Origin of the sequence: Massiliimalia massiliensis (assembly GCF_900155615.1) — a bacterium.
Lineage (GTDB): Bacteria > Bacillota > Clostridia > Oscillospirales > Ruminococcaceae > Massiliimalia > Massiliimalia massiliensis.
The window spans coordinates 1-230686 of the sequence record NZ_FUHT01000002.1 but is presented as its reverse complement, the minus strand read 5'-3'; the positions used below and the strand labels follow the sequence as shown (position 1 = coordinate 230686).

Below are 230686 nucleotides of genomic sequence, written 5' to 3'. Positions count from 1 at the left end.
AAATAACTGGTTTTACTTGCAATTATAGAGCTTTTACGATATGATAAAAAAGAAAAGAACCAGAAAGGGGAGAAGGGATGAAACGGTTATTTTTTCTGCTGATAATGCTTTCTTGTCTCTTGTTTTCAGCAGGAGCTGTTTTAGTATCCGCGGATGCGGTACAAACGCATCCGGTAGACGTCGGGAACTTTAATGATTACGGTGACGGCGGCGGAGACTGGGGCGGCGGCACCACTGACTGGGGCTGGGACGATGACGATAATACCGGCGCTTGGGCCGGCGGAGGAAGCAGCAGCGGAGGCGGCGGCAGCTTTAGCCTTCCGGTCTTTGTAGTTGGAATTGGGATTATAGTATTATTTTTGCTCTACAAAAGCGCTAAAAAGAAGGATGCCGCTAGAACAGGGGCAAGAACTGCTTCTAATATGGGAAGCTCAGCAGGGATGCCGAAGGTACCCGATAATACAGCGCAAATTGCTTCGGCGCTGAGGAAATATGACCCGAATTTCAGTATGGATGAGTTTTTGGGATGGACGAAGGAAGTATTCATTACCCTTCAGGAGGCATGGACGGAAAAGGATTGGGAAAAGATCCGCCCGTTTGAAAAGGAATCCCTATATCAGCAGCATGCAAAACAGCTTCAGGAATATAAAAATATGGGCCGTACAAATGTGATTGAACGGATTAATATTAACCACGCTTATTTCTATGCCTATAACCGGGATAAGGAATACGAATATCTAAAGGTTTATATGGCGGTTCGGATGAACGACTATATTGTAGACGACCGCACCGGCGCTGTGATTAAAGGAAATAAGGAACGCCCCTGCTACCTGCAGTATATCCTGACCTTTATGAGGAAAACCGGACTGACAACCGGTGAAGCAACGGGCGAGAAAAAGACGATCGAATGTCCGCACTGCGGTGCTCCGGTAGAGATTACCAGCTCCGGCAAATGCGAGTTCTGCGGGCATATTATCACAACCGGCCAGCATGACTGGGTGCTCAGTGATATGATGGGAGTCAAACCCGGTGTGCCGATTGGTCCGGGCGGTGTGCGGATTCAGCCATAAAGGAGAGAAATACAGATGGCTTTATTTGATAAGCTGGCTTCAGCTGCTTTAATAACGGTCGCCGCGGCAGTTGCAGTTGCGGCGTCTGATGACAAGGATGAGGATGGGTCGCTGTCTTATAGACTGACCGGAAATGACGCGGCTTATATGCCGGCGATCCTGCGGGATTTTCCTGACTTCCAGCTGGAACCGGCAAAAGCGGCGGTGACAGACTATGGAGCTACGAAGCTTGAGGAAGAACACAAGGGCGAGAAAATTAAACGGTTTGTATCGCATGGCATGGTAGTACTGGGCTATCAGAGAAGGCAGGCCGGCGCCTCTATCCTGTTCCAGACCATGTTGGTGATGGAAGTGGAGAACGGGAATGAAGTCGAGAAACACGAAGCTCTTTTTGAAACAGAATATGGCTGTGGGTTCGATTTGGGGAATGCAAGCCGATGTGGTTTCTGCGGAGCCCCTATCCGGAATATGGGCGTTCGGCGCTGTGAGTACTGCGGATCCGGATGGGCACCTGAATGGAAGGTAGTCCGTATCCATAATATGAGCTTTCAATAGATCATGAGATAGAGAAAGGTGTGAACCACTATGGGTTTTATTAAAATGGCAACCAGCGCGATCAGCACGACATTCAAGGATCAGGTCGTCGACTATTTCCGGTGTGATGAAATTCCGGAATATGTTCTGCTGCGTCCGGCGATGAAGGTGCTGCGCCAGGGAGTTGTCAACAATGCAAGTGAAAATGTCATTACCAATGGGTCGGTGTTCGATGTCGGCATCGGCCAGTGCGCAATTTTAGTGGAGAACGGCAAGGTGCATGATTTCTGCGCTGAGCCGGGCCAGTACCGGTATGACAGCACATTGGAGCCGTCCTTCTTGGGGAACGGTGTAAAGGATATCGGAGACAGCTTTAAAACAATGCTTACCCGATTCAGAGCAGGCGGACAGTCTACCAACACAATGAAAATCTTTTATATTAATATGAAGGAAATTATTGGCAATCGGATTGGCATTGGGGACGTTCCGTTCCGTGACGGGGAATTCGGATTTACTGTAAGGGTAAAAGGATACGGTAATTACTCCTACCGGATCACCAACCCCATGCTTTTCTTTGAAAATGTATGCGGCACCACGATCGGTGATTTTACCCGTGCCCGGATTGACGAGCAGCTCAAATTTGAGATGATGTCAGCCATGCAGCCGGCTTTGGGAAAAATTGCCATGAAGGGAATTTCCTATGACCAGCTCATCAATTATCCAAAAGAGCTGGGCGAGGCGGTGAACGCGGAGCTTTCCCCGGAATGGGAGGAACGCCGTGGGATCAGCATTGTCAGCGTTGCCATGGCGCAGATTACCGTGGATGACGAATCTGCGAAAAAGATTGCAGAGTTCCAGGAATCCCGAGTCTATACCAATATGAACATGATGGGCGCAAGAATGGGAACTGCGCAGGCAAATGCGATGGAAAAAGCGGCTGAAAACTCTGCCGGCGCCATGACTGGGTTTATGGGAATGGGTTTTGCCCAGCAGTCTGGAGGCGGAACCAACGCAGCGCAGATGTTTGCGATGGGACAGCAGCAAGCGGAGGAACAGGCAAAGCAGGAAGCGCCTAAAGACGATAGCTGGACCTGTGAATGCGGTGCAAAATGTACTGGAAAATTCTGCATGGAATGTGGAAAACCAAAGCCGCAGCCTAAGGCCGATGGATGGGAATGCCCGGAATGCAAAACAATGAATAAGGGTAAATTCTGTATGGAGTGCGGTACGAAAAAGCCGGCCGGCGCACTGCTTTACCGATGCGACAAATGCGGCTGGGAACCGGAAGATCCGGCGCATCCGCCCAAGTTCTGCCCGGAGTGCGGAGACCCCTTTGGCGAAGAGGACGCTGTCCGGGAATAAAGCGATTAAAAGCATATTGCAGCCGCAATATGCTTTTTCTTTTTCGGGTCTTTCGAAACCGTACGGATCGTGGTACAATAATAAAGGACAGGGGAGGGGAATGGGAATGACAACGGTGACGCTCATGATCTTCATAATTGGGCTGGCTGTACTGGCAGCGGCAATGATTTATGCGGCGGTCAGTTATCTCCGGTTTTACCGCAGGGAGCATTTCACCTGCCCCAAATGCGGCTGTTCGTTTAGACCTAAGGTATTAAAAATGATTTTTTCCGTCAATGCAGTGGAAGGAAAGATAATCCAATGCCCGAACTGTGGGAAAAGGGAATATATGGAACCAAAACAAGACCGACAGGAGGAATAAAAAGGTGAGATTGCTTCACTGTTCAGATTTGCATATTGGAAAGCGGGTAAACGGCTTTTCCATGCTGGAGGATCAACGTCATATCCTGGCGCAGATTTTGGCCGTCGCCGTCCGGGAAGCGGCGGACGCAATCCTGATCGCAGGAGATATCTATGATAAAACTATACCGTCGGCAGAGGCAGTGGAACTCTTTGACTGGTTCCTGACCCGGCTGACGGAGCAGGGAAAACCTGTTTTTTTTCTGAGCGGAAACCATGATTCTCCGGAACGGCTCGACTATGCCAGCCGGATTCTGCAGAATCAGCAGGTATATATTGCAGGGAGCTATCATGGCACAGCTTTAACCCATACCCTTTCTGACGAATACGGGCCGGTGCATGTGCATTTGGTTCCCTTTCTGAAGCCCGGGATTGTGAACGGCGCCCTCCAAACCCACTGTGAAAGCTATCAGGAAGCGATGGAGGAGGTGCTTAGGGAGCTGCCTGTTCGGCCGGATGAACGCAATATACTGGTTGCCCATCAGTTTATTACGGCAGGCGGAGTTTCCCCGGAGCAGTCTGATTCCGAATTGATCTCACTGGGCGGTGTGGATCAGATTGATGTTTCTGTATTTGACGGGTTTGACTACGTAGCCCTGGGGCATATTCATGGCCCGCAGCGGATTGGCCGGGATACCGTGCGCTACAGCGGGTCGCCGCTAAAATATTCCTTCTCGGAATGCAGACATCAAAAATCTGTCTGCCTTGTAGAACTGCGGGAAAAGGGGATAGTTTCGGTTCGCCTGATCCCGATGCATCCTCTGCGCGATATGCGGAAAATCAGGGGCAGACTGGAGGAGCTGCTGTCGGAAGAGGTTGCCGCTTTAGCTGACCGGAATGATTACCTTCATGTCACCTTGACAGACGAGGATACTATTCTGGATGCGATTGGCAAGCTGAGGAGGGTTTATCCCAATGTGATGCAATTAGAGTTTGAGAACAAACGGAGCCAGGATTCGGAGGAATATGGTTTTTTCACACAGGAGGCGGTAGAGGAACGCTCTATGGACAGCCTGTTTTCTGAATTTTACCAGAATCAAAACAACCGACCGATGGACGAGGCTCAGAAACAGTTTTTGGAGCAATGTATCCGGCAGATTGGGGAGGTGGAGAGATGAAACCGATCAAACTGACACTCTGTGCTTTTGGGCCTTATGCCGGGAAAGAGACAGTGGATTTTACCAAGCTGTCCGGACAGGGATTGTTTTTGATTACCGGCGATACCGGGGCCGGGAAAACAACCATCTTCGATGCAATCTGCTTTGCTCTGTTCGGGGTGGGCAGCGGGGATGTCCGCGAAACAAAAACCATGCGGAGCGATTTTGCCGGGCCGGAGGAGGAAACCTGGGTGGAGCTCACATTCAGCCATCTGGGCAAACTCTATCGGATCAGGCGCAATCCGAAATATGACCGCGCTAAAAAGAGCGGAACCGGCATGACTTCGCAAAGCGCCAATGCGCAGTTGGATACGCCGGACAAGGTCTATACCGGATACAATCCCGTCACAGAGCAGGTTGAGCTTTTGCTTGGAATCAATTACCGCCAGTTTAAGCAAATCGCTATGCTGGCGCAGGGAGAATTTTTGCGGCTTTTGCTGGCCGACAGCAAAGAACGCGGGGATATATTCCGCAAGGTATTTCACACGGAACAGTATGCCGGCCTGCAGGCTGTACTCAAACAGGAAATGCTGCAAAGCAAACGCAGGCGGGAGGAACAGCAGCAGATTCTGCTGCATTTGAAAGAGGAAATTCTCTGTGAAACCGATGAAGAAGAGACGGAATCACTTCGGAGACTGAAGGAAACAGCAGAGATTTATGACCTTCCTGAACTGGAGGAACAGCTTGCGGGCTATCTTCGGCTCCTGGCGGCACGTCAGCAGGCCTTGGGCGACGAATTAACGCAGGCAGGCCAAAAGGCGGAGCAGCTTCTGTTACAGGTGAATGAGGCAAAGCGAGATAATCGGCTGTTCGATCAGTGGGACGCAGCGAAAAAGAGGCTGGCCTGGTTTGCAGGAGAACGGGAAAGCCAGAACGAACGGAAAGAGCTTCTGAAAAGGGCAAAAGCAGCGAGCTTTTATGTTAAGCCGGCAGAGGAACAGCTCATACGGATTGGACGGGAGAAGGATCTGCTTCTGGCACAGCTTGAGGAGAATCAGGAAAAACTGCGTACGGCCGAAGAAAGGGCTGACCGCCTTTTCGCGGAGAAATCGAAGGAGGAGGCAAAAGAGCCGCAGCGTGCCCAGCTCCAGAACGAAATCAGGAGACTGGAGGAACTATTCCCGCAGTATGAGCAGGCAAAGACCTTGAAAGAAAAAGCCGACAGGCAAAAGGCCTGCTTTGAAACTCTTCTGGAAGAAAAGAGATTCCATGAGGAAAAGCTTGTACGGACGATAGAACAATTACGTTCGGTGACAGAGCAGGCGGAGGAACAACAGGAAAGGCTTGGCCTTTTGGCGGACTGTGAGCCGGCGTGGGAAAAAAATAGAGCTCAGCGTGAAGCCCTGCATACACTCCGTCAATCTTTTGATGAATTGGAACGACAGCGAAAGCGGTATCTGCTTCTGAGCCGGCGGTATGAGGAGACGGAAACGGCCTGCCAGCAGGAAAAGCAAGCCTTTGACTGTCTGGAGCAGACATTTTACCGGGAACAGGCCGGACTGCTGGCACAGTCGCTGGAGGCTGGGAAGCCCTGTCCGGTTTGCGGCTCTACCAGCCATCCTGCTCCGGCCGCTGTCAGCACAGCCGCACCCAGCGAGGCGCAGCTAGAAGCAGCCAAGCAGAGGCTGGAAGCGGCGCGTACTGCCTGGCAGTCGGCAAGCAAGGAGACAGCGGCCGCTCTTGCGCAGATGCAGTCGGGAGAAGAAACAGTGTTATCCCGCGCGGAAGGAATCGGACTGCCTTCGGATATCGTTTTGCTGTCTCATGCACTGACGGAACGGGAATGTGCGCTGGCGGAGGCCGCAGAAAAACTGGAAGGCCGGAAGCAGCAGCTTTTGCGGACCAGGCAGCAGCTCCAAGAATTATCAGAGCAAAAACAGATACTGGCGCCAAAGCAGGAGAAGCTGGCAAAAGAGAAAGAACACCTCGATCAGAGACTTGTAGCAGAGCAGCTTTTATATAAACAGATGGAAACCGAATATCAGGCGGTTTCTGCCCGGCTGCCCGGGCTGGGAGAGTCTCAGATCAGGCAGGAATGGAAGGAGAAGAAAGCTTCTCTGCAGGAGTCAAAGGAGCATCTTTCTGCCGTTCAGGGAGAATGGCAGAAATGGAATGACTCGGCGGGCAGAGGAAAGGCGGTTGTTGAGGAACAGCAGCTCCGGCTTGCCGCGTTAGGCCGGCAGCTAGAGGAGGCTGAGGAAAAATTCACCTCCGCGCTCCGGGACAACGGTTTTTCAGACGGGACGCTTTATCAGCTCGCCAAGGAACAGGAGGAAAACATCCCTGTGCTGGAAGGACAAATCCAACAGTTTGAAACGGAATATACCAAGACGTCCGCTGAGGAAAAACAGCTCGGTCTCCAGCTTGCAGGTAAAGAAAAACAGCAGGTGGACGGGCTGGAACGATTGCTGGAGGAGATGAAAGAAAGAGAGTCTCGACTCCGGGAAAAAATTCAGTCGCTCCATCATCAGGAGAAAACAGACCGCAGTGTGTTAAAACGCCTGCAGGCAGGCAGGGAAACGCTTTCCCGGACAGAGCGGGACTATATCATGAAAAAGGAGCTTTCAGATACTGCCAACGGGGAGCTCTCGAAAAAGGTGAAGCTCCCGTTTGAGCTCTTTGTTCAGAATGCCTATTTCCAGCAGATTCTATACCGTGCGAACCAGCGCCTATTGAAGATGACTTCAAACCGCTATGAGCTGGTACAACGGCAGGAAACAGCAGATCTCAGGAGTATTGCTGGGTTGGAGATCGATGTCTTTGACCAGTATACCGGAAAACAACGGAGCGTAAGGTCGTTGTCCGGCGGGGAATCCTTTAAAGCGTCCCTTGCGCTTGCGCTCGGACTCTCTGACATGATCCAGAGCTTTGCGGGCGGTATCCGTTTGGAAACGATGTTCGTGGACGAGGGATTCGGCTCGCTGGATGAGGAATCCCTTTCCCAGGCGGTCGAGACGCTGCAGGGGCTGACGGATTCAGACCGGCTGGTAGGGATTATCTCCCATGTAAATGAACTGAAGGAACGGATCGAGCAGAAAATTGTGATCAGCAAGGGAAGACAGGGAAGCCATGCCGAGGTTGTAACCGGATGAATTTTCAGAATATTCGTATATCAAATCCGCAGGATCGGATATACTATAAGGGTAACGAAAGAAAGGATGGAGATAGGATGGAAGAACAAACTCGGTGGAATTTGCGGAAAATGTACCCGACGGATGCGTTGTGGTATGAGGACCTCAAGGAGACTGAGCATCTGTGCGGGGAATTGGCTGCGCGGAAGGGTCATTGTGCAGAAAATGCACAGGCACTGCTGAAAACAGCACAGCAGTATTTTGGGCTGGATCAGAAACTATATCACCTTGTGGTATTTGCCAACTCCAATTTTGACCAGAATATGGCGGACAGCGAGGCGAAAAAGCTGTATGAAACGGCACAGAATACCGCTACTGCAATAGGGGAAAAGCTGTCGTTCCTGGCGCCGGAGCTAATGCAGTATACACCGGAGGACTTTAAGGAGTACTGCGGCGAATGTCCTGAGCTTGCCTGCTACGCCTCTTTTGCGGAGGATTTTTTTGCAAAGAAAAAACACATTCTTTCAGATGTGATGGAGCAGATGATGGTGCGGATGAATGATATGGGCGCCTCCTTCAGCAAGATTTTTGAGGATTTGGTGATCAATGACCTGGCTTTCCCGAAAATTACCGCGCCGGATGGGAGAGAGTTTGCTGCTTCAGAGGCAAATTACCATACTGCCCTGATGAGCTACGACCGTTCCTTCCGGGAGGCTTATTTCAAAGCGCTGCTTGGAACCTACGGGAACTATCGGAACACGATCACTTCTATTTACTATGGCTCTGTGAAGGACGACTGCTTTACGGCCAAAAACCGCCGTTATCCAAGCGCTAGGGCTATGAAGCTGTTTCATAACCATATCCCGGAGGAGGTTTATGACAACCTCATTGAAACTGTGGGGCAGAATGTGGCGCCGATGCACGAATATGTTGAATACCGCAGGGGAAAAATGGGACTTGACGCGCTTCATTTTTATGACCTGTTTGTTCCCCTGGTTTCCGAGGGTGACCGCAAATACACCTATGAGGAGGCACAGCAGCTTGTATTGGAAGCGACTGCGGTGCTGGGAAGCGATTATACTGCGCTGGTACGCCGCGCTTTTGCAGAACGATGGATCGATGTTTATCCGCGCGATAATAAAAGAACCGGAGCCTATTCCACCGGATCCTATACCTCTTATCCCTATGTCCTGTTAAACTTTACCGGGACGCTGGACGATGTCTTTACGCTGGCACATGAATTGGGACATTCGATGCACACCTATTTTAGCTGCCGGAATCAGCCCTATGTCTATTCGGGATATAGTATTTTTTGTGCAGAGGTTGCCTCCACGCTGAACGAGCAGCTCCTGAGCGATTACCTGTTCCGGCACGCCTCCTCCAAGGAAGAGCAATGTCTCCTGCTTGATAAGAAGCTCAACGACCTGCGCTCTACCTTTTACCGGCAGACAATGTTTGCGGCCTTTGAACAGCAGACGCATCAATGGGTGGAAGAAGGAAAGCCGCTCCTGCCCGAAGAACTTTCCAGACTGCACGGTGAGCTGAACCGGCAGTATTATGGGGAGCGGTTTGCAGTTGACCCGGAGCTTTGCAATGAATGGGAAAGAATTCCGCATTTCTATACTGCATTCTATGTTTATCAGTATGCGACGGGAATTGCGGCGGCAACTGCAATTGCAGACCGCATTTTCACGCTGGGTGAGCCGGCGGTCAGGGATTACCGCAAATTTCTCTGCGGCGGGAGCAGCCTGCATCCCATCGAAATGCTCAAGGTTGCCGGAGTGGATATGGCAAGTCCGCAGCCGGTGCTGGCGACCGCGCAGGTATTCCGCGATACCCTTGCACAGCTCAAAGCGCTCCAGGCTGAATAAAATGATACCAATGCAGAACGTCCCTGCGGGAAAAACCCGCAGAGCCGTCATGTTTTTTAGTTCTGTTAAATGAATGCTACAGCACCCGTTCATATAGCTCAAACGGCCAGGACAGAGGGAATCCATAGCCCAAATCCAGCGTTGCCATATGAGCAAAGCCGAGCTGCTTATAAAGCCGGATTGCCGGAAGGTTCTCCTCAGAAACATCGAGCCGGATAGCTTTTTGCCCATGCCTTTTTCCATAGGAACAGGCGTGTTCCAGCAGCTTTCTTCCAATATGATGCCGCATGTAATCCGGGTGGATGGCAAGGGTATGCAAAATCAGAACCTCCTGCGGCGCTGCGCCGCACTGCCAGTTAACCTGCTGGTATCCCCGGACACATTGATGGTTGAGGATCATCGTTCCGGCGATGGCACGGTTTATCTTTGCAATGAAGAGCCCGCCTTCCTTAAGGGCATTCTCCGCTACAGAGCGGGTGGGGTATTGCCCCTTTCTCCAGCCCAGGCAGAAACGGCCCTGCAGATGTTCATTCACAGCATCGTAAAGCCTTACCAGCTCATCTAAATCCTTTTCCGTTCCTTTTACAATCTGAACCTTCAAAAGCAGCGCTCCTTAATCGGCGTTAATAATAGAAAGATAGCGTTCGCCGGTATCCGGCAGGACAACCACAATCCGTTTCCCCTTGTTTTCCGGTCGTTTGGCCAGCTCCGCGGCCGCCCACACCGCGGCCCCAGAGGAAATTCCGACCAGCAAGCCTTCCAGCTTTGCGATTTCACGTGTAGTCTGGAGGGCGTCCTCATTTGATACTGTGATAATTTCGTCATAAATATGGGTGTTAAGCGTTTTAGGCACAAAGCCCGCGCCAATCCCCTGAATTTTATGCGGCCCTGGAGTACCTTTGGAAAGCACCGGAGACGCGGCCGGCTCCACTGCTACAACCTTGACCTTTGGGTTCTGTTCCTTCAGGTAAGCACCCGCTCCGGAAAGCGTTCCGCCGGTTCCGACGCCGGCTACGAGCAGGTCGACCTGGCCGTCGGTATCGCGCCAGATTTCCGGGCCGGTTGTCGCCTTGTGGATTGCCGGGTTAGCCGGGTTCTCGAACTGGGAGGGGATAAAAGAATGAGGGATTTCTTCCGCGAGTTCTTTTGCTTTCGCAATCGCGCCGTTCATCCCCTTGGAGCCTTCTGTCAGGACCAGCTCCGCTCCGTAGGCCTTCAGAAGGTTGCGCCGTTCTACACTCATCGTTTCCGGCATTGTCAGAATCACGCGGTAGCCTCTTGCCGTTGCAACGGAGGCCAGCCCAATCCCGGTATTGCCACTGGTTGGCTCAATAATAACGGAGCCTTCCTTTAATACGCCCCGCGCTTCCGCGTCATCGACCATCGCTTTTGCGATCCGGTCTTTGGCGCTTCCCGCCGGATTAAAATATTCCAGCTTTGCAATGACCCTTCCGCCAAGCTGATGAGCCTTTTCGTAATGGGACAGCTCTAATAATGGAGTGTTTCCAATCAGTTCTGTGAGGTTCTGGTAAATCTTAGCCATAATATCACCTTGCCCTTGCTGTGCAAAGGCTTCCTTTCTGTGAGTTCATAAAGTATACGAACAGATTTCTATTTTCTTACTCTGCTTCTCCCTTTGCCTTTTTACCACATTCTTGACGCCAAAGGGTTAACACACAGTATATGAAGTATTCTGATACAGCGGCGCCAGCTCTATACTATTTATCTTATCATGTTATTTTTGAAATGCAACCTCTAAATCATAGAGGATGTCGTCAATATGCTCTGTACCGATGGACAGCCGGATGGTATTCGGCTTAATTCCGGATGCCTGAAGCTCATCGCGGCTCATCTGGGAATGAGTGGTGGAGGCGGGATGAATCGCCAGTGATTTTACGTCTGCCACATTGGCCAGAAGGGAGAAGATCTCCAGCCGGTCGATGAATGCTTTTGCTTCTTCCTCTCCGCCCTTGATTTCAAAGGTAAAGATGGAACCGGCCCCATTCGGAAAATATTTCTGATAGAGCGGGAAGCTTGGACTGTCCGGCAGGGATGGATGGTTGACCCGTTCGACAGACGGGTGCTGGTTTAAGAACTCGACCACCTTCAGACTGTTTTCGACATGCCGTTCCACCCGAAGAGATAGGGTTTCAAGCCCCTGTAAAAAGAGAAAAGAATGGAACGGGGAAATGGTAGCGCCGGTATCGCGGAGAAGGACAGCGCGGATTCTGGTGACGAAAGCGGCAGAGCCGGCCGCATCGGCAAAAACCAGGCCGTGGTAGCTCGGATCAGGCTGGGAAAGGGAGGGGAACCTCCCGGAGGCCTTCCAGTCAAACTTTCCGCTGTCCACAATTACACCGCCGATTGCCGTGCCGTGGCCGCCGATAAATTTTGTAGCGGAATGTACAACGATATCCGCGCCGTACTCAATAGGCCGGAGCAGGTAAGGGGTGGCAAAGGTATTATCGATCACCAGGGGAATGCCGTGCCGGTGGGCGATGTCGGCAATCGCTTCAATATCCACGATGTTGCTGTTCGGATTGCCCAGGGCTTCAATAAAGACCGCCTTGGTGTTCTCCTGGATCGCTTCTTCGAAATTAGACGGGTCATCCGGCTCAACAAAGGTGGTGGAAATACCGTATTCTGGAAAGGTGTGCGCCAGGAGATTGTAGCTTCCGCCATAGAGGGTTTTTTCTGCTACGATATGGTCGCCGGCATGCGCCAGGGCCTGAAGTGAATAGGTGATGGCGGCAGCGCCGGAGGAAACCGCCAGCGCAGCAGCCCCGCCCTCTAGTGCGGCGATTCGCTGCTCAAATACGTCCTGTGTCGGATTGCCGAGCCGTCCGTAGATATTGCCGGCATCCGATAAGCCGAACCTTGCGGCGGCATGCTCGCTGTTCTGAAAAACATAGGAAGAGGTTTGATAGATAGGGACAGCTCTTGCACCTGTTGCGGGGTCGGCCTGTTCCTGTCCAACATGTAGCTGGAGGGTTTCAAAATGATAGCTGCGGTGATTCTTGTTCATGAATATCGTCTCTCTTTCTTTCACAATAACAGTTTACGTTCTAATGAAAAGAAAGACACATTCGGCTGTTTCTCCAATGACACAGCCGGGTTTTGATTCGTTCAAGCGTTAGCATCGAAACAGCCCCTTTCATCATTATTTTTTATATTTCCTATAGGATTAATATGAATTGATTATAACCAATCTATTTGGATTTGTCAACTGTTTGATAGAAAAAATTATTACAGCCTCCAAGGAATCGGAAAATTCTATAATTAGAGGGAAAAATTTATTTGAAATATAGGGAAAATACGAAATATCCTGAACGGAAATCTAAATTGAGGCTTCATACTGCCCGCCGGTCAACAGGCAATGCAGACCGTATTGTTACATGGCAAGGCTCCTGCGTTGCTCCTGAATGCAATAGCCGTTGACTGGCGGTTTTTATACTGCCAGCACTTTCATGATGTGTGGGCTGCCCGGGATCAGAATTATCATAACGCATATCTCTTGTTAAATCATGAAGTCATATCCTATTTTCCGCTTTTTATTTTCTACCAGATCAGCCAGGGTTGTATGGTCAACAACACCCAGAATAGCCTGGTAGAGTTCCTGCCACAGCTCTATCGTAGCACATTCCTCCTTGCGGGGACAATTGTTTTCCTTCTCATCGAGACAGGAAACCGGCGCGAGGCTCCCTTCGGTCAGCCGCAGGATTTCCCCTACCGTATATTCCTCAGGCCTTTTGGCGAGACGATAACCGCCCTGCGGGCCGCGTACACTTCTGACCAGTCCTGCCCGGTTAAGCATGGTAATAATCTGTTCCAGATATTTAAAGGAGATTTCCTGGCGCGCGGCAATATCCTTGAGGCTGATGTTTTCTCCGGTATTATATTCTGCAAGATCTACCAGCAATCGGAGCGCGTACCGTCCTTTTGTAGAAATTTTCATGCATTTCTCGTCCTTTCACAGCAAACACTTTTTTGAAATCTATACCCTTATTATATGATAGGAAAAATAAGAATTCAATCAAATTTTTTTACTTTACAAGAACATATGTTCTGTGGTATAATAACAATACCATCAATGAAAGGGAGGGTTCAGGTGGATATCTTTGAGAAGCTGAAAATCCTGGCGGATTCTGCAAAATATGACGTAGCCTGCACATCCAGCGGCGTTGACCGGGAGGGTGTGCCCGGCGAGCTGGGAAGTACCAGCAGCTGCGGTATCTGCCACAGCTTTGCCGCAGACGGGCGCTGTATCTCCCTGCTCAAGGTGCTGTATACAAACTTTTGTGTGTTTGACTGCAAATACTGCGTCAACCGGAGAAGCAATGACACGCCTCGCGCCGCCTTTACACCGCGGGAGCTGGCCGACCTGACAATTCAGTTCTACCGGCGCAACTATATTGAAGGGTTATTTTTGAGCTCCGGCGTTCTCCGCACGCCGGACGATACCTGTGAACGGATGATTGAAGCGCTTTCCATCCTCCGCGATGAATATCGGTTTCATGGCTATATCCATGTGAAGGCGATTCCAGGCGCGGACAGAGTCCTGATTAACCGCCTGGGAATGCTGGCAGACCGGATGAGCATCAATATCGAGCTGCCCAGCCAGCAGAGTCTGGAGCTGCTGGCGCCGGACAAGTCCAAGACGTCAATCTTAAAGCCAATGGGCTATATCTCGGGGAAAATCCAGGAGAATACCGCCGATATTGTGCAGTACAAAAATGCGCCAAAATTTGCGCCGGCCGGCCAGAGCACGCAGATGATTGTCGGCGCCACGCCGGACAGCGATTATCAGATTTTGCGGCTGGCAGAAGGATTGTATAAGAAGTATAGCCTTAAGCGGGTATTCTATTCCGCGTATATGCCGGTAGCGGAGCATTCCTTGCTTCCGTCTGTCCACACCAAGCCGCCGCTTTTGCGGGAGCATCGGCTCTATCAGGCGGACTGGCTGCTGCGGTTTTATGGGTTTGAGGCCAAAGAGCTGCTGGATGAGGAGCATCAGAATTTCAACCCGGCGCTTGATCCGAAGTGCAACTGGGCCGTCAATCATCTGGAGCTCTTTCCGGTTGAGATTAACCGCGTTTCCTATGAGATGCTGCTGCGGGTACCGGGAATCGGCGTAAAAAGCGCCAAAAGAATTTTAACTGCGCGAAGAATGGGATCACTCCGCTTTGAGGATTTAAAAAAGCTGGGGGTTGTGCTCAAGCGCGCGCAGTATTTTATTCTTTGCGGCGGAAAGACCGCGCGCGGCCTGCGGATCACTCAGGATGGCATTTTGCGCGGACTTCTATCCGAGCGGGGGATGCAGATGCTGCCAAAGAGCTTCGAGCAGCTTTCGCTGTTCCCGGATCAGAACCGGAATACTACGGAGGATGTGAGGAAATGCTTAACAGGCCAGATTTGATTTACCGTTATGACGGATCGTTTGAGGGCTTTTTATGCTGTGTGTTTGAAAGCTTTCAGCGCCGCGAAATCCCCATGGATATCCGGCCGGAGGGAGAAGGACAGATGTCCTTATACCCGGAGCGTTATATTGATACAAACCCGCAGACGGCAGACAGGGTATTTGTATCTGTTCCACTGAAAATTTCAAAGGCGGCTGCTGAATTCATAGCGGACGCCTTCCTGAGCTGTATGGAGCAGAAGGAGCTGTATCTCCTGCGCTTTCTCCGGCTGGGATACCGGTACGGTGCGACTGTGATGAATATGCTGGCGAACGATACGGTAAACGCCTTGTTCAAAGCGGTACAATTTTTAAAGAATGAGAGTCACTATTATAAGGAATTTATCCGTTTTTCTGAAATCGAGGGCGTCTTGATCTCCATGATTGAACCCAAAAATTTTGTCCTCCCGTTGATCCGGGAACATTTTTGCTCCCGGTTTTCCGGGGAACGCTTTTTGATCTATGACCGGACGCACAGGATGATGCTCGCATATCAGCCGTTCGAAGCGAAGCTGATCCCGGTAGACGATTTTCAGATGCCGGAGGCGGAGGCAGAGGAGCGGCATTACCGGGACCTGTGGCAGATGTACTATCATGCTATTGCCATTGAGGGACGGTATAATCCAAAGTGCCGGATGAACCATATGCCGAAGCGGTATTGGGGATGCATGACTGAATTTGCAAACCAACCCCAAAAAGCGCGTCTGAAAGGAGCTGGCCCGGCGGTTTTGGGACTCGGGCAAGAATCTGACAAATTTTGAAATTGATAAAAAGCAATTTTATGAAAATCAATCAAAATGCAATTTTTTGAAAAAATAGGTTGACAAATATCTCTGCTTTTGGTAAAATAATATTCGTCGCTAAGACAAGGAAGAGAATAGCGAGTGGAATGGGAGCATAGCTCAGCTGGGAGAGCATCTGCCTTACAAGCAGAGGGTCACAGGTTCGAGCCCTGTTGTTCCCACCATCCGGCCCGTTAGCTCAGCTGGTTAGAGCGCTAGCCTGTCACGCTAGAGGTCGTCGGTTCGATCCCGATACGGGTCGCCATTTTTTCTTCCGTTTGCCTCTGTAGCTCAGTCGGTAGAGCAGAGGACTGAAAATCCTCGTGTCGATGGTTCGATTCCGTCCGGAGGCACCAATGTCGTATCTGTGCAATAGTATGGGTACGATCCGCAGGTTTAGCTCATCTGGTAGAGCGCCACCTTGCCAAGGTGGAGGTAGCGAGTTCGAGCCTCGTAACCTGCTCCATCAAAAACAAGTATGAAAAGCAAGCCGCTTTTCATACTTGTTTTTTTCTGTCAAAATATGGAAGTTTAAGTCTGAAAGTTTTTCTTGACAAATTTTTTGCGCTGTTATATAATGATATACTGTATCAAAATGGACTTTTGTACCTATTTTGCGAAAAAATTTCGGAGAAATGCGGATTCCCCATGTTCCGTTCTGTGAAAAACTCAGCTATTTTCCAGGCGTTTTTGTGGAATCATACGAAATTTCCAAAAAATAGCAATATGCACAAAAATATTTTTTAAATTTCGTGCAAAATTTCCGTTGATTTTGGGCATACCGTGCAAAAATGGAATTGTATGGCATCTGTCATGCAGTTGGTGTTGAAATATAGGAATGGAGTGATTAAGCCTATGGTAAATGTCAAGCCTGTTCAGTTGGGAACAACAACCCGTATGAGCTTTTCCAAAATCGATGATGTTTTGGAAATGCCGAATCTCATTGAGATTCAGGTGAATTCCTATCAATGGTTTCTGAAAGAGGGTCTCAAGGAGGTATTCCGCGATATTTCCGCGATTACCGATTATACCGGAAACCTGGTTCTGGACTTTATTGACTACCGATTGGAAGACAAACCGAAGTATTCCGTAGAGGAATGCAAGGAACGGGATGTGACTTACGCTGCTCCGCTTCGTGTCACTGCGCGCCTTCTGAATAAGGAGACCGGGGAAATCAAAGAGCAGGAAATTTTTATGGGCGATTTCCCTCTGATGACCGAGAGCGGTACCTTTGTCATTAACGGCGCGGAACGTGTTATCGTTTCCCAGTTAGTCCGTTCTCCGGGTGTTTATTACAGCGACAGTTATGATAAAACCGGGAAAAAACTCTTTGCTTCTACTGTCATCCCAAACCGCGGGGCGTGGCTGGAATATGAAACCGATTCAAACGATTTTTATTATGTCCGGATCGATAAGAACCGTAAAATTCCGATCACTACTTTCCTGAGAGCACTTTTGAAAATTCGCGACGATGTCACCGCCGAGGATGTATCTTCGGATTTCACCCTGGGACTGACAAGCTATCATGGCTCTGATTCCGAAATTTTTGAAATTTTTGGAGAGGATGAACGCCTCGCCACCACCATTTTAAATAAGGATGGAACCAAAAACGGGGAAGAAGCCCTGCTGGAAGTTTACAGAAAGCTCCGCCCGGGTGAACCGCCGACCATTGAAAGCGCTGTAAAGCATCTGGTTCCGCTGCTCTTTGATGAACGCAGATACGATCTTTCCAAAGTTGGACGCTATAAATACAATAAAAAGCTTGCTATCGGCACCCGCCTTGTCGGCCAGACCCTGGCTGAGAATGTGGTCAATGAACTGACCGGTGAAGTAATTGCGGCTGCGGGCCAGAAATTAAACCGTGAAACCGCGATGGAAATTGAAAAGGCGGGGGTATCCTCTGCGTGGATCACTGTGGACGAGGGTGAACGCACCATTAAGGTGATGTCCAACGGGATGGTCGATATCAAAAACTTTGTGGATATTGACACCGAGGAATGCATGGTTTACGAAAAGGTTCGTTTTTCCATCCTAAAGGAAATTCTGGACAAGGCTTCCACTCAGGAAGAAATCACCCAGATGGTAAAAGACCGGATCAATGAGCTGATTCCGAAGCATATCATCATCGATGATATTTTCGCGAGCGTCAACTATATCAATAACCTTGCCTATGGCGTTGGCACTGTGGACGATATCGACCACCTCGGAAACCGCCGGATCCGTTCTGTCGGTGAGCTGCTGCAGAACCAGTTCCGTATTGGTTTTTCCAGAATGGAGCGCGTTATTCGTGAGAGAATGACCTTGCAGGCGCAGGACATGGACGTTGTCACACCGCAGGCGCTGATTAACATTCGTCCGGTGGTCGCGGCGATCAAAGAATTTTTTGGTTCTTCACCGTTGTCCCAGTTCATGGATCAGAATAATCCGCTGGCAGAGCTGACGCACAAGCGCCGTCTCTCCGCGTTGGGGCCGGGCGGCTTGTCCCGTGACCGCGCAGGGTTCGAGGTGCGTGACGTACACTACAGCCACTATGGGAGAATGTGCCCGATTGAAACGCCGGAAGGCCCGAATATCGGCTTGATCTCCTATCTGGCTTCCTTTGCGAGAATCAATGAGTACGGCTTCATCGAAGCTCCGTACCGCAAGGTTGATAAAAAGACTGGCGTTGTGCTGGACGAAGTGGTCTACATGACCGCAGATATTGAAGATGAATTCATTGTGGCGCAGGCAAACGAACCGCTGACCGAGGAGGGCACCTTTGTCAGGAAAAGGGTTACCGCGCGTTACCGTGATGAAATCCTGGAAACCGAACGCGATTCAGTCGACTATATGGACGTCTGCCCGAGAATGATGGTTTCTGTCGCGACCGCGATGATTCCGTTCCTCGAAAACGACGATACCAACCGTGCGCTGATGGGAGCGAATATGCAGCGTCAGGCTGTGCCGCTTTTGAAAACAGAAGCGCCGATTGTTGCGACCGGTATGGAATATAAGGCGGCGGTCGATTCCGGCGCGGTTGTCATTTCAAAGCATGACGGTGTGGTAGAACATGTCAGTGCAGATGAAATTATCCTCCGCGATGACGAAGGGGAAACCCATACCTATAAAATCATCAAATTCCTGCGATCCAATGCGGGTACCTGTACCAACCAGCGTCCGATTGTCAACAAGGGCGACCGGGTGGCAAAAGGCCAGGTGCTGGCAGACGGGCCGGCAACCAATAACGGGGAGATCTCCCTCGGGAAGAACGCCCTGATCGGCTTTATGACCTGGGAAGGGTATAACTACGAGGACGCAGTCCTGATCAATGAAAAGATTGTCCGCGACGATGTGTACACCTCCATTCATATTGAAGAATATGAAATCGAGGCCAGAGATACCAAACTGGGGCCGGAAGAGATTACCCGCGATATCCCGAACGTCGGCGAGGACGCACTGAAGGATCTGGATGAAAACGGAATTATCCGCATTGGCGCGGAGGTTCGTTCCGGAGATATCCTGGTCGGGAAGGTAACGCCGAAGGGTGAAACCGAGCTGACGGCGGAAGAACGCCTGCTGCGAGCGATCTTCGGTGAAAAGGCAAGGGAAGTCCGTGATTCCTCTCTGCGCGTGCCGCATGGTGAATATGGAATTATCGTAGACGTCAAGGTATACACCCGCGAAAATTCTGACGAGCTGAGTCCGGGCGTCAATATGGTAGTCCGCTGCTATATTGCCCAGAAGAGAAAGATTTCTGTCGGAGACAAAATGGCGGGCCGCCATGGGAACAAGGGTGTTGTATCCCGTATCCTGCCTCAGGAGGATATGCCGTTCCTGCCGGACGGAACTCCGCTTGACATCGTATTAAACCCGTTGGGCGTACCGTCCCGTATGAACATCGGGCAGGTTTTGGAAGTCCACCTCGGCTATGCGGCGAAAGCGCTTGGATGGAAGATCATGACGCCGGTATTCGACGGTGCGCAGGAAGAGGATATCCGCGAATGCTTGAAGGAAGCGGGTCTGCGTGAGGACGGAAAGACAATCCTTTATGACGGACGTACCGGAGAGCAGTTTGACAATCCGGTCACAGTCGGCATTATGTACTATCTGAAGCTGCACCATTTGGTTGATGATAAAATCCATGCCCGTTCTACCGGCCCGTACAGCCTGGTTACCCAGCAGCCGCTGGGTGGTAAGGCGCAGTTCGGCGGCCAGAGATTCGGGGAAATGGAGGTTTGGGCGCTCGAAGCTTACGGCGCTGCCTACACCCTGCAGGAAATCCTGACTGTGAAGTCGGACGATGTAGTTGGCCGTGTGAAGACCTATGAGGCAATCGTGAAGGGTCAGAATGTCCCGACTCCGGGTATTCCGGAATCCTTCAAGGTGCTGATTAAGGAACTGCAGTCCCTGAGCCTGGATGTCAAGGTCCTGGATAAGGACAACAATGAAATCGACCTGAAACAGCATTTTGACGATGATGACGACATGGTTCTGCAGCCGGTGATGGATGAGGACTATGTGGAAACAGACGAGATTGAAGACGAATACACCGTGGAAGAGCCTGAACTGGAAGATGATGATTTTGGTGCAGAACTCTTTGACAGTATGATAGGCGAAGCGGATGACAGTGACAAAGAGTTCTGATCGGTCAGAAAGCCAAATCAGAAAAAAGTTCGCGCTTAAATTAAGTGATCCGCTATCATGGAGGTTAAGATATGGAATTTAATGTATTCGAATCAATTAAAATCGGCTTGGCATCCCCGGAACAGATCCTGGAATGGTCTTATGGCGAGGTGGAAAAACCAGAGACCATTAACTACCGTACCCTGAAACCGGAACGGGGCGGGCTGTTCTGCGAATGTATCTTTGGGCCGACCAAAGACTGGGAATGCCATTGCGGTAAATATAAAAGACTTCGTTATAAAGGGAAAATCTGCGACAAATGCGGCGTTGAGGTAACTCGTTCCAAAGTCCGTCGCGAACGGATGGGCCATATCCAGCTTGCCGCTCCGGTGTCACATATCTGGTATTTCAAAGGGATTCCTTCCCGGATGGGGCTGATTCTCGACATCTCTCCGAGACGGTTGGAGGAAGTACTCTATTTTGCAAAATATATTGTTGTTGACCCGAAAGAAACAATTCTGGAAAAGGGTCAGCTTTTGACGGAAAAAGAATATTCCGATATGCGTGAAAAATACGGCGACGGCTTCACGGCAGGTATGGGTGCGGAATCCATCAAGGCCTTGCTGCAGGAAATGGATTTGGAGGCGCTCTCCACAGAAATCAAGGAAAGCCTGGAAACCGCGACCGGCCAAAAACGAGTTCGTCTGCTCAAACGGCTGGAAGTGGTAGAGGCGTTCCGTATGTCCGGCAACCGTCCGGAATGGATGATCCTGGACGTTGTCCCGGTCATCCCGCCGGATATCCGTCCGATGGTTCAGCTTGACGGCGGCCGGTTTGCTACCAGTGACTTAAACGACCTGTACCGCCGGGTCATCAACCGGAACAACCGTTTAAAACGGCTTTTAGAGCTGAACGCGCCGGATATCATTATCCGAAACGAAAAAAGGATGCTCCAGGAAGCGGTTGACGCACTGATTGATAACGGCCGGCGCGGACGGCCGGTGACCGGGCCGAATAACCGCCCGCTAAAATCCCTTTCCGATATGCTGAAGGGGAAACAGGGTCGTTTCCGCCAGAACCTGCTTGGAAAACGTGTTGACTATTCCGGGCGTTCTGTTATCGTCGTAGGACCGGAACTGAAAATGTACCAGTGCGGCCTTCCGAAGGAAATGGCGCTGGAGCTGTTTAAACCGTTTGTGATGAAGCGGCTGGTGGAAACAGGAGCCGCCAACAATATCAAGAGCGCAAGAAAGATGGTAGAACGCGCGCGCCCGGAGGTTTGGGATGCGCTCGAAATCGTCATCAAGGCGCATCCGGTACTCTTAAACCGTGCGCCGACCCTGCACCGTCTAGGTATCCAGGCATTTGAGCCGGTACTGGTGGAAGGCCGTGCGCTGAAGCTGCATCCGCTTGTTTGTACCGCTTACAACGCGGACTTTGACGGCGACCAGATGGCTGTTCATGTACCGCTTTCGGCAGAAGCGCAGGCGGAGGCACGCTTCCTGATGCTGGCGGCCAACAACCTTTTAAAGCCGTCTGACGGGCGTCCGGTTGCGGTTCCGTCCCAGGATATGGTGCTTGGCGCCTACTATTTGACTATGGAAAAGGATGGAGACCTGGGAGAAGGGAAGATATTCCGCGACTTTAATGAAGCGCTGATGGCTTACCAGGACGGCGTAGTTTCCCTTCACGCGAAAATCAAAGTCCGTGTAACAAAACAGGTCGGGGAACACCGGATCAGCAAGATTATTGATACAACAGTCGGCCGGATGATCTTTAATGAACCAATTCCGCAGGATCTCGGCTTTGTAGACCGTACCAACAGCGAAAACCAGTTTGACCTGGAAATTTCTTTCCTAGTAAAGAAGAAACAGCTCGGAGAAATTGTCGACAAGTGTATCCGTGCACATGGAACTGCGACAACTTCTGAGGTGCTGGATAAAATCAAAGCATTAGGCTTCAAATATTCTACCAAGGGTGCAACCACTGTTGCGGTTTCGGACGCGACCATTCCGCCGCAGAAGAAACAGTACCTGGAGGAAGCGGAAGCTGCGATCGAAGAAATTATCGACCAGTTTGAAATGGGTCTTATTTCCGATGACGAGCGCTATAAGCTGGTTTTGGAAACCTGGAACGAATGCACCGACAAGGTGACTAAGGCGCTGCAGGATAACCTTGACCCGTATAACCCGATTAACATGATGGCGGACTCCGGGGCGCGTGGCAGCATCAATCAGATTCGTCAGCTCGCCGGAATGCGCGGCCTGATCGCGAATACTGCAGGTACCACCATTGAAATCCCGATCCGTGCAAATTATCGTGAGGGACTCAATATCCTGGAATACTTCATCTCTTCCAGGGGAGCGCGGAAGGGCTTGGCGGACACCGCTCTGAGAACGGCGGACTCCGGTTACCTGACCCGTCGTCTGGTCGACGTTTCCCAGGATGTTGTTGTCCGGGAACATGACTGCGGTACTCACGAAGGAATTGAGGTCTACGCGATCAAGCAGGGCAAGGAAATGATTGAACCGCTGGCAGACCGTCTGCTCGGCAGATATCTGGTGGAGGATTTCATCGACACGCAGACAGGCAGCGTCCTGATTTCCAGAGATAAAATGCTGGATACCAAGGATATTGCAAAGCTGGAAAAAGCAGGGGTAGAATCCATCAAAATCCGTTCGATCCTGACCTGCGAATGCAAATCCGGCGTCTGCAGCAAATGCTACGGCGGAAACCTCGCAAACGGCAAGCCGGTTGCGGTAGGCGAAGCGGTTGGTATTATCGCGGCGCAGTCCATCGGGGAACCGGGTACTCAGCTGACGATGCGTACCTTCCATACCGGCGGTATTGCGAACGCAGAGGATATTACACAGGGTCTGCCGAGGGTTGAAGAGCTGTTTGAAGGACGGAAGCCGAAAAATGCGGCGATCATTTCTGAGATCAGCGGGAAAACCCGGTTTGAGGAGATCAAACGCACCAGAAACATTGTCGTAACTTCTCCGGACGGTGACGAAAAGCAGTATCAGATCCCATACGGCTTCCGGATCAAAATTCAGGAAGGCGATTGGGTCGAGAAGGGCCAGCCGCTGACCGAAGGCTCGATCAATCCGCATGACGTACTGGCAGTCCTCGGGGAAGAGGAGGTTCAGAACTACCTGATCACCGAGGTGCAGAAGGTATACCGGATGCAGGGTGTTGATACCAACGATAAGCACATTGAGGTTATTGTAAAGCAGATGATGCGCAAGGTTCGCGTGCTCGATGCAGGGGACACCACCCTTCTGCCTGGATCGCTGGCTGACCGTGGTGAAGTCCGCGCTCAGAACAAGGAAATTGAGCAGAGAATTGCGGCGGGCGAAACCGAGCTGAAAAAGGCGGAAATTCAGCCTGTGCTGCTGGGTATTACCAAAGCTTCCCTGGCAACAGACAGCTTCCTCTCAGCTGCTTCCTTCCAGGAAACAACTAGAGTACTGACTGAAGCGGCAATCAAAGGAAAGGTTGATCCGCTGGTCGGCCTGAAGGAGAACGTCATCATCGGTAAGTTAGTTCCTGCCGGAACCGGTATGAACTGTTACCGCAGCGTAGAGGTTCTGCCAACTACACCACAGGGCACAATGGCGGGCGCTTTTGAAGAGCTCGACTAAGGTATTATGAATGACAGCGGGTTTCCGCTGTCATTCTCATATACAACTTTCACGATTCCGGCTGCACGAAAAAGAGCGGATGTGGCGGAAATAATAAAATTCAAATTATTTCTCCGCAAAGCTTGACAAAATGGACGGAATAGTGTTAAATTAAATAGGTTGAGGTATTTTGATACTTCAATCTATTTTTCACATTTTTTTATTAAGGAGGTGCAGTATGCCTACATTTAACCAGCTCGTACGCAAAGGAAGAAAGGTTTCCGAACAGAAATCCGGCGCTCCGGCTTTGCAGAAGGGTTACAACTCGATGAAGAAAGCGACTACTGACCAGTCTTCTCCGCAAAAACGTGGGGTGTGTACAGCAGTAAGAACCATGACTCCGAAAAAACCGAACTCCGCGCTTCGTAAAGTAGCAAGGGTTAAGTTGACAAACGGACAGGAAGTTACAGCTTACATTCCAGGGATTGGACACAATCTGCAGGAACACAGCGTTGTAATGATTCGTGGCGGACGTGTTAAGGACTTACCTGGTTGCCGTTATCACATCATCCGCGGTACTTTGGATACTCAGGGTGTGAACAACAGAAATCAGTCTCGTTCCAAATACGGCGCGAAACGTCCAAAAGCTGGTGCGAAGAAGTAATTGATCCTTTTATGATGTTTTGGCCCATAGCGTGGCATGAGATATATGTTACCGCTTTGTGGCAAAACGGGAGTAAATTTGCTTTCGAGTACCGATGATATCATTGTATGAAGGAGGGAAGCGAAATGCCAAGAAGAGGTAATATCGCAAAGCGTGAGGTTTTAAACGACCCGCTTTACAATTCCGCTTTGGTTACCCGTCTGATCAACAGCATTATGCTGGACGGCAAAAAAGGGGTAGCCCAGAAAATTGTGTACGGTGCCTTTGAAATCGTACAGGAAAAAACCGGTAAAGACCCGTTGGAAGCTTTTGAAGCAGCGATGGAAAACATCATGCCGCTTTTAGAGGTAAAGGCACGCCGTGTCGGTGGTGCGACTTACCAGGTTCCGATGGAAGTTCGGCCGGAAAGAAAACAGACCCTGGGTCTGAGATGGTTGACTGCTTATGCAAGAAACCGCGGCGAAAAAACAATGAAAGAACGTCTGGCAGGCGAAATCATGGATGCTATGAACGGCACCGGCGGCGCTTGCAAGAAACGTGAAGATACCCACAAAATGGCGGAAGCAAACAAAGCTTTTGCACATTACAGATGGTAATCATACCGTTCGTGTCCGGCTTTACCGGATTGCGTTCATCGTTTTGCAGTGTGGGACTAGCCGTATCGGGCTAGCCTTGGCTGCGCAATAGAACTATAAGGAGAAGAGATATTATGCCAAGAGACGTATCACTTGAGTTAACACGTAATATTGGTATAATGGCCCATATCGACGCAGGAAAAACCACCACAACCGAGCGTATCCTGTTCTATACAGGGATTAACCGTAAAATCGGTGAAACGCATGATGGTGCTGCTACCATGGACTGGATGGCACAGGAACAGGAGAGAGGTATTACCATTACTTCTGCTGCAACAACTGCGTACTGGAAAGGCCACCGTATCAATATTATCGATACTCCGGGACACGTTGACTTTACCGTTGAAGTTCAGCGTTCTCTGAGGGTTCTCGACGGTTCCGTTACTGTTTTCTGCGCAAAAGGCGGCGTTGAGCCTCAGTCAGAAACAGTTTGGCGTCAGGCTAACGACTACCATGTTCCGAGAATGGCTTATGTCAACAAAATGGACATCATGGGTGCTGATTTCTATAATGTAGTTAGCATGATGAAAGACAGACTGAAATGTAACGCTGTTCCAATTCAGCTGCCGATCGGTGCTGAAGAGACCTTCTGCGGAATCATCGACCTGGTTGAAATGGACGCTGTTATCTACAAGGATGACCTCGGAAAAGAAATGGACATCGTTGAAATTCCCGAGGACATGAAAGAAAAAGCAGAAGAATACCGCACCAACCTCCTGGAAGCAGTTGCCGAGCAGGATGAAGAGCTGATGATGAAATACCTGGAAGGGGAAGACATCACCGTAGACGAAATCAAGGCGGCTTTGCGTAAAGGGACTATTTCCAATGAAATTATCCCGGTTACCTGCGGTACTTCTTATAAAAACAAAGGGGTTCAAAAACTGTTGGATGCAGTCATTGATTATATGCCGGCTCCGACTGATGTTGCTCACATCAAGGGTGTGAATCCTGATACTGATGAAGAGGAAGAACGGCCTTCTTCTGACGACGAACCGTTTGCAGCTTTGGCCTTCAAAATTGCGACCGACCCGTTTGTCGGAAAACTGTGCTTCTTCCGTGTATACTCTGGCTCTATCAATGCGGGTACCCAGGTATACAACTCATCCAAAGACAATAATGAAAGAATCGGGCGGATTCTGCAGATGCACTCCAACCACAGAAAAGATATCGAAACCTGTTATGCAGGAGATATCGCTGCTGCGGTCGGCTTGAAAAATACCACTACCGGTGATACGCTCTGCGATCCGAAGCACCCGATCATTCTGGAATCTATGGACTTCCCGGAACCGGTTATCTCTTTGGCGATTGAACCGAAGACTAAAGCCGGCCAGGAAAAAATGGGGATTGCTTTGGCAAAGCTTGCTGAGGAAGACCCGACCTTTAAAACCTATACCAATGAAGAAACAGGCCAGACAATCATCGCGGGGATGGGTGAGCTGCACCTTGACATTATCGTTGACCGTCTGCTCCGTGAGTTCAAGGTGGAAGCGAATGTCGGTGCTCCTCAGGTAGCATATAAAGAAACCATTACCAAGCCTGCTGATGTTGACCATAAATACGCCAGACAGTCTGGTGGTAAAGGTCAGTACGGCCACGTTAAAATTCGTGTTACGCCGAATGAATCCGGTGCCGGATACGAATTTACCAATGCAATCGTCGGCGGTGCCATCCCGAAAGAATACATTCCTGCTGTTGACGCTGGTATCCAGGGTGCAATGCAGGCCGGTGTTCTGGCTGGGTATCCGGTTGTTGACTGCAAGGTAGAACTCTATGATGGTTCTTACCATGAGGTTGACTCCTCTGAAATGGCGTTTAAGATCGCTGGCTCCATGGCTTTCAAAGAAGCGATGAGAAAGGGCGAGCCGGTTATTTTGGAACCGATCATGAAGGTTGTCGTCATTGTTCCGGAAGAGTATATGGGCGATGTAATCGGCGACATCAACTCCCGCCGCGGACAGGTACAGGGCATGGAGGCCAGAATCGGTGCACAGCAGATCAATGCGTTTGTTCCGCTTTCTGATATGTTCGGTTATTCCAACGACCTGCGTTCTAAAACACAGGGCCGCGGACAGTATGTAATGGAACCGAGCCACTATATGCAGGTTCCGAAATCCATTGCAGATAAGATTATGAGTGCGAGAAGCAAAAACGACTAATCTTTAGGACTTTTTTGGAAAAACACTTGTATTTTTTAAAAAGTATTGTTACAATACTAATTAAGTAAGGATACTTTATTCTGATTTGAAATTAAAGGAGGATATTCCAAATGGCAAAAGAAAAATTTGAAAGAACCAAGCCGCACGTCAACATTGGTACAATCGGCCACGTTGACCACGGTAAAACTACTTTAACTGCTGCTATCACCAAAACTCTGGCTATGCAGGGCATGGCTCAGTACAAAGACTATGCAAACATCGACTCCGCTCCGGAAGAAAGAGAACGTGGTATTACCATTAATACCGCTCACGTAGAATACGAGACCAAAAATCGTCACTACGCTCACGTTGACTGCCCGGGCCACGCCGACTATGTTAAAAACATGATCACTGGTGCTGCTCAGATGGACGGTGCTATTCTGGTTGTTTCCGCTGCTGACGGCCCGATGCCGCAGACTCGTGAACACATCCTGCTGTCCCGTCAGGTAGGCGTTCCGTATATCGTTGTATTCATGAACAAAGCTGACCAGGTTGACGACGAAGAATTGCTCGAACTGGTTGAAATGGAAATTCGTGAGCTCTTAAACGAATATGAATTCCCGGGTGACGACACCCCGATCATTGCTGGTTCTGCTCTGAAAGCACTGGAAGCTCCGGACGATCTGTCTGATCCGGCTTATGAACCAATTATCAAGCTGATGGATGCAGTTGATGAATATATCCCGACTCCGGAAAGAAAAGCAGACCTGCCGTTCTTAATGCCGGTTGAAGACGTATTCACCATCACTGGACGTGGTACTGTTGCTACTGGTAGAGTTGAAAGAGGTCAGCTCAAAACTGGCGACGAAGTTGAAATCCTTGGTCTTACCGAAGAAAGAGCAAAAACTGTTGTTACAGGTATCGAAATGTTCAGAAAAATTCTGGATTATGCTGAAGCTGGTGACAACATTGGTGCTCTGCTCCGTGGTGTTCAGAGAAATGAAATCGAAAGAGGCCAGGTTCTGGCTAAACCGGGAACCATTCACCCGCACACCAAATTTAAAGGCCAGATCTACGTTCTGAAAAAAGATGAGGGCGGCCGTCACACCCCGTTCTTCAACAACTACAGACCGCAGTTCTTCTTCAGAACTACCGACGTTACCGGTGTTATCGCACTGGAAGAAGGTACTGAAATGGCTATGCCTGGCGATAACGTAACCATCGGTGTAGAACTGATCACTCCGATTGCAATCGAAGTTGGTCTGCGTTTTGCTATCCGTGAAGGTGGCCGTACTGTTGGTTCCGGCGTTGTTTCTGAAATCGCTGAATAATTTTATGTTAAGCCAAAAGCCGCTGCAAAATCGCAGCGGCTTTTTTCTGCGTCTAAATTATACAAAATTAGTAGTAAATATTGTCGAAGCTGCCGAAATTGGAAAAGTTCAGGTTTAGCTATTGACTTTTCTCGATGACCGCGATACAATAATAATCGCGGACACAATATATAGTAATGAAAACTGAATTTGTATACTATAACTTGTATTAAAAAGAAATGTCGCTAGGACAGAACACAGAAGAGAGGTTGCCCCGAATGATCGAAAAAATCGTGAAAAGAGACGGACGCGAAGCGCAGTTTCATAAGGAAAAAATTGCTAAGGCCGTATACCAGGCGGCACATGCATTGGGCGGAACCGACTATGCACAGTCGGAACAGATTGCCGACATGGTAATCGATTATTTAGAAAATGTGCTGCATTTACAGGCCCCGACAGTAGAACAGGTACAGGATGTGGTAGAAAAAATCTTGATTGAAAATGGCCACGCGCGCACTGCAAAAGAGTATATCCTTTATCGTGCCGACCGTACCCGCGTCCGGGAGATGAATACCCGGCTGATGAAAACCTATGAAGATCTCACCTTTAAGGATGCCGCGGAGAACGATGTCAAACGTGAAAATGCGAATATCGATGGTGATACCGCAATGGGCACCATGTTAAAATATGGCTCTGAAGGCGCCAAGCAGTTTAACGAAATGTTTATCTTGGACCCGAAGCATGCGAAAGCTCATATCGAAGGAGATATTCATATTCATGATATGGACTTCCTGACGTTGACTACGACCTGCTGCCAGATCGACCTGGACAAGCTCTTTGAAGGTGGTTTTTCAACAGGACATGGCTACCTGAGAGAGCCGAATGACATTCAAACCTATTCTGCGCTGGCTTGTATTGCAATCCAATCCAACCAGAATGACCAGCATGGCGGACAGAGCGTTCCTAACTTTGAATATGCAATGGCTAAGGGCGTCAGAAAAACCTATGCGAAGCGGTATCGCGAAAACTTAGCGAAGGCACTGGATTTTACTTCTGAGCTGGATGATACCAGTCAGGTAGCCTTTGATATCACCAGACAGGTAAAGGAAGAAAAGGGCCTGATTCCAGTACTGGCAAATGATAATGGCTACCAGGAAGCAGAAGCAGAATACCTAAGCGCTTTCCTGGATGATAAAAGTGTGAAGCAGATACAGAAATTTGCTGTGAAACACAGTAAGCATGAGACCGAACGCGCGACCTATCAGGCAATGGAAGCTCTGGTACACAACCTGAACACCATGCATTCCAGAGCCGGGGCACAGATTCCGTTTAGTTCCTTAAACTACGGCCTGGATACCTCGCCAGAGGGACGGCTGGTAATGGAAAAGATCATGCTTGCCACAGAGGCTGGTTTGGGAAATGGAGAGACTCCAATCTTCCCGATCCATATCTTCAAGGTAAAAGAGGGCATCAACTATAATCCGGAGGATCCGAACTACGATTTGTTTAAGCTAGCCTGCCGGGTATCTGCAAAACGGCTGTTTCCGAACTTTTCATTTATTGACGCACCGTTTAATCTGCAATACTATGTACCGGGCAAGCCGGAGACAGAGGTTGCCTATATGGGATGCCGTACCCGCGTAATCGGAAATATTTATGACCGTTCCCGTGAGATTGTCAATGGCCGCGGAAACCTAAGCTTTACCTCGGTGAACCTTCCAAGGCTTGCGATTAAGGCAAATGGAAATGTGGAATTTTTCTTTGAACAGTTGGATCATGAAATTGATCTTGTCATTGACCAGCTTCTGGATCGCTTTAAGATCCAGTGCAAAAAACGGGTTAAGAATTATCCGTTCCTGATGGGACAAGGGGTCTGGATTGATTCTGATCAGCTCAGCGACGAGGATGAAGTGGGCGAGGTGCTGAAGCATGGTACACTGACTTTAGGGTTTATCGGGCTGGCAGAATGCCTGAAAGCGCTGATCGGAGCACATCATGGCGAAAGCAAGGAAGCCCAGAATCTGGGACTGGATATCGTTGGATTTATGCGTAAACGCATGGATCAGAAAACAGAAGAAACCGGCCTGAATTTTTCCCTGATCGGAACACCGGCGGAAGGGCTGTCTGGAAGATTTGTTCGGATCGACCGGGAAAAGTTCGGAACGATTGAAGGGGTTACAGACCGTGATTATTATACGAATTCCTTCCACGTTCCGGTATACTTCCCGATATCAGCATATGAAAAGATTCGTTTAGAAGCGCCATACCACGCGCTGACAAACGGCGGCCATATTTCTTATGTAGAGCTCGATGGGGATACAACCCAGAACTTAGAAGCGTTTGAAAGTGTGATCCGATGCATGAAAGAAGCAGGGATCGGCTACGGCTCTATCAACCATCCGGTTGACCGCGACCCGGTATGCGGCTATACAGGAATTATCGGTGATACCTGCCCGCGCTGCGGGCGGCACGAAGGGGAAGGGGTAGATGTCGAAGTGCTGAAAAAGCTCAAGGGCGTTTACCATGACTATCGCAGTGAAGAAGAAATTTTAGAAGAAAATGATAAAGTTTGCCATGCATTGAAAGGAGAATAGAATATGAACGGAACTTATAAGGTGGTAAATGGAAAAGTCGGTGAAGGTGTCGGTTTTGAGCGCATCAGAAGGATCACCGGATATTTGGTTGGAACAGTAGACCGTTTTAATAACGCAAAACGTGCCGAAGAACATGACCGTGTAAAACACGGGCTGACAACCGATCAGGAAAGAATTTAGGGAATCAAGGCCGTTTCAATCGCAGATTGGAATGGCCTGATTTTTCAGAAAGAAGGCGTAAAAATTGACAGTACGCATTGCCGGTGTGGTGCGGGAATCTATTGTTGACGGTCCCGGAATCCGGTTCGTTGTATTTACGCAGGGCTGCCCGCATCACTGCCCGGGCTGCCATAATCCGGAAAGCCATGACCCGGCCGGGGGATATGATTGCGACATTGAAAAGATTTTAACCGAAATTAAAAAAGATCCTCTGCTGAAGGGTGTAACCTTCAGCGGAGGGGAACCGTTCGACCAGCCGGAGCCTTTGGCTGAGCTGGCGGCAGAGATCAAAAAGCTGGAACTGGACTTGTTTATCTATACCGGTTATCTCTTTGAAGACCTGCAAGGCCGCTGTGACCCGGCAACAGACCGGCTGATTTCTCTGGCGGATTATATTGTAGACGGCCCGTTTTTGTTATCACAGCGCAGCCTGGAACTCAAATTTCGAGGAAGCAAAAATCAACGGATGATCGATGTGGCACAGACGCTTAAGGCAGGCCGGACCGTCACTATGGAAGAAACGGACAGTGCTTGTTAGAAATGGCGGCAGATGATTCGGAAAGGAAGGCTCTGGTTTATCAGAGTCTAGCGGTATAAAATGGGGAAAATAGAAGTCGGCATTATGCGGGAAGCTGATCTGCCGGAAATCCTTGCCCTTTATCAGCAATTGATTGGCAGAATGGAATCCCTCTCCGAAACACAGAAACGGTGGCGGGAGATGGAAAAAGACCCGCGCTGCCGTATTTTTGTGGCAAGGGAGGAAGGCGGCAAAATATGTGGGACAGCGATGTGCTATTCCTGCCCGTCTCTTACGGAGGAAGGGCGTCCCTTTCTTGTTGTTGAAAATGTCGTTGTATCAGAGGAATGCAGGGGAATGGGCGTAGGCAAGCTGCTGTTTGAGGAAATAGATCGGCTCGCGGAGAAAAACCGATGCTCTTATTCGATTTTAGTATCTTCGGAACATCGAAGCGGTGCGCACCGGTTTTATGAAAAAATCGGGTATTCCGATCCGGTAAAGGGGTTTCGGAAGCTGTATCATTTTGAATAAAAAAGCCGTTGCTTGTAAAAAGCAACGGCTTTTTTCAACAAAAACCAGTCATTCGAATAGGATAGAGCAACGAATCAAAAGGACGGTGTTGTCATGCCGGTTTATCTTATGCTGGCAGAAGCAGGGCTTTTGGTGGTAGCCGTATCGGTCGATGCTTTTGTCGCAAGTTTTTCTTATGGAATTAACTGTATCCGCATTCCTCTTTCCTCCTGCTTTGTCGTTGATCTGATCTGCAGCGGGACATTATTTCTTTCCATGCTGTTTGGAACAGCTCTGGGAAGCCTTCTGCCGGCAGGATGGATTCATATTTTCTGCTTCGGCATCCTGTTTTTACTGGGGCTTGTGAAGCTGTTTGACAGCATGATCAAGACATGGATCGCTAAACGCAAGCATACTTCGAAACAACTATCCTTTCATCTGTTTTCCCTCCATATGATCCTTCAGATTTATGCGGATGCTACCGAGGCGGACTGTGACAGCTCCCGGGTGCTGTCTCTGCCGGAAGCGGCAGGATTAGCGGTAGCGCTTTCCTTTGACAGTATTGCGGCTGGCGTGGGTGCTGGGATGCATTCCGGCAGTATCTGGATTACGTTTGGATTGGCACTGCTTGCGGGATTTCTGGCGGTTTTCTGCGGTGAACGATTAGGAAAGAGGCTTAGCCATAGGATCAAATGGGATCTTTCCTGGCTGAGCGGAGCGCTCCTGATTGTCCTGGCCTTCTGCAAGCTGTAACCATCTCCTGGACAATGAATATACTGATAGCAGGGGAAACCCTCAAATTGAGAAAAAGGAGCGACACCCATGGCAGACATACAATCGATGGATCACATGGAGGAAGGGCAGACTGCTACAGTAGCGGGAATACGTCTAAGCGGAAGCATGCGAAGGCGTTTGCAGGATATCGGCATTATTGAAGGAACTAATATCAAGTGCCTGCAAAAAAGCCCGGCCGGAGATCCGATCGCTTACTTAATCAGAGGTGCTGCAATTGCTTTGAGAGTCGAAGATTCCAGTGCAATTTTGGTGCGATAAATATTGGTCAGGAGCAGACAGGAATAGGCCGCTTCCTGTCTGCCGCCATATCAAAACAAAGAGAGAAGAGTGATAATCATGGGTTTAACCTCGGATTCAACCGGGAAACATGCGGTGGATCAGGGCTTGGTAATTGTAAAGCAAACGCCGCAGGACCATGTCATTGCTTTAGCTGGGAACCCCAATGTAGGAAAAAGCACCGTATTTAATGAGCTGACTGGAATGAACCAGCATACCGGAAACTGGCCTGGAAAAACCGTTACAAACGCGCAGGGCAGCTATACATACCACAACCAAAACTACATATTGGTTGATCTGCCCGGAACCTATTCCCTGATGGCCCATTCAGCGGAAGAAGAGGTTGCCAGGGATTTTATCTGCTTTGGGAAAAGCGACGCAGTAGTGGTGGTTTGTGACGCCACCTGCCTGGAACGGAACTTAAACCTTGTCTTGCAGACGATGGAGATTACAGACCGGGTGATCGTTTGTGTCAACCTGATGGACGAGGCGAAGAAAAAGGATATCCGCGTGGATGTCAATCGGCTGGAGAAGCTGCTGGGCGTACCGGTCGTGCCGGCCAGTGCAAGAAGCGGGAAGGGCTTAGATCAGCTCTCCAGAACTGTAGAGCGGGTATGCAGCGGCGAGCTGATTCCGAATCCGCAGAAAATTCAATATCTCCGTACCCTAGAGTCCGCAGTACGGCCAATGGAGGAATTTCTGGAGCAGTTTGGCCGCCATACGGTAAATAGCCGATGGGCTTCCTTACGGATGCTGGAACAGGATGAAAAATTGAAAGAATCTATCCTAAGAGAGCTGGGGATGGAACAAGCCTTCTGCGAAGAATACCTGTCGCTGGCCCGCAAAGCACAGGAAGCACTGGCCCAGAATGGGATTGATGCAGATGTGGTGCAGGACAAAATCGTCTCCTGCATTGTGTTAGAGGCGGAAGGCATTTGCAATGAATGTGTCTGTTTCCAGAAAGAATGCTGTGACAGGCGCGACCGCAAGCTTGACCGAATCCTCACAAGCCGGATGACTGGAATTCCCATTATGATTCTATTGCTGATGGTCATCTTTTGGCTGACCATTACCGGCGCCAACTATCCTTCCGAGCTTTTGTCAACAGGTTTGTTCTGGATACAGGACCGTTTGACCGACTTGTTTCACTGGCTGAACGCACCGGAATGGCTTCATGGCGCATTGGTGTTAGGCGTGTACCGGGTTTTGGCCTGGGTAGTATCCGTAATGCTGCCGCCGATGGCAATTTTCTTTCCGTTATTTACCCTTCTGGAGGACTTCGGATATCTGCCGAGAGTAGCATTCAATCTTGACCATTATTTCAAAAAAGCAAAAACCTGCGGCAAGCAAGCCCTGACCATGTGCATGGGATTTGGATGCAACGCGGCCGGGATTGTCGGATGCCGGATTATCGATTCTCCGCGTGAGCGCCTGATCGCAACCATCACCAACAATTTTGTCCCCTGCAATGGGCGTTTTCCTCCACCGACAGCAGGGCAACAAATATGGCTGAAAATCAAAAATCAACCGTTAAATTCACTATAAATCCGAAAACAGTTTTGTTTCATCTGACTAAACTATCGTACTTCCGCAAAAGACATCATTTGAAGCGTACCGAACTGTCAAAGCTTACCGGAATTTCCGTCAATGCATTGCAACTTTGGGAACTCGGACAAGCCAAACCACATTATAGCTATTGGCGAAAATTAGACCTGTTTATGCGGGAGTATGAAGAGAACGGTGGTGGTAAATAATTGGATAATGGATTGAAAACGCTGGCAACTACCGAGTAATTCTCGGTAGTTCGAAAAAGGACGCACTCTCTCGTTTTTATACGAACTAATATGAACCGTTTTCGGTACATAAGCTTTGCTACAATCATCATGAGCTAAGTAGTTATGTGTCAATTCAAATGGGAGAGACAATCGTGAAATTATGTAAGAATTTAAAATCTATGTAAGAATTTAAAATCAGCACGCTTAGAAAAGAAGCATATCAAAAGCGGTCGGATATATCACAAGCATTATTATCAAATAATTGTTTCAAAGGAAGAACTAGAAATTCAACTTCGCAAGGCGGATCACAACGACAATCTACTGTACTGCCTCGCTTTCGGGAAAGAGCGTCTGGATTATGAACGGCGGCTTCTTTTGGCAAGTCTTAAATTCCAGTTTATTGGGAGGCTGTTTTATTCGGTACATCTTCGTAACAGCTCCGGTGAAACCGAATACTGTACCGCCAAACTGCCGATCAGATTTTATGAAAAGATGTTTGACGGAGATATGGATACCCTCGATGAAGCGGAAGATTGGCTTATTCGGCATGAAGTGAAAGTCATCACCGCCGAGAAACTGCTTCGTAAGTACAACGCTGTTAAAACGTACTGTATCCGTATGTTGACAAGCGAGCTTGAAACTTATTTTGCCGGCGAGTACAGAAGTATTATTGACTATATTGCAAACCACGAAGATATAAATCTGACCTTCAAGCATAAATATGACGATATGCCGGTACTGCCGGATGAATATGAAAATGACAGGGATCAAATTGACTACGGGAGACCATCCCCAATATTGTGTAAACCTCCGATGTGGTGTAAAATAGAGACAACACATTGGAGGAATTTTTATGTCAAGAAGAAACAGAACCCCGGAAGAAAATGAGCGCAGAGCCAAAATCAGCGAATTGCTGAAAGTGGCAAAGATCAGCAGTATGTCGGACATACAGGATTTGTTCAAGGAAACCATAGCCGAGTTTATGGAAAACGGGCTGGACGCGGAGCTGGATGACGAGCTCGGTTACAGCAAGTACGATTACAAAAACAAGGATACCGAAAACAGCCGGAACGGACACAGCAAAAAGACTTTAAAAACCAGCTTTGGAGATATAGAAGTTGAAACTCCGCGCGACCGAAAAGGCGAATTTGAGCCGCAGTTACTCAAGAAAAACCAAACCGGTATTGCGCAGGATGTTGAAGAAAAGATATTATCAATGTATGCCAAAGGAATGACCACAAGTGACATAGAAGGACATATACGGGATATATACGGTCTTGAAGTGTCGGATACTACGGTAAGCCGTATTACGGATAAAATTCTGCCTGTCGCAAAGGAATGGCAGCAGCGGCCGCTTGAAAGTATTTATGCGGTTGTATTTATGGACGCGATTCATTACCATGTTCGCAGCGAAGGTCAGATTGTAAAGAAAGCGGTGTATATCGTTATCGGAATCAATCTTGACGGCAGAAAGGATGTACTCGGTATGTGGGTCGGCGAGAATGAAAGTGCGAAATATTGGGCAACCGTGCTGAACAGTCTTCGCAACAGGGGCGTGGAAGACATCTTCATTGCCTGTACCGACAACCTGACCGGCTTTGCAGACGCTATCGCGGCTGTTTATCCGAAAACAGATATACAGAACTGTATTATTCATCAGCTGCGTAATTCCAGCAAATATGTCTCGTACAAGGATATCAAGGCGCTTATGGCTGATTTAAAGGCGGTTTATGCTGCTGTGGATGAAGAAGCTGCATTACAGGCATTGAACTTGTTTGCAGAAAAGTGGGACAGCAAATATCCAAAAATTTCGCTGTCCTGGCAGGCAAACTGGCCCAACTGAAGCACATATTTTAAGTTTCCCGCAGAGGTGCGCCGCCTTATTTATACCACCAATGCAATCGAGGGTTTCAACCGTCAGCTCCGGAAGGTCACTAAGTCCAAATCGGTCTTTCCGACCGATGACAGCTTGTTCAAAATGCTTTATTTGGCTATGATTGACATCACGAAAAAGTGGACTGGCAGACGGCAGGATTGGAGTATTATTCACGCTCAGCTGGCGATTTATTACGCCGACCGTATGCCGGATTAGCACAGTCCGAACCGAAAGTAAAGGGTAAAATGAACGGCAAGTCGCCCTTGACTTCTGGTTCTGCCAGTGCTATATTGCAAATATGGCAGCATCGGAATACTCCGCTGCCGCCATCATATATTTTATTCTGTTTTACATCGTGTTTTGGAGTTTACACAAAATTGGGGACACACCCAGAAATTGCCCTTAATCCTGCCGTCATCCGTTTTGATTGCAATAAACATTAGTCTCTGTTTCTTGCTGACTTCCGACGGCTGGCTGCGAAAAAAGCACTGGCTTCTTCAAGAAATTCGTTTTCTTCTTTTAAACGGCGAATTTCCTTATCCTGCTCCTTAACACGTTTTCTGAGTTCAATAAGCTCATCGTTAAGGGATAATGCTGTCTTAGGTGAATGGCCAGCTTCATTTGCGCTGAGGCGACCTTCTTTGAATGCTTTAATCCAGCAATAAATAGTTCCATCAGGAACTCCTAATTCTTTCGCTGCCTTATGCCCGCCTATTTCCTGAGCAAGTTTTACAGCCTGTGCTTTAAATTCATTGTCATAAGATCTTTGATTCTGTGCCATACGTTGTTTTCTCCTATTCTCGTATTGATATTGATTATATCAAAATCCTTGAGAATAGGGTGTCAACTTTTATGATACAGCATCAGTTTCCGAAAGAAAAAGAATTGAAATCGAAGCGGAAGAAACAAAGCAAGCATTAGTTCAACAGCTTGCAGAGAAACAAGATTGGGAATATATAAACGCTCAACTTGAAGTCCTTGAAAAAAGTCAGACGATTTTGCAAAGAATGTTAAATGTCTTTCCGGGCTACTATGGTAAATATATCAGTCTGCATTTTGCCCAGTATCTCAATGAGCCTGTTATTAGTGATGAACAACAAGAGGCGTTTGGAACTGTCATTGAATTTTTGGACAATGTAAGTTTTGCACTTCCACCAGATCTTCAGCAATATCTTGATGAAATCACTAGTTAAAGGATTTTTGGAAATCTATGTACGAAACAAGTGTCAAAGACCCGAGTTGGCAGACCGCTTTTTCATTATATCAAAAGGAGTTGACGTTAAATATTATGTAAGAAATTTACAAAATTATGTATTGACATATAAGTTGTCATGTGATAATATATAAACTAACAAGAACTTAATCGTTTAATTTAAACGTATATAAAGGTGGCGAAGCTTTGACAATAAATGAAATTTCCAAGCTTGCTGGTGTTTCTACTGCTACAGTATCTTATGTAATTAATAATAAGTCTGGTTGTGTCAGCGAAGAAGTGCGAGCCAGAGTTTTGAAAATCATTGAAGAAAATGGATATGTACCTAATAAAATTGCTAGAAGTTTACGTGAAAAGCGTTCGAAAACGATTGGAGTATTGGCAGAGGATATTACTCATTTTCAAACTCCGGGTATTATTGCAGGAATTAATAGTTATCTAGAACAGATAGATATTCATATGATTTTAAATAATTTGTCTCTTACTCAGAAGGCTGGTGAACATACTGGAAATGTGTTGCAACACAAAAAAGAAATTAATGATGCAATAGACATTTTGATGGAAGCAAGAGTAGACGGAATTATCTATATTGGATGGCAGGATCGTGACGTGGGAAACTTGGTCAAACCTTTAAATGTTCCTCTTGTTTACGCGTACTGTTTTAGTGAAGTGGATGGGAGATCTTGGATTAGTTATGATAATGAATCAAGTATGGAAGAAATCTTAGACAAAGTATTTTCTTTAAAACATAGAAAGATAGCTTTTGTATCTGGTGGAGATGAACTTTGTCGTCCGGCGGAGATGAGATTTAATATATATCAAAAAAAACTTGCGGCGGAGGGAATACCGCTGAGAAGAGAGTATATCAAACACGGTGACTGGAGCTTTAATGCTGGGAGACAGTTTTATAGGGAACTTGTTGCACTAGAGGATCCGCCTACAGTTATTTTGTCTTTGAATGACCATATGGCAGGGGGCATGATTAAAGAATCCATGGATACAGATAGAAGGATTCTTAATGAAATCTCAGTAGTGGGATTTAATGGTTTTGAATTTGCAAGCTTTTTATCACCAACTCTTGCCACAGTAAGTCTTCCTTTGGAACAAATAGGGTACGAGGCGGCAAAGCAATTGCTTACGGAAATAAACAACAAAAATTGTGAGCATAAACAAGAATTTTTAAAATGCCAATTTGTTAATGGAAGTTCTCTAAAAATTAATCCTTTTGCATAGTTACATAAGAATTAAGCACACCTTTTCGTTCTCGCGAAAAAGTGGGAAAAGATAGAAAAAAACACCCATTTTAGGGCGTTTTTTTCATGATTTGTCTAGAACGAAAAGGTGTACTTCATCTTTCGCTAAAAATGCAGAAAACTTCTATAGGTGAGTAGCAACGAAAATAGCCGATAGAGGCAATTTATTTTTTAATTGCTTAATCGATTAATGAAATTTTCATATTAGAATTTTTTTTATACCAAAAATTTTATGCATAAATACACATATCTCATTGGATTTTCAGTTTCCAACAAATGATTTCAACGTATTCCTGCTTGCCTTTGTTTTCACCATGCTAGCTGGTTGATAACAAAAGACAACTGAATATATTCTGTGCTTTGGCAAAAGTGGATGGTTTATTCCGTTGCTGGAGAGTTATTTAAAGGAGGAATTTTTTTGAAAAAAGATTTACAATTTGTAATTGATACTGGACAGGCGAAAGTTTTCTACTGTCAAAACAATATGGATAAAATGGTAGCCATAGCAAAGAGTCCTATAAAAGTAGAATTATGGCATCCAAACAGAGGACTTAGTTCCGCGGAATGCTGCTATCAAAGTGTCGAAAAAAGCGGGAGTATGTACTTATGCACTGGAAGTATTTATGATGAAAAGTGTGATATCAGTATAGTTGTGTCTGATTGTTGGAACCAGGTATCAGATAATGCGATGAGTTTGGAAAGAAAAGTTATCGTTGAACACGGAAGCCAGGATTATGGTATTAGATCAGGGATTAATTTCGAAATATTGCCTGATATCCATCCGAAATTTGAAGATATGCAATATTTTGCTCCTCCGTGTATCTATGACAAGAACGATCTGGATGAAGACGGTGTCGATGATTATTTCTTGGTTCAGAATAGAATTATTCGTGATGACCGTTTGAACACACTGGCTTTTTTGGCGTATCATCCTGAAAGTAGACTTGCCTTTACGTTAGTAAGAGCAGATGTTCCCCAAAATGATGAATATCCAAACCGCCCAAATAAAGAAACGTTTTTTCTCCAAAAAACGGATGTAGGAAGTATGGGGATATGGAATGGAAAAAATGGTTTAGAGCTTCAGACAAAATTCCCATTTTTTGAAGGCGAGGCTTCCTTGGCATTATGTTCAAAGGAAAAGAAATCATGGGGTGCTTATTGGCCTGCACTAACTGGCGAGACTTTTCAAATGTCCTATGAATTTCGTGTTACTGAAGAGATTTCTTTTATTGATGCGATGTGGAGAATGTATACAAGCCGTATGAATGAATTGGCTCCTGTTAGAGTAGAGTTACCGGCTTCAGCGGAAATGTTGGCAAAATACCGTACATATGTGGTTGATGAATATTATATGGAAAAAAGCAAGGAAGAGGACCCCAATGAACCGGCAGGATATGTCCTGAACTGCCATCCCCAGGATGGAAAGCAATTATGCGATATTATTCAATATGGCTTTACCGGGCAAAATACGATTAGTGCTTACTGTAGCCTGCGGCAGGGATATCGGGATGGTGAGAAAAAGTTAATAGACCATGGCGTTAAAACCCTAGACTTTTTTTCAGATCGTATTCATATTCCGGAAAGCGGAACTTTTTATAACCTCTATAACTTTGAAAAGGCAAAGTTTGATTTTTGGTGGACTGGTTTAATTTTGCCATTGTCCTATGCAGAAGGCGATCGCCTGGTAGAGTTGATGGGCCCCCTTTATGGATACTTTGAAGACATTCTCAAAGTTCTGAAAGAAAAAAAGGGTTCGTACCTACGCTGCATGAATGAAGAAGCATACGGGTTGATTTGTGCGTATGAGTTTGAGAAAAAACTGGGAACTATTCATCAAAATTGGCTTGAAACCTCTGTGCGCTATGGTGACTTTTTACTGAAAACTCAGGCAGAGGATGGCACTTGGTTCCGTGCCTATGATACGACGGGCGTTCCAATTGTGGAACCAGAAATCTGGTTTGGAAAATCCTATTATGAAAAGAAAGGCTGTACCTCAACTTCAATTCCATTCCTGATTGAGCTTTACAAACAGACTAATGAAAGCAAGTATCTTGAAGCGGCGGAAAAAGCCGGGAAATACGTTGCGGAAGTATCGATCGAAAAGGTTCGTTGCTGCGGAGGCATTCACGACAGCATTTTTGAAAAGGGTGTTTTGGTTGATAATGAAAGCACCTTGTACGCAATGCTTGCGATGAATGAGCTATATAAAATTACTAAAAACGAATACTATCTGAGATATGCGCACAGAGGAGCTGTTCAGTTTGCCTCTTGGATGTATTTATGGGATATTCCTCAGCCAACCGGCAGTACTCTACAAAAATATGGTTTCCGTACAACTGGTATCGGTAGCTGCGATGTGCCAAGTGCCGGTTATTGTCATTCCTTTGAAAATCGGGGTGTAGCTACTATGGTGGAAATTGCTTTTGCTACCGGGGATGAAAATATGTTTAAAATTGCAGAACTCACCTGGCACGGTTGTAATCAGACGGTTTCTGTACCCGGTAAGGACTGGGGCTATAGTGCTTACGGCTTACAGGAAGAGGGACATCTTATTAACTGGTTTATGGCTGAAGATCCTATATTTGAAAATACTGGATTTGGTCATCGCTGGAAAGGAGAGGGGAATAAGACCTGTTATCCTTGGATTAGTGCCGTAGCTCTGATTAGTTACTGGAATATGTTGGATCAATTTGGAACCGCCGATTTTGATGAATTAAAAAGACAATACGATTTGACCTTAGCGAAAGAATAAAAAATTTGGAAAGATACCAACTTGCTTGTTCATATAGCGATAGGTTGGTAGGAAAGAGGTATGATAATGAAATTACAAGCATTTTGCCAGGATAAAAAGGTTCTCATTTCTGGATCTGGTGATACAACGCTGATTGCTATTGACTCACCTGTGGAATTAGAACTTTGGGACGGTGTCAGCGATAATACCGAGAAAATTCTTGCATGGTATTCAAGATGTGAAACCGTTGGGGATAAAATGATTTGTACTGCTGAAGTATCTGGACGAGAGGACGGAAAATTTATCCTGGAAGATATCTATTCGCATACAGAAACAGGCAGAGTCAGATTAGACCGGACATTGAAAGTAGAAAGTTCTGAAAAAACAAAAGGTGTTCGTCTATGGTGCTCCGCAGCATTGCTGCCGCAGGACCAGCCTACTTTTAGGCAGTTAAGATATTTTGCACCGCCTGCTATTTTCGATAAAAATGATATAGATGACGATGGGCTGGAGGATTATTTCCTGACTGACAATCTTTTGTATCGTGAGGATCGGATCAATTTTCCGAAATTTATGGCATATAGTGAGGAACAAAAGGTTTCTCTGTGGATGGAACGAGCGGTATTGCCGCAGTATGATTCCATTCCAAATCGGGAGGTAGGACAAACTAAATTTTTACAGAAAACTGATATTGGTGCTTTGGGGGTTTGGAGCAAAGGCTATTCCAGTGTACATATGAGAGCAGCATATCCATTTTATGAAGGTGAGGGTACAATCGGTTTGTATGTATCCAAGAGTGTGCCGTTTGGTGCATTTTGGCCGGCAGTCTCTGGAGAAAAACTTGAAGTTTCTTATCTTTTCGGTGCAGAGCAACAGGAAAACTTTAATACGGCTTGCTGGGAAAGCGTTCGTACCATAATCAAAGAAAATACCTTAACACCGGTAGAATTGCTCGAACCCATCGATAGAATTGTTGAGTATCGTTTGGAAGCATTGGATCGTTACTATCTGGAATTCCCACAGGATAAAGGGTTCCCAGCGGGATATGTGTTAAACTGCCATCCTCAAAAAGGAGAACAGCTTGAAAACATCATACAATATGGATTTACAGGTCAAAATATTTTAAACGCCTATAATGTCATTCGATATGGGTATGAACACGATATCCCAACTTATGTAGAGCACGCGCTAAGAACTACCGACTTTTTTGCTAATAGTATCCATATTCCGGAAAGCGGAATGTTTTACAATCTTTACAATACTGACACCAAAGAAATGAATTTCTGGTGGACAGGGCTTCTTCTCCCGTTGGCATATGCCCGTGGTGAGGACCTGGAACGTTTGATGGGACCGCTTTACACGAATAAAAAGGAAGTGGTCGATAGATTGACTCAAATAAAAGGCTCGTACCTGCGCTGTATGAATGAAGACGCCACAGCACTTCTGAGAATTTATCGATATGAATTGGAAAGAGGAAATGATCATCAAAACTGGATCAATGCAGTGACAAATTACTGCGGATTTTTGTTGCGGACTCAGGAAGAGGATGGGTCTTGGTACAGAGCTTATGACATTTCCGGAAAACCGATTACTGAACCGGAAATCTGGTTTGGTGGGACAATCTATGAAAAGAAATCCTCTACATCCACTTCTATTCCTTTATTAGTAGAAATGTATGAATATACCGGAGAAATTAAATATTTGGAGTGTGCTAGAAAAGCCGGATATTTTGTCAAAGCGCATCCGATTGATAGGGTGAAATACAATGGCGGAGTTCATGACAGCATCTATCGTAAAGGCCAGTTAATTGATAATGAGAGCATGCTTTATCCAATGCTGGGAATGCTGTCCCTCTACAAAGCAACAGAAGAAAAAGTCTTTTTAGACGGTGCTGTTGATGCAGCGCACTTCTATGCTTCATGGGTATGTTTGTGGGATATTCCTCTTCCGAAGGACAGTACTTTGGAAAAATATGGATTCCGCAGCTTGGGGATTGGAGCCTGTGATACCTGCGGAGCGGGATACGTCCACATGTTCCAATTAATGTGTGCGTCGGAACTTACTGAAATTGCGATTCTCTCTAAAGATAAAGAATTGTTTGAAGCGGCACGGCTGTACTGGTATGGCTGCAACCAGACGGTTGCTTTACCGGAAAAGGATTGGGGTTATAAATATTATGGATTACAAGAAGAGGGCTATTTAGTAAGTTGGTTTGGCGTAGATGATCCTATGTTCGCCACAGATACCGGATTTGGACATCGTTGGAAAGGGGAAGGAAACAAAACTTGTTTCCCATGGATTCAAGCTGTAGCCATAAAAGGATATTGGACTCTCAAGGACCGCTTTAATACTACTGATTTCGATGAGATAGAAAAAAAGTATTTTAATGATTAGAATATGGTTTTACCATGTTACTAATAAAAACGGTACTGTAAAGTAAAAATGAAAAAGTAGAACCCGAAAGCACAGAAAAGCGCTACGCAAGGAGCAGAAGCTCGCGTTTGCGCTTTTTGGACAGTTGAAGGCCGGCGCACTGAGCCGGAGTAAGGCCGTTCAAGGCGGAATGAGGACGGACGAAGTTGTAGAAAAAGATGAACAAGGAAATGAGGTTGTTGGTAATGTCGTCGTGGAAGCTCTGCACACGGATATGCTTTACCCCATGCAGTGTCTTGACAGGCATCTGGTAGGCAAAGTAACGGTCGCTGACAATGGCTCCCGGTGAGCCTAAAGGCTTCACGGCTTCCAGTATGGTAAAAGCCTGTGGACTATCCCTGTGGCGGTCTAAATGGAAACCGAGGACAAAGCGTGTCTCACTGTCCAAAATGAGCCAGAGGTAGTATTTCTCGCCCAGTATCTTCACAACAGTTTCATCGGCGTGCCACTCGTCAGAGTTGAAATTGAGCGCCGGAATGAGCTGTATAGCCATGTTTTGGAACATCGGGGCGAAGTTAGTACACCAGTTACTGATGGTCGTGTGAGATACCCGGACATTCATCACCGTACGCAAAATCAGCGCGATGTTGCGGAACGAGTTTTTGCCCAGGTAGAACATGCTCAAGGCCATGAGAATCACATGGACAGGGTAGCGCATCCGCTTGAAATCCGTCTTACCGAACAGTTTGGACATGGATGGGGCGGAAATGGCCGTAGGCTTTGGTACGAACACGGAATGGCGGCATTTTTTGTCGGAGCAGGTATAGTGGGTGTAATGTTCTCTGTCGTGGTGCAGGAAGGTAGCTTTCCCGCAAACTGGGCAAGCAGGGTAATTCATCGTTCGTGTGTAAACGCGCTCAGGTGTCTCAGGCGCCCACTGATGTCAACACTTTTTGCACTGATACTTTTGATGACCATGAGCATCTTTTCCGTAGCGATAAAAGTCCGTTTTGTTGTTGCACTTCGGGCAGCATACTTGATATAATTTTGCCATGAGGACCCGTCTCCTTTCGGGAGGTACTTGTGTTTGTGGTAAAACCATTGTACCAGAAGGGCTGACGGGTCCTCAACTTTCATTTAACTTTACAGTCCGATAAAAACAAAAAGGAGACGATATTATGAAGAAAATGTTAGCGACGATTCTAGCACTAGCCATGGCCATCAGTGTGACAGCTTGCGCATCCGGCGGTGGGTCATCATCCGCGTCTCAGCAAAGTGGGAACTCGGACAAGCCCTACGAAGGAACAAAAATTGTTTATGCAGGTGAATCCGGCTCCGCTTTCGGGGAGTTCTACAAAAGTGTTACCCCTGAATTCACAGAAGAAACTGGGATTAATGTGGAGTTTTTCGAAGTAGCACATGCGAATACACATGACAGATTTCTGACAGAAGCTTTGGCAGGGACAGGCTCTATTGATGTTTATCAGCTTGATCAGCCTTGGATTCCGGAATTTGCTTCGATGGGTTACCTGGAAGAAGTGACTGATGAAATCAAAACACAGATCGACATAGATGATTTTTCCGAATCGGGTCTTTCCACCATGAGCTATAATGGTACCTTGTATGGTATTCCCTTCCAGTACCATACGCCAGTAATTTTCTACCGGACAGATTTGTTTGAGGCGGCCGGATTAGATTCTCCGCCCGAAACTTGGGATGAATACAGAGAATATGCAAAAATCCTTACCGATGAAGAGAAGGGCATTTATGGCACCTGCCTTGAAGCCGCCGCAGTATTGGAACCTGTAACACATTTTTTAGATAAAATTCTTCAAGCAGGCGGTAACTATTGGAATGCCGAGACAGGAGAAGTTACATTTGACTCTCCGGAAGTGAAAAATGCTCTGCAATGGATGTATGACCTTCAGCATGTGGACAAGTCCAGCCCGGAAGGTGCGTTAGGGTATGAAAACGGGGATGTTTATAATCTTTTCTTGGAAGGCCAAGTGGCAATGGTATCCGAATGGCCCTATTTCTACGCAGGTGCTCAGGATCCCGAACAGTCCAATGTTGTAGGGAAAGTTGGAATTGCCGCTCCTCCAAAGGGAACTGATGCAACCAGCGCCTTGTGGGCCTTTGGCTATGGAGTCTCTTCAGCGTCTAAAAATAAGGATGCTGCTTGGATGTATTGTGTATGGGCCACCTCTAAAGACGTTCTTACCAGATTTAGTATTGATCAAGCAACGCCGAATCCTAGAGCCAGTGCTATGGCAGCTATTCAGGACAGCAGTGAAGTCGGCGATGACATTAAAAATGTTTTAGGGGTAATTGATGAATCTTGTTTAAGAGCGCAGAATGTTACTAATACACCTTATTTCCCGGCTGTACAGGAACGCCTGTCCCTTACACTTTCCAACGTGATGTCCGGAATTACTGGAATTGACGAAGAAGTTGCAGCAACCGCAAAAGATTTGAAGGGAATCTTATCAGGATCCTGATAGATTACGTCGTGATCGGTGCTGGCAATTCACTTTCATGTGAATTGCCAGCACTAATAAGGAGAGAATGTTATGTTAAGCAAAACAGCTACCAAGTTGGGATCACGTGAAAAACGATCCGGAATACTTATGACTTTACCTGCGATTTTGGTTATGATAGCTACTGTATTATATCCAATTGGTTGGTCATTACTTCTTAGTTTTAGCGACTCGGCCTCTGTTTTTTCAGGTAAGTTTGATTTTATTGGTTTCGATAACTATATCAAGGCAATTCAATCCTCAGATTTTCAAAATGCTCTAGTTAATACGTTAAAATTTGTTGCATGTACAATTGTATTGGAAATTATTGTTGGCTTTATTGTTTCCCTTACATTAAATTCACAGCCTCCCGGACACAAGGTATTTAAACTGTTATACACGCTTCCTCTTATGATAGCTCCATTGGTTTCGGGACTTCAGTGGAGATGGATGCTTACTGACCAGTATGGTGTTGTGAATAATATACTTTCTATTTTTGGAGTAAAAGGTCCGACGTGGTTTGCAAATCCCACTTCGGCGTTTGCGGCTATTATTTTAGCTAATGTTTGGCTGGCAGTACCATTCTGCATCTTAGTTTTAGTTTCTGCTTTGTTGTCATTGCCAGAAACTTTATATGAGGCAGGAAGGCTAGACGGAGCAAATTTAATTCAAGAATTTTGGTATATAACACTTCCGCAATTAAAATATACAATATTAACGATTTTGGTAATACGACTGGCTGACGCCTTCCGTGTGTTTGATATCGTGTATGTTCTAACATCAGGAGGACCGGGAAATTCTACCGAGGTTGCTAGCACTTATATCTATACTACCTCCTTTACCAGACTCCATTTTGGGGTAGGAGCCGCGGCCTCATTTATGAGTTTAATTATTGTAGGAATTGCCTGTTTTACTTTGTTCAAACTCATGGGTGATTCTGAGGAGGATGTAATGTAATGAAAGGCTACAAAAAAGTAATCGGATACTTTATAAAGTATTTCGTCTTATTTTTAACTTCTATCTTCGTGTTGTTTCCGTTTTTATGGACATTGATTACTTCATTGAAACCTGAAGTTCAGATATTTGCCATTCCACCTATTTGGTTACCCGATCCAGTGTCCTTCAAAAATTATATTGATGCTTTTAGCAGTGGGGATTTTGTCCAGAGATTTGGAAACAGTGTCATCATTGCATTGGGAAGCACCCTTTTATCCATGCTGATCGGCATTCCCGCTTCCTATGGATTTGCAAGATATCCCTATAAAGGAAGTAAAACAGTTTTTCTTTTAATTACTGCAGTTAGAATGCTTCCAGTAGTAGTTCTGGGAATTCCTATGTATTTGATGATGCGAAATCTGGGATTGCTGGATACAAAATTGGCTTTAATAATAATTTATATTCCTCTTCAGCTGACGCTTAATATTTGGATGATGTATGGGAATTTTAAGAAGGTTCCTGGTGAACTTATACAAGCCTCATATATCGATGGTCTTGGGCCTTTAAGTACGTTGGTAAGAATTGTGGTACCTATTACAGTTCCAATGATTGCAGTTGCCACTGTGTTTAGCTTTCTGGCCTCCTGGAATGAATTTTTCTTTGCTATGCTTACTACCAGTAGCGCGAGATCTATGACTCTCCCAGTATATATTGCGGGAAATATAACGTCTCAGCGCATCTTTTGGGGACGGATGACAGCAATGGGAATTGCTTTTGCCATTCCTGCGATTCTATTTACCCTTATTGCACAAAAAGGACTTGTAAGAGGACTTACGGCCGGAGCGGTAAAAGGGTAATATAAACAGAGAAAAATAGGAGAAGTTTTATGAAATTTAATGATGGTTATTGGTATAGGAAGAAGGGCGTTAATTTTTTTACGCCAACGGAAATCGTAGATATACAAGTATTGGGAGAAAAGATTATTGTAACCAGCTCCCATAAGATTGTTCCTCATAGAGGGGAAACGACAAACGCAAAACTGATCTTCACAGAACTTTTTTCTCCAGCTCCGAATGTAATTGGGGTTCGGCATACTCATTGGAAAGGCTACAAAAGGTCACAACCTGAGTTTAAACTAAATAGAACTGAAACTGCTCCGAAAATAAATATTGGAGAAAGATATGCGCGTCTGCAGAGTGGAGACACGTCAGTAGAAATTACTGATGAAAACGGTTGGAGTATGAAATTCTATCATAAAGACCGGTATTTGACGGGAACTACCCGGAAAGATATGGGTTACGTTGTTGTAGATCAGGACAAAAACTCACCGTATATGAAAGAACAACTTTATGTTGGAGCCGGTGAATATATTTATGGATTTGGAGAACGTTTTACAAATTTTGTAAAAAATGGACAACAGATTGAACTGTGGAATTTAGATGGTGGAACAGCAAGCGAACAGGCTTATAAGAACATACCATTCTATGTTTCCTCCAATAGATATGGTGTCTTTATCAATCACCCGGAACGGATTTCTGTGGAAGCGGCATCTGAAGTTGTTACAGGAGTAGGATTCTCTGTCAGAGGCGAAAGCTTAGAGTATTTTGTTTTTGGTGGGGATAGCTTAAAGAATGTTGTAAGCAGTTATACTGATCTGACTGGAAGGCCCAGTATTCCTCCTGCATGGTCTTTTGGCTTGTGGCTTTCCTCTTCGTTTACTACAGAATATGATGAAAACACAATTAGGGATTTTGTCAAGGGAATGAAAGAACGAGATATCCCACTCAGTGTAATACATCTAGACAGTTTTTGCCAAAACGCTTACTGCTTCTGTGATTTCGAATGGGATAAAAAAAGATTTCCCAACCCCAAGGGTTTAGCCAAAGAATTAGCGGAACAAGGAATCAAGCTTTCGATGTGGATTAATCCTTATATTGGACAAAAATCTCCGGTGTTTGAAGAGTGTGCAGAGAAAGGATATTTCTTAAAGCGAAAAGATGGTAGTGTTTGGCAGATGGATTTGTGGATGCCAGGTTCTGCAATTATCGATTTTACCAACCCGTCTGCCAGAAAATGGTTTGCCACAAAGCTGATTGAAAAAATGGATACCGGTATTTCGGCGTTTAAAACGGATTTTGGAGAAACAATTCCTACAGAAGATGTAGAATTTTATGATGGCTCTGATCCGGAAAAGATGCATAATTACTACACCTACCTTTACAACAGTACAGTTTTTCAGACGGTAGAGGAATATTACGGAAAGGGAAATGGAATCATTTTCGGTAGGTCTGCTACAGTTGGTTCCCAAAAACTTCCTCTACAGTGGGCTGGAGACAGTTATTCTAGTTATGGTTCTATGGCAGAGACATTGCGCGGTGGCCTTTCCTTAAGTTTGGCAGGATTTGGTTTCTGGAGTCACGATATGAGTGGATTTGAAAAGACTGCAACACCAGATCTTTATAAACGTTGGTGCGCCTTTGGCTTGCTTTCGACCCACAGCCGCCTGCATGGCAGCGAGACACATCGGGTTCCGTGGCTTTTTGGGGAAGAGGCTGTGGATGTTTTGAGATATTTTGTGAAATTAAAGTGTAAATTGATGCCTTACATATTTGCTAAATCATATGAAGCCTCGAAAAACGGGATACCGGTTCTAAGACCAATGATTTTGGAATTTGATAGCGATTTCACTTGCAAGACTTTGGACATGCAGTATATGTTTGGTGACGCTTTATTAGTGGCACCAATTTTCAGGGAGAGTGGAGATGTAGAATACTATCTTCCAGAAGGACTTTGGACTAACATATTGACTGGAGAAAAACTAGCTGGTGGGAAAATGCATAAAGGGAGATTTGATTATTTTTCACTACCGCTTTTAGCGCGAGAAGATTGTATTATTCCAATTGGGACACGAGATGATACCGTAGACTATCATTACGAAGACAATGTCGAACTGCATATTTACCATCTAAGGTTTGGAGCTGAATGTACCGTATATTCACACTCAGGCCAAAAAGCGCTTTCCATCAAAACCAGAAGAAATAAAAAAGCTATAAGTGTTTCTGTTTCCGACGTGCAGAAGCCCTATTCATTAGTATTTCATGCAGAGAATCCTTTAAAAGCATTTGGCGAAACGTTTGTTTCTCAGAATGGATGTGTAAGAATTACTCCGGATTTGGACTTAAAAGAATATCAAATTGAAGAAATTTAAGAAGGTAAAGGTAAGATCAAGTATAAAGATAGCGTGTCTGCTTAATCAAACTGATGTGCTTAATATTTTGTATGATAATTACAGACACCTTACTACTAATACCATTCACTTGGCGTAGACAGGCATACAAAATAATACAGTTGTTTAACTAACCAGCAGGGGAAGAAAAATATCGGTAGATGTTACACTACCGATATTTTTCTTCCCCTGCTGGTTTTATTGTAAGACTTGGAGACTTATTGTAGAGTGTATAAATCTCTGGCACTCCATAGAAGAAAGATGATGAAGGAAAGATTCTTTATGCTTACCTATTAAATAATGTTCTCAGAGGGTTTTACTGTATGATATTTAGATCTATCGGCATGAAAATAGAAAAAACATGTAGGATTTGAACAGAGGTCGAAATTTGGAACTCAGAAATGAGACATCCAAATTTTGCTCTCTTTTTTTATGCTAAAATCCCAGAATTGAAGCCGTTTTTAAGAACTATTCCTTTTTATAAAAATGGGACATCAAAAAGCAAAAATCAGAAAATCACAAAGTAAAAGCAAAAAAGTGATCGAATTCGAATCCCAATTCCCGTGTTTGTTTTCCGGGTGAGGGTAACAATTCCGTCAATGAAAGCCAAATCAAAGTACAAACTTTGGCACAAAAATAGCTCTCCATAACGGAGGGCTATTTTTGTGTTTATACCAGAAAATCTAGTATTCGCACAATGTTTTGCAGTAATTTTTCAAAAACCGTTTCACCGTGGATGTCGGGAGAAGTAAAGTTGAATCAAAGAGAGAAACAGCGGAGCCTCCAGCCTGAAAAATCAGGCGGAAGCTCCGCTGTGGGCATTATTATATAAAGCATTCGGTAAAGCAATTGAGATATAAAGCTGTAAATATCCAACAAGTTCTTTTATATACTCATCTAATATATCTATCCCTTTATTCCAGTCATGGTAATTCCTTGAACAAAGCTACGATTAGCAATCAGGAAGACAACTAAAATTGGAATAGAAGCAAGAAGTGAAGCTGCCATAGTAGCACCGTAATCCATTGTATTGCTATCTTTAAAATAAGCAATACCAACCTGTATAGTTCGCATAGTTTCGCTATTTGTTACAATCAATGGCCACATGAAATCATTCCACATATTCATAAAGGAGAAAATCAGCAATGCAGCATAAGCAGATTTTGAAAGGGGAACTATAATTTGAAATAATACTCTGAATCGGCTTGCACCGTCAATAAAAGCAGATTCATCTAATTCTCTAGGGATAGAATAAAAAAATTGCCGCAGCATAAAAATTGCAAAAACAGATACCAGGCGTGGAAGAATTAAAGCGGCGAGTGTATTGACCATACCAAGCTTATCCACAATTAAATACAATGGAATCGTTAAGATATAGCCCGGAATCATCATGGTTCCCAAAAAAATAGTAAAAATAATATTCCGTCCAACAAAACGGATTCTTGCAAAAGCATATGCGGCCAATGTCCCTATTAATAGTTGAAAAAAAGTAGCAACACCAGATACAAACAGTGAATTGCCAATCATCTTGAGTACTGGAATTTTAGAAAAGACAGTTTCATAATTTTCCATAGTAATAACAGATGGAATCCAGTTAGGGAGATAGATCTCTCCCTTTGTCTTAAACGAGGTTACAACCATCCATAACACCGGAACCATCATAAGGACACCCAGCAGAAGCATTATTACGGCTAAAATAATTCTTGAAATTTTATATTTATTTTCTTGCATATCAGTTCACCATCCCTACTGTTCGTTTTTAGATTGCACTTTTAACTGAGCTAAAGTCAGAATAAAAATCACAACGAACAAAAGCCATGCTGCTGCAGAAGCATAAGGAAGGTCAAATGAAATGAAACCTGCCTTATAAATAAAGTACACAATTACATTCGTTGCGCCCATTGGGCCGCCGTTTGTCATGGTATAAATCTGATCAAATATTTGGAAGGAATTTATAATGGACGTAATGACCAAAAGCCAAGTTGTATTAGACAGCAGTGGAAAAGTAATATGTATAAATTTCTGCAATACATTCGCCCCTTCCAGGGAAGCGGCCTCGTAATAGTCATTAGATATTCCTTGCAAACCAGCTAAATAGATGACCATATGATAGCCAATCCATTTCCAGATACTCATAACGATAACCGAAGTCATTGCCCATTTAGGGTCCTTCAGCCAGGCTATTGGTTCAATTCCGAATATTGATATAGCACGATTCATTAGACCGGAGGCTGCCGGATCGTACATCCATGTCCAGATAACGCCGCATACGATCGTTGAGATAATGACAGGTATAAAGAAAAAAGACCGTGTCAAAGTTTTTCCAATCAAAGCACGATTTAGTACAACCGCGGTTAATAAACCAATTGCTACTTGAAAGAACACAACGGAAAATGTATAAATTCCTGTGTTAATCAATGAAGAAATAAATTCCGGATCCGCTAATACCTTTTGATATTGTGTCAGTCCTGCAAATGACAGATCTGTCAGCTTCATACCGGTTTTCTCTTGTAAGCTTAAATAAAAACTATAGAAAAAAGGATAAACCATGAATACTGCAAAAAACAAAATTGCCGGTGTTAAGAATAGATATCCATCTAGATTTTCCTTTTGCCGGAGATTGAGTTTTGGCATGCCTGCACCCCTCCAATTAAACTACTAGGTTCGTTGATTATTAATCTAGATATAGTATAAATTCGGGCAGTTAATTAGAAATTATAACACTGCCCGAATTTATCATAGTTGCATTTCAGTAAATGCAGAATACTGATTGCGGATTAATTGCCATTCAGAACTGATTCAAATTCTTCGGCAGCTAATTGTACGCCTTCTTCTACTGAAATCTTATCATACAATACTTGCTGCAGGTAGCCTGCACTTGCTTCGGAAGCGGCATTGTACTTTGGAGAGGCAATTCTCATTTTAGAACTCGGAAGTGAATCCAAAGAAGCCCTGATTGCAGGACTGGTTTCAGCAAGGCTAAGTACAAAGTCGCTTTCTGCCAGGCTCTTTCGTGCAGGCACATAACCTGAGCTAAAGATAGTCGAGAGCGCTTCTTCATCATTTTCCATATAACTAATAAATTCCCAGGCAGCGTCTTCCTTCACTTGATCGGAAGAGATAATACACCATTGCTCTCCGCCTGTATTGGTTGCAGGTTCTTTGTTGTAGGGCAATGGAGCTGCTCCAAGTTTATCTTCCAACGCGGCCAAGTAGTCTCCTCCCATCCAGGTGCCTTCCATAATCATCGCCAGTTGTTCGGTCGGGAAAGCATTTTCCGGAGGAGTCACTGTACTGACTTTGTACTTGTATATCAGGTCATGCAGAAACTGCATTGCCTCTATTCCTTCCGGTGAGTTAAACATTGGTTTGAAATTCTGTGAGCGATCCCACATTTCTCCGCCACATTGCCAAACAAATATTTGATATTGCCAAGATGTTGCTTCATAATAAGTGTCAATCAGGCAGCTTGGCATATAGCCGATTACTTTGTCCGTTGTCAGTTTTTGTGCGTAAGAAACTAATTCATCCCAGGTTTTCGGCGGTTGTTCCGGATCCAACCCCGCGTTCTCAAATAATTCTTTATTATAATAAAGAATCATATTGTTAACATATCCGGGAATAGAGATCTGTTTTCCATCGACCTGACCATATTGCAAAAGATTTTCATAAAAATCTTCGGCAGGAAGCTTTTCGTCAGTTTCAAGATATGTGGACAGATCCACTAACTCTACTATTTCGTTAATTAATGGTGAATTAATCATATCGGTTAATGCGACATCCGGCATATTCTCTCCAGATGATGCTGCCGCAACCTGGATTTTTTGCATCATTTCTGCCTGGTCAGTTATGTATTCCTCCGTTACAGCAATATCGCTGTGGCTCGAGTTAAAAGCTTCTACCGCTTTATCCATTCCTTTTCCCGGCCCATAAACATCCCAAACTGTAATCTTTACCGCATCTCCGGAGACTTCCCCTGGTGTAGAAGCCGAGCCGTCAGAGTTCTTGGAACAAGCTGTGAACGACAGCATACAAATCGTACACACTGAAAGTGCCAAGGCCTTCATTGCGATCTTTTTCATAACGATTCTCCTTTCATGATATATGATTTACTTTAATTTAATATCAAGCCTTTGAACAGTAAAATTGTAATCATCATAGGTGCCGGATGAAACCATATACATGGTCTTCCCATGATTATACATCCATTTCTGAGGAAACGCCGGCTGATAATCGCCATATGTTCCCCAGTTATCATCTTGATAGAACAGCTTCCAGGGCCCCCATAAATTTTCAGATTCGTATAGCGTCAATTGACTGCGGTATGCGCTATCCGGCCATTTCCCCTGATGATTCGGTCGGGGATTCCCTTCGTCATCCAGGAACGAATAATTCCCAAGAATATAACGGCCTATCTCAGCATTATAACTAACATGATTCTCTCCGCACATATGATAGTATGTAAAAATTTCTACTGCCTTGCTGTCATCCTTGGACCAAATCGGTTCGTCATTTTCACAGCCAATGTAAAACTCCCAATATTCTCTGTCAATGATGTGTTTCGTTGGCACACGCCCAAGCAAAATACAGTCTCCGTTTTCCCAATAGCTTTTTCCATCATGTGCACAAGGAAAAATTGCATAAACGTATTCATCCGGAGCATAGCGATAGCCTGGTCCCCCTTGCTGAACAAAATGGACTGAACTTAACCGGCCTGTAAAAAAATCTGTCGGAGTAGCGGATACGTTCCAGGTTTTTCCATAGTCCCATGAGGTTATAATCCATCCACAAACATTTTCTTGCCTTGTGAAGTCCGGATCTGTTCCATAGTTCTGAAGCTCTACCGCAAAATACATGCAGCCTTCTACATCCAGCAGACCGGCCGGTTTAATTCCCATAGTCGCATCGACGTCAGGGCGCCTGCAATAGGTAACTGGGTCTACCGGAAGATTATTGATTAAGTCCGCAAACCAGGCGTTCTGCTGGCTTTTTTGTGAAAGCTGTGGTTCACCGCGAACCCTCCAAAAATTCATAGGGCTTAACCGGTTGTCACCAGCCGCTCCGTATAAATGGCCGTCCAATCCCCATGTTACAGGCCACATGTCGCCATTTGCCTGATGATAGCGGCGCTGATCAAATTCCGCCTCCACAATATAATCAGATTTTGGATATGGGGGCGTCGTTGCCTCTGTAATTCGATAAGACTTTGCTTCGTACATATTATTGCTCCTTTCAAATTTTTATCAATACAAATACACAACGAATTTGTTAGTTATATTTTATCAAAAGGATGATTGAGGTGACTATATCTTTTTGTAGCAACAAATATATAGTTGTTGCTCAATACGACATATTTTTAAATATATAGTTGATTTTTTGGTGCAAATAGTATAAAATCGTCAATATACTAGTTTGATTATCTACAAAAGGAGGCGAAACAGAATGCTGGAAAACAATGACTTGGAGTTCCTGGATCATTTCAACGATCCGGCACAAATAGTACACGAGGGGTCATCAGTTCGCTCTTTAGGATATACGCCCATTATTCATCAGCCGCTTTTAGTAGAAATTGGTTTGATGGAATCGGTACAGGGCTACTGGATCAGTAATCATTCACATGAGGACGCAACAGAAATCTTATTTATATTACATGGTACCGGCAGCGTGATAATAGAAAATAAGTGTTATCCAGTAAAGCCAGGCAGTTTAGTGATATATCACCCTATGCAGCCGCATTATGAGGATTTTACCGCAACAACCGAAAAAATAGCAGTCTATCATTTAAGAATCCGGTCTTTCCAAATTCAAAATCTGAAAATGAATCAAATGCTTCCTGAAAATGCAGAACAAGTTTCTACCGTGAATTTTAACAACACTCTGATTCCCTCCTGCTTTCATGTCTTGTTTGAAGAAAGCAAACATCAGGAGCTTGGATATGAACAGATTGTTTATAAAAGATTAGAGATCTTGATGCTACAAATCCTGCGACTATATCCACAATATTTTCCGTCAAATAGTGAAAACAAGAAATCCCTGGCGCAAATCGCAATCCATACAAAGAGCTACCTCGACGTGCATTATCAACAGCATCAAGATATTCATCTGGAGAATTTGGCTGCGGCATTGTCCGTTAGTAAATACTACCTTTCCCACTGCTTCACGACATATTACGGCCTTCCGCCGATGCAATACCTTAAGATGCGGAGGATAGATGAGGCCAAAAAATTATTATTTGCCTCCAGTTGTCCCATTAAAGAAATTGCAAGCTGTATTGGTTATGAAAATGCGACTAATTTCACCTTGCATTTTCGCACCCAGACTGGCGTTTCCCCAACACAATATCGCACTATGTCAAAAGCCTACAAGGAACTGGATAGCGGATGGGCAACGCATACTCTTGAACATTCTGAAAAGATTTTATAATTGAGCGCATAAAATACTTGGAAAGGATTGCTTTGCTTAGCAAAGGTTAAAAACTTTTATGTCCCTATATACCATTAACACATTTAATCAAAATTTTTTTCACTTAAAACACAGCGCATATGTCATAGGAGAATCTTTATTGGAAACAAGTTGCACCTTACAGTCAAAAAAACATATACATAATAATCTAGAATTATTGTTTATCGTTGCAGGTACGGGCCATGTATTTCTAAACAATAGAAAATATCAAGTAAAAAAAGGTGACTTGGTAGTTATTAATCCCGGAATCATTCACTGTGAAGGATTCGATCAATTTGAACATTTCGGTGAAAGCCTCAAGCTATACAGCTGTGAATTAAAAGAGCTGGAGGTGGCTCCGTTGTCCCCTGAGCATCTATTACCCTCTAACTATACGCCGATTATTCCGACATCGGAAATGTATGGCAACTTCAAAAATTTGTTCGCGCAGATTCACGAGCTCAGAATGCAATCTGAAGTATGGTATGAACAGATGTGCAACAACCTATCCGATGAAATCATTTTGTTAATATTACGCATCCTAAACTCATCAGATTTTGTTTGCACAAAATCCTATCAGCCTAGTGAAATGTCAAAAATATTGCAATATATCGATGCCCACTTTTGTGAAGACATCAACACTACCTCGATCGCCAATCATCTTAATATGAGCAGGCATACATTATTACGCATCTTTCAAAATTATCAAGATAGCTCCCCGTCTCAGTATATTAGGAAAAAACGTCTGGAAATGGCGGTAAGGCTTATTTCAGATAGCGATGAATCATTGCAGGATATTGCTTCGAAAACCGGTTTTAGTTCTTACCAGCAATTTTATAAAACATTTACAAATTATTATGGTACTTCACCTAGTGATTATTTAAAAACAATCTCCAGCATGTCTGAAACTATTCATGATTTGCTTCTCGCACCCTCGTCTCATGGACAATTTTTATAAGGTTCATAACTCGGAAAATGCGTTGATACTTCATAAAGTAAGGCATTTTTCATACATTTTTTATACGTTTTTCGTACCACAATGGTACGTCTTTGAACATGGTTTGATATTGTCAATATTGGTTTACACTTTTTTCTCAAGGATGTTCGACCTATGCTGCCTCCTGTAATGAATCATAGTATTGTTGACGCTTAATCATCGGAGATAAACCACCATTAGCAGAACAGATTCTCCTGTTATTCCAATAGCTTATGAAATATCTCCAGATGAGTGTTTTCAACTGTTCTACTGTCATTGAAGTAGTATCGTAACGTCCATAAAGTAATTCTTCTTTGAATCTTGCCCACATGCTTTGGAGAATGCCATATTTGCTGATTGCGTTTCGGTATAACTCACTTGTGTACTGTGCACCTCTGTCGCTGTGAATGATAGCTCCCTGGATCATTGGGTACGCTTTGTAGGCATTATCTAAGGTTTGTTCACAAAGGGTAGCCTTCATGTTTGTATCCATAGCAAGCCCCAATACAGCTAAATCGTAGCAATCAAAGATTGCTGAAACATACAACTTTCCATCAGATGCTTTTATTTCGGGTGTGTCCCCAATATTGTGTAAACTCCAAAACACGATGTAAAACAGAATAAAATATATGATGGCGGCAGCGGAGTATTCCGATGCTGCCATATTTGCAATATAGCACTGGCAGAACCAGAGGTCAAGGGCGACTTGCCGTTCATTTTACCCTTTACTTTCGGTTCGGACTGTGCTAATCCGGCATACGGTCGGCGTAATAAATCGCCAGCTGAGCGTGAATAATACTCCAATCCTGCCGTCTGCCAGTCCACTTTTTCGTGATGTCAATCATAGCCAAATAAAGCATTTTGAACAAGCTGTCATCGGTCGGAAAGACCGATTTGGACTTAGTGACCTTCCGGAGCTGACGGTTGAAACCCTCGATTGCATTGGTGGTATAAATAAGGCGGCGCACCTCTGCGGGAAACTTAAAATATGTGCTTCAGTTGGGCCAGTTTGCCTGCCAGGACAGCGAAATTTTTGGATATTTGCTGTCCCACTTTTCTGCAAACAAGTTCAATGCCTGTAATGCAGCTTCTTCATCCACAGCAGCATAAACCGCCTTTAAATCAGCCATAAGCGCCTTGATATCCTTGTACGAGACATATTTGCTGGAATTACGCAGCTGATGAATAATACAGTTCTGTATATCTGTTTTCGGATAAACAGCCGCGATAGCGTCTGCAAAGCCGGTCAGGTTGTCGGTACAGGCAATGAAGATGTCTTCCACGCCCCTGTTGCGAAGACTGTTCAGCACGGTTGCCCAATATTTCGCACTTTCATTCTCGCCGACCCACATACCGAGTACATCCTTTCTGCCGTCAAGATTGATTCCGATAGCGATATACACCGCTTTCTTTACAATCTGACCTTCGCTGCGAACATGGTAATGAATCGCGTCCATAAATACAACCGCATAAATACTTTCAAGCGGCCGCTGCTGCCATTCCTTTGCGACAGGCAGAATTTTATCCGTAATACGGCTTACCGTAGTATCCGACACTTCAAGACCGTATATATCCCGTATATGCGATTCTATATCGCTTGTGGTCATTCCCTTGGCATACATTGATAATATCTTTTCTTCAACATCCTGCGCAATACCGGTTTGGTTTTTCTTGAGTAACTGCGGTTCAAATTCGCCCCTGCGGTCGCGCGGAGTTTCAACTTCTATATCTCCAAAGCTGGTTTTTAAAGTCTTTTTGCTGTGTCCGTTCCGGCTGTTTTCGGTATCCTTGTTTTTGTAATCGTACTTGCTGTAACCGAGCTCGTCATCCAGCTCCGCGTCCAGCCCGTTTTCCATAAACTCGGCTATGGTTTCCTTGAACAAATCCTATATGTCCGACATACTGCTGATCTTTGCCACTTTCAGCAATTCGCTGATTTTGGCTCTGCGCTCATTTTCTTCCGGGGTTCTGTTTCTTCTTGACATAAAAATTCCTCCAATGTGTTGTCTCTATTTTACACCACATCGGAGGTTTACACAATATTGGGGATGGTCTCGCGTCCACTTCGCTATTTGAAAACATGCCATCTGTTTTTCCGCTACCGGTTAAAGCACGTTAAAACTTAGGGACTTGAATTACTTCAAGTCCCTAAAATCATATTATTTGCTAATATTATCAGCGCATTTAATATACCCGTACACCCACAATGCTTTGTCTAAACTACGACTATTTTGCTTACAGTATACTTTGTTTGACAACTTTTTATTAAGAGAATCAATGCTTTCAAGATTTAACAAGATGTCATACACCTAAAAAGAACCATAGCTCCGAGAATTTTTGCTTTTTTCGGCTCTGAATTTTTACCTATCGTTATAATAAAACTCCTCCAAGGTGTTAAGACAAATACACCCCAGCGGATTCCCGAAAACAGCCCCGCAGTCAATAGCGATGTGGTTGTTTTTCTGATAAATCCGTCCTCTGTATGTTTCATCGATCAGTCCGGTTGGCGTATGCCCGGAAACAAAGAATTTATCCTTAAAATACACCTGTTCATATTCGATTTCGCCGATCAAAAAATCGTTCATCCGGCACAAATCAAAGTCTTGCATTTTTTCTTTTTCGGGTCCGGTATGAGAAAGGAAAAAACTGCGACCTGCTACGGTGATTTCATCAAAGATCGGAAATGAATTGAGATAAGCTAGCACCTTTTGTTTACACTGTTCATCGAGTGCTGTAAATGCTTTAAAGGTCGGGTAACCGCCGTCGGAAAGCCACATCTGATATATTTCAATCAAACTGTTCGCAAAAGGCAAGGCCGCAGGAGCTTTCAGATAGTTCAGCATTCGGAAAGCCGTGTGGTCATGATTTCCCCGCAGGCAAATGACATTTTTGCGTTCCGCTAAATCCAGCAACAGTCTGATTCCGTCCGCACCTCTGTCTACGATATCTCCTAAAATATACAGCGTATCATTTTCATCAAAATGTATTTTTTTCAACATTCCGATGAATTTATCATAACAGCCGTGCAGATCAGACATTGCATAAATCATAGATTATATTTCCTCCGTATCTTTTTCGTAAAAGCCGAGAAACTCCAACAAATAGGAATTTCTTTTCTTTTGTTCTTTCAGGTGTTCGTCGGTTAAAATATAATGGTATGCTGTCATACAATTGGCAATATCAATTTTATTTTTATATCGTTGTTGGTTGGATGAGTAAACCACTTAATACAAACTGACTTTTGAAGAACTTTCCCACCTTCGCAATAAAAGTATAGAACATAGGTATCAACATATAATCAAATAACAGATAAAAACCTGCCTCAACTTTGCGTTTGAGACAGTTTTTTGTTAGTAGCTCGTTTCATTATTTTGGGTGGTTTTGTGCCGTTATGTAATTTTTTGTTCCAACATAAATTTTTACAGAGCAAGTGATTTTGCTAAAAAAGCCGCCGACTTAGCCGGCGGCGGATAGTTATTTTCTTATTCGCAATTTGTGAGCTTTCCGTTTTCTCCCGGCGAAAGCGTTATCTGCTTTCCAAAGCAGGAAATGTTTACAGTACGGTCTGCACCGTTGATGAATTCAAAGCTGTCCACATCCGTATCGTATAGGCGGAGGGAGAATGGATAAACATAAAATCTGATCTGACATTCCTCTCCGAACAGGATAGAGTCTGTAAACATACCGAGATGAATTGTTCGGGGCAACGGCTCGCCCTCTGTTCCGTCCGCATAGATATAGGTGATCTTTTTAATCAGCGCATCTTTCTCGTAGAGATAAACTCTTGCGCCAATTTTTTCTAAATTATCCTGCATAATTTTCATCCTTTCTGCCGATTGGCATTACAAACATATACCACAGAAAAGCAGAAGAATCCAGACAGAATTCCACTAAAATAAAATCAGTTGCTTGACAATCTCCTTTTAATGACATCACGCTAATATAAAAACTGAGGCGGAGATACTTTTTACGGTATCTCCGCCAAGTTTTATACTGAACGATTTTTTATTATCTTCTTCAGTATATCTGCTTTTTCCCTGTTTGATAGAGGTATACTATCAAGTGCGTTTGCGGTGTGATTCGCATATATCCGGGAAAGCACAGATTCAATTTGTACTCTTTTTTCGCTCGTAATCGGAATGGTGTGTATCGTGATATTCTTGATTCTGTTGTTTTTCATCGATACCCACCTCCGTAAATCTTACGAGGCGGATAGGTTGTCTTATTCCATTTTAGGTTTTGTTGTGACATTATTGTCACAACCGTTATTCGTTTTTATCTTCGCTCCCTTCGTTCAGTTATTTGATATGGTCATAGCCAAGGCTGTTTTGGGTATTATTTATCATACAATCCTTTCCGCCTTTCGGCTGTTACATCCCGCCCATGACGGGACCGCGGTTTTGCTCTTTTTTCTTTTTCTGCCGGGGTAACTTCATGGTAGTGCAGTCCTCAACGTGAGGAGTGCTGTCGATGATATCGGTCAGCTCTGCAAACAGAAATGCCGTATCAGTTCCCAGATGATGAGCGCCGCTGTCGGTGTCAGCGAAATCCAAAATGCTTTCTTCAAACACTTCTTCATCCTGTCCTCCGCCATAGAGAGACTCTGTGAGAACAGCTCGCTCATTCTCCCAGCCTGTGATGATATATTCTGCATTTCCGTATTCGTCTGTTCGGCAAATGCTTGAGCGCTCTCCGCCATCTGTTCCTGAAATTCCACTGTTATCGTTTCGGAGTCCTCTGTAAATTCCATCAGCGTTTCGTTCTGCTGACGAAGTATTCTCGTCAAATCTGCTTTGGTGGCAAGCTGCATCTGACCTTCCAAAATCTCTGTCAGCATATCCGTCTGCGTTTTCTGCAAGCCGATCATCGCTTTCCAGTTCGGCTCGGTAACCGCCACACATGGCTCGGCTCTCGAAGCGGTCTGCATCTGCTGGCGCGCTTGGTCTTTCAAGGACTGCAATGATTTCCTTTCGTATTCTGAATTCATTTTCCATGTTCTCCTTAAGATATTTTTCTTCGTGTAATTTGTTGTCCCGACATTTGAAACCGTCGGGAGTGGTATAGGTGATATACTTTCGCTCGTCCGTCCACTTGACCGAGTAGCCCTCCACCGCCATCAGTTCAATGAAATGAGCCTTGCTGATAGCCAGCGCCATCGCATCTTCGATTGCAATGGCAAGCCGGAGTTTCCAACTTTCACCGTTCTTAGCCGAACGATATTCCCGGTCGGACATTGGCTTGACCGATTTCTTTTCCTGCGGGTTCAGAACAGATAAACCGTACTGCTGAATAATACGGTCAGATTCCTTCATCAGCATTTCTACTTCCGGCTCACTGATATGAAACTTTTTACCGTTTTCTGCATTTACACTGTTCATCACAAAGTGAGAATGGATGTGATCCCGGTCGCAGTGGGTGGACACGACTATCTCGAAGCCTTTCAGCTTGTCCGATTCCGATGCGAACTTCAATGCAATTTCGTGTGCCGTCTCGGGTGTAATGTTTTCGACTACAGGGAACGATTGCACGAAATGATAGAACAGTCTGCCATCCTCTTTGCCGTATAACCGTTTGGTATTTCTGAATTCTGTGTAAGCAGATGCAGGAGTGCAGTTGATTCCGCTGACAAACTTTTTGCCGTCTGCAACCGTTTTCGTATCCTGCATCGTATAGTTCAGCACGAACATCATTCCGGCATTGGTCTGTGCCTTTCGGTAATTGATAAAGTGTACGATTGCCACAGCATCACCTCCGGCGCAATATGGCGGAGAGCAATTCATAAATCTGTTTCAGTTCTTCCTGTGTTTCTGACAAATTAACAGTTCTGATTCTGTCTTGCCGGGCAAGGATCAGTAGTTGATTCACATTGTTTCCGAGCCTTTTGATCTGTGTTACCACCTCGGATAATCCTTCAAAATTGATAATTTCTTTCTGTGTGGTGGCGGAGATAACATAATCGGTAATACTCATTTTTGCTGCCTTTGCTTTATCCCGGATAACCGCATCCGTTTCATCGGATATGCGGAAATTCAAGCGTTTTGTTTTCATAAGCGATTCGCTCCTTTCGTCGTTCTAAAAGTGGGTGCAGGGCTTCTGCCCGCCCAAGCTGTTGAAGGCAGGGCGGCGGCCGCTGTGCGGTCGGCGTACAGCCGAAGGCGATGCTGGTTCTCTCCAAGGGAGAGAAAAAAGGCCGTAAATCCTGCGTTGTTTCTCAATCGGTAATTCCAGCAGAAAAGATAAATGTGCGGGGCGTATCTTCTCGCCCTGTTCGCCCCACAAACCGCCCACAACGGCTTTTCTGCTGCTCGGTCGAGTGTTTACTCTATTCCTTGTTTTGAGGTGCAGAAACGACTCATAATATGGGCGTTCTGTCCGCCTTAAGCGGGCAGAAAAAGAACAATGCAACATTGCAATGACACTGTGGTCTGCAATCTTCTTTTGCAATGTTGAAGGAGGCAACGTAGGAGACACTTGCAATGTTGCAATCTTCATTGCTTTAGCGACCACGCCCAATTTACACTGACCTTCCTTGTCCGCAGTTCGGGGATTTGTTTCTTGGCTTCGTTGACTGTTCTTCGGGAGATTCCTCTCTTCTCGGCGGCTTTAAAGATCTCCTCGCAGGGAATTTCATTCCCGCCCGACAGCATTTCCCGAATCAGTTCCTCTGCCTGACCTGTTTTGGTTTCTCTGTATTCATTGCCGCCGGACAGCAAATCGTCAGCGGAGATGTCATCGTAACCGTTCAGCCAATAGAAACCGTCCTCATCTCCGAGATGAAAAGCCAATGATTTTCCTTCGGGCGCAAGGGATGATTTATCGTGAACCACAACTCTTGTGTTCGGTTCTTTCTTCAGCCGACCGACAATGAGAACACTTCTCGCTGCCGCGCGGAAGTCAATCGAACCGAGACCGCGATAGGCGCTGGTAACCCCTGCCGCTTTATTCAGATGACCGACAAGCACAATAGCACAGCCTGTCCGTTCCGCCACCTTTCCAATCCCTTTCATCACTTCACGGGTTTCATTTGCTCGGTTCATATCCATCCTCTCTCCGAGATATCCCTGCATCGGATCGAGGATCAACAGCTTGGCGTTTGTTTGTGTGATGGCAATTTCAATTCGCTCGTCTAAAAATGTGAGGGAATGTTTTTCCTCGTTGATATTGAGTACCATCGATTCGTCTGCGCCGGCTTCTATGAGCCGAGGCTTGACGGTATCCGCAAGCCCGTCCTCTGCGGTCTGATAGATGACACAGAACGGTGTGCGTTGTTCCATTCCAGGCAGAGCCGTTCCGTTTGAACAAGACGATGCTAACCGCAGAGCAAGCGTTGTTTTGCCTTCGCCGGGATCGCCTTGAATGATGGTAACCTTGCCGAAGGGAATATACGGATACCACAGCCAGTTTACGGGCTGTAATTCCACATCCGACATCCGGATGATTTGTAATGTGTTTTCTTCCATTGTAACAATCTCCTTTAAAAATTGTTCTTGAATCAGCTACTGTTCTCACAAAATAAAATGTAGGAGCAGTAGCTATCTTGCAGACAGGCATTCGTCACCATCTCCTTTACATAAAAAAATAGCAGAGGGATAAATTCAGAAAGCATCAGACCAAAATAAAAAAGTGAAATCTATGCTCTGAAATTTATCCCTCTACTTATAAGGACAGTTAAAAACGGTTTGTAAACCGTTTTTTGAAAAATGATGTAAAAAAATACGGAAGCCTATGTTTCCATAGACTCCCGCATCCGGTTAAGCAACTTTTTCAGCCGCTTGGAGATTGCCATCTTACTGATACCGAATTCTTCTCCGATCTGTTCCATCGTCCATTCACAGTAGAAGTACAGATAGATTAGAATTCGGTCATCTTCCGTAAGTTCGGCAATCACTTGCTGCAGTTTTTCAAGCGTGAGGATTCGGAGAACGGTTTCCCAAGTCGGATCGCTGAAAGAATCGTCATGAACAACTGCCGATACTGTTTCGGAATCGCTCTTACTAATGTGTCTGCGGTCGCTCCGTTCTTCTGCAACCCGTCTTTTTCTGTCGCTCTCCAGAAATTCTGCGACCTCATTTGATACTGAAAGTTCGCTATCACCGTAGTGAATGGTTTTTTCCAAAAGTGTTCCTTTCCACCGAGGGAAGGGTCACGGTTGGTGGCCGAAACAGCACCATCTTACTGCTGACTTCAAGGTTTTTATCCTGAGAAAGGCATTGTTGCCTCAGGCGCATCCGAGAAATCTGAGGCCACACAGGTGTGACCTCATCGGCTTTTTAAAAATTTTATTTATCACAGGCTTTCGCCTAATGACCGAAAGGAACTGTTTTCATTATATCAGAACATTTGTTTGCTTACAAGTGAAAAATAGGAAAAGTTTATTTTATATTACTTTACTATTTGTATTTTCTATGCTACCATACAACTGGATTTCATACTTTATAAAAGGAGCGTGATAAAGTGAAAATAGCCATCTACAGCCGAAAATCGCTCTTTACTGGAAAAGGCGAATCGGTTGAAAATCAGATTGAAATGTGCAAGGAATATACAGGCTTTTCTTTGGACGATGGCTCTGAAAAAGAGCTTTTCGTTTATGAGGACGAGGGATTTTCCGCGAAGAACTTAAACCGCCCGCAGTTTCAAAAAATGATGCGCGATTTGGAAACGGAGCATTTCGATTATATCGTTTGCTATCGGCTTGACCGATTGAGCCGTAATGTCAGCGACTTTTCGGGATTGATTGAAACACTTGAAAAGAAAAATGTTCATCTCATCTGTATCAAGGAGCATTTTGACACATCTTCACCGATGGGCAGAGCGATGATGTATATTACTTCGGTGTTTGCGCAGTTGGAACGGGAAACGCTTGCCGAGCGTGTGCGGGATAATATGCATATGCTGGCGCGCACTGGAAGGTGGCTCGGCGGAACGGCGCCGACCGGCTTTGACAGCACCGAACTTTCCGAAGTCATTATGGACGGCAAAATGAAAACCTCGCATACTCTTATTTTTAACGATGAAATCGAAACCGTTAAGCTGATCTATAAAACCTTTTTAGAAAACCCGTCTGTTTCGGGTGTCAGCAAAAAGCTCATTCGGGAAAATATCAAATCAAAAGCAAATGGTAAGTTTTTCTCCATTCCGGGGATTCGGGAGATCCTTTCCAATCCTGTTTACTGCATTGCAGATTCCGACGTATACGAATATTTTCATTCCAACAATGCGGATATCTGTCGAAACAAAAAAGACTGGAACGGCAGTTTCGGCGTGACGGCATACAATAAGCGGGATTATTCCAAAGGTGCGAAGCGAAACAATATCAGCGATTGGATTATTTCAATCGGCAAGCATCATGGAATTGTCAGCGGAAAAGATTGGGTATTTATTCAGAATTATTTTCACGATAACAGCAAGGAAAAAATAATAAACACCTCAGAATTGGGGTTGCTTTCCGGATTGATTTATTGCACCGACTGTGGTGAAAAAATGTTCACAAAACGGCGAAGCAATGATGAAGAAAATTACAGCTATATCTGTTCCAGCAAGCTAAAGGGCGGAACAGCTTTGTGTAATTGTAAAAATCTTTTGGGTAAGCAGACAGATGATTTGGTGGTCGATTTTATCCGAAACAAGCTGGATGATTTTGACCTGTACGGCGAACTGAAAAGCAAAATCAGTGAATATGAAAGCGGCGATCAGCAAAAAGAAATCAAAGCGACAGAGCAAAAAGTCAAAGCTATCGAATCGGAGCTTGATATTTTAACCGAACGCCTTACGGATAGTTCATTAAGTGCGGTTGCCATCCAAGCGGTTGACCGAAAGCTCAATGAAAAAACGGCAGAGAAAGAAAACTTGCAGCAGGAATTGGAAACACTGTTGCAGGGCGATGATCATAAGGTGATTGACACTTATGCGATTGTTTCCGCATTACAGTCTTTCAGTAATGAGTTTAATAATCTGTCTGTATATGAGAAACGGCAGATTATCCGTCTGCTGATTGACCGCATTGAATGGGACGGAGAGGACTTAGATATTTTTATGTACGGCGAATAAAGCAATTTCAGCCCTTTATTCGTCGGCAAATTCTCAAAAGTTGCCGGACTGTTGGTGGCGTATTCCCGACCCTGATTGCTATTATTACCATGTTCTTTGTCGGAGTAGCTGCCAGCCCGTGGAACAGCATCCTTTCCACGCTGATTCTGACAGGCGTTATTATTCTGGGCGTTCTGCTCACCTTTCTGGTATCCCGGCTGCTATCGGCAACGATTCTAAAAGGGATTCCCTCGTCCTTTACCCTGGAACTCCCGCCCTACCGCCGCCCGCAAATCGGAAAAGTACTGGTACGGTCTATCTTTGACCGCACACTGTTTGTACTGGGCCGGGCTGTAACAGTGGCGGCGCCTGCCGGGCTGGTGATTTGGCTGATGGCCAACATTACCATTGACGGTACGACAATTTTGGCCTACTGTTCCAATTTCCTTGACCCGTTTGCCAATCTGTTTGGAATGGACGGCGTAATTCTGCTTGCTTTTATCCTCGGCTTTCCGGCCAATGAGATTGTCGTACCGATTATCATTATGGCATATCTTGCAAGCGGAAGCCTGACTGAATTTTCCGATCTGGCTGCCTTGAAGGAACTGCTGGTGGATAACGGCTGGACCTGGCTGACTGCTGTCTGCACCATGCTGTTCTGCCTGGTGCATTGGCCCTGCTCTACCACCTGCCTGACGATCAAAAAGGAGACGCAGAGCATAAAATGGACCTTGTTGTCCTTTGCTATTCCAACCGTAATTGGCCTGGCGGTTTGTTTTGTGGTTGCCACTCTTTCCAGGGCGTTTGGCCTGGTATAAAGCCTCCCGAAAATGAAAAACCGGGAGGTTTTTCATTTTCCCTTTGACAATGGGTTTTCTTTTCTATACAATAGAAAAGAGAAAAGGAGGAGATGAGATGGGAAAACGTTTTGTGGCTGAATTCCAGGTGAACCAGCCGGAGGAATTTGTCGGATTTATTCTGACCGATTTTTTCGCCAAGGAAGGCTTTCAACTGACCGATTATAACGGGGAAAGGGTCTGGAAAAAAGGAATTGGAATGCTGGCGGCGCCGCAATTTATCAAGGTGAGCTATTATGCCGGACAGGTGCACCTAGAGGCGTGGCTGAAATTTGCCATTCTTCCGGGCGTTTATTGCGGAGAGATGGGATTGGACGGCTTTTGGGGCTTTGCGATTAAGGAACAGCTTAAGAGCCGGGTGATGACATTGATTCAACTTCTTCAGCAGCAAAATGGCCAGGCAGTGCCATTGCAGGCACAGCAGAGTATGACCCCTCCTGCAATGGGATATGCACCCAGTGCGCCGGCTCCTTATCAGGCGGTACCACAGCCGATAGTACACAATCCAACCGGAAAAGCGACAACCTCACTGGTTTTGGGTCTAGTGGGTATCGTGGCATGGCTGGTTCCGCTGCTTGGCGTAATTATAACCGTCATGGGAATTATTACTGGAATTACAGGAAGAAAATCGACTAAACGCGGCCAGGCTACAGCAGGCCTGGTACTGAGCATTATTTTTCTGGTCGTTTCTGTCCTCTGGTGGGTCTTGGGAATTGTATCCATTTTATTCTAAACATAAAATTATAATACAGAGCAAAGGAACTTCAAACCATGAAACCAAATTACAAAAGCACCCTGCATTCCTGCTATATAGGATATATCAGCCAGGCAATTGTCAATAACCTGGCTCCGCTGCTGTTTATTATTTTTCAGACGAGTTTTTCCCTTTCCTATGAAGAGGTTGGGCGTCTGGTGCTCATCAATTTCGGGACGCAGATCGCGGCTGATTTCATTGCGGTCAAGATTACCGATCGGGTCGGATACCGTTTCTGCACAGTCTGGGCGCATTTGTTCTGCACTCTGGGATTGGTATTGCTGGGAACCCTGCCGATGCTGCTGCCTTCCCCTTATTTCGGGCTGGTGATTGCGGTAGTTATTTACGCGATGGGAGGCGGGTTTATCGAGGTTTTGGTGAGCCCGATTGTAGAATCTCTCCCCGGCGATGCAAAAGCCTCGGCAATGAGCCTGCTGCATTCGTTTTACTGCTGGGGACAGATGGGAGTCGTACTAATCTCCACATTAGTCATTCGTTTGATCGGGAATGATTGGTGGTTCCTGCTCCCGATTGTTTGGGCGGTGGTTCCGTTTTACAATATGTTCCGCTTCATGAGGATTCCGCTAATCCAGCCGGAAGAGGCGGAAAAGCTGATGTCCTGGAAGGAGCTGCGGAAATCGAAGATGTTCCTGCTGGTTCTTCTTCTGATGATGTGCGCGGGTGCAAGTGAACTGACCATGTCGCAGTGGTCATCCCTATTCGCGGAGGAAGGGCTAGGCGTTTCCAAGGTTCTGGGCGATTTGCTGGGGCCGTGCTTGTTTGCCGTCTTGATGGGGATTGGACGGGCTGCATATGGAATCCTTGGCCACCGCATCGACCTGAAAAAGGCTTTAACCATCTGCGGCGGACTTTGCGTGATCTGCTATGCTGTCACTATTTTTGCACTGCTTCCGGTATTTTCCTTATTGGGATGCGCCTTCTGCGGACTGTCCGTGAGTCTGATGTGGCCGGGTACATTTAGCATGGCCGCAGCCGCTTTCCCGAGGGGTGGGACGGTGATGTTCGGTATGATGGCGGTGTTCGGCGATATAGGCGGGTCAGTAGGCCCCTGGATTGCCGGCGTTGTGTCTGATCTGGCGCAGAAAACTACTCTTGCGGCAGGCCTGAGTGAACAGACCGGCCAGGCGATGGCGCAGATCGGCTTAAAATGCGGGCTGCTGGCAGCTATTATCTTCCCGATGGCGCTTTTGATTGGTGTGATATTTTTCCGTAAAGAGAAAGCAATAGAAGAATAATCAGGAGATGCACGAATAAAGTGCATCTCCTGATCTTTTTTTGCCTGTTTTGCATAGGATATAAAAAGACCTGTGTACAGGAAAAAGGAGGATTTTATGCCAATCATTTATTTGAGTCCTTCCACTCAGGAGTGGAACCAGTACATCATCGGGGGAACAGAGGAATATTATATGAACCTGATCGCGGACGCGATGATTCCCTATCTTCGATCCAGCGGAATACAGTATGTCCGCAATACGCCGGATATGACGGCGGCTTCTTCTATCCGCGCGTCAAATGCCGGAAACTTTGATCTGCACGTGGCGCTTCATTCCAACGCCTCGCCGGAATCCATGGCGGGTCAGCGCCAGGGAGCGGAGGTATATTACAGCGCGAACAGCGTAAACGGAAAACGGGCTGCGGATATCATTGCCAATAATCTGAAAAAGATTTATCCTAAACCAGAGCTTGTGCGCGCTCTGACTACCGATTATCTCGGCGAGGTTCTGAAAACCAGAGCGCCGGCGGTGCTGATTGAATTTGCTTACCATGACAATTACCAGGACGCACAGTGGATTAAAAACCATATCCAAGCTATTGCGGAAAACGTGGTGCTTTCTTTGACGGAATACTTTGATATCCCGTTTATCCCGCCGCAGATACCGGTCGTTGGGATTGTTACAACGCAGGATACGCCGCTCAATATTCGGAGCAGGCCTGATGTGAATTCCCCGATTGTCGGGAAGGTGTATAAGGGACAGACGGTGGTCATCTTTGGAACCTGGAATGACTGGTATGTGATTGAGGCAGACGGGATTACCGGATATGCCAACCGGAATTATATTACATTATAGAAATCCAAAACAGCCTGCCCAATTCCGCCTGACTTTGTTAAAGGCGCGGCAGGGCACGCATTGGATACAAAATAGAGTTTCGTCATTCATTTAAGAACTTCATAAAGCAGGACCCCGGACAGTCAAAACCGTCCGGGGCCCTGCTTTATTTTAGGAAAGACTAGTTTTCAAATGGGTTTTCTGTCGGATAGTAAACGCCTTTTGGCTGGTTAAATGCAACATCTTCAACGCCCAGATATTTCATAATATTGAAGATCGCCTTGCCAAAATGGCCAAACGCAACAGCGCCGTGATGCGGATAACGTTTTGCGATCAGTACATGACGGTAGAAACGTCCCATTTCCGGAATGGCGAAGACGCCGATCCCGCCGAAGGAACGAGGAGCAACCGGCAGGATTTCTCCTTCAGCCACATAGGATTTCAGACCGCCTTCTGCGGTTCCCTGCAAGCGGAAGAAGGTAATTGGGCCTGGCAGAAGATTCCCCTCCAGTGTACCGCGGCTGACGTCCGGTTCTTTGTCCGGTTCCAGGCAGCGGTGCTGAATGAGCTGGTATTTCATCTCATATTCAGAAAGCTTGCCAGCATTGGTGTTTCCGCAGTGGAAGCCCATAAAGGTATCCTTATGGGTATAGCAGTATTGATCCTTGATGGATTCTAAGTACATGTCAGCCGGAACACTGTTATTGATATCCAGAAGGGTAACAACGTCTTCAGAAGCGCACAGGCCAATATATTCGCTCAAAGCGCCATAGATATCAACTTCACAGGAAACGGGAATTCCGCGTCCGGTTAAGCGGCTGTTGACATAGCATGGGCAGAACCCAAATTGAGTCTGGAAAGCCGGCCAGCATTTATTTGCAAACGCGACATATTTTCTGGAGCCTTTATGCGCTTCAGCCCAATCCAGCAGAGTTAGTTCAAACTGAGCCAGTTTTGGGAGCAGGGTAGGCATTTTGTTTCCGGCGCCCAGTTCTTTTTCCATGTCGGCAACAACGGCTGGGATTCTCGGATCATTGTCATGCTCCTTTACAGCGACCAAAAGGTCGAGCTCGGAGTTCTCTTCAATTTCCACACCAAGGTCAAACAGCTTTTTAATCGGCGCATTGCAGGCGAGGAAGTCGTTTGGACGCGGGCCGAAAGCGATGATCTTGAGACCGCTCAACCCGATTGCTGTACGGGCGACTGGAATAAAATCGTCCATCATGTCACAGATTTCGGAAGCGGTTCCAACCGGATATTCCGGGATATACGCCTTAATGCTGCGGATGCCGAGATTGTAGCTTGCATTGAGCATCCCGCAGTAGGCGTCACCGCGTCCGTCAATCAGGTTTTCTTGGGTTTCTTCCGCGGCGGCGGCGTACATAACCGGGCCGCCGAATTTCTGGGCAAAGATCGTTTCCGGCGTTTCCGGGCCGAAATTTCCGAGGTAAACGACGGTGGCATTGACTCCGTTGGCGAGCAGATCCTCCGCGGCTTTTACAGCGTCGGCTTCATTTTCGATCACCACTGGACATTCGTAGATTTCTTTCCCTTTTTCTTTATAAGTTGCTACGACAGCTTTTCTGCGGTTTTCTGAGAGCTCCATTGGGAAGCAGTCGCGGCTGACAGCGACAATTCCGAGATGGACGTCAGGTACATTATTCTGAAACATTGTCTGTTCCTCCTTAGAGATTTTGATAAGTTAATGATATCATGAAACGAACGGGATGTCTATTACACAAAATGAATAAATATAATGATGAAAAAGTGGACAAAAAGACCGAAAAATGATTCATAATTTGTTAATTAAATGCAATTACTTGAAAGTACAACTTTGATTTCTATGTATAGTTTACACAATTATCGTGCGCCTGCACGATAATTGCTTGCTTTAACACGCAGCGCCTTCTGTACGAAAAGAAATAAAAAAATAATGGGAAAAGAAAAAATTTTGTCGCTATTTGTTATATGTATACAAAAAAATAAAACATTCTCTAAAAAATGCTTGACAATGTGCAAAAATCAAGGTATGATAGGTACTAGATTCGAAGTTGGAGTAGTGTGGTTCATGAGTTCCTTTCAAGAAGGCCCTTTGGCTCAGCCCGGAGACGAAAGCTTGGTGAAGGCTTACCGGCAGGGTGATAATGCCAGCCTGGTTTTTTTAATCTCCAGATATCTGGGATTGATTGACCGGAAGCTGGATCATTATATTGGATGGTCTTCCGAGCGGGACGATATGAAGCAGGAAGCGTTGATGGCGCTGCTGAATGCGGTGCGGTTTTACGATCCGGCTAAGGAAGTGAAATTTTCTACCTTTGCCGACCGGTGTGTGGAAAATTCTATCCGCAGCTCACTGCAAAAACGGAATACAAAAAAGGCAAGATTGCTGAAGGATGCAGTTTCGATTGACGATGCAAGAGAAATTGCCGTTCAGGAAAATCCGGAGGATCTCTATATTGATCAGGAAGGGTATCGCGTAATGCTCGGCCAGATTGAGGTGAACCTCTCCGAATTTGAAAAGAATGTACTGTTTTCTTATCTCGAGGGAAATAACTATGCACAGATTTCCACGCTGCTTGGCTCCTCGCAGAAGTCGGTTGACAATGCGCTGCAACGCGTACGAAGAAAGCTTAAAACGGTATTCTTGAAGTAAGAGGTAATTTGCTGAAATTATGCCCTGATAGCTTAAAACAGAGCGTTGTGCAAATCAAAGGTGACGGTTTGAGTCCGTTAACGGGCAAAAATATTTTAGACCAAGCGAGGTTGTTATTTATGTACGAAGACAAAACATTAGTGTGCAAAGAGTGTGGAAACGAATTTGTATTTACTGCCGGCGAACAGGAATTTTACGCTGAAAGAGGCTTTGAAAACGAACCTCAGAGATGTAAAGACTGCCGTATGGCCCGCAAAAATGCAAATAAGGCTCAGAGAGAAATGTACACAGCTACTTGTGCATCCTGTGGTGCAGAAGCAAAAGTTCCGTTCAAACCGAGAGAAGATCGCCCTGTTTATTGCAGTGAATGCTTCGCAAAAATGAGAGGCGAATAATAAGTTCGCAGTAAACCGCCCATTTTGGGCGGTTTTATTTTTAGGTTTAATAAACTGTTCTGAAAATTCACCTGGGTTTTTAGATAAATCCTCTAGAACTTGCGCAAAATCTTATGGAATTTGTGAATTGTCATTTTAGGCCGGTTTTGGTATACTATTAGGGTAAAGTAGGCAAGAGTAGGAGAGCGATGCACAGCACTTTATGCGTGTTTGTTGTATCGTTTTTTTGTATTTGGCGGAAGGGATACAGGTGGCGGTATGCTCAAGCAGATGATCAAAGCACTGGAAGAAATGCCGATTATTGCAGCGATAAAGAATGATGAGGAGCTTCGCCTTGCATTGAAATCGGAATGCCAGGTCGTGTTTGTGCTGTATGGGGATATCTGTAACATTGCCGCGATTGCCTCGCGCTTAAAAGACGCTGGAAAAATTGCGATCATCCACGTCGACCTGATAGAAGGTCTGGAAAACAAGCCGGTTGCAGTGGATTTTATTAAGCAGATGACGCGGGCGGACGGGGTGATCTCCACTAAGCCGGCGCTGGTGAAGGCTTCAAAAGAGGCGGGGCTGATTACCATTCAGCGTTTTTTTGTCCTGGATTCGCGGGCGTTTGAGAATATCCAAAAGCACATTTCACTGGGCCTTGCCGACCTTGTGGAGGTTTTGCCGGGGGTTATGCCGAAAATCATCCGCAAGCTTGCAAGCGAAATGGAAGTGCCCTTGATTGCCGGCGGGCTGATCACCGATAAAGAGGATGTGATTAATGCCCTGAGTGCCGGTGCGCTTGCGGTATCTACTACCTTGAGCGATATCTGGGGCAGTTAAGTAGTCGTAGAACCAGAAGGAGGATTCTGATATGAAAAAATACATTGTTGCTTTGGACCAGGGAACAACGAGTTCCCGCTGTATTGTTTTTGACCGGGATTTGAATATCATTTCTCTGGCTCAGAAAGAATTTCCGCAGATTTTTCCGCAGTCCGGATGGGTTGAGCAGCGTCCGATGGACATTTACGTGTCCCAATACGGCGTGCTGACCGAGACGATTCTGCGCGGAGATATCAAGCCGGAAGAGATTGCGGGAATTGGGATCACCAACCAGCGTGAGACGGCGATTATCTGGGACAAGGAAACCGGAAACCCCATTTACAATGCAATTGTGTGGCAGTGCCGCAGAACCTCGGAGATCTGCGAGGATCTGAAAAACCGAGGGCTGACAGATTATATCCAGCAGAGCACCGGGCTGTTGATTGACGCTTATTTCTCCGGCACAAAAATTAAATGGATTCTGGATCATGTTGAAGGCGCCCGCGAAAAAGCACAGAGGGGCGAGCTGCTGTTCGGCACAGTGGATACCTGGCTGATTTGGAAGATGACAGAAGGGGCAGTCCACGTTACCGATTATACTAATGCCTCCCGGACAATGCTGTTTGATATCAACCGCCTTTGCTGGGACGAAAAGATTCTGGAAGAGCTGGACATTCCGAAATCGATGCTGCCGGAAGTCAAGAGCAGCAGCGAAATCTATGGGACTGTGAATATTCAGGGCGTCGAAGTGCCGATTTGCGGGATTGCAGGAGACCAGCAGGCTGCTCTGTTCGGCCAGGCCTGCTTCCATAAAGGCGATGCGAAGAATACATATGGAACCGGCTGCTTTACCCTGATGAATATTGGAGATAAACCGGTTCTGAGCAAAAAAGGACTGTTGACAACGATTGCCGCCAGCGTGGGCGATCAGGTTTCCTATGCGGTGGAGGGAAGCGTATTTGTCGGAGGAGCTGTTATCCAGTGGCTGCGCGACGGGCTGCGGCTGATTGGAGATTCCCGTGATACGGAATATTTTGCCTCCAAGGTAAAAGACAACGGCGGCGTCTATATTGTGCCTGCCTTTACCGGAATGGGTGCTCCGCACTGGGATATGTATGCGCGCGGGACGATCTTCGGCCTGACCCGTGGGACGAACCGCAATCACATTATCCGCGCCGCTGAGGAGTCGATTGCCTATCAGACAAAGGACGTGATTGACGCGATGGTAGAAGATACCGGAATTGCTGTCAAAGCCTTGAAAGTAGACGGCGGCGCCTCTGCCGACCATCTGCTTATGCAGTTCCAGTCAGATATTTTGGGCATTCCGCTCCATCGTCCGATAGTAAGTGAAACAACGGCGGTTGGCGCTGCGTTCCTGGCAGGGCTGGCGGTCGGATTCTGGAAGGATCTTGACGATGTGAAGCAGAGCTGGAATCTGGGGATGACCTATGAGCCAAAGATGGATAAGGAAGAAGTAGAACGGCTCACCTCAAAATGGAAAACAGCGGTAGAATGTACCAAAATGTTTAAGTAAGCTTTATAAATAGAACAAAACAGCGTCCTGCAAAAATTTGCAGGACGCTGTTTTGCTTATTCCGGCAGGAACATCAGATCCAGAAGGTCTGTTCCTGATTTTGTACGAAATATTTTTTCACGGATAGAGCGAATCTCATCCTTCCCGAGCTTTGCCTCAAAGATATTGACCAGAAAATCTGCTTCCACCAAAATCTGATAATCCAATCCGTCGATGTCGGTATAGGTATGGTGATGCCCGACAAGATAACAGACCCGGTCGATTAGTTCGGGTTCAAATTCCAGCTCGGATAATAGTTCCCCGGCTGCCGGCGGCCCTTCAATTTCCTGGAGATGCCCTGTCTCATGCTGATATTTTTCCAGACTGGGGCGAATTCCGATGTCATGCACCAGTGCCGCGGCCTCCAGTGTTTCCAGCTTTTTTTCCTCCAGACCGGAAGCTTCCCCAATCAGCTTGGCGAAACTGTGAACCTTTAAAAGGTGCTGAACGCGATGCGGCGCACCCTGCTCATACCGAACCATCTGGAAGGCAAGTGTGTTGAGCCTTTCTCTGTTCATGGCCGTAATCTCAGGCTTTCAACAAGGCGAAAGCGCTTCCTTTCTTACAGATTTGAACTGGGTGTCCGTCCATTATTCTTCCCCGCGCATGGCAGCTTTCATAATAATCTGCGCACACAGCTCTGTGCCGAGATTTCCGCTGTCAAGACAGAGGTGGTAGCGGTCTGCATTACCCCAATAGTCATTGGCGTAAAACTGATAATAGCTTTTTCTTTTTTTATCAGTTTTGGCGATCATCTCTTTAGCATGCTTTTCGTCCGTATCGAATTGTTGCATAATCCGTTTGATCCGATCCTCCAGAGGCGCGTGGATATAGACGTGCAGGCAGTCCGGATATTCCTGCAGGATAGAATCGGCACAGCGGCCGACAATTACACAAGCTCCTTCGTTTGCCGCCTTCCGCACGGCATTTGCCTGTGCATTAAAAATCTGGTCAGAAAGGGTAAAGTCCGAATAACCGGTAAAGGGATTGGCTGCGCTGGCCGCCATGGAAAGGGAGTAGAGGAAGCTTGTCGGCGGATTTTCCTCTGCGTTTTCAAAATGGGACTGGTGGATTCCACTGGTTTTGGATGCCAGTTCAATCAGTTTTTTGTCATAGAAGGGGATCGCAAGCTTCTGTGCAGTCAGCTCGCCGACCTCGTGCCCTCCGCTGCCAAATTGGCGTGAGATTGTGATAATGGTTTGCGGTTTCATATGAATGCCTCCTTTGACATTGATTACTATATTAGACCTGATTCAGGGAATCATAAAAACAGGTTCTGACAAAAGCCGTTTATTGGGCCAGATAATTTATGATATATTTATTATAACACGTTGTTTCAAAATTTGCATAACAATTTTAAAATGATTGCTTTCACAAAGGTTTCACAATTATTCAAGGACTGTTTATTGGTTTATCAAAATCCTGTCACTGTGGTTGTGTATGATATAACCGTAGTCAAAAAGAAAGTGTTTGAGCAGCCGTATCAGCGGCGGTACTCAGGGAAAACTAAACCGCTGAATAAAGGAGAGAGAATTATGTATCAGCAGTATGATGGGAAAAATGGAATCAATCAGGAATACGAGGTTTTTAATCAACAGAATCAGCAGCCTGTAAATCCTTGGAATCCTCCAAGCCAGCCGATTTATACAACAGGCAATACCAGCCAGCCGGCGGCCGCCAAAAAGCCGAAAAGGGCAGCTAAAATGATAGCAATTATCCTGGCGGGAATGATTGTTGCAACAGGCTGCGGCTTTGGAGGGAGCTTGTTGGCGCAGCAGCTTTCCGGGAACAGCACTTCGACACCGTCCGTTTTAAAACAGTCGGTTGTAAACACCTCTGATAAAGAGAATGCCGGAGATGGGACGAGCGTTTCAGATATCGCTGCGGCAACAGAAAACAGTGTGGTTGAGATTACCACCGAGGTGGCACAGACAAACCAGTTTATGCAGCAGTACACGGCTTCCGGTGCCGGAAGCGGCGTGATTGTCACATCAGACGGATACATTGTAACCAACAACCATGTGATAGATGGGGCGAGCAAGATTACTGTCCGGCTGAAAAACGGGGAAAGCTATTCCGCGACACTGGTCGGTACGGATGAAACCACCGATCTTGCAGTCATCAAGATCGATGAAAAAGATCTTCAGGCGGTTACGCTTGGAGATTCCGACCAGCTCGCAGTCGGTGACCTTGCCGTCGCAATCGGCAACCCGCTTGGAGAGCTTGGCGGTACGGTGACAGAGGGCATCATCAGCGCCCTGGACCGTGAAATCACTATTGAAAACCAGACTATGACCTTGCTGCAGACCAGTGCCGCAATCAATCCGGGCAACTCCGGCGGAGGACTCTTTAATGGGAAAGGGGAGCTGATCGGAATTGTCAACGCAAAAACCTCGGCTTCAGGTATTGAAGGTCTGGGCTTTGCAATTCCGGTTAATACGGCAAAACCGGTTATTGAAGATTTGATTGAAAACGGGTACGTTACCGGACGGATTAAATTGGGCGTGTCCTTCCTGGATATCCAGGATCAGGAAACCGCGATGCGCTATCGTGTCAATGATCTGGGAACCTATGTCTATCAGGTAAACGACGGTTCAGATGCGGACAAAGCGGGTCTGTTAACCGGCGATTTGGTGAAATCGATTGATGGAACAGAGATTACTTCTTCCAGCGAAATCAAATCCTTGATGAATGACTATTCAGTGGGTGATCAGATGAATATTACTGTGCAGCGGGATAATAAAGAGGTAACTGTCACTGTAACCTTTACTGAGTACACGCCCGAAGACAGCAGCCAATCCTAAACTTGATGTTTTTTCATATGTTTTTCTCAAGCCAGAAACCGGTTAAAGACCGGTTTCTGGCTTTTATGCGTCTTTTTACAGTTTGCCGACGGGTTGAATCCAGACCGTAAGACGGGTATAATGAAAAAAATAGAAGTATTGCAAGGCCGTTTATTAGGGGAGAGAAGGATTATGTTTTACCAGAAGAAAGCAGGGCAATTGGAACGGGCTGATGAAATAGGGCAGTGGGATCCGGCCGCTGAAACAGCGGGCTGCCTTTCCCTGGAGGAATTTGAAGAAAATTTTGACGCGCTTGGCTTTCCGGGAGAATGCCTGGCCGTCTGCCGGTTGCCAGACAGCCGTTTTCACAGCAGCCTGGAGGTGTATGATTCCTACAGCTATGGCATTGTCCATCTATTGGATGTTCGCCATGTCCGCAATCCCCGGAAACGGGCCGCGCTTTTTTTTCGCAGGAATCTGTTTTTAGTTGTCAATCTGGATCGGGAGCCGGGAGTTTCACAAGCGGCTTTTTCTCGGCTGGCAGAGACGATAGGAAAGCGTTTTAGTATTGAACGTATGGTTGGCGGCGTGCTGATGCATCTCATGCAGGGGAGTACCGAAGTTCTTGCGAGCTGTGAAGAACAGATTCTTGACCTTGAGAAAAAGATAATGAAGGAAATACTCAGCCCGGAAATAAACCAGAAAATTTTTCAGATGAAACGCGGTCTTACTATCCGGAAGGATTACTATGAGGAATTGACCGCGTTGGGAGAAGCTCTCTGTGAAGATGAAAACGATCTGTTTGAGGATGAAAATTTTCGTTATTTGCAGGTGATGATCAATAAGGCGCAGCGGCTGAGCAGCCATACCCAGTCCCTCTGTGAAAGTTTGGTGCATGTCCGGGAATCCTATCAGTCGGCGCTGGACTATGGCCTGAACCGCAGCATGAAGCTTTTGACTGTCGTGGCAACCGTTTTTATGCCGCTCACATTAATTGTAGGCTGGTATGGGATGAATTTTAAAAGTATGCCGGAGTTTGGCTGGAAATATGGTTATTTAGCAATTATTATCGTCAGTATTCTTGTAGTGCTGATCTGCCTATGGATTTTCAAGAAAAAGAAGCTGTTTTAGCAATTTCGGTCTAATGTAGTTGAAAGGGTACATAGATATGTGATAGAATGAAACTGTTAATGAAAAGAGTGGAGGATGACATTTATGTGGAAGAGGTCTGGCCTGAAGCAACGGGCGAGACAGTTGCTGAAAGCCCAATATTGGCGGCTTGTCGCGGTATGTTTCATTATGGCCATCCTGACAGGAGTTTACAGCGATACGTTAAATGTATTGTTCAGCTATGATTCTGCCCGGGAGATTCACAGTGCAAATATCTTGATGAATTCCAGCGAAGGGATTTCCAATTCGGAAATTGTCAATGAATTTTTAACCGGGATTGGCGTAGATCAGCAGAAGGAGCAGGAGCACCGTTACGGCACAGAAGGTGTGCTGGCAGCCATTTTTAACAGCACTACACAGTCGGGTTCTATCCTGTTTGGGATTTTAAATTCGCTTAACCAGGTACTGTTTCATGACCGGATCATGGCCAGCGTGATCATCATGATTGGTGCGATGCTGCTGGTATTGTATTCTCTGTTTGTCGAAAATATGCTGATTGTGAGTGAATGCCGGTTTTTCCTGGAAGCGAATACCTATCCCAAAACACCGATCCAACGGCTTCTTTTCCTGATTCGGATCAGGAAAATCTGGAATGTTGACAAGGTGATGCTTTTTAAAACGCTTTTTACCCTTCTGTGGGATTTAACCCTGGTCGGGGGAATTATCAAGCGCTATTCCTACCGGATGATTCCGTATATTTTGGCGGAGAATCCTGCTATTGGACGCAAGGAGGCCTTTGCCCTGTCGAAACGGATGATGCATGGAAACAAGTGGCGTACCTTTCTGCTGGACGCCTCTTTTCTTGGATGGTGGGTGTTGAACCTGATCACCTTCGGCCTGCTGAAGATTTTTTATATGAACGCCTATAAAACAGCGACGACGGCGCAGCTTTACCTTACCCTCCGGCAGCAGGCGGTTGAGCAGAAATATGAGTACTATGAATGCTTGAACGACCCCTACCTGATCCGACAGCCAGATTTGCCGAACGGCCAGCCCTTGGATGAATACCCGATGAACCTATTCCCCATTCCGGAATATGCGAGAAGGCAGTGGCTCAGGATCGATTATATGCGCCATTATACGCTGCGCTCCTTGATCCTGCTGTTCTTTACCTTTTCGATACTCGGCTGGGTATGGGAGGTGCTGCTGAACCTGGTAAACGGGCTTGGCTTGGTTAACCGTGGGGTTCTGCATGGCCCGTGGCTTCCGATCTACGGAGCCGGAGGAGCTGCTGTTCTAATTATCCTGAAAAAGATTCGGGAAAAGCCTATTCTGACATTTTTCCTGACAGTAGTGATCTGCGGCGTAATGGAATACCTGACCAGCTTTGTGCTGGAGTTGATGACAGGGACGCGCTGGTGGGATTATTCCGGCTTTTTATTTAACCTTAACGGTCGGATTTGCTTGGAGGGACTGATCGTATTCGGCTTGGGCGGCTGTGCGTTTATCTATGTCCTGGCCCCTATGCTGGATGAGTTCTACCAGAAAATCCCGAAGAGGGTGCAGACTCTGGTTTGTGTGATTCTGCTGGTGTTTTTTGCGGGCGACCTCGGCCTATCTTATCTTCACCCGAATACTGGGAAAGGAATTTCAGATTATCCGACGCGGCCTCCGGTTGTTAAACAGGAACGGCTGCCAAAACCACAGAAATAATAAAAAAACAAAGCGCAAAAGGGTGAACAAATGTCACCTTAATTGCGCTTTGTTTTTTGTCTGAAAAGAGCGGATAATTCCAAGTTTGTGCTTGTATAAATCTCCAGTTCTAACAAATAATAACAAGGCAAATCATTTTATTGTACAAGGAGATTTTATATATGAAAGCAACGGGAATTGTAAGAAGGATTGATGATCTCGGCAGGGTGGTTATTCCAAAGGAAATCAGAAGGACAATGCGGATTCGGGAAGGCACGCCGCTGGAAATCTACACAACTGGAGAAGGGGAAGTGATCTTTAAAAAATACTCTCCGGTGGAAGAGATGGGCCAGTGCGCGCTTCAGTTTACGGATGTGCTGCATAAAACCGGCGGACTTCCGGCTGTGATCTGTGATAAGGATCATGTCATCGCTGTTTCCGGAATGCCCAAAAAGGAGCTTTTGGAACGCAGGATTTCTCCGATGATTGAGGACAGCATGAATGCCAGACGGGTGATCAGCTACCGCGGGGATACTTCTGATAAGATTCTTGCCGTAGAGGGGATCGACCGGTACACGGTGGTATGCTATCCGATTATTGCTAACAGTGACGTATGCGGGGCTGTTTTGTTTCTGTCAGACGGGAAGCATGTAGTAAGCACAGAATTATTGGAACGGCTGGCCGAGACGGCTGCCATTTTTCTGGGAAAACAGTTGGATGATGAATAAATCCCTGCCGGGAATCAATGCTTCATGAAATAAAAAGGAGGATGCTGCTTCTGCAGCATCCTCCTTTTAACAGCCGGGAGCTATTTTCTTTTCTTTCCGCCGGGATGTTTCTTTCTTTTCTTTCTGACAGAAAAACCAAAACTGCCGATTTTTTTCCCCAGCTCAAAGTACTCTCCATGCGCGAACGCGGCCAGATGGGACCGGGACAGACAGAGCTTGCCCTGTTCGTCAAGATACTGCGGGTCAACGTCGACTGCGGTGATATCAGCCAGGAACATATCATGGGAGCCGAGCGGGATAATCTCTGTTACCCTGCACTCCAAGCTGACCGGGCTCTGCGACAGGACAGGAGCCGATACAGTAAAGCCTTCCTCAATTTCCAGCCCGCAGGCCTCGAACTTATCGAGCTCCCTCCCGGAACGGACGCCGCAGAAATCAGCGGCGCGGATCATGGAGGCAGTAGTCAGGTTGATGACAAACTCTCCGCTTTCCTTTATCATCGGATAGGAAAAACGGGACGGGCGGACAGAAATATAGGTTTTAGGCGGGATTGTATTGATAATGCCAGTCCAGGCGATGGTGAGGACATTCGGCTGCTCCATGCTGCCGCAGGTTACCATCGCGGGCGGAACCGGTGCCAGCAGCGCCCCGCCCTTCCATTGAATTTTTTTCATTTTGGACAAATCCTTTCTCTGTTTCCGAAATAGATGAAATAAAAAAAGGCTGACTGCTTAAAAATAAGAAGCCAGCTTTTTTTATTTGCATGTCATTCGGCACTAATCAGCACGGGTCACTTTATTTGAACGCAAGCAACGGGTGCAAGCATACACGCGGCATGGTTTACCGTCCACGATTGCTTTCACTCTTTTTACGTTTGGCTTCCAAGCTCTGTTGGAACGTCTGTGAGAGTGAGAAACTTTAATACCGAAAGTAACGCCTTTACCGCAGATATCACATTTTGCCATAAATCTGCACCTCCCTCGACTTACTTTGGATTGACTAACGTTGTTATTTTAACAGATATCGCGGACAAAATCAAGCCTTTTATTGAAAAAAACTCTTTTTTTTCCCTCTTTCTCAAAAATTTAAAGATTGCGCCCTTGTATTTTTACCAGATTATCGATATAATGTTAATCACAGAGAAAATGCTTGCCGGGCACATTCTCTGGAGTAAAAAGTGATAGAAGAAAGAATAGGATTGAATCAATGTCGAGAGAATATGGGATTACTGTTGCAATCCGTATCCTGGTGGTGCTGACCGCACTGCCGCTGCATGAATGCGCGCATGGCTTTATCGCCTATAAGCTGGGCGATCCAACCGCGAAAAACATGGGCAGGCTGACCTTAAACCCGTTTAAGCATTTTGACCTGTTCGGGACGATGATGCTCCTGCTGACAGGATTTGGCTTTGCAAAACCGGTGCCGATCAACCCGGCCTATTTCAAAAACCGGAAATCCGGGATGGCGCTTTCCGCCCTGGCCGGGCCGATGTCCAATTTGCTGTTTGCGTTTGTACTGCTGCTGGTTGGGAAGGGCGCGCTTTATTTTATCCCTATGAATGAAACGGCCTTTATGGTGGTTAGGATGATTGTCTCCGTTATGATTACCACCAATATCGGACTGGCAATCTTTAATATGATTCCCATCCCGCCGTTAGATGGCTCTAAGGTGCTGGCTTTCTTTCTGAGTGACCGGACGAACTACAGGCTGATGGCCTGGGAGGGCAGGTACCAGATGTTTTTGATATTTGGGCTGTTTATCCTGCTGTCAACCGGGGTTTTGAGCAGACCGCTGAACCTCCTGGCAGACCTGGTCTATAATGGGCTGGATTTCCTGACAGGCTTTATGGATTTGCTGGCCAGAGTGATTGCAACATAAGAAAAGGAAACAAAAACCGGATGGAACAACTGGAATTTAAGCTTGAGGTGTTTGAAGGGCCGATGGACCTTCTGCTGCATCTGATTTCAAAACACAAACTGAATATTTATGATATTCCGATTGCCGAGCTTCTGGAGCAGTATTTACATTATATTGAACAGATGAAGATGGCTGACCTGGAAGTAACCAGTGATTTTCTTGCCATGGCGGCGCATCTGGTCTATATCAAGACAGTCTCTCTGCTTCCGAAACACGAAGAGGCGGAGGATCTGAAAAAAGAGCTTCAGGGACAGCTGCTGGAATACCAGCTCTGCAAAGAGGTGGCAACGCGACTAAAAAGCCAGTTTGAAGGCCATAATATCTTTATACGTGAGCCGCAAAGGCTGGAAGCGGATAAAACCTATCACAGGATCCATGAGCCCGAGGAGCTTTTAAAGGCATATCAGGTTGCGGTCGGCAAAGCCAAGAGGAATCTGCCGCCCCCAAAAACCGCTTTTTCCGGTATTGTATCCAAACGGATGGTGTCAGTCACCAGCCGGATTGTCTTTGTCCTAAACCGGCTGTATGAGAGCGGGAAGGCGCGTTACCGAGATTTCTTTACCCCCAGCGAGGATCGCAGCGAGATAGTCGCTACCTTTCTGGCGATCCTGGAACTGATGAAGTCGAAGCGGATTACGGTAGATGATGACAACACCTATGTCTATTTTAACCGCAATGCCGGCGTGGCGGCAGAGGACTTCAATGAAGCTGACTATCGATAAGGAGCAGATTACATCAAGATGGAATATAAAAAGTATTACGGAATGATCGAGGCTGTGCTTTTTGCAAGCGGGGAGCCTGTTTCCCTGGAGCGACTGTCTGAAGCCACTGAAATTGACCGGCCGACCTTATCCGGTCTGATGCCTGATTTCATGGCGGAATACAAGTCCTCCGACCGAGGGGTACAGGTAGTCAAATTAGGGACAAGCTATCAGCTCTGTTCAAAAAAGGAATATGAATCGTACATAAAGCGGGCGCTGGAAATCAAACGGAACACGCCGCTTTCGCAGGCGGCTATGGAAACGCTTGCAATTATCGCCTATAATGAACCGGTCACCAAGAGCTTCGTTGAGCAGGTTCGGGGAGTGGACAGCTCCCAGACCGTCAATAACCTGGTGGAAAAAGGGCTGGTGGAGGAAGCCGGGCGTCTGGATGTGCCGGGCAGGCCGATCACCTATCAGACTACCGCGAATTTCCTGCGCAGTTTCCAGCTTTCCTCTTTGCAGGAGCTGCCGCCGCTCCCGGATGAAAGCGGGCAGATCCATCTGGAAGAGGTAGTGGCCTCGCAGGAGGAACCTGTGGAAGAATAAGAACGGTATACTGATTGAAGAAAGGAATGATCGAAGAGATGAAAGCTTTGCTGATCATTGGAATCATCATTTTGGTTTTCGCAGTGCTTTTATCTTTCAGCGCGACGCTGTACGTCAGTATTACCGATGTGGTCCGGATGAAGGCCGGCGCCTTTGGGCTGCGCTTTGACATCAGATCCCCGGAGCGGGATGCAAAACTGGCCCTCAAGGAGACGGAGAGGCTGGAAAAGAAGGAAGAAAGGGCCTTAAAGAAAAAGAAACGCAAAAAAAAGAAAGCGAAGAACAGCAGAACACCGGCGAAGGAAGGACATCCGAAGAAGGAGGAGGCCTTTTCCGACACCGTATTTTTGATTTTGAATATTATTAAATCGATATTTGAGCCTTCTAAATTTGTCCTGCGCCATACCCGTCTGACGGGGCTTTGCTTTGATATGAGTGTTGGGACTGATTCGGCGGATAAAACCGCGCTGACCTATGCGGGAATTGGCATTGCCGTGAACAATACGCTGGCTTTGCTAAAAAGCCAGATCAAGGTGACAGTCAAACGTTTTTCCCTTCGCCCGGATTTTACCGCTGAGCATATTACCCAGGATATCCGGTTTAAAGTGAAAGTCCGGCTGGGCGTGATAATTGCCGGCGGATTGGGAATGCTAATCAATATGATAAAAAATGTATTCATCCATACGAAAGAGGAACAGACGCCTGAGAATGGGCTGAGAAGGGAAAGCGCCGAAGCTGAGAGATGACTTTTGGAAATGCGTGCCGCCCCTTGAATGTGCGGAACAGGCAGACGTTTTGCAAAGAAAGGAATGGTTAAACTATGAGTGAACATCCGATTCAGGGCATGATGTCCACAACAATGCAGAAAATCAGGGAAATGGTAGATGTCAACACCATCGTCGGCGAGCCGATTACCTCTCCGGACGGGACAATCATTATCCCTGTTTCCAAAGTGTCCTTTGGATTTGCTTCCGGCGGATCTGATATCCCGTCGAAACAGCCGAAAGATATTTTTGGCGGTGCGTCCGGCGCAGGGGTATCCATCCAGCCGCTGGCTTTTCTGGTGGTTTATCAGGGAAATGTCAAGCTGCTCCAGATGACCAACGACGAGAATACTGCGAACAACGTGGTGAATATGGTTCCGGAGGTCATTGATAAGATCAGCGAATTATTTAAAAAGGAAAAAACGGGAAAACCTGAGAAACAGGAAACTGTTGAAGAATAATTTCTAATCATCTCACTGTCCGCATACAATAAAACGGGCAGGTGATTGGATTTGAAAAAAATAGCAAGCTGGTTTTCGGTATGTCTGGCGGCAGTGATAGGGCTTGTCAGCAGTTCCACCATGGTAGAAGGGGTATCTGCTGACAGCTTTGCTGCGTCTGCACAGGCTTATTTGCTGATGGATGCCAGCACAGGGTCTGTAATTCTTTCTAAAAATGAGAACGAAAAGCTGCCGATGGCTAGTACAACCAAGATTATGACTGCGCTTTTGACGCTGGAACAGGCAGACCTGGATACATATTTCGAGGTGGATGCAGAAGCAATCCGGGTAGAAGGCTCGTCTATGGGCTTGACCGAGGGCGATCAGGTATCGCTCCGTGCGTTGGCCGGCGGGATGCTGCTCTCGTCCGGCAATGATGCGGCAAACGCCGCGGCCGTTCGGATTTCCGGTTCTATTCCGGCGTTTTCGGAAGTGATGAACCGCCGGGCCGAGGAAATCGGGATGAGGAATACCCATTTTGTTACGCCGAGCGGGCTTCATGACGAGGAGCACTATTCTACTGCATACGATATGGCTCTGCTGGCTAGGGAAGCACTGAAAAATGATTCCTTCCGGGAGCTGTGCAGCAGCCGGAAAACAAAGCTTACCTTTGGTGATCCGCCGTTTGACCGGTGGCTTTCCAACCATAATCGGCTGCTGTCCTATTACGATGGTTGCATCGGTGTGAAAACCGGCTTTACTAAAACGGCGGGGCGCTGTTTGGTTTCGGCGGCGGAGCGGGATGGAGTGACGCTGATCTGCGTCACGCTGAACGACCCGAACGACTGGACTGACCATGCAAATCTCTTTGACTATGGTTTTTCACTGATCAAAGAGGTGAAGCTGACACCTGATACAGATGGCATGAAGCTTGATGTGGTAGGCGGAGAAGCAAATCAGGTTACCGTGAGCGCGCCGGAAGAGGTTTCAGTTTCGTTTTTAGGAGAAGAAAAAAAGATCGAATCAAAGGTATTGATCCGGCAGTTCTGCTATGCTCCGATTGAGCAGGGGGATGTGGTCGGAAAAATTTGTTATCAATCGGGAGACACAGTCCTGGCAGAAGTCCCTCTGACAGCAGGCGAAAGCATAGAGCGCAGGGTGACGGAGGTGGAGCTGAGCTTTACCGATCGGATAAAGGCCTGGTTCCGGAAATGGGCTTCCATGCTGGAACAGAACAGGAACGACTGATGGGATATTAGGCGAAAGGAAGAAAGAAATGGAAAAAATCAGGATTCAGAAAGTAATTGCGGATATCGGGTTCTGTTCGCGAAGAAAGGCAGAAGAACTAATTGGGCAGAAGCGGGTGAAGGTTAACGGACATCCGGCCCTGATCGGACAGAAGATCGATCCAATGAAGGATTTGATCACCATTGATGGGGAACGGCTGTACTACAGCCGGAAAAAGCAGCATGTTTACCTTATGATGAATAAGCCGAGGGGATACATTACCTCAATGAGTGACGACCGGGGCCGCCGATGCGTTACAGAGCTTTTGCCGGAAACCCAGGTGAGGGTTTATCCCGTCGGGCGGCTTGACCTGAATACAGAGGGGCTGCTCCTCTTTACTTCGGACGGGAATTTTGCAAATGATATGATGCATCCCTCCCGCAGTGTTTCCAAAACCTATCGGGTGACGGTGCGGCCGGATATCAATGATGAACAGGCGGTAAAGCTTTCGGAAGGAGTTTATATTGACGGAAGAAAGACCGCTCCGGCCGAGGTTAGGGTGCTGGCTAAGGAGCAGGGCCGGGTAGTGATGGAATTAGTGATCCGGGAAGGCCGGAACCGCCAGGTACGGAAGATGTGCGAGGCGGTCGGGTTAGAGGTTGCGCGGTTAAAACGAGTGGCGTTTGGGCCGTTGAAGCTTGGGATGCTCAAGCCGGGAACCTGCCGGGAGCTGTCGGCAGAGGAACTGAAAGCGATCCGTTCGGCCGTGAAGAAGCCTGTCAAGAGCAGATAAAACCCTGGGGCCGGCAAACGCCGGCCTAAATTTATATCAAAGAGAAAGGAATGTCAGCGATGATACAGTTACTCCCAGTGACCGAGCCCTCCACGCTGGAACGGCTGAACAGGATTTACAGCACACAGGCAAAGTTCGCTTATGTTTGTGTAGAGAAAAAGGAGATCAAGGCAAGCTGTCTTTATAATATCAAAGGCGATTGCGGCGAGATTGTCAATGTATCCAGTGTAGAACAGGATATCTTTGACGGACTGGTACGGGCGGTCTTTGCCAATATGCTGGAATTGGGGATTGACAAGGCTGTTTTTGACCGAAAAATTGATCATGAAATGCTTGTCCGCCTGGGTTTTGTGCAGGACGATGGTTTTTGTGTTAATTCCTTAACAAAAATCATTCATAAGTGCAAAAATTGCGCAGGCTGCTGAGTTGCCGCTTGTTATTTTTAGGGGATATGTGTATAATAAAAACTGGAGAACTTTTTGAAATGGCATGAAATTCCAATTGGAAATGCTGTTTTTATTTTAGTTAAGTCAATAGTACAGATGGGGATTTGAAAGAAAATCCATGTCGGGGAGAAACGGAGGAATTATGATGAATCCTGAAAGCAAGATGAATCAGCTTGCTGAGTACGTTGAAAAAACTTCTCAGGATACTCCTGCGAGAAAAAGGCTTATGGCATTGTTTGATGCCGACACATTTGTGGAGCTGGATGCCTTTGCGGGGATCGGGGAAGATCTTTGCGGTGTTGTTACAGGGTACGGCTATGTTGGGGACAGCTTTGTATACGCTTATTCCCAGGATGTAACGGCGGCTGGCGGTGCGATTACCAAGGCGCATGCCAAAAAGATCAGCAAGCTCTATGACCTGGCGGTTAAGACCGGCTGTCCGGTGGTTGGTATCTTTGATTCCAATGGAGCAAAGCTGACCGAAGCAAATGAAATGCTGGATGCTTACGGAGAAATCCTTGCGAAAACTAGTATGGTATCCGGTGTCGTTCCTCAGATTGCGGCAGTTCTTGGCACCTGTGCCGGTACCTCTGCAATGCTGGCCTGCGGCGCGGATTTCCTGGTGATGACGAAAGAGGCGGAATTGTTCTTAAATGCTCCGTTCGTCACCAATGCAAAAGGTGAGGATAAAGACGCTGGTACCGCAGACTTTGCTGCAAAAGCAGGGATTGCCTCGCTGATTGCCGATGATGATGACGCGGCATTGGAAGAAGTGAGAAGGATCGTCACTATGTTCCCGCAGAACAACCTGGCTCCGGCTCCGTTGTTTGAAACTGCCGAAAATGCTCAAGCGGCTCAGTTGATTGCAAAAGCCTATGCCGATATTGACAGCATGTGTGCGAAATCTTTGGTAGAAGCAGTTGCCGACGCTGACAGCGTAGTAGAGCTTCAGGCTGATTTTGGGACTGGGATTGTCGCCGCACTTGCAACGGTCTCGGGAGCGGCTGTTGGATTTATTGCAAACAACGAAAGCAATGGAGAGCTGGATATTGACGCCTGTGATAAGGCAACCCGCCTGATCCGTGTCTGCGATGCATTCAATATTCCTGTTGTAACCCTCGTGAATACCAAAGGATTTAAAGTCACCGCTTGCCCGGTGCTGATCAGAAAGAGCGCAAGACTGGCTCATGCCTATGCGGAAGCTACTACAGCCAAAATCACAGTGATCTGCGGACAGGCTATCGGTGCCGCTTATATGGCCTTTGCTTCGAATGCGAATACCGACGTTACTTATGCCTGGCCGACCGCGGTGATCTCGGCAATGGGCCTCGAAGCAACGGTAGAATTTTTGTCACACGACAAATTAAAAGGAACAACCGATCTGGAACAGTCCAAGCAGGAACTGATCGATGAATATGTCAATACCACTGCAGGCGCTTTCAAAGCGGCTGAAAATGGTTATGTAGATGACGTAATCGCGCCGGAGGATACCCGTGCTGCGATTATCCATGCAATGGAAATGCTGGCAGGAAAACGGGTCAGCAATCTGCCCAAAAAACATTCTATTATGCCGCTCTAATTGAGTTTGAGTCAGGATTGATTATAAGGAGGAAATAACCATGAGAAACTTTAGTGTAACTGTAAATGGGAAACAATATAATGTTGCTGTAGAAGAAACTGCTGCAGGCGCAGCTCCTGTAGCTGCTCCGGCACCTGCCGCCGCGCCTGCACCCGCTGCTCCGGCTCCGGCGCCTGTCGCTGAACCTGCACCTGCTGCTCCGGCACCAGCTCCTGCCGCAGGCGCTGGCACAAAGGTGAACGCACCGATGCCAGGCACCATCATGAGTCTGAAAGCAAATGTCGGCGATGTGGTCAAAGAAGGACAGGTCATCATGGTTTTGGAAGCAATGAAGATGGAAAACGACATTGTCGCTCCATGTGACGGAACAGTTACCTCTATCGTTGCAAAAGCCGGCGACAGTGTGGAAACGAACCAGACCTTAGCCACAATCGGCTAATCCAAAGGAGGATACTGAAAGATGGGAAAAGTGAAAATTACTGAAACCGTCTTGCGTGATGCTCATCAGTCTCTGATTGCAACCCGTATGACCATCGACGAAATGCTTCCGATCTTATCAAAAATGGATAAGGTGGGATATTATTCCGCTGAAGTCTGGGGCGGAGCTACGTTTGACAGTTGCTTGAGATTCCTGGATGAGGATCCGTGGGAAAGACTGCGTATTATCAGAAGGGAAATGCCGAACACCAAGCTGCAGATGCTCTTTAGAGGGCAGAATATGCTGGGCTATCGCCACTATGCTGACGATGTCCTGGAATATTTTGTTCAGAAATCTGTTGCAAACGGAATCGACATCATCCGTATCTTTGACGCGCTCAATGATATCCGGAACCTGGAAACCGCAATCAAAGCGGCGAAAAAGGAAGGCGCGCACGCGCAGGTTGCGATTTCCTATACCCTGGGCGAAACCTTTACCGATGAGTATTATGTTGACTATGCAAAGCAGATCCGCGATGCGGGAGCTGATTCCATCTGTATTAAAGATATGGCTGCTTTGCTGACCCCTTATAAGGCCGCGGAGCTGACGAAGGCGATTAAATCTAAAGTTGACCTTCCGCTGCAGCTGCACACGCACTATACCTCCGGCCTGGCTTCTATGTGCCTGCTCAAGGGTGTAGAAGCGGGTGTCGATATCATTGACACCGCGATGAGTCCCTTGGCTCTGGGCACCTCCCATGCGCCGACGGAATCCATGGTAGCCGCATTCCGTGGAACGGAATATGATACCGGCCTTGACCTGGTGCTGCTCAACGAAATCCGTGATTATTTCATGACTCTGAGACAGAAATATCTCGATTCCGGCCTGCTGGATCCGAAGATGCTCGCAACGGATGCAAATGCATTGATTTACCAGGTTCCGGGCGGAATGCTTTCCAACCTCCTCTCTCAGCTGAAACAGGCCGGGAAAGAGGACCAGCTCACTGAAGTACTGCAGGAAGTACCGCGAGTACGCGCGGACGCGGGCATGCCTCCGCTGGTTACCCCGACCTCCCAGATCGTTGGGACTCAGGCTGTATTCAATGTAATCATGGGCGAACGTTATAAAATGGTTACCAAAGAATTTAAAGGTCTGGTACGGGGAGAATACGGAAGAACCCCGGTAAAAATCGATCCTGAATTCAGAAAGAAAATTATTGGCGATGCAGAGCCGATTGACTGCCGTCCGGCTGATCTGCTGGAACCGGAGCTTGATAAGCTGCGTGCTGAATGTGCGGATTGGATGGAACAGGAAGAAGATGTCCTGAGCTATGCACAGTTTGGCCAGGTCGCTGTAAAGTTCTTTGAGAACAGAAGGAACAAAAAGCTTGGTATTGACTCTGCCCATGCAGATGCCGCAAGCCAGGTTCATCCAGTGTAATTACAAAAGCCTCCGGTATTTCCGGAGGCTTTTCTATCTCTAGATTAAATGTAATAAGACTGAAAGACAAAATTTGTCAAAGATTTGAATAGATTTTTGTAGAAAAATGGCGTATAATATAAACATAGACTAAACAGCCGCAGAAGGGGTGACCAGGGTGAAATTAAGAATCATACCATTCTTGATTGTCCTGTTGTTTATGGTTCCTTTTGCGGCTATTTTTGCGTCTGCGAGGGCAGTCAATATTAATGAGCTGTCTTCATCCGAGGGGGAGACGGAAAAGCTGGAGGACAGTGCCAGTGAAGCTGGCGATGACAGTACCGACACGATGGCGCGTTCCTCGGAGGATGTGATCCAGCCGGGTGCTAATGTTACGGAGTCGAAAGGTATTAACCAGAACCCGAATGAATATTGGACGGAAGAACTTGATGCAACCCTTGCGCTGGCCTGTGACTGGCTTTCTATTTCAAAGCAGGGGAAATTATCGTACCTCTGTTTGGGAACGGCCGGAGAGCCTGCACCCGCGCAGCTTGTAACTAAATATATTTCCGATGTTTCTCTCACCGAAGAGTATGAAAATATCCTTGATTTAGAATATGCGATTTTGAACACTACCTTTTGCGGCTATAACGCGGAAAATATCCTTGGAAATAATTTGATTAAGCCTATAAAAAGGTATGCGTATTATGAGAAGGAAAGCCTTTATACCATAGCGTATGCTCTTCTGGCGCTTGACTGCAATCAGTACAGCCTGGAAAAGGATTCGCACAATTCCCGTGATTCCCTGACGCAGCTTTTGCTTGCCCGTCAAAACGCGGACGGCGGATTTTCAGCCTATCCGGAGCAGAATAGCACGCCGACCCAGACAGCGCTGGCTTTGGTGGCGTTGGCAGATTATCGGCAGGATCAACCGGCCTGCCAGTTGGCTGTTCAGAATGGGATTTCCTACCTTGCCTCTATGCAGCAGGAGGATGGAACTTATCTTGACGGGAACAAGACGTCCTCCACTGCGGTATCCAAGGTGCTGACTGCCTTGATTGCGCTGGATATTCCCTTGGATGACGAGCGGTTTGTCAAGTCGGGCGAAACAATAGATGAGGTGCTGCTGGGCTTTACCCGTGTTGACGGCGGCTTTGGAGAAGCGCGTCTGGACGACAGCGATGTGGTCGCGACAGAAAATGCAATTCTGGCGCTGTCGGCCTTGAAAAATGAAAAAAATCCTTACCAGCTTATGTTCTATCTGGAGAATGCAGGGAATTCATTTGAGAATGTTACTTCTTCCGCGGATACAGGCGTTACCATCCAACAGCCTGTTATGATCGGAATTCTGGCCGGCGCAGTGGTAATCATCCTGTTAGCATTGGTAGTGACCAAGAAAATGATAAATAGGCACGAAGAAGCTGGGGAGACTCAGGATGGCGATACGGAAAAGAAACGGAGTTGACATATTTGTCAGCTCCGTTTGCATAATGGGCTTGCTTTTACTTTGAATGGCCTTTTAACCAATCGGCATGATAGAGCAGGGCTTCCCGCTCATTTGGGAGCTTCTCCTCGATCACCCCTGTGAGAAGTAACTGGAGAATATCTCCAACCTGTTTTCCTTCCGGAATACCGATTCCGATCAGATCCTGTCCGTTGATGGCAAGATCTTTTAGGGAAAAGCATTCCTGCTCCTCCAGAATCTTGCGGATCATGAAGCCGGTCTGTTCTATTTCGGTGGCTCTCGCGTGGTATTCTGGTGCCAGAGCAAGTGTATCTGCTGTCATGACCTGTAAAAGCAGCTCCAGCTTTTCTTTCCCAAGACGGTTCAGCCAGCGTTTAACCGCCTTCTTTTCCAAAGGAATGACCGAGTCATGCCATTTGACAAGAGCTGTAACCAGTTCAATCGTTGCACGGTCAAACCTTAATTTTTCCAGGAGCTGTTTTGCATATTGGGCGCTGAGCCCGGCGTGACCGTAAAAATGCCCGATTCCTCGCTGATCCAGAGAAAAGCGTTCCGGTTTTCCCATATCATGAAACAGCATGGCAAGGCGCAAAGCCGGCTCCGGCCGGCAGCTTGCTACAGCCCTGGCGGTATGTTCCAAAACAGAATAAATGTGGTGCGGATTATGCTGTTCAAAACCAGCCATTTTCTGAATAGGCGGTATAAAAGTGGACAAAACGTCATAATAGTTTAAGATGATGTTTTCTACATCCCTCCCGCACAGCAGCTTTACCAGCTCTTTTTGAATCCGCTCCGGGGGAATCTCGCGCAGGCTCTCTTTTTGGGCGTGGATGGCTGCCGCAGTATGGGCTTCGATAGAAAAGCCAAGAACAGAGGCAAAGCGGACAGCCCGCAAAATGCGGAGCGCATCCTCTTCAAACCGCTTTTCCGGTTCGCCTACACAGCGGAGCACACCCTGCTCCAAATCTGTTTTCCCGCCAAAATAATCGATCAGACCGCTTGACGGAGACCAGGCAAGTGCGTTGACGGTAAAGTCACGTCTGGCCAAATCCTGTCTCAGGGATGGCGTGAACTGTACCAGATCAGGATGGCGGTGGTCGGAATAAGCGCCGTCAATACGGTAGGTGGTAATCTCAACAGGCAGATGGCCGATTAAAACAGTAACAGTGCCGTGCTGGATTCCAGTGTCAATTACAGGATAATTCGAAAAAGCCGACCTGACCATTTCAGGCCAGGCGTTGGTAGTGATATCCCAGTCATCGGGCTGTTTCCCAAGAAGGGAATCCCGGACGCATCCACCTACCAGATAGGCATCAAATCCTCTCTCTTCCAAGTGGGAAAGTGCGGTAGTAACAGAATTGGGAAGCTTTTGATCAACCAGCAAAATAATCCCGCCCTTTCTGCTTTTATAGCAGCGTGAAACCATCTGCTTAACGTTATTATACCTTATCTATTCCAAAATAGAAACCTCTTTTTTGTCGCTGTTAGAGATCAATCTAAAATCCGGGGGGATATTATTTTAAATTTGTAAGGTTAGACAAGAAGGGTAAAAAAATGTAACTTTTTAGGGCGTGCCGTTAAAATTCTGTAACTTTACTTCTTGGGCTAGATGTAGTAGCATAATAGATGTATGATTATATCATGAAGGGGGTATTATATGAGCCGCAGGAAGTCTTCCTCTGCAAAAAACGCAAAGGAAAACAAGCAATCTACGGAGAATATAAATCAGAATGATACTCTAACAGATAAAGAACGCAATCCAGAAAATGATAAAGCTTCTGAAGCAAAAAAGGTAGATACTGAGACAAAGATTTTTGATCGTGTAGGCGCGGAAAATCAAAAAAGCAAAGAGACTAAAGTGAAATCCTCTGAGCCGAAAAAGAAAGAGCAGCAGAAAACTGCAGGCGAGGCTTTTCCGCTCAAGACAGATTCTAAAAAGAAGGACGAACAGCCTAAGAAGCAGGAAACCGATCCGGTGAAAGAAGATAAGAAAAACGAGGCCAAAGAGGCTTTTCCAATTCAGGAAACTGCAAAGCCTGAAAAAGCCAAATCGGAAAAAACGCTAACCCCGGAGACAAAACCAACCCCGGCGAAAGCGACAGAGCTAAAGCCAGAGATTTCTTCCGTGAAGGAAACGCCGCAATCCAGCTGGAAACAACACCAGGATGAAGGCACGTCTAAACCAGTTACTGCAGCAGGCCAGGAGAAAAAGGGAAAACCTGCGCCTCAGGAGACGCCCGAAATACCGGCCGCTGTCGGCACAACAACGCCAGTGGAAACTGATACAGGCGATGAGAAGAAAAAGGGACTGACGCCAAAGAGGAAAAAAGTATTAGCGATCGTCGGCGGCTGTGCAGCATTGTTGATTGCCGTTATTGCGATTGTGATGGTCTTTTTAAGCAGCTCGATTGAAAAAAAGCTGGACGTCGACACGTTCTATGATGGAATTTTCATTGAGGACGTTGATTTAAGCGGGAAAACAATGGAAGAAGCAGAGACACTGATGAAGGATCTTGAGCTGGATCTTCGTGACCCCATTGATCTTACGCTTACATATAATGACAAATCGTATCATTATACAGAAGATGATTTCACTTTTGTCTACAATACTGATGAAATTCTCAAGGAGGCTTATCAGATTGGCCGGGAAGGGAATATATGGCTGCGGTATTTTAAGGTTTTGTCTTTAAAGAACAATCCCGAGAAGCTGGCCTTAAACCACGAGCTTGACCAGATCGATAATATTCTTGCCCAGATTGCGGCGGCTGCGGCCTCCGAGCTGAATACCGAGCCGAAAGACGCATCAGTAGGGGAATTTGACCCGTCTGCAGGTTCTGACATTGAGGCTATGTTCCATGTAGAGGATGGTGTGGTCGGCATAGAGGTGGATCAGACTCAATTGGTAGAGGACTGCAGAACGATCCTGGAATCTGAGGATAAAACCGGAACTATTTCTATCAAGGTCACAGAAACACCCTTTGAAGTGGATAAAGAGCAGCTTATGCAGGATATTACAAAGCTTGCCTCCTATTCCACCAAATCCACCAATACAGCCAATGGAAACCACAATATGGCAAATGCTCTTAACCGGATTAACGGTACGGTATTACAACCGGGTGACACCTTCTCCTTTAATGGAACAGTGGGCCGGCGTACTGCGGCAAATGGCTTTAGAGCTGCGGGCGTGATCAAAAACGGCGAATTGGTTGACGGCCTCGGCGGCGGGGTCTGCCAGGCATCCACTACCGTATACGGCGCGGCGATCCGAGCGGGGCTGGAGGTTGTGGAACGCGGTAATCACCGTTGGCCTTCCTCCTATGTCCCAATCGGGCAGGACGCAATGGTAAGCTGGGGCAGCCAGGATATGAAGTTCAAGAACAATACCGATTATCCGATCTATATTAAATCCTATATGTCCGGAACCACCCTAAATGTCATCATTTATGGCCATCAGCCAGAGGATTGGGATAAGATTGAGATCACCTCCTGGAAAACCTCAACCTTGTCTCCGGGAGCTCCGACCAAGGTGAAGGATTCTTCCCTGCCAAAAGGCACGGAAAAAGTGAAGATTGAGGCACGTGCGGGCAGTACTGCCAGTGCACAGCGCACCTACTATAAAGATGGCAAAAAGGTAAAAACAGAGGCGCTGCCCAGTTCCCGGTATAATCCGGTAAACCAGACGATTCTGGTGGGTACGGCAGAAAGTCCTGAAACAACGGAAAAGCCGGAAAAGACAGAAGAAAAGGTAGAGGAATAGAGATCATTTCTACACCACATCAAAGCAGGGGATGCAGCCTATGGCTGCATCCCCTGCTTTGATAGATCTAATTTTGTCAGGCTGATTATCCTTCAAAAGGATAGTACTGAAACCAGTCAAAATCAGCATAGTTATCCGAAGGCGCATGATTGGAAGAACAGTACATCCCAAGATACGCGCCCACAAACCCTCCGGCAACGTTGCTGGAGAGAAGGGAAGCGTCCAGTCCACTGAGGAAGGGAAGCCGCTGCGATTCTTCAAAGCCGTAATAGAGGCTGTATGTCTCGCATTCATTCTGTACCCAGAGATAAATTTTGCCCTGATAACCGGGTAATGGCAAACGCTTGATTTCGTCCTTTTTCAGATCTACTCCCAGGTACTGGTTATCAAAGAACTCTGCCTGGTTGAAGTTTTTGGATAGAGTAAGGTAAGCCTGGCCGCCTTCTGCCTGGACTGTATAGAGGTAGTGAAATTCATTGCTTTGTACCATGGCAATGCCGGCTTCCTCCCGGTCGCTAGCGGGGTGGAATTCCATAGCGGTGCCGGCTGCGAAATATTGATCCTGCTGCCTGCGTCCCAAAAAGGAAGGGGTACAATAATTGTCCGCCAGTGTTTTTTCCTGCATAAACAGCCGCAGCCAGCCTTTCCGTTCAGACAGGCTGTAGAAGCTGGTCTTTGCGGGACGGATCATATTCCATTGCAGCCCCAGCGTTTCTGATTCAAATTGGTCGTTCGGACAGGAAACCGGATAATAGGTTGTGGGAAGATTCGGCAGCCGCTCCTCAAAGTGGACAATCCCGTCATCATTGTCGATCCGGGGCCATCCGTCCTCCTCCCAGACAATCGGTACAAGGAAGGTTTCGCGCCCGGTGTTGAACTGTACACCAGTATAAGGACGCACACCCAGCAGAACCATCCACCATTCTCCATTCTGCGTTTCCACGATATCGGCATGGCCTGTAACAGAAATAGGGTGCATCAGGCTGAGATGCCGGTGAGAGACAATGGGATTGCGCGGGCAGATTTCGTAATTACCGTCAATGGTTTTACAGCGTGCCATCATAACGCAGTGGTTGAAAAAGGTCCCGCCCTCTGCAACAATCAGGTAGTACATCCCATTCATTTTATAGATATGCGGCGCTTCAATATATTTTGCATGGCTCCATTTCCCATCCCAGATGATTTTCCGCTCTCCCTTAAACTGGAAGGTTTCCGGGTCGAGCTCACAAAGATAGATCCCGTGGTGGCTGGGATATAGCTTCTCTTTGCTGATATAATTTCCGCAGTACCATACAGAGCCGTCGTCGTCAAAAAACAGGGAGGAGTCGATCCCGTCGGCGCCTTTCACAACAATGGGATCAGACCATGGCCCGGCCGGATCGGCAGCGGTTACAATATAATTCATCCGCTCAGCCTCCCGTCCCTCGGTGACAAAGGTGTTGATAATATAAAAGACGCCGTTGTGATACCGCAATGACGGCGCCCATGCCCCTTCGGAAAAAGCAGCTTTGGAATAGTCGAGCTGCTCCGGACGGTGAATGGCATGGCCTAGCTGCTCCCAGTGAACTAAGTCTCTGCTGTGGAAAATTGGGATTCCGGGGAAATAGTCAAAGGAGGAGGTCGCAAGATAATAGTCCTCTCCGACACGGCAGATGGATGGGTCTGGATAAAAGCCCTTTAGAATGGGATTGGTAAAGGTGTTTTTCATGATGGTCATTCCTTTCTGTGTGAACTGCGCCGGCAAGCATTACCCTGAACGCTTTTTAGACGGCAACGCGCCCCTCTTGCCATTTTCGTACAAGAGGAGCGCATTCATAAATACGAAATACAACAGCAGACATATTATAGCACTTATTAAAAGTATTTTCTATAAGTCTCCGTTGTTTCGCGTTATTTTGTAGAAATCACCAAAACTGAAATCATTTTATTGGTATCAATATCCATTGAAATGTCCGTTTTTGATGATGGAAGGATAATCAACATAAGCGTAGTTTAAATCAACCGGTTTGCTGCCCAGGCCGTTTACCCGTCCATTGGAGGTATACTGCCACATTTGGCAATCACCCTTATAGGTAGTGTTCGGGGAACTGACACCATAATGCGCCAGCCAAATGTCATACTTGCTGGTAATGCTGCTGTTTAAGCTGCCATTCAGGAAATAGGCGTAGCTGTAAACCATCACGTAGTAGCCGTTGTCCTCGAGAATGCTGCAGTAGGCGTCGACAATGGCGCTCATTTTGATAGCGCCCAGGGCGGCCTGGCTTGCTTCCTCAACATCATAAACAATGGGATATTCAAACTTCTTTCCATCCAGCAGGTCTACCATAGCATAAGCCTCTGTTTTTGCCTCCGCCACAGTTTTGGCATAGCTGTAATGGTAAACGCCCAAGTCCAATCCGGCAGCCCGCGCATTTTTATAGTTGCTGGCAAACTGCTTGTCGACCTGGCTCGGATAAAGATTAAACCGTCCGAAGCCACCCCGGATTATAGCGAAATCATAACCGTCTGCTTTCACTTTTTTCCAATTGTCGACCGAAACGGTACCGTTCGCATAGGAGGCGTCCACGCCATGCGCAACGAAACCGTTTTTCACAGTAACGGTTACCGTCTTGGAAATAGAACCGTCGGAAGCCTTAACTGTAATTTTAGCAGTGCCGGTCTTTTTTGCTGTAATAACGCCGCCGGAGGAAACAGTGGCGATTCCTGTATCGGAAGAAGAGTATTTCACTGTTACACCCGACTGTGTTCCTTCCAAGTTCGCATCCAGGCGGAAGGTTTTTCCAGGCATCATTGGAACCGTACTGGCGTTTAGCGTTAGATTTGCTCCGAGTACAGTAATAGTAATGGATTTTTTAGCGCCCTGCCCATCCTTGGCCTTCACTGTGATAGTCGCTTTCCCTGCCTTTTTAGCAGTGATCTTTCCGGTACTGGAAACGGTAGCGACAGATGTGTTCGAGGAGGAATAGCTGACAGATTTGCTGTTCGCTGAGGAGGGCGACGCGGTTGCCTTGAGCTGGTAGGTTTTTCCGATATACAGTTCCCGGCTGGCAGTGTTGAGAGTAATCTTCGTTACCGGCTGCTTTACAGTAACCTTAACCGTTTTTTTCTTGCTGCTGCCGTCCTTGGTCTTGATAGTAATGATCGCCGTTCCTTTTTTCTTTGGAGTGATTTTTCCGGAGCTGGAGACAGTTGCGACAGCTTTATTGGAAGAAGAATAAGAGAGTCCCTTGTTGCTTGCGCTGGAGGGATAAACCTTGACAGACAGGGTATAAGGCTTTCCGACATAGACTGTTTTTGAGGAAACAGAGGGTTTGATGCTCGTTACCTTCTGCCTGACGGTGATCTTACAGGTGGCCTTTGCGCCCTGCCCGTCCTTGGCCTTCACTGTGATGATAGCCGTACCACCCTTTTTGGCTTTGATCTTGCCCGTGCTGGAAACAGTAGCAACCGATTTGTTGGAAGAGGAATAGGTCACTTTTCTGCTGTTTGCCGAGGTGGGGGAGGCAGTTGCCCTCAGCCGATAGGTCGCTCCGGCATTCAGCGTTTTTTTGGTGGCGCTGAGCTTTACTTTTGTAACGGGCCTTTTCACAGTAACTTTGACGGTTATCTTTTTATTGGTGCCGTCCGTTGTTTTGATGGTGATTTTGGCGGTACCCTTTTTCTTGGCGGTAATCTTCCCGGAGCTGGAAACAGTGGCAACCGATTTATTAGAAGAGGAATAGGACAGCTTTTTGTTGGTTGCGTTAGAAGGGGAAACCTTTACCGATAAGGTATATGGCTTACCAATATAAACGGTTTTCGAAGAGACAGAAGCTTTAATGCTCGTTACCTTCTGCTTGACCGTCACTTTACAGGTGGCCTTGGCGCCTTGTCCGTCCTTCGCGGAAACGGTAATAGTCGCGGTACCCGCTTTTTTGGCTGTGATTTTACCGGTGCTGGAAACAGATGCCACTGAGCTGTTGGACGATGAGTAGGCAACAGCCCGGCTGCTGGCAGAGGATGGGGAGGCTGAGGCGGTAAGCTGGTAGGATGAACCGGTATAAAGGGATTTGCTGGCAGCATTTAAAGAAATCTTCGTTACCGGCTGGCACACTGTTACGGCAACCGTTGCAGACAGATTGCTGCCGTCCTGGGTTTTAACGGTAATCACAGCAGTTCCTTTCGCTTTTCCGGTAATGGTGCCGCTGCTGCTGACGGAGGCAACAGAGGAATTGGAGGAAGAAAAGGAGAGGGCTTTATTACTGGTGTCAGTCGGAGTAAAGGAAACCTTTAAGGAATAGGGCTTCCCGATATAAATTGTCCGGGAGGTCACGCCCGGCTTGATAGCGGCGGCCTTCTGCTCCACAGTGACTTTACAGGAGGCGGAAACGCCGCTTCCATCCTGTGCCGAGACCGTGATTATTGCCGTCCCGGCCTTTTTTGCAGTGACGAGGCCGTTATTATCTACCGAGGCAATCCCGGAGTCAGAGGACGCATATTCCAGTACGGTTTGCTCAAGGCCCGCAGGCTCAGTCCCTGCTTCTAGCTGCAGAGTGCCGCCGACTCCCAGCACCGCAGAAGAATGGTTTAGCTGAATAGCAGTTACCAGAGGGAACCCCAACTGCTGGAGTTCATCCGGAGATAGGATACTGGTAAGCTGTCCGGCGGATAACGGGGAGAAAATCCGGATTACTGCAGCGTCTGGATTTTCAGGGTCAGGTTCCTGTAATGTGAGATCACCCGGTAAGGGGGATTCTCTGGTATAAATTACAACAGAGTCAGAACCTAAAAAGGCGGAATCCGAGATTGTATCAGGCACCCTCTGAAAGAGGAGAGCTTTAAGAGCCGGGCAGTCAGAAAAGGCGCGGCTTTGGATCGCGGTAATTGACTCAGGGAGAGACACTGCGGTTAAATCCGTGCAGGAGGAAAAGGCCTCTTCTCCAATTGCGACCACCGGAATCTCTCCCGCCCCGGAGGATACGGCGCCCGGCAACTGAACAATAGAGGCTGTACCGAGATATTCTGAGAGTATGGCGCCTTCGTCTGAAATCAGATAACGGAAGTCCCCCTCAGCCTGAATGATACTGTCAGCGGGCTGTTCTTCTGCCGACACGGCAGACGGTACTGAACACAGCACCTCAATAAACAATAAAACCGACAGAAAAACAGCGGCAAAGCGTTTTGATTGTGTCATAAAGCTCCTCTTCCTTCCGGTTTAAACGGATATACAAATTCAATTTAATTATAACAGGTAAAAAATAAAAAACAAGGGCGGACTGCTTTCTGAGCCGATTCGACAGGCTTTTGTGTCAATTTTGTAACTTATTGGGAAAGGGGTTGTCATCTATCCAGAAATTACCTATAATAGAAAGAAGAATGGACGGGAATGCATATTCCCGCGGTTTGTCGTACACTCTAATATCAGGTATGACAAAGATTGGAAGTGGATAGTAGCATGGGCCGGATTTTATATGTTGTGATTCCCTGTTATAATGAAGAAGAGGTTTTGCCCGAAACAGTAAAACGGCTGAAGGGAAAATTCCAGGCTTTGATCCGGGAGGGCCTGATCTCGGAAAAGAGCAGAATTGCCTTGGTCAACGATGGATCAAAGGACAAAACCTGGGAGCTGATTGAGGGCTACCACAGGGAGGACTCTATGATTTGCGGAATCAATCTTAGCCGCAACCGGGGACATCAGAACGCCCTTTTAGCAGGCTTGATGACGGTCAGGAAGCATGCAGACGCAGTCATTTCTATGGATGCTGACCTACAGGATGACATCAATGCGATTGATGAGATGATGGAAAAATATCTGGATGGCTGCGATATTGTATATGGAGTGCGTTCCAAACGTGTAACCGACAGCTTTTTTAAGAGGGTGACAGCGGAAGGGTTTTACCGTGTGATGAACTGGCTGGGTGCCAATACGGTTTTCAATCACGCGGATTACCGCCTGATGAGCCGCCGCGCATTGGACGGGCTGGCGGAGTTTAGAGAGGTAAACCTTTTCCTGCGCGGGATAGTGCCGATGATTGGATATCGGACGGATACAGTGCTGTATGAGCGGAGCGAGCGATTTGCAGGAGAAAGTAAATACCCGTTAAAAAAGATGCTCTCCTTTGCACTGGAGGGAATCACTTCGTTGAGTGTGAAGCCGATCCGGCTGATCACCTCACTGGGCTTTTTGGTGTTCCTGGCAAGTATGATTATGTTTGTTTATATTCTGGTACGTTTTTTCACCGGCAATACTGTAACCGGATGGTCCAGCGTTGCGGCCAGTGTTTGGCTGATCGGCGGACTGACCCTGTTGGCGATTGGAATCGTGGGTGAGTATATCGGGAAAATTTACCTGGAGGTGAAACAGCGCCCGCGCTTTATCATTGACCGATTCCTGCACGATGACAAGGATGAAACCGGATCGTGACAGAGATAAAAAAGACAGCAGGCAGAGCTGCAGCTCTGCCTGCTGTCTTTCATTAGTGTCTTTAGACGGTTGAGTGCCAGCGGCACGAAACAGAAAACCACCCGCTATGCGGGTGGGAAACAAAAGGTTAAACCAAAAAAATCACCTTTCGTGGTACAATAAGATGTTCAAGCTTATTGCAAAAAAAGAAAGGTGATTTTAATGGCAAATAAAACAAACAGTTTATCACACACAAAATGGATGTGTAAGTACCACATAGTGTTCATACCGAAATACCGAAGAAAAGCGATATACGGACAGTATAGAGTGGATTTGCAGAAAATCATAAGAACACTGTGTAAATACAAAGGAGTAGAAATACTGGAAGGAAATATGATGCCTGACCATGTACATCTGCTTTTAAGTATACCACCAAAAATAAGTGTGTCAAGTTTCATGGGATACTTGAAAGGAAAAAGTGCGTTGATGATGTTTGATAAACATGCAAATCTAAAGTATAAGTATGGGAACAGACATTTCTGGGCAGAGGGGTACTATGTAAGTACAGTAGGACTCAATGAGGCAACCATACGGAAATACATAGAGGAACAGGAAAAGCACGATATAGCACTGGATAAATTGAGTGTAAAAGAGTATGAAGACCCTTTTAAGGGTAGCAGGTAGTACGAACGCCCTTTAAGGGGCGGCAAAAGCGGCAAAGGCAATAGGCTTGAACAAAGAGAAAGCCAGCGTCTTTAGGCGCTGGTCGGTATCTGCCCCTTATAGGGGCGAGCAAACCACCCGTTTGACGGGTGGTTATGATTTTGTTTCCTGAAATTCGTATCCAAGCCTTAGGGCATCAAGATTGGGCGTCAGAAGCTTTTGCTTGGATTTCGGCACACAGGCCTTGATGGCCTCGCACACCGTTTCATAAGAAGTAAAGTGGACTGCCTGCAGGGTATAGCCTAAAAGGACAATATTCGCAAATTTATCAAGATGGTGTCTCGCGGCGAGCTCTGTGGCTGGAATCGGACGATACCGGATATCTTCCCGGGTCTGTTCCGCTTCAATCAAAGAGCTGTCATAGACCACGCAGCCGCCTTTGGTTACCTTTCCAATAAATTTATCAAAGGATGGTACGTTCATCGCAATCAAAATGTCAGGCTCTAAAACAATCGGACATCCAATCGGTTCGTCGTCTACACAGACAGAACAGTTTGCCGTCCCGCCGCGCATTTCCGGGCCGTAGGAGGGCAGCCAGGAGACTTCCTTTCCCTCCAGCAGGCCTGTGTTTGCGATAATCTTTCCTGTGAAAAGAACGCCCTGTCCGCCGAATCCGGCGATCATCAGATTAGTCAGCATCGGAAAATACCCCCTTTTCCGAAACATCTTTGTATACGCCGAGCGGATAGTAGGGAACCATCTTTTCCTCCACCCAGTCAAGCGCCTCCAGAGGAGTAACGCCCCAGTTTGTCGGGCAGGTGGAAAGGATTTCAACGATGGAAAAGCCCTTGCGCTCCTTCTGTACAGTCAGAGCCTTTTTAATCGCTTTTTTCGCCTGCATGACCCGCTGCGGGGAATTGACCGCAACCCGCTGGGCAAAAGCGACTCCGTCAAGAGTAGAGAGCATTTCGCAGACCCGAACCGGGAAACCCGCGACCTTTGGATCGCGCCCATATGGGGTGGTCTGTGTTACCTGGCTGGGGAGGGAGGTCGGCGCCATCTGGCCGCCGGTCATCCCGTAGATGGCGTTGTTGACGAAAATGACAGTGATATTCTCGCCGCGCGTTGCTGCATGGACGGTTTCGGCCGTTCCAATTGCCGCAAGATCTCCATCTCCCTGGTAGGTGAACACTGTTGCCTCCGGAAGTGCGCGCCGGACGCCGGTCGCCACAGCGGGCGCCCTGCCGTGAGGCGCTTCAATAGTATCGCAGTTAAAATAATCATATGCCATGACAGCACAGCCGACCGGTACGATGCCGACCGTTTGATCCAAAAGCCCAAGCTCCACCAGGCTTTCCGCAAGGATGCGGTGGATAATACCGTGAGTGCATCCGGGGCAATAGTGCAGAACATGGTCTGTCAATCCCCTGGTCTTTTCAAATACAGTTCCCATGCTTACACCTCCCTGTTATCTGCTATTGCCTGAATTTGTTCGAGCAGCTCATTGGGGGATGGAACCATCCCGCCTGTCCGGCCATAGAAATGGACATGGGAGCTGCCGAGTACAGCGAGTTTTACATCATCGACCATCTGTCCCATGCTCATTTCGGCTACCAATATGTTTTGTGCCTGCTTTGCTTTTTCCGCAATCAGCTTTTTGGGGAATGGCCAAAGGGTGACGGGGCGAATCAGACCAGCTTTGATTCCGCGCTCCCTTGCCGCGCGGACAGCGCTGCGGGCGATACGCGCAACAGCGCCGTAGGCTACGACCAGCAGGTCTGCGTCGTCGGTAAGGAATTCCTCAGCCAGTACCTCGTTTTCCTCAATTGCCTGATACCGGGTAAAACGGTCTTTCACGATCTGTTCCAGTTCATCCGGCTGCAGGAAAAGGGAATTGATAATGTTCGGGGCGCGTTTCCCCTTTGTTCCGGTTGTCGCCCAGGTTTTTTCCGGGAGCCGGTCCGACTTTTGCTCCGGAAAAACTACCGGCTCCATCATTTGGCCGAGCAGACCGTCCGCAAGGATCATTGCGGGGACGCGGTATTTGTCGGCCGTGTCAAATGCCAGCCCGACCAGCTCAGCCATCTCCTGTACGCCGGACGGCGCGTAGACGAGCACCTGGAAATCTCCATGTCCCATCGCCTTGGTTGCCTGCCAGTAATCAGCCTGGGAGGGCTGGATTCCGCCAAGGCCGGGGCCGCCCCGCATGACGTTAACAATAACGGCTGGTACATCCGAGCCTGCAAGATAGGAAATCCCCTCGCTTTTTAGGCTGATTCCGGGAGAGGACGACGAGGTCATTGCGCGGACACCGGCGCTTGCAGCGCCCAATACCATGTTGATCGCGGCGATTTCAGATTCTGCCTGCAGGAATGTACCGCCGATTTGGGGCATCCGTTTTGCCATATAAGCCGAAATTTCGGTTTGAGGGGTAATCGGATAGCCAAAAAAGTGGTGGCATCCGCTTCGGATCGCCGCCTCAGCCAGCGCTTCATTCCCTTTCATAAGAAATTTGTTTGCCATAATTTTTCGGTTTCCCTCCAGGGGAACCTGCCTCCTCTTATTTTTCTACTGTAATGACACAATCGGGGCACATCATCGCACACATTGCGCAGCCAATGCACTTTTTCGGATCAATCACCTCGATTGGATAATAGCCTTTATGATTTAATTTACGATTGTTCTGCGCCAGGATTTTTTGCGGGCATGCCTTGGTACAGAGCAGGCAGCCCTTGCAGCGCTCAAATTCAATTGTTATTTTTGCCATTTTGATTCCTCACTTTTATCATTCTTTCTGAAATATCGTAACAGGAAAGCCTATTTGTTCCTGATTTGTGATCCATTCCGGTACTGCAGTAAACCAAACCGGCAGGCCGGCAAGCTTTGCGGTTTCTTCTGCCAGGGGCTGGACATTGTTTATATCGTCAATGCCTGTGTCCGAACCCAAATTGGAGTTGTGAATCAGCCGGGTAACACGAAGCCGGCAGGCAGATTCGATTTCACGGAGCACCTGTATTGTCTGTACGGGCGTCTGTGTCAGATAACGAAAGAAATTCATAACATAGCACAGGTCATAGTCCCGCTTTCTGATTTCACCTGATAGCTGTCCCAATGAAACTGCGCCGGCGTCATCTCCGCCGACATCAATCAGCAGATAACGGCTTTCGTCCCGGATTACTTCTGTCAGGTTCGGCGGAAGGGCAGGAATGTCGAGATTGGAATTAGCAAAAGGCGGTGTGATCAGGCGGACGCCGTATTCGGAGAAAGTTTGGCTGTAATCGGCTGACCGGAAATAGGGGTTGACCAGATCCATATCTACTACAGTTACCTGTCTGCCATGCTGAGCCAACAGGATCGCAAGATTTGCCGCGAGGCTTGTTTTACCGCTTCCATAATGGCCGCTGATAATACAGAGTCTTTTCATGGAAGCCAGAATTTTATCTTTCAATGAGATTCCTCCATTTTTGCGATTATATCTATATTATCACAAAAAACAGTGAAGGAAAACCCTTCGACAAAAAAGTAACAAACTTTTTTTGCTTTGGGCAGAGCCCCAGGTAGTGTCCAGTTGCGAAAAAGTAAGAAAAGTGGTAAAATAATAGGGTTAGAAACGATGAAGTAGAAAGAAGGCGTTTGGGTGTCTGTTAAAAATTGGAGGCTGCCGAAAGAGAACCGAAAATTGGCACAGATTTTAGCGGAGGAATGCGAAATTTCGCAGATGACCGCTGAAATTTTGGTGAACCGGAATATTACGACCTTTGCCCAGGCAGACGTCTTTTTAAACAGCGATCTCATACCGGAGGATCCCTTTGCCCTGATCGATATGAAGCGGGCAGCCGAGCGGGTCATGCAGGCGGTTGACAGCGGGGAATCAATTGTTGTCTACGGAGATTATGACTGCGATGGAGTTACCGCTACCGTAATTTTATACAGCTATCTGAGTATGCTGGGCGCGCAGGTGTCCTATTACATCCCAAAGCGGGAATCAGAGGGCTACGGCCTGAACTGCGGCGCGATCAAACGGATTGCCGAGACGGGTGCTTCTCTCGTGGTGACGGTGGACAATGGGATTTCTGCATTGGAAGAAATCCGGTACGCAAACGAGCTTGGGCTGACCGTCATTGTAACTGACCACCACCAGGTAGGAGAAGAGCTGCCGCCGGCTTATGCGGTAGTCAACCCGCATAGGAAGGATTGTCCAAGTGAATTTAAGGATCTGGCAGGCGTCGGTGTTGCGTTTAAGCTGGTAACTGCGCTGGAAAACGGGGACTATGACAGCACACTGGAACAGTTTGCCGACCTGCTTGCCATTGGCACAGTTGCTGACCTTGTCCCTCTTACCTCCGAAAACCGCGCCCTTGTTCGAATTGGATTAGAGGCAATTGCGCATACTGATAATATCGGGCTTGCCGCTTTGCTGGACGAAGCGGGAATATCCAGAGATAAAATCAACTCTCAGACAGTGGCGTTTGGAATTGCGCCGAGGATTAATGCGGCTGGCCGGATGGCGGACGCTTCGCTTGCGGCGGAGCTGCTGCTATGCGACGATACCCAAAAGGCGGCGGAACTTGCCGGGCAGCTCAACGCTTTGAATACGCAGCGCCGCTCCCAGGAGGACGGGATCTTCGCTGATATCGAGGAGATGATCTGTGAAAATCCGGACGTACTCTATCACCGTGTCCTTGCGTTCTACCATGAAGGCTGGCATCCGGGTATCATCGGGATTGTAGCCTCTAAGGTTTTGGAACGGTACGGGAAACCGGCGCTTTTGATGTCCTCTGAGGAGGGGATGCTGCGGGGATCTGCGCGCAGTGTAGAGTTTTTCTCCCTGTACAAGATGCTGGTTGCCTGCGAGGCTCTATTGACGCAGTATGGCGGTCATACTCAGGCTGCCGGGTTTTCCCTAAAGGAAGAAAATTTTGACCGCTTTTATGAAGAGATGGAACAATATGCGGCAAGAGAATGCCAGGTCATGCCAGCCTTTACATATGAGGTGGATAAGGTGATCACGCCGCAGGAGCTCACCCTGGAGCAGATTCGGGATACCTCTGTGCTGGAACCGTTTGGCACGGCCAATCAACAGCCGCTTTTCTGCCTTCAGCGGGCTGTGATCCGTTCTGTTGTGCCGGTGTCTGACAATAAGCATATCCGGCTTAGGCTCACGTTTGGCGGGATGGAGATTTCCGCTATGTATTTTGGGATGAACACCGGCCGGTTTTTATTCCGGGAAGGAGAAACGGTAGATTTTCTCTGTAATATTACCATCAATCCATATAACGGAAGGGAATACCTTTCTATTTCTATCAAGGATATCCGGTCAACCGGATTCGAACAGCAGAAATTTTTTAATGCAAAAACCTATTACGAAATGTTCCGGCGCGGAGAGGCGTTGAGCACAGGCGTGATCAAAAAGATGATTCCGAACCGGGAGAAGACAGCACTGGTCTATAAATATCTCAGACAAAATCGCGGTTATCATGGGGATGTTGACCTCCTGTTTTCCGTTTTCCGTACAGGCGGGTTGAATTACTGCCAGTACCGGGTGATTTTGGATATGCTCGATGAGCTTGGGCTGATTGAGGTTTCGCCGCTTCAGGACAGCATTACACTCTCCGAGTATGAACATAAGGTGGATTTACAGCAGGCGCCAACCTTGCAAAGGCTGGAAAAGCTGGCTGGTTGATTTGACCTGAAATGATAAGAGGGCGAAGAGGGGATCGCTATGCAAGATAAGATCTATCAGGAACTAAGCCGGATGATAGCAGAGTCCGGAAGGGTTTATGATACCGGTAAAATTAAAAAGGCATATGTGTGCGCGAAGAAGGCACACGGTTCACAGAAACGGATTTCTGGGGAACCGTATATTCATCATCCGCTCCAGGTTGCCTGTATCCTGGTTGAGCTGGGAATGGATACGGAGTGTATCTGCGCTGCCCTGCTGCACGATGTGGTAGAGGATACGCCGGTTACGCTGGAGCAGGTGAAGGGCGATTTTGGGGATGAGATCGCCGCTCTGGTCGACGGGGTGACAAAGCTTGGCAAGGTGCCGCTTTCCACCAAGGAGCAGCAGCAGTCGGAAAACGTGCGGAAAATGCTTCTGGCGATGAATCAGGATATCCGCGTGGTCATTATCAAACTGGCCGACCGGCTGCATAACATGCGCACGCTTTCCTATATGCGCCCGGATAAGCAGAGGGAAAAATCGCTGGAGGTTATGGAGATTTATGCGCCGATTGCCAACCGGCTTGGAATTATGGCGGTCAAAGAGGAGCTGGAGGATTTGGCTCTCCAATACTTGGATCCGATCGCTGTCGCAGAAATTGAGGCTACTCTTGCGATTAAACGCAATGACCGGAATATGATTATTGAATCGATCAAGGAACGCATCCGAGACCGGCTGAAGGAATACCACATCGATCCGTATATTGAAGGACGGGTCAAGAGCCTTTATGGAATTTACCGTAAGGTGTATATGGCCGGACGGGATTTCGACGAGGTATATGATATTTTTGCCGTCCGGATTATCGTCAATACAGATATTGAATGTTATAATATCCTGGGAATCATCCATGATATGTTTACCCCGATCCCAAACCGTTTTAAGGATTATATCTCAACGCCAAAGCCGAACATGTACCAGTCCCTGCACACCACAGTGCTTGGCAAAGAGGGGATTCCGTTTGAGATACAGATCAGGACATGGGATATGCACTATACGGCGGAATATGGGATCGCTGCGCACTGGAAATATAAAGAAGGAATCAACGGCAGGGACAAGCTGGAGGACCGTCTTGCATGGATCAGGCAGATTATTGAAGCGCAGAAGGATTCTGAGGGCGCTGAGGATATTGTCAAGACAATCAAAACTGACCTGACGCCGGAGGAGGTTTATGCGTTTACGCCCAAAGGGGACGTGAAATGTCTTCCAGCCGGCTCTACCGTGATCGATTTCGCTTATGCGATCCACAGCGAGGTTGGGAATAAGATGATCGGCGCTAAGGTGGACGGCCGGATTGTTTCGCTGGAGCATAAAATTGAAACCGGACAGATTATTGAGATTCTGACTACAAAGTCTATTACCCATGGGCCGAACAAAGACTGGCTGAATATTGCCAGGACGAGCGAGGCGCGTTCCAAAATCCGCGCCTGGTTCAAACGGGAGCGGAAAGAGGAAAATATCATCGAGGGCAAGATGGAGCTGGAGCGGGAGCTCAAGCGCAACTATATCCGCCTGGATGAAGAGCAGTACCGCGACCTGATCGAAAAGCTCTGCAAACGGTATAACCATGACGAAAACGATTTGTATGCCGCAATTGGATATGGCGGAATTAACCTTCAGAAGATCATGCCGCGCCTGAAGGAAGATTATGTCAAAATGATCAAAAGCGACAATGCCGATCCTCAGGATATTGTTCTTGACAAGCTGACCGATACCAAGAAAAAGCTTTCCGGCGATGTTGTCGTGGAAGGCTTAGATAACTGCCTGGTAAAATTTGCACAGTGCTGTGCCCCGCTGCCGGGCGACGACATCATTGGCTTTGTTACAAGAGGACATGGTGTTTCCGTTCATAAGCGGGACTGTGTCAATGTTGTAAACTCGGTCAATGACCCGGAACAGGCAGGACGCTGGATTGCCGTTCACTGGACTGGCGACGTAGCGCAGAATTATTATTGTACTCTTGATATTGTCGCGCGTGACCGGGACGCGCTTTTTGCGGATATCAGCCTGGCGCTGGCAAACCAACGGGTACCGATTCATGAGATCAGCGCAAAACAGCTTAAAAATGGAAATGCCATTGTAGTAGCAACGATCAGCACACAGGGCGTGGAACATTTAAAAAATATTATGTATAAGCTGGGCAAGGTAAACGGTGTGATCAGCGTAGAGCGTTCCGGCAAATAGGAGGAGAAACATTGAAGGCTGTACTGCAACGGGTATCCTCGGCAGAGATTACTATTAACGGGGAGTATTCCAATGGAACGATTGGACAGGGGCTTATGGTTCTGCTGGGCGTGATGGAAGGCGACGAAGAACCACAGGCTGAATTCCTGGCAAAAAAAATTATTGGCTTGCGGATTTTTTCTGATTGCAACGGAAAACAGAACCTTTCCCTTCAGGATGTGGAAGGAGAAATCCTGGTAGTTTCCAACTTTACCCTTGGCGCGGACTGCAGTCATGGAAGGCGGCCCTTTTATGCCAATGCCGCCGCGCCTGATAAGGCGGCGAGGCTTTATCGGTATTTTCTTGAATGTCTGCAAAAGGAAGGGCCGAAAAGGCTGGTAACAGGCGTATTCGGGGCACATATGGACATTTCGATGACCGCAGACGGGCCGGTTACAGTGATCCTTGATACGAAGGAGCTTGGAAAATAAAAAACCGTATAATAGAAACGGCCCCGCGGATCATCCGCGGGGCCGTTTCTATTATTGAGATGGAAAAATGGGTTTTTGTTTTCCCCTATAGGTAGTATTTTTATGCGTTCTTCTTCATCTGCAGCTTCAGGCGGTCAGCAATCATTGCAATAAATTCTGAATTTGTGGGTTTTCCGCGGCCATTGTGGATCGTGAACCCAAAATATGAATTCAGGGTGTCGACGTCTCCGCGATCCCAGGCAACTTCAATCCCATGACGGATTGCGCGTTCCACTCTGGAAGAGGTCGTCTTAAACTGCTTTGCGATAGTGGGATAAAGCAATTTGGTAACAGAATTGATCATTTCACTGTCCTGGATAGAAAGGATGATCGCTTCCCGCAGGTAATGATAGCCTTTAATATGCGCCGGGACGCCGATTTGATGAATTACATCAGTGACAATCATCTCCAAATCTGGATTTTGTGCTGCAGCAGGCTTTACAGCGCTGTCATGCCGCAGTTTTACAGCAAGATTGGAGACGGCATCGCACAGTTCTCCGATTTTAAATGGGCGATTAAGATATTGATAAGCGCCGTTTTGCAGGTTTTCTTTCTGACTCTGCACGTTTTCATAAGAACCGATCACGATAAATTTTGGAAGGTCTAATTTTACGGCATCTACACTTTTCATAATCCCAATGGAATCAATATGCTGCATGTTTGATTCCATTACGACAATGTCCGGCTCAAAGGTATGGATTTCTTCCAAGACAACAATACCGTTTTTTGGCGTCGTTTTGACATGAAAATTTCTTTCCTCCAGAATCTTGGCACAACTGATGCCAAAGTTTAACGAATCATCACCTAATAATACTTTAATTCTATGGTTCATGATGAATTATCCCCCTATCTGTTGTTGATATCCATATTTTACCATAATTTTCCAATTCTCACAAGAAGAAATTTTCGAGCTTTCCCGATATAAATTTCCATAAACCAATGAAAAAAGAGATTTTTTCTTGCATTTCTCCCGAACAAAAGCACGATATTTGTAAAATTTCGAAAAGTTTATTTTATTAGGAAGCGACGTTTTTACTCTGGTTATACATATTTTCTGCAAAAATGCCGTAACCGGAGGTTGGATCGTTGACAAACACATGGGTCACCGCACCAACCAGTTTGCCGTTTTGTATAATAGGAGTGCCGCTCATGCCCTGCACAATGCCGCCGGACAAAGAGATCAAATCTGGATCGGTAACTTTAATAACCATATTTTTGACCTTATTTTCCTCCCGGTAGTCAATATCCGTAATTTCAATTTCATATTCAACTGGTGTATTGCCCTGAAAATTACAGAGAATGGTTGCCTTTCCTTTCTTTACCTCCTGTTGAAAAGCCATTGGATAGGTTTTTTCAGAAAAATCCTTCTGAAAAAGGGAACCATAAATACCGGTTTCGTTATTCGTATTAATCGTACCGATGGATTCACCGGTAGTAAAAACGCCCATGAGCTCTCCGGGATTTCCGGAGGAACCTTTTTTAATGCTGTTGATGGTAACGTCGCAGACCTCTCCGGAACCGACGGGCATAATCTGTCCGGTATCAACGTCGCAGATGGCATGTCCCAGGCCGCCGAAAACGCCCGTTTCCGGGTTGATAAAGGTGATGGTGCCAATTCCAGCCGCGCTGTCCCGCACCCAAATACCGCCCTTGTAGCTGCCGTCGGACTTGGATTTTATGGGACTTACGGTGAAATCCATCTTTTTCCCGTTGCGTTCGGCTTCAATGACGACAGGTTGTCCTCCGCTTTCCTTGATAATCAGGGCAACTTCTTCATTATAGGAAATTTTTTTATGATTGACGCTTAAAATAATGTCCCCGGTTTTCAGCCCAGCCTCTTTTCCGGGACATCTTTTCCCGTTTTCTCCTTCGACATCAGCAAATCCTACGATTATCGCACCTGCTGTAAACATTTTGACGCCAAAGGTATCGCCGGAGGCGATGAGGTTAGGCGCCTCAGTCTGAGAGACGGATACAGTTTTAATGGGAATCAGCCCGAACAGGTCAACAGAAACAGATTGAGCGCCGGATGTACCTGAAACAGCAGAGGCGTTTCCACCGGTATGAGAGGTAGAGAGATACTGCTGAGCTAAGGAAAAGGCGGCGGAATCCTCAGTATGGTACCGGTCTGGAAGGAATTCATCCAGATAGGCAATTTCTGCAAACAGCGCGATAGACAGGCAGGTCAGAGCGGCTGTTATTTTATGAATCAGTTTACGCATAGATAAATCCTCTTTTCATTTGAAAATCATTCTTACTCTTATCATTCACATTGAGATTTTCTTTACTTGTGGGAAAAAGAGGCGAAAGAAATCTTCCAGTGATGGAAGGATTTACATTTTTTAAAGAATCAGTTATACTAAAAGAGTATCGAATCATGAAGGAGCTTTTTATGAGAGTTGCAGTAGTCGGAAGCAGATCGATCAGGGAAATAGACCTTGGACGAATTTTACAACAAATTCCGGATAACTGTTCAGAGATTGTTTCGGGCGGCGCGTCCGGTGTAGATACCATCGCAAGGGATATAGCAAGCCGGCTGTCGGTGCCGATGAAAGAATTTTTACCAGACTACCACTCCTTTGGAAGAACTGCGCCCTTTCAGCGCAACCAGGAAATTGCAGACTACTGTGATATGCTGGTAGCGGTTTGGGACTACCGCTCAAAGGGGACGCGGGATGTTCTGCTCCGCGCATTAAAGCTGCAGAAGAAGGTTAAAATTGTCATGGTAGATGCCATGGAGGAGAACGAAAAAGAATAAAACAAGGATGACCTGCCGGCAATTCTGTGGGCAGCACCATTGGACAAGATTCAAAACATTTTAAGAAAGGTTTGCGTAAAAACGGAAATTTTACGCTGGAAAGGAAGCCTTTATCGGACAAAGGCAAGGTGATTTTTATGATACGGGACTTCATTCGCTATTACCGGCCGCATATCAAGCTGTTCATTCTGGATATGGTTTGTGCTTTTATTGTCGCGGCCTGCAATCTATTTTATCCGATGATCGCAAAAAATATCATCAACGACTATGTGCCGAACCAGTTGTTGAATCAACTGGTCTGGTGGTCGGTGATCCTGATCTTGATTTATATTGCAAAAGCGGGACTGAGCTATTTTATTCAATATTATGGGCACGTTGTGGGGGTGCGGATGCAGGCGGATATGCGCCGGGATATTTTCCATAAATTGCAGCGCCTGCCGTTTTCCTTTTTCGATAAAAATAAAACCGGAACTATTATGTCCCGGATCATGAATGACCTGATGGATATTTCCGAGCTTGCGCATCATGGGCCGGAGGATTTATTCCTTTCCATTATTCTCCTGATCGGTGCGTTTATTATCCTGTGTACCATCAACGTTCCGCTGACCCTGATTATCTATGCTGTGCTCCCACTGGGAGTTATTTTCAGCGTCAAGATGCGCGGAATGATGAATGTGGCGTTCCGCAAAAGCCGTGAGGAAATCGCAGAGGTTAACGCCAACCTGGAAAACTCCATTGCGGGAGTGAGGGTCTCACGGGCCTATACCAGCGGCGGCCATGAGCAGGAAAAATTTAATTTCTATAACCGATGCTTTGAAAAGGCGCGTTCTATGGCCTATAAAGCAATGGGATATTTTTATTCCGGTATGGGACTTTTCACTGATCTGCTATACGCAGTTGTGTTGATTGCAGGAGGATTGTTCTTCTTTAAAGGGATTATCGATGCCGGAGAATTTACCATGTACATCCTTTATATCAGCATGTTCCTAGACCCGATTAAGCGGCTGGTCAACTTTGTGGAGCAGTACCAGAACGGGATGACCGGTTTTGAACGGTTTGAAGAAATTATGGCTGAGGAGGAAGAACCGGAGGAGCCAGATGCACAGGAAGCGGGAATATTAAAGGGCGATATCCGGTTTGACCATGTCAGCTTTAGCTATGAAAATGATAGAGCGGGACAGGACGACCTAATTATTAAAGACCTCTCCCTGCATATTAAGCAGGGGACAACGGTAGCGCTGGTCGGACCGTCAGGCGGCGGAAAAACGACGCTCTGTCATCTGATTCCGAGGTTTTATGACCTGACTGCCGGAAAAATTATAATCGACGGCAAGGACATCACCAAGCTGACCCGGGAATCCCTGCGGAAAAATATTGGGATTGTTGCACAGGATGTTTTCCTTTTCACTGGCACAATCCGGGACAATATCGCCTATGGGAATCTTGAGGCTACAGAGGAAGAGATCATAGAAGCCGCAAAAAGGGCGAATATCCATGAATTCATCCTGGGAATGGAGGATGGATACGACACCTATATTGGGGAACGCGGTGTACGGCTGTCCGGCGGGCAGAAGCAGAGAGTTTCCATTGCGCGGGCATTTCTGAAAAATCCGCCGATCCTGATTCTGGATGAGGCGACCTCCGCGCTGGACAATGCGACAGAGCTGCACATCCAGCGTTCACTGGAGGAACTCTCCAGGGGGCGTACGTCCATTATTGTTGCACATCGTCTTTCTACCATTAAAAATGCGGATGAAATTGTGGTGCTGACGGATGAAGGAATCGCGGAACAGGGCTCACATCAGCAGCTTTTAGACCTGGACGGTATCTATGCGGAGCTGTACCGCTATCAGTTTGTGGGTCAGGAAGATATTTAAAAAGATCAGTTTAACATTTGACCGCTATTAATAAAAAATAAAAAGGCAGGATACAGAATTTCTGTATCCTGCCTTTTTATTTGGTTAAACTAGATAACACGTACTTTGATGATGCCGTCTACTGCTTCCAGGCTTGTGATAATACTGTCGGAAACATCTCCTGTCACATCAAGCATAGTATAGGCAATTTCCTTTTTGGAAGCGTTCACCATGTTTTCAATATTCATGTTCGAGTCTGACACAGCAGTGGTAATCTTGGAAACCATAGCGGTTTTATTCTTATGAATCACACAGATTCGTTTGTTGCTGCTCTTTGGCATCGAAGCGGCCGGCATATTGACGGAATTCTTGATATTTCCATTTTCGAGATAATCAATTAATTCCAGAGCTGCCATTCTTGCGCAGTTATCCTCTGATTCCGGAGTAGAAGCGCCCAGATGCGGGAATGCGACGACACCGGCATGGCCGATCTGTTCGTCGGTGACAAAGTCGGTCACATAGCAGGAGACCTTTTTCTCGTCCAGTGCGGCCAAAATATCTGCGCTGTCAACTAACTCGCCGCGGGCAAAGTTTAAAATATGCACGCCGTTTTTCATCATGGCGATGGATTCAGAGTTAATCATCCCTTTGGTTTCGTTGTTGCAGGGGACATGAACTGTGATATAATCGCAGTTTTCATAAATTTCCTTCAGGTTGGTAGCATGCTGGATTTTGTGGGATAGCTGCCAAGCGGCGTCAACATTCAGGTATGGGTCATAGCCGTATACCTTCATACCCAGTGCCGCTGCAGCGTTTGAAACAAGGACGCCGATCGCGCCAAGCCCGATGACTCCCAGCTTTTTACCGGAAATTTCTGGGCCGACAAACTGTCCTTTTCCCTTTTCTACCAGCTTGGAAACCTGGTCGCCCTGACCTTTGAGGGTTTTGATCCAATCCATAGACGGAGCAACCTTTCTGGAGGAAATCAGAAGGCCGAGCAGTACCAGCTCCTTTACCGCGTTTGCGTTTGCCCCTGGTGTATTGAATACAACCACACCGTTTTCCGCACACTGTTCGCAGGGAATATTATTAACCCCAGCGCCTGCCCTTGCAATAGCTTTCACGCTCTTCGGCAGCTCCATTTCATGCATGGAGGCGCTGCGAACCATAATTGCATCAGGGCTTTCGATGTCGTCCGAATAGGTATAAATATTACGGTCGAAATTTTCTAATCCGGCGGGGGAAATTTTATTCAGTAATTTGATCTGAAACATGAAAAACAACTCCTTTATCGTTCATCAATAAAAATTACATACCCCACCAAAACGGTGGGGCAGGCGGATATCGCTGTTATTGGTTTTCAGCTTCGAATTTTTTCATAAATGCAATCAGCTTTTCGACACCTTCGATCGGCATTGCATTGTAGATAGAAGCTCTCATGCCGCCGACAGTCCGGTGACCTTTGAGGTTAACAAACCCAGCTTCGATTGATTCCTTAATAAATTTCTTATCCAGTTCTTCATTGCCGGTGACAAACGGTACGTTCATCAGGGAACGGGAGTCTGGTTCTACAGTGCCTTTAAAGAGTTTGGACTGATCCAAGAAATCGTAAAGCAGCTTTGCCTTTTTCTGGTTGAGCTCGTGCATCTTTTCAATGCCGCCGATTTCGTTTTGAATCCATTCCAGCACCAGTTTGCACATGTAGATAGAGTAACATGGCGGGGTATTGTACATGGAACCGTTTTTCACATGGATTGAGTAATCAAACATGGTCGGAACCTTTTCATCTACACCCTGAATCAGATCCTCGCGGATAATCACAACTGTCAAGCCTGCTGGACCCATGTTTTTCTGAGCGCCTGCAAAGAGCAGGCCGAATTTGGAAACATCAATCGGTTCAGACAGGATGCAGGAGCTGATATCCGCTACCAGCGGGATATCACCGGTATCCGGCAGTTCATTATAGTGGGTGCCGTAAATTGTGTTATTCATGCAGATATAGAAATAATCCGCGTCCTTGCTGAAGGTGGATGGGTCGAGCTTTGGTATGTAGCTGAAGGTTTTGTCAGCACTGGAAGCAACAACGTTGCATTCGCCGTATTTCTGTGCTTCGCTGTAAGCTTTTTTTGCCCACTGGCCAGTGAGTACAAAGTCAGCCTTGTGATGCTTTTTCATCAGATTCATCGGAATCATAGCAAATTGAGATGAAGCGCCGCCCTGTAAAAATAATACTTTATAATTTTCTGGAATACTTAAAACTTCTCTTAACAAGGATTCGCATCCATTGATAATCTCTTCGAAGACTTTAGATCGGTGAGACATCTCCATAACGGACTGTCCGCTGCCGTTATAATCCAGCATTTCCGCAGCAGCTTTCTTCAACACTGCTTCAGGGAGCATAGAAGGCCCTGCACTAAAGTTATAAACTCTGCTCATGTTTCTTCCTCCATTCAACTTGCTCACTCTCTGTCGAATTAGCTCTTTAAAGTGAGTATAATCTCATTATATTTTTTTTTGAGGGATTAGTCAATAGGGTTTTGGCGATTTTGTGAAATTTTGGACAATTTAAATTTTTTCTTCTTTTAATTTTTACATGTCTCTTTTTCCCAGATGAATCAACTGTATAAATAAATTCCAAGTGGGCAAAAATAGTGATAAGCAGAGACGTCTGATTGTGGTGGAACAGGCGATAATAAGAAAAGAGGTATGCAATCTATGAAAAAAATGCAATTTTCCCAAACTGCAGAAGTGACAAAAAAGAAAAGAAGAATTTTTTATACAGCGCTGGGTTTATGTCTTGTTGCAATTGGCATCGCATTATATATAGGGATTAATCAGACTGTACAGGAAATTCACGAGGACAGAACAATCGATCTCAATAATACATCATCCAAAATCGACGTAGTTCAGAATGAAGATGATGACCCGCAGATCGAGGACGTAAACAAAAATGAAAGCGACGTTGCGGTGGAATCAGAAACATCCGGCGGCAATACCTCCTCAGAAGCAAGCAAGACTCCGGTACAGCCAAAGAAGCTGAGCTTTGCGATGCCTCTGGAGGGAGAAACCTCAAATGATTACAGCAACGGGGAGCTCGTCAAATCGAAAACCCTGAACGAATGGCGCACTCATGACGGGATTGACCTGAAGGCTGCTGCAAACACGCCGGTGAAAGCAGTAGCGGACGGGACTGTGGAATCTATTACAGAAGATGCTATGTGGGGCGTTACAGTAACTGTTTCCCATCAAAACGGCTATGAGAGCATCTATTGCGGCTTAAAGCCGAGCGTACCGGTGAAAAAGGGCGCAGAAGTCAAGGTTGGGGATATTCTAGGCTATGTTGGCAATACAGCAGAAATTGAAATTGCAGAAGAAAGCCACCTCCATCTTGGGATCAAAAAAGACGGAAGCTGGGTCGATCCGATGAGTTTGATGAAATAGGCAAAAGGACGGGGTTTCCCGTCCTTTTTTGATTGAAATTCATATATGCAGATGATACAATGTAGTAAAGGCTTTCCATTCCAAACAGAAAGAGGGAGAGTACATGAAAAAGCTGTCTTGTATCGCTGCATCCCTGATAATCCTAATTATCATAATCGTTGGAATTACAAAATGTAGTTTTTGTTTTATGGATTCCTGCTATTTTTATAGTCAAGCGGTTCGCAGTAAAGATATTGATATCTATGAAGGAGTACGGAAATGTTTTGTCGGAACTTGTTTTTGGGATGGTAAGTCGAGTGAGATCACAATCCCTGATCAATATCATGGCAAACCTGTGACAGGATTGGGTGGTTATCACGGTATAGGCGCTCCGGTATTGTGTTTTGTTGCTCCTGACAATGAATCTTATATGCCTGTAGAAAAAGTACAGTTTACATTAAATATGGGAAAACATATTTCGGAGATTAACGAAATAGAATGGGAGCAGTTTTCCTGGATAAACTGTCCGAAGGAAAACCGCACCTTCTATTCTAAAGATGGTATTTTGTATGCGAGAGAAAATAATGTGGTTGTGTACGATCCTGCTCGTCCGGATGAGGCGCTTACTTATTATCCGCAGGACTGAAATAGAAGGGGGAATGATTTTTATTCCCCCTTCTATTTTTTATTATAACCCGGCCTTTTTTCCAATATCGTGCCGGAAATGAATCTGATCAAAATGAATGGTTTCCAAAGCGGAATAGGCGCCACTAAGAGCCTCTTCCAAGGTGCTTCCGGTCTGGGTGACGCCCAGCACACGGCCGCCTGCAGTCAGGAATTTCCCGTCCTCAAATTTGGTTCCGGCATGATAGATGACAGCCAGGCCGCTTCCGCCGTTTTCATCTAGTCCAGAGATCGGAAGGCCGGTCTGGTATTTCTGCGGGTAACCGCCGGAGGCGGCAACTACACAGGCTGCCGCTTTGTCCCTGGCAAACTTGACAGGAACGTCGCTTAGCCGTTTGTCTGAAACTGCTTCGAAAATATCCAGCAGATCGCTTTCCAGAAGCGGCAGAACTACCTGCGTTTCCGGGTCACCGAACCGGCAGTTATACTCGATGACCTTCGGTCCCTTAGGAGTAATCATTAAACCGAAGAAGATGCAGCCCTGGAACGGGCGGCCTTCCTGATTCAGAGCTTCCATTGTGGGGATGAAGATGGTTTCCATACAGGTTTTGGCAATCTCATCCGTATAGCAGGGATTCGGCGCGATTGTTCCCATTCCGCCGGTGTTTAGTCCCTTGTCGCCGTCCAGGGCGCGTTTGTGGTCCATGGAGGAAACCATCGGAACAATTGTTTTGGAGTCGCAGAAGGTGAGAACGGAAACCTCCGGCCCGGTCAGGAATTCCTCGATTACAACCTTGCTGCCGCTTTCCCCGAAAATTTTGTCCTCCATAATCGAATGGACGGCGTCCTTTGCCTGCTCAAAGCTTTCCGCTATGATCACACCCTTGCCCAAAGCCAAGCCGTCAGCCTTGACAACTGTTGGATAGGTGTCCTGTTCTTTGATATAGGCAACCGCTTTTTGAGGATCGTCAAATACTTCATAGCCCGCGGTTGGGATATGGTATTTTTTCATCAATTCCTTAGAATAAACCTTGCTGCCTTCAATGATGGCCGCCGCCTTGTTCGGGCCAAAGGTACGCACGCCGATGTCATTTAGGGCGTCGACCATTCCGGCTACCAGCGGGTCGTCCGGCGCAACAACGGCAAAGTCAATCTGCTTTTCTCTGCAGAGCGCGCACATCCCGTCAATATCACAGGCCTTGACCGGGATACACTTGGCATCCTTTGAAATTCCGCCGTTTCCGGGCGCTGCAAAAATGTTTGTTGCCTTGGGGTTTTCTTTTATTTTTTTTATGATGGCGTGTTCCCGTCCGCCGCTTCCGATTACGAGGATGTTCATCCGCTATTTCTCCTTTGAATCAAGATTAATGATGGAACAGCCGAATTCCGGTGAACGCCATAGAAATTCCGTATTTATTACAGGTTTCAATCACGTTATCGTCCCGGATAGATCCGCCCGGCTGTGCGATAAATTCCACGCCGCTGCGGTGGGCGCGCTCAATATTGTCCCCAAACGGGAAGAAGGCGTCAGAGCCCAGCGCCACGCCGGACATCCTTCCGAGCCATTCCTTCTTTTCTTCTCTGGTCAGGGGTGCAGGCTGTTCGGTAAACATCTGCTGCCAGTTGCCGTCTCCGATCACGTCTTCGTAATCGTCCGAGATATAGACGTCGATGGTGTTGTCGCGGTCAGGACGGCGGATATCCTCCTTGAACGGAAGGGCAAGAACTTTCGGATGCTGGCGCAAAAACCAGATATCGGCTTTGTTTCCAGCTAAGCGGGTACAGTGGATTCTGGATTGCTGGCCTGCGCCGATGCCGATTGCCTGTCCGTCCTTTGCATAGCAAACGGAGTTGGACTGGGTGTATTTCAAGGTGATCAGGGAGAGAACCAGATCGCGTTTTGCTTCTGCCGTCAGGTCTTTATTATCGGTTACAAGGTTCTGGAGCATTTCTTCGTCGATTTTCAGTTCGTTGCGGCCCTGCTCAAAGGTAATGCCAAAGCAGTCCTTATGTTCTATCGGAGCAGGCTGATAAGCCTCGTCAATCTGAATAATATTATAGGTGCCTTTCCGTTTTGACTTGAGAATTTCCAGCGCCTCGTCAGTATAGCCGGGTGCAATAATTCCGTCGGATACCTCCCGCTGAATTAACGTGGCGGTTTCCTTGTCACAGGGATCGCTCAGCGCGATAAAATCGCCGTAGGAGGACATCCTGTCGGCGCCCCTTGCTCTGGCATAGGCCGTTGCCAACGGTGAGAGCTGAAGGTCATCGACAAAATAGATTTTTTTCAGCGTGTCGGACATCGGAACTGCAACCGCAGCGCCGGCAGGGCTGACATGCTTAAAGGAAGCGGCGGCAGGAAGGCCGGTTGCCGTTTTCAGTTCTTTGACAAGCTGCCAGCTGTTAAAGGCGTCCAGAAAGTTGATATATCCCGGTTTCCCGTTTAAAACAGTGATTGGAAGCTCTCCGTCCTTCATAAAAATCCGGGATGGCTTCTGATTCGGATTACATCCGTATTTTAAAAACAATTCGTTTGCCATATTAATTCCACTCCTTTATTACGTTACTTGTTTTTATTCATAATCCGGCTTTCTGTTTTTCCGGTTTTCAGGTCGATGAAGCGGGTGAAGAGGGAAACCTTATTATCCGCATTGAGTCCTTCCCAGACGGTTTTGGTAAACGCGTCCAGATCATTCTCTTCAATGACTACTCCCTGCGGGTCTCCTTCATAGGATGGAATCGGATTCCCATCGCAGGCGTAGGTGTGGATAAAATGGCCTTCTCCGGCAACGGGCTGCGCATATTCGTAGAAGAATCGCTGAACAGAATCAGAATTCCCGTTATTACTTTTCAGGATGGAAAGCTTATAGGAGAATGCTTCTTCGCTCAATGTTACGATACCGGAAATTCTCGGAGTATAGTTCGGGGAGTCCGGTTCAAAGGTACGGGTGCGGAGCGCTTCTTCAAAGGTTCTCCCATTCGCCATGAAATCATATACCGTGTCGGTCTGGTCGCCGTTGGTGACAACGGTGTGTTCGTCCAGCACGCGGACAGGGGAATAGATGATCAGGGATGGATCGGACAGCTTGGCAGGGTCGAATGCCTGCGTCCGGATTCCGGCGCCGTCCTCGACAAAGACGCGGTTTCTGGAATTTTCACTTCGCCCCATGATAAAATAGGCGATTGCCGCCTTGGCGCCATCCGGAGTCATTCCCAGGATAATTCCTCTGCCGGGATAAGTATTTCCTTCCAGCTCCGATTTTATGTTCACAAAATTCATTGCAATCCTTCCTTTCTAATCGAGGACATAAGCCAGTCCGTTTTCCACCTTGATTTTTCCTTCGCAAAACAGGGAGACCGCTCTCGGCAGAATCTCCCATTCCGCCTGCTCCATCACGCGTTTCTGCAGGGTTTCGGGAGTGTCCCCGTTTTCGACCGGGACAGCTTTCTGCAGAATGATCGGCCCGCCGTCGCAGACTGCGGTGACGAAATGCACAGTGGCGCCCGTTAGCTTGACGCCCTTTTCCAATGCCGCCTCATGGACATGAAGGCCGTAAAATCCTTTTCCGCAGAAGCTTGGAATCAGAGCGGGGTGGACGTTCATCATCCGGTTTGGATATGCGCTGCATACGCTTTCGTCCAGAATGGTCATAAATCCGGCATAAACGACTAAGTCTGCCTGCTCTTCCTGTAAGGCCGCTAAAACCGCCTGGCTGTAGGAGGCAACGTCAGGATATTCCTTCCGGTTTAAAACGCGGGTTTTAATTCCGTTTTGCTGCGCGCGTTCCAGTGCATATGCGCCTGGCTTGGAGGAGATCACACAGCAAATCCTGCCGTTTTGAATCTTTCCGTCCTTCTCGGCGTTGATCAGCGCCTGCAGGTTTGTTCCGCCGCCGGACACCAATACTACGATATTTAGCATATTTCCACTCCGTTTTCCCCGCGCACCAGCTCGCCGATGATATAGGCGTCCTCGCCGGAGGCTTTCAGGCTCGCGATAGCGCTGTCAGCAAACTCAGGGGATACAGAAATAATCATCCCGGCGCCCATATTAAAGGTATTGAACATGTCGCGTTCCGGAATATTTCCAACCTTCATGATGTAATCAAAGATTGGCAGAACCCGTACAGCGCTGCGGTCGATTTTAGCGGAAAGATGTTTCGGTATGGAACGCGGAATGTTTTCATAGAAACCGCCGCCGGTAATGTGAGAGATCGCATGGACTTCCACTTCCTCGAGCAGCTTCAGGATGGGCTTCACATAGATTTTTGTCGGAGTCAGCAGGGTGTCTCCGAGCGAAGCGCCCAATTCCGGGATCATTTCCGTCAGGCTGCGGTTTTCCACGTCAAATACCTTCCGCACTAAGCTGAAGCCGTTGGAATGCACGCCGCTGGACGGAAGGGCGATCAGGATATCCCCGGCCTTCTGATATTCCGGATGGAGTACCTTTTCCTTATCCACGACACCGACGGAGAAGCCTGCCAGGTCGTATTCATCAACGGGATAAAAGCCTGGCATCTCAGCGGTCTCACCGCCGATCAGAGCGGCTCCTGCCTGCACACAGCCTTCTGCAACACCGGAAACGATATCGGCCACCTTTTCCGGAACGTTTTTTCCGAGCGCGATATAATCGAGGAAGAAAAGCGGCTTCGCGCCGCAGCAGATAATGTCGTTGACACACATGGCGACGCAGTCAATCCCGACGGTATTGTGCCGGTCCATCAGAAAGGCGAGCTTGAGCTTTGTACCGACGCCGTCGGTGCCGGAAACCAGTACCGGTTTGGAAATCCCGGTTAAGTCCAGTTCAAACAGCCCGCCGAAACCACCAATCCCGGATAAAGCGCCCTTGGTCATGGTTTTGGCAACATGCATTTTCATTAATTCGACAGCCTTGTAGCCGGCGGTTACGTCAACACCGGCTTCTTTATAGCTTTCGCTGAAACTTTTCATACAAAAATTCCTTTCTTTTCTGTTACTCTTTGCCATTCCAGCAGTAGGTGCAGACGTCCTCCGGATCAATTCCGATAGAATCGAGCATCCCTTCCAGTGACTGGTAACGCAGGGAGGTAAAGTTTAGCTTTTCGCAGATTTTTTCGATCATTTTATGATATTCCGGGCAGCGGAAATCGCTGTATTTCTGTACAGTCTCCTCCGGGACATCCTCAGTGCCCTCCAGCTCGGCGATTGTTCGCCGGGTAATCAAATCCATTTCCGAGGTGGAACGGGAGAAGTTGAGATATTTGCAGCCATACATAATCGGCGGACATGCGGAACGGATATGCACTTCCTTCGCGCCGCTTTCATATAAAAATTCAACCGTTTCCCGCATCTGAGTTCCCCGGACGATGGAATCGTCAATGAACAAAAGCTTTTTATCCCGGATCAGGGAGTCAACCGGAATTAGCTTCATATGCGCGATCTGGTTTCGCATGGACTGTTTCGGCGGCATAAAGCTTCTTGGCCAGGTGGGGGTGTATTTGATAAACGGACGGGAAAACGGCACCCTGGACTGGTTGGCATAGCCGATTGCATGCGCGACACCGGAATCCGGGACGCCGGCGACTGAATCGATATCCACCTCAATGTCGTTTTTCGCAAGGATTTCTCCGCAGCGATAGCGCATCTGCTCTACGTCGATTCCTTCATAACAGGAGGTTGGATAGCCGTAATAGGTCCACAAAAAGGCACAGACCTTTTTCTTTTTCCTGGGCGGGATTTTGACGGTGACACCGTCAGGCGTCAGGAATACAACCTCGCCTGCCCCCAGCTCCCGTTCCGGCCTGTAGCCCAGATTCAGGAAAGCGAAGGATTCAAAGGAAGCGCAGAAAGCGTCCTCCTTCTGGCCGATGATGACTGGGGTACGTCCCATTTTGTCCCGTGCGGCATACAATCCGTCTTTTGTCAGGAGCAGCAGGGTCATCGATCCGTCAATCAGATCCTGCGCGTAACGAATCCCCTCCTCCAGAGAATCCTTCTGGTTAATCAGGGAGGCAACCAATTCGGTAGCGTTAATCCGCTCGCCGCTCATTTCAAGAAAATGGGACATCCCGTTTTCAAACGCCTTTTTCAGCAGTTCTTCCTCATTGTTGATCCGCCCAACCGTGGTGATCGCATAGCTTCCGAGATGGGAACGGACAATCAGCGGCTGCGGCTCGTTGTCACTGATGCAGCCAATTCCCATGTTACCGCTCATCTCTAAGATATCCCGTTCAAATTTGGTACGGAACGGGGAATTTTCAATGTTGTGAATCGACCGTTCAAATCCCTTGCCGGTATAAACTGCCATCCCGCCTCTCCGGGTACCCAGATGGGAGTGGTAGTCTGTCCCAAAAAAGACGTCCATCGCGCAGTCTGTCTTGGAAACAGCGCCAAAAATTCCACCCAAACAAAACACATCCTTTTTTACTTTCTTGCTTTTTTATGATAAAGAGGACAGGGCAGCGGTAGGGCTGCCCATCAGACTCAATTATTCACCCATCAGACGTTTCATTACTTCTTTATAGGCGTCCTCTTCTCCGCCCATATCTCTTCTGAAGCGGTCTTTGTCCAGCTTTTCGTGGGTAACGGTATCCCAGAAACGGCAGGTATCCGGGGAAATTTCATCCGCCAGGACAATGGTGCCGTCGCTCAGCTTGCCGAATTCCAGCTTAAAGTCAATCAACTGGATGTTCACTTCCTTGAGGTAAGCGGAAAGAGCTTCGTTCACTTTCAGCGCGTATTTGGCAATCAGGCCGAGCTCTTCCTTGGTGCACCACTCCATTGCGAGAATGTGGTATTCGTTTACCATCGGGTCGCCGAGCGCGTCGTCCTTGTAGCAGAATTCCAGGACAGTTTTCTTCATCGGGGTGCCTTCCGGCAGGCCGATCCGTTTGGAAAGGGAACCGGCGGCAATGTTTCTGACAATGACCTCCAGGGGAACAATGGTAACTTTTTTTACAATGGTTTCTCGGTCGGAAATCTCTTCCACAAGGTGGGTCGGAACCCCTTCCTTTTCCAGCATTTTCATCAAATGATTGGTTACGCGGTTGTTGATGATTCCCTTGTCATGGATTGTCCCTTTTTTGGCTCCGTTTCCAGCGGTTGCATCATCCTTGTAATCAACGATCAACAGTTCCGGATCCTCGGTTGTCCAGACTTTTTTTGCCTTTCCTTCATAGAGCTGTTCGATTTTTTTCATTTTTCTTCCTCCCTGATATTTTGTAAAAGAACTAATTTAATTCTTCCTGCAGCTTTTGATCTTTTGCAACGACCTCTGCGGTCATCTTCTCTTTCATTTCGCTGAGCTGTTTCACTAAGCCTTCATCGGAAACAGCCAGAATCTGTACTGCCAGAATCGCCGCGTTGTCCGCGCCGTCGATGGCAACGGTCGCAACCGGAATTCCTTTTGGCATTTGAACGGTGGAGAGCAGCGCGTCGAGCCCGTCTAACGTAGAAGCCTTAATTGGAATTCCAATCACAGGCAGGGTAGTATGTGCGGCAAGAACGCCTGCAAGATGGGCGGCCTTTCCGGCGGCGGCAATAATCACGCCAAATCCGTTTTCGCGCGCCTTTGAGGAAAATTCACAGGCCTGGGCGGGTGTGCGGTGTGCGGACATGATATGTGTCTCTACCTCAATTCCAAAGCCCTTTAAGGTGTTGATGGTGTTTTTTAAAACCGGTAAATCACTGTCGCTTCCCATAATTACTGCGACTTTTTTGGTGTTCGGCATAATCAAGATCCTTTCTGTTTAAAATGAGAAACCGGGACAAAAAAATCCCGGAAAGAATGATAAAACAATAAAAGAAAGCTGCGAAAAATTCGCAGCTTTTCGGTTACTGAGCTATTTTGCCCGCACAAATCCCGTCAAAGAAAGACGCACTGGCACCATAAATGGAAGTATTCAGAGAACTGTGATACCCTACCATATGCCAGGTCATTTTAAAATCCTCCTTTTGGGATATTGTCGAACGAGTACATTACCAGTTTACCTTATTTTACAAAAGATTGCAATATCTGAAATCTTTAATTTTTTTCTTCGTTTTTTCAGATAAATAGTGATAATATACAACCTCTTTTCAGGTTATGATTTTTTTACTGCGTCGTCGCTGAACAGCTCCTTTGCGGAGGCAGCCAAACCAGCAAAGCCCTGCAGGTCGCTTGGAATAATGATCTTGGTCGCCTTCCCGTCTGCGGCTTTTGCAAACGCTTCCAGGCTCTTGAGAGCCAGAACCTGCTGGTTCGGGTTTGCCTCATTCAGGAGGACGATGCTGTCGGCCAGCGCCTTCTGCACCATTTCAATCGCTTCTGCTTCACCCTGAGCCTCGCGGATTTTCTGCTCTTTCACAGCTTCCGCCTGAAGGATTGTCGCCTGTTTTTCTGCTTCCGCGCGGAGGATCTGGCTTTCCTTCTGGCCTTCCGCCACCAGGATAGAGCTTCTCTTTTCTCCTTCGGCACGGAGGATGGATTCACGGCGTTCCCGTTCCGCCTTCATCTGTTTTTCCATCGCGTCCTGAATTTCAGCGGGCGGAATAATATTTTTGAGCTCTACACGGTTTACCTTGATGCCCCAGCGGTCGGTGGATTCATCCAGGATGGTAGTGATTTTGCTGTTGATAAAATCGCGGGAGGTCAGAGTATGGTCAAGCTCCAGATCTCCGATAATATTACGCAGTGTGGTTGCGGTCAGGTTTTCGATGGCAGACATTGGACGTTCTACGCCGTAGGTGTAAAGCTTTGCGTCGGTCACCTGGTAGAATACGACGGTATCGATCTGCATCGTAACGTTATCCTTGGTGATTACAGGCTGCGGTTTAAAGTCAACCACAAATTCCTTTAGGGAAACCTTTTTGGCAATCCGGTCCAGGAATGGAACCAGGAAATGGATACCTGTCGCCCATGTTCCGCTGTAGGTTCCAAGACGTTCGATCACATAAACCTGTGCCTGCGGAACGATCTTAATCCGGGAAATCAGGAAGATGAGAATGATCAGAATAACGACCAGAACAATAATCAGTTCCGGGCTGAATGGTAAATACGGCATAATAATGTCCTCCTTTAATTTGAAGCTTTCACTTCTTTGACAAAAACGGTAACGCCTTCAATCCGTCCAATCTGAATGACAGCGTCTTTTTCTATGATAAGGTTATCCTCGCTTCGTGCATTCCAGGAAAGGCCGTCAACCTGTACGCGGCCAACGCCCCGCAGGTTATCAATTTTTTCAGTCACTACGCCCTCTTTTCCAATCACCGCATCTGCATTAGTCGGTTTATGCGTGGCCTTTGCTTTGCAGACAATCGGGCGGGTGAAGATCAGCAGCAGGGTAGAGATCACAAGGAACAGGATGATTTGGACTAAGATCGGCGCGTGGAACAGGGAAGCGATAAACGCCGCTGCGCTTCCTACAGCGAACCAAATCGAGACAAGCTGGAGAGAGATCGATTCGGCGATAACCAAAACGATGAATAACGCTCCCCAGAAAATCAATTCGTACATGAAAGACCTCCTTCTTTTACAATTCCCAAGATGTCATTGTTATTGTATCATGAAAAGGGGTTTGTTTCAATCTTTATTTCAGGGGGTTTACAGAAACTTAAATTTTGAATATTTTTCACATTTTGTCAATGCTTTATACAGATTGTGAAGGGAAAATAGATTTACTTTTCTGCCCTCATTTGTTATAATGACATTGATATAGAGGAATAAGTTTAAAATGTAACGATAATATAGAAGGAGTCCTAACCATGATATGTAAGGTGTGCGGTATGGAATATGCCGGCGATGTCTGTCCGAAATGCAAAACACCTGGAACACTTGACTATACCCAATACGACTATTTCCCGCATAGAGCTCAAATCCGCCAGACGCAGTTTGCGGCGGGAGACTCCGCGCCGCTTTCCGGCCAGGAGCAGCCGCCGAGGCAGGAACCGGCTGGAATGCAGAATGACCGGCAGCGCACCGGCTGGAACGCAGAGGACCGGCGTCCCTTTGGTATCTGCCCCAAATGCGGAAATGTTCTGAGAGGGAATTTCTGCGGACAGTGCGGCTATTTCGCCGGGAACCGGCGGCCCGGCGATCAGGTCAATACGGGCTGTCAGCCAAACGGCTGGAATGGCGCCGGACAACAGGGGAATTCCTTTACGGAGAACTACCGGAATTCAAGACAGCCGTTGCCTCCGCAGCCCAAGCCAAAGACCTGGGTTATTGTACTGGTAGTGCTGGCGTTTGTCTTTCTGGTGGTGATTCTCCCTATTTTGTTTGTCTTTGGCTACACGAGCTTTTTGATTCATATGATCGATTCTCTGGATAAGAACTACAGTCTTTATTCGTCTGGAGATGGTTCCTCGCATAACCAGTATGATGAAAGCTATGAGGACTTTGACGACTTCATGGAACGGTATTTTAATGAAAACGGACAGAACAGTGAGGAATCTGCACCTGAACAGATCCCGGAGGATGAAGGGGAATCTGTCCTGCCGAACGGTGTTTCCAATCAGGAATATGCCCAGCTGACGCCCGGAATGACCTATGCGGAAATCAGTTCGATTATTGGCGGGGACGGGGTTGTCATTACCCAGGACGGCGATGACTTTACAGCGGCGTGGCCCGGGGAATATAAACCGGACGCGGTAGTTACTGTCGTGTTTGAAGACGGTTTGGCAAAGACAATAGAACAGGACGGCCTGTTCTGATTACATAAGAGAGGAGATAAAAGCCCGCCGCTGATTTGACGGGCTTTTTCAATTGACATGAAAAGAGAAACAGCTTATTTTTATCCTGCGGACATTTTGCTGCCGAAACAGGGGAGCGACCTTCGGACATTCAGTGTGGTTGCCTGCGACCAATACACCTCCGAGCCAGACTACTGGGAACGGGTAAGGAGACAGGCGGAAGGAGTGCCCTCCGCATACCACCTTATCTTTCCGGAAATTGATCTGAAAAAGGATGGGTTCGCCGCGAGAATTGACTCGATCAACCGCAGCATGGATGAACTGCTGGAGCAGGGATATTTTGCCTGCTATCCGAATAGCTTTGTATATGCGGAACGGACGCTAAGAAACGGTGCTGTACGTCGCGGGCTGATCGGAACGGTTGATCTGGAGCAGTATGATTACCGGAAAGGATCCGGAAGCCTGATCCGTGCAACCGAGGGGACGGTGCTGGAGCGCATCCCGCCCCGGGTTAAAATCAGGGAAAACGCACGGCTGGAGCTGCCGCACATTATGCTGCTGCTCGACGATGGAGACAAGCAGGTGATTGAACCGATTGGGCGCAAAGCAGCCCAAATGGAGCCGGTATATGATTTTGAGCTGATGGAGGAAAGCGGCCGTCTGCGCGGATGGCTGTTAAACGGGACGCAGGCAAAGGAACTGAACCATAAGCTCGCTTCGCTTTGTACCCAGAAGGCGTTTGAACAAAAATATCAGGTGGAGGGGGAAGCCCCGATGCTGTTCGCGGTCGGAGACGGGAACCATTCCCTTGCAACAGCAAAGGCCTGCTATGATAAGCTTAAGCAGGAATTACCTCCTGGCCAGGCGGCAGTGCATCCTGCGCGGTATGCACTGGTAGAGCTGGTGAACCTCCACGATGAATCCCTGCAGTTTGAGGCGATCCACCGGGTGGTTTTTGGCGCCGATGCAAAACATCTGATGGAAAAGATGAAAACGGCTCTTAGCCTTTCTGAAACGCCGGTATCCGGGGCACAGACGTTTGACGTGGTCGTGGACGGAAAGACAATACCGGCTGCGGTACAATGTCCGGAAAGCAATCTGGCCGTAGGAACGCTGCAGAAATTTTTGGACGCCTATCTCAAGGAGTTTGACGGCGAGATCGACTATATCCACGGGGAAAAGGTAGTCAGAGAGCTGTGTGGGGAAGGATCAGGGAATATTGGATTCCTGCTTCCTTGTATGAATAAATCGGAGCTGTTCCGTACTGTGATTTTGGACGGTGCATTGCCACGGAAAACCTTTTCGATGGGCGAGGCATGTGATAAGCGGTTTTATCTGGAAGCACGGAAAATCAAATAGAACAAAAAAGAGGAAAGGGATACCCCCTTTCCTCTTTTTGCTGAATTAGCCGAAATACAGTTTTGAGACATCCTGTCCAAACCAGACGGCGGTTTCCTCTTTCGCGGTTTCGGGGCTGTCGCTTGCGTGGATCAGGTTGTAGCAGCTCCGGTGCTCGTTTGCACACCGTTCGAACGAATCGTCTCCCAAGTCGCCTCGGATCGTACCCTGATCCGCTTTGGACGGGTCTGTCGCTCCGACAATGCGGCGGATATCGGCAATCAGGGAACTCTTTTCGCTCTTTAAAATCATCGGGATTGTATCCTTCCCGTTGAAATAATCCATCAGGTTATTCCGGAAGCCTTCCCCGTACTTCTCGATTACATGCGCATAGTGGGTGGAAACAAGCGCTTCGTCTACCTTTTTGTAGCCGAGTCGTTCAATCTCGATTCCTTCCCGTTTGAAATACTGCATGATGTCCTCCACGAGATGCTTCTGAAGCGCATCCGGCTTGAGCATGATAAAACTGTAATACATTGGCTGTAAACTCCTTTTTCTTCTTCTCTTTTCTTATTCTATGGATTTCAGGCTTTCCACCATAGAGACTTTTTTCAGCTTGCGGTACATGACCAGATCCACCAATACAGCGAAAAGGATGGTCAGGGCAAGCGCCAGGATAAAGCTGAGCGGTTTGACCTCCCGGCCGAACATCACCATGTCTACCTCAACAGTGGTAATCGTAAAGTGATGCAGGATGACGCCGAGAACCAATCCCAGCAGACTTCCGATGATTGTCAGGATGCTGGTTTCTCGGAACACATAGGAACCGACCTCCGTATCAAAGAAGCCGAGCACCTTGATAGTAGCGATTTCACGCTGCCGCTCTGTAATATTGATATTCGTAAGGTTATAAAGCACGATGAATGCCAGCAGTCCCGCGAAAAGGACAATTACCATAATGACATAGTCGAGGCTCGCGATCATGGTATCAAAATTTTCGCTGAGCGAGCTGGTAAAGCGGACGGTATTCACGCCGTCCTGCGACAGCAGGAGATCGGAAAGCCGCGACTCGTCCTCCTCGTTCTGCGCCGTCGAAACAGCAATAATCTGCTGGTAATCGGGTGCTTCCCCCATCACCGCCTCAAATTGCTCCGGGGCAATATAAAGATAGCTGTAGATATAGTTTTCAGTCACACCGGTAATGATAAAGTCACAATATTCATTATCGCTGTTCTGGAGCGATACGGTGTCTCCGACTCCGATCCCCAGCTTGGAGGCCAGTTTTTCTGTGATGACGGCAGAATCCTTGTCGAATGGGATTTCCTTTCCGCCGATCCGGCTTCGCAGAGTGATAAAATCGGAAATCCGGCCGGTCTGCTCCGGGACTACCAAATAACCGGACTGTGTCTTCTCCCCGGCTGTGATATCGATTAGCTTGGTGTCTGTGACAAGGTAATCGCTGAAATTTTTAGAATCCTCTAATACCGCTTTGCCGGCTTCTCCAAATTCTTCTTCCGACTGAATTTGGATTGTGGCGTCATAATGGAATATTTCGGAATATTGCAGCCCAACGACTGCGGACACAGAATCCTTGATGCCAAACCCGGTAAGCAGAAGGGCAGTACAGCCTGCTATCCCGATGATGGTCATGAACAGGCGCTTTTTATACCGGAATAAATTCCTGGCAGTCACCTTATGGATAAAGGTCAGCCGTTTCCAAACCGGCGTAATCCGTTCCAGCAGAATCCGTTTCCCGGCCTTAGGAGCCTTTGGCTGCATCAAGGCTGACGGGGATTCCCGCAGGATTGAGAAACAGGACAGGAACGTCGCCCCTAACGTACAGAGCAGGGAGGCGGCGCATCCGGCTGCTGCATACCCCCAGTTTAACGGCATCTGGATGTCCGGCGCTGTATACATAATGCGGTACGAGTTCCAGCATACCACCGGGATCAGCGAATTGCAAACCAGGATTCCCAGCACACAGCCGATCAGGGTAGCCAGGAGCGCATAGATCAGATATTTTGCCATGATCGTGCGGCTGCGGTAGCCCAGCGCCTTGTAGGTGCCGATCAGGGTACGTTCCTCCTCCACCATTCTGGTCATGGTGGTCAGGGCAACCAGGGCGGCAACCAGGAAAAAGATGATTGGGAATACGGTTGAAAGGGAAGCGATTCGTTCAGAATCCTCTGACATGCTTGCAAATCCTACATTAGTGTCCCGGTCCAGCCAGTACCAGGTAGGCTTTTCCAGCTCGTCAAGCTCCTTCTGTCCGTCATCGAGCTTTTGCTTTGCGTCGTCAAGCTCTTCCTCTGCCTCCTGCTTCTGGGCTTCATATTCTTCCCAGCCGTCTTCTATCTCCTGCTTTGCATCCGTAAGCTTCTGGGAATTCTCCTGCAGCTCAACATAACCATTATCTAAATCTGTACGGCTTTTGTCAAGCTGTTTTTTGGCTTTTTCGAGTTTTTCTTCTGCTTCTGTAAAGGTATCCTCTGCTTCCTGCTTGGACTGATCCAACAGTTTCTGCTGCTCATCAAGCTGTGCGAAACCGTCTTTTACCGCGCTGAGCCCGGACGTAACTCTTTGAAGGTTATCGTCATAGGAATCTACGGCAAGCTGCATCGGCTGCATCGTTTTGGTTAACTGTTCGATCTGCGCGGCAAGGGAATCGATCAGCGCCTGATCGCCGTCCTCTTCCGCCTGATCGAGCTGGTCGATGAGATCCTGATGCTGTAAATCCATCTGTGCAAGAGCGAGACGGGTCTGTTCAATCTGCGCGGCGCCGCGGTCCAATTCCTTTTTGGATGCCTGCAGCTCGGTTTGCGTATCCTCCAGCTCTGTACGTTTATCATCGATCTGCTTTTGCGCGTCAGAGAGGTCTTTTTCCGCTTTTTCTTTTTCTTCCTTCAGCGAAGCGATACCGTCCTCATATTCTGCTATGCCGTCTTTCCATGCCGCTTCTCCGTCCTGGAGCGTCTGCTTTGCGTCAGCAAGCCTCTGCTCGCTGTCCTCGACTTCCTGCTCTGCGTCCCGGAGCGTCTGCTCTGCATCGGCAAGCTTATCGTCCGCTTCTTTCTTCGCATCCTCATATTCCTGCCTTGCGTCATCAAGCTCCTGCTGTGCTTCTGCGCGAATTTCCTCCAGCCGGAGTGGGGTACGGACATCCGCCAGCTCCTCCAGCCGGTCGGAGGCCTGGGAAACAAGCTCTTCATAATCGTCCGAGAAGGCAGACAAATCTGCGGCTCCGATTACCGTGACAAAGAGATCGGTATAGGCGGGCTGGGAGAAATCCGTTTCCGGGATATACATATAATAGTCAAGGTTTCCGCTCCCAAGCTCGGTGCTTCCCAAGGAAAAAGAAAGGTAATAAGAGGAATCCACAATTCCGACGATAGTGTATTCCTTAGTTTTGATCTGGTCACCCAGAGAACCGTCTTTGTCTGTCAGAGTAATCGTACTGCCGATGACATCCTCCGAATCGAACAGATTGTCTTTGCTGACCACACATTCCCCGGACTTTTCCGGCAGCCGGCCCTTTACAACTACAGGGCGGTTCAGATAGTCTTTATTATCCTCTGAGAGATTGGCAGGAAGGGAATGGATGCGGATTACCCTGTCTTTTCCATCCAGCCGGCTGATCGCATCTACTGTATATCCGGCCATGACGCTGGAAACGCCCTCAGTTGCCCGGATTGCCGCAACGTCCTCATCGGTGAAGCCCATGGTAGAAACACCATGGAGATCCATCATGCGGCCTTCATCACAGTAATCGTCCACAGTCAGCTTCATATCCGGTGAGGTAGAGCGAAGTCCGGTGTAAAACCCTGTCCCAAGCGCAACAATCATCAGGATTGCAAAAAAACGGCTCAGGGAATGGGTAATAGAGCGGACAACGTCAGTCCGGAATGCCTTTTTCATTACCACTCAATCCTTTCCGCCGACACAGGGTTGGGGTTTGTCTGGATATCAACCACTTTCCCGCTCTTGATTTTGACCACGCGGTCGGCCATTGCGGTAAACGCCTGGTTGTGGGTGATGACAATAACAGTCTGTCCGTTATTCCGGCAGGTGTCCTGCAAGAGCTGCAGGATGGTTTTTCCGGTGTTGTAGTCGAGCGCTCCGGTTGGTTCGTCACATAACAGCAGCTTGGGATTCTTGGCGATCGCACGTGCGATTGCCACCCGCTGCTGCTCGCCGCCTGAAAGCTGAGCGGGAAAATTATTCATCCGGTTACCCAGCCCGACCTCCTCCAGCACCATGGCTGCGTCGAGCGGATTGTCGCAGATCTGCGCCGCCAGCTCTACATTTTCCAGCGCGGTCAGGTTCTGCACCAGATTGTAAAACTGGAACACAAACCCGATATCATGGCGGCGGTATTCAATTAACTGGCGCGGGGTATAGCTGCTGATCCTTTTGGAATCAAGCATAATGGTACCGCTGGTGCAGGTATCCATCCCGCCGAGCATATTCAGTACCGTTGTCTTGCCGGCGCCGCTGTGCCCGACAATAATGACGAATTCACCCTGCTCTGCCGAGAAGGTGATCCCATCAGCAGCCGCAATGGTAATTTCGCCCATATGGTAAAGTTTTGTCACATCCTGAAACTCTACAAAGGCCATTCTAGCCCACGCCTTTCTATCAATGTATTTGATTTCATGTTTTGTACCTATATTATAACATACCCGATTTTGGAAAATATCAACAAATTATGAGCAAAATAGGAATAGTCTGACGTTTTAGGCGGTTTGAAATCACCGGTGTTTTATGATACAATACGGTCATATGGATTTCTCCGTTGTTTTCTGCAGGGCGGGACTGATTCCTCGCTTTCCAGAAAGGCATGTAATAGGCAAAAGGCATGGTGATAATATGAAATTAGCGCAGACAAAGGACATCCGGACGTTAAACCGTCTGGCGGTTCTTGATTATATTCGGCAGCACCAGGATGTCTCCCGTGCAGAGGTGTCGGAACAGCTAAAACTGAATAAAGCGACGGTTTCTACCGTTGTAAAGGAATGGATAGACCTTCATCTCCTGCAGGAAACGGAACTGGGCAGCTCTACCGGCGGGCGGAAGCCAATCATGCTTCAGCAGATAGCAGACGCGGGCTATTGCATCGCGATTGACCTTGGCGTGACCAGTATGCGGGTCATTACGACCGACCTCTGCAACGAGGTGCGGCAGAGCCATACGATCCCGCTGATCGGGAACCAGTTTGCGGAAAATTACAAGCATCTGTATGATTATCTGGACAAAACGGTTCAGTCGATGTCCCCGTCGCCCTATGGGCTGGTCGGAATCGGGGTATCGGTGCGCGGGGTTGTCGACCGGGAGGGCGTGATCCGGAACATTCCGAATCTTCGCTGGCGGAATATCGATATTAAGACGCTGCTGCAGGACCGGTATCATGTCCCGGTGACGGTAAACAATGACGGAAATCTGATGGCGCTGGCAGAGCAGAAGCATCATCCTGAATACCGGGAGCTTGCGGTGATTTCGATTGCAGACGTTATCTCCACCGGGCTGATCACCAACGGTGAGCTGATTCAGGGATACCTTGGGTTTGCCAACGTGCTGGGGCACCATACCATTAATTTCGACGAAACAGAGCAGTGCTCCTGCGGAAAACATGGCTGCTGGGAACAATACTGCAGCAACCAGGCGGTGATCAGGCAGGTGAACCGGTATCTCGAGCATCCGATCTCACGGATTGAAGAATTCATTGCCCTGGTGAGAATTCAGGATGAACATGCTCTGAAGGTATTGCAGCAATTTATTAAATACCTTGCGGTAGGGCTTGGGAATATCATCTTTATCCTGAACAGCCAGACCATTGTCATCAGTTCTGTAATTGTATCGGCGCTCCCTTACCTGATCCCGGAGGTTCTGCGGCAGATTGTCCTGCCTATCACCCAGACGCAGGACATTTTTATCTCTGAGCTGGGAGATGATTCTGCGATTCTCAGCGCCTCCGATCAGTGTGTCAGTGGCTTCTTCATCCAAATGGCGAACCAATAAACGCAAATGGCGAAACGGGCGTGCAGCAAAAGCTGCACGCCCGTTTCTATATGGCTGAAAGTGAGGAATTATTTTTGATGGATTGCGGGAAGGACATAGTCAAGATAGCCATGAATGGCTTTTACTGTGTCGTCCTGCATCCGCTGGTCGGACATTGGCCCGGTTGCATGGGTGATGCCGTAGGCCGGCTGCGGCGCGCCGCCGATATTGCAGGGAACAGATAATAAGATCATTCCCATATGCTGGGCAAAGGTATTCATCCCCTGCATACAGAGTTCGCTGCCTCCGTAGAGATCACCGCTGGTCGCAAAACAGCCGAAATATTTCCCGGACATCAGGGCTTCCACCCAGATGTCACAGAAGGAATCCATAAAGGCTTTCATCTGCGCGGAAACACAGCCGTAATAGGTTGGGGAACCCAAAAACAGCGCGTCGTAACCGGTCAGGTCCTTGCCGCAGGAGATAACGGGCAGTTTCAGGATTTCTTCCCGGTAAACCCGGGAAGAATCAAACTTTAGGGAGGTTTCCTCAAAGGCCTCGTCTTTCACACGGAAAAGGGAGACCTCCTCGCCCTTTTCTTTGAGGTAATCCGCATATGCTTTTGCCATCAGATAGGTATTCCCGCAGACGCTGTGGAATACCACTGCAATTTTAGACATATTTCGTTTCCTTCTTTCTCACAAAACTTAATCGTAGATCAGTTTCTGACGGAAGTAGAAGAAGTGGTCGCTGTGGGTATGGACGGAGAGCATTTTGGTATGCGGATGGTCTTTGGAACCGAATTCCTTCCCGAACTTTCCGATGGATAATGCCTGCCCGCCGACATAGATGCAGGAATAGTTGAAGAAGAGCTCATCCATCAGGCCCTGAGAAACCAGATAGTGCATATAGGATGGGGTCTCAACCAGCACTTTGTCAAGGCCGAATTTTTTCATGATATAAAGCGCCACCTTAGAATCAGGAGCCTTTTCACCGGTCGCAATGACAATCACCTTATCCTGATTTGCCTTCATAGTACAGATCATTTCATCGGTTACATCCTCTATGGAGGATACCGGGCCGACAACAGCATAGTCACAGGTTAGACCTTCCTCGACAACCTTAAGCCCGGCGGCAGAGGTGCTGATCATAACCGGAACCTCCGGAGTTTGAAAGAGGATGTGGCCGAATGGGATATCAGTCCCGTCCAGGGAGGAAATGATATTCCACGGCACCGGATTCATTCCGGCGGCAATCCGCGCATCCTCCAGATCCTGGTCAAAGACATGGCAGGTATAGTCGCTTTCGGCCTGCATGGTTCCGGCGCCGATGATATCGCCGTCGGATACCGCGCGCAGCATATTCAGAATCCACCAGTCGGCATTTGCGCCGTCCGGGTCATATTTGTTGAGCTTTGCAATCAGCGGCCCCTGAGGCGCGTCAGTAAAGGCGATTTTTCCGTCGATCGAGGTGACGAGGGAAGTATAGGTATACGGACGGTCTTCGTGAAGCTCCGTAAAGTTCAGTTCGCCGTAGATTTCCTTGATGTGGTCACAGGTCAGGGTTTTTACCGCGGCGGTCTTTAAATCGTCGCTTTCATAAATTTTTCTGACTTTTGTTTTCTCTACATCAAACGGCATTTTAAATAAAGAAGTCGCCATATTGATTCTTCCTTTCCTTAGATCAGGCTGCCGCCGCAGACATGCATGATTTCTCCGGTAATAAATCCGCTTTCTTCACTGGACAGGAAGGAGATCGCATTTGCCATATCCTCCACTTTACCCATTTTGTGAAGCGGATACATGCTTGCGTATGCTTCCTCGAGCGCTTTGGGATCGTCCGCTTCTTCAAACCGCATTTCAATCATCGGGGTGCGGACAAGGCCCGGCAGGATGCAGTTGACGCGGATGTCAGGCGCATATTCCAGCGCGATGCATTTGGTCAGCATGATTACGCCGGCCTTGGACGGGCAGTAGCCGATCCGTTCCGGAATTGGGTGAACGCCGAGATCGGAGCCAACCGTTACAATGGTGGAGTCCTTCTGCTTTTTCAGCTCTGGGACAGCCGCTTTGCACATGTTGAACACACCGCCGAGGTTGATGCCGAGCTCTTTCATAAACATATCGTGGGATGTGCTTTCCAGGGAACCGATAAAGGTGACGCCTGCGCAGCAGACCAGCTTGTTCACCTTGCCGAACGCCTTAACCGCTTCGGAGACAACGTGCTCCGCGTCTTCCGGCTTGGTCAGGTCAGCCTGGACATAGATGGCGTTTTTATCTTCGATTTTCATATTTGGTTCTACGCCGCAGCCAACAACCTTTGCGCCTTCCGCTAAAAAGTGCTTGGCAACGCCTTCTCCGATTCCGGAAGAAGCACCGGTGATAATTACTACTTTATCTTCAAATTTCATCATGTACACCTCATTTAATTATAAAATTAGGAATTCTATGTGTATGAGCTTAGTCGTCTACCCGTTCAAATCTGCTGTAACGGTGTACCCCGAAGTTCTCCTCATTCTGTCCGCAGTAGATAAATTCATACGGTTTAGTGAATTTACTTTCAAATTCTTTAATGAAAGCCGCCTGAAGTTCTTTATCATCTACCTTTTTCCAGGATTCAAGGCTTTCCCAGATGAATACAAAGTGCATTTCGCCCGGCTTGTTTTCATTGATCCAGGTTTCTTTGCTCAGGAACGGGATGTGATCAAAACCGTCCCACATCGCTTCTCCCAGAGTCCAGACCTCGTGGTCAACTCTCAAATATTCTTCCACGTCCTCCGGCGCTACTTTGAAGATGAGATGCTCTACCGGCAGATGTTCTTTTGTAGTGAATTTATATTTTTTAGACATCATTAACTCTCCTTTGTGATTTGGTTTCCTTTCTTGGAAACCATCTTATTGATTGGCTTCGTTCATCCTATGAGCAAGGTCGATTACCTGCTGCGCGATATCAGGACGGGTCTGGAGGGAATCTACGTCGCTGTTCGGCAGGCATACCTCTCCTAAGCATTCCGCGCTCAGGTCGTTTAACAGGTTTTTAAAGACCAGCTCGCCGCCCAAAAACTGGTTTTCAAAGCTTGGAGCACCGCCGACTAAAAGAATCGCGCCTTTTTTAATTGGATGTTCCGGCATATCGTTTCTTACATGGCCTGCCCAATACACCTGGAGTCGGTCGATCAGGGCCTTTAATTCCCCTGTGATGGAATGGAAATACATGGGGGAAGCCAGCACAATATTGTCTGCTTCTTCGATTTTCTGATAAATATCCTGCATACCGTCTTTGATGCTGCAGCCTTTTTTATGCCAGCAGTAACGGCAGTCCTTACAGGGAGCCACCTCGGTGCGGTAAGCGTCGATAATTTCCTTTTCGCCGTCCAGATGCTCCAGGAACAGGTCAACCATAGCCCTAGTATGCCCCTTTTCTCTGGCGGCGCCGAAAAATACTAAAGTTTTCATGAATTACAGAATCCTTTCTCTTGTTTCAATTAAAACTGCTTTGCCTGTGAAAGCTCCGCCTGCCGCTCTGCCTCCAGGTCAGCTTCATGCGCCTTGTGGTTAAACTTGATCAGGTGCATGATCAGGAAACCGACCGCGCAGATTGCATAGGCGATAATGAAGTTGGTTTCAAAAACATAGCCCTCTGTCAGGACAATGCTCGGAGAGTGGATCATCCCGATTGCTGTAAGTCCAACTGCAATAACAGAGGTCACTGCCGCGTTTCTCCAGTTGTTGTCGATGATGAATACAAACAGGCAGCCCACGATCAGTCCGATAAACGCGGAGCCTGGTTTATACATGGCGAGACCAGCCAGTCCGCCTTCTGCAACATTGTTGATGATAAATTCAACCGCAACCGGAACAGACGCCATAATAACGGCAGGATAGTATTTGCTCTTGACAACATCGAATGCCTGCGCATAGCTGGAGATACCAACGAATACCAGAATTGGCAGAACAGTTGCTTCCGGAATAAACGCGTTGATGATCGCGGTCAGGCCGGTTAAGCCGACAAGCGCGTAGAGAATAACAATGCCGAGGTGATAGCCGGTGCCGGAATTCATCTTTTTCCATCCCGGATAGCCCCAGTAAAGGCCAACTGCCAGCGGACTTCCGAACAGTGCGCCAACCATGCTGGCAACACCGGAGATGACCAGCGGCTTGGTTGTAGTGAAGAAGGTATCTCCGCATTCTTTTGCCTGTTCTACAGCCTGGATACCGGTGATGACCTCGTTAATAGAGAAAACAATGATAATCGGCAGGAATGGAATGGTTGCAGACATAACGTCCGGAGAGAAAATTCCGAAGGTGAATTTCGGCAGGTAGAAGCCGACATTCTGGAAGGAATCAGCTACTGCGCCGAAGCCCATTGCGCCGGTTGCAAAAGCAATCACAGCACCAACGACAATCGCAATCAGAGCAGCCGGAAGCTTGGTGTTTACTTTGCCGAGATAAATCACGAACAGAACGATCAGGGAAATCCAGCCAACCAGAGGCATTTTCAAAACGCCGTCCAAGGACTGGAGGATTAAGAAGGCCATGGCACCGCCGGCCAGGGAACCAAACAAAGCGCCGGCCGGAACAATTTTCAGCAGCTTCGGAACAACAAATGCGCCGATAACAAAGACTGCACCGCCGATAAAGTGTGCGAATACGCCAACCTTAAACGCCATCATTGCATCTCCGGTGGAGTTAAATACCGGCAGCATAATGGAATAAAGCCAGATGAACATACGGCCCGCCTGCAACCCAGCCGGGATTGCGGTTAAGCCTGCGTCGCCTCTCTGTTTCGCGATGTGGCGGTAATAGAGCCAAAGGCCTCCGTTTAACACGATGACGCTGACAAGCACGCCCGGCATCATAGTGCCGAAAACAGTAGCGTTGTCAAGCTGAAATGTACCTACTAAAATTGCAATTGCAACGATAACCTTGGAAAATCCATCAAAGAATACTCCGATTGATGCGTCAAGGTCAGATTTCTTGAAAAAAGGAATCTTTACGTTTTCCATAATACATTGTCCTCCCAAATTGTTTGGTTTCACGAACTGTGAGTTGTTTTCGTGAAATCACAAAGCTTTCATTATTTCTTGTCGTAAATTGAAAAATTAAAGGATTTTGCCAGAACATCCAGCTTAAATTCACCGGCTTTGAACCGGCGGCCGGTTCTCTGGTTAATGATTAAAACCTTTGCCGGGGAATACATTTCCATCGGAACCTGATAGAAGTCGCAGCCATGCTCCTGATAAATTTCCAAGAACATCCTGCCGTATTCCGAGCATTTGTCACTGGTGATTTTTCCGATAACCGCTTCAATTTCGCTGTCCTCGCAGTCGACGGTAAAGGTTGACTGACCGCCGTACATCAGGACGTCATTCACCCGTCCCATTGCGATCAAATCGTCCTTTACAACAGGCGGGACAACACAGAAGCCATGTGCTTCAACGATATTGTCAAGGTTGAATTTCTCCTCCCGCAGGCGGTGAAGGGTCTGTTCCAGAATCCGTGCCGCAACCTCTACGGAGCATACGGTGCTTCCGCTGGCTGCAACGATGATGTAAAGGCCTTCCGGGTCAATTCCGCAGGCGTCAATCAAATCCTGCACCTCTTCTTCGGACATCATCGTCCCCTTTTCTACTGTCAGGACAGCCTGATGATATTGATCGGAATAATCGCTGTAGCATGAAAGCCAGTCGCCGGGTTTTCTGGCAACTGTTCTTCCCGGACCGGCCAGCACCGGGGCATATTTTCCGGGCCGAAGCTCCCATCCGGAGATATTGCAGGCGGCCTGCTGCAGGACAACACGGTCGGAATGGACATGGACTGCGTTATAATAAACGTCGTCGATCCGCTCCGGGAAAGTGTCGATCGTGATTTCGTTGAGTGCGCCAAACAAAATTTCAGTAACCAGCTTGGCTGCTTCCCAACCGCCGCGTGCTTCAACGCCAGCGTCGATGACGTAAGCGCCGTGGATGCGGTGAACCTCAACCTGATAATAATCCGGGTCGTGAACCATTTGCTTCGCGAGCCTGACAGCTCTTTCGTTTACACTGATCAAATCTTTTCCTCCATTTCTCTTCCTGCAGAGCCGAATGTGAAACCTTTTTATTACAGGTTTCCCTCAGATCCTGCGATCATGCAGGGTTATTTTTGATGAAACATAATTTAACTATTAAACTATGTTTTTCTATTAAAACCCCTTGCAATGAAGCAAAGGGAAAATAGACTGTGTTATCAAACAGTTTGTTGGCTTTGAGAACCCATCGGCGGTGTTCCTTTGCGCTGGAACATCCAGTACTTTGAGAAAAGAATCAGCGCGACGACACAATAGATAATGCCGAGGATGACACCGTTTTTCGGAAGCCATGCAATGGATTCACTGTGGATCAGCCCGATAAAGGAAGAACCGGCTAATGCAAGGGAGAATGCAGCCGCACGGAGATAGTGCTTGTCGATGACGCATGCCAGGACGGCGGCAATCAAAAGGCTCGATAAAAATGCGCCGTAGCTGAGTATTTGAATCCCGTTCATGGGGACGGAAAATTCCGCGAATTGAGACGCCGTAATCTCCGAGGTAGTCGTTCCGGCGGCCTGAACAGCCGAATCGATCAGCGTCTGGATATATTGGAAAATAATCGGGATCATTGAAATTAGGATAACGGGAATATATTTTGGCTTGGTATTCTGCAGCGTGGTGCCGGAAACGGAGAAGCCCACAAAAATCAGCAGCACCAGCACAGCCTCATATGGGACAACCGCCATGATAATTCCGGTCAGGCCGCTGATGCAGACCAACAGATAGGTAACGGCGACCGCGATGGAGTAGCCCGAGCGCGCGCCGATTTCCTTCCAGCCGGGATGGCCGAAATAAACGGTAGTAGGGAAGGGGTTGCCCAAAAAGGAACCAATCAGAGTAAAGACGCCGTCCATCAGCATCGATTGACGTTCCGGGTAATTGTCTCCTGCTTCCTTTGCGCTTTCCAGCCCCTGCAGGGTGGTCAGGAAATTGTTAATCTGCAACGGGATAATAATCGGCAGGTAAGGAACAATTTCTTTCATCCCGCTCAGGATATCGCCAAAGAAGAAATGCGGAACATAGAAACCTACATTTTCAAAAGAGGAGGTAAAGCTTTCCGGTGTTAAGGAGCCGGTTGCCCAGGCAATGGCGGCGCCCAGGACGATTGCAATGACGCCGGAAGGGATTTTTTTAAAGCGCTTGTCTGCCTTGCCCAAATAGTCGATCAGGATAATAAAGAGAGGCAGGACTGCATAGATCGGCTTGTCAAAGACAGAGGCCATCCCGACGATCGAGAGCCAGACAATCGCGCTGCCGGCCATGTTGCCGAGCAATGCGCTGTGCGGGACGTTCTTGACAATCCAGCGTCCGGCAAACGCGCCCAGCACCTCTACAATTCCGCCGATAAAGGCCGCGCATAGCCCAACGCGGAACGCGAGCATGGCATCTCCTGTTTTCCAGTAGACAGGCCCCATAATCAAATAGAGCCAGCCGGTAAGCTGCGAGGCACCGATCCCAAAGGGCTGGGAGGTAACGTCCTGGCGCTGTTCTTTTTTTGCAAGCCGCTTTGCCTCATAGAAATACCAGAGGTTTCCCAAGAAGCTGGCCACGCCGATTGCGGGGACGATCTGTCCGATGACAATCGATGCAGGCATGCCGAACACGGCGATCATAATACCGGTAGCTGTTAAAATTTTGGAGAAGCCGTCAAAGAAAACACCAAACGAAGCGTCAATGTCTCCTTTTCCCCAACACTTATATTTAAAATTCATAAGGACCTCCCATTGTATTTAAGATTCCAGCCGAACTCATTTTTAGTTTGCCGGCTGTGCAATGGAATATTACGGCGGAGATAGTTTAAGTGATAAACTAAGTTCCAATAACAAAATACAACTTTCCTAATGCTTTGTCAATATTTTATCAATGTGATTTTTATAATTTTTTCATATTTCTTCGTTTTTCACAAATAATAAGTCGGAATTTGTTTATATTGACAATTCTTTAACAATTTAGCGAAATAAAACAGGCGCCGGATGATCCGGCCCCTGTTTTATTGGGGGAATGATTCGCTGACTTACTGCGTACCGGCAGCTTCTTTCAGGCTTTGCGCTACCTGGTCGTAGGTCTGCTCTGTTTCTTCAGCCTTGTCCTGCAACGTCCAGGCAACAATTTGAAGATAATCTTCCGGACAGTCTACCGTGTAAACCCAATAACGCACCTTAAGCCCATCCGCCGTGCCGGAGACCGTCGTCCGGGTTGCCGCATGGCCTGGTATCTCGAAGTCTGCGGTCTGATCGATGACAGCATTCTCCATATTGGTGCCGATCTGGTGGAGGATCACAGAGGTGTATTCAGAGAAATTCATACTAAGCTCTGATTTTGAATCCGGGATTATCATGAGGTACTGCTCTTTCGCATTGTTTCCGCATGCAAGAACGGAATCGGATGAAAGGGCTGCCTGCATGTCCTTCCATTTATCTGGAATTTCCAGAGAATATTTTCCATCGGAGCTTGTAAGCTGAACAGTTGTCTGGACAGCCGTGTTTTTTGAACTGGTAGATTGTCCTGTTCCCAATAATCCACAGCCGGAAAAACAGCCGATGGCCAATAGTACTGCCAGAACAGCAGCCATGATTTTGCTATATTTCATTCTAATCTCCCTTTATGGAATCGGGCCGGCCGATGTCAGTGCTTCCCGTTCACTTTTAGGCTGGCTAAAATGCGGCATAAAAATTTTATGCCAACATCAGTTTCAACAAAAAACTTTGCTATGAAGTACGTTCCTATTGTATGCTACTCCCTGTCCCGATGTCAAGGAAATCGGCAAGTTGTAATCTTTCTGACAATATTAGCTGGGAGAGTGTAACAAAAAAGTAACAACGGGCGCCCAATTTGCCCGCTGTTACCTTTTATTCTATTCTGCTGTTAATAGATAAAGACGGGACGCATAGTCTCCATCCTTTTCCAAATCATGGGAATAAAATTCTCCCGAGTTGATGTCAGAGGTCAATAGTCCGAGATTCATCAGCTCGTCTCCGTACTGGCTGATATTGCTAGGGGAGACCGTATAGCAGCTCTGTGGATCAAGTCCCTGCAGTCTGATCCTGCTGTATCCGCCGTTCATCTGCCTCAGTATCCGGTAATAGGCGACCAGAGCGGTTTTTCTGTCCTTGGAAACCACCATCCACGACGTTCGGTTACCGTCTCCCTCGAAGGGGCTGATCAGACGGTAAAAATCTCCGTATTGGATCAGCTCCCGGTGCTGTTTCATAAAGGAAACCTGTTCTTTCACCATTTCGGTTTCCCGTTCGCTTAACTGATTGAGATCGAGCTCATATCCAAAGGTGCCGAAGTAGGCGACGTTTGCACGGGTCTGAAGAGGCGTGTTTCGCAGGAGCTGGTGGTTTGGCACGGCCGAGACGTGGGCGCCTATGCTGCTTAAAGGATAAACCATGGATGTGCCATACTGGATTTTGATCCGCTCAACCGCGTCGGTATCGTCTGACGCCCAGCATTGCGGCGCATAATAAAGCATCCCCGGATCAAACCGCGCGCCGCCGCTCGCACAGGATTCAAAAAGGATTTCCGGATATTTGTCAGTCAGGCGCTGGTAAAGGTCGTAGACGCCCAAAATATAGCGATGCGGCACAGTGCCCTGATAATCGGGGCCGGCACCCTGCGAGAACACCTCGGTCATGCAACGGTTCATGTCCCATTTGATATAGGAGACTGGCGCCTCAGAGAAAATTCGGTCCAGCAGGTGGAAAAGATAATCCACAACCTCTTTTTTGGAGAAATCCAGGACATATTGGTTTCTCCCGTGGGAGCTGCGGCGGCCTGGAGCAGCGAGCATCCAGTCGGGGTGGGCACGGTAGAGGTCGCTGTCGTAGCTGACCATCTCCGGCTCAATCCAAAGTCCAAATTTCATTCCCAGCGCCTGGATTTTGCCTGCAAGCCCGGAGAGGCCGTTCGGCAGCTTTTCCGGGTTGGGATACCAATCCCCCAAAGAGGTGGTATCGCTGCTGCGTTTGCCATACCAGCCATCATCGAGGACAAAAAGCTCGACGCCTAGCTGCTGTGCGGCTTTGGCGATCTGTATAATCCTATCTTCGTTAAAATCAAAATAGGTAGCTTCCCAGTTGTTGATCAGAATAGGACGCGTCCGGTCGCGCCAAAAGCCGCGCGCCAGCCGGCTGCGGTACAGGGTATGGTAGGCTTGACTCATACCGTTCAGTCCCTGGTCGGAATACACTGTTACGGCCTCGGGCGTCTGGAAGCTCTCCCCGTTGCAGAGCTTCCAGGAAAAACGGTCAGGATGGATTCCCATGGTTACGCGGGCCGTACCGAAGGGTTCAACGTCCGCCTGTGCCAGAAAATTGCCGCTGTAGACCAGACTGAACCCGTAAACCTCTCCGGAGGCTTCATCCGTATTAGGCCGTTTAAGCGCAAGAAAGGGATTGAAACCGTTTCCGCTGCAGCCCCGCATACTGTAAATGCCCTGCACGCCGTGCTCCAGCGGGCGGCATTTGACAGAACGCTCTCTTGCCCATGCGCCGGTCAACTCTATCATTTCAAAATCGTAGTCCGGGAAATCGAGACTGAGACTCATGGCGCGGTGAATGACAATGGGTTCCTCCTGCCGGCAGGTAAAGGAGGCGCTGCGTGCGATAGCCGGGTGTTGTTCAAAGATGGTATAAAAGAGGATCAGGTCGGTATGAATTACCTCATCCCACAGGTGAACCGCCAGGGTTTCCGCCTCCTCTTCCCGCTCGGCATAAGTAGCGGGGAGACCCGGCAGAGCCGGCTTTCCGGGCCGAATTTCATGAGATACATAAGCAAAGGAGGTGATATGGCTGCCATTTGTCTGCAAAATCTCATAGGCGGGATAGCGCATGTCCCCTGTACCGTAAGCGGGATATTCCTGCTTGATATGCTCCAGTGAAAAGGTTTTATCGCCCTCATAGGCGCAGGCGGACATGGCGCGCGGGAACAGCTCCAGCAGATAATCGAAATTTTCTTTATCGTGAATTCGTTTCCCGAAATAGAGTTGCCCAAGCTGTCCGTTTTTCAGTATTTTAAATAGATAGCTGATTTTATTATTATAAAGATGGAAGGTTTGGGTTGTTTCGTGATAAATAATCGGCATAAGATTCCTCCTCAATGCTTTGGATAAAATTGTATTCTTATTATAGCCTTATAATTGAGGGAAATCAGAAAAAAATCACCCATTTTTTATAAAATGGGTGATTTTTTTAATCGTTAGCGGGAAGAACCCGGTTGAGCGCCACTGCAAGCAGGCAGGCAACAACAGCCTTTAGGATATCGCCTGGCAGGAACGGCACTACGGCAGCCATGAGCGCTGCCGGGATGGTGGCTTGCTGCAGGATGCACATGAACAGCACGCCGAAGAAGTCAATAATCGGAAGGCCGACGCACACTGTCACAAGCAGATAGCGCCAAAAGCTGGGACGTTTTCCTTTCAATAGGCTGATTACCACCACTGCAACCCAAAATCCGATTAGAAAACCGCCGGTTGGCCCGAAGAGCTTGGCTGGCCCGGAAACGCCGCCGGAAAACACCGGAAGTCCAATGAGTCCTGCGAACAGATACACTCCCATGGCCGCAAAGGCCTGCTTTGGAGTCAGCACCAACGCGATCACATTGACAATTAATGTCTGCGCGGTGATGACTACCGGGGAAAAGGGGAGCGGAATTACGATATAAGAGGCGACAATCAGTAAGGTAATGCAGATGGCAATTTTGGTTAGGGTTTGTATCCTGACTTTTGAAACGGATGAGTTCATTTTCTTCCCATCTTTCTATGTAGATATTTTTTTCACAGTCCCAATTATAATCAAAGGAAGGATAATTGTCAACTAAAATTTTTAAAAAAGTTTACAATAATTTTTTTCCTCTGATAAAGATTGTAAATTTTCTCCTTTTTCGGTACAATAAAGGAGAAGAAGTAGAGAAGAATTGGGGGAAGGGTTATGAATTATGAGAAGAGAACCTTTACACAAGACGAACTAAAATATCTCAAGCTGCTGTCCGAGAGCTATCGTACAGAACAGCAGGTTTGTACGGAACTGATTAATCTCCGCGCCGTCTTAAATCTGCCGAAGGGTACAGAGCATTTTATGAGCGACCTGCATGGTGAATATGCCGCCTTCTACCATATCTTGAATAATGCCTCCGGCGTAATCCGCGAGAAGGTTACCCTGCTGTTTGGAAAAGAAATGGAAGAACAGGAGCTTTCCGATTTCTGCACGCTGATTTATTATCCGGAACAGAAGCTGGAGATGGTTCGGATAAGCGGCGGAAATACTGAAGTTTGGTATGAAGAGACTTTACATCGGCTGATTGACCTTTGCAAGCTGGTTTCCTCCAAATATTCCCGTCAAAAGGTGCGGGAGGCGCTGCCAAAGGAATACAGCTACATTATTGACGAGCTGCTCCATGCCCAGCCGGACGAGGACGACAATCAGTTTATTTACCATCAGAAAATTATTGAAACCATCATCAGCATCCAAAATGCGGATGAATTTATCATTGCCCTGACCTCGTTGGTAAAACGTCTGGCAGTTGACCGCCTGCATATTGTCGGTGATATTTTTGACCGCGGGCCGCGGGCCGACAGCATCGTGGATATGCTGTCACAGTATCATTCTGTGGACATCGAATGGGGAAATCATGACATCCTTTGGATGGGAGCGGCTGCAGGGAGCCTGCCCTGTATTGCGACAGTGGTACGCAACAGCGTTGCTTATCATAATCTTGCGACACTGGAAAATGGATATGGGGTAAGTATCCGCCCGCTTTCCGACTTTGCGGCGGCCACCTATCCCGACTGTGAGACACCCCATCAAGCGCTGTTAAAAGCTGTTTCCGTTATCCTGTTTAAACTCGAGGGACAGACAATCCGGCGGCATCCGGAATACCGGATGGATGACCGGCTGCTGCTCAGCCAGATTGATCCCGCCGGGGGTACGGTTGAGATCGAGGGGGAAAAATACCCTTTGCTGGATACCGGCTTCCCGACTGTTCACTGGGCAGACCCATATGCGCTGACTGACGAGGAAGAGCATGTGCTCCATGGTTTGGTACGGGCGTTTCGGGGAAGCGAACGTCTCCAACGGCATGTCCGGTTTTTGTACGACTGCGGCAGTATGTATCGGATTTACAACCACAACCTCCTGTTCCACGGGTGTATCCCACTGGATGAAAACGGGGAGCTGGCAGTGGTGAGCCTTGACGGAAAGATGCTGCGCGGAAAAGAATATATGGATTACTGCGACCACAAGGCGCGCCGCGCATACCTGACTGGGATCAGCGAGGAGGAAAAACAGGATTGCTGTGACTTTATGTGGTATTTATGGTGCGGAAAGGACTCTCCGCTGTTCGGCCGTTCTAAAATGACGACCTTTGAGCGGATGTACCTGGGCGACGAAGCTGCCTGGGAAGAGAAGAAAAATCCTTATTACACCTTCTATCAGTCGGAAGCCGTCTGTGTGAAAATTCTGGAAAATTTCGGGCTGACCTCTCCGTTTGCACATATTGTGAACGGCCATGTGCCGGTGAGGGCGATTGAGGGAGAAAGCCCGGTCAAGGCCAACGGACGGCTGATCGTGATCGACGGCGGCTTCTGCAAGGCATACCATACAAGAACCGGGATTGCAGGGTACACCTTGATTTACAATTCCCACGGGATGCGGATTATGTCTCACCAGGCGTTTGAGGATACCAAGACAGCGCTTCTGGAAAACCGGGATATCCAATCGAGCTCGGACGTTTTTGAAACAGAGCTCGCGCGCGTGATGGTCAGCGATACGGATTATGGACAGAAAATAAGCAATCAGATTTATGACCTGACCCTGCTGCTCAATGCTTACCGGCAGGGCGTGCTGACACCGAAGCTTTCGGAGGAGAATATGGCGCTTCGTTATCCCGGAGACGAACAGGACCTTATGAAAGCCCTGCTGGATACGAGAAAATAAAATTTGGATATCCTGTCCAAAATATCAAAGAAAAATGCAGGGGAATCACAAAAAAAGAGAAAATAGATTGACATCGTATTTTTGGAAGATTATGATGGGTGCAGGGAAGCAATCGGCAGGCTTTGCCTGGTGGATTTGAGACTCCGGATTTTTAGCTTTTGCTCAGAATGTGGAAACATTTTAAATTGGTAATAAAGGAGACGGCAAAAATGGGAATTTTGGAAAAAATGAGACTAGACGGAAAAAAGGCGTTTGTGACCGGCGGCGCGAGAGGCATTGGGAAATGCGTAGCGACCGCTTTGGCGGAGGCCGGTGCTGACATTGCAATCGTGGATATGGATCTGCCGGTTGCGGAAGAAACTGCAAAAGAGATCGCCGCAGCAACCGGGGTAAAGACCATTGCAGTAAAAACCGACGTGACCAGCCAAAGCGAGGTTGACGCAATGATCGACACGGTATTGGGTTCATTCGGCAGGATTGATATTGCCTTCTGCAATGCCGGGATAGCGCTGAATGTCGCCGCAGAAGAGATGACCTATGAACAGTGGCTGAAGGTCATCAACGTCAATCTGAACGGAGTGTTCCTGACAGCCCAGGCTGCGGGGAAGGTTATGATAAAACAGGGCGGAGGCTCAATTATCAACACCGCGTCCATGTCCGCGCATATTGTCAATGTCCCGCAGCCACAGTGTGCTTATAATGCCTCCAAAGCGGGTGTGATCCAGCTGACTAAATCCCTGGCAGTGGAATGGATTGATAAAAATGTACGTGTCAACTGCATCAGTCCGGGCTATATCGGAACGGATCTGATTCTGAGCAATGAAGGGCTGAAGCCGCTGATTGAAAAGTGGAATGCGATGGCGCCAATGGGACGGATGGGTAAACCGGAGGAGCTTCAGGCGATTGTCGTTTATCTCGCAGGGGACTGCAGCACCTTTACCACCGGTTCTGACTTTGTGGTAGACGGCGCGTTTACCTGTATTTAGGAGGACGCTGCCAGTATGACGAAAGCAGTTGTATTAGGAAGTTTAAATGCCGATCTCGTCGCAGACGTCCCGCGTACTCCGTTTGAGGGAGAATCCCTGCTGGCGGAAAGCTTTGTGGTTGTACCGGGAGGAAAGGGCGCTAATCAGGCTTCTACCCTGAGCCGGCTGGGCGCTGAGGTATCCATGCTGGGCGCGGTCGGGAAGGACGGCTACGGCGCAATGCTCAAAGAAAGCCTGGCAAAGGCGGGCGTTGATCACTCTCATCTCGATGAACGGGATGATATCTCAACCGGAGTCGCCATGATTGCGGTATGTCCGAACGGGAGCAACAGCATTATCTCTGTGCTGGGGGCAAATAACCGGGTGGACTGTGACTATATTGACCGGAACATTGACTTGCTGAAAGAATGCGATGTCTTTGTGCTGCAGCTGGAGGTTCCGCTGGAAGCGGCGGCTTATGCGGCCAAAAAAGCGAAGGAATTCGGGAAATTGGTTGTGCTCGACCCGGCGCCCGCCCCGGAAAAATTGCCGGAGGGGCTTCTGGACTCGGTTGACCTGGTGAAACCCAACGAGGTGGAGCTGTCCATCCTGACTGGGATACCGGAGGCAGAAAACCATCTGGAAGAGGCGATTGGAACCTTAAAGCAGATGGGCGCAAAGGATGTGCTGGTGACATTGGGGAGCAAGGGTTCCTGCGTCAGTATGCCGGATGGGAGCATCCATATCATTGAGGCGAAAAAGGTCAAGGCAGTGGATACAACCGCCGCTGGTGACGCGTTTACCGCTTCTGTGGCGATTAAGCTGGCAGAAGGGAAATCCCTGCGGGAGGCAGCGGAGTTTGCAACCAGCGTCTCAGCCATTGTCGTGACAAGAAAAGGAGCGCAGTCCTCCATTCCGACGCGGGAGGAATTGGAAATACTGTTATAAGGCGCAAGCGGGATATCGGCAGGATATTCCGCTTGCTTGTAATAGCAGAGGCATCTGCCTGTGCAATTCTGCTTTCCGGAAGTCCGATGAATCAAAAGAACTGATTTATGTTTGATTTTTCTATCGTGTTTCGGGGAAAAATACAATAAGATAGAAAAGAAAATAATCCTTTTTAAGGAGGAAAACTCATGCAAATTACAAAACCAGACCTTGCTTGGCTCACAGATCCCGAAATATTCGGCGTGAACCGTATAAAAGCGCATTCCGACCATAAGTTTTATCTGGATGAGGAACGGGCGCTTGCCGGCGGGCCAATGGAATTATGCCAGAATTTAAGCGGGACGTGGAAATTTAACTTTGCGAAAAATCCGTCTCTCAGACCGATGGATTTTTACAGAGAAGATTATTGTGTTGACGGATGGGGCTTTATTGAAGTGCCCGGACACCTGCAAACCCAGGGATACGACAAGCCGCAGTACACCAATACCATCTACCCGTGGGACGGGAAGGCGTTTCTCCGGCCTCCGCAGGTGGATATGGAACACAATATCGTCGGAAGCTATGTGAAGGATTTTACCGTGTCTGAGCCTCTGCGCGGAAAACGCACAATCCTTTCCTTTCAGGGCTTTGAAACTGCGATCTATGTCTGGCTCAATGGTGCCTTTATCGGCTATGGCGAGGATGGCTATACCCCGTCAGAATTTGACGTAACCGATTTCCTGAAGGATGGGGAAAACCGTCTTGCTGTGGAGGTCTATCTGCACAGCAGCGCAAGCTGGATTCAGGATCAGGACTTCTGGAGGTTTTCCGGTCTGTTCCGGGATGTGCTGTTGTATGCATATCCGGAAACCCATCTGGACGACTGGTTTGTAACCACTGATTTATCCGAAGGCTTTGACAGCGCTGCGCTGCATGCGCGCTGTGCCTTTTCCGGCGCGGCAGCAGACCAGCTTGAGCTGGCGCTTTATGATGCCGGCGGCACGCTCGTAATGAACAAAAGCTTTTCCTACTCGGAAGCAGCAGAACTATCGCTGGAGGTTGACCAGCCAAAGCTCTGGAGCGCTGAGGAGCCGAATCTGTATACATTGATTCTCCTGATTCAAAGGGATGGAAAAACCGTAGAAGCGGTTTCACAGAAAATCGGCTTCCGCCGCTTTGAGATTGTGGATAAGATCATGCGCCTTAACGGAAAACGGATCATCTTTAAGGGGGTTAACCGCCATGAGTTTGATCCGCGCCGCGGACGTGCCGTCACAGAAGAAGATATGCTCTGGGATATCTGTTTCCTTAAGCAAAACAACCTCAACGCGGTGCGTACCTGCCACTATCCGAATCAGACGCGGTGGTACGAGCTCTGTGATGAATACGGAATTTACCTGATTGACGAAACAAATCTGGAAAGCCATGGTTCCTGGTCAAAAAGAGATGTCATTGATGATTCCTGGACGGTGCCGAACGACCGGGAGGATTGGCTGGCGGCTGTCATTGACCGTGCCAATTCCATGATGCAGCGGGATAAAAACCATCCGTCTGTGCTGATCTGGTCCTGCGGGAACGAATCCTACGGCGGGAAAGACATCTTTGAGATGTCCCAGCATTTCCGCCGCAGCGACCCGACCCGGCCTGTTCACTATGAAGGAGTAGTGAATGACAAACGGTATCCTGATACTACGGATATTGAAAGCCGGATGTATCCGCCGGCTTCCGAAATTGAGGAATATCTCCGGAATGACCCGCCAAAGCCATATCTGAGCTGTGAATATGCGCATACAATGGGCAATTCCTGCGGCGCGCTTGACGCATATACCGCTCTGGAGCGTTACCCGATGTACCAGGGCGGCTTCATCTGGGATTATATCGACCAGTTCATCTATCAGAAAAACAGGTTTGGTGAAGAGGTGTTGGCCTACGGCGGAGATTTTGAGGATCGCAACTCCGACTATAATTTCTGCGGAAACGGGATTGTTTATGCTGACCGCACCCCTTCCCCTAAAATGCAGGAGGTGAAATTCCTCTATCAGAACCTGAAAATTGTGCCGGATCAAACCGGATTTACGATGGATAACCAGAACCTGTTTATCAGTACGGCGGGATACCGTTTTATCTGTACGGTAGAGCTGGAAGGACAGGAAATTGACCGGATTGAAATGGATTGCGATGTCCCGGCACAGAAAAAGGAGCACATTTCTGTTTCCTGGCCGGATCTTCCGGCTGGGGCAGAATATACCCTGAATGTTTCGGCAGTCCTGAAAGAGGATACCCTTTGGGCAATGGCAGGGCATGAGACAGCCTATGGGCAGACTGTGCTCGGCAGCTACCAGCCCGGTCCGATTTCGGAGGAAGCAAAGATGACAATTGTGCTGGGTGACGGAAATATCGGTGCGCACGGCAGATATTTTGACATCCTTTTCTCGGCAAAAGAGGGCGGAATTTCTTCCCTGAAATACAATGGGGTGGAATATATTACCCGTGCGCCGAAACCGCGTTATTGGCGCGCTGCTACAGACAACGACCAGGGCAACGGGCATCCATACCGATGCGGATTCTGGTATGCGGCCTCCGCGTTCCAGACCAAAACCAAGATGGAGTATGAAGAACAGGATGGAAAACTGCTTGTCCGCTACAGCTACAGGCTGTCCCCGATGGCAGAGGCTGAAACCACGGTGTCCTATACCGTTTCGCCGGACGGAACCGTTGCAGTGGAAGTTTCTTATCCAGGCGCTGAAGGTCTGCCTGAGCTTCCGATGCTCGGCTGGAGCATGAAGCTGCCGGCTGATTACCAGAACGTTGTCTGGTATGGCGCCGGGCCGGAGGAAACCTATCTTGACCGCCGCTGCGGCGCCAAAATCGGCGTATACTGCACAACAGCAGAAGACAATATTGCCGGTTATGCCATGCCGCAGGAATGCGGCAACAGGACAGATGTCCGATGGGCAGAAATTTCGGATGAAAACGGCAGAGGCCTTTTCTTTGAGATGGAGGATGCGCCGTTTGAGTTAGGTGTGCTTCCCTATTCCGCGTTCCAGCTTGAGGATGCGCTTCATTGGGACGAGCTGCCGATGCCGAAGTATACCTGGGTCACCATAGCAGGAAAACAAATGGGTGTCGGCGGAGATAACAGCTGGGGAGCAAGGGTGCATGAGCCTTATTGTATCCCGTCTGATAAACCGCTCTCTTACCGTTTTACCATTCGGTCAATATAACAGTAATAATCAAACCAGCCCCGTGGTATTCTGCGGGGCTGGTTTTTATACGATTCTGTGAAGAGGATTATGCAATTTCCCGGATGACGAGCACGCCGTTTACGGTGCTGGCTGTCGTTCCTGTATAGTGGAGCGATAACGTTACCGGAGCTGTTACTGTGCTGACAAGGAACGTAGAAGCCACGCTGCCTGCTCCGCCGTCTGCGGCAATCGCAGCGGTTGTGCTGTAGTTTGCCTCGGGTACATTGTTCAGAATAGGGTCGACCGTAAAGCTTCCGGCGAGCTGCGCGGCGGCAGTAACCTGGCAGCTGACTTCGTAAATATGTCTCTGAGCAAGATAAACAGAAGCAGAAGAAGCGGCCACGATCGTTCCGTTTGGCCCGGTCAGGATTGGAACGAGCGCGAGGTCAGTTCCGCTGGTCACAGCTCCTTCTGTGATATGATACATTGCATAGGAACGCTCTCCTGTCCCCGGCAGGCAGCAAGGGGGCGGGGTAACCGGCCGGCAGCACGGCTCCGGGCAGCATGGCGCCGGAGGGCATACAGGCTTGCAGCAGGATTCACAGGGGCATGGTTCCGGACTGGACGATCCTGCACAGCAGGTTGGGACAAGCCGGCAATTTCCGCATTCACTGCAGTCATAAATATTCAATTAAATTCACCTCCATTCCAGTATATGAAACGGAGAGGAAAAGGGTCAGCCTTTTGCATGAAAAAACGGTGCGGACTGAAACAGTCCGCACCGTTTTATTCTTCCTCCAATCGGTTTTCTGCCTTTACCCGCTTTGCCAGCTCAACGACATCCTCATATGAAGCAAGCTGCCCGCAGGCATTGCGGAATTTTGCCGCACCGCGCATCCCTTTTACGTACCATGCGGCATGCTTTCTGGATTCCCGGATTCCCAGCCGTTCCCCCTTGAATTTGCAGATGAGGCTGATATGCTCCAGCATAATCTCAAGCCGCTCTTCTACGCTTTTCGGCGGAAGCAGGGCGCCGTCTTCCAGGTACCTGCTGACCTCTTCAAAAATCCAGGGATGCCCATAGCTGCCACGCCCGATCATCACGAGGTCGCATCCGGTTTTCTGATACATTTCTGCAGCACGCTGAGGGGTGGTGATATCGCCGTTTCCGATGACGGGAATGGATACGGCCTGCTTCACCTGGGCAATAATATTAATATCCACAGGTGGATTGTACATCTGCCGTTTGGTGCGCCCGTGCACTGTAATGGCGCTGGCGCCGGCTTCCTCGAGCATACAGGCAAGCTCCACAGCGTTAATATTGTCATTGTCGAAGCCTTTTCGGATTTTTACGGTGACCGGAAGGTCTACCGCGTCAACGCACGCTTTGACAATATCGGCGGCAAGCTGCGGTGTTTTCATTAACGCGCTCCCGCTTCCGGTTGAAACCACTTTCTGTACGGGACAGCCCATATTGATATCGATAAACTGGGGAGAAAATTTAGCGGCTTTTTTACAGGCGGCCGCCATGATATCCGGCTCGCTGCCGAAGAGCTGGACGCCCATGGGATATTCTTCGCCGGTGACGCTTAACAGCTCGGCAGTTTTGCGGTCGGAATAAAACATTCCCTTGGCGCTCGCCATTTCGCCGGTCACCATAGCCGCGCCGTACCTTTTGCACATCAGGCGGTAAGCGTGATCTGCAACAGAGGCCATTGGCGCGAGGGCGGCAGTTTTTTCCAAAACAATATTTCCTAGTTTCACAATATCGATCCTTTAAAGTTGAAATAATAGAATGAGCGTGATATACTGTTAACAGACTTGTACCATGGAGAAAACGTGTCTACGGCTATCCATTATAAAGCAGACAGGCCGTTTCGTCAACTTTTGGACGGGCAGGTACAGGCGCAAAACAACAGGCTTTGGCCTGCCTTGAAGGCGCCGCGCTTTTTATAGGGATCATTTCGCGTACAAGGCTGGCTCCAATTCCACGGGAAAGGAAAAGTTTGAATGGCGAAGCCTTCAAACAGGAAACGCTTTCGTCAGAGCGAAGGCAAGGGTGATAAAGATGAAATTTTTGGCAATTGATGGAAACAGCATTTTAAACCGTGCTTTTTATGGGGTACGCCTGCTTTCCAATAAAGAGGGAACCTATACCAACGCCATTTTTGGCTTTTTGAATATTTTGCTGAAACTACAGAAGGATTATACGCCGGATACTACAGTGGTGACCTTTGACCTAAAGGCGCCCACCTTCCGCCATCTTCAGTATGAAGGCTATAAGGCGAACCGGAAAGGAATGCCGGAGGAGCTGGCGATGCAGCTTGAGCCGCTCAAGGAGCTGCTGCGCCTGATGGGAATTCCGATTGCAGAGCTCTCCGGATATGAGGCGGACGATCTGCTGGGCACAATTTCCGCCCGATGCCGTGCGAACGGGGACGATTGTATCATCGCTACCGGGGATCGCGATTCCTTGCAGCTCATTGGCGAGCATGTACAGGTTTGCATGGTGAAAACGAAGGAGAATATTTTATATGATATCCCTAAGCTCAAAGAAGATTATGGAGTATCCCCGGAAGAGGTGGTTGAGCTCAAGGCCCTGATGGGGGATGCCTCTGACAATATCCCAGGTGTGAAGGGGATTGGAGAAAAGACAGCGACTGCGCTGATCCAAAAATATCATAATATTGACGTGATCTATGCGTCGCTCGATTCGCTGGACGCGACTCCAAGGGTAAAAAAGCTGCTGGAGGAAGGGAAGGACATGGCCTTCACCAGCCGGGAGCTGGCGGCCATCTGCGTGGAAGCGCCGATGGAGCCGCTTGCTGAGCTGCAGATGCGGCCGGTACAGGAGGCAAAGCTTTCGGAGGCGTTGACCAGGCTGGAATTGTTCAGCTTCTTTAAACGGCTTGATATCCGACCGGTTTCAATGCAGGAGCAGCCTGCCGCACGGGTAGAGCAGAAAACGATTACAGCCTTGTATGATCCTGCTGCCGACATTTTGATAGAGAAGCTGAAGCGCTGTGGGAGGATCGATTTCTTTGAGCAGGATGGGACGCTTTATTTCTGCCTGGAGAATGAAATCGCTGTCATTACAAAAGAGATACCGGCTGTGCTGGAACAGGCAGTTTATCAAAGCAGCCTGCCCAAGCGCACCTATCAGGCAAAGGCATATTTTAAGGGAGCAAGAGAAAAAGGACTCTCTTTTACAGATCTTACCTTTGATGCGGAGCTTGCCGCTTACCTGCTAAGCTCTGTTTCCAGAGGATATGCCCTGGCGGGGCTGATTCAGAAATACCTGCCGCATCAGGCTTATCAGCTTGATACAGAGGGAGAAGCCCTGCGGATCGCCGCGGCCTTTTCCGACCTCTGTGACGCGCTGACAGAGCGTTTAAAGAACGAGAACATGTTCGGGCTTCTCTGCGACATCGAGCTGCCGCTCTGCGAAGTGCTGGCTGATATGGAGTATGAAGGCTTTGGAATTGATATGGAGCAGGTTGACCGTTACGGGAAAGAGCTTCTGGGACGGATTGATGAGCTAAAGGAACAGCTCTTCTTCTATGCGGGGCATACCTTTAACCCGAATTCTACTCGGGAGCTGGGCGTTATCCTTTTTGACGAGCTTGGACTGCCCGCCAAAAAGAAAACCAAGACAGGATATTCTACCAACGCCGATGTGCTGGAAAGTCTGCGCGGGAAGCATCCGATTATCGACTGCCTGCTGGAATACCGGAAGCTGACCAAGCTTCACTCAACCTATATTGTAGGACTTTCCAAAGTGGTTGGTGCGGATCAGCGGGTTCACTCCACCTTTAACCAGGCGGAGACACGGACGGGAAGGATTAGCTCTGCTGAGCCAAATGTACAGAATATTCCGGTACGGAGCGAAGAGGGAAGCAAAATTCGGGAATTCTTCGTTGCGCGGGAGGGATATATGCTGGTGGACGCCGATTATTCGCAGATTGAACTGCGGATTCTGGCCCATATTGCACAGGATGAAAATATGATCCAGGCCTTCCGGGATCAGGTCGATATTCATCAGGTGACAGCCTCGCAGGTGTTTAAAACGCCGATGGATGAGGTGACGCCGCAGATGAGAAGCCGCGCAAAGGCAATCAATTTTGGCATCGTATACGGAATCGGGGCGTTTTCCCTGTCGCAGGATATCCATGTTTCAGTTGCGGAGGCGAAGTCCTATATCGAAGAATATCTGAAAACCTATCATGGTGTCCGGGAGTATATGGACAGGATTGTCAGGCAGGCGGAGGAGGACGGCTATGTCAGCACCCTCTATCACCGCCGGAGAGAGCTCGCCGATATCCGTTCCACGAATAAGGTGGTCAAGGCACTGGCAAAACGGATTGCCCTGAATACGCCGATCCAGGGAACGGCGGCGGACATTATCAAAATCGCGATGATCCGGGTATACCGCCGGTTAAAGGCGGAAGGGCTTCAGGCGAAGCTTATTTTGCAGGTGCATGACGAATTGATCATTGAAGCGCCGGTAATGCAGGCGCCTTTGGTTGCCTCGCTGTTAAAGGAAGAAATGCAGTCGGCCGCCAGGCTTGCGGTAGAATTGTCCGTTGATGTACACACGGGAAAAAACTGGCTTGCCGCCAAGGGATAAGGAACAAGAATTACAGCTTGATCAATCAGATTATATAAGCTTTACATTTATTTTTATTAGGATGTGCTTTTGTCAAAAAGGGAGGGTCATGGAAATGAAAATTCTGATATTGTGCACCGGGAACACCTGCCGCAGCCCAATGGCGGAAGGAATTGTGAACGCGATTATCAAGCGGGAGCATCTGGAAAAGGAAATGCGGGTGGAGAGCATGGGATTCGCCGCGTCCGATGGGGATTTCCCAACTGTAAATGCGGTAGAATGTATGAAGGAGATCGGGATTGATATTACCGGCCATCGTGCCCGGCGCGTTACCCTTCAGGATTTAAATGATGCGGATATCTTTTATGTTATGACTGATTCACATAAAAACGTGATTGCAGACGCGGTGCCTGATTATGAAGACCGGGTTATTGTGCTGGATGTGCCGGATCCATTTGGCCAGGACATTGGTGTTTACCGGGAATGCAGGGATAAAATTCGGGATTTCTTTGAACAGGAGTTCCGTTTCCGGCTGGATGAAAAGGCGGACAAGTAGTCTGGCATAAACAAGATTGAGATTAGGCGGAATCAGGATGAAGGAAAGACTTTCTGTTACCACGATGCGGCCTGAGCATATTCAGGAGATATATCGGATTTCCTGCGCCTGCTTTACCACGCCCTGGAGCTTGGAAAGCTGGGAGGAGGAGTATGCATCCCCGTCCGCACTGACACTGGTAGCTCTATTGAACGATGAGGTTGTAGGCTACCTGAATGTGCACCATGTATTTGACGAGGGAGATCTGAATCTCCTGGCAGTACAGGCTGAGTACCGGCGGAAGGGGATTGCTGCCCGTTTGGTAAAGGAACTGGAAATTCAGGCCAAGCGTCTGGGAATTCGCTGCTATACACTGGAAGTCCGGACGGGCAATGCTTCGGCTATTGCCTTTTACACTCGGCTGGGCTTTGAGCAGGTTGGACGAAGGAAAAACTATTACGTCAAGCCGGTAGAGGATGCGCTTTTGCTGAGAAAACTGGTTAGCTGAGTGTGGCGGCGGTATGCCGTCACATTTTCTTGCTTTATTGCGCTGGAAGAGATTGGGGAAAAGAAGAAAGGAACGACAGGAATGAAGGTACTGGGGATAGAAAGCTCTTGCGATGAGACTGCTGTGGCTGTAGTGGAGGACGGGAGAAAGGTCCTTTCCAATATGGTGGTTTCACAGATAGAGGAACATAAGCTTTATGGCGGCGTTGTCCCGGAGATTGCTTCCCGTAGGCACTGTGAGAGTATTGTCGGGGTAACAGACCTTGCCTTAAAAGAGGCCGGGCTTACACTTGATGAAATTGATGCAGTCGCGGTCACCTACGCGCCGGGTTTGATCGGCGCTCTGCTGGTTGGAGTGAACTTTGCAAAGGGCCTGGCCCTTGTTAAAAAAAAGCCGCTCATCCCGGTTCATCATATCCGGGGACATATTGCGGCTAATTATCTGGTGCATCCTGAGCTGGAACCGCCGTTTTTATGTATGGTCATGTCAGGCGGGCATAGTCATATTGTCTGGGTGAAGAGCTATACTGAATATGAGATCATCGGACGTACTCGCGATGATGCAGTCGGGGAAGCCTATGATAAGGCGGCCCGGGCGCTGGGCTTTCCTTATCCGGGAGGCGTACACATGGATCAAGCGGCACAGAATGGAGATCCTGACCATTACAGGCTGCCGAGACCAAAGGTGGACGGAAACCCTTATGATTTCAGCTTTTCAGGACTGAAAACCGCGGTGATTAATCTGATCCATCATGCAAAACAAAAAGGAGAAGAGGTTTGCGTTTCAGATGTTGCGGCGTCTTTTCAGCTGACTGTCTGCGACCTGATAAGCGGCCGGCTGATGCGCGCGGCGGAAGAATATCGTGCCGACAAAATTGTACTGGCCGGCGGTGTTTCCGCAAACAGCGGTGTGCGTACCAGGATGGAAACAGAATGTAAAAAAATGGGAATCAAATTGTATATGCCGCCTCTTTGTTACTGTGGAGATAATGCCGCAATGATTGCAAGCCAGGGCTATTTTGAAGCTGTTCATGCAAAAAAAGCCGGTATGAGCCTGAACGCGACGGCCTCCCTTCCAATCACTGACGAAAAATTTGAGATAAAAGAGGCTGTTTTGTAACTTTGACACAAAAATGTCAAAATTATAAAAAATTCATAAATTAGAGATTGATTTTTTGACAGAGTCTCTATATAATAGTAGTTGTGAGAAATTTGATTTTTCTTTTGTTCGGCATTTTGCCGAAAGCAGATGGAAGGCTTTTTGCGGCTGAAAAGAAGAAAGCAGATCAAAAATGTTTCAATTGAAGGGAGTTTTACAAATGTTAACTAACAACAAAAATGTCCTCACTTGGGTTGAGGAAATGGTTGCTCTTTGTAAACCGGACAAAGTTGTTTGGATTGACGGTAGCGAAGAACAACTGAGTGCTCTGAGAGATGAAGCTGTTTCTACCGGGGAAATGGAAAGACTGAATCAGGAAAAATTGCCGGGCTGCCTGCTTCACAGAACAAACCCGAACGATGTCGCTCGTGTAGAAGCACGTACCTTTATCTGCTCCAGAAAAGAAGAAGACGCTGGCCCGACCAACAACTGGTGTGACCCGAAGGAAATGTACGCAAAATTGACCCCGATGTATGATGGCGTGATGAAGGGCCGTACCATGTATGTAATCCCTTATTCTATGGGACCAATCGGTTCTCCGCTTGCAAAGGTCGGCGTTGAGCTGACCGACTCTATTTATGTTGTTCTGAACATGGACATCATGACCCGTATTGGAAAAGCTGCTTTTGAAAATCTCGGCGATACCTCCAACGACTTTGTACGCGGCCTGCACTCCAAAGCTGACGTTGATCCGGAAAAGAGATACATTGTCCACTTCCCGGAAGACAATACAATCTGGTCTATCAACTCCGGTTACGGCGGAAACGTACTGCTCGGCAAAAAATGCTTCGCGCTGCGTATCGCTTCCTATCAGGGCAAAAATGAAGGCTGGATGGCTGAGCACATGCTCATCCTCGGCATTGAAGCTCCGAACGGAGAGACCACCTATATCTCCGCTGCTTTCCCGTCTGCTTGCGGTAAAACAAACCTCGCTATGCTGATTCCGCCGGAAGTTTATGCAAAACAGGGTTACAAGGTATGGACTGTCGGAGACGATATTGCTTGGCTGAAACCGGGCGCTGACGGCAGACTCTATGCAATTAACCCAGAAAACGGTTTCTTCGGCGTTGCACCGGGCACCAATATGAAATCCAACCCGAATGCTCTGAAAACTACTATGAAAGACACTATCTTCACCAACGTTGCTCACAATCTGGATGACAACACTGTTTGGTGGGAAGGCCTTGATAAAAATCCGCCGGAAAATGCGGTGGAATGGACAGGCAAGCCGTGGAACGGCAAAAAGGACGAAATCAAGGGAGCTCATCCGAACTCCAGATTTACTGCTCCGGCAAGAAACTGCCCGTGCATCAGCCCTGAATTTGACAATCCGCAGGGTGTGCCGATTTCTGCGATGGTATTTGGCGGACGCCGTGCAAAAACCGCTCCGCTGGTTTATCAGTCCTTTGACTGGAAACATGGCGTATTCGTAGGCTCTACCATGGCTTCTGAAACAACTGCTGCTGCTACCGGTGCTGTCGGCGTTGTCCGACGTGACCCGATGGCTATGCTGCCATTCTGTGGCTACCATATGGGCGACTACTTCAAGCACTGGCTCGAAATGGGTGAAAAGCTGGGCGATAAAGCGCCGAAAATCTTCAACGTTAACTGGTTCAGAACCGACGATGAAGGCCACTTCATTTGGCCGGGCTTTGGCGACAACATGCGTGTCCTGATGTGGATCGTAAACCGTTGCAAGGGTGCTGCGGACGCAGTAGAAACCCCAATCGGATATGAACCGAAACCAGAAGATATCAATCTTGAGGGTCTGGACATCGATCTGGATACTGTCAAGGGTCTGCTGGATGTTGATGTGGATCTTTGGAAGGAAGAAGCAAAGGGCATCCGCGAATTTTATGCAAAATTTGGCGACAGGCTGCCGAAGGAAATGGCTGACCAGCTCGATGCATTAGAAGCAAGACTGGATAAGTAAAGTACCAATATAAAATCCCCTGTACAAACTGTACAGGGGATTTTTGTTTCATTATCGGAGAATACTATATCAGCTTTTGTCGTTTTCAGACCTTTGAAAATATTCCAGCAGAGAATACAGCAGCTTGATCTCCTCTGATGTAAGCCCTTTTAACGAAAGAGTCTGTTCCTCCTCCATTCCCAGGAGATAATCCGTGCGCACACGGAAAAGGCGAGCCAATTCAACAATATATTGTACGGTTGGCATGGAAAGCCCCATTTCCCACGCGTTTACGCTGGAACGGGTCACATGGAGCTGTTTGGCAAGCTGTGCCTGTGACAATCCGCTTTCTTCCCTCAACTGCTTGATTCGATCGGCAATCATATCAGTAGCCATTCCTTTCTGAAGATACTTTGCAAACATTTTTCAAATTATCCTCTTGTTTTATTAGTATACGCTACAAAACTTGACATTACATTATCTAATATGATATATTAATATCAATATATGCATAGTTTTATTGACGTCATTAGTTTTCTTTTGTATAGCAGAGATGGCCAATTCAGTGAGGAGGGAATGGAATGAAAGGAAAAAAACTGTTGTTCCTGTTTTTATTGTCAGCGTTTATCATGAGCGTATGCAGCGGATGCTGCCTGCTGCATGGATCCCATGAACCGGAGGCAGGATATCCCAATACATATCATTTTACAGTCCGGCCAGATGGAAAGAGCCAGAGAATTGATCTTTATATTCATCTTGACTGATCGAAAAAAGAAAAAGCGGACAATCCCTAAGGATTGTCCGCTTTTCAATGCAAAAATAAATTATTTGATTTCAGCAAAGTATTTGATTGTTCTTACCATCTGGCTGGTGTAAGAGTTTTCGTTGTCATACCAAGAAACAACCTGAACTTCGCTGGTTCCGTTTTCGAGGTTAATTACCATGGTCTGAGTTGAATCGAACAGAGAACCGTAGGTCATTCCGACAATATCGGAAGAAACGATCTGTTCATCATTGTAACCATAGGATTCGGAAGCAGCAGCTTTCATAGCAGCATTGATTTCTTCTTTTGTAACAGAACCTTCAACAACACAGGTCAGAATTGTTGTAGATCCGGTTGGAACAGGTACACGCTGAGCGGAACCAATCAGTTTGCCGTTCAGTTCCGGAATAACCAGGCCAATTGCTTTTGCAGCACCGGTGGAGTTCGGAACAATGTTAACAGCGGCTGCGCGGGCACGTCTGAAATCGCCTTTTCTGTGCGGGCCGTCAAGAACCATCTGATCGCCAGTGTAAGCGTGGATGGTGCTCATGATACCGCTCTTGATCGGAGCCAGGTCATTCAGAGCTTTTGCCATCGGAGCGAGGCAGTTGGTAGTGCAGGAAGCTGCGGAGATAATTTTGTCATCTGCAGTCAAGGTATCTTCGTTTACGCTGAAAACGATGGTCGGCAGGTCGTTGCCAGCCGGAGCAGAGATAACAACCTTTTTTGCGCCAGCATCGATGTGAGCCTGTGCTTTTGCTTTAGAGCAGTAGAAACCGGTGCATTCCAGAACAACGTCTACATCCAGTTCGCCCCAAGGCAGTTCAGCAGCGTTCGGTTTTGCATAGATTTTGATTTCTTTTCCGTCAACAACGATAGCATCATCTTTGGCGACAACCTTGTCAGCCAGTGCATATCTTCCCTGAGAAGAATCGTATTTTAACAGATGAGCCAGCATTTTCGGATCAGTTAAGTCGTTAATTGCAACAACTTCATAACCTTCAGCACCGAACATTTGTCTGAAAGCAAGGCGGCCGATACGACCAAAACCATTGATAGCAACTTTTACCATAATAGATAACCTCCAAATAATTTTTACAGTTCTATTTTATACTATTTTGACGGAGAATACAAGAGTTTGACAGAGAATTAACAGAAAATTTTTATAAGAAAAGGCTCTGTTTTTTGAGAAAAAAACCGAATCGGAATTTCTTTTGAATAAACTGAACGAATTATGTCGAATAATGGCAGAAGCGTGACAAATACAGAATAAAATATAATCATATTCGCCAATTTTAGCAAGGTTATTTTTCCTTTACTTTTAAATATAAATTCCGTATAATTAAAATGTATCTCAGTGGAAAGGGAGCTGGTTATCTTGACAGAACAAGAACATCTAGAGAGCATTCGGCAGACAATCAGAAATTTACCGGAGATATTATTTGTAACAGATCTCTCTTTTTGTATCTGTGATATGAATATGCAGGCGAAAAGGATGCATCCCTCGATCCGTTCGGGAATGAAAATAACAGAGCTTTTTCCGCTGAATGAAAGCCCTTCTGATAAGCTCCTGCGCGCGATGCTGAGCCGGCAGCCGGGCCAACCGATAAAGGTATCTGTGGAAGAAAAGGAAAATCAAGCACGCTTTTTTATGGTGACGCTGCTAAAGTCTGACGATTCCCAATACTATTGCTGGGAAGAAGAAAACATTGTTTTACGGATTTTGAAAAAAGAACAGAGGCTTTATCGAAATTTGTCACAATTGCTCATCAATGAATCAGAGGCTCTGGAACGCTTAAAGGGGAATGCGGAAAAGAAAGCATTGGAATATGACTGCTGCTATGGAAGGTATCGTTCCAGAATGAACGATGCGAACTGTGATACCTATATTTATTGGCTTTACAGACAGATTGAGCAAGACCCTTGTATCGTAAATGTCCGAGAATTGTTAAAGCTGAGAGTAGATTCTCTGAATGAAAAGGCGACCGGTTCCGTTCGCCTTGTTTTTAAGGATGAGACAAAGGATTCAAAGAGATATTTTGTACGTCTGGATGAGCTGCTGTTTCATAAGTCGCTGGCTTTTATCCTGGCAAATGCATATGAGGCGTTAGCTAAAAAAGAGAAGGGAACAGTCCAAATTCGCTGTCATCTGGATAAAAACGATATCGTTATAGAAGTAGAAGACAATGGAAACGGTATCCGGCCGGAGCTTTTGGATCATGTGTATGACCCATTGATAACCGGTCCGGAAAAAAGCGGCCATTTGGGTATGGGACTAACCCTGGCCAAGGCCTTAATTGAGGAACAGAAGGGCAATATTTCGATCGAGAGCAAATATCATCGGGGAACTATTGTCACAATTCGCTTTCCCTTGGCGACAGGGACGCGGGTTAAAGAACGGACGACCAAATATGACAGGGGATTTGACAAAAGCAACTGGGAAATGGACGCGATCCTTTCAGAGGCTTGTCAATACCAGATTCCAGAGCTGGAAAAGAAATACGGATGTCCATAATGCCACGCTGCAGGTAGTGTTCAGCAAACGCAGGATCAATGATCCTGCGTTTTTTATTAGTGTCTTTAGACGGTTGAGTGCCAGCGGCACGAAACAGAAAACCACCCGCTATGCGGGTGGGAAACAAAAGGTTAAACCAAAAAAATCACCTTTCGTGGTACAATAAGATGTTCAAGCTTATTGCAAAAAAAGAAAGGTGATTTTAATGGCAAATAAAACAAACAGTTTATCACACACAAAATGGATGTGTAAGTACCACATAGTGTTCATACCGAAATACCGAAGAAAAGCGATATACGGACAGTATAGAGTGGATTTGCAGAAAATCATAAGAACACTGTGTAAATACAAAGGAGTAGAAATACTGGAAGGAAATATGATGCCTGACCATGTACATCTGCTTTTAAGTATACCACCAAAAATAAGTGTGTCAAGTTTCATGGGATACTTGAAAGGAAAAAGTGCGTTGATGATGTTTGATAAACATGCAAATCTAAAGTATAAGTATGGGAACAGACATTTCTGGGCAGAGGGGTACTATGTAAGTACAGTAGGACTCAATGAGGCAACCATACGGAAATACATAGAGGAACAGGAAAAGCACGATATAGCACTGGATAAATTGAGTGTAAAAGAGTATGAAGACCCTTTTAAGGGTAGCAGGTAGTACGAACGCCCTTTAAGGGGCGGCAAAAGCGGCAAAGGCAATAGGCTTGAACAAAGAGAAAGCCAGCGTCTTTAGGCGCTGGTCGGTATCTGCCCCTTATAGGGGCGAGCAAACCACCCGTTTGACGGGTGGTTATGATGGGATCAATCGCCTGAAAGAGAAAATACTATCTGTTTTATACCGGTGCATTTGAACTGGAATAGGTGATAGAAAGATTAGAATGATATCAGAAAAAGAGGACGGGCAGAGAATACTGCCCGTCCTCTTTTATTCTGTTAGCTGGTGATGTTCCAATGCTGTTTGGAGGAAAAAATGGTAGATTGGCGCCAGCTTTTCAAACTCCTGCTGTAGCATCGGCGCTAACTTGTCGGAAAAGAGCAGGGGAAAATCCTTGCTTTCTGCAATGATGCTGATTTCACGGCGTTCCAGCCATTCTCGCAGCCGGTCTGGCTGGTCTGAAAAGCGGGGGCGTTTGTAGCATTCTCCTGCCAGATGAAAGGTGTTTTGGGAGGAAAGCGCTTTCTCTGCCTGCAAAAACAGCTTATCCCCTCTGAGAATCCGTGTGCGGAGCGCATTCATATAAGCAGGAGAGGCATGATAAAACCCGCAGCCGTATTCAAAGCCGTGCTGTGAGATTTCAAAATAGACGCCGGGTACCTCGGTGCCGTGCATCTTTCCGCGTTTAAAAATAATCCACATGTTATCCCGGTACAGAGACTTATCATGGGAGAAGCGCGTATCCCGCCTGATCCGGCAGATCGTTTTATCCACACGGGGGTTCGTAGTGAAATTCGGATCAATCTTTATCATAACCGGAGTCAGCGCTTCTACCAGGTCGTGCAGCGGAGCGAATACCTCTGTCTGATAGGTGCTTTTGTGCTCTTCAAACCATGCTTTGCTGTCGTTCATCCGATTTTCAAAGAGATAGTCCAGTGTAGCTTTGGAAAACAATTTCATCTTCTGATCCATCCTTTGCAAGGTAATTTGCCGATTAAGGAATAATTTCATAGGCCCATTATAACATAAAAGCCAGGGAAAAGCACTTTGTAAACTGCTTTTTCCTGGCTTTACCCTATCTTAACTTTCTTTTCTGCTTTCCTTTTACCATTTTAGCATCCGGGGCGGTAAAATAGGGCCATAAGGGGGAAATAAGATGACGGAAATCAAACGGTCATTTCATAGCTTCAAACGGGAAAAAGCGGTTTCAAAAAAGGCTTTTTCATACAGATTCTCTGGGATATTCTTAATAGTAAGCTTAGCCGTGATGCCCATAGCAGTTCTGGCGGCGGTTTTCGCTGTTGCCACGTTGGTAATGCTGCCTGTGATATGGCTTTGCGGATGGATGTAGGGGTGTCTTAACGCTTTCTTAATAGCATGATCTTCCTGCTAACACTATTTTTATGGTGGTGATGATAGAATTTGTAATCGGAACAGAGAGGTTAGAATGATCAATCTTCTAAACATAATTTGGTGGTTGCCACTATCGTTTCAGTGATGGATTTATCAGTGAAACCAGCCTTGATTTTGTGAAGAAAGGAGTGCTTTTGCCGATAAAAAATGCTCGGCAGAGCGGTCAAGGATTCGTTTGTGAAGCTGGCTCCGAGAACGCAGGCTCAAAATCCTGTAATGCTGCTGGTATATATTTCAGCAATTTTAACTACAGGTCTCTGGCTGGCGTCATTGTTTGGCCTGAAGGACGCTTCGAGCGGCTTTACTCTTGCCATCGCTATCATTCTATGGTTTACAGTCCTGTTTGCTAATTTTGCTGAAGCCATTGCAGAGGGAAGAGGAAAAGCGCAGGCAGACGCCCTGCGCGCTTCAAAGCGGGATGTGGACGTATATAAAATCCCTTCAATCGGCCAAAAAGAAGAAGTGACAGTCATATCTTCCGCGGCCTTGAAAAAGGATGACCTAGTTATCGTTAGGGCAAACGAGCAAATTCCAGCGGATGGCGAAGTGGTTGAGGGAGCCGCCTCGGTGGACGAAAGCGCCATCATCGGCGAGTCCGCACCGGTGATTCGTGAAAGCGGCGGCGGCCGGAGCGCAGTGACCGGCGGCACTACAGTACTGTCCGACTGGATTGTAGTAGAAGTAACCAGTGAAGCAGGCGTGGATGATTTTCTTGCCGAGGCTACACCGGAAGGAAAGCTTAAGATGATCCGCGATTTTCAGGCAAAAGGGCATCTGGTGGCAATGACCGGAGACGGTACCAACGATGCGCCGGCGCTTGCTCAGGCTGATGTCGCGGTTGCCATGAACAGTGGTACACAGGCGGCAAAAGAGGCTGGAAATATGGTTGATCTCGATTCCTCGCCAACCAAACTGATTGAAATTGTCCGTATTGGAAAACAGCTCCTGATGACGCGCGGAAGCCTGACAACCTTTTCTATTGCGAATGACGTGGAAAAGTATTTTGCCATTATTCCAGCCCTGTTTATGGGGCTGTATCCGGGACTGTCTACGCTCAATATCATGAATCTGCATTCCCCGCAGAGCGCAGTTCTTTCAGCGATTATCTACAATGCGGCATTGATTCCGCTTGCCCTTAAGGGGGTAAAATACCGCGAGGTTTCCGCCGGAAAGCTGCTTAACCGGGATATCTTATTCTATCAGGTGCAGCAGGAGGCAAAGAAGCTCATATTCCTATGAAAAACGCTTGACATTATATCCGGGAAGTGTTAATATAATAAAAACGAAACGTTTCGCTTTTGGGCTGTATTACAGCAAGCGGACGAAAAGAGACAAAATCAGCCTGAAGCTCAAAGCAGCGTTCGAAATGGAATGAAGAAAAGAATTTGAAGGATTAATTTTTCAGATGGTGTTTTGCGGCTTTGCAGGCAAAACAAACTTTCATTCCGCAGGAAAGGAGTGCTATAGAAATGGGAAAACCAATTGATCCGGCATGTGTGCCGAAAAGAAAGCTCTACACTGGAGAAGAAATTCCCTGTATCGGGATGGGAACCTTTGGCTCAGACCGTTTTACCGCTGAGCAGGTGTCAAACGCCGTTTACGGCGCAATCCGGTGCGGATACCGCCTGTTTGACTGCGCGGCGGTTTATCAGAATGAACACCAGATCGGAGAAGTGTTTGCAAAAGCGTTTCAGGACGGTTTGGTGAAAAGAGAGGAACTGCATATCACCTCCAAGGTATGGAATGATATGCACGGCAAAGGGGACGTGCTGCTGTCCCTAGCGCAAACATTGAAGGATTTAAAGCTGGATTATATCGATACCTTCTTTGTACACTGGCCGTTCCCGAATTATCATGCGCCGGGCTGCGACGGGGATTCCCGGAATCCGGATTCCAGGCCGTTTTCTGTAGAGGAGTTTATGTCCACCTGGCGGCAGATGGAGCGGATTCAGAAAATGGGGCTGGCGAGAAATATCGGTATGTCAAATATGACGGTGGCAAAGCTTGAAAAGGTACTGCCGCTATGTGAAATGAAACCCGCATTAATTGAAATGGAATTACATCCCTGCTTTCAGCAGCCGGAGCTGTTTGACTATTGTATGGAGAAAGGGATTCAGCCGGTGGGCTTCTGCCCGATCGGCTCTCCGACCCGGCCTGACCGGGATAAATCGGAGGGAGATATTGCGGATATTCAGGTGCCTGAACTGGTGGATATTGCGAAGGCGCATGGGGTGCATCCCGCGGTGGTCTGCTTAAAATGGGCAGTGCAGAGGGGGCAGGTTCCGATTCCGTTTTCTATTCACGAAAACGAATATCAGAGCAACCTGGAATGTACGGCAGAGGATCCGCTCACAGAGCAGGAGATGGAAATTCTGAAGAGGTTGGACCGCAACTGCCGCCTGATCAAAGGGCAGGTGTTTCTCTGGGAAGGCGCCGATGACTGGCATTCCCTTTGGGATGAAAACGGAACCATATCGGAATAACGGATGGAAAGAGAGTGTGCTTATGTTAAAGGGAATCCCTTCTATATTGTCTCCAGAGCTGCTGAAAGTCCTGATGGAGATGGGACACAGCGACGAATTGGTGCTGGCGGACGGTAATTTTCCGAAGCATGCGCATCCGGCCTGTGTAATCCGGTGCGACGGCCACGGAATCCCGGAGCTGTTGGAGGCCATTTTGCAGCTTATGCCGTTGGATACTTATGTGGAACATCCCACACTGCTGATGCAGGTGATGCCGGACGATCCTTATCGCCCGGAAATTTGGGATACCTATCGGGAGATTGGAAAACGGCACGAGGCAAACGGGCTGCGTGAGATTCAAATCGACCGGTTTGAGTTTTATCAGCGTGCAAGACAGGCTTATGCCGTGGTAACTACCGGGGAAACGGCATTGTATGCAAATGTGATTCTCAAAAAAGGCGTAGTAAAATAACAGGCAGGGAGCAGGCGGTTAGCCTGCTCCCTGTTTTCTTGCTATTTATGTCTTGCCAATAGGCTGTAAATATAATATAATGGGGATGCATTGGAAGATAACATCAGAGGATTTTCTTCCATGGAGTAAATAAAAGTATTGCTCAGAAAAAAACAGAAAGAAAAGAGTGATTGAAATGGCAGAACAAGATGTCAAGGACGCATTTAAAAATCTATCGAAGGAGAAAAAAGAAATTGATGCTTCGAAAAAGCTGAAAGTCGCAATTATCGGCACAGGCTGGATTGCAGAAGCGCATATCGAAGAATACAAAAAAATGCCGGATGTGGAAATGGTGGCAATGGCCGACCTGATTGATGGCAAAGCGGAAGCATTTGCACAGAGATTCGGCGTGGAAAACGTGAAGTTCTATAAGGATCATAAGGACTTGATCGATCATGAGAAGGACCTCGACCTGGTCAGTGTCTGCACCTATAACCAGACCCATGCGGAATGCGCTGTCTATGCGCTGGATCACGGCGTAAACGTAATCCTGGAAAAGCCGATGTGCGTAACCATGGAAGAAGCGGCAGAAATTATGAAAGCGGAAAAGAGAAGCGGAAAGATTCTCTCGATTGGTTTCCAGCCCCGGTTTGACCCGAATATGAAGCAGATTAAAAAAATCGTACAGTCCGGCATGCTGGGTAAAATTTATTATATCCAGACCGGAGGCGGACGCCGGGTTGGGATCCCATTCCCATACGGCACCAGCTTCCTGGAACAGAAAACGGCTGGGATCGGCTCCATGGGCGATATCGGATGCTATTCCCTGGATATGGTGTTAAACGCAGTCGGATATCCGAAGCCGCTGACTGTTACCGGCTATACCTCCAACTTCTTTGGAACAAACCCGAATTATGCGGGCTATGTGCAGAGCGGGCATGAGGACTATGCGAAAATCTTTAACGTAGAGGATTTCGCGGCCGGCTTTGTCCGTTTGGAGGGGGATATTATCCTGGACTTTAGAATTTCCTGGGCAATGAACATGGATACGACCGGAGACACGATTATCCTCGGAACAGAGGGCGGCTTGAAGATTCCGTCTGCGGAATGCTACAACGGCAGTTTTGACCGCCCGCTGAAAATCTTCCATAATATTGCCGGCAACCCGGTAGAGACAGAAGTGCCACTGTCTACTGAACCGGAAGCTGCGTTCTATGATAAGATTAGAAGTGTTCTGGACGCGATTAAAGAAGGCGGCAAAACACCGATTTCCTCTGCTGAAATTATCTATAACCAGGCAATTATCGATGGAATCATTGAATCTGCAAAAATCGGAAAAGAGATTACCATCACGGTTCCTGAAATTTAGGAGTATTCATCATGAAAATATATTTACAGCTATGGTCGGTGAAGGATGATACCCAAACGGATTTTTTCTCCACCCTAGAAAGGGTTGCTGAAATGGGCTACGCCGGGGTGGAATTTGCCGGATTTGGCGGAATTCCAGCCGGAGAGATGAAGCAAAAGCTGGACGAATTAGGCTTGGAGGGGATTTCCGCACATGTTGGATATGACATTCTTGTCAACGATCTGGAGGCGACCCTTGTATATCTGAAAACAATCGGCGCGAAATACATCATCTGTCCGGGCGCCGAGGTCAAATCAGTCAAACAGGCCAAGGAGTTTGCTGTAGAATTCAACAAAATCGGAAAGAAGTGCGCGGAGCAGGGCTTTGTTTTTGGCTACCATAACCATAACTGGGAACTGGCGCCGGACGAAGGGGTATATCCTCTGGACGTTCTTTTTGAGGAGACAGACCCCAAATATGTGAAACAGCAGCCGGACGTATTCTGGATAGACTATGCCGGACTGGATGCGATGGAATATTTGCAGGCGCATAAGGAGCGTTGCCCGATGATACACCTTAAACAAATCAAGGGAAAAGACAATGTAAACGCACAGGATGGTACCATTGACTTTGCCAAGATCAAGGAAATGTGCCCGGATGCGGTGTTTGTCTATGAACAGGAAGAATATCCTGCCGGAACACCACTGGAATGTGCAGCTAAATCCGCAGAATATCTGCTTACCCTGTAAAACAGAAGAGTCCGGGAACGGTTGTAACAAACTGTTTCCGGACTTTTACAGTTTAGGCAAAGAAAAGCCGATTCCGTTATAACGGAATCGGCTTTTCTGAATCTGTTTTTAGCTTGCCGCTTATATTCTTGCAACCCCGGATTTTTTTGCAGCTTCTACAACAGCGGCTGCAACGATTTTTCCGATACGCTTGTCAATTGCGCGGGGAAGAATATAGTCCTCGGAAAGCTCCTCGTCTGAAACCAGTCCTGCCAGTGCATAAGATGTCGCCATCTTCATTTCCTCGTTGATATCAGAAGCGCGGCAGTCAAGAGCACCACGGAAAACGCCGGGGAAGGCCATTACGTTATTGATCTGATTCGGGAAATCTGACCGTCCCGTTCCAACTACTCTCGCACCTGCCTGTTTGGCAAGGTCAGGCATAATTTCCGGCGTTGGGTTTGCCATTGGGAATACAATGGCGTCGTGGTTCATGGTCTGAACCATTTCCGGAGTAAGCACGCCAGGCGCGGATACGCCGATAAACACATCAGCGCCCTTTACTGCGTCAACCAGCGTTCCCTTTTGACCGGAAAGGTTAGTGACCTCAGCCATTTCTTCCTGGGCCGGGTTGTTGTTTTCCGCGCCTTTGTAGATGATTCCGAAACGGTCAACCAAAGTAAGGTTTTTGACACCTAAACGGAGAATGTGACGGGCGATTGCAATACCAGCGCTGCCGGCGCCGTTGATTACAACCTTGACCTCGTCGATTTTTTTGCCGACCACCTTCAGCGCGTTCAGCAGAGCGGCGGCGACTACAATCGCTGTACCGTGCTGGTCATCGTGGAAAACAGGAATGTCGCAGATTTCTTTCAGCTTCTTTTCCACTTCAAAGCATCTTGGCGCTGAAATGTCCTCCAGATTGATTCCGCCGAAGGAACCGGAGATATTGTAGATTGTCTGAACCAACTCATCAACATCCTTGGTGCGGATGCAGATTGGGAAAGCGTCAACGTCGGCGAATTCTTTAAACAGGGCGCATTTGCCTTCCATAACAGGCATCCCTGCTTCCGGGCCGATATCGCCAAGCCCTAAAATTGCGGTACCGTCTGTGATGACAGCCACAAGATTGGATCTGCGGGTCAGCTCAAAGGATTTGTTATAATCCTTGTTGATCGCCAGGCAAGGCTCTGCGACGCCGGGCGTATAGGCTAAGGACAATTCCTCCATCGTATTGATGGGGACTCTGGAATTAACTTCAATTTTTCCCTGCCATTCATAATGCTTTTCCAGGGATTGTTCTCTGATATTCATATCATATATCCTTTCAATGAATCCTTGTTAGTCTTCCCACGGGAATTTGTACTGTGTCAGGCCAAGCTCGTCGCGGACAGCGATAATTTCCTTTTGAACAGATTCGTTGATCGGAACGCCGCTGTCTTTTCTGCTCTGCCATACATTCCATTCTTTTTCCCCTGCAGAGTAAATTTTATCATGGCCAGGAGCTTTTCTGGAAGCACGGACTGAACGGATAATGTCGCCGGCTTTCTTTCTTGTAAGCTCTTCACCAAGGAAGTGGTTGGTATCAATTGCAATAAAGAAGTGGCCAAGATGATATGGTCTGATGTTTCCATTTTCATCCTTACCATCGAGGTCCTTACCATAGCAGCCATCCTGAAGAATAGCGGAAAGAAGCTCGATTACCATTGCATAGCCGTAGCCCTTGTATCCGCCAAGAGCCTCGCCAATACCGCCGAGGGTAGTAAGAGCGGCTTCGCCGTTGCGGATTTTCTTCAGAGCAACGCCTGAATCGCCCTCGATTGGTTCACCGTCCAGGCCGATCACTGTACCCGGATGTACATCTTCACCGATTCTCTCGTAATATTCGATCTTACCGTTTTGTGTGATTGAAGTCGCGCAGTCAATCACAAAGTCAAAATCTTCATCAGTAGGAATACCAATTGTAAGCGGGTTAGTACCAAACATGCCCTCAACCCCAAATGTTGGAGCAACGGAAGGTCTTGCGTTGGTACCTGTCATACCAATACAGCCCTGTTTTGCCGCCATGGTGGCATAGTAGCCGGCAATACCGTAATGGCAGGAGTTGCGGACTGCAACCATGCCCATGCCATATTCCTTTGCCTTGTCAATCGCCATCTGCATGGACTTGTAGCCGATTACCTGGCCCATTCCATTGTGGCCGTCGATCACAGCAGTGGTTGGTGTTTCCTTAACAATTTCAAATTCGGTAGTAGGCTGCTGAATACCAGCTTTGATTCTATCAAGATAGATGGGTTTGAAACGGTTTACACCGTGAGACTCAATGCCTCTTTTGTCACTTTCCAAAAGAACATCAGCGCAGATTTCCGCATCCTCGCGCGGGATTCCATAGCCAACAAAGGCATCGGTTACAAAGTTGGTAATCGTGTTCCAATCGACAATATTAGTCTTAGCCATTACACATTCCTCCATTAATTTAATGTAACATTAGGACAACAAAAAAACGCAGTTACTCCATCGAGTAAATGCGTTTCTCTGTTCTCAAAGCATTACACTTATATTATACTCTTTCTCGCCGGGTTGTCAATAGCAAAATACAAGATAAGAAAATTTTTGCTTCTTTTTATAGCCTGAAAAGACCATATATTTTCCCGTTAGCGACTGGCTTTTATGTACAGCCCGTCCGCCAACACTACGGCATCAGAATCCCGTACAGCGTCGGGAGATTCATCCTCCACAATAATCCATCCGAGGTAATCCGTATCATTTAAAAAGTCTATGATGCTTTTGAAATCTCCGATGCCCTTTCCCATAGCAGCCCAAACATGGGAAGCATCCATATCCTTAAAATGGACGTGGCGCACTTTGTCCCGGTGCTGTTTGATTACCGCGAGCGGGTCAATATTCCCGTTGAGCATGTGCCCGATATCCGGGGCATAGCCAACCTCGCACTGATAGAGGGCGTCAAACATAATCTGATAATCCTCCTCATACCGGAAGATGGAGTTTGGCGTGGAATTTGGATGGAATACGCTGACAATACCCCGTTCTGCAGCGCGCTGCCCGATGGCGCGGATACAGGACATCTGGTTATCCTGCTTTTCCCTTAGATTGTGTTCCCGGATCGGGTCTTCCGCGGCATGTCCCAGCATCAGCTTAGCGGCAGGAAAATGGGTCAAAAACTCAATTGCTTGGTTCGCAGCCTGATATTCCTCCTCGGTTTCCCTGGGAAGCAGCCAGGGTTCATGGACAGCCAAAGCTGCCAGGACGATCCCTTTTTCATCCAATAGGGCTTTTAGCCTTTGCCAATCGGTATAATAATCCTCCAGCATGCAGATTTCCGCCTCAATTCCGGTAAAGCCTGCCTGAACAAGGGTATCTACCATATGCGGCACCTGTCCGTGAAATTTTTCAATATTCATCTGCCATGGATAGGTCTGGCCGCCGTAAGCAATATGTGACATAGAAATCCTCCTTTGTTTCATTATGTATAGTATAGAAGGTTTAGAATTCATATGTCAATAGTATTGACGCGCTTTTATGGCAGGGCCGGCGTTACGGTTTCTTGTTGGAAAGCATGGAAAGAACCTGATTGACAAAGAGAATCAAGCTGGATATAATAGCATTATAGTTCTTAAATAAAGATAAGGTTCTTAAATGTGATTTTTGGTCTGGCAGCTTATGGTGTTTTGGCTTGAGCCGTTTGCTGTCAGTCAATATGTACCGGGAGGAGATCTGCCTTATGAATGGAAAACTACTGGAATCTGCATCGGGAGCGTGGACGGTTGCTGCCGGAGGAATAGAAGCCACAGTCTATCTTTCGAATGGAGCCCTTTTTTGGAAGGTATGCGGTTCGGCTTCCGGAATGGATTTTGAATCAGGAGAGCTCGGGTGTGTCATGGTTTCCGGAAAGGCGCCGCAGTGGACATACCTGGTCTGTGCCGATGAGCAGACAGCGGCTGATCAAAGCCGTACCCTAACGGTCATCCTGGAGAACCAGGAGCATTCTCTTCGGCTGACACAAAATATTACTGCATTTGCCGGCCATCCCTTTGTAAGAACCTGGGGAACGCTGGAAAACATCGGCAGTACCGATCTTTTCATAGACGACTGCAGGCTTCTGTCCATTCTTCCCTGCGATAAGCTGCCGCTTACCCTATTCCATGTCGAACAGTTCAGTGCGAAATACCGCCGCGATTTTTTCCGTCCGGATGAAATTCGGCTGGTTGCCGGACGTGCCCCGCATGAAATCCGGATGGGCTCTTTCCCATCCCAGTATTGGCATCCGACAAGCTGCGCATGGTTCGCGCTGCTTACCGATCAGCAGGGCGGCTATTATGATGCGATGACGGAAGCCGGGAAAGGCTTAGTTTGCGGGATCGAATTTAACGGAAAAAGCCGGATTCGTGCATGGGCTGATTCCAGCCGGGCACATATTGTCGGCCAAATCGATGAGCTGTCCCACCGTCTTGCACCGGGAAAACGGTTTGAAATTCCGGCAGTATTTTTCGGCCGCTTTGACGGAGATTGGGATGAGGCAGGCTATGTGACCCAGCGGTTTACCGAAACGCATATCTCGCCGCCGATGCCGGACGGCCGATATCCCTGGGCGCAGTATAATTCCTGGGCTTATGATCAGGACATTAATGAGGCCCAGCAGCTCCGGGCGATTGACCGCGCCGCAGAGCTGGGATTGGAACTCGCCGTACTGGATCTGGGCTGGGCGAGGAACGTAGGCGATTGGCGCCCCGATCCTGTGAAATTTCCGCACGGCCTGAAACCACTGGCTGACAGGGCGAAATCCTATGGTATGAAATTCGGGGTGCATGTCGCTCTTGCGCAGTGTAATCTCAATGCCCCTGCCGCACAGGAGCACCCGGACTGGCTGGTACATACTGAAGTAGACTATTTCGGCGCTGCTCCGCTCTGCCTGGGACATACCCCTTGCCGGGAATGGCTGATCGAAGCGCTGTCCAAGCTGGTCAGCGAGGAGGGCGTGGAATATATTGTTCAGGATGGAGAGGATATGGTAAAGTGCTGTAACCGGGCGGATCATACCCACGAGGCAGGAGACAGCAACTATGCTAATTCACAGTATGGTCTGGATCTCGTGATTGCGGAGCTGAAAAGCCGCCATCCACAGTTGGTAATTGAAAACTGTGAGGATGGCGGTTGTATGATGACCTACCAGATGGCGCGCCTGTACCATACCAGCATCACAGTGGATAATATTGATGCCTATTCTACCCGCCAGGGGATTTATGGAGCTTCCTATCCGTTTTCACCGCGATACAGCGTGCGCTATATGCAGGATGAACCAACACATTATACTTTATATAGTTCCATTTTTGGCGGGCCGCTCATTTTGATGCACCGCGTTACAGAATGGACTGAAAAGCAGATGGAGGAAACCCGCCGGGCAATCGCTCTTTATAAAGAACTGAGGGAGCTTGTACGTGATGCGAAGATTATCCATCTGGCGGCGCCAAGAAATAATATTCCCGGAGGCGGATGGGGCTGGGATGCAATCCAGGCTGTTGCCGCAGACCAGTCCCGCAGTATCGTGATGGTTTACCGGGCACAGGGTGATGCTCCGGAAAGGCGTTTCTATCCGCGAGGACTACAGGCTGAAAAGAGCTATTGCATCCGGTTTTCGGAGACAAAAGCGTCACAGTGCTTAACCGGCGCGGAGTTGGAAAAGAACGGCATTCTGGTTAGGCTGGAGGAATTCGGAGCAGAAATCCTGTTCATAGAATAATGATGAAACCGATAATAAACATACAAATAGAAACAAAGCTCCGCAGGCCAACTGGCCTGCGGAGCTTTGTTTCTATTTGAAATGATGCGGCTGGACTGCCGGACCTCGGCACAGAACCTTTTGGGTGAGGCAAGAACCTCGCTTACAGTCCTAGAATGGACGAGAATTCATGCATCGCGTTTGAAATTTCAATCTGCTGCGGACAGACCTGCTCACAGCTACGGCAGCCGATGCAGCTAGAGGGCTGCTGTTCCTTCGGCATGCTAGCGACAGTCATCGGTGCGAGAAATCCTCCTCCGGTAATGATATGCTCATTATATAACGCGAGCAGTTCTGGGATAGGAAGCTTTTGCGGGCAATGGCTGGTACAATAGTGGCAGGCTGTACAGGGAAGCCCTCCTCTGCGCACTTCTTCGTCCGCCAGCTTAACTATCGTGTCAAACTCCTCCGGAGATAAGGGAGCGTCTGTTTGCCAGGTTTCTATATTGTCCTTCAATTGCTCCAGGCTGGACATTCCGGAAAGAACCATCGTGACGCCGGGAATCGACTGTAAAAACCGAAACGCCCACCCCGGAATACTTTCATCCGGTCTCATGGCTTTTAGTTCAGCCTCCATTTCATTGGAGGACTTTGCGAGCTTGCCGCCGCGGAGGGGCTCCATGATCCAAACCGGGATACCCGCATGGCGCGCGATCTCAACCTTCTGCTGCGCCTCCTGGAAATGCCAGTCCATATAATTGACCTGAAGCTGACAAAACTCCATGTGTTCGCCATAGGCCGCAAGAAATCTCTTGATTACCTCTGTCGAGCCGTGCGCTGAGAACCCGAGATGCCGAATCCGGCCTTTTTCCTTTTGCTCCAGCAGATAATCTAAAATTCCAAAATCCGGGTTGAGATAATCGTCGATATTTCCTTCATACACATTATGAATCAGGTAGAAATCAAAGTACGGGGTTTGGCACTTTTTCAATTGTTTTTCAAATATCTCTTTTATTTTTGGCATATTAGAGTTATCATAGCCGGGGAATTTTGAAGCGAGACAGAAGCTTTCCCTGGGGTATTTGGAAAGATATTTTCCCGCGATCAGCTCAGAATTACCGTTATGATAACCCCATGCGGTGTCATAATAGTTAATGCCATGCCGATAGGCATAGTCAATAATTTCGGCTGCTTTGGGTTCGTCGATGATATTATCGTCTCCGTTTACAACCGGGAGCCTCATCATCCCGAGACCCAGCCCGGAAAGCTTTAAATTGTGGAAATTTCTATATATCATATTTTGTTGACCGCAGCTTTCGCATAAGCGAAAGCGCACTCCTTTCTCATGAAATTGATTTTGCCTGCGAAATCGACACCATTCTGGCGACGCGTGCTGCAAAGCACGGCTTGAAAGGCGGAGCTTTCACATCTTTCTTTCCTCTGTGCCTGCTTTTACGGCCGAAACCGGTCCGCCCACTGCTTTAATTCCGCTTTGCCGGTATTTGCGTTAAAGCGTTTCCCTTCCTCTAGAACAGCTCCCGGACAGGAAGGCCGAAGCTCCGCATTGGTATTTCCCATGCCGCTGGAACCAGAGGTTGCAAAGGGGATAATGGTTTTGCCGGAAAGGTCGTGCTGCTCCAAAAAGGTGTTAATTATGGTTGGGGCGACATACCACCAGATAGGGAAGCCTACAAAGATCGTATCATACCGTTCGATCTGTTCAACCCGGTTTGCAATCTCCGGACGGAAGGATTTATCACCCATTTCTACTGAACTGCGGCTCTTTTTATCTGTCCAGTCCAGGTCAGCGGCAGTATACGGCTGTGCCGGTTTGATTTCATGCAGATCACTGTCTATGGCATCTGCTAAATTTTCCGCCAGCTTTGCTGTTACGCCGCTGGCGGAAAAGTATGCGACTAAAGCTTTGCTCATCATAATTACCTCCATTCAAAGCTCGGGATTATAGTACCGGTGTCCGCAAAACATGCGGCGGACATCGCTCTCCTGTTAAGAGACTGACCGGTGCTATCTGTCCGGTTCAGCCTCCTTTAAAACAATTATACAACCTGGAGTCGGCTCCAGGTCAAGGGGTTAATAAAAAGTTTACAAAAAATGCGAAGAGATAAAAACGAATCCAGGGATAGGCGAATTCCGTTGCGGCCAGGCCATATCCATGGTGATGGGGCAAGGTAGACAAAATTGTGTGTTGGCGGCGTTTTCACTGTTGCAGATCAGAGCGATTAGGAGTACAATAAAAGACAAAGAATGAAAAACAAACGATAGGAGTGGATAGCATGAAACCGGAACAGATTTATTGCCATATTGACCATACGCTGCTGCGGCCGACCTGTACCTGGAATGAAATACAGAAGCTATGTGAGGAAGCAATCCAATATCAAACAGCCTCTGTATGTATTCCGCCGAGCTATGTAAAGCGAGCTGCAGAGGAATATGGAGGGCGGTTAACCATCTGCACAGTCATCGGGTTCCCTTTAGGCTACCATACTACAGAGGTGAAAGCGTGCGAAACCAAAGCGGCCCTTCGGGACGGCGCAGATGAAATTGATATGGTCATCAACCTCACCGATGTGAAGAACGGGGAATTTGACAAAATTACCAACGAAATCCGCGTACTGAAGGAATGTGTGCGGGATAAGGTATTAAAGGTGATTATCGAGACCTGCTATCTGGAGGACGAGGAAAAGAAACAGCTGTGCAGATGCGTCACAGACGGCGGGGCTGATTACATCAAGACCTCTACCGGGTTTGGAACCAATGGAGCTACAATGGAGGATGTGGAACTGTTTCAACAGCATATTGGCGATGGCGTAAAGATCAAGGCCGCAGGTGGAGTCAAGACGGTGGAAGACTTAGAGAGGTTTTTAGATGCTGGATGCGACAGAATCGGAACCAGTTCGGCGGTAAAAATCCTGGCAGAAAAAGCCTCCGTGGGAAGCAGCTATTAGATGATAGCTTGGCAGAAAAGGAAACTATTGAACTAAAAAGCAGGTAAGAAATTTCTTGCCTGCTTTTTAAATTTCCCCAAATAACGCTTCAATTTGTTTTCATGATGGGTTCCAGCGGATGTGACAAATTGTCTCACCCGGCAACAGGCTGGAGCGGGACAGGAATAATCGGGGTTTCATGGAATGAAAAAAATTTTGCTATGGAAATGGCCAAGCTCAGAAAAAGCGGTAAAAAATCAATGGAGTGATTTCTGCTTGTTGAAATATGTGAAGAAAATATTTTTATTTTATGAATTAAATGTTGAAAAAATACAATCAAAAAATCATAAAAAAACATTTTCAACTCGTGAAAAAAATTATATACTATATACAAAGAACAGAGAAAGAGGAACAGTGTATGGGCAGAATAACAGTCTCTCAAACGCAGGATTACTTCATAAAAGATCAAAAACCATTCTTCTATCTGGGTGATACCATTTGGATGGCATTTTCAAAACTGACAATAGAAAAATGGAAACAATATCTCTGTTACCGCAAGACACAGGGCTTTACAGTAATACAGGCCAGCCTGTTTCCGCTATGCCATGACAACAGCATCAGCGAAAAGGAATTGTTTCCGTTTGAGCGGATACCGGAAACGGGACAATGCCAATTTAACCGGATGGTACAGGAATATTTTGACCAAGTGGAGACTTTTTTGTCTGCCGCTTATGAAATGGGGATGACAGTCTGCCTGCATTTGCTGTGGGTAAACTATATTCCAAACACCTGGGCCTCGCAGTCCTCTCCCGGAACAGGAATTCCATATGAGCAGTTGGAGAGCATTTACCGCCCGCTGCTTCAGCGCTATCGGAAATATCAGCCGGTCTATGCGGTGTCAGGCGATATTCGGTTCGAATCTCCGGAAGTGGAACGCTATTGCCTGAAGATGCTGGATATGATTGCAGAAGAGGACGCGGAAGCGCTGACGACGCTGCATATTGCGCCGGATGAGGATCTGCCTGACTCGATTGTCCGTCACAGACAATTGGGGTTTTATACCTACCAGTCCGGGCACGGGTTTATGCAGCAGGATAATACATATCGATTCGCCAGACAGTTTCTGGCTAAGGACTATAAAAAGCCGATTGTTAATACGGAGCCCGGTTATGAGGGGCATCGCCATGGATATCGGAACGGAAGGTTCGACCGGTTTGACATCCGCAAAGAAACCTATCTGAGCCTGCTGGGAGGGGCCAAAGCAGGAATCACCTACGGCGCCCACGGGGTATGGATGTGCCACGAACGGGAAATGCAGTTCAACAATGAAAGGTTTTCGGGTTCCCCGTTCCCGTTCGAAACGGCATTGAGGTTTGATGGCGCCTGGGACGTATCCTTTGCAAAAAGGCTGTACCAGTTCTATGGCATGCAGGATATGGAACCGTTGGACAATGCCTTAACGGACGATCTGCCCGACGTGCTGGCGGCGGAGAACAAAAGCAGGGGATTAATTTTTATCTATACGCCATATAACACGCGTCTGTCTTTAAGCTTTTCTATCACAGACTATGATGTGGAAGCGGTCGTTTTAAAAACGCGTGATTTTATTACACCGGATTGTAATTGTGAGAACAATACAATAGCGCCGCATGAATTTAACAGTGATGCGCTTTATGTATTGCGGAAAAGGAGATTGATTTCAAATGGGTAAGGTAACAGGCTTGCACCATCTCTGTGTATTCACAACCGACTTGGACGAGAGCGTCCGGTTCTACTGTGATAACCTGGGATTTCAGGAAACCTACCGGACTGTAGAGGGCAAGGACGATGAGCCGAATGACTGGTCGCCGTTGGGATATTCCATGATTCGGAACGGAAGCTGTGCGATCGAGCTGCTCTGTCCCAATAATACAGACACAGTTCCTGTGAACCGGAGGGGCATCATCGACCATATTGGTTTGGCTGTGGAAGGGATTGAATCTCTTGTAGCTGAATTAGAGAGCAAGGGGATCAAGCTTCAGGGGCCGGTAGCGGAGAACACAACATTAATGGACGGCTTTAAGGCGGCAGTGCTGTTCGGCCCAAGCGGAGAGCAGATTTCACTTTACGAATTTAATTGAGGTGAGAGATTATGAAAATTGGAATTACCGGCGGAACCGGGAATATCAGTAAGTATATTACAAAATACCTGTTGGAGCGCGGCGAGGAAGTCATCCTGTTTAATAACATGCCGGTTGATGACCCGGCATACCAAAAGGCGAAGATTGTCGTGTGCGACCGTTATGACCGGGAAGATTTTATAGAGCATGCATCCGCGCAGGGAGAATTTGACTGCGTGATCGACATGATCTGCTTTGAGCCGGAGCAGGCGCAGATCGCAATCGACGCTTTTGCGGGACATACACAGCATTTTGTCTTTTGCAGCACCGTCGACGCCTATACCAAAGACCCGAAAAACTATCCGATCCAGCAGGATTTTGAGAAAAAACCAAGGCCGGAATTTCCGTATGCCTACAGCAAGGCGATCTGTGAAAATATGATGCAGAAGGCTGCTGCTGACGGCGCGTTTGAATTGACCATTCTTCGGCCTGTAGCGACCTACAGCGAGGGCGGAAATCCTCTGGTGCATGCGTTCCGCGGCGGAAGCTACCATCTTGACCGGATTCGGAAAGGCAAAAAGATTATTATGCACGGGGATGGGAGCTCTGTTTGGACAACCGTACATGCCTCCGACACTGCCCGCGCTTTCGCAAACGCCGCCTGCAATCCCAAAGCCTATGGAAAATGCTATGATTTGATGGGTGACGAGTGCTTCTCCTACCGTCAGTATTTTAATATTATGGCGGAAGCAATGGGCGCGCCGCCGATTGACTTTGTGTTTATCACCACCGATCTATTGTACCGTATGATACCGGATGTCGCCGACTGGTGCCGGGAGAACTTTATGTTCAATAATATCTTTGACAACACAGCGGCAAAGGAGGACTTGGACTTCCGGTATACCATATCCTGGTATGAGGGCGCGAAGCGGTGTGTGGAATACCTTGACGCGCATCAGGGGCTGGAAAACAGCGACGAGGAGCGGTTTGCTTTTTATGATGATATTATCAAACTGTATGAGGAGCATGCAGAGCAGATGATCAAGACCTGTCAAAATTGGGGTAAGAGGTGATACGGATATGAGAAAAACCCCGCTGCTGAAAAGGCGCGAGAATAACCTGGGCCTTTACCTGATGGCTCTGCCCGGTTTCCTGGTGCTGTTCATCTTCTGCTATTGCCCGATGTTTGGAATTATCTTGGCGTTTAAGGATTACAATTTTTCAGACGGTATTCTGGGCAGCCCCTGGGTAGGGTTTGACAACTTTGTATTTTTCTTCCAGTCAGGGGTGGCCTGGAGACTGATCCGAAATACAGTAGGGCTTAACCTGCTGTTTATGGTATTCGGCCAGCTCATGGGCGTAACAGCGGCTATTTTTCTGAATGAAATCTTTGAGAAGCGCGTGGCAAAGGCCTATCAGTCAATCCTGTTTTTTCCGCATTTTATCTCCTGGGTTATCGTAGGCTATTTCACTTTCGCCTTATTTAACGGGGATAAAGGCCTGCTGAACAATTTTCTCCATGTAATCGGAATGGAACCGGTCAACTGGTATGGGGAAGCTTCTGTCTGGCCCGCTATTATGACCATAATCAGTGTCTGGAAAGGATGCGGGTACTTCAGCATTATTTATCTGGCTGGTATTGTCGGCATTAATCCTGAGTATTATGAGGCGGCCCGGATTGACGGGGCGAAGAAGCGCCACGAGATCAGGTACGTTACCCTGCCGTTTTTAAAGCCGCTGATTATGGTCAATGTTTTTCTGGCGCTGGGCAGGGTGTTTTACGCCAACTTCGATTTCTTTGTTAATGTCACGCGGTCATCCGGCCAGATTATGGAAACCACCGACGTGGTCGATACCTTTGTGGTGCGTTCCCTGACGGTGATGGGAGATTTTAATATGTCTGCGGCAGTAGGACTGTTCCAGGGGGTCTGTGGATTAATCCTGATTCTGACCGCAAATATGCTGGTGAATAAGTTTGACAAAGAAAGCGCTGTATTTTAGAAGGAGAACCGCTGTGAAAAAGAAATTACATAAAAATACCTTTAAGACGGTGGTAACGCTGGCGTTTATCCCGATCTGCGCGCTCTGCCTGATTCCACTGTGGACTTTGATTGTGGCCTCCTTTTCAACGGACAGCGATATTACAAAATACGGATATCTGTTATGGCCGAAAACGTTTACCCTGGAGGGGTATAGCTATATTTTTGCAAAGCCGATGCAAATTCTGCGCGCTTATGGCGTCACCATTTTCGTCACAGTGGTAGGAACCGTTATCGGGGTAGTAGTAATGGGGATGTTTGCGTATACCACTGCGCGGAGAAGCTTTAGGCTCTCCAAATTTCTGGGATACTATGCCTTTCTAACCATGCTGTTTTCCGGCGGGGTGGTGCCGTATTATATCATGATGACCCAATACCTGCACCTGAAAAACAGTGTATGGGCATTGATTTTGCCCAACCTGGTCGGTCCGTTTTATATCATGATCCTGCGGACCTATTACCGCAGCCTGCCGGAAGGGCTATATGAAGCCGCCAAGCTGGACGGGGCGGGGGAAATGTATATTTTCTTCAAGATTGCGCTGCCGCTCTCTGTACCGGCAATCGCAACAGTGGCGCTGTTTTCCATGCTCGGCTTTTGGAACGATATGTACCAGGCGCTTTTATTTGTGGAGAATCAGGATTTGTATCCGCTCCAGTATTTGCTATACCGGATCACCTATGAGACCGGCATTATCCAGGAGGGGGCGCAGACAGTCGGGCGAACGGTGCCGTATCAATCTGTGCGGATGGCGATGGCAATGCTTGCCATGCTGCCGATTATGTTTTCATTTCTGTTTGTACAAAAATATTTTGTCAAGGGGATCACCCTTGGCGGCATGAAGGGGGACTAGGGAAAAGAATTGATATGAAAAAATTGAACAGCAGAAATAAAGAAAGAGAGGTTTACGTATGAAAAAAATTATTAGCATGATTTTGTGCGGATGCCTGGCGGCTTCCCTTCTCGCGTCCTGCGGGTCGGAAAACGGCGGGGAGAGCACAGGCGGAAACAGCGGCGGGGACGCCGTTAACCTGAAATACTATTTTATCGCAAAAACAACCAATACCGAGGATACAAAAGAAATTCAGGAAGCGTTAAATGAAGTGACAAAAGAAAAGATCAATGCGACAGTAGAGCTGCATCCGCTTTCCTTTAATGAGTATCCAACAAAAATGCCTTTGATGCTGACAACAGGGGACGATCTTGACATCATGACCTCCTCTAACTTTTTGAGCTATACTTCTGTGGTACAGACTAATGGGGTATTGGCCTTGGAGGATCTTCTCCCCGAAGCGGCGCCGGAGCTTTGGAATATGTATGATCAGGAGCGCTGGGATGCGGCAAAAGTAAAGGGCAGCATCTACATGGTTCCAAACTATGACCCGAGCGTGAGCTATCCGGGATTCTGGGCCATTGGCGAGCTGACGGAAAAATATGATTTCGACTGGGAAAACGCAGAAAGCTGGGAAGACTGGGAACCGTTTTTTGATACGATCCTGGAAAAGGAAGACGGCGTTACCCCGATCCTTTCCGACGCAGATTACTGGGGGCGTCTCTGGTTCCCGGGCTATTACGGATATGAGGGCGTCGGCAGCGTCAAGGCGCCGAAGGGACAGGATCTGGTCGTTGTAAAGGCGGATGATCCGAACAGAAAAGTGGTTGCGGCGCCGTTTACCGACGAGTATAAAGAAACCATCGAACTGACGAGAAAATGGTATGAAAAGGGCTATTTCCTGCAAACGCCGCCAACCGAGGCTGAGATGATGTCTCTGCGTTCAGAGCAGAAATTTGCAACCTTTGCGGTACCGTTCGTCGGCGAAGGCGATACTACTGCGATGGCAGCCAGCGAATGGGGCGGCGCTACCATCCTGCAGGCCAAGATCAAGGGAAAAGCGCCGATTATTACAACCGGCAGCGCAACCTCAAGCGGAAACTGTGTTGCTAAGGCTTCCAAAAATCCGGAAAAAGCGCTCCAGTTTATTCAGCTGCTTCATACCGACGAATATATCCATAATCTGTTAAACTTTGGTATTGAAGGCAAGCATTGGGTATGGAAGGACGAAGCCAAAAAGGTAATTCAGTATCCGGAGGGCATGGACGCTGAAACCTGCGGATGGGTGCCGAATACGACCTACCAGTTTGGCAACAAGGCGGCGCTCCAATATTTCCAGACCGAGGCGGAAGTCGACACCTCCTCACGCGTGGAAGAAGCGATGAAATCTGCGGTTTATTCAGAACTCATGGGCTTTGTTGCTGATCCAGAACCGGTGAAAAACCAGCTGGCGGCGATCTCTACCGTCTGCCAGGAATACGCAGAACCGTTGGAACGCGGTTTGGTAGACCCGAACGACCCGGATAAAGGGCTGGCCGCTTTCCAGCAAAAACTGAAAGAAGCTGGTATTGACGAGGTCGTTGCTGAGTTCCAGTCTCAGATTGACGCCTGGGCGTCAGAAAACGGCAAATAAATTCCTCCTTATGATTGAACAGACCAATATTTTATTGGTCTGTTCAGTTGTTTTCTTTTTTTAATTTGGAGCGTTCCGGTTCATGGAAAGGATACAGTATGAAATTGAAGATAAGGCCGTTTAAAAAGGTGCTGCTCTATTACATTATTATTCCGGTAACCGCTTTTTTTGCGGTTATCCTTTTCTCCTTTTCTCTCCTGCTAACCAAAGTGATACAGGATAACACCCTGCGGCAAACGCAGGAGCTGTCCGCCACCGTACAGAATGGCGTTGACGAAGCACTTTTATATATGGATGCGCTGTCAAAAGATATTGCAGGTTCTCCGAGCATACAGCAGGCTTTTTCTGAATTATCAGGTGCCAATGGGGAAGATATGACAGCGCAATTGGCTTCGTTGACCGATTCCATTCTGCCGATGCTCAGCAGGCAGGGAGCGGGTGTCCAAGTCCAGCTCTATCAGGTAGACAACGGGGTGTTCAGCGCGGGAGCCTACCATGGATATGAGGCTTACCAGACCAGCTTTAAGTATTGGTATGATGTCGTGATGGTAAAAAACGGGGAGATGCATATTTCAGTTCCCTATGAGGACAAAAGGCTAAGCGAGGCAATCTCTCTTCCGCCGGATACCCTGTATGTATCTTTGCTGCGGACTTTTTTCGATGAAAACGGAAAACCGCTGGGTATTGTGGAAATTCAGCAGCTCTATACGTCGATTTATCAGGATGTCATTGAGCTGGAAACAGGGGATGGGCATCGGCTGATGATCTTTGATAATTATGGCTATAAAATGTTTCCCAGAAATTATGAAAATGATAATTACTATTATCAATTTTCTTACAGGATCACACAGAACAAGCCGTATGAGATAACCAGTGAAGAAACCGGAAGGAGAGAGTTGATTCAGACGATCAAGTCTGACTTTTCCGAGCAGTCGTTTGTCTTTGTGCTGGACAAAAATACGATCCTGGAACCAGTGTACAAATATCAGATTCTTTTTGTTGCCTTAAGCATGCTGTTTATTGCCATTTTGGTCGGACTTTTATTTTACACTGCCCATATTGTTTCAGACCCAATCCGAAAAATCCAGCGGCAGATTGCGGAATTTGACCTTAAGGATCAAACGGACGAAACGGCGGTAACCTCTACTAAGGTAGAGGAGCTCAACAATCTTTCTGCCGCGTTTTCCGATATGAAGGAGAAATTAAACGATTCGATGTCCAGATTGCTGCTGGCTCAGTCCCAGGAGATGCAGTCAAGGATGCTGCTGCTGCAAAACCAGATTAATCCGCACTTCCTTTATAATTCGCTGGCAGTTATTGCAGTGATGGCGGAAGAGGGGATGCGGGAGGAGATTGTGGCAACCTGTGATGCCATGGCGGATATTCTCCGATATTTGTCCGCGGATGACAATGGAGAAATTACCCTGGAGCAGGAAATCGATATTGTGATCCAGTATCTGTCCTGCATGGAGCTGCGCTACCAGCAAAACCTGCAGTACAGCGTACAGATCGCCCCGGCGCTCTATCATGTACAAATACCAAAGCTTGTGCTACAATTACTGGTAGAAAATTCAATCAAGTACGCATCCTCCTCTCTGCCGCCCTGGGACATCCAAATTATCGGGAGCTGCCTGGAGAACGGCTGGGCCGTTTCAGTCATTGATAACGGCCCCGGCTTTGCCAAAGAGGTGTTGGATTCTATTATGAATCAGGTGAATTCGATCAAACAGACGCATCTTTTGCCGTCGTTAAAGCTGGACGGGATGGGCCTGCTCAATATTTTTATCCGTCTGTATCTAAAGTTTGGCGAGGACGCGGTGTTTTGCATTGAGAATAACCCGGACAAAGGCGCTTCCATCACTGTCGGGGTGCAGAGAAAGGAAAATGGATGATGGCACATTGTTTTCAGATTTTGGTGGTTGAGGATGAACAGCTAATCCTAAAGAACCTGGTAAAAAAGATTGACCGCCTTGGCCTTCCGGCAAGGGTGGTGGCACAGGCTGCCGATGGGGTCAGCGCGTTGGCGCTGCAGGAACAGTATCTTCCGGAGATTATTATTACAGATATCCGCCTACCGGGAATGGACGGCCTTGAGCTGATCTATCAGGTACAGCAGAAATATCCCGCCACAAAATTTATTGTCATCAGCGGTTACAGCGATTTTGAATATGCTAAACGCGCAATCCAGCTTCAGGTATCGGACTACCTTCTTAAGCCGGTCAAGGAAGAAGAATTGTGCAAGAGCCTGTCGAGGCTGATTCTCTCAGTACAGTCGGCCCATAACGATCTGGAATTGGAGCTGCAGACGGAGGGGCATCGAGCAAAGGTGGAGCTTATCAAGTCCTACATTCAGCAGAATTACGCGAAGGATATCAACGTCAATACGATTGCGCAGAGGTTTGGGTATACTCCCACGCATTTATCACGATTATTTATGAAAATAGAGCAGGTCAATATTTCCAAATATCTCAGCCAGATTCGTATTAATTATGCCAAACAGTTGCTTCATGATAAAACGATTCTAGTCAAGAGGATCGGAGAAAAGGTTGGGTATCCCGATCCTTACCATTTCAGTAAAATATTTAAATCGGCAACTGGGATGACGCCGGGAGAGTATCGGGATTCCATCTGCAAATAATGATGAAGCTGTATGTTGTCTGGCTGAGCTGCTCCGGTTCTTGCCAGGCCGCGCCCCTTCTGGTATAATAAAATCAATGAAAAGGAGGTAGAGAAAATGCTGAATGAAGAGCAAAAAAAGCAGGTGCAATATGGTTGCTTCCTGATTATCCCCTTGAAATATGATCCGGCTGCGTTTGACCTTGTAAAGCTGGAAAAAATAGGCGTTTACCAATCATTGACTACAATGGATCTCAATGAGAACATCAAGGCTATGCTCGAACGCGCCAATGAGGCGGCGGTAGGCTCCTGCTATAAGGTGGCATGCCCGCATCTTGCAGCAGGACTCTGCGGGACAGAAGTCTCCATGGAAGCACAGCGGTTCCTCGTCACGGAGGAGGGAAGAACCTATTCCTTTGAGCTGGCAGCCTCTTATTTGTATGTTTTCCACACACAGGTGGCGTTTCTCTGCCTCAGCCTTTCCTTTGCGGAGATGGAAGCGCTGAAAGCAATCTGCAATCCGGGATCGGCATACAGCAGCGCCGCTTTTCACTGGATAGGTCCGTCCGGGGAAAAGCATCCGTTTTCTGTGGAAAGCTGGCTGACAGATTTCTGCACGCCGCTTGGCCTGCGCAAATTCTTTGATGGGAATTCCTCTTTTTTATTGGATTCCTATGCGTATATCTTTGCAGTGGTGCCTGAACGGTTTGATACACTGGAGGAAATGCAGAAGATTACCTTTAATCTTCATAAAATGATGCCGATAGACGCTCCGATAGAGGATATGTCTGAGGAGGATATCCGCTACGTTTATGCAGTGAAACACCAAACGTTCAACACTTACCGATGGGGCTGCTGTGTCGCTTCGCAGACCATATCCTATGTAGTAGCGGATGAAGCAATGGATTTTGCAACGGAAAGAGATACCCAGGCAGACGATGGCCTGCCGGTCGTGCTCCTGTCTCTCTACGAAAAATACACCTGCCTGCGTTTTACCGAGTTGATCACCCATCTGGATAAAGGACAGATTAAGCACCTGAAGAACCTGATGCTGAAATTCCAGGCTTTTGGAACAGTGGCGCCGGCTAACCTGTCGCGCTGGCATAATGTCAAGCAAATCTATGCGCATTTGCTTGAGGTCAATGATATTCCCGCGGCAATCCAGGATATCAGCAGCAAGCTGAACATCCTGACAGAGCATCAGCAGGAGATTGAGCGGGCTCGCAGCGAGACGGTTATCAATATCATCACGATTTTTGGGATTGTTTCCATCCTGGCGTCGGTATTGTCTATCGTCCAAATTCTTTCGGGCGGTGATATCCTGATCTGGGCTTCGACGATCCTGACTACAATCATGCTGATCTTAGTCACTGCAGCGGCTGTTTGGAGCCGGCGCAAATAAAAAAATGATAGAATACCTAAAAAAGCACCCGAAACAGCTTTTTACATAGCTGTTTCGGGTGCTTTTTTGTGCAGGGCTGGAGAAGCGGCGTGAGGTGCTGCCGAAGAAAAACAGATGACAGCAGAATACTTTCGGCAAACGCCCCTGCTATTGATTGCCGTGGGAATATACTGTAGACAGTGCGGCGCCTCTTGCGGCCTCTTCCTGATATGGAGATATGGCCAGCTCGGCGCGGAATGTCTGCTCCACAATTTTTTGCAGCGCCCTGTTTTTTCTCAGTCCGTTTCCGGAGCCGGTCAAACGGATGGGGCAGAGCCTCGTGGAGATGTCCTGCCTGCAAAAGTCATAGAGCTCTCGAGCGATTCCCTCCAGCATTCCGTAAATCAAATGTACAGGGGTGAAGTTATGTGTATCAATTCCCTCTATGGAGCCGCGCACATCCGGATTTCCCCGGGTGCCGCTGAATTGGGAATGAACTGTGATCGGATCATCCGGCTGTGGAAATTCCGCCAGAATGCGGTCGATAGCAGGATAGCAGGACTGGCATGCCTGTCCGGTCATCAACTGTACTGTTGATCGGAAAAAGGTTTCCAACAGTGCGAAGGCCCTGCCGCCGCATAAGCTGGAGCCTACCAGCAAATAGGAACCGTCTAAAAAGGGTCGGGTTTCCAGACGGTCACTTTTGAGATACTGCGCCGTATAGAGGGAAACCTGGCTCCCGGTTCCTACATTTACCAGGATCGTATCCGCTAAGCTGTCGACAGATCCCAAAAAGCTGGCCTGGTTATCTCCAATTCCATTGTAAACAGGGATTTGGTTTTTATCTTTTCCAATACAACTGACTGCGGAAGTGGTTTTTGGCAGGAATTCAAAAGGAATACCAACGGCAGAAAGCGCCTTTTGGTCAAATCGGAGCTGCTCAGCATCAAAGAGGCCGAAACTGGCGGCAAATGAACTATGGATAGGAATAGAGCTTTGAAGCTGTGCCAGCTGGATTGCGATATAGTCACAGATACTGCAAAATGTAACGGCATTTTCCGGCACCAGCTTGTTTTCCAGATTGTAGAAGTGGGTAACGCAGCCAAATCCGGTAGCTAATGGGTGTCCTGTTGTCCGGCTGAGGTATTCTGCATAGCTTTCTTCCGGGCTGATTTTTTGATTTCCGCGCTGATCCTGCCAGGTATAGAGAGGGCTAACAGCTCTTCCTTTCGCGTCCAGGTAAAGGATGCCGTGCATCTGCCCGGTAAAACCAATGCGCTGAATCTGGGGGTATTGTTTTTCCAGCCTCGTGACAATCTGTTCTGTGTCCTTCAGAATTATCCTTGGGTCTTGAATCGATTCCCAGGAATACTGGCTTGTCATGAAAGAGCGGTTGTTATGGGTGACAGAATCTATCGTCCTGCCCTCGTCATCAAGAATCGTCACGCTGATGGAAGTTGTCCCAATATCAATCCCCATACTGTATGTCATCCTATCATCCTTTCATGGTACGGAAAAAGCTGTAAAAGCGCGGGCCGCGCTTTTTATTTTGCGGATGTTTTCATCATACCAGAATTGTGGTAATTCTGCAATAGCAAGAACGGTTAGAATCAATTTCCTTGGCAAATACAGCTGCTGACACTAAATTAATTAAACTTATTAAAATAATATTGACATAAAATAGGAAAAAGATTATAATTGGACATGGAAAAGCAAAATAAATTAATAATTTTTGCTAATTTTAGAAAAAGATTTAATTAAATATCAAGGAGGTTATCACATGAATGGAGATTTCAACTACAGAATGCCGGTTCAAATCATCTGTGCTGCAGGGGTTTCTAAGGCGATTTCGTCCCATATCAAAGGGAAACGCGTCTTTATTTTATCAGACCCGTTTTTGTTTGCCAATGGTGTGGCACAGACGATAGGGGATAATCTTGAGGGGAGACAGGTTCAGTATTTCAGCGAGATTGAACCGAATCCGACCTGTGAGAGTGTGGATTTGGCTGCTGAGCAGGCACGACGGATGGGAGCGGATTGCGTTATCGGGCTGGGAGGCGGAAGCTCCCTGGACGTAGCGAAAATTGTTTCCTGCCTGACTACCAACGGCGGCAGTATTTATGATTACTATAGCGGTGGCACGCAGACGATAGAGAATCGACAGACCCAGCTGGTTTGTATCCCTACGACAGCAGGAACTGGGAGCGAGGTAACAAACGTCGGCGTCTTTACCAACAAAAAGACCAAGGTGAAAATGCCGATGGTTAACCAAGCTTTCTGGCCGGATCTCGCTGTGATTGATCCGGAGCTTACATATACTGTTCCTCCGGCTGTGACTGCCTCTACCGGAATGGACGCTTTCTGCCATGCGATTGAGGCCTATTGGAATCGGGAATCGAATCCAATCAGCGACGCGCTGAGCCTGAGCGCCGTAAAAATGATCCTGCAAAATATCAAAAAGGCCTATGATGATCCGCACGATCTGGGGGCCAGGGAAGCGATGATTATTTCAAGCCTGATTGCGGGAATTTCATTCAGTCAAACCAGGACGACGGGAATCCACGCGCTTAGCTTTCCGCTGACTGCGGAGTTTGGTGCGAGCCACGGCACCGCATGCTCTATTACCCTGCCTGCCTTTATCCGGATCAGTCAGGAGCAAGCGGCGGAAAAGATGGCTGCGATGGCGGGCTATTTGGGATTTGGCACCGTAGAAGAGCTGGCACAGGCGGTAGAGGATCTCATGGTCAGCATGAATATGCCTGTGCGGCTGAACCAGCTTGGTATTCAGGAGAAGGATCTCCAGCATATCACCGAGGTGGGTCTGACGCCGGCCATTGTACATTTAACGCCGGCGGAAATGAATACACAAACAGTCTATACCCTGTTGAAATCTATTTTGTAATAAAGGAGCGGAGAATATGACGGAAAATCATGAGAGATTTTTAGAGGAGCAGGCCAAAAAGATCAGAAAGCTTACGATTCAGATGATCGGAGAAATTGGCGTGGGACACATTGGCGGAGCGCTGTCCCTGTGCGAGGTGCTGTCAGTGCTGTATTTCGATCAAATGAACGTAGACCCGGGCAACGCTAAAATGGAAAACCGGGATCGCTTTGTCCTGTCAAAAGGCCACGGCGGACCGGCTTTATACGCGGCGCTTGCCTTAAAGGGCTTCCTGCCGATGGATGAGCTGATGACCTTAAACAAACCGAATACCCATCTGCCAAGCCATTGTGATATGCGGCTGACCAATGGGATTGATATGTCTACCGGTTCGTTGGGACAGGGCTTTTCGGCGGCGACAGGTATGGCGATTGCCGGAAAAATGGATCACAAGGACTTTTATATTTATTCCATTATCGGGGATGGTGAAAGCCAGGAAGGGCAGATTTGGGAAGCGGCTATGCTGGCGGGAAGCCGGGAGCTGGACAATTTTATTGCCTTTACTGACTACAACAAAATGCAGTTGGACGGATATATCGAGAATATTAACGGCCTATATCCTTTGGATAAAAAATGGGAAGCCTTTGGCTGGCATGTCCAAACCGTCGATGGACATGACGTAAGAGCAATATCCAATGCTGTTGATAACGCCAAAAAGCTCAAGGGGAAACCATCTATGATTTTACTGGATACAGTGAAAGGGAAAGGCGGGTATTTCTGCGAAAATATGGTTGCCTCCCACAATATGACGATTGACAGGGAGACCTGCAAAAAAGCCGTCGAGATGGTAGAAAAGGGGGAAATATAGCATGAGGCTGGAAAAAGAAGATCGTTGGCTGAGGGAAACCTATGTGGATTTGCTGATTGAATATGAAAAAAAGGATGATAGGATCGTCATCCTGGAAGCCGATTTAAGCAAGGCCGCCGGCACTACTCGTTTTACCGAGGCGTTCCCGGAAAAAACAATTAATGTTGGGATTGCGGAAGCCAATATGGTTGGAGTTGCTTCTGGACTTGCGGCGATGGGAAAAATCCCGTTTACCCATACTTTTACAGCCTTTGCTTCCAGGAGATGCTGCGACCAGGTGACGCTTTCGGTTGCCTATGCAGGACTGAATGTTAAAATGATGGGCAGCGATCCCGGCGTTACCGCTGAATTAAACGGCGGCACACATATGAGCATGGAGGATGTGTCTATTATGCGAAACATCCCGGGAATGATTATTTATGAACCGGTCGATTCCATGCAGCTAAAGCAGATTTTCCCACAGATCCTGGCGGTCAAATCACCGGTCTATATCCGGCTGCTGAGAAGAAATGCGGTCAAGGTATTTGACGAGTCATACAAATTTGTGTTGGGAGAAGGAACTGTTATTTCAGAAGGAACGGATATTTCTATCTTTGCAACCGGAATTATGGTTGCGGAAGCGGTTGAAGCCTGTGAGGAACTGAAAAAGGAAGGCGTTTCCGCTGAGGTCATCAATATTCATACCATTAAACCGCTGGACGCCAAGCTGGTGATTGAATCTGCCAAAAAGACTGGGGCGGTCGTGGTAGCGGAAAATCATTCTGTCATTGGCGGATTATACAGCGCTGTGGCAGAGACTTTGAGTGCGGCCTGCCCTGTTCCGGCGATTCCGGTAGGGGTGAAAGACCATTTCGGTGAAGTAGGAAGCACGGACTTCCTGATGGAGAAATACGGCCTGAAATCGAAAGACATTATTGCGGCGGCAAAACAGGCGATCGAGCTGAAAAAATAATACAAATACAGAAAAGAGGAAAACAGGATGAAATACTTTTTAGACAGCGCCAAATTGGATGAAATCAAATATGCGTATGAGATGTATGGGATCGATGGGGTAACCACCAATCCGAAACACATCAGAAACAGTCAGAAGCCGTTTATGGCCGTAGTGAAAGAGGTTGCCGAATGGATTAAAAGCGAAGGGCTGGAAGGCGTGGATAAATTTCCGGTATCCTTTGAGATCAATCCGCACTTGGAAAAATGGGAAGAGATTGTAGAAGCGGCGAAAGAAGTGGCTTCCTATTCCCCGAACTATGTGATCAAAATCCCCTGCTGCGAACAGGGGCTGATTGCCGCGCGCAAGCTGGAAAAGATGGGTGTGCGCACCAATGTAACGCTGGTGTTCTCGCCGTCACAGGCGATCCCGGCTGGAAAGCTGGGAGCAAAGTTTGTTTCTCCGTTTGTGGGCTGGAAGGAAAACAGCGGTGATTCCGGTGAATACATTGCGGACATCATTGATATTTACCGCAATTACAATTTTGAAACAGAAATTATTGTAGCGGCTGTTCGAAACGGAAAGCAGATTGCGGACTATGCGGCAATGGGCGCCGATATTGTAACATGCGGCTTACAGGTGTATCAGGACAGCTTCGAGCATCCGTTTTCTTCCTATGGCTTAAACGTTTTCCGCGAAGCCTGGGATGCAACGGCAACAGAATAAGGACTATTTGGAAGGAGCAGATAAACATGAGCGAATATTTAGGAAAATTACATGAATGCGCAGTGAAATTCCCGATGACCGACATCTGGATGGATTCCTGCGGAGAAGAGGAACTGAATTACGGTTTGGAACGGGGAATCGTCGGCGCAACCAGCAACCCGATTATTGTGGGAGCGGTTGTAAAGAACGAAATGAATATCTGGGAAGGCCGGATTAAGGAATTGGTCCGGGAGATGAAAGGCGCTACGGAAGACGATATTGTATGGAAGCTGATAGATGAGGTAGGCGCGCTGAGATCAAAGAAGCTGCTGCCCGTTTTTGAAAAATTCCATGGAAAAAAGGGTCGGTTGTCTATTCAGACCAATATTAAGTATTATCAGAGCAAGGAACAGATCATCGAGCAGGCGATGCATTTGAACAGCCTCGGAGAGAATATGATGATTAAAATTCCCGCTTCCGCCGCCGGGATTGAAGCGATTGAAGAGGCAACTTATCGCGGCGCCAGCATCAATGCGACGGTATCGTTTACTGTGGCACAGGCAGTTGCGGTTGCAGAAGCGGTAGAACGGGGTCTGGAGAGAAGAAGGGCGGAAGGGCTGCCGGTTGATACCATGGGGCCTGTCTGCACCCTGATGATCGGCCGGACCGACGACTGGATGAAGGAGTATGTCAATCAGACGGGAATGATTGTTGACCCGGAATGCCTGGAATGGGCCGGAGTAGCTGTAATAAAGGAAGCATACCGCATTTATAAGGAACGGGGATATACCACGCGCCTCCTTTCCGCTGCGAACCGGAATCATTATCACTGGTCACAGCTCATCGGCGGAGATTTGGCACAGACAATCAACTACGGATGGCATAAACGATTAAATGCCTGCGATATTGAGGTGGTAAGCCGCATTGACGATCCTGTTCCTGAAAAGTATATGCAGGAACTGAACAAAATTCCTGAATTTACAAAATCCTTTGAAGAAAAAGCTATGTCTCCGGAGGAATTTCAATATTATGGCGGATTCAAAAATACATTAGCGACCTTTAGCGCTGGGTATGACGATATCTGCAAGCTAATAAGAGGGTATATGATCGGATGAAGGCCAAACAGATTTTTCCGTTAATTGCGTTAGCGGTCATTTGGGGCGGCTATTATGTCGCCAGCCAACAGGCGATCAAGGGAATGTCAGTTTTTACAGTAGGAATTGTCATCAGGCTTCTGACAATGGTTCTTTTGACTGTAATCATGCTGGCAAAGGGTGAACTGAAACAGCTTTTCTGCACAAAGGGCGTTTTAAAACGCCTGCTGCTCATAGGCTTGCTTGGCTTTTTGCTGGATTTGACCGCGTTTATTGGCCTGAGTCTGTCTCCGGCCGGAAGCGGAACTGCGTTGCTGAAATGCGATATTATTTTTGTGAATCTGATATCGATCATCATTTATAAAACAAAATTCAGCAAGCTGGACTGGCTTTTTACGCTGGTTATGCTGTTTGGCGTATTTATGGTGATGGGAGTCAGCTTCTCGGACTTTTCATTTGGCAATAAAGGGGCTATTTTCTTTATTCTCAGCGCACTGTTTGTATCCATCAATGCGTTTGTAATCAAAAGCGTCCAGATGGATCCGCACAATCCGTCTCCTGATAACGTGATCGCCTACTACAATAATTTCATTACAATGGTGCTGTTCTTTGTTACGGCGCTCAGCTTAGGAGTTCTGGGACAACTGGAGCTGCTAACAACGGATCGCGGGCTGTTATTGGCGGCAATACTGGCAGGTATTGGGCAAACTGGAATTTACCTGGTTTACTACTATGACCTTCGCAGGTTTCCGGTTTGGCTGGTAAAGGTGTTTCTGCTTTTCATGCCGCTGGTTGCCGCGTTGATTTCCTTTGCTCTTTTTCATGAAAGGATGACCGCCGGCCAGGTGCTTGGAATGTTTGTCGTCTTAGGCGGGGCTCTGGGAATCCTGCTTCAGCAGCAGAAGAAAAGCAAACAAAACCCGGAGCTGTTAAAGGAAAGATAATAAAAACAAAAAACGAACAAGGAGTATACGTGCTCCTTGTTCGTATCATCTTTATAGGATCATAGCTGGCTTCTTTGGGGCTGTTTTTAGAGGATACCGCCGTTTTCAAAGAAATAAGCGGTCATCACGGTAGCCGGGCCCAATGCCTGCTGCCGTGGAGTAAAATCGCTGAAAGATACCTTGTCAGCGATAGAGTGGGCAGACAAATTTTTAACGACAATTTTCCGGAAGCTGGTATTTTCAAACAGGGTTCCATACAGGACGAGCTGTTTGGGACGCAGCAGCTGAATTGTGTTACAAATAGCCAAAGAAAAGTAATACATCGCCCGGTCGATTACAACCTGGGCTACCCGTTCATTATGGTTATAAGCCTGCAGGATGATTTCCATATTGATGTTCTCTTTTTTTCCTTGTGTGAGGCTGTATAGGATAGGCGTGTTCGTTTTTGAATACAGAGCGGATACTTCCTGCTCAATGTTGCGGTAACCTGATATGGTCTCAAGACACCCCTGCTTTCCGCAGATGCAGGGCTTGCCGTGAGGATCCATGATGAGGTGTCCCAGCTCAGTCGCATGATAATCAAACACGCTGATATTCTTTTTAGAGTTTACCTTAGCCGCTCCGATTCCGGGCCCGTATTTGATAAATAACATATCATTCGGGGTTTTGGTCTTAGAGAGAAAGGCTTCCCCATGCGCTAAGGCGCAGATGTTATTTGTCAGTATAACCGGCAGGCTTAGCTGCTGCTGCAGGATGTTCACAACATCCACATTTTTTTCCCAGGTTCCGTAGGAATCTGTGCTGATCCCGGCAGCTGTATCCACAATCCCATGCACACAAACCCCGACGCCCAGGATAGTCTGCTTTCTGGACAAATCGTACAGCGCAATTTTGTCAAGAATCGTTTTGGCAATGCGGCTTAGTATGATGGTTGACTGCTGATAGCAATCGTCTGTAAATTGCTGGTCTTGGAAAATTACCCTGTTCGTAAGGTCTATCGCGATAATGGAAAAATGATGCAATGAAATATAAACGCCGATGGAGACATAGGCGCTGCGGTTAATATTCAGCAGCACCTGCTTGCGGCCTTTTCTTTTTACAGATTCCTTCGGGACAGTTTCGAAAATCAGGTTTTCCTGTACCAGATCATTGGTAATCAAAGTGATTGCCGCCGGAGTTAACCCCAATTCGTCAGCAATTTCCTTTCTGGAAATGCCGTTGCTTTGGTGAATCAAATTGATAATTGAGCTGCGATTATTCTTTTTAACGTCTAACATATTAATGCCGTTTGTATTCGGCTCCATTAAAAAACCCCGCTTCTGTTCTCACAAGTTTACATAATTTACTATATATTTTATCATAATTATGATAAAAACACAATCTAAAAAGCTATTAAAATTAAATCTATTAATATTTAATTTTAAAATATAAAAAATATGTCTAAAAAAGTATTTACAAAACAGGATATTAGTTGTATAATAAACAAAAAAGAAAATAATCTATGAAATTAAATTAATAATTTTAATTTGTAGATTTGAAAGATGCTCCTTTTGAATGGGATGCTGTTCCCGCACAGGGGGAAATCTTTCTAAGTAGGAAAAGGATGGTTGTTATGAGTGATTTTCAGGTGGCTTACATACCGATAGGAGTGCCGACGTTTCATTTAGAAAGCGCGCAGAAGGAATTTGAAAAATCAATTCAAATGCTGCGCGGTTTATCGGAGGATGTAGTGTGTCCTAAGGAGATGCTGCTTTCTATTAATGCGCTGCAGGAGTTTTTGTCGGAGATTTCTCCGGACTTGATTGTTTTGCAAAATATTACCTTTGCGAACGCGGCTTATCCAAGCGAGGTGCTGAGACGGTTTGACTGTCCGGTTTTGCTGTGGACTTTGCGCGAGCCGGTGATTGATGGGGGCAGGCTGCGCCTGAATTCTCTGACGGGCGCATATTCAGCCGGAAATGCAATCCGCGCGTTTCGGGACGGAGTCTTCGAATATGTCTTTGGCGGCCCGTCGGAGGCGCAGGTAATTGAAACGGTTGCGGGATGCATGAAGGCTGCCCGGGTGAAAAAGCAGATGCGCGGACTCAAGATAGCCTCAATCGGGCATACTCCGCAGGGCTTTGGATTTGGCAGGGCTTTGGATTTGGAGCTGATGACGAAATTTGGGGTAGAGCTGGAATCGATTGAAGCGAGGGAGCTGATTGAAAAAGCGAAGTCCTATACGGCAGAGGAGTGCCGGAGCTATCTCGATGAAGCGGAAGAAAAAATGGTTGGCTTGTCCTCGGTGAACGCTGACAATGTAGAGGGCTTCTCCAGATTGTATAAGGCTTATAAGGATTATGTGCTGGAGAATCAAATTGGGGCGATTTCCTCCAGATGCTGGCCGGACTTTTTCACCTCGTTCGGCACACCGGTTTGCGCTGTGCTGGCCTTGCTGAATGATATGAAGATTGCGGCGAGCTGCGAAGCGGATACCTATGGCGCGCTGAGCATGTATATTGGGATGCAGCTGACTGATGAATGCGTCTTTTTCGGTGATCCGGTGTCGATGGATGAAGAGGAGAATACGGTTACATACTGGCATTGCGGAACGGCCGCCTGTTCGCTGGCAAGGCGGGATACAGGCGCATGCGTAGGGCTGCACTGCAACCGGAAGATAGGGCCTACGATGGAGTTTGGCTGCAGGGCTGCGGAACGGGTAACAGTATTCCGGGTTGGAAAAGACGGTGACGGCGTGTTTCGGTTCTTTGTTGCTTCCGGGCAGGCCCTGGATAAGGAAAAGCAATTTAACGGGACTTCGGTTGTTGTCCGAACAGACAATCCGGCGAAAGACCTGGTGTACCAGTCGGTTAAGGATGGCTGGGAGCCTCACTTTGTTGTGGTTTACGGTGATGTTGCTGCAGAGCTGGCAATGCTGGGACATATGCTGGGTATCGAAGTGGTCAATTATTAGCTGAAGCGCACTGATGCGTATTCGGCGCTGGACAGCGCTCTCATATAAACTAAAGTTTTAATTAAATGATGTCAATATTCACAAATATATTATCTTCATATTATATAATTTGTATATTGAAACTATTGTTAAGGTGTAGTATAGTTAAAAAAGCGGAATAATAAATAAAATCGTTTAATTAAAGAAAGGCGGAGGAATGAAGAAGCTAAGACTTGGAATTATCGGAACCGGCATCATTGCAAGGGCGCACATGGCGGGAATCCTGGAAGCAAGGCAGTCTGAGCTGGCCGCCGTTTGTGATATCAAACCTGAGCAGGCAGAACGGTTTCTGAACCATTTTGGCTTAAACGGGGTAAAAGTGTACCAAAATTATGAGGATATGCTGACCCCGGGAACTGTTGACGCGGTAATCGTTTCGACACCGACAGTATCCCACGCGGAAATTGCAATACAGGCGGCCAAAGCCGGTATTCACGTATTGTGCGAAAAAACAATGGCGATGAATGCTGCGGAAGCAAGAAAGATGGCCGACCAGGTAAAAGGGAAAAAGCTTGTACATACCATTGGCTTTGCCTTTCGATATATCCCTGCAGTCGAATACATCAAGGATTTAATTGAAGCGGGTAAGTTTGGAAAAATCCGCCACTTCAGAGGCAGGTTTTATGCGAATAGGCTGGCTCCTGCGGATCATGTGATGGAATGGAGGCATAGAATGCGGGAGGCCGGAAGCGGAGTAATAGGCGACCTTGCAAGCCATACCTTCGACATGTTCCACTATCTGGCGCGTGGCCAAATGGGCGATATCGTTAAGCTGGCTGCACACGGTGACATTATCATTCCGGAGCGGGTCAATGAAAACGGAGAACGGGAAAAGGTAACCACGGATGAAACGCTTCTCGTCTGGATGAAAACGGCGAATCAAGGCGAAGTAACCTTAGAAAGCAGCCGCTACTCGCCGTTCGAGTTTGAATTCCACATTACCGGGTCAAAGGCGTCGCTGAAATACTGCAATTACAAGTATGATACTGTGGAATATTTAGAATATGAGCGTGAAGGGCTGTACGCACAGAATAACGCGCAGGAATATTCTCCAATACCGGTGCCGGAAAGGTATTATCCAAACCATATAAAGGATCGGTTTATCAGGCAGTACTTAGCTTTTGAACAGGCGATATTAGGCCAGGGGACGGTAAAGACCGATTTTGAAACGGGATATGATAACCAGGTTTTTATGGACTTGATTCAAAAAAGCTATCAGGAAGAAAAAACCATCAGCATTTAATGGATTTAAGGTCGTATGGCTTAAATTATATTTATAAAACTGGAGGAAGAAACATGAAAAAATTACTGGCAATTTTATTAGCCTCCGCGATGATGGCCTCTTTGGCCGCATGCGGAGAAAACAGTGACCCGGCAGAATCCACTCCTACCGGAAGCTCTGAAAAAGAACCTGTCACAATTACATTTTTTGGCGGTGTAGATAATACCGGTACGATTGGGGAGCGGATTGAGCTCTTTGAGGAACAGTATGATTGGATAACTGTAGACTACCAGGAGTTCTCTGGAAACAGCGACGACAGAAAAAAGACGATCATCAACTCTTTGCAGGCTGGTGATGACGAACTGGACGTATTTTTATGTGATACGATTTGGGTTTCCCAATTTGCGGCTGCCGGCTGGCTGACGGACGTAACAGAGGAACTGAACGCAGTGAAAGACCAACACCTGGCCGGTCCGCTGTCAACCTGTATGTATGACAATACTGCATATGCTATGCCGGTGTATTCTGACGCAGGCGTTTTACTGTACAGAAGCGATATCATTGAAACGCCTCCGACAACATGGGACGAATTAGTTGCTATGTGTAAAGAACATGTTGGCAAAGACGGGATTGAATACGGATATGTGTTCCAGGCAAAACAAACTGAAGCAATTGTCTGCAATATGCTCGAATTCATTAAGCAGAACGGCGGAAACGATGTAGTTGACGGTGAAGTTGTCATTGACAGCGATGAAACCAGAGAAGCGTTCCAGTTTGTTCTTGATATGATTGACGACGGCATCGCGCCGGAGGGTGTATTAACCCATATTCCGGATGATACTAGAGTTATCTTTGAGGGCGGCAAGGCTTTATTCTCTCGGAACTGGCCTTATGCATACAGCACAGCACAGACAGAAGGCGGAGATTCCAAGATAGCTGGAAAAGTTGGAATCGCCCCGCTGCCGGTTGGCCCGAATGGGGAGGATTCTTCCGCGACACTGGGCGGTTGGAATATGGCGGCAAGCGCATATACGGATCAGCCGGAGGCTTCCAAGCTGTTTTTGGAATTTATGTCTGGTGAAGAGGCACAAAAGATTATGGTGCTGGGAGACGCGACCTTCCCGACCGTTGCTTCTTTATATGAAGATGAGGAAGTTTTGGAAAAATTGCCGTTTATGGAAGAATTGAAACCTGTTTTGGATGCGGCCAAACCAAGACCGCAGGTATCTGATTATTCCGCGATTTCAACTGTTATGCAGGTTGACATGCACACAATCCTCACCAAAGAGATCAGCGTGGACGAAGGCGTAACAAAATTAGCACAGGATATGAAGGATATTATTGCTGAAATGGGCTAAAAATTATCTTTGGTTAATAACAGCGAGACCTTCTATGGTCTTGCTGTTATTAATATAGAGTTTCTATTTTGGCCGTGAAGATAACAGAGGTGAAAGTATGAAAACAAAAAGGCTAAACCCTGGCGCCAGAGAAAATATAATCGGCTATTCCCTGATTGCTCCGGCTGTCATTCTGATTCTGCTGATCGGTATTGTTCCGATTTTTAATACCTTTTCCTACAGCTTGCAGAATTATGTGCTTTCCAAGCCAAAGGATCGGGGATTTGTCGGCTTGGAGAATTATGTTTATTTATTAACGCAAGATAAGTATTTCTTAATCAGCTTGTGGAATACCCTGAGATTTGCGTTTTTCTCCGTTATTTTACAGTTGGTCGTAGGCTTTATCGGGGCAATGCTGATGCATAAGGCGACTAAGGGCGTTACCCTTGTCCGGGCCGCGGTTTTAATTCCATGGGCAATTCCGGGAGTCATTGTAGCGCAGATGTGGTCGTTTATGTTTAACGACCAGTTGGGCGTCCTAAACCAGATTTTAATGAACCTGGGAATTATTCAGGAAAATATTACCTGGCTGGCGGATAGCTTTTGGGCTTTTGTGGCTGTCGTGTTGACTGATACATGGAAACAATTCCCGTTTGTTGCGTTAATGCTGCTGGCTGGGCTGCAGACCATTCCTCACGAATTGTATGAATCAGCGGAGGTTGACGGCGCCGGAAAGATCAGGCAATTTGTTTCCATTACACTGCCGAACATCAAACCAATCCTGCTGGTTGTTCTGTTGTTCCGGACAATGGGCGCTTTGAGAATCTTTGATATTGTTTACAGTATGACAGGCGGCGGGCCGGCCAATTCTACCACTACTCTGCTACTCCAGGCGTATAACTATTTCTTTAAGGACTTGAATTACGGAAAAGGCTCTGCAATGTCAACGATCATCTTCATCATCATTATGATTATGAGCGTGATTTATATTAAAGTTTTCAGATCGGATGAAGATTAACGGAGGGAATATGAGATGAAAAAGAAAATCAAAATTGGCAAAATATTCGGATTGATTTTTGCTGTATTATTTGTGGCAATTCTTGTGTTCCCCTTTTACTGGCAGCTTATTTCATCCTTTAAAGACCCTGAAGACCTGATGATGATGCCAACAGAAATCTGGCCGTCCAGATTCAGTCTGGATTTCTTTAAAAATGTTTTCTCGGTTCATCATTTTGACACGTTTTTGAAAAACAGTATTATTGTATCCGGATTTTCGATGCTGTTTTCTATTCTGGTAGCGCTGCCGGCAGCCTATGCTTTTACCAGAATTCGGTTTTCGGGATATAAATTCTGGAAAAACTTTATGCTGTTGGCAAATATGTTCCCGATTATCGCAGTGGTAACACCGCTGTTTGTTGTATTTAAAAAATTACACCTGGTCAATACATATGCAGGCTTAATCATCCCGACCATAGTCATCACCCTGCCCTTATCGATCTGGACGTTGGTCGCGTTTTTGGGCCAGATTCCATATGACCTGGAGCAGGCGGCGCAGATAGACGGCTGCACACGTTTGCAGGCTGTATGCAAGGTAATCCTTCCTTTGATGACGCCGGGACTCTTTTCCACAGCGATTATTGCGTTTATCACAGCGTGGAATGAGCTGATGTTTTCCCTTGTTTTTGTCACGAAAAACGAATGGAGAACCGTTCCGGTTGGAATTACTCTGTTTGTCGGAGAATTTACAGTGCCGTGGGGCGATATGGCGGCGGCTTCCATCTGCGCGACTGTTCCGATTGTAATTGTGGTATTGATTTGCCAGAAGCAGATTGTTGCCGGATTAACGGCTGGGGCGGTTAAAGGTTAAAATTATAGCCATGAGAGGTGCTTTAACATGAAAAAAGTAAGAATTGGGATTATCGGTACCGGGTTGATTGCAAGAGCGCATGCAAATGCGATTCAAACATGCTTCCGCGACTGTGAGATTACAGCGCTGTGCGATTTGATTCCGGAAAAGATGGAACAATACGCGGCGGATTTTAAGCTGTCTGCCAAAATGTTTACAGACTATCGGGATTTGATTGACAGTGGGCTGGTAGACATGGTTTCTGTCACGACGTCGAATGACTTTCATAAGGAAATCACCATCTATGCCGCGGGCAAAAAGCTTCCGGTATTGTGCGAAAAGCCGCTGGGGCTGGACGCGCGGGAAGTGGAAGAGATGGCGCAGGCCTGTGAAGAAAACGGGATCCTCAACTTAACCGGTTTCACTTACCGCAGAATTCCGGCCATGATTAAAATCAAAGAAATGATTGATCAGGGCGTGCTGGGGAGAATTTACCATTATAAGGGGAGATTCTATGCAGACCGTCTGGCGAATCCAGATCATCCGTTGGAATGGAGACATCTGGAGGAAAAAGCGGGGAGCGGCGTGCTGGGAGATCTGGCAAGCCATACGCTCGATATGGCCTTGTATCTTCTCAGCAGCCAGTGCAAAACAATTAAAAGCGTATATGCCAACAGTGAAATTTTCGTCCCCTACCGAAAGGATCCGGTTACAGGAGAGCAGGTGAAAGTGACCTGTGACGATTCCTGCAATATTTTAGCAAAATTTGAGGACGGGACGGATGTATGCCTGGAAAACTCCCGTTATTCTCCTTTTGAAATGGAAATCCATATCAGCGGAGAAAAGGGCAGCATTAAGTATAATCTCAGCAAGCATGACGAGTTTGAACTCATGCTGTATGATTCGCCGGCCGATTATTTTAAGACGTTCCAGACTGTCGCGGTAAAAACTCCGGGGACTCCGATCCATCCGGAAGCGAATGACAGAATGGCAAGGCAGTATACCTATTTCATCGATTGCCTGAACCAGCAGGAAGCGGCTCATCCTACTATTCGGGAAACAGTGTATATCCAGCAGTTATTGGACGCGATGAAGAAGTCCTATCAGACTGAGCAGTTGATTAAGCTTTAATTGATTCATGGAATAAAAGGAGAATGAAGAATGAAAGTTGGATTATTTACCAATAGTCTTGCCGCGCAGGGGATGACCGATTTAAGAGAAATCGCACAGTGGGCTGTGGAGCATGGCTTTGAAGAACTTGAGGTTGGCGCTTCGATCCAATTGGACGAAAAGATGTTCGACGACGTTGTTGCCAGGGACGATATTAAAATCGGGGCAATGACAATCTGCAGAAATCCGTTCTTTCCGGGAGAAGAGGGAAAGGCACAGAAAGAAGAGATGATCCGACGCCTGAAATGGGCTATGAAATACAATATTCCTAAATTTGTCACCTCGACAGGGATTGACCGGGGATGCGAATGGGATGAAAAATTTGATTTTTATGATGGAATCCGCAAACGTCCGATCCGTTCGATGGATATGGCAGTGGATTTTTTGAGCGAGCTGCTGGACATCAGTAAAGAGAGCGGAACGAAAATCTGCCTCGAGACCTGTCCGGCTATGGGGAATATAGCTATATCGCCTTACTTGAATCATGAGCTGTTCAGCCGGCTCCCTGATCCGCGCTTGGGAATGGCTTATGACCCGTCACACTTTGTCTGGGAAATGATGGACCCGTATATGCCGATATTTGAGTTTAAGGACAGGATTTTCCATGTTCATGGCAAGGATACGGAAATTAACCGTTATGAGCTAAACCGAAAAGGAATTTTGAGCGATTATTCATGGTGGCGCTATCGTATTCCGGGACTGGGAGAAATTCAATGGAACAAGCTGGTGTCAAATTTGTTTGAGGCCGGCTATGATGGAGTCATTAGTGTAGAGCATGAAGACCCGGTATGGGAAGGAACCATGGAAAAAGTGCAAAAGGGCCTCCTGATCGGGCAGAAGACACTGCGCCATGCTATTAACATGCAGGATTAGAGCGCGGTTCTACCATAAAAAATTGTATAGGAGATGGTTGCAGTGAAGATTGCAATTGGTTCTGATAAGTCCGGTTTCTATTTAAAGGAATTTATCCTTGCCAGGCTGAGCGAAAAGGGAATTGAGATTACTGACCTGGGAACGGCTGATGTGGAGCAGCCGCATCCGTTTTTTGAAGTGGCATCCATAGTAGGTAAAGCTGTCAGCAACGGGGAATATGAAAGGGCGATATTAATTTGCGGAACCGGGATGGGAATGTCCCAGGTCGCAAATAAATTCCGCGGCGTGCTCGCTGCCTGCTGCGAAACGACATACAGCGCCAGAATGTGCCGCGCGATTAATAATTCCAATATTTTGTGCATGGGCGGCTGGGTGATTGGCCCGGAACTTGGGCTGGAGATGGCAGAGGTCTTTCTGTCCACTGAGCACACGCAGGGCTTGGAGGAATGGAGACAGGCCTTTTTAAAGAATGCCTATCAGCAGGTCGTGGAGATCGACCGCACGCAGACTAAGTGAGGCGGATATTGCATAGGCGAAAGCGAGATGGTATCAATGTTAAATCGATTAAATGAAGTGAACAGCTTTGATGTAAAGCCGGTTGACGATCCGGGCTTTAGAAAATACGGAAAGGTATTGACAAAATACGATTTTTCCGGTTTGTTGGAATATCTGGAGCAAAAAACCGCAATTCCGCAGGAAGGAAACTGTTACGTAGCGTCTGAGCCTGAAATGGAAAAAGAGGCGGTTTATGAACTGCTGAAAAAGAATTTCTATGCTGATATGCCGTTAGAGATTGGATACTGCAATGGGAAAAACAGCAAACTGAATGCACTTGAATACCATAAGGGCAGTGAAATTGACGTTGCGGGGACTGATCTTGTGCTGTTGCTGGCGCCGCTGGAAGCAATCGAGGATAATCGGTTGGATACGAAGCTGGTGGAAGCATTTTATGTGAAAGCGGGAACAGCGCTGGAATTGTATGCGACAACTCTGCATTTCTCTCCGTGCAAAGTATCTGACAATGGGTTTAAGTGCGTGATTATTCTGCCGGATCAGACCAATACTCCCTTGGAGCAGATTCCGGAAATGGTTGAAGAGGAAGACCGATTGCTCTGGATGCGGAATAAATGGCTGATTGCGCACGCTGAAAGCGTACCTGCCAGCAAGGGCGCCCATGTGGGCCTGGTTGGAGAAAATTTAGAGGTAAGATATTAATCAGAGGCCATTCTGTGTCAGTCCGGGCTGTGAGAAATTGCTTTTAAAGCTGAGTTATTAAAAAAGGCCATCCGTAAACCTGTTTTTGGTTTACGGATGGCTTTTTTGGCATGATTACAATGCAATGAATATATGTCAGGGAGAGAGTAGACGGAACCGGAATCCGGGATTTCGTCCCTCTGTCCCCCAAACCGCAGACAATGTCTCTTCCCTTACCAAAGCTTTTTGCCCAAATCCTCTTTCCTGGCAAAAGGCCCCGGTAAAACGGAGAGATCACGATGCTCGCCGAAATAGTCGCGGTCAAAGGTGATCGGTGTCCCGTCGGGATTTTCAAACAGCTCTTCCGGTTCAAATGCCTTGCCCAAAACATCGCTGTTTACCATATCGGCCGCAAATCCGTCCAGGAATTCATAGAGATTGGTGGACAGTACCGGTTTGCCGTCCTGTATCATTACCTCTACCTTGATATCATGGCTTGTATCAACCAAATGGTCGGTTTCATTTTTGTATGCTTTTGCACCGTTAAAATAGGCGTTTCCCTTTACCCAAACCGGGAGATGCTGGAAATGTGCCGGCTCCAGCTTTTTCATATTCGGGGTATCGGTATCCATATCAAACTTTTTGATCCATTCGTCATAAGTCGGATAGGCGTCCATAACATGGGTGCCGACCTCACGGTTTTCCTTTTCCATTCCATCGTCGCTGTCATGCCGGATCAGCAAGGGAGTCTCCGGCCATTTTTGGACAAAAATGTTGTTATAGAAACGGTCGTCCCCATGCAGGATGGTCATAAAGCCCATTACCTCCGTGCGGTGCGGGATATGATAAGGGGTATAGCGCGCGCGGTTGACTCCCTCGACGATACTGTCCGTGCCTCCGCCTACGGCGGTGAATGAGCCGCAAATTAGATTGTGCACCATCGCCACGCCTTCAGTCGCCATCCGAAGCGAAGCGTCAGACAGCAGAATGTTGTTGTCAATCAGCGTAGGCCCATGGCTGACCTCCACAAAAATATCCTGACTCATCATCCCGCCCTTTAGCTGCTTGGCAAATTCCGGGCGCTGATTGTCGTGGAAGAGGTTTTGTGTGATTCGGGTTCCCTGCGCTTCCCAGTCGCACCAGATCCCCATCGTGCAGTGGTGGATATAGTTGCGGCGGAAAACAACGTCGATGGCCGCGTGCATTTTGATCCCGGCGATTTCGGCTCCGCCTAACTCCATCATATTGTTGATATGGTGAATATGATTATCTTCAATAATTGAGAATACACCGCCCATACGGCCGATAATACCGCCTTGTTCGCAGTTATGGATATTGCAGCGCCGAATAACATGGCTGCCGACATTTTCTTTCAGCCATCCATGGTACTGGCCTTTACAAACGGCATCCCGTTCCATTTGCGTAGGGCTCTTTACATGTTTATTGGTAAAATAATGTTCATTGTCCGGATCCAGGTACTTGCCCAAACAAATTCCGGCGCATTTGCTGTTGCTGATCTCACAATCCTCAATAATCCAGCCCTTTGACCAGTGCGGCCCAATCATTCCGTCCTGGTATGCAGCCGGCGGCGCCCAGTTCGTCGCTGCTTTGTCGACATGAAAGCCGCTGACAGTAATGTAGCTGACACCGGTTTTAGATGGCATGAAGCAATTGCGCCGCACATTGATTTCTACCTTTTCCTGATTCGGGTTCTTTCCCTGAAAATTGGCATAGATTACAGTATCATCGCCATCCTGTTCGGCATACCATTGATAGACCGAGGCTTCCGGTTCCCAGGAGCATTCATAAATCTCGCCCTTGAGGCACGATTCCAGGCTTTCAGCTTCATAGAGCATTTTATCATTCAGATATACAGCGCCGGTATGCTTGCTTCGGCCTGCAAAATACCAGTCCCCATAAACATAGGTAGTGTATGGATTGTAGCTGCCGAACAGGCTGTTCCCAATCCGGCATACCCATACGCTTCCTTGATATGGTTCCCAGCTTTTCACTTCCTCTGCTCCGGTAATCACCGCGCCCAATGGCTCTGCGCTGCAGTATGTAATTCTGGCCTCCTCTGTTCCGGCATGGATCGGATTAACAGATTCCCGGTATATCCCCGGAGCAACCAGAACCTCATCTCCGGGCAGGGCAATTTGCGCCGCGTCATTGATATGCTTAAATGGCCTTTCCTTTGTGCCGTTTCCGTCACGGAAGGCTTTTGCAGAAACGTAGATCGTCATCTTATTCCCCCTGATTGATCCGATATTCTTATCTAGATATCATTTTATTTATTATTTATATAGTATATTGTCTATAATCTGCTGTCAAGAAATACAGAAAAGAAGGCAAAATACAATATGTTTTTTGCAAGATATGAAATAGAAAGCAGTCATAATTGTTTCGCCGGGAACAGATTTAAATGAAAAATCTATTTTTGCGGCTCGATGCCAATTACAGAAGCAGGAAGAATTCTGGAATTTTCTGAAAGCAAGACTTTTAAAGCTCGGAAGGATGAGCGCTCCAAGCGGCATATGCTTTTAAAGAAATATGATACAAATGCGTCTAAAGCGAAATTTCGAACAGCGTGAAAAAAACTATCAGTTTTTAAGGAGTCGGATCCAGAGACAATAGCTACGGTTTCTATTTGTCGTTTGCAACGAAAAAACAGAGCCTCCGGCCTGGAAATTCAGGCGGAAACTCCGCTTTCTTGCTATTTGATTCGGTTTTATTTTTGGACATCCACGGTAAAACCGTTTTTCGGATTTTGCTCCCAAAAGCCCGCAAACCCGCATGAATACTGAAAAAAATGGAGTGACATCTTTTTTGTCATCCAATCATGGGCTAGGATGACGGAATTGTTACCCCCACGCTTCAAAAATAAAATGAGAATTGGGGTTCAGATTTGATTGCTTTTTTACTTTTGAATGTCCCGCTTTTACAAAATAGAGTAAACTTTGAAAAAAGGCCTAAATACTGGGTTTATGGCATAAAAAGAGGCCGAAATTCAGATGTCTCATTTTTTGAGTTCCAGATTTTCATTTTTTCAGTTTCCATAGATTTCCGATTGCTAGAATCAGAAAATAGATTTATAATAAAAAGAGCTTTTTTCTGTCTTAGCATCAACGTTATTAAGAGTATTTTTTCAAAGAATTAAAAATTAAAAATTCAGAAAAAGTCAATATCTTTTCTTCTATAATAGCGCTATTTATTTCCCTATATATGATGGTATTTTTAGTGAAATAGTGCAATAAAATCTTAGAATAACTCTATTGTTTATCGTTTCATTTACAATATAATGTAGATAAATGCTACGATAAGGAGTGCAAAAAATGAAAGATACTATTTTACTGAATCAAGAATGGGAAATCAAACAAATCGAGAAAAACAGTATATTGTCCAAGGAAGATATCCACGCCTATTCGTATTCTGAAAAATCCTCAGAGGGTTGGATGGCTGTAACAACTATGCCGGCTCAAATCCATGATATTTTAATTGAAAATGATCAAATGAGAAACCATGCGCTGGAAGGCCGGTGTGATAAATTTGAATGGGTCGCACAGAAGGATTGGCTTTATCGATGCAATTTTTCAAATGCACATTCCGGCGATCGTGCTGTGCTTTGTTTTAAGGGGCTGGATACTTTTGTTACTGTTTATTTAAACGGGGAAAAAATTGCGTCGCATCAAAGTATGTATCGGGCGTTAGAGATTGACATAACCAGCCAAATACAGACGAAAAATACGCTCTTATTGCATTTCCGTTCTCCCTATGCCTTTATTGAAGAGTATGAAAATGTTCATGGAAAAGATCATCCGGTTTCGGCAATCAATGCAATGCGAAAGCCGGCAGATGATTTTTCACGTTATTTAGGTGCCCAGCCTAAGTGCATTACAACAATCGGCGTATTTGATGAAATATCAATAACATACAGCAAAGCCTCGATTTCCTTTTTAGATATAGAAACAGATCTAGTCGATGATTACCAAAAAGCAATCGTCAGCTTTACTGCCGACCTTGATTGCACTGCTGATTTGGAGCTTGAGGTATTTGCTTCCCTTTATGATCCAAATGGAAATAAAATTAACTCCGCCGCAATGATGTCTCTGTCAGAAACGAAGCAACTTAATTGGAAATTTCCAATTATGAACCCTTCCCTTTGGTGGCCAAAGGATTATGGGGAACAATCGCTGTATACAGTCGTTGTTGATATTTCTTATCGCGGGGAACAATACGATCAAATTTCCAGGCAATTTGGTTTAAGGGATATCAGAATGAAAGCATTGTTTGATTTCTCTATTAACGGAAAAGCGATTAAATTATGGGGTGGCTGCTTTGCTCCTATTGGCAAAGGCGGCATTTCCCATGTGTTTGACAGCGGCCATTTTCAAAAGGTTATGGATCTGGTAGAAAATGGGATGAATTGTCTGCGCATTTGGGGACCTGGAGAAGCGTATCCGGATGAACTGTATCAGGAAGCAGACCGCAGGGGGATTTTGATTTGGCAGGAATTTTATGGGGATTCGGGTGCTTATCCAGAGGATGAAGCTTTTCTTGAGGAATGTCGGAAAGACGCGGTTTATCTCTTAAAACGCTTAAAGCACCATCCCAGTATCTTTATGTGGTGCGGTGGTAATGAATCCCTGATGTGGTCACATATTGCTGATCCAAACCAAAAGGTTTATGGAAAGGGACTCTATATGGATGAAACGCGGCTGCTATGCGGGCAGTATGATCCCAAACGTTTCTATTTGCCAAGCTGTCCAATGGAGGGACTCTATCCTAATGACCCTATGGAAGGGGATACACATGGCCTGGAACATCGCTGGTGGTTTGTGCCGGGCTGTGACTATCCATACTTTTTTAGCGAAAACACACGTGTTTCCCCCTCAGGTATGAAAAGCCTGCTGCGCTTTATGAAGCCAGAGGAAATTTGGCCTGACGATTATACCGCTTCCATTCGCCCGGGTGACGAATATCAAATTCCTTCGGCCTGGATTTATTATTCGGCAGAGGCATCCAATGAAATGTGGGCGAAGTTTGGACCGGTAGAACAATATTTTACTCCAACATGCGGTGAGGAATTAGTCTATAATGTGGCGGCTGCAAGGGCACAGCACTTTAAGGAAGCTGTTGGCCGTTGCCGCCGTGGAAGGCCTCATTATGAACAGGATCGGCCGCGCCGATGTTTCGGCCATTTAGTCTGGAAATTGAATGATACTCTGCCACAGATTTATTCTGCAGTAATTGACTATTATTCCGAACCTTTTATTCCATATTATGCAATGATTCGCGCTTATACTCCTCTTTTGATTTCCTTTGAAATTGATGATCAAGTATATGTATGGATAACGAATGATTCTGGAGAACGAGTGGAAGGGACTTTGGTATGCAAGATTTTTGATCCTCAGAAAAATACTTATGTAGAAGAACAAAGCCTTGCCATGCCAATTTCTATAGACCATAACGAGTCCAGTTTAATGACAGACCTCTATCAATTTGGTATGATCTGGAGACAAAATCTCCTTTGTGCATGGATTTATGATAAGGAGGGGAATTGTATTGCACATACAGTTGATTTTCTGACTCAGGAACGATATTTTAATTTCCAGAATGCAAATCTGACTCTTCATGAAGACGACGACAGTATTGTGGTTACAACCGACCGGTTTGCACACTGCGTTGAATTGGAAGGAGATGACGAAGGGGATAAATTCAACTGGCTTTTTGAGGACAACTATTTTGATCTTCTGCCCGGTATGGAAAAACGGGTTAGAATAAAAGGAAAGCATCGCCGTGGAACTATCACAGCTAAGGCACAGTATTCGGATCATGTCACCTCTCTCGCCTATCATTTAAAATAAAAATAAATTGAGATTTAGGGTAGTTTATGAAATATGGACTGCCCTTTTATCTCTATTTAATCTATTTGACTAGGAGGGCTTGCTTTGTATAAGGTAGTTATCATTGACGACAATGTCGTATTGCTGAAATCTCTGATGTGTTCGGTTGACTGGGAATCTCTTAGATGCCAATGTACTGGAACTGCGGCTGATGGCATTGCTGGAAAATCGCTGATAGAACGTACCCATCCTGACATCATCCTGACCGATATCAGGATGCCGGGTATCGATGGACTGGAAATGATTAAAACAACAAGACGGCTTCTGCCTTACTGCAAAATTATTATTATTACAGGATATGAGCGCTTTGATTATGCAAAGAAGGCACTGCAGCTAAACGTCGATGAATTCCTTCTAAAGCCAATTGATATCCAAGAGCTTACCAAGACGATAAAAGATCAGGTAAAAAAGCTGGATCAGGCCAGCCAACTGCGCGCTAAGCAACAGCACGAAGCAGAACAATATCTGCGTCAAGCACGTTTGTTAAAAAACAACAGCTATATTCGTAAAACATATGCCCTTTACCAATTATTAAATTCTGAATCCGGATACAGCAGCTCTGCTTTGACAACTTTATCAGAAGAAAATATTTCCGATACAGGGTATGTTATCGCCGTAGTCAAAAAACAGTTTCCGGATGGAGAGTTTTCTAATGAAGAAATAAAACAAATCCGAACGGCAGTTTTCAGACACTATATGGGAAAACGGCCATTGGAATTAGTAGCTTTTATTTTCGATAAACAACTGATTCTCACTGGCTTCGCTTCCCATCAGCATGGAAATAGCTCCACAAAAGAAATAGCGAGGATTTTGCGGATCACTTTACAGGAGCAATTATTTTCCGATCAAATCTGCGCATTTGAAATTTCTCAGCAGTTAGATGCACCTTTATCTCAATTCGGGACGATCTGTCGCCATGCCCTTGAGAGCTTGCAAAAAAAACTCTATTTTGTTGGCAATGAAGCCTACTCTGAATATTCTAACAATATTCCGGCACCGTTATCCAATCCGTTGAGTGCAGATCTGGCACAAAGACTGGAACAGCTCCTCACAACTCACGATCCGGCAGAAGCCAGTCAGCTGATTCAGGACACCATTCACGATGTTGCAATACGATATGGCGGTAATATTTCCCTAGTGGAAAATGCCATGCTGCTTTTTTGTATTATGATAACCTCCCAAATGATTCCTCCTGCTTTTTATACAGAAGAACTGTCTTTTGAAGAGGTTTCCTCCAAAATTAAATCTATACAAAATATTCAAATGCTGACGGATTATATTTTAAGCCTTTATTTTCTGTGCTGTGAAAAACGATCCTCTGACCGTCCTTCATACAGTCTGCTTGTCCAAAGTTTTTATCAATATGTCCGGGAAAATGCCGGAAAAAATCTCACTCTGACAGAAATCGCCTCGTATTTATCGGTAAGTCCCAACTATTTAAGCAGTTTGATCAAGAAAGAAACCGGCGAGAATTTTACTGATATTATCATACGATCCAAAATGGAACTATCCAAAAAATATTTACAGAATGTTTCCTATCGGATTGAAGAGGTAGCAGAACTTGTGGGATACAGCAACTATATCAGCTTTTACAAAGCTTTCAAAAAATGCACCGGCATGACGCCAAAGCAATATCGGCAATACAAACAGGAAGGTACATCTTTATGTTAGGACGATTAATGATAAAAGGCAGCCTGAAAAAAAATTACTGCTTCTGTTTACGGGTATTATCGTCGGATCTATTACTGTGTCGATTACGGTTTGTTTGCATATATCGACGAACAAGCTGATGCAAGATGAAATCGCAATGAACGCCGCACTGACCAGTCAACGGTTTTATAGCATAGATACCGAAATTTCACAGCTTGAAAATGATATATTTTCTGGCTATGTTTCAACTAATCTGGAGCGTCTATTGACCGACAGACTCGCCCAGAACACATCAAGGATCCAACAATTAAAAATCCAGGATGCTGTCAATCAAATGGCATATTTTCAAAGCTCCATAGAGTTTTTGGCAGTACAGGATATGAACGGCAACCTATATTGCGCTCAAAAGAACCTTTCTCAAATTAACGATCAGCTCATCAATAAGCTGTTGTCGGATCAGGAAAGTCTGGATAGTCTATCCGGAAAATATAAATGGTCTATTCAGGACGGTAAAATCATTGCCGAATGTCTGTTATATCAAACCACTCTGACCCGTCCCGTTGGCTATCTCCTTGTGGGAATTGATTCGGACTATTTTAATCGCAGATTACATACAGACCAGGTGGGTTACAGTGCTCTATCTGATCAGGAAGGCGTTGTTTTTTCGGCTTCTGCCGACATCAGTATCGAGGAGTGGGAGAATTTTATCCAGGAGAGCATCATTGACACCTCGCCGGAAACCGGGAAATGGATGCAGGGACAGGACGAATTCTATTATGTACAGAGTGCCAGTCTTGCAGGAAGTAACTGGAGACTATTGTGTGCATTACCGAAAAGCCATTTTACCAGTCAGATGGAAGAAGTACGCCAAAGCGGGGGAATTATTATATTAATATCCACTTTAATTTCTTTTATCTGTATTGCACTGGTTGCCGATTCTCTTTCCCAAAAAGTAAACCTCCTAGTGCGGAGAGCCGACGATATTGCAAACCGGAATTTTTATAACGATATCCATCTTGAGGCCTATGATGAATTGGCAAATCTGTCTACACGCCTGAATGCCCTGGGACAGCAGATGGACCATCTTATCCAGCAGTCTGTGAAACAGGAAAAAAAGAACGGGGAGATCGAGTATCAATGTCTGCACCTGCGCTATCAAGCGATACAGATGCAGCTAAATCCGCATTTTATCTACAACACCTTAGAAACGATCAACAGTCTTGCTCTACTTGAAAATCAAATAGAAATCAGCCAGCTTATCTGCAGGTTTGCACAAATGTTCCGTTTCAGTGTTCAGCGAAACAATCGCGACTCCAGTTTGGCAGAGGAAATGGAATACATTGAAAAATATCTCTCGTTTTATCAGCTTGCTTATTCTAATCGAGTGACTTATTCCACTGAATTGCCGGAAAAACTGAAGAATATTTGTCTGCCCAGTGCAATTTTACAGCCATTAGTGGAAAATGCTCTTGTACATGGAGTGGAACAAAGCTGTCAACCGGTCGAAATTATTGTCCGATGCACAGAAAGTAACCACATACTGCATGCTGCAGTAATAGACAACGGTCCTGGAATCAGTACAGAACAGCTCCAAAAAATCAGACAACATCTAGCCAATGAGCAATGGCAGTTCCCCAACGACTCTGCCGGCAATCATCTGAGTGTTGGATTATACAGTATTCACCGACTAATCCAATTGCGCTATGGCAAACAATACGGAGTAATCATTGAAAGTCAGCCAAACATTAGGACGATTGTACAAATTAATTTCCCTATCGAAGAAAAAAAGAGTAAAATAGACCAATAAATGTGGTAAATAAATATATTGTTTTATATTACGCTTTTCCTATAATAAAGATATCCTAATACTACAGGGAAATAAATTTCAAAGGAGAGTCAACATGAAAAAAGCACTAAGTCTGGTTTTATCAGCATTCATGGCAGCTGCGGTATTTACTGGTTGCGGGGACAATGCAAACAAAGATGGGCAGTCTCAATCTACAGCTACAGGAACCTTATCTGGGGATATGGAAATTATGCACTATATGAGCGGCGATGGAAAGCTCAATGCCTGGGATGATTTTATGAATGCTTTTATGGAAAAACATCCCGATGTAACCATTGAAAGCAGTGGAACTGATTATTCCAATTTCCTGACACTTTTGCGTACCAAAGCTGCTTCCAGTGATATGCCTGACTTCTGGGAAGCAACCCCCATGAAAGTATCTGATATTATTGAAGCCGGAAAAGCGATGGACTTAAAAGCAGCAGGGGTAATCGACGAGCTCCCATTGGGAGAGGATGTATTTGCAGAATGCGTATGGGGAGACGGCGATGAAATTTGGGGTGCTCCATACACATTAAAATCCTTTGCACTGTTTTATAATCAGGATTTGTTTGACAAACATAATGTCGACGTGCCAACTACTCAAAGCGAATTTTTAGAAGCCTGCCAAAAATTTTCCGATGCGGGGATTGATCCGTTTATCCGTGCCAATTCTGACTACACACATCTGTATGTAGACCTGAAAACAGAACTGGTTCCCCGGCTGCAAGCCAGCGGAAATGGAGACTATTACGCTAAGCTGATGTCTGGTGAGAAAAAATTTGCTGATTATGATGAGTTCCGGATTTCCGTCGATAATATGCTCACCCGATATCAATGGGAACGGTTGGATGACCTCTCCAATGACGGAACAGCAGCCGCGGAAAAATTCGCCAATGGAGAAGCGGCGATGTTTGTCGGTATGCAGTCTGTTGTTTCACAATCTTTTTCTACCAATCCAGATTTCAATTTACACTGTGTACCGTACCCGTATTCAGATGATCAGACTGAGAATCACAAGATTGTTGTTGAGATGGAAGATGGCTGGATGATCAGTGCGGATACAGATATTCCTGAGGTTTGTATTGAATGGTTAAAATATCTTTATGAAACGCCGCAGGCTCAGCGCTGGAGCGATGATGTAGGAATGATTATGGTTCAATCCGGTCTGGACACAAGCAAACAGTATGATTATGTACAGGAATTAACAGAATGCTACAGTAACGGAAAATCAGCACAAAATTGTATTCCTCAGCCAATCGGGGAATTTGTACAGAAATGGCGTTCTTATCTCCAGGCATGGATCGCTGATCCAAACCGTTCAACAGATATGCTGATTACCGAGGGACAGGGAGTATATGATGAAATTATTGCTTCCCAGAACTAAATAGGCTGTTTGTTTTGGATTCTGTACATTAGTTCGCGGAATGTGCAGAATCCATTTCATTTATGATAGGAGTGATCCAACATGAATCGCCGATATGGCTTACGATCCAATAAAACGTTATTTAATATTTTATTTCTGGCTCCGACTCTGATTTTCTTTGCGTATGGGGTTGTCATTCCTTTTGCACAGGGTATCCCTTATTCCTTTACAAACTGGAATGCTGTCAGTCCAGACTTTGATTTTATAGGTTTGCGTAATTATATTACCATATTTACCGAAAAACAATTTTTCACAGATTTTAAAAATACTCTTTATTATACGTTGCTTACCACGATCTTTTGCAATCTATTTGGTTTGATTTTTGCAATCGGAGTCTACAAAACTACGATCTACAATAATATATTTCGTACAATTTATTTCATGCCTTTTGTTCTAAGTCTTATTTTAGCAGCCTATATCTGGAAATATATTTACACGGATGTGTATTCGCCCCTGTTTAATGTCTACAGTCCTTTGGCTACAACACAAGGAGCAATTCCGGGGATTGCTGTTATGTCTATTTGGCGTGACAGCGGCTACTGTATGATTATTTTCATTGCCGCCCTGCAGTCTATTCCGGCAGATTATAACGAAGCGGCTATGATTGACGGCGCAGGGCCGATACAGCGCTTCCTGAAAATCACTTTACCGTTGTTAGTGCCTGCTTTCTCTACCAATATTACTTTATTGATGTCCTGGGGTTTTAAGGTATTCGAATTTCCAATGGCAGCTACCCGCGGAGGCTCCGGAGGCGCCTCCGAAACGATCTCAATGTATGCTTATAACAATATTTTCGCCTATTTTAATGCCGGGCTTGGACAGGCCGCATCAGTTATTATGGTAGTGCTGCTTGCGGTAATCACTCTTCTGGTTTCTAAAGCGATACGTTCCAAGGAGGTAGAGTTATGATACAAAAACCGAAAATAAAACAGCTGCCAAGGATTCTGGTTTTTTTGTTCATGCTTTTATTGGCTCTTGTATGGATCTCACCATTTTATATTGCTGTGGTCTATGCGTTTAAATCCCCTACAGATCAAGTGTTTGGGGCACTGGGGCCGCCTTCTAGCCTGTATTTGGAGAATTTCAAAGACGTTTTATTTGATAACAAATTATTTTTTACTGCTTTAAAAAATAGTATTCTGGTAACAATTCCCGTTACCGCCATTCTTCAGATTATTTGCTCTACAAGCGCTTATGTTATTGCGCGAAATAGCGGGCGTTTCTATAAGTTAATTTATTCGTTATTTGTCGCCTCCATTCTAATTCCATTTCAATCTATTATGCTTCCGGTCTATATCAACCTGCAAAAAGTAGGTATGATCAATAATCTTTGGGGCTTTATTCTGATTCGTATCGGATTTACCGTTGCATTTGATACGATCCTAATCACCTCATTTGTTAAGACGATTCCGGTTGTTCTGGAAGAAGCGGCCAGTATTGATGGCGCCGGACGTTTTACAACGTTCTGGAAAATCGTATATCCTACGATGCAACCTGTCAACATTACCGTAATGGTCCTGAATGTTCTTTTTACCTGGAATGACTATAATATCGCATTAATCATTTTGCAAAAAACGGCGGTACGAACCTTACCTATGGCACAATACATATATTTTGGAGAAACAACGACAGAACTAAACCCTGCTTTTGCATTTGCAACACTATCAATGCTTCCGGTAATTATCCTTTATCTTTTCTTTCAAAGGTATATTGTTGATGGAATAGTGGCAGGAGCGGTAAAAGGATAGCTGAATTCTAAGACATATATAAGGGCTTAAAAAAGGGCGCACTGATCCCATGTAATTTGAGCGTTTAAAAGCTCTCCTTTGCGGAGAGATCCGTCGATCTATCTATGAAACTGCCGGAAATTTCTACACTTCTGACAGTGGAAAAAAGGGTGATAAATGAAAAAAGCGGAGTCTCCGGCCTGGAAATCCAGGCGGAAGCTCCGCTTTTTCGCTATTTGATTCGGTTTTATTTTTGGACATCCACGGTAAAACGGTTTTTGGGATTTTGCTTCAAAAAGCCCGCAAACCCGCATGAACACTGAAAAAAATGGTGTGACATCTTTTTTGTCACACCATCATGGTACGCCCGATGCGATTCGAACGCACGACCTTCAGAGTCGGAGTCTGACACTCTATCCAGCTGAGCTACGGGCGCGTCTTTCGGACAACAATATATATTCTACAATATTTTTTTTGATTTGTAAAGGGGTAATTTTCCTCTGCTTTTGTAATCAGGGATTCTTTTTTCAGAAATAATAAATTTTTTTGTAAAAACCTATTGACAACAAGTAAAAATATGTGATATAATAGCGAAGCACCGCAGCGAGAGGGAGGAAAGGAATCCCGGCCAAGGAAAAAAAGTTCTTGACAAAAGCGATGAGGTGTGATAGAATAAACAAGTTGCCGCTCGAGAGGGCGGGGACG

The 230686-nt window shown here is 47.1% G+C and carries 189 protein-coding genes, 5 tRNA genes and 7 pseudogenes; 127 read left to right on the top strand and 74 right to left on the bottom strand.

Annotation, left to right across the window (positions count from 1 at the left end; genetic code table 11):
• Positions 1–77 precede the first annotated feature (77 nt).
• The 7 genes from CZ360_RS01040 (at position 78) to pepF (ending at position 9464) form a co-directional block, all read left to right on the top strand.
• Entirely contained in the window at positions 78–1070 is a 993-nt protein-coding gene (locus CZ360_RS01040; protein ID WP_077532352.1) for a Tim44 domain-containing protein, read from the top strand.
• Between the two features lie 15 nt (positions 1071–1085).
• Positions 1086–1625: a hypothetical protein gene (locus CZ360_RS01035; RefSeq protein WP_077532351.1), complete on the top strand. Its 540-nt coding sequence runs from the start codon at positions 1086–1088 to the stop codon at positions 1623–1625.
• Between the two features lie 30 nt (positions 1626–1655).
• A complete protein-coding gene (locus CZ360_RS01030) occupies positions 1656–2966 on the top strand; it encodes an SPFH domain-containing protein (protein ID WP_077532350.1) in 1311 nt (436 codons plus the stop codon).
• 106 nt (positions 2967–3072) lie between these two features.
• Positions 3073–3327 (top strand): hypothetical protein, encoded by a 255-nt coding sequence (locus CZ360_RS01025; protein ID WP_077532349.1) that lies wholly within the window; start codon positions 3073–3075, stop codon positions 3325–3327.
• Positions 3328–3331: 4 nt separating this feature from the next.
• On the top strand, positions 3332–4483 hold the full coding sequence (locus CZ360_RS01020; protein ID WP_077532348.1) for an exonuclease SbcCD subunit D: 1152 nt from the start codon (positions 3332–3334) through the stop codon (positions 4481–4483).
• Positions 4480–7614: an AAA family ATPase gene (locus CZ360_RS01015; RefSeq protein WP_159438061.1), complete on the top strand. Its 3135-nt coding sequence runs from the start codon at positions 4480–4482 to the stop codon at positions 7612–7614. The genes CZ360_RS01020 and CZ360_RS01015 overlap by 4 nt, the downstream gene beginning before the upstream one ends.
• 77 nt (positions 7615–7691) lie before the next feature.
• The gene (gene pepF / locus CZ360_RS01010; RefSeq protein ID WP_159438060.1) at positions 7692–9464 is read left to right on the top strand and encodes an oligoendopeptidase F; all 1773 of its coding nucleotides are present in this window, start codon (positions 7692–7694) and stop codon (positions 9462–9464) included.
• Between the two features lie 76 nt (positions 9465–9540).
• Here the strand turns inward: pepF and CZ360_RS01005 are convergent, their stop codons facing one another.
• The 4 genes from CZ360_RS01005 to CZ360_RS00990 form a co-directional block, all read right to left on the bottom strand.
• Positions 9541–10065, bottom strand: coding sequence for a GNAT family N-acetyltransferase (locus tag CZ360_RS01005; RefSeq protein ID WP_159438059.1), 525 nt, complete (start codon positions 10063–10065; stop codon positions 9541–9543).
• Positions 10066–10077: 12 nt separating this feature from the next.
• Entirely contained in the window at positions 10078–11007 is a 930-nt protein-coding gene (cysK, locus tag CZ360_RS01000; RefSeq protein WP_077532344.1) for a cysteine synthase A, read from the bottom strand.
• 192 nt (positions 11008–11199) lie between these two features.
• Positions 11200–12489 (bottom strand): O-acetylhomoserine aminocarboxypropyltransferase/cysteine synthase family protein, encoded by a 1290-nt coding sequence (locus CZ360_RS00995; protein ID WP_077532343.1) that lies wholly within the window; start codon positions 12487–12489, stop codon positions 11200–11202.
• Positions 12490–12981: 492 nt separating this feature from the next.
• Positions 12982–13419, bottom strand: coding sequence for an RrF2 family transcriptional regulator (locus CZ360_RS00990; protein ID WP_077532342.1), 438 nt, complete (start codon positions 13417–13419; stop codon positions 12982–12984).
• A gap of 153 nt (positions 13420–13572) precedes the next feature.
• Between CZ360_RS00990 and CZ360_RS00985 the strand changes: the two genes are divergently transcribed.
• The 22 genes and pseudogenes from CZ360_RS00985 (at position 13573) to CZ360_RS00875 (ending at position 37448) form a co-directional block, all read left to right on the top strand.
• Entirely contained in the window at positions 13573–14880 is a 1308-nt protein-coding gene (locus tag CZ360_RS00985) for a putative DNA modification/repair radical SAM protein (protein ID WP_077532341.1), read from the top strand.
• The gene (locus tag CZ360_RS00980; protein ID WP_077532340.1) at positions 14859–15680 is read left to right on the top strand and encodes a TIGR03915 family putative DNA repair protein; all 822 of its coding nucleotides are present in this window, start codon (positions 14859–14861) and stop codon (positions 15678–15680) included. Before CZ360_RS00985 ends, CZ360_RS00980 begins: the two co-directional genes overlap by 22 nt.
• Positions 15681–15810: 130 nt before the next feature.
• A tRNA-Val gene (locus CZ360_RS00975) sits at positions 15811–15886 on the top strand.
• Positions 15887–15889: 3 nt separating this feature from the next.
• A tRNA-Asp gene (locus CZ360_RS00970) sits at positions 15890–15966 on the top strand.
• A gap of 15 nt (positions 15967–15981) precedes the next feature.
• A tRNA-Phe gene (locus CZ360_RS00965) sits at positions 15982–16057 on the top strand.
• 34 nt (positions 16058–16091) lie between these two features.
• Positions 16092–16167: transfer RNA gene (locus tag CZ360_RS00960), tRNA-Gly, on the top strand.
• A gap of 389 nt (positions 16168–16556) precedes the next feature.
• Positions 16557–20324 (top strand): DNA-directed RNA polymerase subunit beta, encoded by a 3768-nt coding sequence (gene rpoB / locus CZ360_RS00950; RefSeq protein WP_077532338.1) that lies wholly within the window; start codon positions 16557–16559, stop codon positions 20322–20324.
• Positions 20325–20395: 71 nt separating this feature from the next.
• Positions 20396–23947 carry a DNA-directed RNA polymerase subunit beta' gene (rpoC, locus tag CZ360_RS00945; protein ID WP_077532337.1) on the top strand — a complete coding sequence of 1184 codons (3552 nt, stop codon included), beginning with the start codon at positions 20396–20398 and terminating at the stop codon, positions 23945–23947.
• Between the two features lie 217 nt (positions 23948–24164).
• A complete protein-coding gene (gene rpsL / locus CZ360_RS00940; RefSeq protein ID WP_077532336.1) occupies positions 24165–24590 on the top strand; it encodes a 30S ribosomal protein S12 in 426 nt (141 codons plus the stop codon).
• 125 nt (positions 24591–24715) lie between these two features.
• Positions 24716–25186 carry a 30S ribosomal protein S7 gene (gene rpsG / locus CZ360_RS00935; RefSeq protein ID WP_205411092.1) on the top strand — a complete coding sequence of 157 codons (471 nt, stop codon included), beginning with the start codon at positions 24716–24718 and terminating at the stop codon, positions 25184–25186.
• A gap of 113 nt (positions 25187–25299) precedes the next feature.
• The gene (fusA, locus tag CZ360_RS00930; RefSeq protein ID WP_077532334.1) at positions 25300–27381 is read left to right on the top strand and encodes an elongation factor G; all 2082 of its coding nucleotides are present in this window, start codon (positions 25300–25302) and stop codon (positions 27379–27381) included.
• A gap of 110 nt (positions 27382–27491) precedes the next feature.
• Positions 27492–28691, top strand: coding sequence for an elongation factor Tu (gene tuf / locus CZ360_RS00925; RefSeq protein ID WP_077532333.1), 1200 nt, complete (start codon positions 27492–27494; stop codon positions 28689–28691).
• A gap of 257 nt (positions 28692–28948) precedes the next feature.
• Positions 28949–31264 (top strand): anaerobic ribonucleoside triphosphate reductase, encoded by a 2316-nt coding sequence (locus tag CZ360_RS00920; protein ID WP_077532332.1) that lies wholly within the window; start codon positions 28949–28951, stop codon positions 31262–31264.
• 48 nt (positions 31265–31312) lie between these two features.
• Positions 31313–31444: pseudogene (gene nrdD, locus CZ360_RS00915) on the top strand (anaerobic ribonucleoside-triphosphate reductase); the annotation flags it as partial.
• A gap of 64 nt (positions 31445–31508) precedes the next feature.
• Positions 31509–32021 carry an anaerobic ribonucleoside-triphosphate reductase activating protein gene (gene nrdG, locus CZ360_RS00910; RefSeq protein ID WP_077532330.1) on the top strand — a complete coding sequence of 171 codons (513 nt, stop codon included), beginning with the start codon at positions 31509–31511 and terminating at the stop codon, positions 32019–32021.
• A gap of 60 nt (positions 32022–32081) precedes the next feature.
• Entirely contained in the window at positions 32082–32531 is a 450-nt protein-coding gene (locus tag CZ360_RS00905) for a GNAT family N-acetyltransferase (RefSeq protein WP_077532329.1), read from the top strand.
• A gap of 93 nt (positions 32532–32624) precedes the next feature.
• On the top strand, positions 32625–33263 hold the full coding sequence (locus CZ360_RS00900) for a manganese efflux pump (protein ID WP_077532328.1): 639 nt from the start codon (positions 32625–32627) through the stop codon (positions 33261–33263).
• Positions 33264–33332: 69 nt separating this feature from the next.
• Positions 33333–33563: a FeoA family protein gene (locus CZ360_RS00895; RefSeq protein ID WP_077532327.1), complete on the top strand. Its 231-nt coding sequence runs from the start codon at positions 33333–33335 to the stop codon at positions 33561–33563.
• A 78-nt stretch (positions 33564–33641) separates the two neighbouring features.
• Positions 33642–35063: pseudogene (feoB, locus tag CZ360_RS00890) on the top strand (ferrous iron transport protein B); the annotation flags it as partial.
• Positions 35064–35086: 23 nt separating this feature from the next.
• Positions 35087–35335 carry a helix-turn-helix domain-containing protein gene (locus CZ360_RS00885; protein WP_077532325.1) on the top strand — a complete coding sequence of 83 codons (249 nt, stop codon included), beginning with the start codon at positions 35087–35089 and terminating at the stop codon, positions 35333–35335.
• Between the two features lie 396 nt (positions 35336–35731).
• Positions 35732–36244 (top strand): hypothetical protein, encoded by a 513-nt coding sequence (locus CZ360_RS00880; RefSeq protein WP_077532324.1) that lies wholly within the window; start codon positions 35732–35734, stop codon positions 36242–36244.
• A pseudogene (locus CZ360_RS00875) lies at positions 36210–37448 on the top strand (IS256 family transposase). Before CZ360_RS00880 ends, CZ360_RS00875 begins: the two are co-directional and overlap by 35 nt.
• A 223-nt stretch (positions 37449–37671) precedes the next feature.
• On the opposite strand, the gene CZ360_RS00870 reads toward CZ360_RS00875, so the two are convergent.
• On the bottom strand, positions 37672–38013 hold the full coding sequence (locus CZ360_RS00870; RefSeq protein WP_229407952.1) for a transposase: 342 nt from the start codon (positions 38011–38013) through the stop codon (positions 37672–37674).
• Between the two features lie 217 nt (positions 38014–38230).
• Between CZ360_RS00870 and CZ360_RS00865 the strand changes: the two genes are divergently transcribed.
• The 4 genes from CZ360_RS00865 to CZ360_RS00850 all read left to right on the top strand — a co-directional run bounded on the left by CZ360_RS00865 (position 38231) and on the right by CZ360_RS00850 (position 44823).
• Entirely contained in the window at positions 38231–38425 is a 195-nt protein-coding gene (locus CZ360_RS00865) for a hypothetical protein (protein WP_077532323.1), read from the top strand.
• Between the two features lie 206 nt (positions 38426–38631).
• Complete coding sequence (locus tag CZ360_RS00860; RefSeq protein ID WP_077532322.1) at positions 38632–39678, top strand: LacI family DNA-binding transcriptional regulator; 1047 nt, start codon at positions 38632–38634, stop codon at positions 39676–39678.
• A gap of 438 nt (positions 39679–40116) precedes the next feature.
• On the top strand, positions 40117–42450 hold the full coding sequence (locus CZ360_RS00855; protein WP_143530105.1) for a hypothetical protein: 2334 nt from the start codon (positions 40117–40119) through the stop codon (positions 42448–42450).
• A gap of 66 nt (positions 42451–42516) precedes the next feature.
• Positions 42517–44823, top strand: a complete 2307-nt coding sequence (locus tag CZ360_RS00850) for a hypothetical protein (RefSeq protein ID WP_077532320.1) — start codon at positions 42517–42519, stop codon at positions 44821–44823.
• Between the two features lie 82 nt (positions 44824–44905).
• Here the strand turns inward: CZ360_RS00850 and CZ360_RS00845 are convergent.
• Positions 44906–45856: pseudogene (locus tag CZ360_RS00845) on the bottom strand (IS6 family transposase).
• 124 nt (positions 45857–45980) lie between these two features.
• On the opposite strand from CZ360_RS00845, the gene CZ360_RS00840 reads away from it, so the two are divergent.
• The 4 genes from CZ360_RS00840 (at position 45981) to yicI (ending at position 51462) form a co-directional block, all read left to right on the top strand.
• Positions 45981–47300, top strand: coding sequence for an ABC transporter substrate-binding protein (locus CZ360_RS00840; protein ID WP_077532319.1), 1320 nt, complete (start codon positions 45981–45983; stop codon positions 47298–47300).
• A 72-nt stretch (positions 47301–47372) separates the two neighbouring features.
• Positions 47373–48275 (top strand): carbohydrate ABC transporter permease, encoded by a 903-nt coding sequence (locus CZ360_RS00835; RefSeq protein WP_077532318.1) that lies wholly within the window; start codon positions 47373–47375, stop codon positions 48273–48275.
• Positions 48275–49111 carry a carbohydrate ABC transporter permease gene (locus CZ360_RS00830; RefSeq protein WP_077532317.1) on the top strand — a complete coding sequence of 279 codons (837 nt, stop codon included), beginning with the start codon at positions 48275–48277 and terminating at the stop codon, positions 49109–49111. The genes CZ360_RS00835 and CZ360_RS00830 overlap by 1 nt, the downstream gene beginning before the upstream one ends.
• A 29-nt stretch (positions 49112–49140) precedes the next feature.
• Complete coding sequence (gene yicI, locus CZ360_RS00825; protein ID WP_077532316.1) at positions 49141–51462, top strand: alpha-xylosidase; 2322 nt, start codon at positions 49141–49143, stop codon at positions 51460–51462.
• 924 nt (positions 51463–52386) lie between these two features.
• Here the strand turns inward: yicI and CZ360_RS00820 are convergent.
• The 4 genes from CZ360_RS00820 to CZ360_RS00805 form a co-directional block, all read right to left on the bottom strand.
• Positions 52387–53211, bottom strand: coding sequence for a carbohydrate ABC transporter permease (locus tag CZ360_RS00820; protein WP_077532315.1), 825 nt, complete (start codon positions 53209–53211; stop codon positions 52387–52389).
• Between the two features lie 15 nt (positions 53212–53226).
• Positions 53227–54114, bottom strand: a complete 888-nt coding sequence (locus tag CZ360_RS00815) for a carbohydrate ABC transporter permease (protein ID WP_077532314.1) — start codon at positions 54112–54114, stop codon at positions 53227–53229.
• Positions 54115–54257: 143 nt separating this feature from the next.
• Entirely contained in the window at positions 54258–55562 is a 1305-nt protein-coding gene (locus tag CZ360_RS00810) for an ABC transporter substrate-binding protein (RefSeq protein ID WP_077532313.1), read from the bottom strand.
• A gap of 27 nt (positions 55563–55589) precedes the next feature.
• Complete coding sequence (locus CZ360_RS00805; protein ID WP_077532312.1) at positions 55590–56699, bottom strand: glycoside hydrolase family 183 protein; 1110 nt, start codon at positions 56697–56699, stop codon at positions 55590–55592.
• A 223-nt stretch (positions 56700–56922) separates the two neighbouring features.
• On the opposite strand from CZ360_RS00805, the gene CZ360_RS00800 reads away from it, so the two are divergent.
• The gene (locus tag CZ360_RS00800; RefSeq protein WP_077532311.1) at positions 56923–57903 is read left to right on the top strand and encodes an AraC family transcriptional regulator; all 981 of its coding nucleotides are present in this window, start codon (positions 56923–56925) and stop codon (positions 57901–57903) included.
• A 139-nt stretch (positions 57904–58042) separates the two neighbouring features.
• Complete coding sequence (locus CZ360_RS00795; RefSeq protein ID WP_159438058.1) at positions 58043–58879, top strand: AraC family transcriptional regulator; 837 nt, start codon at positions 58043–58045, stop codon at positions 58877–58879.
• 151 nt (positions 58880–59030) lie between these two features.
• Here the strand turns inward: CZ360_RS00795 and CZ360_RS00790 are convergent, their stop codons facing one another.
• The 8 genes and pseudogenes from CZ360_RS00790 to CZ360_RS00750 all read right to left on the bottom strand — a co-directional run bounded on the left by CZ360_RS00790 (position 59031) and on the right by CZ360_RS00750 (position 67013).
• A complete protein-coding gene (locus CZ360_RS00790; protein ID WP_407656909.1) occupies positions 59031–59561 on the bottom strand; it encodes a DDE-type integrase/transposase/recombinase in 531 nt (176 codons plus the stop codon).
• An 82-nt stretch (positions 59562–59643) separates the two neighbouring features.
• A pseudogene (locus CZ360_RS00785) lies at positions 59644–60882 on the bottom strand (IS256 family transposase).
• 375 nt (positions 60883–61257) lie between these two features.
• On the bottom strand, positions 61258–61947 hold the full coding sequence (locus tag CZ360_RS00780) for a metallophosphoesterase (RefSeq protein WP_077532309.1): 690 nt from the start codon (positions 61945–61947) through the stop codon (positions 61258–61260).
• A gap of 432 nt (positions 61948–62379) precedes the next feature.
• Positions 62380–62712, bottom strand: coding sequence for a hypothetical protein (locus tag CZ360_RS00775; RefSeq protein ID WP_077532308.1), 333 nt, complete (start codon positions 62710–62712; stop codon positions 62380–62382).
• A 555-nt stretch (positions 62713–63267) separates the two neighbouring features.
• Positions 63268–64638 (bottom strand): relaxase/mobilization nuclease domain-containing protein, encoded by a 1371-nt coding sequence (locus CZ360_RS00765; protein ID WP_159438057.1) that lies wholly within the window; start codon positions 64636–64638, stop codon positions 63268–63270.
• A 4-nt stretch (positions 64639–64642) separates the two neighbouring features.
• On the bottom strand, positions 64643–64945 hold the full coding sequence (locus CZ360_RS00760; RefSeq protein ID WP_077532305.1) for a plasmid mobilization protein: 303 nt from the start codon (positions 64943–64945) through the stop codon (positions 64643–64645).
• A gap of 440 nt (positions 64946–65385) precedes the next feature.
• Positions 65386–66354, bottom strand: a pseudogene (locus CZ360_RS00755) (AAA family ATPase); the annotation flags it as partial.
• A 266-nt stretch (positions 66355–66620) separates the two neighbouring features.
• Positions 66621–67013, bottom strand: a complete 393-nt coding sequence (locus tag CZ360_RS00750) for a sigma-70 family RNA polymerase sigma factor (RefSeq protein ID WP_077532303.1) — start codon at positions 67011–67013, stop codon at positions 66621–66623.
• 338 nt (positions 67014–67351) lie between these two features.
• On the opposite strand from CZ360_RS00750, the gene CZ360_RS00745 reads away from it, so the two are divergent.
• The 5 genes and pseudogenes from CZ360_RS00745 to CZ360_RS00725 all read left to right on the top strand — a co-directional run bounded on the left by CZ360_RS00745 (position 67352) and on the right by CZ360_RS00725 (position 72624).
• Positions 67352–68944, top strand: coding sequence for a recombinase family protein (locus CZ360_RS00745; protein ID WP_077532302.1), 1593 nt, complete (start codon positions 67352–67354; stop codon positions 68942–68944).
• 56 nt (positions 68945–69000) lie between these two features.
• A pseudogene (locus CZ360_RS00740) lies at positions 69001–69741 on the top strand (nucleoside recognition domain-containing protein); the annotation flags it as partial.
• Positions 69742–69838: 97 nt separating this feature from the next.
• A complete protein-coding gene (locus CZ360_RS14175) occupies positions 69839–70513 on the top strand; it encodes a DUF4190 domain-containing protein (RefSeq protein WP_205411091.1) in 675 nt (224 codons plus the stop codon).
• Between the two features lie 38 nt (positions 70514–70551).
• A complete protein-coding gene (locus CZ360_RS00730) occupies positions 70552–71790 on the top strand; it encodes an MFS transporter (RefSeq protein WP_077532300.1) in 1239 nt (412 codons plus the stop codon).
• A 96-nt stretch (positions 71791–71886) separates the two neighbouring features.
• Positions 71887–72624, top strand: a complete 738-nt coding sequence (locus CZ360_RS00725; protein WP_077532299.1) for an N-acetylmuramoyl-L-alanine amidase — start codon at positions 71887–71889, stop codon at positions 72622–72624.
• 160 nt (positions 72625–72784) lie between these two features.
• On the opposite strand, the gene CZ360_RS00720 is transcribed toward CZ360_RS00725, so the two are convergent.
• The gene (locus CZ360_RS00720; protein ID WP_077532298.1) at positions 72785–74275 is read right to left on the bottom strand and encodes an L-fucose/L-arabinose isomerase family protein; all 1491 of its coding nucleotides are present in this window, start codon (positions 74273–74275) and stop codon (positions 72785–72787) included.
• A 396-nt stretch (positions 74276–74671) separates the two neighbouring features.
• Here CZ360_RS00720 and CZ360_RS00715 point away from each other — a divergent pair, with 396 nt between their 5' ends.
• From CZ360_RS00715 to glpK, 4 genes are all read left to right on the top strand, one after another.
• Positions 74672–75256, top strand: coding sequence for a sigma-70 family RNA polymerase sigma factor (locus CZ360_RS00715; protein ID WP_159438056.1), 585 nt, complete (start codon positions 74672–74674; stop codon positions 75254–75256).
• Positions 75257–75375: 119 nt separating this feature from the next.
• Positions 75376–75651: a zinc-ribbon domain containing protein gene (locus CZ360_RS00710; protein ID WP_077532879.1), complete on the top strand. Its 276-nt coding sequence runs from the start codon at positions 75376–75378 to the stop codon at positions 75649–75651.
• Positions 75652–75909: 258 nt separating this feature from the next.
• Positions 75910–76476, top strand: a complete 567-nt coding sequence (locus CZ360_RS00705; RefSeq protein ID WP_077532296.1) for a glycerol-3-phosphate responsive antiterminator — start codon at positions 75910–75912, stop codon at positions 76474–76476.
• Positions 76477–76507: 31 nt separating this feature from the next.
• Complete coding sequence (glpK, locus tag CZ360_RS00700; protein WP_077532295.1) at positions 76508–77989, top strand: glycerol kinase GlpK; 1482 nt, start codon at positions 76508–76510, stop codon at positions 77987–77989.
• A 56-nt stretch (positions 77990–78045) separates the two neighbouring features.
• Here the strand turns inward: glpK and CZ360_RS00695 are convergent, their stop codons facing one another.
• The gene (locus CZ360_RS00695; RefSeq protein ID WP_077532294.1) at positions 78046–78546 is read right to left on the bottom strand and encodes an HD domain-containing protein; all 501 of its coding nucleotides are present in this window, start codon (positions 78544–78546) and stop codon (positions 78046–78048) included.
• A 72-nt stretch (positions 78547–78618) separates the two neighbouring features.
• A complete protein-coding gene (locus CZ360_RS00690; RefSeq protein WP_077532293.1) occupies positions 78619–79239 on the bottom strand; it encodes a cytidylate kinase-like family protein in 621 nt (206 codons plus the stop codon).
• A 324-nt stretch (positions 79240–79563) separates the two neighbouring features.
• Here CZ360_RS00690 and CZ360_RS00685 point away from each other — a divergent pair, with 324 nt between their 5' ends.
• From CZ360_RS00685 to CZ360_RS00670, 4 genes are all read left to right on the top strand, one after another.
• A complete protein-coding gene (locus tag CZ360_RS00685) occupies positions 79564–80832 on the top strand; it encodes a S1C family serine protease (RefSeq protein ID WP_077532878.1) in 1269 nt (422 codons plus the stop codon).
• 171 nt (positions 80833–81003) lie between these two features.
• The gene (locus tag CZ360_RS00680; protein WP_159438055.1) at positions 81004–81942 is read left to right on the top strand and encodes a magnesium transporter CorA family protein; all 939 of its coding nucleotides are present in this window, start codon (positions 81004–81006) and stop codon (positions 81940–81942) included.
• Between the two features lie 84 nt (positions 81943–82026).
• Positions 82027–83634, top strand: coding sequence for a DUF975 family protein (locus CZ360_RS00675; RefSeq protein ID WP_159438054.1), 1608 nt, complete (start codon positions 82027–82029; stop codon positions 83632–83634).
• Between the two features lie 161 nt (positions 83635–83795).
• A complete protein-coding gene (locus tag CZ360_RS00670) occupies positions 83796–84341 on the top strand; it encodes a stage V sporulation T C-terminal domain-containing protein (protein WP_077532877.1) in 546 nt (181 codons plus the stop codon).
• An 80-nt stretch (positions 84342–84421) separates the two neighbouring features.
• On the opposite strand, the gene CZ360_RS00665 is transcribed toward CZ360_RS00670, so the two are convergent.
• Together CZ360_RS00665 and rpmB are read right to left on the bottom strand one after the other, a co-directional pair.
• Entirely contained in the window at positions 84422–85015 is a 594-nt protein-coding gene (locus tag CZ360_RS00665; RefSeq protein ID WP_077532290.1) for a flavin reductase family protein, read from the bottom strand.
• A gap of 102 nt (positions 85016–85117) precedes the next feature.
• Positions 85118–85306: a 50S ribosomal protein L28 gene (rpmB, locus tag CZ360_RS00660; protein WP_077532289.1), complete on the bottom strand. Its 189-nt coding sequence runs from the start codon at positions 85304–85306 to the stop codon at positions 85118–85120.
• A gap of 241 nt (positions 85307–85547) precedes the next feature.
• Between rpmB and CZ360_RS00655 the strand changes: the two genes are divergently transcribed.
• The 12 genes from CZ360_RS00655 to CZ360_RS00600 all read left to right on the top strand — a co-directional run bounded on the left by CZ360_RS00655 (position 85548) and on the right by CZ360_RS00600 (position 96119).
• Positions 85548–86219: a site-2 protease family protein gene (locus CZ360_RS00655; protein ID WP_077532288.1), complete on the top strand. Its 672-nt coding sequence runs from the start codon at positions 85548–85550 to the stop codon at positions 86217–86219.
• A gap of 20 nt (positions 86220–86239) precedes the next feature.
• Positions 86240–86980 (top strand): segregation and condensation protein A, encoded by a 741-nt coding sequence (locus tag CZ360_RS00650; RefSeq protein WP_077532287.1) that lies wholly within the window; start codon positions 86240–86242, stop codon positions 86978–86980.
• Positions 86981–86998: 18 nt separating this feature from the next.
• Positions 86999–87568, top strand: coding sequence for an SMC-Scp complex subunit ScpB (gene scpB, locus CZ360_RS00645; RefSeq protein ID WP_077532286.1), 570 nt, complete (start codon positions 86999–87001; stop codon positions 87566–87568).
• 26 nt (positions 87569–87594) lie between these two features.
• Positions 87595–88314, top strand: coding sequence for a hypothetical protein (locus CZ360_RS00640; protein WP_077532285.1), 720 nt, complete (start codon positions 87595–87597; stop codon positions 88312–88314).
• A gap of 74 nt (positions 88315–88388) precedes the next feature.
• Entirely contained in the window at positions 88389–88793 is a 405-nt protein-coding gene (gene ytfJ, locus CZ360_RS00635; RefSeq protein WP_077532284.1) for a GerW family sporulation protein, read from the top strand.
• A gap of 51 nt (positions 88794–88844) precedes the next feature.
• Positions 88845–90020, top strand: coding sequence for a D-alanyl-D-alanine carboxypeptidase family protein (locus CZ360_RS00630; protein WP_229407951.1), 1176 nt, complete (start codon positions 88845–88847; stop codon positions 90018–90020).
• 28 nt (positions 90021–90048) lie between these two features.
• Positions 90049–90792, top strand: coding sequence for a pseudouridine synthase (locus CZ360_RS00625; protein WP_077532283.1), 744 nt, complete (start codon positions 90049–90051; stop codon positions 90790–90792).
• Between the two features lie 59 nt (positions 90793–90851).
• On the top strand, positions 90852–91217 hold the full coding sequence (locus CZ360_RS00620; RefSeq protein ID WP_077532282.1) for a hypothetical protein: 366 nt from the start codon (positions 90852–90854) through the stop codon (positions 91215–91217).
• A 163-nt stretch (positions 91218–91380) separates the two neighbouring features.
• Complete coding sequence (locus CZ360_RS00615; RefSeq protein WP_229407950.1) at positions 91381–92817, top strand: acyl-CoA carboxylase subunit beta; 1437 nt, start codon at positions 91381–91383, stop codon at positions 92815–92817.
• Between the two features lie 40 nt (positions 92818–92857).
• A complete protein-coding gene (locus CZ360_RS00610; RefSeq protein ID WP_077532281.1) occupies positions 92858–93256 on the top strand; it encodes a biotin/lipoyl-containing protein in 399 nt (132 codons plus the stop codon).
• Between the two features lie 21 nt (positions 93257–93277).
• A complete protein-coding gene (locus CZ360_RS00605) occupies positions 93278–94675 on the top strand; it encodes an oxaloacetate decarboxylase subunit alpha (RefSeq protein WP_077532280.1) in 1398 nt (465 codons plus the stop codon).
• Between the two features lie 157 nt (positions 94676–94832).
• Entirely contained in the window at positions 94833–96119 is a 1287-nt protein-coding gene (locus CZ360_RS00600) for a prenyltransferase/squalene oxidase repeat-containing protein (RefSeq protein ID WP_143530104.1), read from the top strand.
• Between the two features lie 37 nt (positions 96120–96156).
• Here the strand turns inward: CZ360_RS00600 and CZ360_RS00595 are convergent, their stop codons facing one another.
• Positions 96157–97503 carry a CCA tRNA nucleotidyltransferase gene (locus CZ360_RS00595; protein WP_229407949.1) on the bottom strand — a complete coding sequence of 449 codons (1347 nt, stop codon included), beginning with the start codon at positions 97501–97503 and terminating at the stop codon, positions 96157–96159.
• A gap of 273 nt (positions 97504–97776) precedes the next feature.
• Between CZ360_RS00595 and CZ360_RS00590 the strand changes: the two genes are divergently transcribed.
• Positions 97777–99876 carry a VanW family protein gene (locus CZ360_RS00590; protein ID WP_077532277.1) on the top strand — a complete coding sequence of 700 codons (2100 nt, stop codon included), beginning with the start codon at positions 97777–97779 and terminating at the stop codon, positions 99874–99876.
• A gap of 85 nt (positions 99877–99961) precedes the next feature.
• On the opposite strand, the gene CZ360_RS00585 is transcribed toward CZ360_RS00590, so the two are convergent.
• Positions 99962–101593 (bottom strand): glycoside hydrolase family 43 protein, encoded by a 1632-nt coding sequence (locus CZ360_RS00585; RefSeq protein ID WP_229407948.1) that lies wholly within the window; start codon positions 101591–101593, stop codon positions 99962–99964.
• 216 nt (positions 101594–101809) lie between these two features.
• Complete coding sequence (locus CZ360_RS00575) at positions 101810–105049, bottom strand: Ig-like domain-containing protein (protein WP_077532274.1); 3240 nt, start codon at positions 105047–105049, stop codon at positions 101810–101812.
• 261 nt (positions 105050–105310) lie between these two features.
• On the opposite strand from CZ360_RS00575, the gene CZ360_RS00570 reads away from it, so the two are divergent.
• Both CZ360_RS00570 and tnpA (CZ360_RS00565) read left to right on the top strand, forming a co-directional pair.
• Positions 105311–106279: a glycosyltransferase family 2 protein gene (locus tag CZ360_RS00570; protein WP_077532273.1), complete on the top strand. Its 969-nt coding sequence runs from the start codon at positions 105311–105313 to the stop codon at positions 106277–106279.
• Between the two features lie 201 nt (positions 106280–106480).
• Positions 106481–106942: an IS200/IS605 family transposase gene (tnpA, locus tag CZ360_RS00565; protein WP_077532218.1), complete on the top strand. Its 462-nt coding sequence runs from the start codon at positions 106481–106483 to the stop codon at positions 106940–106942.
• A gap of 132 nt (positions 106943–107074) precedes the next feature.
• Here tnpA (CZ360_RS00565) and CZ360_RS00560 read toward each other — a convergent pair whose 3' ends face one another.
• The 5 genes from CZ360_RS00560 to CZ360_RS00540 are packed head-to-tail and all read right to left on the bottom strand — an operon-like array spanning position 107075 to position 110369.
• Positions 107075–107620 (bottom strand): 2-oxoacid:ferredoxin oxidoreductase subunit gamma family protein, encoded by a 546-nt coding sequence (locus CZ360_RS00560; RefSeq protein ID WP_077532272.1) that lies wholly within the window; start codon positions 107618–107620, stop codon positions 107075–107077.
• Positions 107610–108374, bottom strand: a complete 765-nt coding sequence (locus CZ360_RS00555; protein WP_077532271.1) for a thiamine pyrophosphate-dependent enzyme — start codon at positions 108372–108374, stop codon at positions 107610–107612. The genes CZ360_RS00560 and CZ360_RS00555 overlap by 11 nt, the downstream gene beginning before the upstream one ends.
• A gap of 2 nt (positions 108375–108376) precedes the next feature.
• A complete protein-coding gene (locus CZ360_RS00550) occupies positions 108377–109444 on the bottom strand; it encodes a 3-methyl-2-oxobutanoate dehydrogenase subunit VorB (protein WP_077532270.1) in 1068 nt (355 codons plus the stop codon).
• A gap of 37 nt (positions 109445–109481) precedes the next feature.
• Entirely contained in the window at positions 109482–109688 is a 207-nt protein-coding gene (locus CZ360_RS00545; RefSeq protein WP_077532269.1) for a 4Fe-4S binding protein, read from the bottom strand.
• 18 nt (positions 109689–109706) lie between these two features.
• Positions 109707–110369 carry a nucleotide-binding protein gene (locus CZ360_RS00540; protein ID WP_077532268.1) on the bottom strand — a complete coding sequence of 221 codons (663 nt, stop codon included), beginning with the start codon at positions 110367–110369 and terminating at the stop codon, positions 109707–109709.
• 189 nt (positions 110370–110558) lie between these two features.
• Between CZ360_RS00540 and recJ the strand changes: the two genes are divergently transcribed.
• The 3 genes from recJ to dtd are packed head-to-tail and all read left to right on the top strand — an operon-like array spanning position 110559 to position 115294.
• Positions 110559–112604 carry a single-stranded-DNA-specific exonuclease RecJ gene (gene recJ, locus CZ360_RS00535; protein WP_077532267.1) on the top strand — a complete coding sequence of 682 codons (2046 nt, stop codon included), beginning with the start codon at positions 110559–110561 and terminating at the stop codon, positions 112602–112604.
• A 39-nt stretch (positions 112605–112643) separates the two neighbouring features.
• Complete coding sequence (locus CZ360_RS00530) at positions 112644–114824, top strand: RelA/SpoT family protein (RefSeq protein WP_077532266.1); 2181 nt, start codon at positions 112644–112646, stop codon at positions 114822–114824.
• Positions 114825–114835: 11 nt separating this feature from the next.
• Positions 114836–115294, top strand: coding sequence for a D-aminoacyl-tRNA deacylase (dtd, locus tag CZ360_RS00525; protein WP_077532265.1), 459 nt, complete (start codon positions 114836–114838; stop codon positions 115292–115294).
• A 100-nt stretch (positions 115295–115394) separates the two neighbouring features.
• On the opposite strand, the gene spo0A is transcribed toward dtd, so the two are convergent.
• Together spo0A and spoIVB are read right to left on the bottom strand one after the other, a co-directional pair.
• On the bottom strand, positions 115395–116165 hold the full coding sequence (gene spo0A, locus CZ360_RS00520) for a sporulation transcription factor Spo0A (protein WP_077532264.1): 771 nt from the start codon (positions 116163–116165) through the stop codon (positions 115395–115397).
• 184 nt (positions 116166–116349) lie between these two features.
• Positions 116350–117555 carry a SpoIVB peptidase gene (spoIVB, locus tag CZ360_RS00515; protein ID WP_077532263.1) on the bottom strand — a complete coding sequence of 402 codons (1206 nt, stop codon included), beginning with the start codon at positions 117553–117555 and terminating at the stop codon, positions 116350–116352.
• 170 nt (positions 117556–117725) lie between these two features.
• On the opposite strand from spoIVB, the gene CZ360_RS00510 reads away from it, so the two are divergent.
• Entirely contained in the window at positions 117726–118091 is a 366-nt protein-coding gene (locus tag CZ360_RS00510; RefSeq protein ID WP_077532874.1) for an SLOG family protein, read from the top strand.
• Between the two features lie 137 nt (positions 118092–118228).
• On the top strand, positions 118229–119968 hold the full coding sequence (locus CZ360_RS00505; RefSeq protein WP_077532873.1) for an ABC transporter ATP-binding protein: 1740 nt from the start codon (positions 118229–118231) through the stop codon (positions 119966–119968).
• An 89-nt stretch (positions 119969–120057) separates the two neighbouring features.
• Here the strand turns inward: CZ360_RS00505 and CZ360_RS00500 are convergent, their stop codons facing one another.
• On the bottom strand, positions 120058–121221 hold the full coding sequence (locus tag CZ360_RS00500) for a phosphoglycerate dehydrogenase (RefSeq protein WP_077532262.1): 1164 nt from the start codon (positions 121219–121221) through the stop codon (positions 120058–120060).
• 76 nt (positions 121222–121297) lie between these two features.
• Positions 121298–122383, bottom strand: a complete 1086-nt coding sequence (gene serC, locus CZ360_RS00495) for a 3-phosphoserine/phosphohydroxythreonine transaminase (RefSeq protein WP_077532261.1) — start codon at positions 122381–122383, stop codon at positions 121298–121300.
• Between the two features lie 279 nt (positions 122384–122662).
• Here serC and CZ360_RS00490 point away from each other — a divergent pair, with 279 nt between their 5' ends.
• Together CZ360_RS00490 and CZ360_RS00485 are read left to right on the top strand one after the other, a co-directional pair.
• Positions 122663–123388, top strand: a complete 726-nt coding sequence (locus tag CZ360_RS00490) for a M23 family metallopeptidase (protein ID WP_159438053.1) — start codon at positions 122663–122665, stop codon at positions 123386–123388.
• Positions 123389–123491: 103 nt separating this feature from the next.
• Complete coding sequence (locus tag CZ360_RS00485) at positions 123492–124013, top strand: hypothetical protein (protein ID WP_077532259.1); 522 nt, start codon at positions 123492–123494, stop codon at positions 124011–124013.
• A gap of 42 nt (positions 124014–124055) precedes the next feature.
• Here CZ360_RS00485 and purD read toward each other — a convergent pair whose 3' ends face one another.
• From purD to CZ360_RS00435, 10 genes are all read right to left on the bottom strand, one after another.
• Entirely contained in the window at positions 124056–125330 is a 1275-nt protein-coding gene (gene purD / locus CZ360_RS00480; protein WP_077532258.1) for a phosphoribosylamine--glycine ligase, read from the bottom strand.
• A gap of 25 nt (positions 125331–125355) precedes the next feature.
• Positions 125356–126531, bottom strand: coding sequence for a phosphoribosylaminoimidazolecarboxamide formyltransferase (locus CZ360_RS00475; RefSeq protein WP_077532257.1), 1176 nt, complete (start codon positions 126529–126531; stop codon positions 125356–125358).
• A gap of 23 nt (positions 126532–126554) precedes the next feature.
• Positions 126555–127271 (bottom strand): IMP cyclohydrolase, encoded by a 717-nt coding sequence (locus CZ360_RS00470; protein WP_077532256.1) that lies wholly within the window; start codon positions 127269–127271, stop codon positions 126555–126557.
• Between the two features lie 15 nt (positions 127272–127286).
• Positions 127287–127913 carry a phosphoribosylglycinamide formyltransferase gene (gene purN / locus CZ360_RS00465; RefSeq protein ID WP_077532255.1) on the bottom strand — a complete coding sequence of 209 codons (627 nt, stop codon included), beginning with the start codon at positions 127911–127913 and terminating at the stop codon, positions 127287–127289.
• Positions 127907–128941: a phosphoribosylformylglycinamidine cyclo-ligase gene (gene purM / locus CZ360_RS00460; protein ID WP_077532254.1), complete on the bottom strand. Its 1035-nt coding sequence runs from the start codon at positions 128939–128941 to the stop codon at positions 127907–127909. Before purM ends, purN begins: the two co-directional genes overlap by 7 nt.
• 22 nt (positions 128942–128963) lie before the next feature.
• The gene (locus CZ360_RS00455; RefSeq protein WP_077532253.1) at positions 128964–130376 is read right to left on the bottom strand and encodes an amidophosphoribosyltransferase; all 1413 of its coding nucleotides are present in this window, start codon (positions 130374–130376) and stop codon (positions 128964–128966) included.
• 81 nt (positions 130377–130457) lie between these two features.
• Entirely contained in the window at positions 130458–131168 is a 711-nt protein-coding gene (purC, locus tag CZ360_RS00450; protein ID WP_077532252.1) for a phosphoribosylaminoimidazolesuccinocarboxamide synthase, read from the bottom strand.
• 31 nt (positions 131169–131199) lie between these two features.
• Complete coding sequence (gene purE, locus CZ360_RS00445; protein ID WP_077532251.1) at positions 131200–131700, bottom strand: 5-(carboxyamino)imidazole ribonucleotide mutase; 501 nt, start codon at positions 131698–131700, stop codon at positions 131200–131202.
• A gap of 351 nt (positions 131701–132051) precedes the next feature.
• Positions 132052–133011 carry an SPFH domain-containing protein gene (locus tag CZ360_RS00440; protein WP_077532250.1) on the bottom strand — a complete coding sequence of 320 codons (960 nt, stop codon included), beginning with the start codon at positions 133009–133011 and terminating at the stop codon, positions 132052–132054.
• Positions 133012–133025: 14 nt separating this feature from the next.
• Positions 133026–133463, bottom strand: a complete 438-nt coding sequence (locus CZ360_RS00435) for an NfeD family protein (RefSeq protein ID WP_077532249.1) — start codon at positions 133461–133463, stop codon at positions 133026–133028.
• Between the two features lie 248 nt (positions 133464–133711).
• Here CZ360_RS00435 and CZ360_RS00430 point away from each other — a divergent pair, with 248 nt between their 5' ends.
• Both CZ360_RS00430 and CZ360_RS00425 read left to right on the top strand, forming a co-directional pair.
• The gene (locus CZ360_RS00430; protein WP_077532248.1) at positions 133712–134659 is read left to right on the top strand and encodes a hypothetical protein; all 948 of its coding nucleotides are present in this window, start codon (positions 133712–133714) and stop codon (positions 134657–134659) included.
• Between the two features lie 57 nt (positions 134660–134716).
• Positions 134717–135997: a DUF1015 domain-containing protein gene (locus tag CZ360_RS00425; RefSeq protein WP_077532247.1), complete on the top strand. Its 1281-nt coding sequence runs from the start codon at positions 134717–134719 to the stop codon at positions 135995–135997.
• Between the two features lie 45 nt (positions 135998–136042).
• Here CZ360_RS00425 and CZ360_RS00420 read toward each other — a convergent pair whose 3' ends face one another.
• Genes CZ360_RS00420 through CZ360_RS00410 form a run of 3 tightly spaced genes read right to left on the bottom strand, consistent with a single transcriptional unit; the run spans position 136043 to position 140592 of the window.
• Positions 136043–136513 (bottom strand): nucleoside-diphosphate kinase, encoded by a 471-nt coding sequence (locus tag CZ360_RS00420; RefSeq protein WP_077532246.1) that lies wholly within the window; start codon positions 136511–136513, stop codon positions 136043–136045.
• Between the two features lie 33 nt (positions 136514–136546).
• Complete coding sequence (locus tag CZ360_RS00415) at positions 136547–139891, bottom strand: FtsX-like permease family protein (RefSeq protein WP_077532245.1); 3345 nt, start codon at positions 139889–139891, stop codon at positions 136547–136549.
• Positions 139891–140592 carry an ABC transporter ATP-binding protein gene (locus tag CZ360_RS00410; RefSeq protein ID WP_077532244.1) on the bottom strand — a complete coding sequence of 234 codons (702 nt, stop codon included), beginning with the start codon at positions 140590–140592 and terminating at the stop codon, positions 139891–139893. The genes CZ360_RS00415 and CZ360_RS00410 overlap by 1 nt, the downstream gene beginning before the upstream one ends.
• A 250-nt stretch (positions 140593–140842) precedes the next feature.
• On the opposite strand from CZ360_RS00410, the gene CZ360_RS00405 reads away from it, so the two are divergent.
• Complete coding sequence (locus tag CZ360_RS00405; RefSeq protein ID WP_077532243.1) at positions 140843–141991, top strand: ROK family protein; 1149 nt, start codon at positions 140843–140845, stop codon at positions 141989–141991.
• Between the two features lie 68 nt (positions 141992–142059).
• Here CZ360_RS00405 and CZ360_RS00400 read toward each other — a convergent pair whose 3' ends face one another.
• From CZ360_RS00400 to CZ360_RS00350, 11 genes are all read right to left on the bottom strand, one after another.
• Positions 142060–142650: a flavodoxin family protein gene (locus CZ360_RS00400; protein ID WP_077532242.1), complete on the bottom strand. Its 591-nt coding sequence runs from the start codon at positions 142648–142650 to the stop codon at positions 142060–142062.
• 27 nt (positions 142651–142677) lie between these two features.
• Entirely contained in the window at positions 142678–143631 is a 954-nt protein-coding gene (locus CZ360_RS00395) for a dihydrofolate reductase family protein (RefSeq protein WP_077532241.1), read from the bottom strand.
• 17 nt (positions 143632–143648) lie between these two features.
• On the bottom strand, positions 143649–144383 hold the full coding sequence (locus tag CZ360_RS00390; protein ID WP_229407947.1) for an SDR family NAD(P)-dependent oxidoreductase: 735 nt from the start codon (positions 144381–144383) through the stop codon (positions 143649–143651).
• A gap of 46 nt (positions 144384–144429) precedes the next feature.
• A complete protein-coding gene (locus CZ360_RS00385) occupies positions 144430–144822 on the bottom strand; it encodes a TIGR03792 family protein (RefSeq protein WP_229407946.1) in 393 nt (130 codons plus the stop codon).
• Positions 144823–144864: 42 nt separating this feature from the next.
• Entirely contained in the window at positions 144865–145425 is a 561-nt protein-coding gene (locus CZ360_RS00380) for a flavodoxin family protein (RefSeq protein WP_077532238.1), read from the bottom strand.
• Positions 145426–145454: 29 nt separating this feature from the next.
• A complete protein-coding gene (locus tag CZ360_RS00375; protein ID WP_077532237.1) occupies positions 145455–146975 on the bottom strand; it encodes a permease in 1521 nt (506 codons plus the stop codon).
• 71 nt (positions 146976–147046) lie between these two features.
• Positions 147047–148021: a methenyltetrahydromethanopterin cyclohydrolase gene (gene mch, locus CZ360_RS00370; protein ID WP_077532236.1), complete on the bottom strand. Its 975-nt coding sequence runs from the start codon at positions 148019–148021 to the stop codon at positions 147047–147049.
• A 176-nt stretch (positions 148022–148197) separates the two neighbouring features.
• The gene (locus CZ360_RS00365; RefSeq protein ID WP_077532235.1) at positions 148198–149751 is read right to left on the bottom strand and encodes a uracil permease; all 1554 of its coding nucleotides are present in this window, start codon (positions 149749–149751) and stop codon (positions 148198–148200) included.
• Between the two features lie 302 nt (positions 149752–150053).
• Positions 150054–150629 (bottom strand): hypothetical protein, encoded by a 576-nt coding sequence (locus tag CZ360_RS00360; RefSeq protein WP_077532234.1) that lies wholly within the window; start codon positions 150627–150629, stop codon positions 150054–150056.
• Between the two features lie 264 nt (positions 150630–150893).
• On the bottom strand, positions 150894–153125 hold the full coding sequence (locus CZ360_RS00355; RefSeq protein ID WP_077532233.1) for an alpha-galactosidase: 2232 nt from the start codon (positions 153123–153125) through the stop codon (positions 150894–150896).
• Positions 153126–153231: 106 nt separating this feature from the next.
• Positions 153232–153783 (bottom strand): biotin transporter BioY, encoded by a 552-nt coding sequence (locus tag CZ360_RS00350; protein WP_077532232.1) that lies wholly within the window; start codon positions 153781–153783, stop codon positions 153232–153234.
• A gap of 186 nt (positions 153784–153969) precedes the next feature.
• Here CZ360_RS00350 and CZ360_RS00345 point away from each other — a divergent pair, with 186 nt between their 5' ends.
• From CZ360_RS00345 to CZ360_RS00330, 4 genes are all read left to right on the top strand, one after another.
• On the top strand, positions 153970–155973 hold the full coding sequence (locus CZ360_RS00345; protein ID WP_077532231.1) for a fructose-1,6-bisphosphatase: 2004 nt from the start codon (positions 153970–153972) through the stop codon (positions 155971–155973).
• 209 nt (positions 155974–156182) lie between these two features.
• Entirely contained in the window at positions 156183–156959 is a 777-nt protein-coding gene (locus CZ360_RS00340) for an SDR family oxidoreductase (protein WP_077532230.1), read from the top strand.
• A gap of 15 nt (positions 156960–156974) precedes the next feature.
• Entirely contained in the window at positions 156975–157886 is a 912-nt protein-coding gene (gene rbsK, locus CZ360_RS00335) for a ribokinase (protein ID WP_077532229.1), read from the top strand.
• A 188-nt stretch (positions 157887–158074) separates the two neighbouring features.
• Positions 158075–161089 (top strand): beta-galactosidase, LacZ type, encoded by a 3015-nt coding sequence (locus CZ360_RS00330; protein ID WP_077532228.1) that lies wholly within the window; start codon positions 158075–158077, stop codon positions 161087–161089.
• A gap of 67 nt (positions 161090–161156) precedes the next feature.
• On the opposite strand, the gene CZ360_RS00325 is transcribed toward CZ360_RS00330, so the two are convergent.
• Positions 161157–161741, bottom strand: coding sequence for a hypothetical protein (locus tag CZ360_RS00325; protein WP_077532227.1), 585 nt, complete (start codon positions 161739–161741; stop codon positions 161157–161159).
• Positions 161742–161836: 95 nt separating this feature from the next.
• Positions 161837–162814, bottom strand: coding sequence for a tRNA dihydrouridine synthase DusB (dusB, locus tag CZ360_RS00320; RefSeq protein ID WP_324612691.1), 978 nt, complete (start codon positions 162812–162814; stop codon positions 161837–161839).
• A gap of 304 nt (positions 162815–163118) precedes the next feature.
• Between dusB and polA the strand changes: the two genes are divergently transcribed.
• The 5 genes from polA to CZ360_RS00295 all read left to right on the top strand — a co-directional run bounded on the left by polA (position 163119) and on the right by CZ360_RS00295 (position 169790).
• Positions 163119–165677: a DNA polymerase I gene (polA, locus tag CZ360_RS00315; RefSeq protein ID WP_077532225.1), complete on the top strand. Its 2559-nt coding sequence runs from the start codon at positions 163119–163121 to the stop codon at positions 165675–165677.
• Between the two features lie 88 nt (positions 165678–165765).
• The gene (locus tag CZ360_RS00310; protein ID WP_159438052.1) at positions 165766–166212 is read left to right on the top strand and encodes an arsenate reductase/protein-tyrosine-phosphatase family protein; all 447 of its coding nucleotides are present in this window, start codon (positions 165766–165768) and stop codon (positions 166210–166212) included.
• A gap of 37 nt (positions 166213–166249) precedes the next feature.
• Positions 166250–166699 (top strand): ribosomal protein S18-alanine N-acetyltransferase, encoded by a 450-nt coding sequence (gene rimI, locus CZ360_RS00305; protein ID WP_143530103.1) that lies wholly within the window; start codon positions 166250–166252, stop codon positions 166697–166699.
• Positions 166700–166780: 81 nt separating this feature from the next.
• Positions 166781–167818: a tRNA (adenosine(37)-N6)-threonylcarbamoyltransferase complex transferase subunit TsaD gene (gene tsaD, locus CZ360_RS00300; protein ID WP_077532872.1), complete on the top strand. Its 1038-nt coding sequence runs from the start codon at positions 166781–166783 to the stop codon at positions 167816–167818.
• Between the two features lie 199 nt (positions 167819–168017).
• The gene (locus CZ360_RS00295) at positions 168018–169790 is read left to right on the top strand and encodes a phosphoenolpyruvate carboxykinase (GTP) (RefSeq protein WP_077532222.1); all 1773 of its coding nucleotides are present in this window, start codon (positions 168018–168020) and stop codon (positions 169788–169790) included.
• A gap of 69 nt (positions 169791–169859) precedes the next feature.
• Here CZ360_RS00295 and CZ360_RS00290 read toward each other — a convergent pair whose 3' ends face one another.
• Positions 169860–170192, bottom strand: coding sequence for a helix-turn-helix domain-containing protein (locus CZ360_RS00290; protein WP_229407945.1), 333 nt, complete (start codon positions 170190–170192; stop codon positions 169860–169862).
• A gap of 158 nt (positions 170193–170350) precedes the next feature.
• Between CZ360_RS00290 and CZ360_RS00285 the strand changes: the two genes are divergently transcribed.
• Positions 170351–170533 carry a hypothetical protein gene (locus tag CZ360_RS00285; protein ID WP_077532221.1) on the top strand — a complete coding sequence of 61 codons (183 nt, stop codon included), beginning with the start codon at positions 170351–170353 and terminating at the stop codon, positions 170531–170533.
• A gap of 60 nt (positions 170534–170593) precedes the next feature.
• On the opposite strand, the gene gap is transcribed toward CZ360_RS00285, so the two are convergent.
• Positions 170594–171607 (bottom strand): type I glyceraldehyde-3-phosphate dehydrogenase, encoded by a 1014-nt coding sequence (gene gap, locus CZ360_RS00280; protein ID WP_077532220.1) that lies wholly within the window; start codon positions 171605–171607, stop codon positions 170594–170596.
• Positions 171608–171910: 303 nt separating this feature from the next.
• Here gap and CZ360_RS00275 point away from each other — a divergent pair, with 303 nt between their 5' ends.
• The gene (locus tag CZ360_RS00275) at positions 171911–173047 is read left to right on the top strand and encodes an ATP-binding protein (RefSeq protein ID WP_077532219.1); all 1137 of its coding nucleotides are present in this window, start codon (positions 171911–171913) and stop codon (positions 173045–173047) included.
• A gap of 205 nt (positions 173048–173252) precedes the next feature.
• On the top strand, positions 173253–173714 hold the full coding sequence (tnpA, locus tag CZ360_RS00270) for an IS200/IS605 family transposase (RefSeq protein WP_077532218.1): 462 nt from the start codon (positions 173253–173255) through the stop codon (positions 173712–173714).
• A gap of 267 nt (positions 173715–173981) precedes the next feature.
• On the opposite strand, the gene CZ360_RS00265 is transcribed toward tnpA (CZ360_RS00270), so the two are convergent.
• The gene (locus CZ360_RS00265; RefSeq protein WP_159438051.1) at positions 173982–174671 is read right to left on the bottom strand and encodes a DUF2461 domain-containing protein; all 690 of its coding nucleotides are present in this window, start codon (positions 174669–174671) and stop codon (positions 173982–173984) included.
• Positions 174672–174867: 196 nt separating this feature from the next.
• On the opposite strand from CZ360_RS00265, the gene CZ360_RS00260 reads away from it, so the two are divergent.
• From CZ360_RS00260 to CZ360_RS00235, 6 genes are all read left to right on the top strand, one after another.
• Positions 174868–175062 (top strand): hypothetical protein, encoded by a 195-nt coding sequence (locus CZ360_RS00260; protein ID WP_077532216.1) that lies wholly within the window; start codon positions 174868–174870, stop codon positions 175060–175062.
• 209 nt (positions 175063–175271) lie between these two features.
• Entirely contained in the window at positions 175272–176363 is a 1092-nt protein-coding gene (locus tag CZ360_RS00255; RefSeq protein WP_077532215.1) for an HAD-IC family P-type ATPase, read from the top strand.
• A 230-nt stretch (positions 176364–176593) separates the two neighbouring features.
• A complete protein-coding gene (locus tag CZ360_RS00250) occupies positions 176594–177607 on the top strand; it encodes an aldo/keto reductase (RefSeq protein WP_077532214.1) in 1014 nt (337 codons plus the stop codon).
• Between the two features lie 22 nt (positions 177608–177629).
• Positions 177630–178058 carry an RbsD/FucU family protein gene (locus CZ360_RS00245; RefSeq protein ID WP_077532870.1) on the top strand — a complete coding sequence of 143 codons (429 nt, stop codon included), beginning with the start codon at positions 177630–177632 and terminating at the stop codon, positions 178056–178058.
• Between the two features lie 175 nt (positions 178059–178233).
• Positions 178234–179406, top strand: coding sequence for a Gfo/Idh/MocA family protein (locus tag CZ360_RS00240; RefSeq protein WP_077532213.1), 1173 nt, complete (start codon positions 178234–178236; stop codon positions 179404–179406).
• 11 nt (positions 179407–179417) lie between these two features.
• A complete protein-coding gene (locus CZ360_RS00235) occupies positions 179418–180134 on the top strand; it encodes a sugar phosphate isomerase/epimerase family protein (protein WP_077532212.1) in 717 nt (238 codons plus the stop codon).
• Positions 180135–180254: 120 nt separating this feature from the next.
• On the opposite strand, the gene CZ360_RS00230 is transcribed toward CZ360_RS00235, so the two are convergent.
• The 3 genes from CZ360_RS00230 to CZ360_RS00220 form a co-directional block, all read right to left on the bottom strand.
• Positions 180255–181427, bottom strand: a complete 1173-nt coding sequence (locus CZ360_RS00230; RefSeq protein WP_077532211.1) for an NAD(P)-dependent malic enzyme — start codon at positions 181425–181427, stop codon at positions 180255–180257.
• A 27-nt stretch (positions 181428–181454) separates the two neighbouring features.
• Positions 181455–182570 carry an Ldh family oxidoreductase gene (locus CZ360_RS00225; protein WP_143530102.1) on the bottom strand — a complete coding sequence of 372 codons (1116 nt, stop codon included), beginning with the start codon at positions 182568–182570 and terminating at the stop codon, positions 181455–181457.
• A gap of 197 nt (positions 182571–182767) precedes the next feature.
• Entirely contained in the window at positions 182768–183577 is an 810-nt protein-coding gene (locus CZ360_RS00220) for a sugar phosphate isomerase/epimerase family protein (RefSeq protein ID WP_159438050.1), read from the bottom strand.
• 278 nt (positions 183578–183855) lie between these two features.
• Here CZ360_RS00220 and CZ360_RS00215 point away from each other — a divergent pair, with 278 nt between their 5' ends.
• Entirely contained in the window at positions 183856–185871 is a 2016-nt protein-coding gene (locus CZ360_RS00215; RefSeq protein WP_077532208.1) for an alpha-galactosidase, read from the top strand.
• 142 nt (positions 185872–186013) lie between these two features.
• On the opposite strand, the gene CZ360_RS00210 is transcribed toward CZ360_RS00215, so the two are convergent.
• Positions 186014–187147 (bottom strand): aldo/keto reductase, encoded by a 1134-nt coding sequence (locus CZ360_RS00210; protein ID WP_077532869.1) that lies wholly within the window; start codon positions 187145–187147, stop codon positions 186014–186016.
• A 155-nt stretch (positions 187148–187302) separates the two neighbouring features.
• Complete coding sequence (locus CZ360_RS00205) at positions 187303–187782, bottom strand: flavodoxin (protein WP_077532207.1); 480 nt, start codon at positions 187780–187782, stop codon at positions 187303–187305.
• A gap of 362 nt (positions 187783–188144) precedes the next feature.
• Between CZ360_RS00205 and deoC the strand changes: the two genes are divergently transcribed.
• The 10 genes from deoC to CZ360_RS00155 all read left to right on the top strand — a co-directional run bounded on the left by deoC (position 188145) and on the right by CZ360_RS00155 (position 199414).
• The gene (deoC, locus tag CZ360_RS00200) at positions 188145–188816 is read left to right on the top strand and encodes a deoxyribose-phosphate aldolase (protein WP_077532206.1); all 672 of its coding nucleotides are present in this window, start codon (positions 188145–188147) and stop codon (positions 188814–188816) included.
• Between the two features lie 397 nt (positions 188817–189213).
• The gene (locus CZ360_RS00195; protein WP_159438049.1) at positions 189214–190506 is read left to right on the top strand and encodes a glycoside hydrolase family 140 protein; all 1293 of its coding nucleotides are present in this window, start codon (positions 189214–189216) and stop codon (positions 190504–190506) included.
• Entirely contained in the window at positions 190499–190915 is a 417-nt protein-coding gene (locus CZ360_RS00190) for a VOC family protein (RefSeq protein WP_077532204.1), read from the top strand. Before CZ360_RS00195 ends, CZ360_RS00190 begins: the two co-directional genes overlap by 8 nt.
• 11 nt (positions 190916–190926) lie before the next feature.
• On the top strand, positions 190927–191967 hold the full coding sequence (locus tag CZ360_RS00185; RefSeq protein ID WP_077532203.1) for an NAD-dependent epimerase/dehydratase family protein: 1041 nt from the start codon (positions 190927–190929) through the stop codon (positions 191965–191967).
• Positions 191968–191974: 7 nt separating this feature from the next.
• Entirely contained in the window at positions 191975–192895 is a 921-nt protein-coding gene (locus tag CZ360_RS00180; RefSeq protein ID WP_077532202.1) for an ABC transporter permease, read from the top strand.
• Between the two features lie 13 nt (positions 192896–192908).
• On the top strand, positions 192909–193784 hold the full coding sequence (locus CZ360_RS00175; RefSeq protein ID WP_077532201.1) for a carbohydrate ABC transporter permease: 876 nt from the start codon (positions 192909–192911) through the stop codon (positions 193782–193784).
• 58 nt (positions 193785–193842) lie between these two features.
• Positions 193843–195396, top strand: a complete 1554-nt coding sequence (locus tag CZ360_RS00170) for an ABC transporter substrate-binding protein (RefSeq protein WP_077532200.1) — start codon at positions 193843–193845, stop codon at positions 195394–195396.
• Positions 195397–195494: 98 nt separating this feature from the next.
• Positions 195495–197288: a sensor histidine kinase gene (locus CZ360_RS00165; protein WP_077532199.1), complete on the top strand. Its 1794-nt coding sequence runs from the start codon at positions 195495–195497 to the stop codon at positions 197286–197288.
• On the top strand, positions 197285–198034 hold the full coding sequence (locus CZ360_RS00160) for a response regulator transcription factor (RefSeq protein ID WP_077532198.1): 750 nt from the start codon (positions 197285–197287) through the stop codon (positions 198032–198034). The genes CZ360_RS00165 and CZ360_RS00160 overlap by 4 nt, the downstream gene beginning before the upstream one ends.
• 96 nt (positions 198035–198130) lie before the next feature.
• Positions 198131–199414 carry a hypothetical protein gene (locus CZ360_RS00155; RefSeq protein WP_077532197.1) on the top strand — a complete coding sequence of 428 codons (1284 nt, stop codon included), beginning with the start codon at positions 198131–198133 and terminating at the stop codon, positions 199412–199414.
• Between the two features lie 147 nt (positions 199415–199561).
• On the opposite strand, the gene CZ360_RS00150 is transcribed toward CZ360_RS00155, so the two are convergent.
• Entirely contained in the window at positions 199562–200884 is a 1323-nt protein-coding gene (locus tag CZ360_RS00150) for a sedoheptulokinase (protein ID WP_077532196.1), read from the bottom strand.
• 289 nt (positions 200885–201173) lie between these two features.
• On the opposite strand from CZ360_RS00150, the gene CZ360_RS00145 reads away from it, so the two are divergent.
• From CZ360_RS00145 to CZ360_RS00120, 6 genes are read left to right on the top strand one after another with little or no spacing between them, the layout of a single operon-like run.
• A complete protein-coding gene (locus tag CZ360_RS00145; protein ID WP_077532195.1) occupies positions 201174–202295 on the top strand; it encodes an iron-containing alcohol dehydrogenase family protein in 1122 nt (373 codons plus the stop codon).
• Between the two features lie 16 nt (positions 202296–202311).
• Complete coding sequence (locus tag CZ360_RS00140; protein ID WP_077532194.1) at positions 202312–203142, top strand: transketolase; 831 nt, start codon at positions 202312–202314, stop codon at positions 203140–203142.
• A 1-nt stretch (position 203143) separates the two neighbouring features.
• Positions 203144–204094: a transketolase family protein gene (locus tag CZ360_RS00135; protein ID WP_077532193.1), complete on the top strand. Its 951-nt coding sequence runs from the start codon at positions 203144–203146 to the stop codon at positions 204092–204094.
• Between the two features lie 27 nt (positions 204095–204121).
• Positions 204122–204799 (top strand): transaldolase family protein, encoded by a 678-nt coding sequence (locus CZ360_RS00130; protein ID WP_077532192.1) that lies wholly within the window; start codon positions 204122–204124, stop codon positions 204797–204799.
• A 26-nt stretch (positions 204800–204825) separates the two neighbouring features.
• Positions 204826–205893 (top strand): transaldolase family protein, encoded by a 1068-nt coding sequence (locus CZ360_RS00125; RefSeq protein WP_077532191.1) that lies wholly within the window; start codon positions 204826–204828, stop codon positions 205891–205893.
• The gene (locus tag CZ360_RS00120) at positions 205890–206816 is read left to right on the top strand and encodes a DMT family transporter (protein WP_077532190.1); all 927 of its coding nucleotides are present in this window, start codon (positions 205890–205892) and stop codon (positions 206814–206816) included. The genes CZ360_RS00125 and CZ360_RS00120 overlap by 4 nt, the downstream gene beginning before the upstream one ends.
• Before the next feature lie 86 nt (positions 206817–206902).
• Here CZ360_RS00120 and CZ360_RS00115 read toward each other — a convergent pair whose 3' ends face one another.
• A complete protein-coding gene (locus CZ360_RS00115) occupies positions 206903–208120 on the bottom strand; it encodes an ROK family transcriptional regulator (protein WP_077532189.1) in 1218 nt (405 codons plus the stop codon).
• Positions 208121–208428: 308 nt separating this feature from the next.
• On the opposite strand from CZ360_RS00115, the gene CZ360_RS00110 reads away from it, so the two are divergent.
• The 9 genes from CZ360_RS00110 to CZ360_RS00070 all read left to right on the top strand — a co-directional run bounded on the left by CZ360_RS00110 (position 208429) and on the right by CZ360_RS00070 (position 217471).
• On the top strand, positions 208429–209769 hold the full coding sequence (locus CZ360_RS00110; protein ID WP_077532188.1) for a fucose isomerase: 1341 nt from the start codon (positions 208429–208431) through the stop codon (positions 209767–209769).
• Positions 209770–209965: 196 nt separating this feature from the next.
• Entirely contained in the window at positions 209966–211051 is a 1086-nt protein-coding gene (locus CZ360_RS00105) for a Gfo/Idh/MocA family protein (protein WP_077532187.1), read from the top strand.
• Positions 211052–211104: 53 nt separating this feature from the next.
• Complete coding sequence (locus tag CZ360_RS00100; protein ID WP_159438048.1) at positions 211105–212388, top strand: ABC transporter substrate-binding protein; 1284 nt, start codon at positions 211105–211107, stop codon at positions 212386–212388.
• Positions 212389–212485: 97 nt separating this feature from the next.
• A complete protein-coding gene (locus tag CZ360_RS00095; RefSeq protein WP_077532185.1) occupies positions 212486–213385 on the top strand; it encodes a carbohydrate ABC transporter permease in 900 nt (299 codons plus the stop codon).
• A 15-nt stretch (positions 213386–213400) separates the two neighbouring features.
• A complete protein-coding gene (locus tag CZ360_RS00090; protein WP_077532184.1) occupies positions 213401–214234 on the top strand; it encodes a carbohydrate ABC transporter permease in 834 nt (277 codons plus the stop codon).
• 27 nt (positions 214235–214261) lie between these two features.
• The gene (locus CZ360_RS00085; protein WP_077532183.1) at positions 214262–215344 is read left to right on the top strand and encodes a Gfo/Idh/MocA family protein; all 1083 of its coding nucleotides are present in this window, start codon (positions 214262–214264) and stop codon (positions 215342–215344) included.
• A 30-nt stretch (positions 215345–215374) separates the two neighbouring features.
• The gene (locus tag CZ360_RS00080; protein ID WP_077532182.1) at positions 215375–216256 is read left to right on the top strand and encodes a sugar phosphate isomerase/epimerase family protein; all 882 of its coding nucleotides are present in this window, start codon (positions 215375–215377) and stop codon (positions 216254–216256) included.
• 42 nt (positions 216257–216298) lie between these two features.
• Positions 216299–216772, top strand: coding sequence for an RpiB/LacA/LacB family sugar-phosphate isomerase (locus tag CZ360_RS00075; RefSeq protein ID WP_229407944.1), 474 nt, complete (start codon positions 216299–216301; stop codon positions 216770–216772).
• Between the two features lie 36 nt (positions 216773–216808).
• A complete protein-coding gene (locus CZ360_RS00070) occupies positions 216809–217471 on the top strand; it encodes a DUF4867 family protein (protein WP_077532180.1) in 663 nt (220 codons plus the stop codon).
• Positions 217472–217683: 212 nt separating this feature from the next.
• Here CZ360_RS00070 and CZ360_RS00065 read toward each other — a convergent pair whose 3' ends face one another.
• A complete protein-coding gene (locus CZ360_RS00065; RefSeq protein ID WP_077532179.1) occupies positions 217684–219693 on the bottom strand; it encodes a right-handed parallel beta-helix repeat-containing protein in 2010 nt (669 codons plus the stop codon).
• Positions 219694–220782: 1089 nt separating this feature from the next.
• Here CZ360_RS00065 and CZ360_RS00060 point away from each other — a divergent pair.
• From CZ360_RS00060 to CZ360_RS00035, 6 genes are all read left to right on the top strand, one after another.
• On the top strand, positions 220783–223314 hold the full coding sequence (locus CZ360_RS00060) for a beta-mannosidase (protein WP_077532178.1): 2532 nt from the start codon (positions 220783–220785) through the stop codon (positions 223312–223314).
• An 84-nt stretch (positions 223315–223398) separates the two neighbouring features.
• Positions 223399–225024: a response regulator transcription factor gene (locus CZ360_RS00055; protein WP_077532177.1), complete on the top strand. Its 1626-nt coding sequence runs from the start codon at positions 223399–223401 to the stop codon at positions 225022–225024.
• Positions 225025–225160: 136 nt separating this feature from the next.
• A complete protein-coding gene (locus CZ360_RS00050) occupies positions 225161–226810 on the top strand; it encodes a sensor histidine kinase (protein ID WP_159438046.1) in 1650 nt (549 codons plus the stop codon).
• Between the two features lie 94 nt (positions 226811–226904).
• Positions 226905–228215 carry an ABC transporter substrate-binding protein gene (locus CZ360_RS00045; protein WP_077532175.1) on the top strand — a complete coding sequence of 437 codons (1311 nt, stop codon included), beginning with the start codon at positions 226905–226907 and terminating at the stop codon, positions 228213–228215.
• 81 nt (positions 228216–228296) lie between these two features.
• Positions 228297–229163: a carbohydrate ABC transporter permease gene (locus CZ360_RS00040; protein ID WP_077532174.1), complete on the top strand. Its 867-nt coding sequence runs from the start codon at positions 228297–228299 to the stop codon at positions 229161–229163.
• On the top strand, positions 229160–230002 hold the full coding sequence (locus tag CZ360_RS00035) for a carbohydrate ABC transporter permease (RefSeq protein ID WP_077532173.1): 843 nt from the start codon (positions 229160–229162) through the stop codon (positions 230000–230002). The genes CZ360_RS00040 and CZ360_RS00035 overlap by 4 nt, the downstream gene beginning before the upstream one ends.
• Before the next feature lie 338 nt (positions 230003–230340).
• Here the strand turns inward: CZ360_RS00035 and CZ360_RS00025 are convergent.
• Both CZ360_RS00025 and CZ360_RS14170 read right to left on the bottom strand, forming a co-directional pair.
• Positions 230341–230417 (bottom strand) — tRNA-Arg (locus tag CZ360_RS00025).
• Positions 230408–230686, bottom strand: a 279-nt coding sequence (locus CZ360_RS14170) for a hypothetical protein (RefSeq protein WP_205411090.1), incomplete at its 5' end; no start/stop codon positions are given. The genes CZ360_RS00025 and CZ360_RS14170, both read right to left, overlap by 10 nt.

Coding starts and splice junctions, on each gene's coding strand:
- CZ360_RS01040 (WP_077532352.1), top strand. CDS start 78: ATGAAACGGTTATTTTTTCTGCTGATAATGCTTTCTTGTCTCTTGTTT.
- CZ360_RS01035 (WP_077532351.1), top strand. CDS start 1,086: ATGGCTTTATTTGATAAGCTGGCTTCAGCTGCTTTAATAACGGTCGCC.
- CZ360_RS01030 (WP_077532350.1), top strand. CDS start 1,656: ATGGGTTTTATTAAAATGGCAACCAGCGCGATCAGCACGACATTCAAG.
- CZ360_RS01025 (WP_077532349.1), top strand. CDS start 3,073: ATGACAACGGTGACGCTCATGATCTTCATAATTGGGCTGGCTGTACTG.
- CZ360_RS01015 (WP_159438061.1), top strand. CDS start 4,480: ATGAAACCGATCAAACTGACACTCTGTGCTTTTGGGCCTTATGCCGGG.
- pepF (WP_159438060.1), top strand. CDS start 7,692: ATGGAAGAACAAACTCGGTGGAATTTGCGGAAAATGTACCCGACGGAT.
- cysK (WP_077532344.1), bottom strand. CDS start 11,007: ATGGCTAAGATTTACCAGAACCTCACAGAACTGATTGGAAACACTCCA.
- CZ360_RS00995 (WP_077532343.1), bottom strand. CDS start 12,489: ATGAACAAGAATCACCGCAGCTATCATTTTGAAACCCTCCAGCTACAT.
- CZ360_RS00990 (WP_077532342.1), bottom strand. CDS start 13,419: ATGAAAATTTCTACAAAAGGACGGTACGCGCTCCGATTGCTGGTAGAT.
- CZ360_RS00980 (WP_077532340.1), top strand. CDS start 14,859: ATGCTTAACAGGCCAGATTTGATTTACCGTTATGACGGATCGTTTGAG.
- rpoB (WP_077532338.1), top strand. CDS start 16,557: ATGGTAAATGTCAAGCCTGTTCAGTTGGGAACAACAACCCGTATGAGC.
- rpoC (WP_077532337.1), top strand. CDS start 20,396: ATGGAATTTAATGTATTCGAATCAATTAAAATCGGCTTGGCATCCCCG.
- rpsL (WP_077532336.1), top strand. CDS start 24,165: ATGCCTACATTTAACCAGCTCGTACGCAAAGGAAGAAAGGTTTCCGAA.
- rpsG (WP_205411092.1), top strand. CDS start 24,716: ATGCCAAGAAGAGGTAATATCGCAAAGCGTGAGGTTTTAAACGACCCG.
- fusA (WP_077532334.1), top strand. CDS start 25,300: ATGCCAAGAGACGTATCACTTGAGTTAACACGTAATATTGGTATAATG.
- tuf (WP_077532333.1), top strand. CDS start 27,492: ATGGCAAAAGAAAAATTTGAAAGAACCAAGCCGCACGTCAACATTGGT.
- CZ360_RS00920 (WP_077532332.1), top strand. CDS start 28,949: ATGATCGAAAAAATCGTGAAAAGAGACGGACGCGAAGCGCAGTTTCAT.
- CZ360_RS00905 (WP_077532329.1), top strand. CDS start 32,082: ATGGGGAAAATAGAAGTCGGCATTATGCGGGAAGCTGATCTGCCGGAA.
- CZ360_RS00900 (WP_077532328.1), top strand. CDS start 32,625: ATGCCGGTTTATCTTATGCTGGCAGAAGCAGGGCTTTTGGTGGTAGCC.
- CZ360_RS00895 (WP_077532327.1), top strand. CDS start 33,333: ATGGCAGACATACAATCGATGGATCACATGGAGGAAGGGCAGACTGCT.
- CZ360_RS00885 (WP_077532325.1), top strand. CDS start 35,087: ATGGCTGAAAATCAAAAATCAACCGTTAAATTCACTATAAATCCGAAA.
- CZ360_RS00870 (WP_229407952.1), bottom strand. CDS start 38,013: ATGGCACAGAATCAAAGATCTTATGACAATGAATTTAAAGCACAGGCT.
- CZ360_RS00850 (WP_077532320.1), top strand. CDS start 42,517: ATGAAATTACAAGCATTTTGCCAGGATAAAAAGGTTCTCATTTCTGGA.
- CZ360_RS00840 (WP_077532319.1), top strand. CDS start 45,981: ATGAAGAAAATGTTAGCGACGATTCTAGCACTAGCCATGGCCATCAGT.
- CZ360_RS00835 (WP_077532318.1), top strand. CDS start 47,373: ATGTTAAGCAAAACAGCTACCAAGTTGGGATCACGTGAAAAACGATCC.
- CZ360_RS00830 (WP_077532317.1), top strand. CDS start 48,275: ATGAAAGGCTACAAAAAAGTAATCGGATACTTTATAAAGTATTTCGTC.
- yicI (WP_077532316.1), top strand. CDS start 49,141: ATGAAATTTAATGATGGTTATTGGTATAGGAAGAAGGGCGTTAATTTT.
- CZ360_RS00820 (WP_077532315.1), bottom strand. CDS start 53,211: ATGCAAGAAAATAAATATAAAATTTCAAGAATTATTTTAGCCGTAATA.
- CZ360_RS00815 (WP_077532314.1), bottom strand. CDS start 54,114: ATGCCAAAACTCAATCTCCGGCAAAAGGAAAATCTAGATGGATATCTA.
- CZ360_RS00810 (WP_077532313.1), bottom strand. CDS start 55,562: ATGAAAAAGATCGCAATGAAGGCCTTGGCACTTTCAGTGTGTACGATT.
- CZ360_RS00805 (WP_077532312.1), bottom strand. CDS start 56,699: ATGTACGAAGCAAAGTCTTATCGAATTACAGAGGCAACGACGCCCCCA.
- CZ360_RS00800 (WP_077532311.1), top strand. CDS start 56,923: ATGCTGGAAAACAATGACTTGGAGTTCCTGGATCATTTCAACGATCCG.
- CZ360_RS00790 (WP_407656909.1), bottom strand. CDS start 59,561: ATGGCAGCATCGGAATACTCCGCTGCCGCCATCATATATTTTATTCTG.
- CZ360_RS00780 (WP_077532309.1), bottom strand. CDS start 61,947: ATGATTTATGCAATGTCTGATCTGCACGGCTGTTATGATAAATTCATC.
- CZ360_RS00775 (WP_077532308.1), bottom strand. CDS start 62,712: ATGCAGGATAATTTAGAAAAAATTGGCGCAAGAGTTTATCTCTACGAG.
- CZ360_RS00760 (WP_077532305.1), bottom strand. CDS start 64,945: ATGAAAACAAAACGCTTGAATTTCCGCATATCCGATGAAACGGATGCG.
- CZ360_RS14175 (WP_205411091.1), top strand. CDS start 69,839: ATGGGAAAACGTTTTGTGGCTGAATTCCAGGTGAACCAGCCGGAGGAA.
- CZ360_RS00730 (WP_077532300.1), top strand. CDS start 70,552: ATGAAACCAAATTACAAAAGCACCCTGCATTCCTGCTATATAGGATAT.
- CZ360_RS00725 (WP_077532299.1), top strand. CDS start 71,887: ATGCCAATCATTTATTTGAGTCCTTCCACTCAGGAGTGGAACCAGTAC.
- CZ360_RS00720 (WP_077532298.1), bottom strand. CDS start 74,275: ATGTTTCAGAATAATGTACCTGACGTCCATCTCGGAATTGTCGCTGTC.
- CZ360_RS00715 (WP_159438056.1), top strand. CDS start 74,672: ATGAGTTCCTTTCAAGAAGGCCCTTTGGCTCAGCCCGGAGACGAAAGC.
- CZ360_RS00710 (WP_077532879.1), top strand. CDS start 75,376: ATGTACGAAGACAAAACATTAGTGTGCAAAGAGTGTGGAAACGAATTT.
- CZ360_RS00705 (WP_077532296.1), top strand. CDS start 75,910: ATGCTCAAGCAGATGATCAAAGCACTGGAAGAAATGCCGATTATTGCA.
- glpK (WP_077532295.1), top strand. CDS start 76,508: ATGAAAAAATACATTGTTGCTTTGGACCAGGGAACAACGAGTTCCCGC.
- CZ360_RS00695 (WP_077532294.1), bottom strand. CDS start 78,546: ATGAACAGAGAAAGGCTCAACACACTTGCCTTCCAGATGGTTCGGTAT.
- CZ360_RS00690 (WP_077532293.1), bottom strand. CDS start 79,239: ATGAAACCGCAAACCATTATCACAATCTCACGCCAATTTGGCAGCGGA.
- CZ360_RS00685 (WP_077532878.1), top strand. CDS start 79,564: ATGTATCAGCAGTATGATGGGAAAAATGGAATCAATCAGGAATACGAG.
- CZ360_RS00680 (WP_159438055.1), top strand. CDS start 81,004: ATGTTTTACCAGAAGAAAGCAGGGCAATTGGAACGGGCTGATGAAATA.
- CZ360_RS00675 (WP_159438054.1), top strand. CDS start 82,027: ATGTGGAAGAGGTCTGGCCTGAAGCAACGGGCGAGACAGTTGCTGAAA.
- CZ360_RS00670 (WP_077532877.1), top strand. CDS start 83,796: ATGAAAGCAACGGGAATTGTAAGAAGGATTGATGATCTCGGCAGGGTG.
- CZ360_RS00665 (WP_077532290.1), bottom strand. CDS start 85,015: ATGAAAAAAATTCAATGGAAGGGCGGGGCGCTGCTGGCACCGGTTCCG.
- rpmB (WP_077532289.1), bottom strand. CDS start 85,306: ATGGCAAAATGTGATATCTGCGGTAAAGGCGTTACTTTCGGTATTAAA.
- CZ360_RS00655 (WP_077532288.1), top strand. CDS start 85,548: ATGTCGAGAGAATATGGGATTACTGTTGCAATCCGTATCCTGGTGGTG.
- CZ360_RS00650 (WP_077532287.1), top strand. CDS start 86,240: ATGGAACAACTGGAATTTAAGCTTGAGGTGTTTGAAGGGCCGATGGAC.
- scpB (WP_077532286.1), top strand. CDS start 86,999: ATGGAATATAAAAAGTATTACGGAATGATCGAGGCTGTGCTTTTTGCA.
- CZ360_RS00640 (WP_077532285.1), top strand. CDS start 87,595: ATGATCGAAGAGATGAAAGCTTTGCTGATCATTGGAATCATCATTTTG.
- ytfJ (WP_077532284.1), top strand. CDS start 88,389: ATGAGTGAACATCCGATTCAGGGCATGATGTCCACAACAATGCAGAAA.
- CZ360_RS00625 (WP_077532283.1), top strand. CDS start 90,049: ATGGAAAAAATCAGGATTCAGAAAGTAATTGCGGATATCGGGTTCTGT.
- CZ360_RS00620 (WP_077532282.1), top strand. CDS start 90,852: ATGATACAGTTACTCCCAGTGACCGAGCCCTCCACGCTGGAACGGCTG.
- CZ360_RS00615 (WP_229407950.1), top strand. CDS start 91,381: ATGATGAATCCTGAAAGCAAGATGAATCAGCTTGCTGAGTACGTTGAA.
- CZ360_RS00610 (WP_077532281.1), top strand. CDS start 92,858: ATGAGAAACTTTAGTGTAACTGTAAATGGGAAACAATATAATGTTGCT.
- CZ360_RS00605 (WP_077532280.1), top strand. CDS start 93,278: ATGGGAAAAGTGAAAATTACTGAAACCGTCTTGCGTGATGCTCATCAG.
- CZ360_RS00590 (WP_077532277.1), top strand. CDS start 97,777: ATGAGCCGCAGGAAGTCTTCCTCTGCAAAAAACGCAAAGGAAAACAAG.
- CZ360_RS00585 (WP_229407948.1), bottom strand. CDS start 101,593: ATGACCATCATGAAAAACACCTTTACCAATCCCATTCTAAAGGGCTTT.
- CZ360_RS00575 (WP_077532274.1), bottom strand. CDS start 105,049: ATGACACAATCAAAACGCTTTGCCGCTGTTTTTCTGTCGGTTTTATTG.
- CZ360_RS00570 (WP_077532273.1), top strand. CDS start 105,311: ATGGGCCGGATTTTATATGTTGTGATTCCCTGTTATAATGAAGAAGAG.
- tnpA (WP_077532218.1), top strand. CDS start 106,481: ATGGCAAATAAAACAAACAGTTTATCACACACAAAATGGATGTGTAAG.
- CZ360_RS00560 (WP_077532272.1), bottom strand. CDS start 107,620: ATGCTGACTAATCTGATGATCGCCGGATTCGGCGGACAGGGCGTTCTT.
- CZ360_RS00555 (WP_077532271.1), bottom strand. CDS start 108,374: ATGGGAACTGTATTTGAAAAGACCAGGGGATTGACAGACCATGTTCTG.
- CZ360_RS00550 (WP_077532270.1), bottom strand. CDS start 109,444: ATGGCAAACAAATTTCTTATGAAAGGGAATGAAGCGCTGGCTGAGGCG.
- CZ360_RS00545 (WP_077532269.1), bottom strand. CDS start 109,688: ATGGCAAAAATAACAATTGAATTTGAGCGCTGCAAGGGCTGCCTGCTC.
- CZ360_RS00530 (WP_077532266.1), top strand. CDS start 112,644: ATGCAAGATAAGATCTATCAGGAACTAAGCCGGATGATAGCAGAGTCC.
- spo0A (WP_077532264.1), bottom strand. CDS start 116,165: ATGAACCATAGAATTAAAGTATTATTAGGTGATGATTCGTTAAACTTT.
- spoIVB (WP_077532263.1), bottom strand. CDS start 117,555: ATGCGTAAACTGATTCATAAAATAACAGCCGCTCTGACCTGCCTGTCT.
- CZ360_RS00510 (WP_077532874.1), top strand. CDS start 117,726: ATGAGAGTTGCAGTAGTCGGAAGCAGATCGATCAGGGAAATAGACCTT.
- CZ360_RS00505 (WP_077532873.1), top strand. CDS start 118,229: ATGATACGGGACTTCATTCGCTATTACCGGCCGCATATCAAGCTGTTC.
- CZ360_RS00500 (WP_077532262.1), bottom strand. CDS start 121,221: ATGTTTCAGATCAAATTACTGAATAAAATTTCCCCCGCCGGATTAGAA.
- serC (WP_077532261.1), bottom strand. CDS start 122,383: ATGAGCAGAGTTTATAACTTTAGTGCAGGGCCTTCTATGCTCCCTGAA.
- CZ360_RS00490 (WP_159438053.1), top strand. CDS start 122,663: ATGAAAAAAATGCAATTTTCCCAAACTGCAGAAGTGACAAAAAAGAAA.
- CZ360_RS00485 (WP_077532259.1), top strand. CDS start 123,492: ATGAAAAAGCTGTCTTGTATCGCTGCATCCCTGATAATCCTAATTATC.
- purD (WP_077532258.1), bottom strand. CDS start 125,330: ATGAACATCCTCGTAATCGGAAGCGGCGGACGGGAACACGCCATCATA.
- CZ360_RS00475 (WP_077532257.1), bottom strand. CDS start 126,531: ATGGCAAACGAATTGTTTTTAAAATACGGATGTAATCCGAATCAGAAG.
- CZ360_RS00470 (WP_077532256.1), bottom strand. CDS start 127,271: ATGAATTTTGTGAACATAAAATCGGAGCTGGAAGGAAATACTTATCCC.
- purN (WP_077532255.1), bottom strand. CDS start 127,913: ATGCTAAATATCGTAGTATTGGTGTCCGGCGGCGGAACAAACCTGCAG.
- purM (WP_077532254.1), bottom strand. CDS start 128,941: ATGAAAAGTTTCAGCGAAAGCTATAAAGAAGCCGGTGTTGACGTAACC.
- purC (WP_077532252.1), bottom strand. CDS start 131,168: ATGAAAAAAATCGAACAGCTCTATGAAGGAAAGGCAAAAAAAGTCTGG.
- purE (WP_077532251.1), bottom strand. CDS start 131,700: ATGCCGAACACCAAAAAAGTCGCAGTAATTATGGGAAGCGACAGTGAT.
- CZ360_RS00440 (WP_077532250.1), bottom strand. CDS start 133,011: ATGCCGTATTTACCATTCAGCCCGGAACTGATTATTGTTCTGGTCGTT.
- CZ360_RS00435 (WP_077532249.1), bottom strand. CDS start 133,463: ATGTACGAATTGATTTTCTGGGGAGCGTTATTCATCGTTTTGGTTATC.
- CZ360_RS00430 (WP_077532248.1), top strand. CDS start 133,712: ATGATATGTAAGGTGTGCGGTATGGAATATGCCGGCGATGTCTGTCCG.
- CZ360_RS00425 (WP_077532247.1), top strand. CDS start 134,717: ATGAAAAGAGAAACAGCTTATTTTTATCCTGCGGACATTTTGCTGCCG.
- CZ360_RS00420 (WP_077532246.1), bottom strand. CDS start 136,513: ATGTATTACAGTTTTATCATGCTCAAGCCGGATGCGCTTCAGAAGCAT.
- CZ360_RS00415 (WP_077532245.1), bottom strand. CDS start 139,891: ATGAAAAAGGCATTCCGGACTGACGTTGTCCGCTCTATTACCCATTCC.
- CZ360_RS00410 (WP_077532244.1), bottom strand. CDS start 140,592: ATGGCCTTTGTAGAGTTTCAGGATGTGACAAAACTTTACCATATGGGC.
- CZ360_RS00405 (WP_077532243.1), top strand. CDS start 140,843: ATGAAATTAGCGCAGACAAAGGACATCCGGACGTTAAACCGTCTGGCG.
- CZ360_RS00400 (WP_077532242.1), bottom strand. CDS start 142,650: ATGTCTAAAATTGCAGTGGTATTCCACAGCGTCTGCGGGAATACCTAT.
- CZ360_RS00395 (WP_077532241.1), bottom strand. CDS start 143,631: ATGGCGACTTCTTTATTTAAAATGCCGTTTGATGTAGAGAAAACAAAA.
- CZ360_RS00390 (WP_229407947.1), bottom strand. CDS start 144,383: ATGATGAAATTTGAAGATAAAGTAGTAATTATCACCGGTGCTTCTTCC.
- CZ360_RS00385 (WP_229407946.1), bottom strand. CDS start 144,822: ATGATGTCTAAAAAATATAAATTCACTACAAAAGAACATCTGCCGGTA.
- CZ360_RS00380 (WP_077532238.1), bottom strand. CDS start 145,425: ATGAAAACTTTAGTATTTTTCGGCGCCGCCAGAGAAAAGGGGCATACT.
- CZ360_RS00375 (WP_077532237.1), bottom strand. CDS start 146,975: ATGGAAAACGTAAAGATTCCTTTTTTCAAGAAATCTGACCTTGACGCA.
- CZ360_RS00365 (WP_077532235.1), bottom strand. CDS start 149,751: ATGAATTTTAAATATAAGTGTTGGGGAAAAGGAGACATTGACGCTTCG.
- CZ360_RS00360 (WP_077532234.1), bottom strand. CDS start 150,629: ATGAAATATAGCAAAATCATGGCTGCTGTTCTGGCAGTACTATTGGCC.
- CZ360_RS00355 (WP_077532233.1), bottom strand. CDS start 153,125: ATGCCGATTATTTATCACGAAACAACCCAAACCTTCCATCTTTATAAT.
- CZ360_RS00350 (WP_077532232.1), bottom strand. CDS start 153,783: ATGAACTCATCCGTTTCAAAAGTCAGGATACAAACCCTAACCAAAATT.
- CZ360_RS00345 (WP_077532231.1), top strand. CDS start 153,970: ATGAATTATGAGAAGAGAACCTTTACACAAGACGAACTAAAATATCTC.
- CZ360_RS00340 (WP_077532230.1), top strand. CDS start 156,183: ATGGGAATTTTGGAAAAAATGAGACTAGACGGAAAAAAGGCGTTTGTG.
- rbsK (WP_077532229.1), top strand. CDS start 156,975: ATGACGAAAGCAGTTGTATTAGGAAGTTTAAATGCCGATCTCGTCGCA.
- CZ360_RS00330 (WP_077532228.1), top strand. CDS start 158,075: ATGCAAATTACAAAACCAGACCTTGCTTGGCTCACAGATCCCGAAATA.
- polA (WP_077532225.1), top strand. CDS start 163,119: ATGAAATTTTTGGCAATTGATGGAAACAGCATTTTAAACCGTGCTTTT.
- CZ360_RS00310 (WP_159438052.1), top strand. CDS start 165,766: ATGGAAATGAAAATTCTGATATTGTGCACCGGGAACACCTGCCGCAGC.
- rimI (WP_143530103.1), top strand. CDS start 166,250: ATGAAGGAAAGACTTTCTGTTACCACGATGCGGCCTGAGCATATTCAG.
- tsaD (WP_077532872.1), top strand. CDS start 166,781: ATGAAGGTACTGGGGATAGAAAGCTCTTGCGATGAGACTGCTGTGGCT.
- CZ360_RS00295 (WP_077532222.1), top strand. CDS start 168,018: ATGTTAACTAACAACAAAAATGTCCTCACTTGGGTTGAGGAAATGGTT.
- CZ360_RS00290 (WP_229407945.1), bottom strand. CDS start 170,192: ATGTTTGCAAAGTATCTTCAGAAAGGAATGGCTACTGATATGATTGCC.
- CZ360_RS00285 (WP_077532221.1), top strand. CDS start 170,351: ATGAAAGGAAAAAAACTGTTGTTCCTGTTTTTATTGTCAGCGTTTATC.
- tnpA (WP_077532218.1), top strand. CDS start 173,253: ATGGCAAATAAAACAAACAGTTTATCACACACAAAATGGATGTGTAAG.
- CZ360_RS00265 (WP_159438051.1), bottom strand. CDS start 174,671: ATGAAATTGTTTTCCAAAGCTACACTGGACTATCTCTTTGAAAATCGG.
- CZ360_RS00260 (WP_077532216.1), top strand. CDS start 174,868: ATGACGGAAATCAAACGGTCATTTCATAGCTTCAAACGGGAAAAAGCG.
- CZ360_RS00255 (WP_077532215.1), top strand. CDS start 175,272: ATGCTCGGCAGAGCGGTCAAGGATTCGTTTGTGAAGCTGGCTCCGAGA.
- CZ360_RS00250 (WP_077532214.1), top strand. CDS start 176,594: ATGGGAAAACCAATTGATCCGGCATGTGTGCCGAAAAGAAAGCTCTAC.
- CZ360_RS00245 (WP_077532870.1), top strand. CDS start 177,630: ATGTTAAAGGGAATCCCTTCTATATTGTCTCCAGAGCTGCTGAAAGTC.
- CZ360_RS00240 (WP_077532213.1), top strand. CDS start 178,234: ATGGCAGAACAAGATGTCAAGGACGCATTTAAAAATCTATCGAAGGAG.
- CZ360_RS00235 (WP_077532212.1), top strand. CDS start 179,418: ATGAAAATATATTTACAGCTATGGTCGGTGAAGGATGATACCCAAACG.
- CZ360_RS00230 (WP_077532211.1), bottom strand. CDS start 181,427: ATGAATATCAGAGAACAATCCCTGGAAAAGCATTATGAATGGCAGGGA.
- CZ360_RS00225 (WP_143530102.1), bottom strand. CDS start 182,570: ATGGCTAAGACTAATATTGTCGATTGGAACACGATTACCAACTTTGTA.
- CZ360_RS00220 (WP_159438050.1), bottom strand. CDS start 183,577: ATGTCACATATTGCTTACGGCGGCCAGACCTATCCATGGCAGATGAAT.
- CZ360_RS00215 (WP_077532208.1), top strand. CDS start 183,856: ATGAATGGAAAACTACTGGAATCTGCATCGGGAGCGTGGACGGTTGCT.
- CZ360_RS00210 (WP_077532869.1), bottom strand. CDS start 187,147: ATGATATATAGAAATTTCCACAATTTAAAGCTTTCCGGGCTGGGTCTC.
- CZ360_RS00205 (WP_077532207.1), bottom strand. CDS start 187,782: ATGAGCAAAGCTTTAGTCGCATACTTTTCCGCCAGCGGCGTAACAGCA.
- deoC (WP_077532206.1), top strand. CDS start 188,145: ATGAAACCGGAACAGATTTATTGCCATATTGACCATACGCTGCTGCGG.
- CZ360_RS00195 (WP_159438049.1), top strand. CDS start 189,214: ATGGGCAGAATAACAGTCTCTCAAACGCAGGATTACTTCATAAAAGAT.
- CZ360_RS00190 (WP_077532204.1), top strand. CDS start 190,499: ATGGGTAAGGTAACAGGCTTGCACCATCTCTGTGTATTCACAACCGAC.
- CZ360_RS00185 (WP_077532203.1), top strand. CDS start 190,927: ATGAAAATTGGAATTACCGGCGGAACCGGGAATATCAGTAAGTATATT.
- CZ360_RS00180 (WP_077532202.1), top strand. CDS start 191,975: ATGAGAAAAACCCCGCTGCTGAAAAGGCGCGAGAATAACCTGGGCCTT.
- CZ360_RS00170 (WP_077532200.1), top strand. CDS start 193,843: ATGAAAAAAATTATTAGCATGATTTTGTGCGGATGCCTGGCGGCTTCC.
- CZ360_RS00165 (WP_077532199.1), top strand. CDS start 195,495: ATGAAATTGAAGATAAGGCCGTTTAAAAAGGTGCTGCTCTATTACATT.
- CZ360_RS00160 (WP_077532198.1), top strand. CDS start 197,285: ATGATGGCACATTGTTTTCAGATTTTGGTGGTTGAGGATGAACAGCTA.
- CZ360_RS00155 (WP_077532197.1), top strand. CDS start 198,131: ATGCTGAATGAAGAGCAAAAAAAGCAGGTGCAATATGGTTGCTTCCTG.
- CZ360_RS00150 (WP_077532196.1), bottom strand. CDS start 200,884: ATGACATACAGTATGGGGATTGATATTGGGACAACTTCCATCAGCGTG.
- CZ360_RS00145 (WP_077532195.1), top strand. CDS start 201,174: ATGAATGGAGATTTCAACTACAGAATGCCGGTTCAAATCATCTGTGCT.
- CZ360_RS00140 (WP_077532194.1), top strand. CDS start 202,312: ATGACGGAAAATCATGAGAGATTTTTAGAGGAGCAGGCCAAAAAGATC.
- CZ360_RS00135 (WP_077532193.1), top strand. CDS start 203,144: ATGAGGCTGGAAAAAGAAGATCGTTGGCTGAGGGAAACCTATGTGGAT.
- CZ360_RS00130 (WP_077532192.1), top strand. CDS start 204,122: ATGAAATACTTTTTAGACAGCGCCAAATTGGATGAAATCAAATATGCG.
- CZ360_RS00125 (WP_077532191.1), top strand. CDS start 204,826: ATGAGCGAATATTTAGGAAAATTACATGAATGCGCAGTGAAATTCCCG.
- CZ360_RS00120 (WP_077532190.1), top strand. CDS start 205,890: ATGAAGGCCAAACAGATTTTTCCGTTAATTGCGTTAGCGGTCATTTGG.
- CZ360_RS00115 (WP_077532189.1), bottom strand. CDS start 208,120: ATGGAGCCGAATACAAACGGCATTAATATGTTAGACGTTAAAAAGAAT.
- CZ360_RS00110 (WP_077532188.1), top strand. CDS start 208,429: ATGAGTGATTTTCAGGTGGCTTACATACCGATAGGAGTGCCGACGTTT.
- CZ360_RS00105 (WP_077532187.1), top strand. CDS start 209,966: ATGAAGAAGCTAAGACTTGGAATTATCGGAACCGGCATCATTGCAAGG.
- CZ360_RS00100 (WP_159438048.1), top strand. CDS start 211,105: ATGAAAAAATTACTGGCAATTTTATTAGCCTCCGCGATGATGGCCTCT.
- CZ360_RS00095 (WP_077532185.1), top strand. CDS start 212,486: ATGAAAACAAAAAGGCTAAACCCTGGCGCCAGAGAAAATATAATCGGC.
- CZ360_RS00090 (WP_077532184.1), top strand. CDS start 213,401: ATGAAAAAGAAAATCAAAATTGGCAAAATATTCGGATTGATTTTTGCT.
- CZ360_RS00085 (WP_077532183.1), top strand. CDS start 214,262: ATGAAAAAAGTAAGAATTGGGATTATCGGTACCGGGTTGATTGCAAGA.
- CZ360_RS00080 (WP_077532182.1), top strand. CDS start 215,375: ATGAAAGTTGGATTATTTACCAATAGTCTTGCCGCGCAGGGGATGACC.
- CZ360_RS00070 (WP_077532180.1), top strand. CDS start 216,809: ATGTTAAATCGATTAAATGAAGTGAACAGCTTTGATGTAAAGCCGGTT.
- CZ360_RS00065 (WP_077532179.1), bottom strand. CDS start 219,693: ATGACGATCTACGTTTCTGCAAAAGCCTTCCGTGACGGAAACGGCACA.
- CZ360_RS00060 (WP_077532178.1), top strand. CDS start 220,783: ATGAAAGATACTATTTTACTGAATCAAGAATGGGAAATCAAACAAATC.
- CZ360_RS00050 (WP_159438046.1), top strand. CDS start 225,161: ATGAACGCCGCACTGACCAGTCAACGGTTTTATAGCATAGATACCGAA.
- CZ360_RS00045 (WP_077532175.1), top strand. CDS start 226,905: ATGAAAAAAGCACTAAGTCTGGTTTTATCAGCATTCATGGCAGCTGCG.
- CZ360_RS00040 (WP_077532174.1), top strand. CDS start 228,297: ATGAATCGCCGATATGGCTTACGATCCAATAAAACGTTATTTAATATT.
- CZ360_RS00035 (WP_077532173.1), top strand. CDS start 229,160: ATGATACAAAAACCGAAAATAAAACAGCTGCCAAGGATTCTGGTTTTT.